Raw genomic sequence first — 223,809 nt, forward strand, 5'->3', positions numbered from 1 at the left:
TTTTTTCGCGCAGAGTCACCCTAGGCTTATTTTACCCCCACCCGAACCTCAAGAATCCCAATAACGCACTGTTTTTATTGAATAATAATTATTTCGCGATTCCGGTGATTTTTTGCATGCGACAAAAAGAAATTTTGATGGTTTGCCGTTACGCCATAGAGCAGACCTATGATTATCCCGACACTCCGCCAATTGCAGTTCCTGGTCGCCCTTGGCGAATCCGGCTCCTTTTCACGCGCGGCCGAGGCCTGCCACGTGACCCAGCCCACCCTGTCGGCCGGGATCCGTGAACTGGAGGATTTGCTGGGCGTGAAACTGGCAGAGCGGGAAGCCCGCGGCGCCAGCCTCACCCATGCCGGTGAAATCGCGCTCGCCCGCGCCTCGGCCCTGCTGAACGATGCCCATGCCCTCGTGCAGGCGGTGCAGAGTGCCGGCGCCATGCTGACCGGGCCGTTCCACCTTGGCGCCATTCCGACCATCGCCCCTTTCGTGCTGCCCCAGACCGTAAGTGCGCTGAACACCGCCTATCCCGACCTCAAGCTGTACCTGCATGAGGACAAGACCGGACGCCTGATCGACCAGTTGCGCACGCGAACGCTGGACGCCGCCCTGATCGCATTGCCCTGGGATACGCCCGGGATCGAAAGCATGACCCTGATGGACGACGAATTCCTGTTCGCCGCCCCGGCCAATCACCCGCTGGCCAAAAAGAACGGGCTGACCCCGGAAGACCTGGTCGACGAGAACCTGCTGCTGCTGGAAGACGGCCACTGTCTGAGGGATCACGCCCTGTCCATCTGCCGGATGCGGACCGGCGCCCGCAAGGACCAGGTGGCGGCGACCTCGCTGGGTACGCTGGTCAACATGATTGCCGGCGGGCTCGGCGTCTCCCTCCTTCCGAAACTGGCCGTAGACCATGGGCTGAACGTCGGAAGCGACGTCGCCGTGCGGGAGTTCGTCCGCCCCGTCATTGGCCGCCGGATCGGCATCGCCTGGCGCGCCGGCAGCCCGCGGGAAGCCGACGCCCGCAAGGTGGGTGAGGTGATCAAGGAACAGCTGACCGGCTCGAGCGGCTGACGCGGCGGCCTCCAAACCGGTCAACAACACCGCCTGAGAGCAGACAAATCCTCGCCTCCGGCTTGACAATTCCAGTCATATAACAAGTTATATAACCCCACATACATAAGGGGCCCGGCATGGCGCGAGACGTATTGGCTGAAATGGGACCGCTGGCACTCGGAAGCCGGCTGAAGCGGCTGGCGGAACGGATGCAGGCGGATGCGACCAAGGTGTTTGCCGACCGCGACCTGCCGATTCAAGGCACGCACTTCCCCTTGCTGGCCGCGCTTGCCACCTATGGCCCGCTCAGTGTCAGCGAAGCTGTGGACGCCGTCGGCATCAGCCAGCCCGCCGTCACGCGCATTCATAATGCCCTGCAGAAGATGGGCCTCACGACGGTGTCACCGGTCGAAGGCGACAGCCGCCAGAAGCAGGTCCGCCTGACGCCGGAAGGCGAGGCACTGGTCAACGACCTGAAGCGGGACCTGTGGCCCCAGGTACGCCGCGCGGCCGAACGCCTGTGCGACGGCCCGGACGCCGACTTCCTGACCCAGATTGCCCGGATCGAAGCCGCCCTGCAGGAACGCTCCCTGCACGACCGTATTCTCGATGAAGGCGCAGGCCCGGCCCTGCGTCTGGTCGAATATGACGACCGGCTCGCGCCCGAATTCGATGCAATCACCCGCGAATGGGTCGAGGACATGTTCACGCTGGAAGAAAAGGACATCGAGATCATCGAGCATCCGCGCGAATTGATCATCGACCGGGGCGGCGTCATCCTGTTCGTCGAGGCAGACGGCCTCGGCATTATCGGCACCTGCGCGCTCATGCCGGTGGATGGCGATGCGTTCGAGCTGACCAAGATGGGCGTGCGCGCCAGCGCCCGCGGCCTGAAGGCCGGAGACTTTCTCCTGCAACGGACGATCGAGCGCGCCCGGCAATTGCCGATCGAAAACCTGTTCCTGCTGACCAACAGGAAGTGCGCCGCGGCGATCCACCTTTATGAAAAGGCCGGTTTCCTCCACGACGCAGACATCATGGACCGCTATGGAAAACGCTATGCGCGCTGCGATGTGGCGATGTCATACGACCTGTCGAGACCGCCCCAGGACTGAGGCGGCCTCAAACAGATCTGAAGGAAATCAGCTCGCTTCGCGCTCGTGCATGTCGAGATCGTACTCGCGCACCTTGCGGTAAAGCGTGGAGCGGCCGATGCCGAGGCGGCGGGAGACTTCGCTCATATGGCCCTGATAGAAGTCAATGGCGTACTGAAGGATGTCGCGTTCGATGTCCTGCAGGGCGCGCATCTCGCCATCCGGGTCCATGATGGAAATCGGGCCTTCGCCGGCAGCCGCCACGCCGCTGGCAGACGGAACCGCCGCTTCGGCTGAGGTCGCCACAGGGGCGGCCGGAAGGCTGGCAATGTCCGGCATCTGGCCGGAAATCTGCGGGAAGTCCTGCGGGCGCAGCGTGTCGCCGTCGCACAGAACCACGGCGCGGAAGACAGCGTTCTCCAGCTGGCGGACGTTGCCCGGCCAGTCGAAGGCATACAGCATCTTCAACGTGTCGTCGGCGACGCCGGAAACCTTTGTGCCTTCGCTCGCATTGAAGCGGGCAACGAAATGCTCGACCAGGGCCGGAATGTCGTCGCGGCGTTCGCGCAGGCTCGGCATGTCGATCGGGAACACGTTGAGGCGATAGAACAGGTCTTCGCGGAACGTGCCGTCAGCCACTTGCTGGGAAAGATCGCGGTTGGTGGCGGAGATGATCCGTACATCCACCTTGGTCGGGCGGCGCGACCCGACAGCGTCGACTTCGCCTTCCTGCAGGGCGCGCAGCAGTTTCACCTGCGCGTCCAGCGGTAGTTCACCGACCTCGTCCAGGAACAGCGTGCCACCATCGGCCTCGACGAACTTGCCGAGCGCTTTCGACACAGCGCCGGTAAAGGCGCCCTTCTCGTGGCCGAAGAGGATCGACTCAACGAGGTTTTCCGGAATGGCACCGCAGTTGACGGTGACGAACGGTTTGCCGACGCGGGTCGACGCGCCCTGGATACAGCGGGCAACAACTTCCTTACCGACACCGCTTTCACCGAGGATCAGGACCGGAATATCGGAAACAGCGGCCCGCTCCGCGAGGCGGATCACCTGACGCATCGGCGCGGCAGACGCGATCATGTCGTCAAATGACATCCCGCCCTCTGCCTTGCGGGCAAGGCGTTTCACCTCACCGGTCAGGGACTGCATCTTCAGGGCGTTCCGGATGCTGACAACCACGCGCTCCGGATTGGCCGGCTTGACGATGAAGTCGACCGCGCCGCCCCGCATGGACTGGACAATCGTGTCGATCCCGCTGGTCGCAGTCAGCATGATGACCGGCAGGTCCTGCCGTTTGGCGGCAAGACGCTCCAGCGTTTCCATCCCGGACAGGCCTGGCATGGTCAGGTCCAGCAGGACGACGTCGATGCCATCTTTCGAGTCTGCAGCCAGCGCAATGCCGGCTTCGCCATCCGGCGCGGTGCGGCAGGCAAAGCCCGCCTTTTCCACAGCAGCCTGAAGCAGGCGGCGTTGCGTCGGATCGTCATCGATAACGAGGACCGTTTTAGCCATAATTTCATCACCCTGTTGGTTGCCAGGCAGGTCTTTGCGCCCACTCAGACATGGTCATTTGTTCAATCCGGCACATTGGGCGTGCCACATCGTTACGGCCCGTTCTGACACAGGGGGATGGAGTTACGGTTGAAGGAATAGATGAAATTTGAGGGATCGGGCCGTTTTCAGGCCGTTTTCAGCCCCGACCCGCGAAACCCGGGGCAGGTGGCCTGATGGGCGGCTGTTCCTCCCCGGAAGAGATTCGCATCTGGCAGGAAGACTGCCAATTTTCGGCGTTCGAACGCCCTTTTCCGCCGGCCGGGCACATTAAAATATGGAATACGAATAGAAAAAACTACTGACAAAAATTTTAGTCCGCCGAGTTATCAGCCTGCGGCAAGTTTTCCGTTCTGTGTTGTAACTATTGCTGATTTCGCCGCTCTGAATTAGGGGCACCGGAAGAAATAGGCATAGATCATGCCAGATGAAATCAGGATAACCTTCGATGGATTTGAGATTCAGGTTGCGATCACCTGATCGCCTGATATGCATCGTCGGCGATATGCCTCAAAGGGAATTCGTGGATTTGGCATGTCGGGGAAGAGATTTCATGAAGGATAAATCTCCGAATAAGGACCAGCCCGAGGGGCTACCGGAAGAACTGCCCGGTGGTGCGTCTCAGGCATTGAGCGCCGCCCTGCAGAAAACCTTCGAAGCCCTTCTGCAAGAGCCTGTTCCGGACAAGTTCGAAGCCCTGATTGCCCGCATTCGTGAAGAAGAAACCCAAAAGAACGCCAATCCCGATGACGAGGAAAGCTGAGCGCGGGCTCCGCGCCTTTTCATCGGCTCCGTCCCGGAATTACACGCCCATCTGACCCGATTCAGGTCAGATTCAGTCCGGATTCAGGCGAGAAAGTTTACGCCCAGCATGTCCCGGATTGGCGCATGACCGGCCCAGATCCCCTCAGATACCCGTCGTCTCGGTAAGCCACTGCGTATGCGGGGCAAGGTCCAGGGCCTCCCGCGCGATCCAGTCCGGATTGTAGCAGGTATCGAGATAGCGCTCGCCTCCATCGCAGATCAGGGTCGCCACCGAACCGGCCTGCCCGGCCGTGCGCATCTCGCGCATCATGTGCAGGGCGGCCCAGACATTCGTTCCGGTCGACCCGCCGCATTTGCGGCCCAGCACATGTTCCAGCCAGTGGATGGTGGCAATGGACGCCGCATCCGGTACCTGCATCATCCGGTCAATCACGCGCGGCTGGAACGAGGCCTCGACGCGCGGCCGGCCAATCCCCTCGATCCGGGACTTCGCCTGGATGCGCAATGAGGGGTCGCCTGTACGGTAATGCTCGTAAAAGACCGAGTTCTCCGGATCGGCGACGAGCAGCTGCGTCTTCGCGGCGAGGTCACAGCGATAGCGGATATAGCGCCCGATCGTGGCCGATGTACCGCCTGTCCCCGCGCTCATCACCACCCAGTCGGGGATCGCATGGTCTTCCAGCGCCAGCTGGGCAAACAGGCTGTCGGCGATGGAATTGTTGCCGCGCCAGTCCGTGACCCGTTCGGCATAGGTGAACTGGTCCATGAAATGGCCGCCGGCTTGGCAGGCCAGCCGTTCGGCCTCGGCATAGATGTCGCCGGGCTCTACCTCATGCGGTTCTCCGCCATAGAAGGTGATCTTCTCGATCTTGGACGGCGCCGTGCCCTTCGGCATGACGGCAATGAAGCGCAGGCCGAGGAGGCGCGCAAAATAGGCTTCCGACACAGCGGTCGACCCTGACGAACACTCCACGATCACCGTGTCCGGTCCGATATGCCCGTTGCACAGGCCATACAGGTACAGCGACCGCGCCAGCCGGTGTTTCAGGCTCCCGGAGGGATGGATGGACTCGTCCTTCAGATAGAGCGTCTGGTCCGGAAAGGCCGGCAGCTCCACCTTGATCAGGTGTGTATCGGCGGACCGGTTGAAATCCGCATTGATCTTCTGCACCGCCTCGCGCACCCAGGCGCGATCCATGATGGGCACCGAACAGCCTTCCGCCATGCCTGTCTCCTGTGTTCCGGACGTCTGCGCCCTCAATGCGCCAGAAGCACCAGCGCGACAACACCGGCTGCCACAAGCAATACACCTGCGATCTCCCGCGGCGTGACCTTCTCGCGGAAAAACAGGATCGAGATGCCCAGCGTGAAGATCACCTCGATCTGCCCCACGGCCCGCACATGGGCGGCATTCTCCAGCGTGAACGCCGTGAACCAGCCAAGCGAGCCCAGCATGCCGGTCACCCCGACGAGCGACGCGACCCGCCAGGCGCGCACAAGGTGGGTGACCTGTCCGCGTTCCCGCAAGGCCAGCCAGCCGAGAATGGCGATGGCCTGAAATACCGTGACAAAGGCCAGAGACGCCGAGGCCCTCAGCAATGCGCCGCCATCAGCCAGCGACAGGGACGACCCGCGATAGGCCACCGCCGAGAATCCGAAGAGACCGCCGGCAAGGGTGCCGATCCAGACCTTCCGGTCGAGCTTCCAGCGTCCCTTACGCTTCGCGTCCGGCCCGCCTGGCCCGTTCGACGAGGGTATGGAAACGAGAATGACCCCAACAAGGCTGATCAGGATCGCGACCGCCGCGCCGGCCGTCAGCCGGTCTCCGAGCAGCACGATACCGAACAGGGCCGTTTGCAGGGGTTCTGTCTTGGTGAAGGCCGTGGCGACGGCAAAATTCGTGTGGGAGAACAGATGGATCAGCAGGCCTGTCGCCACGATCTGGGCCAGTCCGCCCGCCATGCCCCAGGCATAAAACCTGTCCGGCGGAACGCCGACGCCCTGCCCCATGCCGCCGCTGAGCACGAGGAAGAAGAGCACGGCCAGCGGCGCGGCGAAGACAAACCGGCTGGCCGTGGCGCCCCATGTACTGAGGCGGCCTTTCAGCGTCTTCTGCAGCGCATTGCGTAAATTCTGGGAGAACGCCGCCGCAAGGGTGACCGGGATCCAGAGTTCCATGAGGCGGTCTCGTCAGCACACAGCACACCTGTCTCCTGCGCGCACGGCGCGGGAGACAAGAGGCTGGTTTCAGAAAAGGATCAGGCCGCGCGGCGCTTCGCCTTGCGGTTCTCCAGCTTGTTGACCGCATGGAGGTAGGCCTTGGCGCTCGCCACCAGCGTATCCGGGTCGGACGCCCGGCCGGTGGCCATGAAGCCGTCGGCATCGTTGAGCCGCACCGACACGGTCGCCTGGGCATCCGTGCCGCCGGTCACCGCGTGCACCTGGTAGAGGTCCAGCTTGCCGGCATGGGGGATCAGCGAGCGGATCGCGTTGAAGACCGCATCGACCGGGCCGTTGCCGCGCGCAATGGCGAACTTGTCCTCGCCATCCATGACGAGGTCGATCTCGGCGGTCTGCGGGCCTTCGGTGCCGGCCACGACGCGCAGGCGTTTGAACATGGCACGCTCGCCATCCTCTGCCAGCTGATCGTCCACCAGCGCCACGATGTCATCATCGAAGACATGCTTCTTCTTGTCGGCGAGTGCCTTGAAGCGCTTGAAGGCATCATTCAATGCGTCCTGCTCCAGCACGTAGCCCAGCGATTCCAGCTTGTCGCGGAACGCATGGCGGCCCGACAGTTTGCCCATGACCAGCGAGGTCTTGGCGACGCCGACATCTTCCGGCTTCATGATCTCGTAGGTCTCGGAATTCTTCAGCATGCCATCCTGGTGGATGCCGCTTTCATGCGCGAACGCATTCTTGCCGACGATGGCCTTGTTGTACTGCACCGGGAAGCCCGTGATGCGGCTCAACATGGCGGAGGCGCGCGAGAGGTATTCGCTCTTCACATTGGTCGTGTAGGGCAGCGTGTCGCTGCGGACGCGCAGTGCCATCACGACTTCTTCCAGCGCCGCGTTCCCGGCGCGTTCGCCGAGGCCGTTGATCGCGCATTCCACCTGGCGGGCGCCATTGGCGACCGCGCTGATGGAGTTGGCGACAGCCAGGCCGAGGTCATTGTGGCAGTGTGCCGACCAGATCACCTTGTCGGAATTGGGAATGGTCTCGATCAGGCGGCGGAACAGCGCGCCATATTCGTCCGGGTGGGAATAGCCGACCGTGTCGGGAATATTGATCGTGGTGGCGCCGCTCTGGATGGCGACGTCGATACATTTGCAGAGGAAGTCGAATTCGGTGCGCGTTGCATCCTCGGCGCTCCACTCGACATCGTCGACCAGGTTACGGGCCTGGGCAACGGACCGGCCGACGGCTTCGAGCACGGCATTCGGGCCCATTTGCAGCTTGTGCTTCATGTGCACCGGGCTGGTGGAAATGAATGTGTGGATGCGCGGGCGCGCAGCATTCCGCACCGCTTCGCCGCAGCGCGCGATGTCTTTCTCGGTCGAACGGGAGAGGCCGCAGATGATGGCCTCTTTCGAGCGGCGGGCGATCTCGCTGACGGAGGCGAAATCGCCTTCGGATGCGGCGGGGAAACCGGCTTCGATCACGTCGACGCCCATGTCTTCCATCAAGGCGGCGAGTTCGAGTTTCTCGCCATGGGTCATGGACGCGCCCGGCGATTGTTCGCCGTCACGCAATGTGGTGTCAAAGATTCGAATATGGTCTGGCTTGGTCATGGCAGGCTGCCTGGATCTGGGGACTATCGGAAAAGGTTTGGCTAGAATCCCCTGACCGTGCGCCTGCCCCCGGCTTAGTGCGGGGCAGTCGGCACCGGCCAGGGGCCGGTAAGAAGCAGGAGTAGGGGCATATTCTTGCGCATAGTGCGGTTATTCCGGCAGATCGGCCGAATTGTCAACCGCGCCTGATCCGATCAGGGCAACAGATTGCCCCGTGTTCCGCACTTTTCGGCGCACCCAGAAGGCAATGCCTCCATAAACGGCAACTGCTGCCAGCGCGGTGAAGATTGCGGTCACCGGATTTCCCTGCAGCGCGGCCAGCAGGCTGCGTCCGGCAAAGGCGATCAGCAGGATCTTCGGAAGGCTGCCCAGCCCCATGCCCGCCCAGTATGGCAGGAAGCGCGCATGGCTGACGCCGAACGCCATGTTGACCAGCAGCAGCGGCCCGGTCGGCACATTGCGTACGACGGCGCTGGCGACAAAGGCATTGCGCCCGATAAAGCCCGCCAGCCGGTTTGCGGTCTTACCGGCATAGCGGCGGAAGGCCTGCTCGCCCGTCAGCCGCCCGACGTAAAAGGTCAGCGCTCCCGACGCCATGGTCGCGATCCAGGAATAGCCCGCCCCGGCCCACGGCCCGAACACCGCCACGGCAGCAGCGATCAGCGCGAATTGCGGGACGCCCAGAAACGCCGCGACACAGAAGACGAGGATCAACGCCGGCAGGCCCCAGGGGCTGTCGGCCATGCCATCCATCCAGGCCGTCATCGCCTCACCGCTCGGCAGCACCCCCAGTTTCCCGAGAATGAAGACCAGCAGCACAACAGCCAAAAGCACACCGCCGAGCAGCATGGCCCGGCGGGCTGGCGTGTCCGAAGGAGGAGTGGCTGGCAACGGCTCTTTCATGGTGAAAGCGATGTGATCCGCCGCCGTCTCAACGTCAAGCAGCAACAAACGTCAAAACTGGTGTCAGGATTGAGGCAATCGGCCGCCAGTTGCCCGCCACGCCCCCGCCAAACCCCGGAATCAGGCCGATATCCCAGCCATTCGGTTTTTTACCGGGATTTGACCACAACAAATGGATGATCAGAGGCGCAGCGCCACCCGGCTGCGGTCCGGAACGAAGCCCAATGCGACCACGGCGCCGAAAGCGGCAAGGATCATGTATATCGCGGGCGCCGTGTTCAGCCCGCTCACCGCAATCAGGCTTGAAGCGATCAGCGGCGTCAGCCCGCCGATCACGCCCAGGCCGACATTGAACGCGACCGAATAGCCTGACAGCCGGTCTCTCGCTGGAAACATCTCGACAAACAGGGCGGGCCCCGATCCAAGCGGGACAGCCAACAGCGAAAAGACAACGAGGTGGGCAACCAGTATGGAGGCAAGCGATCCGCCGGAGGCGAGCATCCATTCATGCAGCGGCCACCCGGCGACCCCGAGCACAAGCATGGCGATTGCAATCCAGGTCCGGCGCGGCAGCCATGTGTCTCCGACAATCGCAAACAAGGGCATCAGGGGAATCACAAGAAACGTCATGCCGGTATTGATCGCCAGGGCGCCGCCGCGGTCCATCAGCCCCTGCGCCGACAGCCATTCGGGCAGGTAAACGAACCCGATATAATAGCACGCGCCGTAACAGCCTGCGAAGGCAACGGCCAGGAGCGTCTCCCGCCGATTGGTCGTAAACGCCTGCAACAGGGGCGAGCTGTCAGTACGGTTTTCATGGTGCGCCTGAAAATGCCGGGAGTCCCCGACATTGCGGCGGATCCAGATGGCGAGAACGCCCAGCAGGGAGCCGCCCAGGAATGGCAGGCGCCATGCCCATGACGCGACCGTGTCGGCATCGAACAGGTTTGTCGTCAGGGCGGCCGCGCCGACCCCGAGCAGCGATCCGGTCATCGATCCGATATTGGCCCAGCTGCCGGTCAGCCCGCGTTTGTCCGGCGGAGCGGTCTCAACGAGATAGGTGGCCGAGGAAGAAAACTCCCCGCCGACCGACAGGCCTTGCAAGAGGCGGACGGCGACGAGCAGCGCAGGCGCCAGGATCCCCGCGGTCGCATAGGTTGGCAGCATGCCCAGGAACAGCGTCGGCAAGGCCATGAGTACGACCGAGATCTGCATTGCCCGGGCCGGGCCATAGGTATCCCCGAACCAGCCAAACAGCGCCGCGCCGATGGGGCGCATCAGGAAACCTGCCGCAAAGATCCCATAGGTCGCGATCAATCCGGCAACCGGGTCTTCCGATGGAAAAAAGACAGGCGCAATGACGCCGGCAAGGTAGCCATAGAGGGCGAAGTCATACCATTCGATGACGTTGCCGATGAAGCCAGCAATAACCCTGTGTCGCAAACTTGTCGGTGTCGGCTCGCTCATCGCCTGCCTGTCATAGGGGGCGCGCGGCCCGGCGACAATTCCCGCTCACTGCGTGCGGGAACGTGTCTCAGGCTTTCCTGCGACGTTTCACTGCCTGCTCGGTGGCCGCGGACATCGGCGCCATCAGGCCGGCGGTGATCATGTCGATCAGGGTTTCGACCTGAAGTTCGAAATCGGGTGAGGCGCCCGCCTGCTCTGCTTCAAAAGCGGCGAGGCAGTTCACGCACTGGTCGCTCGCTGCCAGCAGCCGTGTGCGAATGACCTGTTCCGGCAAATGGGTCATCAGCTGCTTCAGCCGGTCGGCCGCAAGGAACCAGCCGGTCATCAGATCTGCCGGAGCGAGCTGGATCACCAGTTGTTTTTCCCGCGTCGCCCGCGCCATGAACTGGACATAGTGATTGCCCTCCTCTCTCGGCCGCAGCTCCTCGGCCAGCGGCCAGACCCAGGTGCTGACCAGCGCGCGGGCTTCCCCGGTGCCGCCGGTCGGCCGGACCTCCTCCAGCAGGGCCAGGCGCTTCGGGTTCACATAGCGCATCCGGTTTTCGAAAACGGCTTCCACCAGCTGGTCGCGCGATCCGAAATGATACTGGATGGCGGAGGCGTTCTTCTGGTTCGCCGCCTCGCTGATCTGACGGAAAGAGGCACCGTGCAGGCCGTATTCGGCGAACAGGGATTCTGCCGCTTCGATAATCGCCGTCCGGCCGTTTTTCGTTTCGCTCTGACGGGTCAATTCCCTGTGCCCCTTGCCTGACATTCTGGGTCGCCGCCTCTCTATGCCGCGATCCCGGTCATTATGACAGTTGCCCAATTAATGCATATACATTAAATGTGACCTCACAACAGGAGAGAGGCGGCCACGCGCACGTCTCCACACGACGGAAACTCAAGCGAAACAGACGAGGACCCAACACAATGCCGGACCACACTTTCACACTCTCGGACGCGCTCTGGGTCTATCTGGCGACGCTGATCATCTTCATTATCGAGGCCCTGACCGGCCGGCTGCGCACCTATACAAGGCGCGACTTCGGTCTGACGGTGCTGACCTTCCTGACAAATTCGGCCACGACGCGGCCCCTGATGGCGCTGGCCGTCGGCTACCTGGCCGCATGGCTGGTCCCTGCAGGCGCGGGCTTCGCCGCCTCCGTCCCGATCTGGCAGGCGGCGCTGATCGTCTTCTTCACCGTGGAGTTCGCTTTTTACTGGATCCACCGCTGGGGGCATGTCGGCCAGAAGAAAGGCCACAAGCTGGCCTGGCTCTGGAAGATCCACCGCACGCACCATTCCGCGACGACCATGAACTCCTCCATCGTGCAGCGCCAGAACATCTTCTGGGCCGTGTTCACGCCGCACATCTGGATGATTGCGCTGTTCATCTATGCCGGAATGGAACCGGGGGTCGCCATCTACATGGTCGTCTTCTATCTCTGGAACACGTTCACCCACATGCACTGGCGCGCAGACGCCCGCCTGCTGTCGAGCCCCGCCTTCCGCGCCCTGTCGCATGTCTTCATTATGCCGACCATGCACCACGCCCATCACGGCTATGGCAAGAACGGCAAGATGTACTGCAATTACGGCCTGTGCCTCTCCGTCTTCGACTGGATGTTCGGCACGCTCTTCCTGCCAGACGACCAGCCGTCCCGCTACGGCGTACCGGGCGGACAGGTTCACTGGGCCGAAGAAGCCTTCTACCCGCTGAACCTGTTCGGCAAGCGCCCGAAGGAGCAGCCAGCCTACAGCACCGCGACCGAAGGGGACCTTCCGTAAGCGACATGAAAGCCTGCCCCGGACAGACCACTGGCGGGCAGCGCTCATCCCGCAACGGGGCGCATTATCCTGCGAGCCGAAAAAGGCGATTTCCTCGCGGCACGGCTTGACGCCGGGCCGCGGGACGTCGTCTGCTTCCCTAAAAGAAAAGGGAGGAAATCATGGCCGACGGAACAGCCGCCTTTCCGGGCTTCAAACGGGACACGCTGGATGACGAGATCGTCCATCCGGACCTTTATGCAAGCTGGGATATCCACGAGGTCTACAGCAAGCTGCGGCGGGACGACCCGGTGCACTGGACCCAGCCGGACGGGTTCCGCCCCTTCTGGTCGATCACCAAGCATGCAGACATTCTGGAGGTCGAGAAGAACAACAAGATCTTCATCAATCACGACCGTACCTATCTGAGCCCGAAGGCCGGCGAGGAGTGGATCAAGGCCACAACCGGCGACACCCACCTCTTCCGCACGCTGGTCGATCTCGACGATCCGGTCCACATGAAGCTGCGCGCCCTGACCCAGTCCTGGTTCATGCCGCCAAACCTGCGCAAGCTGGAGACCCGCATCGCCGCGCTCGCCAAGGAGCATGTCGACCATATGGCAAGCCTCGGCGGAGAATGCGACTTCGTGAAGGAAGTCGCCCTCTGGTATCCGCTGCGCGTGATCATGGAGATCCTCGGCGTTCCGAGGTCTGATGAAAAATTCATGCTGAAGATGACGCAGGAAATCTTCGGCCCCGGCGACCCGGACGTGGCGGGCGAAAGCGACAACAAGGCCGAAGACGGGCAGACCATGACCAGCGACCAGGGCGTCGACCTGCTGAAGACGGCGCAGGAGCTGTTCCAGTATTTCGGCGCCATTACGGAAGACCGGCGCGCCAATCCACGCGACGATGTTTCCACCGTTATCGCCAATGGCCAGATCGACGGCCAGCCGATCGGCGAGCGCGAAGCGATGAGCTACTACATCATCGTCGCCACAGCCGGGCATGACACGACCAGCTCCACCGTCTCCGGCGGCATGCTGGAACTGATCCGGCGCCCGGACCAGCTGGCGAAGCTCAAGAACGATCTCTCCCTCCTGCCGAACGCCATCGAAGAGATGATCCGCTGGACGACGCCGGTGAAGCATTTCATGCGCACGGCGACGGAGGACTACACACTCCGTGACAAGACGATCAAGAAAGGCGACGGGCTCGCCCTGTTCTACTGGTCCGGCAACCGCGATGAAGAGATCTTCGACGATCCGTTCGAATTCCGCGTCGACCGCGATGTGAAGAAACAGGTCGCCTTCGGCTATGGCGTCCATGTCTGTCTGGGCATGCACCTCGCCCGGATGGAGATCAAAGCCCTGCTGAACGAATTGCTGCCGCGCCTCGACTCGATCGAGCTGGCCGGGGAGCCTCAAAGCACCCGTGCCAATTTCGTCTCCGGCCTGAAAAGCCTGCCGGTGAAATACAAGATCAGCTAGCGCGTTCGGCGGCTGCGGCGGCGCTGGCCCAGGCCCATTGGAAATTGTAACCGCCGAGCCAGCCGGTGACGTCGACGCATTCGCCGATGAAGTGGAGGCCCGGCACATGGCGGCTTTCCATCGTGCGCGAGGAGAGCCCGTCCGTGTCCACGCCGCCCGCCGTGACTTCAGCGGTGCGGTAGCCTTCGGTGCCCGCCGGCCGGACCTGCCAGGCGGTGAGGGACGCGGCCAGGCTGTCCAGCGTGGCGTGCGACTGGTCAGCGAGGCGCGCCGTGGGGCTGAGTCCCGCCCGCCGCAGCACCAGCTCTGCCAGCCGTTTGGCAAACAGGCTTTCCAGCGCACTGGCCAGCGTCTGCATCGGGCGGCCCTGCTTGGTCTCTTTCAGCTGTCCGGCAATGTCGGTGCCCGGCAGCAGGGTGAGCTGCACCGCCTCCCCCGGCTGCCAGTAGGACGACACCTGCAGGATCGCCGGACCAGACAGGCCCCGATGCGTGAACAGCATGGCTTCCTCGAAGGCCGCCCCGCCCGCCGCCGCGCGTACATCGCAGGCGACGCCGGAGATGGAGGCGAAGTCTTCATGGTCGGCGCCGGTGAACACGAAGGGCACGAGCGCGGCCCGGGTCGGCACGATGTCATGCCCGAACTGGCGGGCGATGTCATAGGCAAGGCCGCTCGCGCCCATTTTCGGAATGGAGAGGCCGCCGGTCGCAACAACCAGTTTCGGCGCGGTGAAGGCGCCTGCGCCCGTCTCCACGATGAACACGCCATCGGCATGGGTCACCGCCGTGATCTGCGTGCCAAGGCGCAATTCCCCCTGCCCCTTGTCCAACTCGTCCAGCAGCATCTTGATGATCGCGCCGGATTTCTGGTCGCAGAACAGCTGGCCCAGCGTCTTCTCGTGCCAGGTCAGGCCGTGGACCGCCATCAGGCTGGTGAAATCCCACGGCGTGTAGCGGGCGAGCGCAGACTTCGCGAAATGCGGGTTCTGGCTGATGAACCGGTTCGCGGCGGTTTCGAGATTGGTGAAGTTGCACCGCCCGCCGCCCGAAATACGCACCTTCTCCGCGGGCTTGGCGGCGTGGTCCAGCACGGCCACGCGCTGGCCCGCCTGCCCCATGCGCGCCGCGCAGAACAGGCCCGCCGCCCCGGCGCCCAGCACAATGGCATCATATGAGAGGGGCTCTGCCGCAGACATGCCGGGCCTATGCCGCAGCTATTGTCATCCGCGCAAGCTTGATCGGCCGCTGAGCCCCGGCGCGCCTTCCCTTGATCAGGACGGGCGGCCACGCGGAAATGGAAGGCGCCGCCCGCAGGAAAGCCCCCTGATCGGCGAACCCGCCCGCCTCGGTAAGGTTACGTATTGATTTTTCCCGGGTCAGGTCCGACCCTGCGCGGCACAAGAGGCAACCGTGCAGGAGACGGTTATGGGGAATCTGACAGTCGACAATCTGGCAATCTACGCCCTGATCGGGTTTGGCTGCCTGGTCGTGATCATGGTGGGCATTACGGCCTGGGTCGTGCGCAAGGCGTTCAGCGCGCCGGTGACCCCGCCACAGGTCGAGCCACCCAAGGAATAAACATCACACCATGACCGACGATGCCATCCGCCGCTCCGGCGAGGAACGACAGGCTTCGATGCAACAAAACGCGGCAGCCCTCGGCATCGACGAGGCGCTGGTCTCGCGTCTGGTCGACACATTCTATGCCCGCGTGCGGGAGGATGACCTGCTGGGGCCCGTCTTCCTCACCACGCTGGGCGAAAACTGGGACCCGCACCTCGCCAAGCTGAAGGATTTCTGGTCGGCCATTGCCCTCGGTACGCGGCGCTATGATGGCCGCCCGATGCCGGCGCACCTGCGCCTGTCGGACACCATCACCGACGCGCACTTCCGGCGCTGGCTGGGCCTGTTCCGCGAGACGGTGGACGAGCTGATGCCGAATCCCGCCGCGGCCGATTTTTTCTACGACCGGGCCAGCATGATCGGCCGGAATTTCCAGGCCATGATCTTCGCGCTGAAAGCATCAGTTTCGTGACAGTCTTATGACATCTACAGCCTGATATTTCGAATCCAGTTGAAAATTCCTGCGGCATGCGGCTGATGCAGCACATCGCCTGCAAGCGAAGGGGCTCACATGGCTGACGGCAAAGATCCGACACTCGTCAAGCAAACCCTGGACAAGGACCTCGTCAAAATTGGCAGGGCTGAGGCCGCCGTCCAGGCCACCGCCCGCAGCGTGGTTGGTCCCGGTCTCGCCTTCCTGTTCCTCGCAGCCATCGTCGTTGTCGGCGGCGCCCTGCTCGGCGGACAGGACAATGGCCTCCTGATCATCGCAGCGGCGGCCATCGGCGGCTATATGGCGCTGAATATCGGCGCCAATGACGTGGCCAACAATGTCGGCCCGGCGGTCGGCTCCAAGGCGCTGACCATCGGCGGCGCCCTCGTCATCGCCGCCATCTGCGAAAGCGCCGGGGCCCTGCTGGCCGGCGGCGATGTCGTCTCGACCATTTCCAAGGGCATCATCGACCCCGCCACCGTGCCGACGACCGAGACCTTCGTCTGGCTGATGATGGCGGCCCTCATCTCCTCGGCCCTGTGGGTGAACCTCGCCACCGTGCTGAACGCGCCGGTCTCGACCACCCACGCCGTCGTCGGCGGCGTGATGGGCGCCGGCATCGCAGCGGCAGGCTTCGGCGCGGTGCACTGGCCCACCATGGCCTCGATCGCCGCCAGCTGGGTCATCTCGCCCGTCCTCGGCGGCATCATCGCAGCCGGCGTGCTGGCCTTCATCAAGATTTTCATCATCTACCGCGAAGACAAGATCGCCGCGGCGCGCCGCTGGGTGCCCGTGCTGATCGCCATCATGGCCGGCGCCTTCGGCACGTACATGGCGCTGAAGGGCGTGAAGAAGCTCATCCATATCGACATGCCGCACGCCCTGATGATCGGCGCCGGTGTCGCCGTGCTGGCCTGGCTGCTCACGCACCCGCTGATCAAGCGCCAGTCGCGCGGCATGCCCAATCGCAACCAGTCCCTGCGCGATCTGTTCGTGTGGCCGCTGATCTTCTCCGCCGCCCTGCTCTCCTTCGCGCACGGCGCCAACGACGTCGCCAATGCCATCGGCCCGCTGGCCGCCATCGTGCACGCGGTCGAGGCCGGCGAAGTCGCCTCCAAGGTCCACATCCCGATCTGGGTGATGCTGATCGGCGCCGCCGGCATCTCCTTCGGCCTCGTCCTGTTCGGGCCGAAGCTGATCCGCATGGTCGGCCAGTCGATCACCAAGCTGAACCCGATGCGCGCCTTCTGCGTCGCGCTGGCCGCCGCCGTGACCGTGATCATCGCCAGCTGGCTGGGCCTGCCGGTGTCCTCCACGCACATCGCCGTGGGCGCGGTGTTCGGGGTCGGCTTCTTCCGGGAATGGTTCACCGCGAACTCGAAGACGCGCCTGCGCTACATCCACGCCTATGCGCCGAACGCGGCCAAGACCCAGTATGCCGGGGTCCAGCGCCGCCGCGCCGCCCGCAAGCTGGTGCGCCGCGCGCATGTGAACACGATTGCAGCCGCCTGGGTCATCACCGTCCCGGCCTCGGCCTGTATCGCGGCCGTCATCTTCTTCGCGCTGGAACGCCTCTTCGGCGTGGTCTGAGGCGGTTCAGTTGGCAACTGAGCTGTTTTTCTGCGGCCCCAAGAGGCCGACCAGGATTCAAGTGACTGCCCAACTTTACAATTTATTCTTGTAAATCAGGTATGTTGCTATTATGTTCGCCAAGACTCTGCGATTCGTGTGTGCTGGATTCTAATATGATCGACCAAGCAACGGACGCTTTTGAAGCTCCGCAACCGACTAATTTACTGAAGACCTCCGTCTTCAACATTGCAGAAAACATAGCAAATCAACTCAACTATCAACTCGATGGTGACGTGAAGTCAGTTATTGAACATATAGGCGGGAAAGTTCTCGTAAAGGATTTCTGGGCAGAGCGCGGAAAAGAAGACGGTTCACTAATAGTACGCTCACAGAATGACTTTCTAGTATACATTCCAAGCGACACATCACCGCTGAGAGACACGTTCACAATGGCCCACGAATTGGGGCATTATGTCCTCCACTACCTTTGGCCACTGCAGGTACAAAAACGCGTTCCATTCAAACTCAAAGCAACGCGCTATGGATCAGACAGAGCCGAGTGGGAAGCCAATTGGTTTGCCTCCGCTTTTTTAATGCCTGAGGCTGAATTTAAAAAAACAGCAATTCGCGTTAAATCCATCGGACAGCTTGCCAGCGAGTTTGGCGTCTCCAGCCAAGCCGCATCCATTCGCGCCAAAGCGCTAGACATCAATGTCGGCGACTGAAGAAGTTCCGGAATTTCTAACGCCCTCACTCAAACTATTTTTGAGTGTAGATCTCATCGGCTCGACCAAGTTGAAGCATGATGAGGACGTGTTGAACGGACAGAGCGCATCAGCAAGCTCCTTAGACGGAGTGGGAGCGAAATGGTTCAATTCATTGATAGATTTCTACGGCGAGTTTGAACTAACATTTCTCGAAAAATGGACTTCTACTTTTTTGGATGATTCAATTGTTGAGGAGCACTGGAAGGAAACTACTTCCCCCTCGCTGTGGAAAATCAATGGCGACGAACTAATTTACGTTCACAACGTACGACACCCAGGAGAAGTCGTCGTAGCTTTGATTGCGTGGCGGGAGGCCGTCTTCAGTTACAGGTCCAGCCTAAAAGAAAAGCGCTCGAACCTAGACCTAAAAGCCACGGCTTGGATGGCTGGCTTCCCAATAGGGAACCATGAAGTAGCATTTTGGAGCGACCTATCTAGCACCGCCACAAAATCTGAAGAGCCCTCCGGAAAAACCGGACAGTACTACCGTCTGAGGAAGTGGTACGAAGATCAAAGTAACGCGCGCAAAAGCGACTATATTAAAGACTATATCGGACCAGCAGTTGATACTGGTTTTCGGTTGGCCCAGTTCGCATCTGCTCGTCGATTTCCAGTATCAATAGAGATCGCTTACTTCCTCTCGAAGCTGACGATGAATTCTTCGGCGAACAAAGCCTTGAGACTCAGATACCTCGGACGCGAAGCTATGAAGGGCGTGTTAGGCGGAACCCCTTACCCGATCTTCTGGCTCGACTGCATGTCGCCGAATGATGAACTCTCTAAAGCAGAAGATGAACTCCGCCCCCAAAGCGACCCATGCTCTCAAGATGTTGTGGCAAGTTACGTTGAAAAATTCTTTGCCGACGCAAAGAATAAGCTCTTTCCACCATTCATCTATCAGTGTGAAGAGAAAAAATTTTCGACCCCACCAGGCAACTATATGAAGTTGCTGGAACACATCGCGAGCATCTGGTCGAAAGAAATTCGCAAGCATGAAATAGAAATTGCTTCAGAGATGGGTGACGGCCCTGAAGGTTCTACGCCTCCGACGAAAGCGGGAGCCGATCAGATTCAAGCATTGAACGCTAAGCCAATTGAGGAAAAATCAGAGACGCCTGAGAACCCCAAAGAGAAATGACCATCCGTTTAGCAGTCCATACGCCCCATTGAAACTTGCACAAAACAAGAACACCCTAGACACGCCCCCTCCCCCGCTCCATATCTCACGGCATGGCTCGGTCTCCCTCTAAAGGTGTTTCGGAAGCCCCGACGATTTTCGGGGCGGATGGCTTCGCGCGTGATGCGGCGGGGGCGCTGCCGTCGGACAACTGGACGCCCCACCGGCCGGACCGCAACTGGGTCAGCGTCGACGATTCCCGGCCGCTGCGCGTCGCCTCCCCCTATGAGCCGGCGGGCGACCAGCGCACGGCCATTCCGGAACTGGTCGAGGGCATCGCCGCCGGCGAGCGCGACCAGGTGCTGCTCGGCGCGACGGGCACGGGCAAGACCTTCACCATGGCCAAGATCATCGAGGCGACCCAGCGCCCGGCCCTGATCCTCGCCCCCAACAAGACGCTCGCCGCACAGCTCTATGGCGAGTTCAAATCCTTCTTCCCCGACAATGCGGTGGAGTATTTCGTCTCCTATTACGACTACTACCAGCCGGAAGCCTATGTGCCGCGGTCGGACCTCTATATCGAGAAGGAATCCTCCATCAACGAGGCGATCGACCGGATGCGCCACTCGGCCACCCGCTCGATCCTGGAGCGCGACGACGTGATCATCGTCGCCTCGGTGTCGTGCATCTACGGCATCGGCTCGGTCGAGACCTACACCTCGATGACGTTCAAGCTGGAAGAGGGCCAGCGCATCGACCCGCGCGCCGTGGCAGAGCGCCTCGTGGCGAACCAGTACACGCGCAACGACATCAACTTCACCCGCGGCAGTTTCCGCATCAAGGGCGACGTGATGGACATCTTCCCCGCCCACTATGAGGACCGCGCCTGGAAGCTGTCCTTCTTCGGCGACGAGCTGGAGAGCATCACCGAGTTCGACCCCCTCACCGGCCGCACGCAGCAGAAGCTGCCCGCCGTGAAGATCTACGCCAACAGCCACTATGTGACGCCCCGCCCGACGCTGAACCAGGCCATCGAGCAGATCAAGGCGGAGCTGAAATCCACCATCGCGCACTTCGAGAAGCACGGGAAACTGCTGGAGGCCCAGCGCATCGAACAGCGCGTGCAGTATGACATCGAGATGCTGGCCGCCACGGGCAGCTGCAACGGCATCGAGAACTATTCCCGCTACCTCACCGGCCGCAAGCCGGGCGAGCCGCCGCCGACCATGTTCGAATACCTGCCCGACAACGCCCTCGTCTTCTGCGACGAGAGCCACCAGACCGTGCCGCAGATCGGCGCCATGTTCAAAGGCGACTTCAGCCGCAAGTCGACGCTGGCCGAATACGGCTTCCGCCTGCCCTCCTGCCTCGACAACCGGCCGCTGAAATTCGAGGAATGGGACGCCATGCGCCCGCAGACGGTGCACGTCTCCGCCACGCCCGGCCCGTGGGAGCTGGACCGCACCGGCGGCGTGTTCACCGAACAGGTCATCCGCCCCACCGGCCTGCTCGACCCGCCGGTGGAAGTGCGCCCCGTCTCCAATGATGGCGCCAACCAGGTCGACGATGTCATGGCCGAGGTGAAGGCCGTCGCCGCCAAGGGCTACCGCTCGCTGATCACGACGCTGACCAAGAAGATGTCGGAAGACCTGACGGACTTCCTGCACGAGAACGGCGTGCGCGTGCGCTACATGCACTCTGACATCGACACGATCGAGCGGATCGAGATCATCCGCGACCTGCGCCTCGGCCAGTTCGACGTGCTGGTCGGCATCAACCTGCTGCGCGAGGGGCTCGACATTCCGGAGTGCGGGTTTGTCGGCATTCTCGATGCGGACAAGGAAGGCTTCCTGCGCTCTGAGACCAGCCTCGTGCAGACCATTGGCCGCGCGGCGCGGAACGCCGAGGCGCGGGTTGTTCTCTATGCGGACAGGATCACCGGCTCCATGCAGCGCGCCATGGACGAGACCGACCGCCGCCGCGCCAAGCAGATGGCCTATAATGAGGAACACGGCATCACGCCGACCACGATCAAGCGCGACGTCGCCGACATCCTCGGCGAACTGGGCGAGAAGAAAGACGGCGGCGCCAAGGGCCGGGGCCGCGGCAAGGATGGCGGCAAGTCCCGCGGCCGCACCCGCGCCGTGGCCGAGGACAAGGCCCCCGCCCTCGCCGGAGCCAGCGGCCACAACCTCAAGGCCGTCATCGCCGACTATGAGAAGCAGATGCGCGAAGCCGCCGCAAACCTGGAGTTCGAAGAAGCGGCGCGCCTGAGAGACGAGGTGAAGCGGCTGCGGGAAGAGGAATTGGGGCTTTAGAAAAATTAGAGAGGGTGTCTATTTCGTCACGCTGGCCCATGCAGCCTACCTTGTAGTTGCCTTATTTTTCACGCTTCACCCGGATTTCTGGCAGTCGAATATTCCGACCATCGATCTTTTGAATGTCTACTCGAACTTTACCTTCTTCCGTCTGGATACGCAGTTCGATGCCCTTATCCCGCCTGGGTATAGCTTTGGTCGAAAACACAAGATCCAGAGTGGTATCGAACTCCGCACCACTGTCGCTACGGAAAACCAAAATCTGCCGTCCACCGATCAATTCTATTTCATATCCGCTCTCAAGCCCTATTGAGAAAATCTCTACCTCATCCGTGGGCGGCTTATTATTGGGGGCTGAAATTTCAAATTCCAAGGATAGAAATGGCGTTAACCGGCTGTACAAACCTAATCGCTTTACCTCCTTAAGAAGAGCTTTGTTTGCGACCGCCCGCGGATCCTTAAAGGATTGGGTTGTAAGACTCCGAAACTCCGGTTCTTCATCTTGAAAATAGCGTGAAACCACCTCAGGAACGCCGATTCTCAATTCCTCTGCAAATTGACGTATCAACTCAAGATCTGCGTAGTGGTCGAAATAGTTTTTTTCCGTTACTACCGGTTCGAGCGAGAAGAATAGAGACAAAAATGCCTTTTCTCTAATTTCGGTCAAGTGCTCCTTTGGTGCCTTGGTGGACATATCGGCGACAATTCCCGTAAAGTCTGCCCCAGTCAGATCCATGGCACTCAAATCCAGCCCCCTAACATCCACACCTTGGAACGAAGCACCACGGAAGAACTGCTTAGGATCACATCCAGCAACTTTAGCCAGCTCCAGCGGGTTATCCGTGGGCGCATCAATTATCTGGTCAATTTTGAGGAACACTGAGATCAGCCCTCTTCTGGGACAACGTCAGCCAATACGATCTGCGCAAAAGGATCACTCAGATCATCACACTCAAATCCAATTTTCATGAGTTCATCTTTGATGTACTGCTCGACTGCAAGTCGCTTAGATTGGCTAAGATTCCCCCAGATACTGGATGGGCGCTTCTTGAACTGAATATCGGTAATCTCGAGATCTTCGCGCCTACAGCGCAGTTCGACTCTAGGTTCTGGCGGCTCACCTTTCAAGCGCGGATGTGACTTGTCTTTCATTGTTAGGCGCCGCTCTGCTGAATCCCAAGGCTGACCGTTGAGCGTCGGCTTAAGAATAGGCGTGATCACCCAAGCATAGCCTTTTGGCGTTTTCATATGTTGAAATTGGAGTTCATTGCCCGCCAACTCCATGGTCGTTTCACGAGCCTTCTCCAATGACGTATTGCCGGTCGCCTCTAATCCGATGTCTGCTTTTTTGGAGGATAGCTGAATTCCACCCGACAGATTCGCCGCTGATTTTTTGTTTTCGGTGTCCTTAACGGACACAGTTTGAACAGGTGCTCTTGCAACATCTTTGGGTGGGAACGAAATCACCTCACCAACATCGCCTACGACATGAACCTCTGCTCGCTTGAGGGACAATCGGAAACGAACTGGCGAGTCTGCTTCACCACCAACTCTTCCCTCCGCAAAGACTACATCGATATGCAGATCGGCTATGCCAGTTGTGTCATCGTAGGTACTTCTCCAAGCACTTATCGAAACAGTTTCAGCAAATGCCCGCGGATTGTTGTCACGCCTTTTCATAATGTCCCCGCGAATTCTGTTCAATTTATAGTGACAGGTTACTTGCTCCAAAACCTATCTACAAGCATCAAGCAAACGTAGAATGGGTTGAGGCGGAGCCGATACTCACCGGTCGAGCATGCCGCGGGGTGTGTTGGTGGGTATCGCTTCGTGTGGGCCCACCCTACTGGGTTCCGCTCTTCCCGCTTCATCCTTCGACTTCGCTCAGGATGAGTCCCGGTCGGGCGGAACATTCGGAGCGCTCATGCTGAGCGAAGTCGAAGCACGGGCGCGGGCGGCGCCAGCTTCCCCATCCTGCGGCGCGCCCTCTTCCCGCTCCCTCCGCCTCAGCTCCACTAGTTCTGCCCAATAGTCGCGGGTGCGGTCTTTTTCGCGGAGGTGTTCGTAGAAGGCGTCGGTGTCGGCTTTTGACCAGGCGGCGCTGTCGGGGTCCGGCTCTGGTGGCGGGAGGGGCGGCAGGCCGGCGGCTTTGCGGGCGGCCGCTTCGGCTTCGGCCTCTTCATTGATCTGCCGGGCATAGGCCATCGCCCGCTCCAGCCCTTTCTGGCGCACGATGACGGCCGCCTGGTTCTGGAACTTTTCCATCTCGCCCGTGCCGGCGCGGCTGAAGGAGAGGATGCGGGCGAGGCGGCGGACGGCGGCGATCTCTTCCTCTGCCGCATCCAGATGCCCGGCCTCGGCGAGGGCGAGCGTGCGGGCGCGGGCAAGGTCCACTTGCCGCCGCGCGCCGGTGGTCGGCCGGTCCTGCATCTCCTCGCACATCTGCCACAACTCGTCCGCCTGCTGGCGGATGGCCTCGACCGCGTCCGCCCCTTCCCCGCGCGAGGCGGCGTCTGCTTCTTCCCGCGCCCTGAGGTCTATTTGCCGGTAGCCGTCCAGCCGGGCCCACCGGGTGAGCGTCGCCTCCGGAATCTGGAGGCGGGCGCGGAGGCTGGCGAGGCTTTCGCCGCCAAGGGCCGCCGCCCGTGCCAGGGTGCGCAGCGCGTCAAGCTCCGCCCGGGTGCGGCGGTGGCGAGTCTGTTTCGGTGGCTTTTGCGGCCGGGTCGTCATGTGCTCTGTCATGGGGCAGAGATTGCCACGGGGCCTTATCAGACGAATTCGCGGGCCCGGCCAGACGCCCCGGAGGACGCCATAGAGGGTGTATAGAGGGCGTATAGAGTGTGTTCGTGAGGGTGTTTGGCGGCGGCCTGTCCACCCCCTGACGCCCGGGCTTCCTCCGTGTGCAGCGCAACAAATTCACAGGCGATTTGAAACCTGTGGAATTCTTCGCCTGCTGCATGAAAAATTTTTGACAAGGACTCGACTCAGGCGAGCTTTGGTGAGATCGTTTCGTTAAGCCAACGAAACCAGCCGGGAGCAGACCCGGCAACGGAACGGAGGCAGAGCACGCCGCCCCCGGATCGGTCCGGGTCAGGAGCAAAGCTGTGAGAGCAGCGGCGCAAAGGGCCCGGCGGGATGAAGGGACAAAGCTGGTGGCGTATTCCGGAGGGGAGCTAGACCCCGCAAGGAAAGGCTGTAGGCCGTGACCGGAGCGCGATCCGAAACACGGTGGCAAAGCTGAGGCACAGATGGAAACCCGACAGGGCAACCTGGAAGGAAACCAAAAGGAAATCAGCGGCGTACAGGTTGCGGAGGCATCGCCCGAGATGCTGCGGAACCGCGGAAACGGCCGCCTGAAAAGGCACCTGAGAAGGTAAGGGCGCCAGCCCGTTCCCAAGACGGGCAGGCGACCGGCCGGGACCGGAAGGGGTGAAGACAGGCCCGTGCAAGCGAGCCCGAAACACTCCGGTGTCAGAAGACCGACAACGAGTGCTAGCACAGTGTCTCGGTAGTCCGATTCGAAACACCAGGAAAGGCGTTCTCCCCTGGGAGAGCGCCTTTTTTGGTTTTGAGCTTGCTGTGTGTACGGATCAGCTCAGTGCGAGGCCTGCGAACAGGTAGATCACCGAGGCCACACTGCCCGCCGCGACGGCGTAAGGCAGCTGCGTCGCGACATGGCGGACATGGTCGCATCCTGCTGCAAGACTTGCGATGACGGTCGTATCGGAGATGGGCGAGCAATGGTCCCCGAACACCCCGCCCCCGATGACGGCTGCCAGCATCAGCTCCGGCGGAAAGCCCACGGCCTGCGCCACGGGCATCGCGATCGGCACCATGATCCCGAACGTGCCCCAGCTCGTCCCGGTCATGAACGCGGTCACCCCGGCGACCAGGAAAACCGCCATCGGCACCATCGCCGCCGGCAGATAATCCGAAACGATTCCAGCCATGTAGGTGCCTGTGCCGAGTGCCTTGAGGCTCGCCCCGAAGGCGATGGCCAGCAGCAGAACGGTCACCGGCGGCACCATCTCGCCGATCCCGCGGAAGAAGCGTTCCTGGATTTCCGTGCTGGTGAAAACCTTGCTCAAGCGCAGCATCACAGCCGCCAGCGCGATGGCCACGCACACACCCCACAGGATCGACAGGCTGCCATTCCCGGCCAGCATGTTGCCTTTCCCCGTCCAGGCCATGAACCCGATGGACCCGGCGACCATCACCAGCAAAGGCAGCCACATGTGAATGGCCCGGTTCGCCGGCGTGTGGTCCACGGTCTCCAGCTCCGCCGCGCCCGGCCGTGCCTCCAGATCTGCTGTGCGCATGGGGCCGAAGGTCCGGTTGAAGAGCACGGTCGCAAAGACGCCCAGGACCGTCAGAATGGCATACACGTTCCACATCACCGTGCCCGCCACGACGCTAAGGCTTTGCTCTCCATAATAGGGCTGCACCAACGTCAGCACATAGGCGCCCCAGCCGTTCAGCAGGATCAGGGCGGAGACCGGGGCCGAAGTGGAGTCGATCACATAGGCCAGCCGCTCGCGGGACAGCCCGTGCGTATCGAACAGGCGCCGCCCCAGCACGCCGGAGCTGAGCAGGCTGACATTGGTTTCGACAAAGACCAGCGTGCCGGCGATGGCGGGCGCGAGGCCTGCGCGGCGCGGCGTGGAGGTCAGGCCCTTGCGGTCCAGCAGGCCGACCGTGGCGTCGACGCCGCCGGATTCCCGCATGAAGACGATGAGCGCGCCGATCAGCAGGCAGAAAACCAGCACCCGCGCATTGCCCGCATCGGTCAGCACCTGCACCGACCGCTCGGCCGACATCAGCGAGCCGATCACAGGATTGCCGCCCGCGATCAGGGTTTCGGAGGCCACTAGGCCAAGGCCCAGCGCGACATAGACATTCCGGGTCAGCGTCGCGACAAAGATCGCGAGCACTGGCGGCAACAGGGTCAGGATTTCCAGGGCGCGCCCCTTTCCGATTCAGCCTTCCACAAGGCACCCTCACCCAGACCTGTGACTGCTGGCAAGAGGCCCGGGTGGAAGAAGCCCGCACACGCTTCGCTCGCATCCTTAACGGGCAATCGGATGCAATCCCGGTTCTGCTGGCGGCACGAACCGGGCTGTGCTTAACTTTCTCCAGTTTTGTGGAGGGAGAGCACACGCATGGACCGCCGTTACAAGTCCTTGCTGGCCGGCAGCATTCTGGCGCTGACCGTTGCCTGTGCCAGCACACCCGATTCCACGCCCGGCCAGGAAGATGGGACCGGAGGAAACTGGCTGCAAACGGCCTGGCACTGGATGTTTCCGCCGGACGCGCCTCCGCCGCCTCCACCACCCCCGCCTCCACCTCCTCCTCCTCCGCCGCCTCCGCCTCCGCCTCCGCCACCTGCGGTGACGGAAACAGTGGCAGGCTTCCCGCCCGGGGAGCTCTTCGGCGTCATGCAATCGACAGGCGTCGATCCGTACGAGCCCGCCAATCGCGAGGTGATGCGGGCTTTTCTGATCGCACACGGCGTGCCGACGGACGAAACAGACGACGTGTTTCGCTATTTCGGCATGGCCCCTGTCGCGCCGCCGGCCCCCACGGCCTCGGTCGGGAGCAGCGCATCCGGGGACAGGTCCGGCGCCTTCGAAGAGTATGACAAACAGCGCTTTCCGGAGGCCGAAGAAGAGTATGCCGAGGCACCCGGCCCGAGCGATCGGGAAGTCCTCGCCGACTTTCTGCGCAGCGCCGGCGTGGACGTGTCAGACGACATGTCCGTGCAGGAGCTTGAAGATCTGGTCTATTCGGCAATGGATATGGCTCCGGCCGCCGCCGCCGGGCCCAGCAACTATTCCCATTGCCAGGCCGAACTGGAAGATCCGGACACGATCAGCCTGATCTGCGAAATGTTCGACGAAATCGGCGTGAACAGCGAGCTGAAAACCGCCAGCATTCCGGTGGGCGATGACCTCACCGCCACGCTCCAGCGGATCGCCGTGCAGGTTGCCGGTGGCCGGGACCGCCTTGAAGTCGGCATGCCGAAGGCCCGCCTGTGCGTCTGGAACATGAACGAGGTGGCGACGGAGGATAACTATCTCTATTTCGGAGACTGCAGCATCTGGGAAGAACCGCTCAGCAAACTGGTCGAAGCGGGCGCCGGGAATTTCAATTCCGGTCGCGTGGCCCATCAGGCGCCAAATGAAATGGTGGTCGACCAGGCCTATTTCCTGGAAATCGCCATCCAGCCGCTGACCCAGAATATTTCCGTGGAAGCCGCCGACACGATGCTGACCAGCACGCTGGGCACCGGCCTCGCGCCCGGCAGCACGGAAACGCCGTTCGCCATCGAGTTCGATACGGTGAAAGCCTCGAAGATCATGTCGGCCACGCTGGAAGGCGATGATGAGTTCGATATCCGCGCCATGACGCCGAGGGAGCAGGCCGTCCTGCCGGACGCACCGACTGTCTGGAAATGGCGGGTCGTGCCCAAGGAAGACGGGTATGGCGCCTTGCAGTACAATCTTTCCCAGAGCCTGGAAGTGGACGGAGAACGGTTTGAACGCTCCGTGAAAACGACCTGGCAGGATGTCGATATCACGACCATCGACGACCTGCTGGCAGACGATACGCCCGCCGCCCCGCGCGGTGCGTCCACCATGGCCAGCACGCTGGTCGCACCGGCCGCCAATGGAAGCGCGAGTGGAAGCGCGGAAGTCTCCACGCCCCCGGCCGGCGCCGGGTGCACCTTTACGACCGGAAGCAATCCGGACCGTTTCGCCATGGTCCTGTCGAACCTCGCCTACTCTCCGCCGATCAGCCGTCTGGCGGTCACCCATGAAGATGGCGACCGGATCACCCAAGCGCTGATCGAGACCGGCTTCAGCATCCAGCGTTGCCGGGACACCAGCCGCAGCCAGACGCTGAGCGCCCTGCGCGAAGTGGGCCGCAAATCCCTCGCCCGCAAACAGGCCGGGGCCCATCCGGCCACCTTCTTCTATTACTCCGGACACGGCGTGAATGTTGACGGGACGAACTATGTCCTGCCCGTCGACCTGCCGGGGGCCAGCACAGCGGAAATCGAGGACGGGGCCGTCAGCTTCGAACAGATTTTCAACATCGTCTCGACGACTGTGGCGTCGACCAGCTTCATCGTATTCGATGCCTGCCGCACCGTGATGGACGATGAGAGCCGCGGCATGCTGCGCAGCTACCGGCCGGTCACCTGGTCGACGGGTGTGTTCCAGGCCTATGCGACCGAGCCCGGCAAGACAGCTGCCGATGACGGGGCCTATTCAGAGGAACTGGCCCGGCGCATTCCCGCGGCCGGCTTGCCAGCGAACGTCTTGTTCAAGCGCGTGCAGGACGCCGTCGCCCGCCGCACCAATGAACAGCAGCACCCCAACTATATCGACCTGACGACCGGCGGGGACTTCTACTTCCAGCCTGAATAAGAGTGACCGGCATAAAGAAACCGCCTGCTCCCCCTACGGCGCAGGCGGTTTCCGCTGTCAGTCCCAGCCCCCTGGGCGCAGCGATCAGTAACGCAGCGGCGACTCTTCCTTCGCCGGCTCTTCCGGTGCGGGCACCGGATCGGGCGTGCCCTTGATCAGCGTGTCTTCCGGCGTCACGCCGGAGCTGGCTGCCGCGCAGCAGCGGACCTGCATCTCCAGCACCTTGCTGTTGAAGCGGCATTGCTGGTCGTTGATTTCGCGCATGATCGACATGCCACCGGCGCGATAGGTGTAGCGCGTCTGGGTACAGCTGGTCAGCGTGAAGCCCGGACGGCAGGTGCCGATGGCGGAATTCTGGATTGTGCGGGTTTCGCAGACGACATCGTCAGTCTTGTTGGCCGCTTCTTCGGCCCGCGCCATTGCGGCGGCGGCGAGTTCCTTCGCCTCGGCAGCAGCCGTTGCGGCCCCGTCGGCGACATTGCGCGCCGCGGACAGGCGCATGTCGGTATCAGCCAAAGCCACGGATTGCCCGTCGATTTCGACCTTCAGCTTGCAGACGCCTTCGTCCTGATGGTCCGGTGTGGCGCAGTATTGCGCAACCGTCTGTTCCTTCGGAATACCCTGGCAGGCAGCCACACCAGCTGCGAGCGCCACGGCGGCGAAAAGTCCTGTTTTAGCCATTCGAGGCCTCCGTACTGTCAAGCCCGGGCGGACTTTGGGCTTTTGACAGCGACTGGGTCAACCTCACTCGCGGATAAGGCGAGTCTCAGGCCTTGAGTTTGTAACCCGAACGGAACAGCCACCAGACCCCCAGAACGGAGATCGCCGACAGGATTCCGGTATAGGTTACGCCAAGCCAGACAGAGGAGTTGGCAACCCCCAGAAACCCATAACGGAACCCGTCGATCATGTAGAAGAACGGGTCCATATGGGCCAGGAACTGGAACGGCGGTGTCATCACCTTGATGTCGTAGAAGGTGCCCGACAGGAATGACAGCGGAACGATCACGAAATTGGTCACGGCGGAAAGATGGTCGAACTTGTCGGCCCAGATGCCTCCAATGGCGCCCAGACCGCCCAGAACGATGGCGGATGTCATGCTGAACCAGAGGATTGCCCAGACATGCGCCACGGACAGGCTCGCCAGTCCGCTGAGCTGGATACCGATGCCGGAAATGATTGCCACCAGCAGGCCCCGCACGATCGATCCACCCAGAAAGCCGGCGGTCAGCTCAAGCGGTGACAGCGGCGGCATCAGGAAATCGACATAAGTGGAATTGAACTTTGCCTGCACCAGGCTGGAACTCGTATTCTGGAAGGCGTTCTGCAGGATCGCCATCACGATCAGGCCCGGCGCCAGAAAATCGTTGTAATTCAGACCCTCAAAGTCACCGGTGAGGTTGCCCCGGTCCCCGAACGCCAGCTTGAATACGGTCATGAACAGGAGCGTGGTGACCACAGGTGCCAGGATGGTTTGCATCCACACCTTCATAAATCTGCCCACTTCCCGTTTGAAAAGCGTCCACAGGCCCAGCCCGTTGACTGCCCCGTACTGGCGGACATTGCGGCTGGCGGAAACGGAAAGGGCCGGTGCGGGCGCCGGTGCGGCGGAGGAATCGGTCGAAGTCATGGCGACGTATGTAGGCGCATTTCGGTTCCGGTGCGAGGGCCGATATACGGAGTTTTTCTGAACTCAGCCTTTCAGGCCGGCGGAAAAGCATCGGCGGAAAGAATTCCACAGGCGGCGTGTTTTTAACCACAATATGTAGAAAGCCTGTGGAAAGGCTGCCCCGCATGTTGTGTTTCGTTTCGCCATGGATACGATATATAGGTGCTGAGCGGGGTGGCGCGTAATTGCCATCTCAACATATAGGGGCTGACGGACCTGGGTGTCAGGTCTGTACCAAGCAGGAAGGTGAATACATGTCCTGGACTGACGAACGCGTGAGTGCGCTGAAGAAACTCTGGGCTGAGGGCCACTCGGCCTCTCAGATCGCAAAGCAACTTGGCGGCGTGACCCGCAATGCCGTCATCGGCAAGGTTCACCGTCTGGGCCTGTCGGGCCGCGCGACACCGTCCCGGCCAGTGAAGCGCCCGCCGCGCCTGGCCCGTCCGAAGCCCCGCGTGTTGCCGGACGGTTCGGTGAAGGTGCCATCGCCGCAGGTGCCGGAGCGGCCCGCGGAAGCCCCGCGTACCGTGATCGAGCGCCAGGAGCCGCTGGCCCCGCTGCCGCCGCTGGCCATGGATGACGGCGAACCGGCAACGATCCTCACGCTTCGGGATTCCATGTGCAAATGGCCGATCGGCGACCCGGCCGATCCGAAATTTGCCTTCTGCGGCCGCAAGGCTGACTGCGGCCCGTATTGCGCCGAGCACGCGAAAGTCGCTTTCCAGCCCGCCCGCAAGCGGGACTCCAAGCGGGGCGAGTATGATTACGTCCGCCGCATCGCCGGCTGATCAGCCCCGGCCGCGACGGTGAACGGAGAAGCCCCCGGATGATTTCCGGGGGCTTTTTTCATGCTGTGTCACCTTCTTGCGAGACTGCGGCCCCGGAACTAGTTTGCCTCTATGCTGGACTTCAATGCCGCCTCTTTCCTGGAAGAACTGGGCCTGCGCGCAACACGCCCGCGGCAGGCGATCGCGCGCATCCTGTTCGCAGACGGGCAGAACCGGCACGTCACAGCGGAATGGCTGGCAGAAGAAGTGAGCCAGCAGGGCGAGCCGGTCGCACTGGCAACGATTTACAACACATTGCACAGCCTCGCCGACGCGGGCGCGTTGCGCATGGTCCGCGGCACCGGCCAGGACAATATCGTGTTCGACACATATACGCGGCCGCATCACCACTTCCTGGACGAGCGGACCGGCGAACTCACCGACATCCCGGATGGGCAATTGACGCTCGGATCGCTGCCGGTCGCGCCCGACGGTCGAACCATTGCCGGCTATGATATCGTCATCCGGATTCGCTGATCCTGCTGATTTTCAGCGACCCGCAATTCCACTTTTGCGCTTCAGGAATGAACAAGTGATCAGTCCGCTCAAACGTGCTATGCTTGTCAGGTTCGAAAGCCTCAAAATTGTTGCACAAACAACAGGCACAATATGATGATAGTTTCAGGTATGTTTTACTTGCGGAATTCTACGTGTAGTATCTGATTCTCGGTTGAAACATGGTTCGGGGGAACCTTCTTTGCTGGCTGATCTGATATCGGGCGAACTGCCGTATTTGCGCCGATACGCCCGCGCACTCCTTGGCACGAGGAGCGCTGGCGACGCAGCGGTCGAGACGATGCTCGAGACAAAGATGCTGGTCATGCTGGGCCAGGGAAAAACCGTTGCCCAACGCAAGGACCTGTTCCGCGCGCTGGACGAAACGATCATGGAAGAGTTGTCGGACGGCAAGCTCAACCAGGAAGTCGCCAAGATCCTGCGCAGCATGACAACGGATGAACGCCGCGCCGTCATGCTGACCGCGGTCGAAGGCTTCAGCATCTTCGAAACGGCCGAAATCCTGAGTACGTCGACGAGTTTCGTCGAAGAAGCCCTGACCAATGCGGAGACATCCCTGCAATCGGCCCTGTCCACGACGGTGCTGGTGATCGAGGATGAAATCCTGATTGCCGAAATGCTGGCCGGTATCGTACTGGAAGCGGGGCATTCCATACTGGGCATTGCCACTACGCACCGTCAGGCCGTGGAACTCGCGGCGTCCGGCGAATTTGGCCTGATCCTGGCGGACATTGCCTTGGCTGACGGCTCGTCCGGGGCTGAAGCGGTTCGGGAAATCCAGGCCAGCCTGCCGCGGCCCGTGCCGGTGATTTTCATCACGGCCTTCCCGAAGCGCCTGCTGAGCGGGGAAACCTCCGAACCCGCCTTCCTGATCCCGAAGCCTTTCCTGCCCCGCCAGGTGCGCGCCATGGTCGAACAGGCCGTCATGGCGGCCTATCTGGAAGAACCGCACTAGAGACGCCCGGCGGGCCTCGCCTTCCCCGGCAAAGACCGCTAAGCCCGCATGATGGCTGGCCCTGCTGACAACACTCCAGACAATATCTACGCCGCGCCGGCCCGATGGGTGGCGAGCGGCGCGGGCGCGCAGGGAAATCTGTTCCTGACCGGGCGGGCCGGCACCGGTAAGACCACGATGCTGCGCAAATTCCTCGCCCAGGCCGGCGACAGTGCCATCGTGCTGGCGCCGACGGGCGTCGCTGCCATGAATGCGGGCGGCCAGACGATCCACTCCTTCTTCAAATTCCCGCCCCGCCTGATCGAACCGACCGATATCAAGCGCCTGCGCTCCACCCGGCTGGTCAAGGCAATCGACACGATGATCATCGACGAGATCTCGATGGTCCGGTCCGACATGCTGGATGCAATCGACAAGTCGTTGAAGCTGAACCGCGCCTCAAAGCGGCCGTTTGGCGGCGTGCGGATGATCCTGTCCGGAGACCTGCACCAGCTGCCGCCCGTCGTCTCGAACCAGGAAGCGCCGATCCTGCGGGAACGCCATGGCGGGCAGTACTTCTTCAATTGCGCCGCGTTCCGCGAAGCCGAGTTTGCCCTGCTGGCATTGAAGCATGTGTTCCGTCAGGAAGACCCCCGCTTCCTGGCCCTGCTCGGCGCGCTCCGGACCGGCCGTGTCACGCCAGCAGATGAAGCGATCCTGCAAAGCGTCGTCTCGAACCGGTCGGCAGCCGATGCGTCCGAAACCCATGTCGTCCTGACGCCCAATAATGCGAATGCTTTCCGCATCAACCAGGCGCGGCTGGAAGGTCTGCCCGGAAAACCCCATCCCTTCTTTGCAGACGTCCAGGGGCAGTTCGACGAGAAAGCCTTTCCGACCGAGGCCGAACTGGAACTGAAAGAAGGCGCGCGGGTCATGCTGATCCGCAACGATCCGGAAGGCCGCTGGGTCAACGGATCGCTGGCCGTTGTGGCCGGCTTCACAAGCAAGAGCGTGATCGTCGAGATCGACGGACACGCCTATGAAATCGAGCCGGCTGCCTGGGAAAAATACCGCTACGAACTCGACCCTGAAACCAAGAAGGTGAAGCGCGAAGTCGTCGGCACCTTCAAACAGGTGCCGCTGAGGCTCGCCTATGCCGTCACCATTCACAAGGCGCAGGGCCTGACGCTCGACAAGGTCTATATCGATTTCGACCATGGCATGTTCGCGCACGGACAGACCTATGTCGCCTTTTCCCGCGCCCGTACGCTTGAGGGCCTTGAAATCAGCCGCCCGCTACGCCCGCGCGACCTTGTGTTCGACCGGGAGGCGTTCGCCTTCGGGAAACTTGAGACGATTGAGGACACCGACGCCTACCTTCTGGCGAAGTTCGCCCGCGACGACACGGTTCTCATCTGATAATTGGCCTGAAAACCGCTCAGGCAAACACTTCGCCATAGCCCGCAGACAGAGCCGCTGGCGCGCGCTGGCGCACCATGGTGCCGGACATCATGTCATGAATGCAGCGACGGTCTTTCCGGAACAGGCCCATGACATAACCGGCACAGAACGGCACCATATTGGCGATGAAACGCCCAAGCGTGTTTCGCATGATGACGCCGCCAAGACCCGGCTTTCCACCGTCCCGGTCCGTCACGACAGCGCCGACCAGCATCTTGCCAAGGGTCGCCTGCAGGCGCGAGGCCTCCATCGCGATGTTGTAGGCGCTTTCAAGACATCCCCAGAGAAGCGCATAGCCGAACAGGGCGACACCGGCTGCATTCTCTTGCGCGCTGTCCATCGGGGCCTCGATATAAACAGACAGCTGCCGCCCGATGTCGTCATGAAACATCAGGAAGAGCAGTCCCCAGACGAGCAGTTCATCCACGATACGGGCGATCACGCGGCGGCCCCAGACGGGCTTGCCGCCGGCCGTGCTGCTGCCTGTGGAGGGAAGCGGAAGACCGCCCCCGGACGGCGCGCGTTCGCCCGTCGTCTCGCGTTCGCGCTGAAGAAAGGCTTCGGCCTTTGCGGACAAAGCCTGCGATTGCGCGGGCCGCGTCGTGCGCCGGCTGGCAGCGCCTGAAGTCTTCTTTCCGAAAACCGGTTTCTGCGTGGTCATGAGATCCCCTTCACTCCTGAGTTGATTGAATCACAATCCTCTGGAGATTTTTCGAAAAGGGGCGTTCAATTTGTTCCAGTCCCGTTAAGAACCGCGATCATCTCAGAGCCCGTCGAACTTCCGGCGCAGGTCGCGGTCCGGATCGAGGACAGCGCGTTCCAGAACCTCGACCCGGTCACGCAATCGGGAGAGCTCCTCCTCCTTCCGGCTGGACGCTTTCGGGCGCTCCGGCCTGCGGATCAGCGTGGCGAGGATCAGCAACAGAAGAAAGATCACAAAGGGGTATAGCAAGGGCATTGTCTTATCTCCTGTTCAATGGGCGGGGCGGCGGGTCTGGCTCATGCCAGGATGGGCTCAGGCGAGCCGGGAAATCTCCTCGCTGAGATGCTTGTCACTGTCGGTGACGATTTTTTCGAGGACGCGGACGCGCTCCTTCAGGCGGGCGACTTCCTGAGTCATACGATCGAACTCAGCATCGGAAGCCCGGTCATTGGCCCGCATTTGCTTGAAACGCATGTGGTCGCGCCAGGCCTTCGTACCGAAAACAATCGCCACGATGACGACAACCATCTGAAACGGATCCATAAACCCCGTCCTCCTTCATATCGACAAACGATATATGGTGATCCCTGAACACCTGTTCAAGGAAAATCGCATGAAATCGGGAAAACGGGAAGGATCGGCCGGGAACTAGCGCCCGGTGGAGCCGAAGCCCCCTGCCCCGCGCGCGGTCTCGTCGAGGCTGTCGACGGCCTGCCAGGCAAGACGTGTGACCGGCGCCAGCACCAGCTGGGCAATGCGCTCGCCGCGCTGGATGGTGAAGGCCTCCTGGCCGAGATTGACGAGGATCACCTTGATCTCACCACGGTAATCGCTGTCGATCGTACCTGGGGTGTTGAGGCAGGTCAGGCCATGTTTGGCGGCGAGACCCGAGCGTGGACGCACCTGAATCTCGTAGCCCTGCGGGATCGCGACGCTGAGGCCGGTCGGCACCATCGCCCGCGCGCCGGGGGCCAGCACCATCGGCTCACCCTCAGGCACAGCCGCGCGCACATCCATCCCGGCGGACCCGTCGGTTTCATAGGCAGGCAGCTGAAGCCCTTCGAAATGCGGGAGCGGCAGAACCGCAACATTAACCTCGTTCATGCCCGCACCGGTGCGGGAGTCGGAGGGCCAAGTCAAGCAGGCAGAGGCGGCCTATTCTGCCGCGAGTTTCACATCGTCATCCGAGCCGCCCAACGCTTCGGCGATCTTCTGCGCGAGGCGGCGGGCGACGTCGGTCTTGCCCATGCGGGGCCAGCGGTCGATGCCTCCCTGGGTGACGAGCGCGATCTCGTTTTCGGTGCCACCCATGACATCGCCGGAGACGTCATTGGCGACGATCCAGTCGCAGCCCTTGCGCTTCAGCTTGGCGGTCGCGTGCTCTTCGACATCATTGGTCTCGGCGGCAAAACCGATGACGAGTCCCGGCCGGTTCTTGCGCTTGTTCGAAACGGTGCGGAGGATGTCCGGGTTCTCGGCAAGTTCCATGGACGGCGTCGCGCTGCCGGCCCCCTTGATCTTCAGCTTCTTCGTCGCGGCGCGCGCCGGGCGCCAGTCGGCCACGGCGGCAACGGAGACGAATACGTCAGCCGGCAAGGCGTCTTCGACGGCTTTCAGCATCTGGCGGGCGGTCTCGACCTTTACGAGGTCCACGCCGCGCGGCGCCTCCAGCGCAACCGGCCCGGAGACCAGCGTCACCCGCGCGCCTTCAGCAGCGAGCGCCCCGGCGATGGCATAGCCCTGACGGCCGGAAGAATGGTTCGAAAGGAAGCGCACCGGGTCCAGCGGCTCCCGCGTCGGGCCGGCGGTCACGATGCAGTGCGTGCCTTCAAGGGCGCCCTTTCCCTTCCCTGAAGACTGGCCCTGCCCGTCCAGCTGGCGTTCGATCTCGGCGACAATGGCCGGCACCTGCGGCAGGCGGCCGGGGCCGAACTCGCCGCACGCCATCGCGCCTTCGTCCGGCTCCATGACGGTGACGCCGTCGGAACGCAGCTGGGCCACGTTCCGTTCCGTCGCCGCGTGCTGCCACATGCGCACATTCATGGCGGGCACCATCAGGACCGGTGTGTCGGTGGCCAGAAGCGTGGTGGAGGCAAGGTCGTTCGCATGGCCATGCACGGCCTTGGCCATCAGGTCCGCGGTTGCCGGGCAGACGACGACCAGGTCGGCAGAGCGCGACAGCTGGATGTGCCCCATCTCGGCTTCGTCATCGAGATCGAAGAGTTCGGTGAACACCTTCTCGCCCGACAGGGCCGAGACAGACAGCGGCGTCACAAATTGCGAGCCGCCTGAAGTCAGGATGCAACGGCAGGCAATGCCGCGCCGCCCAAGCTCGCGGATCAGCTCAAGGCTCTTATAGGCGGCGATGCCGCCGCCAATGATCAGCAGGATACGTTTATCGCTCATGGGTCCCGGGTTGTCTTTCCGGGTCTTTCTTAACCCAAAATCCTTGCGTGACCGCCATGAAATTCGCGTGAAAACACAGTGCGCGTTAAGGATTTATCCGAATCGTCGGCGGGCGTACCGGCGTTTCCTCGTGCCGCTCGGCCAGGTCGATGCCGTAGGCAGTGTAGGTCGCACGCGGGCTCGCCCCGATGCGGATCAGCTTCATCTGGCTGCGCCGGCCGCCGGATGTTTTCGCTGTTTCCAATTTGCGTACACCCGGCCGGACCATGGAGACACGGCTGCCACGGAAGACCCGTACGCCGGACGTTCGAGCCAGTCCAGTCACCGCGCGGACATCGACCACCACCATGGAACTGCCACGGTTTCCGCCTTGCGGCGCGCCGCGCAGCGTCGGCTCGGCACGAGGCGAGGCGACGGGCTTGGGCGGTGTTTTGCGGATCTTCGCCAGCTGCGCTTCCGCTTCCGGCGTACGCTTGCCGGACCCGGCAATCTGCGCCGCCACGGGCGACGCCAGCAAGACGCCAAGCAGGGCTGAGGCAATAAAGCCTTTCATGGCAGGTCCTTTCCTCGGGAGCTGCTGCCACTCTAGGGCGATGCTTAAGGCGCGTTAACACTTTACTCCATTAAGGAGAGTTCACCCGCGCCGGGTCGTCATATTCGCGAGAAATTCGCTTGCTGGCAGCACCGGCCTGAAAGCCGCCCGGAATGGCCAGTCTATTTGAAGGCCCAGACGGCCAGACCGGCCAGCGCAACGGCAAGTCCGAACCAGCCCCACCAGGGCGCGAACGGCTTTTTCGGCGGCGGCGGCGCCTCCTCCAGCTCATGCTCCATGAAGGCTTCAAACCGGTCCATGACCTCCGGCAGGCGTTTCAGCCGGTTCGTCACCTCACGGATGTTGTCCGAGACCAGCTTCGCGGCGCCCTGTGGGCCGAAACTGCGCCGGATCCAGCTTTCCACGACAGGTTCAGACGCGTTCCAGATATTGTGCGCCGGGTCGATGGCGCGCGCGACGCCCTCTACCTGCACCATCGTCTTCTGCAGCAGAACAAGTTCCGGGCGCAGCGCCATGCCGAATGTGTGGGTGTAATCGAACAGCTGCAACAACACCCGACCCATCGAGACTTCCTCGGCCGGCTTGCCATGGATCGGCTCGCCAATCGTACGCAGCGCCTGCGCAAACTCTCCGACCGATTGCGACGCAGGCACATAACCTGCCTCGAAATGCACTTCGGCAACGCGGACATAATCGCGCTTCAGGAAGCCCCACAGGATCTCGGCCAGGAAACGCCGCTCGGTCATGCCGATCCGGCCGATAATGCCGAAATCGACAAGACCGATCTTTCCTTCCGGCGTCAGGATGAGATTGCCTTCGTGCATGTCGGCATGGAAGACGCCATGTTCGATGGCATTGGTCAGGAAGCCGCGGGTGATGTCATTGGCGAGGGCCTTGCGGTCAATGCCCGGCTGGTCCAGCGCCGTGGGGTCGGTCAGCGGTTTGCCGTCGACCCAATCGATTGTCAGTACACGGCGGCCGGTCCGGTCCCAGTCCACCTTCGGGACCTGGAAATAGCCGTTCTTTTCGCTGAGCGCACGCATCTCGTCCGCGCCGCCCGCTTCGAGGCGCAGATCGGTCTCGCGCATCATGGCCGTCGCGATGGTCTCGGTGAAGGCAACCGGCTTCAGGCGGCGGCTTTCCACCGACATGCCTTCGATCGTCCGCGCAGCCCGCTTCATGGCGGACAGCTCTTTCGACAGCTGTTCCTCGATTTTCGGACGCAGGATCTTCACGGCACGCGGCCCGTCCGGCAGGTCCATCCGGTGCACCTGCGCCAGCGAGGCGGCGGCCACAGGTTCGGAGAGATCGGCAAACAGACGGTCCACTTCCGCCGCGCCGAACTCGGCGGTGAGGGCGGCCCGGGCCGCCTTCATGGAGAATGGCGGCAGCTTGTCCTTGAGATGATCCAGATCGGAGGTGACCTCCGTGCCAAACACGTCCGGCCGCGTGGCGAGGAATTGGCCCAGCTTGATGTAAGCTGGCCCCAATCCTTCCAGCGCGCGCGCCAGGCGCTGACCCGGTCGGCCGCGGGCCCCGCCGGTGAACAGGCGCAGCGTGCCGCCCGCAATCCGCGCAGCCAGCGGCAGGCGGGACTGATAGTCCGCCGGCAGGATGACGTCATGCCGTGCGAGCGCGATACCGGCCCGCATCAAGCGCCTGTAGTCTCCGATCAGCCCCAAGCTGCACTCCTCAATTCACTGGAACCGGACATACCCGCAGTGCGTTGATAAATCACGAAACAATCTGAAAGGAGGTTCGCATGTCCAGGACCACTGGTTCGCATGGCAACAAGTGGCTTTATTTCATTGCAGGCGCGTTGATCGCCGGCCCGATCGGCTTTGGTCTTTACCACTTCGTTGGAGAACCCGGCGCGGACACCGGCGCCGATGTCGAAATTTCGGTGAGCGAAAACGGCATCCGCATCGACGAAAACTGAGCGGGACGTCATCAGACGGCCCAGCCGAAGTGCAGGGCTGCAATCCCGCCGGAAAAATTCGTGACGGAGACGTTGGAGAATCCCGCTTCTTCGATCTCGGCACGGAAGGTTTCCTGATCTGGAAACTTGCGGATTGATTCCACGAGATACTGGTAGCTTTCCTTGTCGCCCGCGACGAGGCTGCCCAGCTGCGGGATGACATTGAAACTGTAGGTGTCGTAGGCCGCCTGAAGGGCGGGCGCTGTCATGTGGCTGAACTCCAGCACAGCAAGCCGGCCGCCCGGCTTCAGCACGCGGCGAAACTCTTTCAGGCCTGCCACACGGTCAGCAAAATTGCGGATGCCGAAAGACACGGTGACGACGTCGAAACTGTTGTCGGCCCAGGGCAGGTTCTGGCCATCCGCGCAGACCCAGTCCAGCCGGCCTTCCCATTTCGCATTGTCTGCGCGTGCCTTGCCCGCTTCCAGCATCGCATCATTGATGTCGGACACAATGGCCGTCGCCGGCTTGTCGATGCCGCGCCGCTTGCCGGCCTTGTCGGCCAGTTCCAGGAAGGCCCGCGCCAGTTCCCCCGTTCCGCCGGCGACATCGAGATGGCGTTCACCCGGCTGCGGGTTCACGCGGTTCATCGCATCATGTTTCCACAGGCGATGCACGCCAGCGGACATGAGATCGTTCATCAAATCATAGCGCGACGCGACCGAGCGGAAGACGCCCTTCACGCGCGCCACCTTCTCGCTCTCGGTCACCTCTTCGAAACCGAAGGATACCTTGCGCTCTGTTTCAGGCTCTGCAGACATGCGCGCCACCATAGTTACCCCGTACGCCCTAGGCTATATGCCATAACCATGCCTGAATTACCCGAAGTCGAGACAGTTCGCCGCGGCCTCGCCCCTGTCATGGAGGGGCGCACGATTGTGTCGCTGACGCAGAACCGCGCCGACCTGCGCTTCCCCTTCCCCGAACGCTTCGCCGAGCGGGTCTCGGGGCAGAAAGTGGTGCGCCTCGGACGGCGGGCAAAATTCCTGACCGTGGAGCTGTCATCCGGCGAGGTGCTGGTGATGCATCTCGGCATGACCGGGCGCTTCACCGTGCAGGGTCATGCCACCGCCCGCTACAAGCATGAAACAGGCACGGATCCGGTCCATGATCATGTCATTATGGTCCTGGATAGTCATGACATCGTCACCTACAACGACCCCCGCCGGTTCGGCTTCATGGAGCTGTGGCCTGCCGAGCAATTCCAGTCATATCCACGGTTAATGGCCATGGGGCCGGAGCCGCTGAGCAACCATTTCTCCGCCGCATACCTGGACACCGCCCTCAAGGGAAAAAAGGCCCCGATCAAGGCCGCCCTGCTCGACCAGTCAGTGATCGCAGGCCTCGGGAACATCTATGTCTGCGAGGCCCTGTGGCGGGCGAAAATTTCGCCGAAACGCCTGTCGCAGAGCGTTCCCGGCCAGCGCGCCGCCCGGCTCGCCCCGGCCATCAATGACGTGATCGCCGAAGCCATCGAGGCCGGCGGTTCGTCGATTTCGGACTTTGCCAGCGCCAGCGGGGAACTCGGCTATTTCCAGCACCGGTTTGCGGTCTACGACCGTGAGGGCCAGCCCTGCCCGGCTTGCGGCACCACAATCAAACGCCTCGTCCAGTCCGGCCGGTCGACTTTCTACTGCTCCGCCTGCCAGCGCTGATTGTCACAGGTTTAGCGGGCCTGAAGAGTGAGTTCCCTTTACAAACTCACTTTCATCGGCGAGCGTTCACAAAACACTGGAGGAGGCACGAGAGATGGCCAATGGAGCCGCACTGATCATTGGCGCAGGCGACGCGACCGGCGGGGCGATTGCCAGAGCCTTCGCCCGCGACGGCCTCACAGCCTGCGTCACGCGCCGCCCGCGCAACCTGTCCGATCTCGATGCGCTGGTCGGATCGATTGAGGCAGACGGCGGCACGGCGCGCGCTTTCGGCGTCGATGCCCGCAGCGAAGAGGAAACCATCGCGCTGTTCGATCAGGTGGAAGCAGAGGTTGGCCCGATCGAAGCCTGCGTCTTCAATATCGGTGCGAACGTCCGTTTCCCGATCACCGACACCACCAGCCGCGTGTACCAGAAGGTCTGGGAGATGGCGGCGTTTGCAGGCTTTCTCGCTGGTCGCGAAGCGGCGCGTGTGATGAGCCCGCGCGGACGCGGCACGATCATTTTCACCGGCGCCACAGCGGCCATACGGGGCGGCGCAGGCTTCTCGGCCTTTGCTGGTGCCAAGCATTCTCTGCGGGCGCTGGCGCAATCGATGGCGCGGGAGCTTGGCCCAAAGGGTATCCATGTCGCCCATGTCGTGATCGACGGGGCGATCGATTCCGCCTTCATCCGGGAGACCTTTCCCGATGCCGCCGAGCGGCGAGACCGTGATGGGCTTCTGATCCCGGACGAGATTGCAAAGAACTATGTCTGGCTGCACCAGCAGCACCGCTCAGCCTGGACACACGAACTGGACCTCAGGCCCTGGTGTGAAACCTGGTGAGCCCTAAGCGCCCAGAGCTGGCGCCGAAACAGCGCCTTTGGGGTTCATCACCAGCTGTTTGACAAACTCGACATGGCTGCGCAGCCGGTAGAGGTCGTCCGTATAGGACAATGGCACGTCCACCGCGCCGATTTCTTCCTGAAGGTCTTCCAGATCCTTCACGATACGCGACCGCTCGTCCGGCGTTGGCGAGGCCCGGCCACGCGCCTCCAGCTCCCGGATGTCCTTGTACCAGACATAGATTTTCCGCCGCACGCGCCAGCGATAGATCGGCGGGGCGGCGCGCACCAGCGGGAAAAGAAGCGTGAGCAACGGGATCGCGAGTACCCAGGCCCGGTCCAGAAAGTTTGCAACATCGAACGAAAAATACCGCCGCAGAAAGGACGGACCGTTCCGGTAATACCGCCGTGCCTGGCCGGAGATCGGAAGATCCGTTGCGTCCGGGTCCGGCCAGCTGCCGGCGGCCGACAGCAAGGACCCGTCCCCGTGAATGGCCATCGCGGAGTCGATCAGCAGCGCCTCGATTGCCGGATGAACATCCTGCCGGATGGCGAGCTGGGCCACCGGGGCAACCAGGGGGACATCCGAAGACGGAATATCGGCGCCGATATCGACCACGCCGCGCAACAGCGTGACCGCGGACAGGGCGTCCTGCCGCCTTGCCAGGGCTGGTGCGCGCTCAAACGGCAGCAAGTCCACGGCCGGGTCACGAAGCATGTCCTGCACATAGGGCGCCTCCACCGACGCCGCGAAGGCCACGGCGTCGACCGTACCGGCCCGCAGCGCATCGGCCGCCTCGCTGCCTGACAGGGTCATCTGGGCGCTGGCCGGCCAGGTGCCGCCGAACTCCGATTGCAGAGAGAGCGCAAGAGATCGCGTGCCTGACCCATCGGGCCCGATGGCAAAGCGATACCCCCGCAAATCCCCGAACGCGTTGATGCCGTTGCCTGCGCGGACGAACACCCAGAAAGGCTCCGGAAACAGGCCGCCAAGTGAATGCAGAACCTCACGGTCCTGCCTGGAAGCCAGACCGCCCTGAACCAGTGCGACGTCCACGTCCCCATCGTCGAGCAAACGCAGGTTTTCGATGGACCCTGCCGTATCGACCAGGTCGACCTCCACTCCCTGCGCCTGCAGCAGACGCTGATACCGTTCCGCATAGGCGTGATAGGCCCCGCCCTGCGCCCCGGCTGCGAAACGAATGTGCTTCGGCGGGGCCGGGTCCATCAGCATCAGGGCGGCGATCAGGCCAATCGCGGCAACCGCGATCAGCGGCCAGTACACTTTGAGGAAATCCCGCCAACCTGACACTGCTTCGTCTCCCGCACCGGCTTTATGTCCGGTTCTGGTCTAGGCCGGGAACCGGGCCGGATCAACAAGATGAACGAGGTGTCATCGCTGGCCCGGAAATTGCCTTATTCAAGCCGCGCATGGAACCCATTCCGTTTGGAAAGTGTTCATCAAGTACGCACGCCCCCATATCGGGCTCAACAGAGAAACCGGCCAGAAGGATGCCACCGATGAACGCCCAATCCGCCCTCTCAAGATGGGTAACGCTCGCCACATTCGCAGCGTTTGCGGGCCTTCTGTTCGTGATGGCCTTCGCCCCGGCCCCTTCCCTCTACGCAGGCTGAGGCAGCCTGCCGGTCCAGGCCGTTCAGGCCTTGTGATACGGCGTGCCCGCCAGGATCGACATCGCCCGGTAAACCTGTTCGGCCAACATGGCCCTCACGAACCGGTGCGGCCAGGTTTGCGGACCGAAGGCCAATGTATCGGAAGCGGCCTTGCGCACGGCCTCTCCGTATCCTTCGGCGCCTCCGATCAGGAAAACGAGGTCCGGCACGCCCTGATCCCGCCAGCTGGCGAGTTTGCCGGCAAAATCCGACGAGCCCATGGCCGGGCCGAATTCATCGAGGCGCAACACGCGGGCGCCGGAAGGAATCTTGTCGAGAATACGCCCGGCTTCAGCATCCAGTCCGCCGCCACTGGCGACTTCGACTTCCTCGATGCCCCGGAAGCCCAGCCCGCGTGCCACAGGCCGGGCACGCTTGAGATACTCGTCGACGAGTTCGCGTTCCGGGCCGGACTTCATCTTGCCGACCACCAGGAAAATCAGGCGCATGCCGCCTATTGGGCCTTGCTGCGCATATGGGCAGAATCAGGCGCCCAGATCTTTTCCAGATTGTAGAACTCCCGGACTTCGGGCCGGAACAGGTGGACGATGACATCCCCTGTATCGATCAGGACCCAGTCCGCATTCGGCATGCCTTCTACGCTCGCCGGGCGACCGGTGAGCTTCTTCGCTTCCTGGGAAATGTGATCGGCAAGGGCAGCCACGTGGCGTCCGGAACGGCCAGACGCAATGATCATGAAATCGGCAAGCGAGGATTTGCCCTGAAGGTCGATGAAGAGAAGGTCTTCAGCTTTGTCGTCTTCAAGGGACTTTGCGAGAGACTCGGCCACGACGCGGATATCTTCAACGGTGGCCTGCTTTGCGGCCTGGAGCCGCGGAGCGCTGGAAGTCAGGGTTTTCGTTCCTTCTGGTTGCTGATCCCTCGCATAATACCATGCTGGACGCTTCACAACCAGAAGAAACCCGTATTGTCTGCCACCGGTGCACCTGCTGCAGCCGCCGTGCTGCAAAAGAGCACCCTGCCAGAATTTCGCCCCAACCCGCGTTTAAAAGCCGCTACCCTTGTCCGACTGCCTTCCGGAGTTGCCCATGAAGCCCCCCTTTTCCGCTCTCGTCCTGTCCATGACCCTGCTTTTGCCGCTCGGCGGCTGTGTCGTTGCAGCAGTTGGCACAGCGGGCGCGATCGGCATCACTGCGGCGCAGGACAAGACGATGGGCCAGGCGCTGGATGACGCGAACGTCTCCAATCAGATCAAGGCGAAACTCCTCTCCGAAAATTCGGAAAAATATGCGGAAGTCGACGTGGAAGTCGCCAATGGCCTCGTTCTGCTGAGCGGCCGTGTCAATTTCCCCGAAGACCGGGTGCGCGCAGAAGGCATCGCCTGGAGCGCCGCCCTGACAAAGGATGTGGCGAACGAGATCAAGATCGAACCGCCGGGCGGCTTCATCGCCAATATCTCCGATGAGGTCATCACCGGCCGCGTCCGGGCCCGGCTGATCGGCTCCAAAACCGTCAAAAGCCTGAATTTCAATATCGAGACCTATGACGGCATCGTCTATCTCATGGGCACGGCCCGCACCGCGAAGGAGCTGAAAAAAGCTGCCGAGGAAGCCAGTGTCGTGGCCGGGGTTAAGCAGGTCGTTTCCTATGTCCGCCTGCTCGAACCGGAAGTCCGCGCCCCCGAACCGGAACTACAGGGCCAGCCGACCTCTTACCAAAACGTCCCCGATACCTCATATGGGTCTGACGCCGAGCTGATCGGCGCAAGTTACTGACGGGACGCCCTGCCCGCGTTCCTGCAACCGGGAGCGCCCCATGAGTCTTCGCGTCGCGATCCAGATGGATCCGCTTGAGCACGTCAACATCGATGGTGACACCACATTTGCCCTGGCCGAAACGGCGCAGGCCCGCGGCATGGAAATTTTCGTCTATGGCCCGCAGGACATGAGCCTGGAAGGCACGCGCGTCACGGCGCGGGTGCGCCCGGCCAAGGTCCAGAGGGTTCCCGGCGCGCCCGGCGTGTTCGGCGAAGCGGTCACACTGGATTTGGCAAAGGACATCGATGTCGTGCTGATGCGGCAGGACCCGCCATTCGATCTTTCCTACATCACGGCCTGCCACATGCTGGAACTGATCAGCGGCGAGACGCTCGTGCTGAACGATCCGGAGGGTGTGCGTTCGAGCCCCGAGAAAATCCTGCCGCTCATGTTCCCGGACCTCATGCCCCCCACGCTGGTCAGCCGCGACTCCGCCGCCATCGAGGATTTCCGTGACCGCTACAAGGACATCATCGTCAAGCCGATCTACGGCCATGGCGGGGCCGGTGTGTTCCGGCTGAAGCAGGACGACTCCAATCTCGACTCGCTGCTTGAGCTGTTTTTCTCGAATTCCCGGGAACCCGTCATGGTGCAGGCTTTCCTGCCGGCGGTCAGCGAAGGCGACAAACGAATCATGCTGGTGGACGGCAAGGCCGTTGGCGCGCTGAACCGGCGTCCGAAATCCGGTCAGGTACGCTCGAATCTTGTGGTCGGCGGAACGGCGGAAAAGTCGGATCTCAGCGAGGCAGACAAACGTATCTGCGACGCGATCGGCCCGGAACTGCGGCAGCGCGGACTGGTCCTGACCGGCATCGACGTCATCGGCGGGCGCCTGACTGAAATCAATGTCACCTCACCGACCGGGGTTCAGGCGATCAAGAAACTCAGCGGCATTGATATCCCTGCCATTTTCTGGGACTCTGTGCAGGAGAGACTTGCAGGCCGCTAGTCTCAGGGACAAGATCAGAGACATGAACATGAAACTTATGACCGTCCTCGCCGTTGCCTCAGCTGCCTTCGCGGGCGCTGCCTGTTCAGAGTCGACGACAAAGGCCTCGCCTGAAACCGCTGACCAGGTTGCGGTCCAGGAGCCTTCCGGCACGCTGAACCTCTCCCTTCCCGGCTCGATCAACGAACCGTCGGCTTCCGGTGGCACGCTGAACCTGAATCTGGGGGGCGCGTCCGACCAGCCGCGGCTCATTGGGTCCGACCAGCTTGGCTCCGTAGACTTCAACAGCGACGTTCCCGGTCCCGTGCTGACGGGCGACGCTGCGCAACCGGCCGCGAGCAACGAGGATGACGACATCATCCGCCTCGATCCGAACTGACCGGAACGACGACACATCGAAACATGATGACCGGATGATGCCGCAGGTGCCCGCCTGCGGCTTTCCATTTCTGGTACCGACTTCTCTCTTGAGTCTCACTAAAATGCACGCCTAGGTTGCCGTCGGCCTGATGATTGCATACCGTTTCAGGAGCGGAATCCGGGAACAGGAAGTCAGACATGTCCAATTTGGCCAATTCCAATGGTCACGAAACGCGAAAGCCAACCGATGCAGATCGGTTCGTGGGCCAGAAAGTGCGGCAGGCCAGGCGGGAACTGGGTCTGACGCAGGAAGCGCTTTCCTCGCTGTTGGGGGTCACCTTCCAGCAGATCCAGAAATACGAAGCCGGCCAGAGCCGCCTCTCGGCTGGCCGGCTGAGGGAGATCGCGATCGCACTCAACAAGCCGATCGACTATTTCTATGAGCCCTTCGTCATTGAGCTGCCGGTCTCCCAGAAAGCGGAACGGGACCTGAAAATCATGGGCCTGCGCCAGGACGGCAAGCGGCTGATCGACCGGATCGAAGACGACCGGTCCCTGCGCACAGCGATCCATATTCTCGAAGCGCTGGAGAAATCGCACTAGGGCTCAGTCGTCTCGCTGCGCTTCGTCTTTCAGCCGGTAAACGAGATCCAGCGCTTCCCTCGGCGTCAGGGAATCCGGATCGACCGTGTCCAGCAGTGTCACAACCCGGTCTCCCGCGCCGGAATGCCCGCCGCTGTCCTCGACATCTTCCTCGACGGTCAGGGGCGCCGATGCGAACAGGGGCAGCGTTTCGGCAGATGAAGGATCCGTTTCGAGCCGCTTCAATATCTGCGCCGCACGCGACACAGCCTTCTTCGGCAGGCCGGCCAGTCTCGCCACCTGTACCCCATAGGAGCGGTCCGCGGGGCCGGGCTGTACCTCATGCAGGAAGACAAGGTCATTCTTCCACTCGCGCGCCCGCAGTGATGCATTGGCCGCGCCGGACAGATCATCCGCCAACCCGGTCAGTTCGTGATAGTGCGTGGCGAACAGCGCCCGGCAGCCATTGGTCGAGTGCAGGTGCTCAACCGCGGCCCAGGCAATGGCGAGTCCGTCCCAGGTCGAAGTGCCCCGGCCAACCTCGTCCAGGATCACGAAACTGCGGCCGGTCGCCTGGGTCAGGATCGCAGCTGTTTCCACCATCTCCACCATGAAGGTCGAGCGCCCGCGGGCGAGGTCATCCGATGCGCCGACGCGGGAGAACACGCGGTCCGCAAGCCCCACGCGGATGCTGCGTGCCGGAACGAAAAGTCCGGCCTGTGCCAGAATGACCGCCAGCGCGGCCTGACGCAGATAGGTCGACTTACCGGCCATGTTGGGCCCGGTCACCAGCAGAAGACGTGGCGCATCTTCACCACCGGCATCAAGAGTCAGGGCGTTGGCAGTAAAGCCCTGCCCGTCTTTCTTGAGCGCCGCCTCGACAACCGGGTGCCTCAAAGCATCCGCCTCGAAGACCGGGTCCACGTCAATCCGTGGGCGGACGGCATCTGCCTCCAGCGCCCATGCGCCGGTGGCGGCAGCAACATCAAGGCAGGCGATCGCCTCGGCACTGGCTGACAGGGCACGGCTGGCCGCCGACACCCGCGCAGACAGGTCTTCGAAGATGGCCAGCTCGCGCGCTTTGGTTTCTTCCTCCGCACGGGAAATACGCCCGGCCAGTTCGGCCAGCTCACTGGTCGAAAAGCGGACATTGCCCGCAAGGGTCTGCCGGTGAATGAAGGTCTCCGACCAGGGCGGCGCCATCAGCGTGTCGCCATGTCTGGCCGGGACATCGACAAAATAGCCCAGCACATTGTTGAATTTGACTTTGAGCGCAGAAATGCCGGTTTCGCTGGCGTAGCGGGCCTGCATCTCGGCGATGATCTTGCGGCTGTCTTCCCGCAGGGCCCGGACCTCATCCAAAGCAGGGTCCCACCCGGTGGCGACAAAGCCTCCATCCCGGGCGAGCGTTGGCGGGCTTTCGGTAATGGCGCGGGCCATGTCGTCTGCCAGTGCGGCAAGATCGGGCTGGCCCGAAAGGTCCAGTTGGTGACAGGCGCGTTCAATCTGTTCCGGCAACGCGCCCGCCTGTCTCAGCAGGCCGCCCCCTTCGCTTGCCGCACGAAGGGCATTGGCAATGGCCAGCAGGTCACGCGGCCCGCCCCGGCCTAGATTGAGGCGGGTCCGGGCGCGCTCCAGGTCCGGCGCCTGCCGCAACCGGGCGCGGAGATCCTCGAGCGCAGTTGTGTCGTCCACGAACCATGCGGCAGCATCCAGACGGGATTCAATTTCCGTCTTGTCCAGGGAAGGACGCGCCAGCCGCGCCGCAAGCAACCGGGCGCCGGGCGCCGTGACCGTCCGGTCGATTGTGCCGAGAAGCGACCCGTCACGCCCGCCATTCATGGCCCGGTCGATTTCGAGGCTGGCGCGGGTCGCCGGGTCGATCGAAAGGTGCCCGGACGGATCGGGCCGCCGCGGCGGGTCGAGACGGATCTCGCTGCCCGCCTGGGTCAGTTTCACATAGTCGAGCAGCAGACCGATGGCAGAGAGTTCGGTCCGGCTGAAATCCCCCAGCGCATCAATGGCGGCGATATCGAACGCCTCTTTGAGCAGCGCTTCACCCGTCTTGTGTGTTGCCGCCCGGGCCGGACGCCAGGTCACCGGGGCGGCAGATGCCGCCGTTGCCGAGATGATCGGTGGCTTGCCGCTGTCGGCGTCGGCCGCGAGCAATTCGGACAAGGGCCAGGCCATCAGCACATCCGCGAGCGCAGCCGGATCGACGGCGGCGACATCGAAGGTGCCGGTCGACACATCGCAGACCGCAATCGCCCCCTCTGCCCCGCCTGCGCCCAGCGCAATCGCGGCAAGCGCCTGCCCCTGCCGGGCGGGCAACAAGGCTTCTTCGGTCAATGTGCCGGGAGTCACGATCCGCACGATCTCGCGGTTCACGATGGCCTTGGAACCGCGCTTTTTGGCCTCCGCCGGGCTTTCGGTCTGTTCGCACACGGCAACCCGGCACCCGGCCTTGATCAGACGGGCGAGATAACCTTCTGCCGCGTGATAAGGAACACCTGCCATCGGAATGGGCTTGCCCTCATGCTCGCCGCGCGAGGTGAGGGTGATATCGAGGACCCTGGCGGCCTGAACCGCATCATCGAAGAACAATTCATAGAAGTCCCCCATGCGGAAAAACAAAAGCGCATCGGGTTGTTGCTTCTTAATGGAAAGATATTGCGCCATGAACGGTGTCGGCGCGGAAGTCTTGCTCGAAGGAGGTGATGTTGCAGTGTCAGCCATGTCGCGCGGACGCTAGCCGTTTGTCTGGGGATTCGCAAAGCATCTGGCCAGCCACGCCTGAAAGGCATGCTTTTCGGTCATTTAGGCAGTTGGCAGCCCCGTCGGCGCGGCATAGGGTCCGGCCCCAAACCTGAACCAGAACAGACCCAATGTCATGACGTCAAAGCGCCCAAGCTTCACCGACCAGGAAGCCCTCGATTTCCATTCCAAGCCGACTGCCGGCAAAATCTCCATGGCGCCGACCAAGCCCATGGGGACCCAGCGGGACCTGTCGCTGGCGTACAGCCCCGGCGTCGCCATACCGGTGCTCGCCATCGCCGAGGATGAGGACAAGGCCTACGACTATACGTCGAAGGGCAACATGGTCGCCGTTATCTCGAACGGGACCGCGATCCTCGGTCTTGGCGATCTGGGCCCGATGGCTTCCAAGCCGGTGATGGAAGGCAAGTCCGTCCTGTTCAAACGCTTTGCCGATATCGACAGTATCGATGTCGAGGTGAACACGAAGGATGCGGACGACTTCATCCGGACTGTCCGCAACATCGGCGACACCTGGGGCGGCATCAATCTCGAAGACATCGGCTCGCCGGATTGCTTCATCATCGAAAGCCGCCTGCGCGAAGAACTCGATATTCCGGTCTTCCATGACGACCAGCACGGCACGGCCATCATTGCAGCCGCCGGCCTGATCAATGCCTGCCACATCACCGGCCGTGACCTGAAAGACGTGAAAGTCGCTGTTTCCGGCGCTGGCGCCGCAGGTCTCTCCTGCGCCGGCCTGATCCGCCATCTCGGCGTGCCGGCGGAAAACATCCTCATGTGCGACTCCACCGGCGTCGTCTATGAAGGCCGCACCGAGCGGATGGACCAGTTCAAATCCGCCTTCGCCGTGAAGACCACCAAGCGGACGCTGACCGAAGCCATGGACGGAGCCGACATTTTCCTCGGCCTGTCCGCCAAGGGTGCGGTGACGGCAGACATGGTCAAGAACATGGCGCCGAACCCGATCATCTTCGCCATGGCTAATCCGGACCCGGAAATCACACCGGAAGAGATCAAGACCGTCCGCGACGATGCCATTATTGCCACCGGCCGGTCCGACTATCCGAACCAGGTCAACAATGTGCTGGGCTTCCCCTACATTTTCCGCGGCGCGCTGGATGTGCGGGCACGCAGCATCAATGAAGAGATGAAGGTCGCCGCAGCCTATGCGCTGGCCGAGCTCGCCCGCGAAGACGTGCCGGATGAAGTGGCCGCCGCCTATCACGGCTCGCGTCCGACCTTCGGCCGGGAATACATTATTCCCACCCCGTTCGACCCGCGCCTGATCTCACATGTTCCGCCCTTCGTGGCGCAGGCCGCCATGGACACCGGCGTCGCCCGCAAGCCCATCGCGGACATGGACGCCTACCGCGCCCAGCTGAAACGCCGGTCAGATCCGGCCGCCGCCTTCCTCGAAGGCGTGCAGGCCCGGTGCAAAGAAGTGCAACGCCGGATCGTGTTCGCCGAGGGCGAGGAGCCAGCTGTTGTTCGTGCCGCTTACAGCTTCAAAAACCAGGGCCTTGGCCATCCGATCCTGATCGGCCGCGAAGCCCAGGTCGAGCAAACCATGGAAATGATGGGCGTGCCTGCAGGATCGCTGGAGATCCTCAATGCCCGGCTGTCGGACAATAATCCGGTTTATACGGACATGCTGTATGCCCGGCTTCAGCGGGAAGGCTATCTCAAACGGGACGTGCAGCGCCTGGTCAACAATGACCGCAACGTGTTCGGATCCTGCATGCTCAAGAACGGCGATGCCGACGGCATGGTCACCGGGGTTACCCGCAATTACGACGTCGCGCTAAAAGACGCCCAGATGGTTCTGGACCCGATCCCGGGCCAGGCGGTTATCGGCATGTCCATGGTGATCAATCGCGGCAAGACGGTATTCATTGCCGACACCAGCGTGACCGAACTGCCGGGCGGCCCGGAGCTTGCGGACATCGCCGTTGAAGCGGCCCGCGCGGTCCAGTCGGTCGGATTTGTTCCCCGTGTGGCCTTCCTGTCCTATTCCACGTTCGGCAACCCGATGGGCGAACGTGGCGAGAAAGTCCGCGAAGCGGTCGCCATGCTCGACAAGATGGACGGCATCGAATTCGAATATGAAGGCGACATGGCAGCCGATGTGGCGCTCAATCCGAACCACTGGATGCTGTACCCCTTCTCTCGCCTGAGCGGTCCGGCCAATGTTCTGGTCATGCCGGCGATCCATGCGGCATCCATTTCGACGAAGCTTCTGGAATCGATGAGCCGCGCGACGGTCATCGGCCCGATGCTGCTGGGTCTGGAGAAGCCGGTGCAGATCGCTTCGCTGGGCGCAACGGTCGGGGACATCGTGAACCTGGCGACCATCGCCGCTTATGACGTGGACAATGTTCACGGCTGATGGCCGATTACGAAGTAGACATCTCGTCGGGTAAGGACTCGCAGCTGGCGGGGCCTGCCCCTATACTTACCCTAAGTCAGACAACCTGCAGGGAGGCCCGAGCGGCATGAAAGAGTACCTGAAATTTTACATCAACGGTGAATGGGTCGATCCCGTGACGCCGAAGACGCTCGAAGTCGAGAACCCGGCAACCGAAGAAAACTTCGCCGTGATTTCGCTGGGATCGCAGGCAGATGTCGACAAGGCCGTCGCTGCTGCCAAGGCAGCCTTCCCGGCTTTCTCGAAGACAACCGTGGAATACCGCGCCGAACTGCTCGACAAGATCGCCGCAGGGATCCAGGCACGCCTTCCGGAGCTGGCCGAAGCCGTCTCCACCGAAATGGGCGCCCCGATGTGGCTGGCCAATGCTGCGCAGGTTCCGGCGGGTATGGGCCACTTCGGCACGACCGCGGCCATTCTGCGCAACTATCAATGGGAAGAAGTGAAGGGCACCACCCTTCTCCGCAAGGAGCCGATCGGCGTTTGCGGCTTCATCACGCCCTGGAACTGGCCGATCAACCAGATCGCCTGCAAAGTGGCCCCGGCGATCGCTGCGGGCTGCACGATGGTGCTGAAGCCGTCCGAAATTGCCCCGATCGACGCAATTATCCTGACAGAGATCATGCATGAGGCCGGCGTGCCGAAAGGCGTGTTCAACCTCGTCAATGGTGACGGCCCGGGCGTCGGCGCTTCGCTCTCCGCACACCCGGATGTCGATATGATGTCGTTCACCGGCTCCACCCGCGCAGGTGTCCTGGTGGCTCAGGCCGCCGCACCGACCGTGAAACGTGTTGCCCAGGAACTCGGCGGCAAGAGCCCGAACATCGTTCTGCCCGGCGCCGACCTGAAGAAAGCCGTTTCCGGCGGCATCATCCAGATGATGACCAATTCCGGCCAGTCCTGTAACGCGCCATCCCGCATGTTCGTCCAGAAGGACCAGCAGGACGAAGCGATCGCAATCGCCAAGGCCACCGCTGAATCGGTAAAAGTGATGATGCCGGCCGAAGCCGAGCCCGGCGCCATCGGCCCGATCTCGAATGGCAACCAGTACCAGAAGGTGCAGGACCTCATTCAGAAGGGTATCGAAGAAGGCGCGACGCTCGTCGCCGGCGGCCCGGGCCGTCCGGAAGGCTTCAACAAAGGCTATTTCGCCCGCCCGACCGTGTTCGCGAATGTCACCAATGACATGACCATCGCCCGGGAAGAAATCTTCGGACCGGTCCTGGTCATGATCCCCTACGAAGACGTGGACGACGCTGTCGAAATGGCGAACGACACGGTCTACGGCCTCGCCGGTTATGTGCAGGGTCCTGAGGACGAAGCCAACAAGGTCGCCAACCGCATCCGTGCTGGCCAGATTCAGGTCAACGGTGCGCGTCCGGATTTCACGGCACCGTTCGGCGGCTACGGCCAGTCCGGCAATGGCCGCGAATGGGGCGAGGAAGGCTTTGAGGAGTTCCTGGAAGTCAAAGCGGTGATCGGCTACAAAGCGGCCTGATCCAACCTTATTCAAATGTCACGAAGGGCGGCCTGCAGGCCGCCCTTCTTTTTTGCGCGTCCATTTTTGTCAGGGTGCGCTGGCAAACCGGACGCCGTAGTTAACAGCATCGTCATCCCGTCAGCTGCGCACGATGACGTGGTTCAACTGGTGTTCAGGAACAAGGATCCATATATTAGGGTCAAATTACTGTGCACCGGAGGTACTCCCAGATGCGGAAACTTGTTCTCCCAGTTGCGATTGCAGCTCTAGCCTTGCTCGGTGCTTGCGCGACCGCGACGCCATATCAGGCCGCAATGGACTCCTCCAGCCGCGGCTATTCCGAACAGCAGATTGAAAACAACCGGTTCCGCGTCCAGTTTTCCGGCAACAGCCTGACCGACCGCAAGACCGTCGAGACCTACCTGCTCTATCGCGCCGCAGAGCTGACCAAGCTCAACGGGTATGACCATTTCCGTGTTGTACACCGCGATACGGACGCCGAGAGCCGCATGGTGCCAATCGGTGGCGGCGCCTACACGCCGTTCTACGACCACTTCTATCTCGACTATTATTATTACGGCTCGCGCGCCTCCTATTACCGTCGGCCATACGGGCCTGATCCCTTCTGGCCGCGCTGGGGTTATTACGATCCCTATTGGGGACCGGCGCAATACCGGGAATCGACCCGTTATATGGCGTCGGCAGAGATCCTGATGGGCAAAGGTCCTAAGCCGGATGACGCAGCCTATTTCGATGCGGACCAGGTTCTCATGAACCTGTCCGGCAGCATCGTACGCCCCGAAGCCTGATCTGAACCGCACATTCACTCGCCGGAAAGCCTGGCGAGTCTGGCCGCCGAAAGCCGCGGACGGGTTTCCCGTCTGACGGTTTTCTGCCGACAGGTCTGGTAATGACGGTCTGACGGGTCCAGATAGCTTTTCCCAGAAACGACCGGCTCGAAAGGCGCACGCTGTGCCTGATTCAGAAACAAAGGCGCCAGCATCCGATATGCTGCCCGACCAACCGGTGCCGGGCCGTTCGGAACTGGTGGTGATGGTGGCCGGGCTGATGGCCCTGAACGCGCTCGCCATCGACATCATGCTGCCGGCGCTGAACGAGATTGCGCATGCCGTGGGTCTGACGGCCGAAGGCGTTGAGAGCGACAACCGCCAGCAACTGATCATTTTCTCCTACATCCTCGGTTTTGGCGCTCCACAGATTTTGTGGGGACCGATCACCGACCGGTTCGGGCGCCGCGGCCCGCTCTTTGTCAGCCTGATCGGATACATCGTCATGGCGGCGCTGTGCATCACGCTGCGGGAATTCCATGCCCTGCTGGCCGCGCGTTTTGTGCAGGGCGTGTTCTCGTCCGGCGCCCGGCTGGTGGCGGTCTCGATCGTGCGCGACCTGTTTGCCGGGCGGCAGATGGCCCGGTTCATGTCCCTTGTCATGACCATCTTCATGATCATCCCGATCATCGCCCCGGCCGTCGGACAAGCCATCCTGCTGGTGGCACCGTGGGAGTGGATCTTCGGGGCACTGGTGGTTTTCGGTCTTGGCATGCTTGGCTGGACCTGGGCACGGCTGCCCGAGACCCTGCCGGCTGAAAGCCGCCGGCCGCTGAATCTCGGCAACGCGCTGGGCGCCTATGCGCAGGTGATCCGCACGCCGGTCACATTCGGCTATATGTGCGCGTCCGGCATCGTGTTTGGCGCCCTGTTCTCGTTCATCGCATCATCGGAACAGATTTTCCGCGAAGTTTTCGGACGCGGAGAAGACTTCGTCCTCTGGTTTTCCGGGATCGCAGGGATGCTTGCCGTTGCAAATTTCACCAACTCCCGGCTTGTCGAGAAAATCGGCATGCGACGGATCAGCCACACGGCCCTGTTCCTGTTCACGGCGCTGTCGGCTCTGTCGGCAGTGATCACCTATTTCGTGGGCGAAAGCCTGCTCTGGTTCTATCCCTTGTTCATCCTGACATTCGCTTGTTTCGGCCTGCTGGGGTCGAACTTTTCTGCGCTCGCCATGGAACCGCTCGGGTCGATTGCCGGCACGGCGTCCGCCGCTTACGGGTTTGCGACGACAACGGTCTCCAGCCTCATCGGCATGCTTATCGGCAGTCAGTACAATGGCAGCACCGTTCCGCTGATGCTCGGTTTTGTGGGGCTTGGCCTGTCGGCCCTCGTGATCATCCTGATCACGGAAAAGGGAAGGCTGTTCAGTTCACGTTGATCCGGCGATTGCTGCGCAGCGTGGTTTCACGGTCGCTGGACAGCGGCCTGACCTGACGCTCCAGATGCTCGATGATCTGGCCGGCGATGTCCTTGCCGGAGGCATTCTCTATGCCTTCCAGGCCGGGGGACGAATTGACCTCCAGGACCTTCGGGCCGTCCCTGGTTTGCAGCAGGTCCACCCCCGCCACACTTAGCCCCAGCACCTTTGCGGCGGCCCGCGCCGTTTCCCGTTCATCCGCTGTCAGACGAACACTGGACGCGGTGCCGCCGCGGTGCAGGTTCGAGCGGAACTCCCCCTTTTGCGCCTGCCGTTTCATGGCGCCCACCACCTTGTTGCCGATCACAAACGCCCGCACGTCCGCCCCGGCGGCTTCTTCCACGAATTCCTGAACCAGGAAGTTGGCATCAAGACCGCGGAAGGCATCGACCAGGCTCTCGGCCGCCTTGCGCGTCTCGGCCAGCACCACGCCGCGCCCCTGCGTCGAGGTCAACAGCTTCAGGACGACCGGCGCCCCATCGACCAGGCCAATCAGGTCTTTGGTGTCCTTCGGGCTGTGGGCAAACGCTGTCACCGGCATGGCGATCTTTGCCCGCGCCAGCAACTGCTGGGCCAGCAGCTTGTCGCGCGACCGGCCGATGGCCCCTGCTTCGTTGAGGCAAACCGCGCCCGTGTTCGAGAACTGGCGCAGGACCGCCATGCCATAGTCGGTAATCTTGGCGCCAATACGCGGGATCACGGCGTCGTAACGCGGCAGCGCCTGGCCGTCATAATGCACCTGCGGGTCCAATGTGCCGATCTGCATGTAGCAGCGAGCGGTATCGATCGTCTCGATGACATGCCCGCGCTTCCGCGCCGCCTCGACAAGGCGCCGGCTGGAATAATTGTTCGGCTCCCGCGTCAGCAGCGCAATACGGAGCGGACGTTTGACCGGCTTCTTCTTCGGCAAGCCCTTGTAGAGCTTGTAGGACAGCTCGGGCATGTGGAAGGACTCATTCGGGTCCACCACCATGTCCGGCTGCATCGCCCCTCGCCCGAACAGCATGCGGTACGTCATGCTTTCGCGATTGGTCAGCGTCAGCTGGATCGGCCACCTGCGGCCGCCCATCTCGACATCCGTCTCGATCACGTAACGCAGCTCGGTCTCGCCGTTGGAACTCGTCACCTCGCGCCGGTCGACCACGGGCGCAGAACAGGTGACCTCCAGCGCCGGATTGTTCGGGTCCGGCTGGATCAGGAACCGCACCTGCGGGCTGGTGACTGGGCCGAACGGCTCGATCACGCTGGCATGCAGCGCCGAGGTCTTCGCGCCTGTATCAATCTTGGCCTTGATGGCCGGCAGGCCGAGGTCTGGCAGCGCCAGCCATTCTTCCCAACCAAGTTCGAACTGAGGGCCGTCGGGCATCGTTCACGTCCTTCTGAAGAAGGACCGATTATCCGTCTTCCAACCGCCCCGCAACTCAGCCCTTCACAAGCCAGGCTTTCTCGACGATGCCCACGACGTCGCCCATGATGCCGGTGATCTTGAAATCCTTCGGCGTGTAGATGCGGGCAACCCCCATCTGGCGCAGGGCCTGAGCGTCTTCCGGCGGGATAATACCGCCGACCACGACCGGCACATTGTCGAGGCCGACCTTGCGCAGTTCGGCCAGTGTCTCGCGGACGAGATCAAGGTGGCTGCCTGACAGGATCGACAGGCCGACGACATGCGCATTGGCTTCCTTGGCCTGCGCGGCGATTTCGTTCGGCGCGAAGCGGATGCCTTCATAGACGACGTCCATGCCGACCTCGCGGCCGCGCGCGGCGATCTGCTCGGCGCCATTGGAGTGCCCGTCGAGGCCCGGCTTGCCGAGCACATAAGTCAGGCGGCGGCCCAGCGCTTCGGAGACGCGGTCAACGTCCTTGCGGACGGCTTCGGTGTCTTCATTGCTGTCGGAATTGATGACGATGGCAACCCCGGTCGGACCGCGATACTCGCCAAACACGTCACGCATGGCCTGGCCCCACTCGCCCGTGGTGACACCCGCCTTGGCGCAGGTGATGGAGGGTTCCATGATATTGGTCCCCTCTTGCGCAGCCGCTTTCAGGCCGGCCAGCGCCGCATCGACAGCGGCATTGTCGCGGTTCTTGCGCCAGGCCGTCAGTTCACGGACCTGCATCATCTCCTCAGCCGGATCGACCGTCTGGATCGCGCCATCGCCGCCGCCCAGCGGGCTCTCGGCCGTTTCGGTGTAGCGGTTCACGCCGACCACGGTGAGGTCGCCGGATTCGATTGCCTTCACACGTTCGATGTGCGCGCCGACCAGGCTCTCTTTCATAAAGTCGATGGCGTTCGTCGCTCCGCCGCGCGCGTCGATCTCGGCCAGCATCGTACGGGCGAGTTCTTTCAGCTCATTCGTCTTGCCTTCGATCACATGGCTGCCGTCGAACAGGTCTTCATATTCGAGAAGGTCTGTTTCGTAGGCGAGGACCTGTTGCAGGCGCAGCGACCATTGCTGATCCCACGGGCGCGGCAGTCCAAGCGCCTCGTTCCAGGCCGGCAGCTGCAGCGCGCGGCAACGCGCCTTCTTGGACAGCGTCACGGCCAGCGCTTCGATCAGGATGCGATAGACGTTGTTCTCCGGCTGCGGTTCGGTCAGGCCAAGCGAGTTTACCTGCACGCCATAGCGGAACAGGAGGGCTTTCGGGTCGGTGACGCCATAACGCTCCCGGCCGATATCTTCCCAGAGTTCCACAAAGGCACGCATCTTACAGAGTTCCGTAACGAAACGCACACCCGCATTCACGAAGAAAGAGATGCGACCGAATACGATCTCAAAGTCTTCTTCTGGAACTTTGCCACCCGCTTTTACGGTGTCGAGCACCGCGATTGCCGTCGCGAGGGCGTAGGCCAGTTCCTGTTCCGGCGTCGCACCTGCTTCCTGCAGGTGGTAGGAGCAGACATTCATCGGATTCCACTTCGGCACCTCGGTGTAGCACCAGGTGACCATGTCCGAGATCAGCTTCATCGACGGCTCGGGCGGGAACACATACGTCCCGCGCGAGAGGTATTCCTTGACGATATCGTTCTGGGTCGTGCCCCGCAGCTTGCCGCGATCATCGCCGCGCTCGTCGGCCAGCGCGACATAAAGCGCGAGCATCCAGGACGCCGGCGCATTGATCGTCATCGACGTGTTCATCTGCTCCAGCGGCAATTCGGCCATGAGCTCCCGCATGTCGCCGAGATGCTTGACCGGAACGCCGACCTTGCCGACTTCGCCGCGCGCCAGAATGTGGTCGGCGTCATAAGCTGTCTGCGTGGGCAGGTCGAAAGCGATGGACAGGCCCGTCTGGCCTTTGCCCAAATTCATCCGATACAGCTCATTCGACTTTTTCGCGGTCGAATGGCCGGCATAGGTGCGGAAGATCCACGGCCGGTCGGGGGCGTGCTGGAAAGAAGTCTGAGTATCGGCCATGGGGCAAGCGCCTCCCAACGCTGGATTTTATGTTGCGGCGCAACATGCCCTCCGGAAACCCAGCTGACAAGACACAGGATGGAGCGTCTTGCGGCCGCAGGCGGGCAGGGCCACATTCACCCCATGATACACGTTTCCCCCGGCGGCCCCACAGAGGGATTTTCACCCGGCTCAATGCAGCTCGCACTGCGCTTGCGTCTCGCGGCACTGGTCGCCTTTCCCGCAGCAGCGGCCCTGTCTGCCGTCATGCAGCGCAGCTTCCTTGTTCTGTTGTTACTGGCAGGCGGGATGATGCTGGTCTCCTGGGTGGAACGCATCCGCTTCCTGCGTGCCGCCGGAGAAACCCGCATGCCGGATCCCGGGGCCTTCTGGCCGGGCTTCGCCGCGCGAACAGGCCTGTTACTGGGCATCTTCATCATCACACTCGGCATACTCGCCCTCTTCCGGGACACGTCCCTCGCCCGCGGATTCGGCTGGCCGGACCTGTTGATCGGCGGGGGCACGACATTGGCGGTCTACCTGATGAACCTTGCCAGTGCCCGCCTGGCAGTCGGGCAGGCCAACATCGTGGCCACACAACTGAACGCCTCGTTCACCTCCCGGAACCAACCGGACGACGGGCCCGACGATATTATCGAGGGCGAGTTTACCGCACCGGACGAACGCTGAAGCCGCGATCAAAAACGCTCCCCAACCGCCTCAATTCAGGCTATGAGGCGCGGCCCTTTCGGAGCTTGGCGACCCATGATCGACATTATCGGCACTATCGCAGCGGTCCTGACAACGCTGTCCTTCGTTCCTCAGGCCGTACTGGTTATCCGCACCCGGCGCACGGAGGGCATTTCCCTCGCCATGTACGCCATGTTTACGGCCGGTGTGGCCGCGTGGCTGATCTACGGCATTTCACTCGGCGCGATGCCGATCATCATTGCCAATGTGGTGACGCTGGCGCTCGCCAGCATCATTCTCACCATCAAGATCCGGTCAGTCTTGCCGGCTCAGCCCAGCGCCCAGGGCGCCACCGCGGCAACATCGGCCCCCATCGCCTCATAATAGAGACGCTGGATCCGCCGGGTCACCGGGCCAGGCTTCCCGTCTCCAATCGGCTTGCCATCCAGCGCAACGACCGGGGCAACGATCGCGCCGGACGAGGTCGTGAACACTTCCTTCGCTGAGGCAGCCTCTTCCGGCGTAAAGGCGCGCTCGACCATTTCGAGTCCGCTCGCCGCAAGAAGAGAGGCGACCCCCGCCCGGGTGATGCCCGGAAGGATCGAATGGGAGAGCTCGCGCGTGATCAACCGTCCTTCGGCGTCAACGATCCAGGCATTCGCCGAGGCGGCCTCGGTCACCAGCCCGTCTTCGATCATGAAGGCCGTTTCCGCGCCAGCTTCACGTGCGGCGCGGTACGCCAGCGCCTGAGAAAGGAGCTGCACGGTCTTCATGTCGCGCCGCTTCCAGCGCGTATCGCCCAGAGTGATCGCCTTTATCCCCTCCCGGGCCAGATCGCCAATCAGCGGACGGGCGTCGGCGTAAAGAAATACAGTTGGCGAAAAGGTCTCCGGACCGGCGAAATCGCGCATGCCATACGCCCCGCCCGTCACCTCAAGATAGACCAGCCCTTCTTCCACTCCGTTCTTGTCGACGAGTTCCGAATGGATTTCGGCCCATTGCTCATCACTGTAGGGATTGGGGATGGATATGCCCTCCAACGTGCGCCGGAGACGTGAAAGATGCCCCTCCATGTCGATGAAGCGACCATCATATACCGATGTCACTTCATACGCGGCATGGGCAAACAGAAACCCCCGGTCGAACGGGGAAATCGTTGCATCCTCAACAGGACAGAAATTTCCGCTCAGATAGACAGTCCGGCCGATTGTCATTTTTATCACGCTCCTCACGCTTGATATTGTGCACCGCAACAAAACAACTTGCATCACGGCAACCATGACGCCAAGGTGGCGCGCGCCGAGGGCCTTGTGAAGCTGCACCAAGATCGCACCACCGGGTTTTTCGCAGACAGTACAAAGGAGGAGGGCATTCCGCCATGAGCCGGGAAGTCAAAGACATTTATGAGTTGGGCGAGATTCCGCCCGAGTTCCATGTTCCGAAAATGATGTACGCCTGGGCGATCCGCCGGGAACGTCACGGCCGGCCATCAACTGCGATGCAACTGGAACAAGTGCCCGTGCCGGAAATCGATTCCGATGAAGTGCTGGTGCTCGTGATGGCTGCGGGCGTGAACTACAACGGCATCTGGGCCGCCCTGGGCGAACCTGTGTCCGTGTTCGACGTTCACAAGCAGGACTATCACATTGCCGGGTCTGACGCCGCAGGCATCGTCTGGGCCGTTGGCCGCAAGGTGAAGCGCGTGAAGCCCGGCGACGAAGTCGTCATTCACTGCAACCAGGACGATGGCGACGATGAGGAATGCAATGGCGGCGATCCCATGTTCTCGCCGTCGCAGCGGATCTGGGGCTATGAGACGCCGGACGGCTCGTTCGCACAGTTCTGCCGCGTTCAGGCCCGCCAGTGCATGCCGCGCCCGAAGCACCTGACCTGGGAAGAAAGCGCCTGCTACACGCTGACGCTCGCAACCGCTTACCGCATGCTGTTCGGCCACCGTCCGCACATCGTGAAGCCGGCCGACAACGTCCTCGTCTGGGGCGCCTCGGGTGGCCTTGGCAGTTTCGGTGTCCAGCTCTGTGCCGTGACCGGCGCGAACGCGATCGGCGTCGTCTCCAGCGACGACAAGAAGGAACACGTGCTGAGCCTCGGTGCGAAAGGCGTGCTGAACCGCAAGGACTTCAATTGCTGGGGCCAGCTGCCAACCGTGAACGGTCCGGAATTCAAGGACTATATGCGCGAGAGCCGCAAATTCGGCAAAGCGCTCTGGGAGATCACCGGCAACAAGGATGTCGACATCGTGTTCGAACACCCTGGCGAGTCGACCTTCCCGGTCTCGGTCTTCGTGGTGAAACGCGGCGGCATGGTGGTGATCTGTGCCGGGACCACCGGCTTCAACCTGACCATGGATGCGCGTTTCCTCTGGATGCGCCAGAAACGCGTTCAGGGCAGCCACTTTGCCAACCTGAAACAGGCCTCCGCCGCCAACGACCTGGTCATCAACCGGCGTATCGACCCGGGCATGTCCGAAGTCTTCCCGTGGGAAGACATTCCGGCTGCGCACGAGAAGATGCTGGATAACAAGCACCTGCCGGGCAACATGGCTGTGCTGGTGACGTCTCCGAAGCCGGGCCTGCGCACGGTGGAAGACATTCTTGCCGTGAACGGCCAGGCCAGCTGATCATGCTGAGCCGCGCTTTTGCGGAAGAATTTGCCAATGACTGGCTGTCGGCATGGAACGACAGGGATATCGACCGTATCCTGTCGCACTATGCCGACGACGTCGTCTTCCACAGCCCGCGCATCGCGCTGGTGATGGACAATGACGCGGCCACCATTCACGGCAAGAAAGCGCTGCAGACCTACTGGACCGAGGCCCTTTCAAGGGCCCGGTCCCTGTTCTTTGCGATCGACAATGTTTTGGTCGGCTCCGACGCCGTGACCATTCTCTATACGAACCATCGTGAAGAGAAGGTCGCGGAGACCTTCATCTTCAATGAAGACAGTGAAGTCGCTGTCTCGATCGCGACCTACGCCCCGGCCTAGCCCTCGAACGGGTCGCGCATGAGGATGACGTCTTCGCGTTCCGGGCTGGTGGAGACGAGGGCGCAGGGCTTGCCGACGAGTTCTTCCAGCCGGCGGACATATTTCACGGCCTCGGCCGGCAGGTCCGCCCAGGAGCGCGCGCCAGCGGTCGAGCCTTGCCAGCCCTGCATGGTCTCATAGACCGGCTCCACGGCTGCCTGGTCGGTCAGGCCGGCGGGATAGTAGTCGATCTTCTGACCGTTCAGCCTGTAAGCGACGCAGACCTTGATCTCGTCGAACCCGTCCAGCACATCCAGCTTGGTCAGCGCGAGCCCGTTGACGCCGGAGGTGGCACAGGCCTGACGCACCATGACGCTGTCGAACCAGCCGCAGCGGCGCGCCCGGCCGGTGTTCACGCCAACTTCACGCCCAACCGTGCCCAGACGCTCACCGATCTCATTGTCCTGCTCCGTCGGGAACGGGCCAGCCCCGACGCGGGTCGTATAGGCCTTGGCAAGGCCCAGAACATAGGAAATCGCACCCGGCCCGACGCCCGAGCCCGCGGACGCATTCCCGGCGACGACATTGGAGGATGTCACGAACGGATAGGTGCCGTGGTCGACATCCAGCATTACGCCCTGCGCGCCTTCGAAAAGGATCCGCTTGCCGGCCTTCACCTGCTCATCCAGCAGCTTCCAGACCGGCTGGGCATAGGCCAGCACTTTCGGGGCGATTTCCAACAGGTCGGCCTTCAGCTTCGCACCATCCGGTTCCGGCAGGTCGAGCCCGGCGCGCAGCGGCCGGTGATGGGCCAGAAGGCGCTCGATCTTCAGATCCAGGGCTGCAGGATCAGCCAGGTCGGCCACGCGAATGGCGCGGCGGCCAACACGGTCTTCATAGGCCGGGCCGATGCCGCGCTTGGTCGTGCCGATCTGGGCGGCGCCCAGCGCGCCCTCACGGGCCGCATCGATGTCCTTGTGCCAAGGCAGGATCAGGGCCGCATTATCGGCGAGAACAAGCGTTTCGGGAGAGACTTCGACGCCTTGCGCCTGAATGCCCTCGATCTCGGTCAGCATGTGCCAGGGGTCGACCACAACCCCGTTTCCGATAACCGAAAGCTTGCCGCCCCGCACAAGGCCTGACGGCAGCAGCGCCAGTTTGAAGACCTTGCCGTCGATCACCAGTGTGTGGCCGGCATTGTGCCCGCCCTGGAACCGGACAACCACATCCGCCCGGCTGGAAAGCCAGTCGACGATCTTGCCCTTGCCTTCGTCGCCCCATTGGGCGCCTACGACCACTACACCAGCCATGTGCCGCTCCTGTTCAGTCCGCGGCGACAAGGGCAGGATTCAGAGCAGAAAAGCAAGGGGCCTTTGGCCGCGCCGCTAGTCGAAACTGTAGCTGACACGCACGCCGACATTATCGAGGCCCTGATTGCGGCCATTGCCGAGCACCTGGCCGTGGCTGAGGTGTTCGTACATCACCTCCACGCCCCACACCTCGTTGATGTCGTGGTGCAGGCCGAGTGTCGTGCGGAAAAGGTCGCGGGAGCCGAGCAGCACATGCTTCTCGGTAAAGGCCAGGCTGCGCGGATCACCGTCCGGATATGGGCTGGCCAGTTCCCCGTCATGGATCACATAACCAACGCTCGGCTCGAACTGCCAGGTTTTCGTAATCGGGAACGACCAGCGCAGGCCAGCGCCGCCGAAACTGGTCTCACCCTGGAAGTTGCCGCTGGCCATGAGGTAGGGCTTGGGACTCCAGATGAAGCCCAGAAAATCCGGGGAACCGAAGAGGATTTCGCCATTCACGCTCTGGCCCGCTTCCTTGTGGGCGTTATCGCAATCGAGCACGCAAACATTCTCCTGCATGACGCCAAGGCGAATCTCGCTGACCAGGTCGGCAGAGGCCGGGCCGGCAAATGCGGCAGCCGCGGTCACGCTGGCAAGAAGGTAACGGCGCATGTAATCTCCCTGTAACATTACAGGCGAGTAAGGGGGCGCAGACTCGCCCGTCAAGCGTCGACGCGCCTCCTCACGGTAATTTGCAGGGACAGGTAACCAGACCCGCGCCCTACCCCTACCCATAATGGAAAACGGGCGGCCCTGGGGGACCGCCCGTCCTTGAAATAAAGAATCAGGCTTGCGGCCTGAAACAGGTCAGAAGGTCAGCACCTTGGCATAGCGAACCTGTGGCAGGGCGTTCAGCTTTTCGATCATGCCTCCGCTCGGCGTCGAGTCGATCCCGATGAGGGCGATCGCCTCATCCCCAGCCGTCGTGCGGCCGAGGTGGAAGGTGGCGATATTGATCTTCTCTTCGCCCAGCATCTGGCCCAGCGCACCGATGAAGCCTGGCTGGTCGAGATTGTTCACATACAGCATGACCGGCGCGAAATCGCCTTCCAGCGCCATGCCCTTGACCTCGACGATCCGCGGCTTGCCAGCGATCAGCGTCCCGGCCAGCGTGCGCCAGCCACCTTCCGCCGAATTCTTTGTCGCCTTGGTCTTCACCTTGACGCGGACCAGACTGTCATAGACCGGGCTGTCCTCGGTCTTGGTTTCGGTCAGCTTCACACCGCTGTCGGCAAGCACCGCCGGGGCCGAGACCATGTTGACGTCGCCGCGTGAGGCACGAAGCAGCCCTGCGAGCAGCGCCGCGGTCAGTGGCTTGCGGTTAAGGTCGGAGACCTCGCCCTCATACTCGATGACCACTTCTTCGTATCCGAAGTCGGAAATCTGGCCGGCAAACGAGCCGAGCTTCTCGGCCAGCGCCGCGAACGGCTTGATCCGGGGGGCTTCTTCCGCCGTGATCGACGGCATGTTGAGCGCGTTGGTGACCGCACCGGACAGGAGATAGTCCGACATCTGTTCGGCCACCTGAAGGGCAACGTTCTCCTGCGCTTCGGCCGTCGCGGCGCCGAGGTGCGGCGTGGCGATGAAGTTCGGCGCTCCGAAAAGCACGTTCTCCTTGGCCGGCTCTTCGGCAAACACGTCGAAGGCCGCAGCGGAGATGTGCCCGCTTTCCAGAAGGTCTTTCGTTGCGGCCTCGTCCACCAGGCCGCCGCGTGCGCAATTGACGATAATCACGCCCTTCTTGGTCTTTGCCAGGTTGTCCCGGCTGAGGACGTTCTTCGTTTGCTCTGTCAACGGAACATGCAGCGTGATGACGTCGGCCCGCTCAAGCAGGTCTTCGAGCTCCACCTTCTCGACGCCGAGCTCCACAGCCCGTTCTTCCGTCAGGAACGGGTCATAGGCGGCGACTTTCATTTTCAGGCCGATCGCCCGCTCGGCGACACGGCTGCCGATATTGCCGCAGCCGATCAGGCCAAGCGTCTTGTAGGAGACTTCCGTGCCCATGAAGTCTTTCTTGGGCCACTCCCCTGCCTGGGTCCGGGCATTGGCTGCCGGGATCTGCCGGGCCGCCGCGAACATCATGGCGATGGCGTGTTCCGCGGTTGTGATGGCGTTGCCGAATGGCGTGTTCATCACCACAACGCCTTTGGCGGTCGCGGCCTTGATGTCGATATTGTCGACACCGATCCCGGCCCGGCCGATGACTTTGAGATTATCGGCGGCCGCGATCACGTCCGCGTCCGGCTTGCAGGCAGACCGCACGGCCAGGCCGTCATATTGCGGAATGATCTCGATCAGCTCTTCCTTTGAGAGGCCAACCTTGATGTCGGTTTCGATACCGCGCGTGGTGAAGACAGCCACGGCGGCGGCGCTGAGTTTGTCAGCAATCAGTACTTTAGGCATTTTGTTTTCCTTTGCTCGCGGCTCTTGCGGGTTCGCACCCGCGCCGCTGCACTTTCGCATCGCTACTGGAAGCGACTTGAACGGATGAATTGATTAGAGGGTCGCAACTTCTTCAGCGAAGGCCCAGTCGAGCCACGGCGTCAGCTTGGCCACGTCGGACGGCTCCACCGTGCCGCCGCACCAGATGCGCAGTCCCGGAGGGGCCTTGGCGTAACCAGCCGCGTCGAAGCAGGCGTTTTCCGTTTCGAGACGCTTCATCATCGCTTTCACGAAGGCGCGCTGGCCAGCCTCGTCGAGACCGGCAACCCGCGGATCCACGATCTTGAACGTGACGCCTGTATTGGAGCGTACGCCTGCATCCGGACACAGGAAATCAACCCAATCCGTTTTCGCAACCCAGTCCGCGAGAATGCCGAGGCTCTCGTCGGAACGGCCTTTCAGGGCCTTCCAGCCGCCGAGGGATTCGCACCAGTCGAGCGCCTGCAGATAGTCTTCGACGCAGAGCATGGACGGCGTGTTAATCGTGGCGCCCTGGAACAGGTCCTCGTTCAGCTTGCCGCCCTTGGTCATGCGGAAGATTTTCGGCAGCGGCCGGTCCGGCGTGTAGCTTTCGAGGCGCTTCACGGCATTGGGCGACAGGATCAGCATGCCATGGGCCGCTTCCCCGCCGAGGATCTTCTGCCAGGAATAGGTCACCACATCGAGCTTCTCCCACTCGATGTCCTGCGCGAAGGCGGCCGAAGTCGCATCGCAGATCACGACGCGGTCCGGGTTGGGCTTGATCCAGTCGGCGTTCGGCACGCGGACACCGGATGTGGTGCCGTTCCAGGTGAAGATGATGTCGGCATCGTCGCGCGCCTTTTCGAAAGGCGGCAGCTCGCCATAGTCCCCGACATAGGTGTTGCAGTCCGTGAGCTTCAGCTGCTTGGTCGCGTCGGTGACCCAGTCCTGCCCGAAGCTTTCCCAGGCAAAGACGTCCACAGGCTTCGCGCCCAGCATGGACCACATGCACATCTCCACGGCGCCGGTATCGGATGCGGGCACGATGGCCACGCGATAGCCGTCCGGCAGGCCGAGAATGGTCTTGGTCCGCTCAATCGCCGCTTTCAGCTTCTTCTTCGCATCACCGGAGCGGTGCGAACGGCCGAGTGTGGCAGTGTTCAGTTTTTCAAGGGAAAATCCTGGGCGTTTGGCAGTCGGGCCCGAGGAAAAATGCGGGCATGCTGGCAGCACGCCGGGTTTGGCGACGGTCGTCATCTGTTTGTACTCCTATCCTTACAGATAGGCTGGCACCCGTTGGGGGATGCTGGCCCGCCGCGTCTGTCTCACATTTCGGAGGCGTGCGCAAACGGCATTTCTGTGACGGGATCGGCAGGTGACGTGAAACTTCAACCTGCTAAGCTGCTCAAAAAAGTGGAGGAACACTCGTGAGCATGACCATCCAGCCGCTGACCGGCACCCTTGGCGCTGAAATCCATGGTGTGGATCTCAAGCAGGATTTGTCGAATGCCGAGTTCGATGCGGTGCACCAGGCGTTCCTCGACCACAAGGTGATCGTCCTGCGCGGCCAGCAGGGCCTGACGCCGGACCAGCAAAAGGCCTTCGCCCGCCGCTTCGGCACGCTGAACATCCACCCCTATGTGAAGGGCATGGACGGGCATCCGGAACTGCTCGAAATTATCAAGGAGCCGGACGAGAAGACCAATTTCGGCGGCGGCTGGCATTCCGACATGAGCTTCCTGGAGGAACCCGCCCTCGGCTCCATCCTGCACGCGCTTGAAGTGCCGCCCTATGGCGGGGACACGCTGTTCGCCGACCAGCAGGCCGCCTATGACCGGCTCTCTTCCGGCCTCAAGAAAACGCTGGAAGGCATGACCGCCGTGCACACGGCCAGCAAGGAATACGGCGCCGATGGCTATTCGGCCGCCGTGCGCCAGTCGATGGATGCCAAATCCGCGCCCGATGCACCGGAGTACGAACACCCGGTGATCCGTACCCACCCGGAAACGGGCCGCAAGGGCCTGTTCATCAATCCGGCCTTCACGCTGCGCTTTTCGGGGTGGAGCCGGAAGGAAAGCCGCCCGCTGCTGAATTACCTGTTCGACCTGTCGCGCGAGGAGCGCAACACCTGCCGCGTCCGCTGGCAGGCGGGCGACGTCACCATGTGGGACAATCGCTGCGTCTGGCATTATGCGCTGAATGATTATCACGGCCACCGCCGCCACATGCGCCGGGCCACGATCGATGGCGACCGTCCGCGCTAGACGCGGAATACCAGCTACCCCACGTCCTGACTGGTTGCATTCGCCCGCAACACCTTGGAAAATGTCTGTTTTCGGAGTATGTTCCGCGTTGAAGCAGGTGGGACCAGAGACACTTGTGCGTGCCGGCGGATGCCGCTGACTGACAGCCTCGTCCGCAACTGATCGAGACCACCTCCAAGCCATTGAGCCAACCGGCCCAATCGATCCGTCCACAGAATGGCGGAACGCATAACCTATGGAGGGAACCATGAGAATCAAATTCGGGCAAATCCTTCGCCCCCTGGCTTATGGGGTGGCAGCCGCCACCCTGTGCGGCGGCGCTCTGGCGCAAACCTTTACATTCCAGTCGACCTCGGAAGAACCGACGACGGTCGGCGCCACCACGCCGGAAGGCTCGGTGGCCGGCGCCTACTGGACCGGCGCGTCGACCGTTACCATGGCGGACGGCAGCGTGAACGAAAGTACCTTCACATGCGTCTCCACCAGTCAGCCGCCCCGCGATTCCATCTTCATGGTACACGGCGTGTGCGACGGGACCGGCGCCGACGGTGACTACACCGTCTATTCCGGCTGCAACATCATGGATCCGGAAGCCGGGGAAATGTCCTGTGTTGGCGGCCTGATCGGCAAATCCGGCAACTATGCCGGGCGCCGCGGTGTCCTGACGATCCACTCCAAAGGCGGCGCCTCTGCCGGCACCGGCCAGTGGTTCGAATAGCCATCGGGCGGGACAGGATGAACGCAGATGCGTTCGAATGAAATGTGGCGGCTTTCAACGGATTGGAAGCCGCCGCGTTTTCACTCCACGCCGGCAAAGGGATATGCCGCGCCCCAGGCAATCAGCGCCTGACCGAAGAAATAGAGCCCCCACACGGAAAGTGAGGGGAGCATCCGCTTCGGCGCCCCTTCCGGACGGGCGAAGAGCTGCAGCGACAGGATCATGTCCGAAGCCACGAACATGACGGCCCCCAGCGTCACCAGCACATATTGCGGCTGCAGGCGAAGCGCCGCGGCCCCCATCACGAGAATGATCGCGGTATAGGCAAAGACAGGGTACCGCATCGCGCCGAGCCGGGGCGCCAGCCAGCGGACGAAGACCACGCCGCTCAGGACCAGCGCCAGCTGCGCGGCGAAGTTCAGCAGGCTCCGGTCCGCCTGCGGCAGGCCCCAGAAAAGCGCCACATAGGCGACATGGGCCAGGAAGAAGGCCGCCATGCCCGGCTTCAGCCATTTGTCCTCGCCCGGCTTGTCCACCGCCAGAAAGGCATCCCCTGCCGAAGACAGGGCGAGCCCCGCAACCAGCAGCCATGGTCCGCCCGCCAGATAAGCGAACACGGCCAGCAACGCGGTCGATCCGGTCTTGACCAGAAGGCCGGGCAATCCCCCGCCCTCTCGCCAGCACCAGCCAGCCCAATACAGAACGCCCAACACGATCGCGCCCGCAAGCACGGTGGTTTCCCCAGCCATACGGCAGCCTCCCCTTTTTTATATTTCTAGTCTTCGTTCACCGGCTCCGGCACACGCAATATGCGCCGGGCGGCGGCCCTGTGCGTTTCTTTCACATGCATGCCCACCAGGCCAAGCGCCGTGGCCAGCACGGTGGCATCATCGGTGAAGCCGAGGCCGGTAATGAAGTCGGGCAGCAAATCCATCGGCGTGACAAAATAGGCCACCGCCGCGAACAGCACGGCCTTTGCCCGCGTCGGCGTGTGCGGATCGCGCGCCGCAAACCAGGCCGCCACAAGGTCGTCTGCGAAGGGGATTCGCCCCACCATCCGCATCAGCTTGGGGATCAGCCCGCGCGACGTGCGCTCGTCACGCTCGATCGACTTCGGGATATAGCGCCCGTCCTCGTTCAGGACGGTGTTGATAACTTCCGCTGCGTCAGACATTGCGTCCTCCTGTCAGACCTATAGATCATCTGAAAAGTTGTCAGAAACAAGGGAGGGCCGCGGCCCATGGAACTCAATTCGAATATTTCGGCTGTCATCACCGGTGGCGCCTCCGGACTCGGCGCTGCAACGGCGACGAAACTGGCCAGCTATGGCGTCAAAGTCGCCCTGTTCGACCTGAACGCTGAAAAAGGCGAGGCTCTCGCCAAGGAACTCGGCGGCGTGTTCTGCGAGTGTAACGTGACCGACGAAGCCAGCGTCGACGCTGCTTTTGCGAAATCCCGCGCCGCCATCGGCCAGGAGCGCATCCTGATCAACTGCGCCGGCACCGGCAACGCCATCAAGACGGCCAGCCGCAACAAGGAAACCGGCGAAATCAGCCACTTCCCGCTCGATAAATTCGACCTGATCATCCAGATCAACCTGGTCGGCACCTTCCGCTGCATCGCGAAATCGGCTGCCGGCATGATGACGCTCGACCCGATCGACGGTGAGCGCGGCGCGATCGTGAACACCGCTTCGGTTGCAGCAGAAGACGGCCAGATCGGCCAGGCTGCCTACTCCGCTTCCAAAGGCGGTGTTGTCGGCATGACCCTGCCGATCGCCCGCGACCTCAGCCGTGAGCTGATCCGCGTCAACACGATCCTGCCGGGCATCTTCAACACCCCGCTGCTGCAGGGTGCACCAGAGCCGGTCAAGCAGGCCCTCGGCGCCCAGGTGCCGAACCCGGCCCGCCTCGGCAACCCGGAAGAATACGCCTCGCTGGCCACCGAAATGTGCCGCAATGGCTACTTCAACGGCGAAGACGTCCGCCTCGACGGCGCAATCCGCATGGCGCCGCGCTGATTGACTGCTCGGTGCTGTTCGCGGGCTAAAGCCCGCGGCACCTGCGCCTGCGCGTTGCTTGTGGTGGAGCGCCATCTCACGAGCGAAGCGAAGGCGCAGCGGCCCCGAGCCGGAGGCGAGGGAACAGCCGCGAGCAATGGAAAAACAAGGCCTGCCCCAGGGGGCGGGCCTTATTTCTTTGCCGCAACGGAAGGGGCTGTCAGACGGGCCGGGTGCGCTACAAGGGTTCCGATAACAGATTGGGAGGTCCACCCGTGGAATATGATGACGTAGTGCGTGGCCGGCGCAGTATCCGGGGCTTCCTCGACAAGCCGGTGCCGAAAGCCCTCGTCCGCGAGATCCTCGAAATCGCCATGCGCGCGCCGACCTCGCTGAACTCCCAGCCCTGGAATTTCTATGTCGTCTCCGGCGATGTGCTGGACCGGATCCGCAAGGGCAATGTCGAGCGCAACGTGGCCGGTGTGCCCGACAGCCGCGAATTCCGCATGGGCCCGCCCTATGACGGCGTGCACCGCGAGCGCCAGGTGGAGATCGCCATCCAGTTGTTCCAGGCCATGGGCATCGAGCGCCATGACAAGGAAGCGCGCATGGACTGGGTGCTGCGGGGCTTCCGCCAGTTCGACGCGCCGGTCTCCATCGTGGTGACCTATGACAAGGCCCTCGCAGGCGGCGACATCCCGCCCTTTGATTGTGGCGGCGTCGTCAATGGCATCGTCAATGCCGCGTGGAACCGGGGCCTTGGCTGCGTCATCAATTCCCAGGGCATCATGCAGAGCCCCGTCGTGCGCGAAGAGGCCGGCATCCCGGACGATCAGGTGATCCAGACCTGCGTCGCCATGGGCTGGCCGGACGAGACGTTCCCGGCGAACGCGGTCGTGTCAAAGCGGAAGTCCGTAGACGAAGCGGCCACCTTCCTCGGTTTTGACGACTAGCGCGCAATCTTGGGGACGATCACCCGCTGCACATCCTCGATGACGACATAGGCGCCCGGGTCGGCATTCCGGATGGCTGCCAGCACGCCGACAGCATGACTTTTAGGTACGATTGTCAGCAGGGTTGGCAGCTGTTGGCCTGAAGAGGCCACAGAAATCTGGATTACCCGGACATCAAGTGCCTTGAGTGCATCGAGGATCTGATCGCTCTTATCCTGTGACAAAACGCGGATCTCGACCTTTCCCAGATCAAAGCGACTTTCGATCAGCATACCGATCGATGTGCCAGCCGCATACCCCGAACTGTAGCCGAGCACCGCCCAGATATTGGTAATGCCAGTCAAAACCTGACTGACGGCCAGAATCCAGATAGTTACCTCAAAAAAGCCGAGAATGGCCGCCGGGCGGCGGTGTCCCTTGGCAATCATGATCAGCCGCAACGTGCCTAGCGAGACATCGCATATCCTGAGAATGAAAATCAGGGCGGCCGCTTCCAGCAAGACCACTGAGGGCGCGGTAAATTCCAGCATGATGCAACTCCGTCATGGCGATCCGGCAAGCTTTACGCCTTACCGCATCCTGCGGGAATGGAAACCCGGCTGATATGCCCGGCTAAGCTGGGTCACGTCAGGCCACTTCAGAACGGACGTGTCCAATTAGGCGGCCGCCAATGCGACAACAGCCATCAGCATGAAAATGGCAGACGCTGCCGAGGCGAGTGTGCGGACGGTGTTCCAGAAACTCCACGCCGGGACATAGCGGTGCCAGTAGGCCGCCGCGACGGCACTGTTATAGTTCATCCGGTCGAGGCGTTCGTTCATGGGCACATTGAAGACGACCGTCACACCGAACGTGCCGATCACATAGGTGACCGCTGCCGAGACGATCCAGGTCGTCGCCGTCCCGCTCCCCTGCAGGACGGCCCACACCGCCATAAGGGGCGAGACGATGGCCATGCCGATCAGCAGGACCATGAACAGCGTGCGGAAAACCTTGCGGTTGATCTGCTGCATCGCCTCGATCCCGCCAGCGGGCTGAGTTGCCGCCAGCGACCGCATGACGAAGTCGGAAAAGGTGAGGAACACGCCGGCCACGAGGGCAAATGCGATCACGGAAAATTCGCTGGCAAGCAGCATCCATTGCGGGGTCATATCAGTCTCCATTACAGGGTTTGGTTCGCCAGTCAGCTGGTCAGCCAGGCTGGCTTGTGCAGGTAGGTATTGTCCGAAAGCTGATGGATCAGGAAATCCGCCACGTCGGCGCGGTTGATGTGAAACTTCAGCTTCCGGTCCGGCACGTCAGCTGTGACACCGTGGGCATAGGTGCCGGTGCGGGCGCCATCCCTGTAGGGACCCGGGCGCGCGATGATCCAGTCGAGGCCGGAGGCAGCAATCTCTGCTTCCTGTGCCTCATGATCGGCGAACATGCGTTCCATCATCAGGGGGCCGAGGAAATATTTGTAGAGCCCCGGGATCAGGGGATAGCTGTCCCCTGCCCCGATGGACGAGAGGCTGACCAGCCGATTCACGCGCGCGGCCTTCATCGCCCGGATGATGCTGGCCGTACCGGTGGCCCGGATGCCGCTCTTGTCCAGCAGCGGCGCGCCAAGCGCGCAGACCACGGCATCGGCCCCAGCGACGGTGTGATGGACCGCCTCTTCATCTGTCACGTCGCCCGTAACCTGAGTCAGGCCTTCGGGCAGGCCCGCCAGTTTTCCGGGCGACCGGACAAGCGCCGTGACGGCCATGCCCTTCTCCAGGGCCTGGTTCACGAAATGACGGCCAACACCGCCGGTTGATCCGAAAACAGCAATTCGCATGACGGCCTCCTTTTGCTTGACACCATGTCAATTGACACGGCGTCAAATAGGTGGTCACTTGACACTATGTCAAGCCCGAATCCCGATACCCGCCAAAAAATCCTCCAGGCCGCGGCCGACTTGCTGTCAGAAGGCAGCGGCACAGGCGTGCGCATGTCCGACATCGCAAAGCGTGCCGGGATCAGCCGGCAGGCCGTCTACCTGCACTTCGCCAACCGCGCGGACCTGCTGATCGGCGCGACGTTTTATGTCGATGAATTAAAGGACTCCGACGCACGCCTCGCGCCCAGCCGGGCCGCGAAAACCGGCCGGGAACGCCTTGATGCCTTCATTGAGGCGTGGGCCGGTTACCTGCCTGAAATCTACCCCATCGGCCGGGCGCTCATAGATATGAGCCCCACGGATGAAGAAGCCCGCAGCGCCTGGGCCCAGCGCATGCAGGACATGCGGGAAGGCTGTGAAGCAGCCATCAACGCCCTGAAGCGCGATGGAGACCTCGCCTCCGGCATGCCCGCGCCGCAGGCAACCGACCTCCTCTGGACGCTCTTGCTGCTGCCGAACTGGGAACACCTGACCCAGACCTGTGGCTGGTCGCAGAAGCAGTATCTGAAACACATCACCGCCACCGCCCGGCGCCTGTTTGTCATGGGTGCTTGAGCCCGCCGGCGTTTTGGCGGATGATGCAACTATTGACACTATAAGTGCCGTTACAAGCGGCCGGGGAGGGCATCATGCTGAAGGTCTACGGGCTCAAGGTTTCCTATTTCACGGGCAAGCTGGAAGCCTATCTGCGCTACAAGGAAATCCCGTATGAGTTCTGCCCGATGACGGCCAGGGACTTCATGCGCACCATTCCGGAAAAGACCGGCGCCATGCAGATGCCTGCCGTGGAACTGACGGACGGCCGCTGGATGACCGACACCAGCCCGATGATCGACTGGTTCGAGACCCAGCACCCTGATCCGCCGATCCTGCCGGAAGACCCGGCCCAGGCCTTTCTCTGCCGCCTCATCGAGGATTATGCCGATGAATGGCTCTGGCGTCCGGCCATGCACTATCGCTGGAGCTATCCGCTCTCCTCGAAACTGCTCGCCCGCCAGATCGCCGATGCGATGGGCCGGGACATCAAGGCACCCGGATTTCTCAAACGCCGGCGGACCGAGAAGCGCCAGAAGCATAATTTCGTGGACCGGGACGGCGTCACGCCGGACACCCGCGCGCATGTCGAAGGCAGCTACCTCAAACTCCTCGACATGCTGGAACCCATCTTTCAGGCCCGCCCCTTCCTGCTCGGCGACCGGCCGACGCTGGCCGATATCGGCCTGATGGGGCCCCTCTTCCGGCATTTCGCAATGGACCCTGTGCCCGGCATCATCATGCGGGAAACGGCCTCCGGCGTGATGGCCTGGGTCTACCGCGTCTGGAATGCCCGCGCCTACCGCACCGGCGGTGATCTCGCCAGCGGTATCCCGGACGATCTGCTGCCATTGTTGCGCGAACTGGCGGAGACGCATCTTGAAGCGCTGAATGCCAATGCGCTTGCCTGGCAGGCTGGCGAAGCGCGCCATGGCATGACCCTTCAGGAAACGGCCTACCGGGACATTCAGACCTCCCAGTACCGGGCCTGGTGCCTTGAAATGCTGCAGGCCCGCTATCGCGCTCTGGACGAGACCACCCGCGAGACACTCGATCCCGTCCTGCAGTCCACCGGAATCCTCGAACCGCTGCTGCGCCTGCCGGATGTGGCCAGCCATTACGCCAATGCGGCGCATGCCCCCTTCGGCAAATCCCTTCCCGTGTTTGCAGAGATCCGGAACGGATAGCCTCCCTCGCGGCAGGTTCCGTTAGGAGAGTGCTGGCGCAGCCGGACTCCGGGCGTATAAATGTGCCGGAAATATTAGAAGAGGAACGCGTGACATGGCAGACGCATATATCGTAGCAGCAAAACGTACCGCCGGCGGCCGCCGCGGCGGCGCCCTCGCCGAATGGCATCCGGGCGATCTCGGCGCGCAGGTCCTGAACGCGCTCGTGGACGAAACCGGCGTCGACCCGGCCGCCATCGAGGACGTGATCATGGGCTGCGTCTCGCAGGCCGGTGAGCAGGCCGCCCAGATCGGCCGCACGGCTGTCCTGGCGTCGAAACTGCCCCAGTCCGTTCCGGCCGTCACGATCGACCGCCAGTGCGGCTCCTCGCAGCAGAGCCTCCAGTTCGCGGCCCAGGCCGTGATGTCCGGCACGCAGGACCTTGTCATCGCCGCCGGCGTCGAAAGCATGACCCGCTGCCCGATGGGTATCAACGCGCGTGCCGGCAAGCTGTTCGAAGTGCCGACCGATCCGACGCCGCAATCGGTGAAAGAGAAGTTCGGCATCAAGCAGTTCAGCCAGTTCGTTGGTGCCGAGATGATCGCCAAGAAGCATGGCCACACCAAGGAACAGCTCGACGCCTTCTCGGTCGAAAGCCACAAGCGCGGCGCTGAGGCCACCAAGGCCGGGGCCTTCAAGGACGAGATCGTCGCCCTGAAGGGCCGCGACCCGGAAGGCAATGAAGTGATGCACGACAAGGATGAAGGCATCCGCTACGACGCCTCGATGGAAGGCATGGCGAAGCTGAAGATCCTGATGGATGACGGCATCATGACCGCCGCCAATGCCAGCCAGATCTGCGACGGCTCCTCCGGCGTCATGGTTGCCTCCGAGGCTGCCATCAAGGCGCACAACCTCACCCCGCTGGCCCGCATCCACAATCTCACCGTCACCGCCGGTGACCCGGTAATCATGCTGGAAGAGCCGCTTTTCGCCACCGACCGCGCCCTGCAGCGCGCCGGCATGAAAATGTCCGACATCGACCTGTACGAAGTGAACGAAGCCTTCGCGCCGGTTCCGATTGCGTGGCTGAAGCATCACGGGGCCGACCCGGCGAAGCTGAACGTCAATGGCGGCGCCATCGCGCTCGGCCACCCGCTCGGCGCCTCCGGCACCAAGCTGATGACCACGCTGATCTACGCCCTGCGCGCACGCGGCAAGAAGTATGGCCTGCAGACCATGTGTGAAGGCGGCGGCATCGCCAACGTCACCATCATCGAAGCCCTGTAAACCAGGCCTTCAAGTTGAATGGGCAAACGCCGGACCTTCACAGGTCCGGCGTTTTTTTGGTATCAGCCCGCACGGTCCAGCAGCGCTTCGGCGATCTGCACCGCGTTCAGCGCGGCGCCCTTGCGCAGATTGTCACCGACCACGAACAGGACGAGCCCGTTGTCCAGCGCGCTGTCCTTGCGGATACGCCCGACGCTGACATTGTCCTTGCCCGTCATCTCCAGCGGATTCGGCACAGCGTCCACCTGAACCCCCGGCGCTTTCGCCAGCATGGCTTCCGCCTCTTCAGCCGAGACAGGCCGTTCGAACTCCGCATGGAGCGACAGGCTGTGCCCGGTCATCACCGGCACGCGCACGCAGGTGCCGGAGACTTTCAGGTCCGGCAGCCCCATGATCTTGCGGCTCTCGTCACGCAGTTTCAGTTCTTCGTCCGTGTAGCCGTCTTCCCCCAGAACATAGTTCATCGGCACGACGTTGAAGGCGAGCGGCACGGCCCATTTCTGCGGCGCGGGGAAGTCCACCGCCGCCGGATTGTCTGCGAGGCCGGCCATGTCGCCGGCAGCCGCCGCAGCGACCTGCTGGGTCAGTTCTTCCGACCCGGCCACCCCTGCCCCGGACGCGGCCTGATAGGTGGAGGCGAACAGGCGCGTCAGGCCCCAGGCGTCATGCAGGGGTTTCAGCACGGGCATGGCCGCCATGGTCGTGCAGTTCGGGTTCGCGATGATGCCTTTCGGAATATCCGCCAGCGCATCGGCGTTCACTTCCGGCACCACCAGCGGCACGTCGGGGTCCTTCCGCCAGGCGGAGGAATTGTCGATCACCAGCGCGCCTGCTTCGGCAAATTTCGGTGCGTACACGCGCGAGGTTTCCCCGCCTGCCGAGAAGAACACAATGTCCAGCCCGGAGAGATCCGCCGCCGCGACGTCCTCCACCACAATATCCGTGCCGCGGAACGGGACGGTCTTTCCCGCCGACCGGGCCGAGGCGAACAGGCGCAGCGAGGCGAGCGGAAAGTCCCGCTCTTCCAGCAGCGTGCGCATCAGGCTGCCGACAAGGCCTGTGGCGCCGACAACGCCGACGCGGGGGGGACTGGATCGTGAAAAACGGGGTGACATGGCATTCTCCGGTTTGGAGCCTTTGGAGCGGGAGAGCCGTTGTCAGGAAATGGCCGTCCCGCGCCTTGGCGGGACGTTGGTGAGGGTGGCTGGTTTCAGATCGCACACACCCGCAACGTCCCGCGAAGGCGGGTCGTCTTTGGGGTAATAATGATCTGTGTCTTCAGCATGGCGCGCTGAATAATCCGCCACGCAGCGGAAGTAAAGTGCACTCACGCCGCACCGCCGCGCGCGACGAATGCCGCGGGTTACCCCCCTCTGAGGATCAGCACGGAGCAGTTGGCGTGCAGCGCCGTCTGTGAGGCGTGCGAGCCGAACAAATGGTCGGTCAGGCGGGGATGGTGCGTCGCCATGACGACAAAATCCACGCCGTGCTTTGCGATCACCTTCTGGATCGTCTCGTTCACCGCCTCATGGCTTTCGAACAGGGGCGTGATGGCGTGGCCGAGCCGTTCGGCTTCCTCCGCCACGAAGGCGTCGAATTCCGGCTTGCGGGCTTCCGGCATTTCCGTGAGGTGCGTCCCCAGCGGATTGGTGACCGTGAGAATCGACACGTTCGCCCCGGCCGGACCGGCCAGGTACACCGCAGACTCTATGGCCAATCGGGACGCCTCCTTGTGGCGCATGTCGACGGGCACCAGAATTTGCGTGATGGGAAAGGGCGGCGTGGTCTGTTCGGTCATGTAAATCTCCTCACCGCCAGCCTAACGGGTCTGGCCACCTTTGTCAGGCGGATGGCCTGCCGCACCGGGGCAGGCCTGCTATGCTCCCGGAAAACGAATCCCAAGGGGGGAAATCCATGAAGACGCTGATCCCATTCATCCTGCTCATTTGCGGCCTCGGGCTGGCAGCATTCGTCTGGTACGGTAACAAGCGCGCATCGGAAAAATCTGATGAGGAACGGGTGCTGGAGGCGGTGCTCGAGCAGCAGGAACAAGCCCGTGCGGCGCAGGCCCGCGCAGAAAGCCTGATGTCAGACATCCTCGCCGCGCCGGCCGCCTGCGACGGCCTGACGACCGGAACCGTCTTCCGTCTCTGCGAAATGGAACCGGACGTGGGCGAAGACTGGCCGGACCTGATGGCCACCACCTCCCCGAAAGAACGCGCCTGCCTTCTGGACAGTTTCCACCAGACGAACCGGCACGCCTTTGAGATCCGCAACGAGACTTATAACGGCGTCGACCCGGACAGTAACCGGATGGGCCGCTTCATGTCAGACCTCTGCACCGCCGCCCTGTGGACCGACGGCATCGACTATGGCGACACGGACAAACCGCTCAGCGATCTGATCGCGGGTTTCTATGCCGACCGGGCCACCTCGCGGGTCAAACCGGCGCAGTCATACTAGCCCCTGCCCGCCTCAGAGCCGTTCCAGCACATAGACCGTGGCGCCGGCGTTTTCGCCATGCGCCGCAAGGTGCGGGCCGTATTCTTCAAAGCGGACGGCAACCTCGCCGCTGGCGATGCTGCGCTTCAGGCGGCCGCCATAGTCGTCCATCGCCATGCTCTGGTCATTCAGGGAAAAGGCCAGCAGGTCACCGGGGGCAAGGATCGCGAGCAGGTCGTCATAGACCGACGCAGGTGCCCCTCCGACGCTGATCACGCCAATCGCCGTCACCGCCCGGTAGTCCCCCGGCTTGACCGGCAGGGGCACGGACGGGTCCGTTTCCCACAGCTTGTTATAGATGCCCTTGTTTCGCGCCACGGCGAGCATTTCGCCGGACAGGTCCGTGCCGTCGATCTGCGTGAAGCCCGCCTCCGCCAGGGCTGCGCCCGACAGACCGGTGCCGCATCCGAAGTCCAGGATCGGCGCGTCCTTGTCCGGCAGGACAGCTGCAAGCGCTTCGGCGACGCGCCGCGGCGTGGCGTAGCCGGTTTTCAGGATGTCCTGATCGTATTTGCCCGCCCATGCATTGTAGAGGTCGCGCATCCCGTCATTGCCGGAAACGCGGTAAACTTTGTCGAGGAAATTATCGGTCATGGGAGGAACATACCGGAGCGACGGTGCCCAAGTCCATGTGACCAGAGCGAACAGCGCACCGCCCTGTGGCCTGATCCAATTCTCCGGACGCACAATGCGGCACACCTTTTGGTTGATCTGCATTCATGCTAAAGTGTTTTCGGGAATAAGGTGGGAGACAAATCCAATGTGCAAAATACCTATGGTGACCGTTTGCATCACACTTTTTGCCGCCTGTGCGCCTGGCGCGCCAGTAGCAAAGGGGGAACATACCGTGCCGATCGGCGAAGTCTGCGGAGGATTCACTGAAGCAACGTGTGAAGGTGACGGCGTTACAGCGTATTGCAAACCCATTCCGGGCTCTGATGATATGTCCGGCATCTGCACGCCAATTGACGAGGCAGAAGATAACGCCAACACAACCCCAGCGCTGATCGATCCTGATGACGGAAGCATTGACGTCGTTGTTCAGTACGGCATCCATTTCCCTTACACCTCGACATGCGGCGGCAAGAACGCTCCGCAAATGTGTGAGAATTCTGACGACGTTTGCCTCCTTCCAATCGGTTTCTGTGGTTCAACAGACAGTGGTGGACACTGTTTCACGAAGCCGGACGCCTGTACTGAAGAGATCGCCCCGGTGTGCGGTTGTGACGGCAAGACATACACAAATGCATGCGAAGCCCTCCAGGCTGAAACCAGCATTAGCTACATGGGCGAATGTGGATCGACGGAATAACGGCTCAAACAAAAAACTGGAACCAACCATCGTCTTGGCGCCGACCGTCAATGATGAAAACAGCCCGCCTCATTGCTGAGGCGGGCTTCCTTTTCCGGGCGCGCTTGGTGCAGGGGGTCGCCGGAGCTGCCCGTTGGAGGTTCCAGTGAATGGGTCTTATTTGTTCTGGCGTTCCTTCACGCCTTCCTCGTCGGCGAGGGCGCGGTCTTCCTCGTTGAACTCGATCTCCGCCTCCTCGCCCTTGCCATAGGCGCGGGATTTCTTGGCGAGGGCCGACATGCTGTCCTGCATGCTGCCCTGGCCGACGGCCATGGTCTTGCGGGCATCCATGCCAACGCTTTCGGCATCGTCAAAGCTGGCGAATTCGGCGCCGAGGAAGACAACTTCCCAGCCTTTCGCCTCTGCCCGCGCCAGCGCTGCCTTGGCGCCGTCTTTCGTCAGTTCACGGGAGGAATTCTCGCGTCCGTCGGTCATGATCACGATCACGGCCTTTTCCGGCTTGTCGGCTTCGGCAAGGTTCACCATGCGGCCGATCGCGTCGAACAGGGGCGTCATGCCGCGCGGATTGGCCTCGTCATTGGTGACGTCGTTCCAGTCTTCGGCCTTCACGCCTTTGCGCAACACGTCGAATTGCATGCCGTCCTGGTAGTCGAAGACGGCGAGCGTGACATCGGTCTCGATATCCTCGCCATCCACCTCGCCTTCGTCGGCCTCGCCGACACTTGCGGCATAGGCATTGACGGAGCCAAGCGCCTCGTCCCAGATGTCGGACATGGAGCCTGTCCGGTCGAGCAGGATATAGGAATGTACCGCCCCCGGATCTTCTGGTGGTTCAGGCAGGACCTTGGCACTGGCCGTCCCTGCCAGCGCAATCGCAGCCGCGCCGAGTGTGAGTTTTGCGATGAAGGATTTCATCTGGGCGTCCCTTCCAGTTCTTGTGACCAGTTTTGTGACCGGAACAGCCGGCCCCTGTGCGTCTCAAGCCCCCACGGCCCGATTAAGCAAAAGGATCGGCCCGGATTGGGGCGCGTTCGTGGCGGCTTGTTGCCGTTTGGAAGGTAAAAGGCCCGCCAGCGAACCGGCGGGCCGCCCAGTCTGAACAGGCGTTCAGTTTCGGCGTGTTTCTTCCGTATGAAGATGCCAACGACCTTGCGTTTCTGAATATCGGCATGCCGCTTAACATCTGCACCGGTCGAGGTATGAGTGTCTGAATGGACATGTCGGACACCAATCTGGTTTTGATCAGCGGCCCTGTGGGGGTCGGCAAGACGACATTGGGTGAAGAACTGAGCGGAACACTCGAGTCCGCAGGGGTCGCACACACCTTTGTCGACCTCGACGGCCTGTCCAAAACCTATCCCCGCCCGGAGGATGACCGGTTTGGCGAGAAAATCGCGCTGAAAAACCTTGGCGCCATCTGGACCCATGCATTCGAACAGGGCGTCAGAAACCTCATCGTCGCCCGCGTCATTGAAACGCGTGAAGGGGCAAAACGCATTGAACAGGCTGTCGGGGCCAGGCGAAGCGTGGTGATCGAGCTCGGGGCGTCAGATGAGACGCTTCTTGGCCGGGTCCGGAAAAGGGAAATCGGAACGGGCCGCGCATGGCATGAGCGCCGGGCGCTTGAGCTGTCAGGCCTCCTGAAGCGATCCGGTATTGCAGACGTCTCCGTCGATACGGACCGCAAGTCTGTTCAGACGATCGCGAATGACCTTCATCAGCAGATCGCCTGGCTTTAGATATGTATCAGACTGAAATTCAGTTTCGGTCTTTATAGGGTCTATAGACGGTCCATAGACGGTGTTTGTGAGTGTGTTCGCGGGACGCCCGTCAGGCGAATTGCGGCGCGATGCGCAGGTTCCGCACCCAGCCGATTTTCTCCATGGCGAGCAGGATCGTGCCATTGTAATCGACGATGCGGTTCCACACGCCCTTGCGCGGCCGGTGCAGCGCACTGGTCGGCTGGCTGTGGTGATGGTCGTGGAAGGCTTCGCCGCCTGTCAGCAGACCGATCAGATGGTCGGCCCAGACCGGCGTCTTCAGGTGGCCCAGCACATTGATGCCGTAGACGGTCGCGTGAAACTGGATGGCCCGGCCGATCACGACACTGGCATGCAGCAGCGCGGTCAGCACCAGTGACCCGCCCGCCGCCCAGACGATCAGATAGATCGCCGCCGGGATGACGAGGTGCACGACGAGACTGATTTCATTGTAGAAACGGTCCATCCACACGATGACCGGCTGGTTCTTCAGCCACATGGCCAGCGGGCGTTCCATGTCTTTCTTGTCGCGCCACAGGATCCAGCCGACCCAGGCCCAGCGCTTGGATTCGAACGGGTTGTGCGGATCGCCCGGCTTGTCGGAGAACCGGTGATGCTGGGAGTGATAGTTCACCCAGTCTTTCACATTGCCCTGCATGGCGATGACCAGATTGATCATGGTCAGCACCTGCCCCGGCACGGCGAGCTCCCCCGCCCTGTGCTGCAGGATGCGGTGCAGCGGGCCGATGCCGGCATTGCAGACGAAAATCGTGAACGCGATCACGGCAAACGCGATCAGCATGTACCACCAGTGAAAGGTGAGATGGCTGAGGAAGATGCCCAGCAGGACCATGGTGACGAACAGCGCAACGCCCAGAACGGGATACCCGAAAGCCGAAAAGAAGCTGGCATAATTGAACGTTTTCCAGGTCTTCGGAATCGCCAGGGAGCGCGGCAGTGTCATTCAGTTCCTCCAGATGTCATGCGGCCCCCATCCGGATCGCTATCCGGACAATAGAGGACCTTCACATTCTTAAAGAGTCCCCCGCCGCCGTAAAGCTGAAACAGGCGTCACGTATGCGTTATTGTGCCCGCGGCGCCACCAGGTTCCCGGCGCAGTCGGCACGGGTGACAGACGGGGGTGACTGCAGCGTGGCCTTTCGGATAGACAAACCCTGTGCCGGGCGCGTTCGCGTCTTGCGAACGGGGTCAGAACTTCATGGCGGATGAGCGTCTCCTGCAGGCGATCCAGCAGCTTGAGGAACTCGGTGTCGACTTCGAGTCGAGCCAGGACGAAAGCGAAGTCCGCACGCTGTGCGACCTGACCCCGGATTGCCGCGAAGGCGGGGAAAACTCGCTGGTCCTGAACCCGAGGCTCGGGACGTTCTGGTGCCCCAATTGCGAAAGCCATGGCAGCTTCACAGACCTCGTCCGCCTGAAGGAAGAGGTCCGCCGCCAGCGCATCCACGAGATGCAGCCCCTGCCCCTCGATGCGGAACCGATTCCGGATCAGGACGCCGCCGTCCCGGCTGTCCGACCACCGGTTCAGGATGCCGATTTCGCCCCTGTCCCGCGCAGGGTGAGCCGCAACCTCGCCAAACAGGAGGCGAAAGTCAGGACGCTCGGCGAGGCAGACCGGCTGGAAGAGCGCTTCCCGCACCTGAAACCGAAGGAAAAGAAACCCTTCAACGGGGAGAAATTCATCATCTCCCTGCTGGCGCTGGTCTTCCTCATGGCCGGGCTTGCCGCGGCGTCGCTGTCCGGCTTCGCCAATTACCAGGCCTTCTCCAGCTCGGTGGCCGATCCGTTGCAGTCCCGCATCTGGGGCTGGACCGGCGTGATCGCCGCGGTCATCTCTTTCGGCGGGTTTACCTTCTTCTACTGGCACACGGCCAATCACCGGATGAAGGAAGGCTGGCGCGCCCTGATCTTCGCCATCGCCGGCATGGGCACATCCATCATCGGCACCGAGCGCTACATCGCTGCAAACAATACGGCCGCGGCCGAGGAAGTCGTGCGGGCCGACGCCAATCGCGGCGTGCTGGAATCCCAGATCGCGGACTGGCGGCGCCAGCTGGACGGCATCCCGCCGGAGACCCGGTCGGTCGAGGGACTGGAGGCCTATCTCTCCGAAGTGGAACGCGTCGGGCGAACCGAGCAGAAACCCTATCGCGATGCCCAGAATGAACTCGGGCTCGCCAAACGCCGGGATACGCTTCAGGCCAAGATCGAGGCGGCCAATGCCGAACTGCTCGGCCAGGGCAGCGGCAACCTTTTGACCGACGCGCAAACCCGCACCAATCTGCCTTCATGGTTCTTCGCCCTGATGCTGGAGGCTTTCTCCAGCCAGGGTACCTCCATCGGGCTGGTCGCCCTGCTCATCCTCTATGGACGGCGCCGGAAGACTTAATTCAATTCCTTGTTTTATTAATCATAATTCCCCGTTCCTTTGGAACGGTCGGGAGAGGCCATGCATAAGCCCTGTGAAGTTCCAATAGCTGGTGCTTCTCCATCTTACCTGCTTAACGGGTCAGTTCAGAAGGAACTGACCCTTTTTTTGCGCCTGTCCCGAGGGCACCGGCCGGGAGCAGCCCTGCAACCCGGCTTGGACTTGCATTCGGCGCGCTCCGCCCCATAGTCGCGAACGGGAGGAAGCGCGGCGCGTGCAATGGCAATTGCAGGTGACGGCAACTTTCCGTCGTGTCTGGACCTGTGACGAGGAGGCGATACGCCCCCATGAACCTGTTTTTCCGGCTCCTGCGGATCATGCTCTGGGCCTGGTTCGCGAAGACGAAAACTCACATCCTCGATGTGCACACGATCCGCACCGGGGTCTGGATCGGCGACCATGACCCGATGGGGCACATGACCAATTCCAGATACGCCTCGATCACCGATCTCGGCATCATGAACTTCATGTTCCGGACCGGTACGATGAAGACATTCCGCAAGCGCGGCTGGATTCCCATCATCCAGCATGAAGCGCTGACCTACTTCCACTCGATGAAGTTTCCCCAGAAATTCGAACTGCAGACCCGTATGGTCGGCTGGGACGGAACCTATATGTGTTTCCGGCATACATTCGTCTCGAAGGGGCGCACTGTCGCCACCAGCCGCATGATCGCCCGGCTGAAAGGACGCAAAAGGGAGAGGGTAACAGCAGACATGGCACTCGAAGCACTGGGCATGCCCATGGACAGCCCGCCCCTGGATAAGCCGTTTCTGGATGCAATCGCTGACCTGAGGGCCGAGCGGGCCTCCCACGCATGAGCCTGCCCCTGATCATAGATTGCGATCCCGGCGTTGATGATGCCGTCATGCTGATGATGGCGCTGGCCAGCGATGCCCTGGACGTGCGCGCGATCACGACGGTGGCCGGAAACGTGCCGCTCCGCCTGACCAGCCGGAACGCCCGCATGATGTGCCAGCTGATGAATCGCGGCGACGTGCCGGTCTATGCGGGTTGCCCCGGCCCCATCCTGCGCGCGCCGGTGACGGCGGAAGACTTCCACGGCGAAAGCGGGATTGCCGGGCTGGATCCGTTTGAACCGGATATGCCTCTGGAAGACGGCCATGCGGTGACGTTCCTTGTCGAAACGCTGAAAGCGGCAGCGCCCGGCGAGTACACACTTGTCGTTACCGGCCCGATGACCAACATCGCCGCGGCCCTGACCCTCGACCCGTCGATCGCCGAGGGGATTTCCCGCCTCGTCCTGATGGCCGGTGCCGACAGCGCAGGCGGCAACATCACCCCCTTCTCGGAGTTCAATGTCTTCGCAGACCCCCACGCGGCCGCCATCGTGTTCAGGTCCGGCATCCCGGCCACGGTGATGAGCCTCGACGTCACGCATACGGTCCGCGCAGAACTGCCGCGTATCGAACGCCTGAAAGCCGTTCCGACCGAGCGCGCCGCCATCATGGTACAACTGCTGGAAGCCGGAAACGAGCTGGAAGGCCGCTGGAAGGAAGGCCGCAAGTCGCCGATGCACGACCCGTCCACGGTCGCTTTCCTGCTGGCGCCGCACCTGTTCGAAGCGAAAGCAACGACCGTCAGCGTCGTGACGGACGAAGGCGACCGCTTCGGCCAGACCTGTCTCGCCGAAGCGCCGGGGGGGCCGCATGACTGGGTCACCACCGCAGATGCGGACGGTTTCTTCGACCTCATCGCCTCATTGATGGAACGCGCATGATCACCATTGTCGGCTCCATCAATCTCGACATCGTGGCCACCGGCCCCGCCCTGCCCCGGCCGGGTGAAACAGTTGGCGGCGCCCGGCTTGCCCGTCATCCCGGCGGCAAGGGCGCAAACCAGGCGCTGGCCGCCCGGCGCCTCGGCGCGGACGTGCAGCTGGTCGGGGCCGTCGGCGCCGATGATATGGCCGACGAGGCGCTGAACCTGCTGCAGGCGGGCGGCGTGGACCTCGCCCAGGTGGCTAATGTGAATGGCGAGACGACGGGCGTGGCGCTGATCGCGGTCGATGCCACCTCCGGCGAGAACCTGATCGTCGTCTGCCCCGGCGCCAACAATGTGCTGCGTCCGGACGATGTGGCACACCTGCCGATCACCCACATGATGGGCGTGCTGGAAGTGCCCGTACCGACCCTGCTGGCGGCGGCGCAGAAGGCGACGGGCTTTGTCAGTCTCAATCTTGCCCCCGCCTTGCCCGTCCCTGACGCGCTCCTCGCCGAAGCGGATCTGATCTGCGTCAACGAAACCGAGGCCGAAGCCTATGGTGACCAGCTGAGCGTATCGGGCGCCTATGTGGCTGTCTCACTCGGTGCCCAGGGCGCGGTGCTCTACAAGGCCGGTGAGGAAATCGCGCGCGCCGTACCGCCGAAGGTGCAGGTCGTCGACACGGTCGGCGCGGGCGATACGTTCACCGCCGCGCTCACTGTCGCGCTGATCGAGGGCATGGCCCCGCAGGACGCGCTTGCTTTCGCGGTGACCGCCGGAGCGCTTGCCTGCACACGGCCTGGCGCACAGCCCAGCCTGCCGCAGCGCCGTGACGTCGACGCGCTTGCCCTTGGCGGGAAATGACGGCACCTGTCTGGCAGTCCTTTCCCTGCCCCGTTCCCTGCCGGAGACCCGCCATGCGCCGCCTGCTGCTCAGCCTCGCCCTTGCCGCCACCATCGCCTCCCCGGCCTTTGCCTGGGGCAAGACCGGCCACCGCGTCGTCGCTGCCGTGGCGGACGAGTATCTGAGCGACGAGGCCGCTATCGCGGTCGAAGACATCCTCGGAACGGAGAGCATGGCGGAAGCCTCTGACTGGCCGGATTTCATGCGCTCCGACACGTCGGACTTCTGGCGCCGCGAGGCCAATCCCTGGCACTATGTCACCATCCCGGAAGGCGAGGTCTATGCCGACATCACCCCGCCGCCGGAGGGGAACGCGATCACGGCGCTGGCGCATTTCCGCGCCATCGCGCTCGACGAGACCCAGCCACTGGAACAGCGCCAGCTCGCGCTCCGCTTCATCATCCACCTTGTCGGTGACCTGCAACAGCCGCTGCACGCCGGCAATGGCACAGACCGGGGCGGCAATTCTTTCACCTGCTATTTCTTCGAAGAGCTGACAAACCTGCACGAGGTCTGGGACGAGCTGCTGATCAACAATCAGGAGCTGTCCTACACGGAATGGACCGACTGGCTAACCGCAAAGATCACGGCCGAAGACATCCTCGTCTGGTCTGCCACCACACCCGGCCAATGGGCCGACGAGAGCGCGGCCATCCGTGACCAGATCTATCCGGACAGCCAGATCCTGTCCTACGACTATGTCTACAAAACCCGCGGCTTCCTGCGCCAGCAGCTGTCAAAAGGCGGCGTGCGCCTGGCGGCGTATCTCAACGAGATGTTTGCGGAGCCGGCCGCCGAGTAGGCTGCGCTCGTGCTTCGACTTCGCTCAGCTGGCGCGGTTGATGCGGCGGCGCTGGACGCTGGAGGGGATGTGCAGGCTTTCGCGGTATTTGGCGACCGTGCGGCGGGCGATTTCGACGCCGTAGCCGGTGAGGATTTCCACGATCTGGTCGTCTGACAGAACGTCGTCCGGGTCTTCCTTGTCGATCAGCTGCTTGATCCGGTAGCGGACGGCTTCGGCGGAATGCGCCTCCCCGCCCCCGGTCGCCGGGATAGCGGCGGAGAAGAAATATTTCAGCTCGAACAGGCCGCGCGGCGTCGACATGTATTTGTTGGTCGTGACGCGGGAAACGGTCGATTCGTGCATCTCGATCGCATCGGCCACCTGTTTCAGGTTCAGCGGCTTCAGGTGTGCGACACCATGCGCGAAGAAGGCGTCCTGCTGGCGGACGATCTCGCTCGCCACCTTGAGGATGGTGCGGGCGCGCTGGTCCAGTGACTTGATGAGCCAGCTGGCGGAGGCGGCGCATTCGGAGATGAACTCCTTCTCCTGATCGCGCATCTTCAGGGCCGAGACTTCGGCATAATAGGCCTTGTCCATCAGCACGCGCGGCAGGGTGTCGGAGTTCAGTTCGACGGCGAACATGCCATTCGGCAGCTCGCGCACATAGACATCCGGCTGGACGGCGATGGTCGTATCGGAGGAATAGCCCGAGCCCGGCTTCGGAGAGAGCTGGCGCAGCTCCGACATCATGTCCATCAGGTCTTCCTTGCCGACGCCGCAACGGTCCGACAGGGTTTTCAGGTCATGCTTGGCGACGAGCGCGAGGTTCTCGATCATCGCTTCCATGGCCGGGTCGTAGCGGCCGCGCTCTTTCAGCTGCAGCGCCAGGCATTCCGGAATGGAGCGGGCCATCACGCCCGTCGGCTCAAAGCCCTGGCAGACGTGCAGCACGGCCTCGACATTCGCTTCGTCGGCACCAAGGTCTTTTGCGACCTCCTCGACCGTCGTGCGCAGGTAGCCGCCATCATCGGTCTCGTCGATCAGGCGGGCCGCAATCAGCCGGTCGGCCGCCGACAGACCAGCCAGTTGCAACTGGTCATGCAGGTGCTGGTTCAGCGACACATTGGAAGACGTATTGGAGGCCATGTCGTAATCGTCGCTGGCAGGCCCTGCCCCGATACCGGACCAGTCTGCCTTGGCGGATGGGCCGGAAACTCCGGCCGGCATGGCATTGTCGGAGCCCGTGCCCGGCTCGTAAACATCCTCACCCGGCGCATCCAGCTGTTCGCGTGCCTCGCCCATACCGGAAGAATCGTCGAGCGACATCTCTTCGCGGCGGGCCGGTTCGCTGCCTTCACCGGCGCCGTCATTGTCTTCAGATTTCTGAAGCAGCGGATTGCGTTCGATCTCGGCTTCGACGAACTCGGCAAGTTCCTGGTTGGAAAGCTGCAGAAGCTTGATCGCCTGCTGCAGTTGCGGCGTCATGACCAGGGACGTGCCCTGGCGCATGTCGAGTGATTGTTTCATGGCCATAAGCCGCGCCCCCTAAAATCAAGCGGCGAACTGTTCACCCAGATAGACCCTGCGCACATCCTCGTTCTTCAGCACGCTGTCAGGCGGGCCGTCGAAGAGAACTTCACCATCATACATGACATAGGCCCGGTCGACGATCTGGAGCGTTTCGCGCACCTGGTGGTCCGTAATCAGGACGCCCAGGCCACGCTGCTTCAGGTAGCGGACAAGGTCGGAAATGTCGGAAATGGCAAGCGGGTCGATACCGGTGAACGGTTCGTCCAGTAGCATGAAGCTTGGACGTGATGCGAGCGCACGGGCAATCTCGACGCGGCGGCGTTCACCTCCCGACAGGGAAGTGGCGGCCTGATTGCGCAGATGTTCCACGTGCAGTTCGCTGAGCAGGCTGTCGACCTGTGCCATCCGGGCGGCGCGGTCTTTTTCGACCAGTTCCGCCACGGCCAGTACATTCTCTTCCACTGTCATGCCCCGGAAAATCGAGGCTTCCTGCGGAAGATAGCCCACGCCGAGGCGTGCGCGCTGATACATGGGAAGACGGGTCACATCCTCGCCGTCGATCGAAATCTCTCCCGTATCGACGCCGATCAGGCCCATGATCATGTAAAAGCAGGTCGTCTTGCCGGCCCCGTTGGGTCCAAGCAGGCCAACAACCTCTCCGCGCTGAAGAGAAAGCGAGACATCCCGCACGACCTGTCGCTTGCCAAATGACTTGGCAATATTCTTAACGACAAGGCCTTCGGCCGACTCGGTCATCTTTCTCTGGAATCCCTTTCAGTGCGGGCGTTTGTTGCCCGGTACGACTGTTACCTTCACATGCTTAAGATCGGTTTCACGATCCCTTTTAAATTTACCCATTCGACCCGGTTTCGGAATCGGGGTCGATCATCATGCGGGTGCGGCCATCGCCGCCATCCAATGTGGTGCGCCGGTTCGTGATCTCAAGCTTGAGCACTTTCCCTTCTGCCACATCGCGTCCGCGCATCAGGGCAACTTTGCCGGTCATCGTGATCGTGTCGCTGCTCGCCACATAGACGCCGCGGTCCCCTTTCGCCTTCAGCTCGGGCGTGACGTAGAAGACATCGCCATCAGCCGTCATGGACTCGATCTGGCCGAAACTGCCCCCCACCGTACTGGTGGCATCGCCTTCCTTGCTGGCGAAGACCATCGTCACCTTGTCGGCGCGCAGCCGGGCATCGCCCTGCTGGATGTCGACATTGCCGATCAGCAGGACCTTGCGTTCCCGCTCAAGGCTCTCTGTCCGGTCGGAATTGATGTAGATCGGCCCGCCTTCGGACGAGATCTGTGCGTGGGCCGGGGCAGTGAAAGCCGCGAAACCGCCCGCCAGCAGAACGCCGAGAATCCTAATTCGAGCCATCTGTTTCACCTTCACCCGTCGTTTCCATCTGGACCGGCGCCGCCCTGGCGGGCGCCGGATATATTACAGTGCGCACATTGCCGACACAGACAACGCGGTCGCCATCGTCGAGAACTTCATACGAGTCGCAGCGGATGTCGCCAAGGGGACCTTTTCCCTTCAGCGGCGAAAGCCCCTCGATCCGGCCTTCCCCGACAAAGACCCGCGCGCCCTTCGACACGAACGTATAGCCCGACGCGTCGGTGATGCTGACATTGTCATACAGTTCCAGAATGCCCGCGGCGCGGTCGTACATGCCGGACGGGGCACTGACCAGGCTGCCCGTCTCGTCAGTGAGGACCGGCGCGACCAGGTCGACCGTCTGGCCTTCGCCGCGGCGGCGGCGGGCCGCATCTGCCGTGATCTGAAAGCTCTGGCCCGTGGAATCCCGGCCGGTGAAGCGCGGGTTCACCATGGTGACCGAATCGCCCTTCGACACGCTGACAGGCTGGGACTCGCTGGTCAGGGCGCTTTTGATGATGTGACCGGCGAAGAAACCGATCGAAACCGCCGCGCCAGCCACAAACAGCATGCGCAGCATCCGCACCCGTTCAGACCGCTTGCGGGCCTGCGCCAGCGTCAGCTGGCGGCGCGGGGCCCAAAGCGAGGCCGGATCATGATGTGTGGCGGCGTCCATGCCGGTGGCGAACCTGTAAGCAACTCAGCTGTTTTGTGTACCCGCGATCCTGCCATGACAAAAGCGGCGAAGGCATGACCAGCGGTCAGCTATGGGCAAAAATGTCCTGTTCGTCCCAGCCGGCCAGGTCCAGACGGGCCCGCATGGGTAGGAAATCGAAGCAGGCCTGCGCAATTTCAAGGCGTCCCTCGCGGATCAGCATGGCTTCCAGCCCTGCCTTGATCTGGTGCAGGTACAGCACATCGGAGGCGGCGTACTGCATCTGCGCATCGCTGAGCTCGGCCGTGCCCCAGTCCGAGCTCTGCTGCGCTTTCGACAACTCCGCCCCGGCCACTTCGCGGGCGACATCCTTCAGGCCATGGCGGTCCGTGTAGGTGCGGGCGAGCTTCGAGGCGATCTTCGTACACCAGACCGGCGCGCAGGTGATTCCCATCCAGCGCAGCATCATGGCGATGTCGTAGCGGCCGTAATGGAAGATCTTCACGACCTTCGGATCCGTCAGCAGCGCCTTCAGGTTCGGGCAGTCATAGTCCCGCCCCAGCTGCACCAGATGCGCCGTTCCGTCTCCGCTGGAAAGCTGCACCAGCGTCAGGTGGTCGCGATGGAGATTGAGGCCCATGGCCTCGCAGTCGATGGCGACAACAGGGCCGAAATCGATTTCGGCCGGCAGGTCGCCCTTGTGAAGTGTGATCCCGTTCATGACCGGGCTCTAGCATGAAAGCGGTTAAGGGCAAGTGCGAGCTGCCGCGCGGGCAGGCCTTGGCCTCCCCCGCCGGGTGGATAGCGTGTTGGACAAGGCCCCCGCCAGACACTCAAGAACACAATATACAGACCCTCTATACACCCTCTACAGGAGCCTGAAATGACCTCAGACGAGCTTACCGCCCTGGCCGCATCCATGCCTTTCGCCAAACTGATCGGCTTTCAGGTGATCGAGGCCGGAAAGGACAAGGTCGTCGCGCAGGCCACCGTCCGGGACGATCTCTGCACGGCGGGCGGCATCGCCCATGGCGGCTTCCTGATGACGCTGGCTGACTGCGCCGGCGCCCTCGGCGCCTTCCTCAACCTGCCGGACGGCGCGAAGACGACCACCACGCCTGAGAGCAAGACGAACCTCATCGCCGCCGCGCCCGCCGGCTCCGTCCTCACCGCGACCGCCACCCCGGTCAGCATCGGCCGCCGCCTGCAGGTCTGGCAGACCCGGATCGAACGCGAAGACGGCAAGCTCGTCGCCCTGACCACCCAGAGCCAGATGAACCTGTGAGGCCGGCGCGACAATCCCGTCGCCTGACAATATCCCGACCGCGACTCAGACAGCTGGAAATGCGCGTGCAATCAATGACGTCGCAGCCCGCCACATCCAGCGTTGCGACAAGTAGAGTAATCCAAGCCCGACCAGGCCAATGACCAGCGTCCCCCATACGGGCAAAACGGATACCTCGTCCGTTGGCCAGCCCATGATACGGACCTGGTAGCCATCCTCGCCTGTTGGAAACACACCAGCCATTCCCGGCCGCAGGAAAAAAGCGACCGAAAAAATCAACATGATTGCGCCGGTCACCCCAAGAAAGGCATTGAACGCCAGGGTCACAAGAGACTTTGCGCCCGACGTCGCAAGCGCAAACATGTTGGATACCAGGGCTGAAGGCCTTGCCGTACCACCAGACTGGCTCAACAGCACATCCCCGATGAGCGGCGCGAGGAAATCGCGCGGATCGCCCAACCGCTCCAGCGCCACCTTCAGGCGCTCATGATCATCCGCTCCAGGAATATGATCAAAAACCTCAGCGAGGTGGTCATCCAACCCCGTCTCCAGCTCCCGCCGAACTGCAGCTGGCAGGTCGGACAGTAAATGCCGGACACGCAAATGGTGGAGAAGCAACAATCTTTTGGCCGCGCTATCAGTGGTTTCAAATTTCTTGCTCATGCTTCTTTCCCAATCGTTTTTGAGAGCAGAATAGACTCAACTGTCTCGGTCCAGATTGCATCCATTTCGGACAAGGTTGTCCGGCCAAGATCGGTCAATCGATAGTATTTTCTCGCGGGTCCCTTATCGGCTTCCCCCCAGTAGGGCTCGACAAGGTCTTCCTGTTTCAGGCGCACAAGGACCGCGTAGAGCGTACCATCTGTTATCTCGACACCAGACGTCTCTTTAATCGCCTCAACGAGCGCATAGCCATAGCTATCCTTATTGGCCAGGGCGCGCATGACGATGAGTTCAAGCACGCCTTTGCGCACTTGTGTCTTCCAATTGGAGGTGAACGGGGCATTTGACATGGCACTATCTTGACACAACTAGCTCACATTACTAGATACCTTGTTATAAGGGGTAGTTGATCATCAGCATACCCCGTCCCTTGCGAGGCACATTTCAGATGGCAAGCAATCCATCAGCTCAGGCTGGCAGCTCTCCTCCCATAAAATCCGGTCACATGGGACCGGTTGCGGCGGCCGGGCGTCTTGTTCATCTCGATATGCTGCGCGGTTTGGCACTCTTCGGGATTCTGCTGATCAATGCAGAGCAAATGTTCCAGCCGTTTTTCTTCAGCGATCTGGACTATGCCAATGCGCCGGTCGGGGTTGTCCCCGGCGAGACCGGAGCTGTCTGGAACTGGGCGATATTGCACACCCTGTTCGACACCAAGTTCATCACCCTGTTCTCACTTTTATTCGGGATCGGATTCGCCCTGCAGATCGAGCGCGCACAAAGCCGGGCACAGCCTTTTACCGGGATCTATATGCGCCGCATGTTCGTACTCGCACTCTTTGGTATCTTCCACGCGATCCTGTTCTATCCGGCAGACGTCCTGGTCAATTACGCTGTGACCGGTACGGTTTTCTTCCTGCTTGCCCGCAACTGGACACCGGCCATGCTGTTCCAGGTTGGAGTGATACTCTTTTTGACAACCGTGTCGGCCTTGCTCATTCTGAATGGTCCTGAACCATCGATTGTCGCACTCCTCGCAGCCCCGTCCATCATGATCGTCGTGGCCATTCTGGGCTCTCGCCTGAAATGGCCGATGTGGGTACGCTGCCTGGCCTTCCTGACGGTTATCGGGGCCACATTTGCAATGCAGGTCAACGGCAGGCCGGACGCTCCGCCAGAGCATTCCCTCAGCGAAATTCAGGAAACGGCCAACGCGGTATCGTCTGCATTTGCAAAAGGTTCATTTGAGGTTGAAGGCGTTGAATACCCATTGCCCTTGGATGCGGCGGCTCTCGACAAGATAATGTCCGTGGAAGGACTCAACGCGACTCAAAGCAACATCGTGGAGCAATCCATAATGCGCGCCGGGCCTCCTTCAGCATATTTCGAGCGTGGCCTCTCTGCCTTGGCGGCCTTTCAGGTTTTTGGTGTCCTTTATCTCTATTGGCGATCCTTTGCCCTCTTCGCGATCGGCGCAGCGTTCATGAAATGGGGCTTACTCAAGAATGACAGCAACTTCGCAAAACCAGCCATGATTCTGGGACTCGGGATCGGATTGCCCCTTGCCTTACTGGCGACCTGGATGCAGTTCAGCTCACTGACGGCTGATAACTCCATCTACTCCCTCGGAGAGCCTGTTCATTCCCTCTCCTCGTTGCTTATTGCCGTTGGCATTGTCGGGCTGGTCAGCCTGTGGAGCCGGACAAAGGTCATGGCCTGGCTTGCTGGAGGACTTTCCCATCTCGGCCGCATGGCTCTCACCAACTACATCGCCCAATCGGCAGCTCTTGCATACGTTTCGGCTTGGTATGGGCTGGGACTGGCGGGGTCATTAACCCGTTGGGAGCAATCATTTGTGTGTGTTGGCATATTCACCGCTCTCGCACTGGTCAGCCGTGCCTGGCTGCTCATCTTTGAATACGGGCCGCTGGAATGGGTGTGGAGAAGCCTGACCTATGGTCGGTTTGCCCAACTTCGGCGCCAGCCCGTTGTCGCGTCAGGCTCAACAGGACATTCATCAGAGCGCCAGACTCGCCAAACTGGACGATTTCGGGCGAGGTCTTGAAGTCGCGAAAGGGCGATTTCGTCATCCGCCAATATCGGCGGAGCGGCAGTCAAGGGCCAATTCGAGCCGCCCGGAAAGTCAGCAACCCGTCGACTTGCACGCTCAGGCCGCGTTGTGTTCTGGCGTCGCGGCGGAAAGTCCGTCTATGTTTGCCCCTTGAACGGTGTGAAACGAAGAAGGACGTGTCGAGCGGATGAACCGGAGACAGATGTTGGGGGCGGCCAGTGCAATGCTGGCGCTGGGGCCTCAGATAGCTATGAAGGCGGCGGCGCAGGCGCAAGCGACGACAGGCGGGCCGCCGGTTCTCCTGCCGCCGCGGCTGAAGGCGGGGGACACGGTCGGCCTGATCGAACCGGCCTCGGCCACATGGGAGCCATTTGCCATCCAGCTGATCGAGGAGGCGCTCGCCAATCTCGGCCTGAAATCCAAACGGGCGCATAACATCCTGGACCGCGACGGCTATTTCGCGGGCGACGACCAGGCCCGCGCGGACGGCGTGAACCAGATGTTCGCCGACCCGGACGTCGCCGCCATCATGAGCGTGCGCGGCGGCTGGGGCACGGCGCGGATCCTGCCCTTTCTCGATTTCGACCTCATCGGCCAGAACCCGAAAGCCCTGATCGGCTATAGCGACATCACCGCGCTGCACCTGGCCATTCATGCCAGGACAGGCATGGTGACCTTCCACGGGCCGGTTGGCATTTCCGCTTGGGGCCAGCAATCGCTGGAGACGTTCAAGCCGCTGCTGTTCGACGCCGCAATGCCGGACTATGTGAACCCGGTCGCCGGGGAAGACCGGCTTGTGCAGCGGAAATGGCGTACCCAGACGATTACGCCAGGCACGGCGCGCGGGCGGCTGCTGGGCGGGAACCTCACCGTCATGACCGCCCTAGTGGGCACGCCCTATTTGCCCGATTTCGACGGGGCGATCCTGTTCTTCGAGGATATCGACGAAGCGGTCTACCGCATCGACCGGATGCTGACGCAGCTCGGCCAGGCGGGCATTCTGGGGCGCGTCGCGGGGGTGATCGTCGGCAACTGCACCGATTGCAGCCAGGGCAGCAGCATCGGCGGCTTTACGCTGAGCGAAATCCTGACGCACCATCTGCAGCCGCTGGGCGTGCCAGCCTATTCCGGCGCCTTCATCGGCCATCTGACGGACCAGTTCACTGTGCCGGAAGGCGGGCTTGTGGAAATGGATGCAGACGCGGGCAGTTTCCGCCTGCTGGAACCGGCGGTCCGCTGAGGCCCGTCTAGCCGGCCGCCTTTTTCAGGGCGACCATGGCCACTTCCATCGCGTTCAGGAAGTTCGACCGGTCCTGCTTGGTGAACGGGGCGGCACCCTTTGGCGCGCCTTCGCCGAGGCCCGCGCGGAGGTCTGCATGGATGGCGCGCACGGCGACGGCATTGCCGATGGAGGCATCCGTGAACGGCTTGCCATTGGGGCCGAGCACGCGCGCCCCCTTCTCCAGTGCCCGCTGCGCCAGCAGAATGTCCGCCGTGATGACGAGGCTGCGCGGGCCGGCCTGTTCGGCGATCCAGTCATCGGCGGCATCGAACCCGTCCGTCACGATCTGGCGCGAGATCAGCCGGTGCTCCGGAATGCGGATATAGGAATTGGCGACAATCACCACCGGCACCTCATGGCGCAGCGCCACACGGTACACCTCCTCCTTCACAGGGCAGGCATCGGCATCGACGAGGATTTGAAGGGCATCCGGCATGTCAGTCGTTTGGGAGAATTTTCTGGAACATGCAAATCGTATCGAACCCGCCCCGCCCGTACGGGCCGTCCGTCCTGTAGCGGTAGAGCACCGCGCTGGGGCGAAGACTCCGGTTCGTCGGATAGGCCAGCATGAACGTCGCCCCGTCAATCCGGAACAGGCTGAAGCGGGTGTACCGGTCCGTCCGATACGGCGTCTCTGCACCGGTGATCAGACGGAAGCCGTTCGTTCTTGCCCAGTCGGGATAGTCATCGAAATCCTCCACAGCCGCCAGGCTCTCCAGCGCTTCAGGATGGTGCCCCGACCGGAAGAGGATGATTTCCCCATCGATATAATGGTTGTCGGCACCCGCTAGGATGACCGTATCGCGCTGTCCGTCATTGTCGAAATCGAATTCGTCCCATTGCATCCTCATCCCTGTTGCCGCCCGCCGGTAACGTTCGGATTTGAAGTGCATCCTGTTGATGTCCAGCGTCTCGATCAGAGGCGGCCGGAAGTTCAGCCGTTCTTCGCCGGGCTGGCGCTCATCGGGGGCGATGAACTTCCGGCAAAAGGCTTCGCTATAGGTGGCGGCCACGGTGTAGGTGCCGAGCCGGACATCCTCCGCCATCTGAACAGGGTCGAGCGGCTGCGCTGCGAGGTCCAGCTCTTTGGTGAAGCACCCTTCTGCATCACGGTCGAGCTTCGCATAGGCTTCCAATTTTGACTTGTACGGCGGAAGACTGTTGGGATGATCGCAAATCCGAAGCCTGTCGGACGTGACCAGGATGACAGACACATCATTGCCGGACTGATCGACATATCCTGCATGCACAAGCTGGCGCGAGAGAACTGTCTTGCGATCAATCCAGAGGCTGACCCAATAGGCCGGATCGCCGCCATTCATACCATAGGCAAAGGTCTGGCCTGCAGTGCCCTGAATTTCTACCTGCTGGCCATTGGCAAGTTGACAGGTCTTGTTGTCTGCCTCCGGGGCCGCTGCCCAGTGAGGCGAAAGGCTTTCCGGCAGATCGTGCCACTGAGGGGCGTCGTTATTGTGGACGGTCCCCATCCGGACCAGCGCCTCATTGCGATCCGGCGCGCATTGGAGCGTGGCGACATCGTAGATCCAGTCGGCTCTGGCGGGCAGGGCAAGCCCCGCAACCACGGCACAACAGATCACAATCACTTTTCTGGCGACTTCCATTCTCTGCCCCTCACCTTCTTACCGTTCTATTTATGAGAGAATACACGGCAAAAGGTGACGAGCTTGTGGCCGGTTCGGGCCAAAGGTCAGATTTACACCATGCCCCCGTCGGTTGGCAGGCCGAAGAGGATGCGGCCGGTGAGTTCCCAGGTGGCGGGGGCGGTGATGATGTGCTGGGTCATGGCCTGCGCATCCCGGAACTGGCGCTGCAGGGGCGAGGTTTCGAACAGCGCCGCGCCGCCGCCCAGCTCATACAGGTTGCGGCAGATGTCCGCCCCGGTGCGGGTGACATGGGTGCAGGCAAGGCGCAGGTCGGCGCGGGCCTCCATGGGGATTTCGTCAGCCGTCTGTGCAATTTCCCAGACCCGGTCGATTTCGGCGAAGAGCAGCGCCCGCGCCGCGCGCCAGCTGGCCTCGGCCTGCGCATAGGCGGACTGGATGGTCTGGCGTTCGGCCAGCGTCTTGGCCGAGCCCTGGTTCTTCTTCGCCATGGCCAGCGCGTGGAAATTGTCGAGGCTGCCCCGGGCATTGCCGAGCGCCGCCGCGCAGACGCCGAGCGAGAGAAAGCCAAAGGCGGGAAACTTGTAGAGCGGGCCGGTCTCCCGCGGATTGCCTTCCGCGAGGCGCACGCAGCGGCCTTCCGGCACGAAAATGTCTTTCACTTCAAAGTCGCCGGAGCCTGTGCCCTTCAGGCCCATGACGTGCCAGGTGTCCAGCAGGGCCGCCTCGGCCGCCGGGAAGACGGCCATCAGGGTTTCCGGTGCGCCGCTGGACAGGCGCCGCATCTCTCCATCTTCCCAGACGGTGCAGCCACCGCCGAGCCACGCGCTGTTGGCGGAGCCGGAGCCCCATTGCCAGCGTCCGGTGACGCGGTAGCCGCCCTCTTCCACGACAGCGCGGCCCATCGGCGCGAAGACGCCGCCGGTGATGACATGGGGGTCGTCGAAGATGGCCTCGGCCTCTTCCGGCGCCATGTAAGCAGCGTTCAGCGCGGACGTGTTCGCGATCATGCAGCACCAGCCCGCACTGGCATTCGCGGTCGACAGCATCTCGACGGTTTCGACGAAGGTGCGGGGGCTGGCTTCGAGGCCACCGAAGCGCCGGGGCGTGACGAGGCGGAAGACGCTCGCCTCCGCCATGGTGCGCGCCAGGTCTGCCGGAAGGCGGCGGGCTTCGTCCATCTCGCCCGCCCGGGCGGCGAGTTCCGGCAGCAGGGCTTTTGCTGCGGCGACCGGATCTGCCGGGTCTGTCTTCTGGCTCATACGCTCCCCTCGTGTTCTTTTCTTTCTGGTGAGATCTTCCGGAATGTCGCCGGCGGGATCAACGGTAGACTTTCGGTTTCTTCTGCTGGAAGCGGATGCCGGCCCGCGCGAGGCGGGCGTGCTGGGCGGGGCCGGCGAGTTCATAGGTCCGCTCTCGGAGAAATTCCATCAGGCCGCGCCGCTTGCCGGCGGCGGCGAGGTCGTCCGGCGACAGCGTCTGCCCGATCTCGACCCGCAGGGACTTGCCCATGCGCCGGCGCACTTCGCGGAAGACGAGCGCAAGGCGCAGCTCCAGCGACAAATGGCTCGCCATCTGGAACAGGCGCGAATTCTGGCCGTCGAAATAGATGGGCGTGACCGAGGCGTTGCCATGGGTGATGAGTTTCGAGGTGAAAGGCTTCCACTCGTCATCCACCGCCGTGCGGTCAAACGGACGCGGCGTCGTGGCAACCCCGCCCGAGGGAAAGACGATCACGCAGCCGCCATCCTTGATATGGTCCAGCGCCGCCTTCCGCATGGCCACATTGGCAGCCAGGGCCTCGCGCGTGCCGGAGAAGTCGACGCGCAGCAAATAATCCCGCGCCTCCGGCACGCCATCGAGCGCGGAGTTTGTCAGCACCCGGAAATCCGGCCGGCGCAGGCTGACCAGCCAGCAGATGACCAGTCCGTCCAGCACGCCGAAAGGGTGGTTCGCCACCACGACCAGCGGGCCGTCCTTCGGGATGTCGGCAAGGCGCGACGCGGAAAACTGGACATCAAGGTCCAGCAGCCGGATCGCCGCCTCGAAGAAAGGCACGTCATGGGCGAGGTGGTCGCGGTAGTGCTCGTACAGCTTTTTCAGGTGCGGCTGGCCGGAAAACCGCTCCACGACGCGCACAAGGCGGCGCTTCACCGGATCCTCGAAATAGGACGCGTAGGAGAGTTCCGGCGCAGGCGAAGGGGCGGGAATCATCGCCTAGTCCTACGCCGTCACAGCAATTCCGAAAAGCGAAGAAGATAACCGTCCGGATCCTGCACCACGCATTGACGCACGCGAATGGGCTCATCGTCGCGCAGATAGGTCTTCTCTTCGAGGTCCAGGACCAGCGGCGCCCCGGCGGCGAGGGCCGCATCGCGCAGGGCCGCGGCATCCTCCACCTCAATCTGAAAGTTCACGCCCCGGCCATAAGGCGCCTCCAGCGGCCCGGCGAGCCAGGTACGCCCGACAGGCTCCTCCAGCATCAGCTCTGCCCCTGCCCGTTCGAGATAGGCGAAGCGTTCTTCCGGGCGCTGGTAGACGACGGAAAAGCCGAGCGCGCCGCAATAGAAGTCGAGGCTCCGCGCAAGATCGCTGACATAGAGTTCAGGGACGAGCGCAGCGGCCATGGCTTACCCCTGCCCGATCCGGGCGTGATCGTAGGGCGTGGACTGATAGACCTGGTTGATCCAGTTGCCGAACAGGAGATGCGCATGGCTGCGCCAGCGGTTCAGCGGTTTGCGGGTGGGGTCATCGTCCGGGAAGTAATTGTGCGGAATGGCGATGTCGCTGCCGGCGGCCACGTCGCGCTCATATTCTTCCTTCAGGGAGAACGAGTCATATTCGACATGGTTGAACATGAAGACGCTGCGGCTGGGCGCGTGTTCCAGCAGGCTCGGCCCCGTGGCCGGGCAGTCGACCAGCATGTCCAGCTCCGGCCGGGCGAGCACGTCTTCGGCATGCACTTCGGTCCAGCGGGAGACCGGGATCAGGAAGTCGTCCGAGAAGCCGTTCAGATAAGGCGAGGCCGGGGCGAGGTTGCGCTGGCGGTAGATGCCGAAAGCCTTCTTTGCCAGCTGGTATTTCGGCAGTTTGTGGAAATGCCAGGCCGCCGCCATCGCGCCCCAGCAGATGAACAGGTTCGAATGCACATTCGTCCGGGTCCAGTCGAAGATGCAGGTCAACTCGTCCCAATAGGTCACGTCTTCGAAATCCAGCTGCTCGACCGGGGCGCCGGTGACGATGAAGCCGTCGAACTTGCGGTCTGCCACCTGTTCCCAGGTGTTGTAGAAACTGATCAGGTGATCCTGCGAGGTATTCTTCGGCGTGTGATTGCCGATGCGGATCAGCGACAGTTCGATCTGCAGGGGCGAGGCGCCCAGCAGGCGCGCAATCTGTGTCTCGGTGCGGACCTTGTTCGGCATCAGGTTGAGCAGGCCGATCTGCAAGGGGCGGATATCCTGGCGGGCGGCTTCGGATTCCTGCATCACCGCGACACCCTCTTTGAGAAGGGTTTCACGGGCAGGCAGGGCGTCCGGAATCTTGATCGGCACGGGGCAACACTCTCGACTTGTTCAGCCAGCTTGAGACCTGAAAACAAGGGAAAAAGGGAGCGCGGGGCGAAATGGTCTTCCTGCGCGCGGCCCTTTTAGCGACTTGTTTTACGTGGCTGCAAGCCGGCCGGCCAAATCACCACGAACAGCGCATGTAGCGCCGGACGTGGCTGGGGGCAAGAGGCAGACCTGACAGGCCGCCTCAGCGCCAGCCCAAAGGAAGACGCTGAAACGCCCGCCCTGCGAGAGAGATCACTTTTTCCGCGTCACCCGCACATTCATCCGTTGGTAGCCCTTCACGAAAGGCGATGGCACACGTTCCGGCTCCTCGACCAGTTCGATCGTCTCGAACCGCTTGAGGATTTCTTCCCAGATCACGCGCAGCTGCATTTCTGCCAGGCGATTGCCGACGCAGCGGTGGATGCCGAACCCGAATGAGAGGTGCTGACGCGGGCGTTCGCGGTCAATGATGTAGCGATCCGGTTGATCAATCACCGACTCGTCGCGGTTGCCGGAAACGTACCACATGATGACCTTTTCGCCTTTGCGGATTTTCTGGCCGCCGATTTCCGTGTCTTCCGTCGCTGTACGGCGCATATGTGCCAGCGGCGTCTGCCAGCGGATCGTCTCGGACACCATGGACGGGATCAGGCCCGGATCGGCGCGCAGCTTGTCGAATTCCGAAGGGAATTTGTTGAGCGCATAGACGCTGCCGGAAATGCTGTTCCGGGTCGTGTCATTGCCGCCGACGATGAGCAGGACGAGATTTCCGAGATATTCCTGGGGGCTCATGTTCCGCGTGGCTTCGCCATGCGCCAGCATTGATACCAGGTCTCCCTTCGGTGGCTCGTTGACCCGCTGGTTCCAGAGGTCCGTAAATTCCGTCAGGCACTGCATCAGTTCGGCGGTTTTCTCCTCAACCGTCTCGACCAGCATGCCGGGGGCCGGAATCGTGGTTGCCACATCCGACCAATGGGTCAGCTTGCGGCGCTCCTCGAACGGGAAGTCGAACAGGGTCGCCAGCATCTGCGTCGTCAGCTCGATCGACACCCGGTCGACCCAGTCGAACGCCTCCCCTTCCGGCAGATTGTCGAGGATCTTCGTGGCGCGCTCGCGGATCAGCGGCTCCATCCGGGAGAGATTGGCCGGCGAGACGATCGGGCTGACGGTGAGGCGCTGAACGTCGTGTGTGGGCGGGTCCATGGCGATGAACATCGGCAATTCGACATCGGACTGCTGGTCGAGAATGGTGATGCCGCCAAGCGACGCTTCGGACGAGAACACCTTGTGATTGGTATCCACCGCCATGATGTCGTTCCAGGTGGTCACGGACCAGTAGGGGCCGAACATTCCGTTTTTGCAGTAATGCACCGGCGCATCGCGGCGCAGGCGCGCAAAATAAGGCCAATGGGAATCGGTGCGCCACAATTCAGGCTGGCTGACATCGATGTCTTCCAGCGCGATGGTTTCCGCCGGTTCCATTGATCTTTCAAGGGCTTGCGTGTCGGCCATGGGGTTCCTCCAATGTCTCCCGATCCCCGTCTTGGCGGGGTTTACATACCCATCAGTATTTGGATACTAGCCAGTATGTCAATGACTTTCGATTCGGAAAACCGTATGACCACGACCGATGCAGACCTGCCCCTGAAGCCACGCCTGACCCGCTCTGAAGCCAAGGCGCGCACGCGCGCGGCCCTCCTGTCTGCCGCGAAAAACGTGTTTGCCCGAGAGGGTTATGGCGGCGCATCGCTGGACCAGATCGCGGCGGAAGTCGGTTACACCAAAGGGGCGGTGTATACGCACTTTGCCAGCAAGGAGGACTTGTTCCTTGAACTTCTGTCGGATGGCCTGTTCCGCCAGATCGAGTTTCTGGAAACCCTTCTGGAGAAGGCACGTGCACGGCCGGAACAGCTCAATGACCTTCTGAACGGCTTGCTGGACGAGCTGGACAATCCGGAGTCGGAGATCGGATCCGGCCTGGCCGTCCTCGGCGTCGAGCTGCAACTTGAATCCCGGCGCAATCTGCAACTCGCCGCAGGCTTCACCGATATCGTTGGCCGTCACCGCGAAGCCCTCCAGCGCCTGTTCGCCGAAGTCTTCCGGATCAAGGGCACGAAGCCGGTGATGGATCTCGACACATATAGCGGTACACTGATCGCCGTGGCCGAAGGGCTTGCCCTGTCACGCGCGGGCGGACTTCAGGGCCGCGTCGCGTCCAGCCGCCAGGTGTTCAACATCCTGCTCGGCCTGGAACCTGCCGTGCATGACGTTCGGAAAAAAGCGCCGTAGAAACCCCGGATTGACGGCGGCATTGCCTTGCCGGGGGTGACGTGTTTTACCCTCCGCGTGAAATCAATACTTCTGATCAACGGCCACCAGCCTTTTCCCACCTCCCCGGGGCGGCTGAACCGGGCTTTCTGCGACCGCGCTAAGGCGCACTTCGAGGCACGCGGCGCAGCGGTGCGAGAGGTCCGGACTGCTGAGCCTTGGGACACAGACCTTGAGGTGGAAAACCAGCTCTGGGCAGATCTCATCCTCATACAGTTCCCGCTGAACTCGATGGGCTTGCCCTGGTCACTGAAACGCTACCTCGATGAAGTATATACCGCCGGCATGGATGGGCGCCTTGCCCGGGGGGATGGACGGAGCCGGAAAGACCCCGCGCGGCAATACGGCTCCGGCGGGAAACTCCAGGGCAAACACTACATGTTGTCGGTCACGATGAATGCACCCCGCACCGCGTTCGATGACCCCGGCCAAGACCTGTTCGCGGGCCGCAGCCTCGATGAGTTGCTGGCCCCGGTGCATATCAATTTTGCCTTCTTCGCCCTGACACCTTTGCCCACCTTCGCCGCACATGATGTCAGCAAGGCCCCTCAGATCGACGCAGACCTCGACCGGTTCGACGCGCACCTGAACGCCCACGCCGCGCCGCTCAGAACATAAGACGGCCCGGTCCTGTGGCGGCCCATTGTGCAGTGGCCGGCTACGCCGCCATGTGATCGCAAGCCCCGCTCTTGCCGGGGATGTCCATCACGCCTACATCCACCTCTGAAGCATTTTGAAGAAAGGCGGATTTTTATGAGTGTCGTTGTGCCAGAACAGGCTGGAATGACCACGTAACCTGACGCCTCTCACGAGGAGGGCAGACCGGCGCAGCCAGTGGCTGCGCGTGTCAGGATTTACCGCATCACATCCAGCCATGTAGCTGGCGCCCATCGCGGCGCCTGTTGATATTGCGCGCCGCTGACTAGCCGCGCGCAGGATGACTGGTGAACCACAATGACTTTCCAATCCGCAGATCTGGCCGCGCTTGGCTGGACCCCCTTCTTCAACGCCCAAACCACATTCGACGAATTGTCCGCCTTGTGCCCGGTCCGTGTCATGGCGGTCCATCGCGGCCAGCTGGCCGTCCTGGGCGACGGTGTCGATGCGTCGATCCCCTCGCACATGCCCGATGCCCAATCCGAGGAAGACTATCCGACGGTCGGCGACTGGCTGCTGATCGACCGCGAAACCCTGCGCCCCATCCGCTTGCTTGAACGGACCAGCCTGTTCAAGCGGCGGGCCCCCGGTACGGGGCGCAAGCTCCAGCTGATCGCGGCAAATGTGGACACGCTGTTCATTGTCTCGTCGTGCAACCAGGACTTCAATCTGGCCCGGATCGAACGCTATCTGGTGCTGGCAAAGGAGGCCGGCGTTCAGCCGGTGGTCGTCCTGACCAAGAGCGACCTGGCACCGGCGCCGGAGGATTTCGCCGCCGAAGCCCGCCGCCTTCAGCCCGGCCTTCTGGTGGAGACGGTCAATGCGCTCGAGCCGGACAGCCTTGGCCCGGTACGGGCCTGGTGCGGCAAAGGCCAGACCGTCGCCCTCATGGGCTCGTCCGGCGTGGGGAAATCGACGCTCATCAACACCCTGACGGGCGCGGCGGCCGCCACGCAATCAATCCGCGACGACGACGCCAAGGGCCGGCACACGACAACCGGCCGCGCCCTGCATCGCCTTCATGAGGGGGGCTGGCTGATCGACACGCCCGGAATGCGGGAACTGCAGCTGACGGATGCGTCTGCCGGCATTGACGATGTCTTTGAAGACATCGCCGGGCTGGCGCACACCTGCCGGTTCTCGGACTGCGCACATGAGAGCGAACCCGGCTGCGCCGTGCAGGCCGCGATCGACGCGGGCACGCTGGACGCGCAACGGCTCGGCCGCTGGCGCAAGCTCGTGGCCGAAGAAGCGTTCAATTCGCAGACGCTTGCCCAGCGGCGCGCCAGCGACAAGGCCTTCGGCAAGATGGTGCGCTCGACCGTGCAGCATAAGCGGAAAGGTGACTGGAAGTAGGTGCCGCCGCCTGGGGCTAGCCCAGCGGATGCACGAGGTGCGGCAAAGTCCGGCCCGGAATGGAGCCGGATTTGACCGTGCCGCTGCGCACGGCGCCGAGACCTTCGTAGAAACCGGCGGCGTCAGGGTCTGAATCGATCAGCAGATTCCTGGCGCCGTTTTCCCGCGCGACCCGGCAGGCCCAGACATAGAGCAGCTTGCCCGTCCCCTCGCCCAGCCGGTCAGGCTCCACGAACAGCTTCTCCAGCACGGCATCCTCGCCCTGTTTGGACAGCTGCACGACGCCCGCCACGCCCCGCTTGTCCTCGGCCAGCATGATCGCATCATCGGCCAGATCCTGCGGGGTAACGGTCAATTCGCCCTCAAAGGCTTTCAGCATGTCGCCGGAATAGCCCCAATGCGCCTTGGAGCGCAGGCAGAGGCCGGACAGGGCGGCGAGTTCATCGGATTTCGGTTCGCGCAGAATCATGGGGGCAATCTAACGCAATTGTGCGGTGACGCTAGGCAAGGGCTTGCAGGCCGGGCCGTTCCCGCCTTCTCTGCCCACAGGAGGAAACAAATATGAGCGCAAAGCCCGTCCAGACCCGCATCACCGAAATGCTGGGCATCGAAAAACCGATCATCCAGGCCGCCATGGGCTGGATCGCCCGGTCGCACCTGTCTTCCGCAGTCTCAAACGCGGGCGGCATGGGCATTATCGAAACCTCGTCCGGCGATCTCGATGCCGTGCGCGAAGAGATCAAGAAGATGAAAACGCTGACGGACAAGCCGTTCGGCGTGAACGTGGCGCAGGCCTTTGTCCGCGATCCGGACATCGTCCAGTTCGTCATCGATCAGGGCATCAAATTCGTCACCACATCGGCCGGCGACCCGATGAAATATACCAGCATGCTGAAAGAGGCGGGCCTGACCGTGTTCCACGTGGTGCCGTCGCTTCAGGGCGCGATGCGGGCGATCGAGGCAGGCGTCGATGGGCTGATCGTGGAGGGCGGCGAAGGCGGCGGCTTCAAGAACCCGAAGGATGTCGCCAGCATGGTGCTGATCCCGCAGGTCTGCGAGGCCGTGGACGTGCCGGTCGTGGCGGCCGGCGGCATCATGGACGGGCGCACCATGGCGGCGGCCTTCTGCCTCGGCGCGGAAGGCGTGCTGATGGGCACGCGCATCCTCTCCTCCGAAGAGAGCCCGGTGCACCAGAACTGGAAGGACGCGATTGTTGGCGCCGATTCCACCGACACGGTGTTCCTGAACCGCACCGGCCCCGGCCCGGCCCTGCGCGCATTGCGCACGGAGCGGACGGACCGCATCCAGAAGGAAGGCGTCGACAATATCTTCGGCGAATTTGCCGGAACGCAGGACGTTTATTTCGGCGGCAATCTTGAAGCCGGTATCGCGCTGACCGGGCAGGTCGCGGGCCGCATCAAGGAGGTGAAACCGATTGCGCAGATTTTCGAGGAAACGATCGCAGAATATCACCGCGTCGTGGATGCCCTGCCCCGCTAAGGGGCCCTGAACCGAGGGGGCCTAAGCCTAGGGGGCTTGCAGGTCGCTGACCCAGTGGATCTCCGGATCCTCCAGCGAATGCATGCCCTTCAGCTCAAAGACGTTCCGGTATCCATAGCCGTATAAATTGATGAAGGTCGGCACGTTGAGGGCCAGCGGCGCGCTCTTCAGCACGACGGGGGCGACATCGTCTTCGAAATTATTGTTGCAGTAGATCAGGATGCGCGTGTCCTTTGACGGGATCGCGGCGGCGAGCTTCTCATCGGTGAAGTCGGAGAAGTTCACATTGATCGCGCCGTCTATGTGGCCCATGGCGAAGGCTTCGGCGCTGCGGGAATCGAGTATGATCGTATCGGGATCGTCTTTCATCTCGTTGAAATCCACGAGAGAGACGAGATGCTGCTGGCGGTAGGCCGCCACTTCTTCGGAGACCCCGAGGAAGCCGTCATAGTCGATGAAGGAGTCGCGTTCCGGCGCGTCAGGCACCTGCGCACTGGCCGCAAGGCCGCAGCCGATAAAGGTTGCAATTGTCAGGATGCCGATGACGGTGTTCCGTTTCACGCCCATGACGTGTCTCCCAATACCTGTTTTGTGAACCATCGCTCGCAATTGAGGCAGGAAAATGGGCATGACAGGCCCGTCATGGGGAGATTTCGGTCTCTCAGGCCCGTGGATGCGCCGATGCGTGCACTTCGCGAAGGCGGCTGGCATCGACGCCGGTATAGACCTGCGTGGTCGACAGCGAGGCGTGTCCGAGCAGCGTCTGGATGGCACGGAGGTCTGCCCCCGCCGCCAGCAGGTGCGTCGCAAAAGCGTGGCGCAGGGCGTGCGGCGTCGCCGTGTCTGGCAGCCCCAGCAGGCCGCGCAGGCGCTGCACCAGTCCCTGGATCAGGCGCGGGTTCAGCGCGCCGCCCTTCGCGCCCCGGAACAGGGGCTGCGTCCGTGTCAGGGCGTAAGGGCACTGTTCCGCATAGAAATTGATGGCGTCGCGCACGGCGGGAATCAGCGGCACGATCCGCACCTTGCCGCCCTTTCCGGTGATCCGCAGGCGTTCGGGCGCCGGGACGTCCGCCCCGGTCAGGCTGAGCGCTTCGGAAATACGAAGTCCCGCGCCATAGAGCAGCGACAGCACGGCCGCATCGCGGGCATTGATCCACGGCGCGACATCCGGATCGTCGGCGGCCTCGTTGATCATGTCCTTCGCGGCTTCGGCAGACACCGGGCGCGGCAACCGCGCCGGGCGCTTCGGCCCCTGCAGATAGGCCACTTCCGCATTCTCGATGTCGAACGCCCGGTTCAGCCAGCGGTACAGCGCCTTGATCGAGGACAGTAGTCGGGCGACCGAAGCGTCCGACAGGCCATCGCGGCGGCGCTGGGCAATATGGGCACGGATATCCCGCGCCTTCAGCTCACCCAGCAGCTTCGGGGTCGGCTCCTCCCCCATATGATGGCGCAGGAAATTGAAAAATTCCGCGAGGTCTGACCGGTAGGCGTCCACCGTCTTTGCTGCCATGCGGCGTTCATTGGCGAGATAGTCGACGAAGGCGGGCAGGGTTTCCATCCATCCAGTCTGCCATGGGCGCCTTAAGGAGACGTTTTTGACCGGCACAGTCGCAATCAGGCCGGGTTGCCCCTATCTTTTGCCGGAACGACAGGCAGGAGGATGCATCATGGACTATGTGAATTTCGGAAATACGGGCCTGAAAGTCTCCCGCCTCTGCCTCGGCTGCATGAGTTTCGGCGAGCCGGACCGGGGCCAGCACCCCTGGTCTCTGACCGAAGACGCAAGCCGCCCGCTGATCCGCCGAGCCGTGGAACTCGGCTTCAATTTCTTCGACACAGCGAACATGTATTCCGGCGGATCCTCCGAGGAGATTATCGGCCGGGCGCTGAAGGATTTCGCCTATCGGGACGAGATCGTGATTGCCACCAAGGCCCACTTCCCCTGGCGCCTTGCGCCGAACACGATGGGCCTGTCGCGCAAATCCCTGTTCGCCGCCATTGATGACAGCCTTTCCCGCCTCGGCACGGATTATGTGGATCTCTTCCAGATTCACCGTTTCGACCCGACAACGCCCATCGAGGAAACGATGGAGGCGCTGCACGACATCGTGAAAGCCGGCAAGGCGCGCTATATCGGCGCCTCCTCCATGTGGGCCTGGCAGTTCCAGAAGATGCAGGTGACAGCGAAGGCGAACGGTTGGACACAATTTGTCAGCATGCAGAACTATGTAAACCTGCTCTATCGCGAGGAAGAGCGCGAGATGCTGCCCTATTGCGCGTCCGAAGGCGTCGCCGTCATGCCGTGGAGCCCGCTCGCCCGCGGGCGCCTGACGCGCGACTGGGATGAGACGACCGAACGGTCCGAGACCGACCGCGTGCAGGGCCTGCTCTACACAAAGGCTGTCGAGGCCGACAAGAAGGTTGTGGAAACGGTGGCCGGGATCGCGAAGGAACGCGGCGTGCCGCGTGCGCAGGTCGCCATGGCCTGGCTGCTGCACAAGCCCGTCATCACCTCCCCCATCATCGGCGCCACGAAGATGGGCCACCTAGAGGATGCCGTTGCGGCGACGGAGCTGAAACTCAGCGATGAGGAAATCGCGCGGCTGGAGGCACCTTATGTGCCGCACGAAGTCGTCGGCCTCGAAATGGCACCGCCCTTCGATGTGAAGGTCAGCCTGAAGGGCTGAGCCTCTAAGGCGCGTTACCTTCCCAGTCGACGATCCACTCTTCCCAGTCTTCGAGGTCTTCGTCGAAGACCGTGTCTTCGGACACGGTCCGGCCCCGGACGGAGTTCCCGGTGGTGTGCACGCGGTTCCTGTCGCCGCAGACAAGATAGTGCCAGTCCGGCAAATCCTTGCCTTCCAGCACGAGGCGGTAGGCGCAGGTGCGCGGCATCCATTTGATCTCCGCCACTTTCTGCGGGGTCAGGATCACGCAATCCTCGACGATCTTCTTGCGGTTCTCATAGTCCATGCAGGCGCAGGCCTGCCCGTCCAGCAAACGGCAATGCAGTTTCGTGTAGGCGATCTCGCCCGTGTCCTCGTCTTCCAGTTTCAAAAGACAGCACTTGGCGCAGCCGTCGCAAAGCGACTCCCACTCCTCCGGCGACATCTGTTCCAGCGTCTTCTGCTTCCAGAACGGCGTGCTCATGCCTGCGCGGCCGACCATTCGGGTGTCTTTTCGATCAGCGCGGTCGCAAACCAGCAGCTGGACGAGACGGTTTCACCGCTGGCGATCACATCGGCCATGGCCGCTTCGACGAGGCGCTTGCCAAGACCACGGCCGCCGAGCGGCCCCGGCACGATCGTGTGCGTAATGTGAACCTGGCCAGCGCTCGGGCGCTCATAAGTGAGATAGGCCTCAATACCGTTCTCGAAATATGAGTATCGCATCATGTTTTGGTCGTGGGTGATCTCGCTCATGCCAGAATGTCCTGCCATTCCTTGTGTTTCTCGATCTGCGCCTTCGCAAAGGGGCAGAGGGGGATGATCTTCAGGCCCGCCGCGCGGGCGTCTTCAACGGCGCGCTGCACAAGTGCCACGCCCACGCCGCGCCCGCCAAGTGCTTTCGGCACACCGGTATGGTCGATGATGATGCGGGATGTGCCTGCCTTCGAATAGGTCATCTCGGCTTCATGGCCGTCGACGACGGTGACATAGCGCCCGCCTGTTTCTCCGTCTTCTTTCCGGATGTCGAACGCGTCCATGCTCGTCTCCTGCTTCACGGCTCATACCTGGCTCTATCTGGGAAGCGAAGGCCTTCCAGGCAAGCGAAAGCCGCCCGGGATCTCCGGACGGCTTGCTGGCTTGTCTGGGCGTTCTTACGACGCCTTGTCGACAGCATCCTTCGCATCGCCGACTTTATCGCGGACTTCGCCTTCGGCCTTGTCCATCTTGCCTTTCATTTCCAGGCTCTTGTCGCCGACGGCCTTGCCGGTCGCTTCCTTGAGCGTCCCTTCGGCCTTCTTGGCGGCGCCTTTCACATGTTCCTTGTCCATAATGCGTCTCCTTTGGTCTGCCGCGTTTGTGCGGTCACTCAATCAACGTGCGGGGACCGCAAAAGGTCCGAGATTCTTTCAGATTGTTCGAAAGACCTGCGCCGCCCCCTGTTCAATACGCGCGCGCGAGGCTAGGCCACCTGCCCATGAGCCGCCTGCTGACACAGCCCGAAATCGACTGGAAGGAAGACGGCACGCCGGTCGCCCGGGCCGCTGGCGATGTCTACTTCACCGCCGGGGACGGGTTGGCCGAAACACGGGCGGTTTTCCTTGCCGGATGCGGCCTGCCGGAGGGCTGGAGCGGGCGCGAAAGCTTCACGATCGCGGAAACCGGCTTCGGCACGGGGCTGAACTTCCTTGCGGCGTGGGATCTCTGGCGCCAGACCCGGCCGTCTCCGACGGCTTTCCTGCATTTTGTGAGCTATGAGGGCTTTCCGCTGGCCCGTGAGGACGCCGCACGCGCCCTGTCGGCCTGGCCGGAGCTGGCAGGCCTGTCAGACCGGCTGATCGCGGTCTGGCCCGGCCCTGTACGCGGCGTACGCCATTTTATCTGGCCCGAAGACGGGGTGTCGCTCACCCTCCACCTCGCTGATATTGCAGAGTCTTTTCCAGACAGCGTTTACCATGCCGATGCCTGGTTTCTCGACGGGTTCAGCCCCGCGAAGAATGAAGCCATGTGGGCGCCGGACCTGTTCAAATGGGTAAGTGAACGCAGCGTTCCGGGTGCGCCGGCCGCCACCTTCACCGTGGCAGGCGCCGTGCGGCGTGGATTGGCGGACGCAGGCTTTTCCGTGGCCAAAGCGCCCGGGCATGGCCGTAAACGGGAGCGGCTGGAGGCACGCCTCGCCACCCCGCCCGCGCCCGAACCGGATGTTTTCGGCCTCAGCCGCCCCCTGCCCCGGGCAAACCGCGTCGCCATTCTCGGCGCAGGCATCGCCGGGGCGAGCGCGGCCCACGCCCTGAAACAGCTGGGCGCCGAGCCGGTCATTTTCGATCCGGCAGATGGCCCGGCCAGCGGCGGCAGCGGAAATCCGATGGGCCTTGTGATGCCGCGCCTCGATGCCGGCGACACGGCGCAGGCCCGCCTGCTGGTCGACGCCTATCTCGCGGCCCGGCAGACCTATCGCGGCCGTCCCGGCGTGACCGAAACCGACGTGCGGCAAGTGCCGAAGGATGACGCGGAAACGGCCCGGTTTGAAAAACTGCTGGCCGACCCGCCCCTGCCGCTCGAAGATCTGGAAGCGCTGGCCGGGGGCGGCCTGTTGCACAAGCGGGCCCTGATCGTCGAACCGGCAAAACTGCTCCCGTCCCTGCTGGCCGGGGTGGAACAGCACTATGGCGCGCGGCCGGATGTGGATCTTGCCAGCCGCACAGTGAATGGCCGGGCGTTCGATGCGATTGTCCTCGCCAATGGCATGGCGGCCGGGGCGCTGTTGCCCTGGCTGGGCCTTGAGGCCCGCATGGGCCAGGTCGACTTCACCGACGGACCGGCGGGCGCCCCGCCTTTCGCCATGGCGAGCGGCACATATGCCCTTGCCTGCGGGACGCGCCGCCTCTGGGGCGCAACCTTCGACAAGGTCGCGCCAGAGACCACACCATTCACATCGGATGCGGCCCGCGAAGAAAACCTGAAAGGCGTCGAGGCGCTCTCGCCCTACTGGATCCGCGACACACGGAGCACCGACATCGCCTCCCGCGCCAGCCTGCGGGCCACGACGGCCGACCGCCTGCCGCTGATCGGCGCGGCCCCCGATCATGACGCCTTTCTCGAAACCTTTGCCGGAATGCGAAAAGGGCGCCCGGCCGATGCGGACGCCCCATTGCTGGATCGAGTTTTTGTTTCATCCGGCTTTGGCGCCCGCGGGTTCACCTGGGGGCCCTGGGCCGGGTCGGTGCTCGCCGCCCGCCTCTGCGGCGCCCCTGCCCCGGCCAGCCGGTCCGCGCTGGAGGCCGTGGCCCCGGCGCGCCTGCTGTTGCGTGCGCTAAAACGAGGTCGCGCGTAAGGCGTCAGCCGTGCGGATCACCGCCAGGCGAAGGCCGCCATCCTCATGCGGAGTGAAGGACAGTTCCAGCCCCGCCATCTGGAAAGCCATATGGCCCTGCATCAGTGAAAACCCGACCATTGCGACTACGACAATCAGCGTCACCGCGAAGATCAGCCAGTTGTTCGTCAGAAAGGTCCCCTTGCTCATTGTTCCGTTCCTTTACCGGAGTCTGTCAGTTGATATTGCCGCCGTTCGTTATTGGTATGCGGATCAGTTATTGCCCTGTTCGAGATCCCGGAATTCCTTGCGCAGGCGCCATTCGTCTGACGTGACCTTGCGCTCGATATCCCGAAGACGTTCGTCGAGGTCCATGAAGGTGTATTTGAGATTGCCGAATGTGACGCGCGGGCGATCGGAGACGTTACGCCAGAAGGCGTCTTCATCCGGCGAGATCGCCGCGCGGCCAAAAGGGGTGCGCGGCGTGATCATCCAGATGGTCACATAGGCGATCAGCGCGAGCGGTCCCATCACGAAGAAGAAGGCCAGCACGGCCAGGACACGGACCAGGATCGGCTCCCAGCCAAAACGTTCGGCGAGACCACCGCAGACACCGGCGATGACCTTGTCTTCGCGGGAGCGGTAGAAACGCTTGGGATTGGGAGAGCCATAGTTCCGGTCTTCGCCGTGGACGGCATCGCGGTATGGGCGGGAATGGCGGGGCATTGATTTTTCCTTAGTCGTCAAAAGTGGGGCGGGAGCGGCGGGGCGGCGGACGGGTTTCCTCCGCATCCCCTGCTTCGAGCAGGCGTTCCAGCGTTTCGATCCGGCGTTCCATCGCCTTGGCCGAACGCCAGAGGTCTTCCATTATCCGCTCATCGTCAGGCATCAGGGTCTTCTGCTTCCGCCACTGCGTGATGTAGTGAAACATCACGGCGGGAAAGCCGATGAAGATGATGCTGACGATGGCAATGGCGAAAACTTCCTCAGGCATCAGGCGACCTCATTCTTCTTGGCGCGGCGGTCTTCAAGTTCCAGCGCGACCAGTCCGGGTGTGCAGACCACCGTCAGGAAGCCGGCAAGGCAGGCGAGCGAAAACAGCATGTGATCAGCCCTCCGACTTCTTGGATGAAGACTTGGTCCGCTTTGCCTTCAGCGCGGCGAGTTCCTTCTCGATGCTTTCGTCCTGCTCAAGCGCAGCGAACTGGGCTTCAAGAGTCGGCTCGGAACCGCGGATCTGGTCAGCATAGGCTTCCATCTCGTCGACCTTGCGCTCGATATTGCCGTAGCGGGCAAGCGCTTCGTCGACCCGGCCGTCATAGACCTGGCTGCGGACGCGGATCCGCTGTTCAGCGGCTTCGCGGCGCATCATCAGGGCACGATGCTTGGCTTTGGCCTCGTCCAGCTTGGCCTGAAGTTTCGACAGGTCGTCCTGGCGCTTTTCGAAAGCTTCCTCGGCTGCGGCCATCGCATTCTTGCGGCGGTCGATTTCAGCGTCGGCTTTCTGCTTGGCGACCAGCGCGCCGCGGGCAAGGTCTTCACGGCCCTTGTCGATGGCGAGTTCGGCCTTGGCGGCCCAGTCGTCACGGACGGTGGTGAAGTGGGTGATATCGCGTTCCATTTCCTTCTTGTCGGCCATGGCACGGGCAGCCGCGGTACGGACCTCGACCAGCGTGTCTTCCATTTCCTGAATGATCAGGCGCGCGATTTTTTCGGGGTTCTCGGCATTGTCGAGCATCGAATTGATATTCGAGTTGATGATGTCACCGAGGCGGGAGAACAGACCCATTTTGGTGTCCTTTCGTGTCAGGGGAGGATTAGAAGAAGAAACCGCCGAGGAAGACACCCGCGGCAAAGAACATCCATGTCTCTGCGGATCGGGTCGACAGCCACCGGCCAAAACGGCCTGTGTCCGATCGGGCTTCTGTGCGGGTGTAACGGTCTTCCATTTTCTGTTTCGTCCTTCTGGTTTCGAGCAACGCCCGTCGCTCTGAGCCCTTCTGTCATTTCAAGGACCGTGCCAAACCAAAATTAATTTTGTAGTGCGTTGTATTTTATGGGTAAAAAATAATTTCGGACGATACTACAAAATCAATTTTGGTCTTTTCCACTAATTTTTTAGTCGATTTGCAATTTTGATTTCGTTATATTGACCGCATGATTGGTGAAAACACACAACTCATCGGGGAGGCTCCGGCCTGGCTCAGCGCGCAGGAACATGTTTCCCGCGTCGCGACGCTGGACCGGCCGATCCTGGTGATCGGGGAACGCGGCACCGGCAAGGAACTGATCGGAGAGCGCCTGCACTTCCTGTCGAAGCGCTGGGAAGGCCCCTTCATCAAGGTGAACTGTGCGGCGCTGTCGGAAACGCTGCTCGATTCCGAACTCTTCGGGCACGAACGCGGGGCCTTCACCGGCGCGACGGAACAGCGGAAGGGCCGCTTCGAACTCGCCGATGGCGGCACCATCTTCCTCGACGAAATCGCCACGGCCTCCCAGCAGGTTCAGGAAAAACTGCTGCGGGTGGTGGAGTATGGGGAATTCCAGCGCCTCGGTGGCTCGCGCGTACTGACGACGAATGTGCGCATCATCGCCGCCACAAACGCCGACCTGCCGGCCATGGCAGACGCCGGGGAGTTCAGGTCAGACCTGCTCGACCGGCTCGCCTTCGATGTGATCACCCTGCCCCCGCTGCGCGCCCGGCGGGGGGATGCCAGCCTGCTGGCGGATCATTTCGCCCGGCGGATGGCCATCGAAATGGGTCAGGACTTTCCCGGTTTCGCCCCCTCAGCCATTGCCGCAATTGAGGCCCATGACTGGCCGGGCAATGTGCGGGAGTTGCGCAATTTCGCCCAGCGTCTCACGCATCGGTCCATGGTGATGACCCCGGGCGAACCGGTCGTTTTCGACCCGGCCGCGCTGGACCCGTTCGACTCTCCCTGGCGCCCCCGGACATCTCCCGGCAAGCCGGCCCCGGCCCCGCACCCCGTCTCTGCACCAGAACATGTTCCCGGGCGGATCGATCCGTCGGTGACGGCCGATTTCCAGGCACAGGTCGCGGCGTTTGAAATGCGGCTGATCGATGAAGCGCTCAGCTGGGCCAAAGGCCATCAGGGCCAGGCAGCCGATGCCCTCGGCCTGACTTACCACCAGTTCCGGGGCCTTCTGAAAAAGCATGATTACGGAAAGAAGCCCGGCAAACCGAAGGACGATGAGGAAGGCACGCCCTTAAACGGCCCCCCGCGCCCGGCCATGTAAGTTTAAAACCCACAGAGCTCCCGCAGCTCGCCAATCAACTGGGCGTAATCAATCGGCTTGGTCAGCACCGAACGATCCGAGTACTTCTCCTGCAGTTGATAGGTGTCGTTTCCCGACAGGAAAATGAAGGGTTTGCCTTCGGCCTGAAGGCGCTGAGCGATCGGGAGCGACGTGGACCCGCGGATATTCATGTCCAGAATGGCCGCGCAAACCGGGGTCTTGTCCAGAACCGACATGGCCTCCTCCACGCTGGCAACCGGATCGAGCACGTTGTACCCGGCCTCCTGAAGGCGCATCTGCACATCCAGCGCAATCAGGAACTCGTCTTCGACGAGGAGAATTGCACAACCGCCAGAAGTCATCACAGAGCTCTTTTCCGAAACCGGAACTGCGCCCAAAGGCCTTCCGGGCGATACTCGATTTCCGCTTCCCCGCCAAGAGAATGCGTCAAACTCTGCTCGATCAGCACACTGCCGAATCCGCGGCGCGTCGGCGGCGCCACCGGCGGCCCGCCCGTCTCCACCCAGGTCAGGATCGCACTGAGCCTGTCCCGGTCCGAGCCACGTTTCCAGCTGATGTCGAGCCGTCCCCGCTCCGTCGACAGCGCACCGTATTTGGCGGCATTGGTGGCCAGTTCGTGCAGGATCAGACCGAAAGTATGGGCCGCTTCAGGCCCAAGAACCAGGGGCGGGCCGGACATTGTCACTTGCCGTTCCAGCCCGCCGCGGGCGTAGGGCAACACCTGGTCGCGCACCAGCTGGGAGATATCGGCATCACTGCGCGTCGTATCGACCAGCAGGTCGTGACATTTCGAAATGGCCATGAGCCGGCCCACAAACGTATCCCGGAAAGATTCAAGGTCCGAGGCCTCCCGCAGGGTATGCGAAGCGATGGTCTGCACAGTGGCCAGCGAGTTTTTCACCCGATGGCTGAGCTCTCCCACCAGCATTTCCCGGTGCTGCTCGGCCTTCTTGCGATCGGAGATGTCGAACCCGGATGCGACGACATGGGTGACCAGGCCATCTTCATCAACAACCGGGGCAAGCATGTTCGCCACGAAAATCCGTTCGTCTCCCGATACCCTGACAGTTGTATCATGGCGCACGCGCGCGCCCTGGGCGGCCTTCAGGACACTCCGCCGCAATTCCTCACGGGCGTCGGCATCATGCGACCACCAGTACGTGTCCCAGAAATGTTTTCCGATGACATCGGATGCCGACAGGTTTGCTGTCGCCAGGACAGACTCGTTGACGTCAATCACAATGCCGTCCGGTGTCAGCAGGGTCACGAAGGAGATCAGGCTGTTGAGAATGGCGCGTGCCCGCTCTTCCTGCTCCCGAAGTTTTTCCTCTGACTGCTTCTGGCTTGTCATATCCTTGTACGAGATCGCTATGCCGTCATCGACTTTTGCCGCTGTGACATAGTACCAGGCCGGTCTCCGCTCCCCCGGATAAAAGAACTCCCCCTGCCAGGGATTTCCCGTTTCCACGACATCGATATATTTGTCGAATACGCCAGTCGACTTCAGCGCAGACCATTCAGCCAGCATGGTCGATTGCTTGAGCTCCTCCTCGCTGAGACCCGACCATTTTTGCGCCGCGGGGTTGGCGTAGACAAACCGGAAATCCGAGATCTCGCCGGATGAATTGCGGATACTGTGGAAAATCGTAAATCCGTCCGGCGCCGTCTGGTGAAACGCCCGGAGACGCGCCTCGTTTTCCTTCAGCCTGAGTTCGGCCGCCTTGGCGTCGCTGATGTCAGAGAACGCAACGGCGAACCCGTCATCGACCTTGACGATCGAATACCGGAACCAGCGGAGGGAACCGTCGCGGAACGGAAACTCCAGTTCACCTTGCCCGGTGCGTCCTGTTTCGACGACGTCGCAATACATGTCGAACAGGCCGAACGCCACACTGTTGGAATCCCGCTCCAGCATCCTGTAGCCGGGGATTTCGTCCGGCCCGATGGATAAAATCTTCTGGGCCGCGGGGTTCCCGTATTCGCAATAGAAGTCTTCGATCGCTCCAGCTTCATTCCGTATGCTGCTGAAAATCATGAACCCGTCCGGCATGGTCTGCTGGACCGCCCTGAAACGCGCCTCGCTTTCCCGCAGCTGCGCTTCAGACTTTTTCGCATCACTGATGTCCGAAAAAGCGACGGCGAAGCCGTCATCAACTTTCACAACCGAATAGCGGAACCAGTTGGTAGAGCCATCCTGAAAAGGAAAATTGAGCTCCCCTTGCGCCGTTTGTCCCGTATCCACGACATCGCAATAGATGTCGAACAATCCGGCATCAACGTTCAGGGAATTCCGCACCAGCATTCGGTGGCCTGACATTTCCTCCGGTTCGATCGACAATAGCTGGCCGGCCGCCGGGTTTCCGTAGTCGCAAATAAAATCCTCTATCTGGCCCGCTTCATTCCGCATGCTTCTGAAGAGCATAAAACCGTCCGGCATGGTCTGCTGGACAGCGCGGAAGCGCGTCTCGCTCTCCGTCAGATCGCGGCGCATCTGCCTTTTCTCAGTGATGTCGTCGATGACCGAAATCATGTAGTCGACTTCACCTTTCTGGTTGCGCACGCAGGCAACGGACAGGTTCGCCCAGACGATATGGCCATCCTTGTGAATATAGCGCTTTTCCACCTGCATCGAACTGCGCTGGTCGGCGAACATTTCCTCCATCATGTCGAGGCCCGCCGGAAGGTCGTCCGGGTACGTCAATGACTGGAAATCAAGATGCCGCAATTCTTCTTCGGAATAGCCAAGGATCTCGCAAACCTTCCGGTTCACATTCAGCCACCTCCCGTTCGGAGCGACCTGAGCCATACCGATGGCGGCATTCTCAAAGGTTGCCCGAAAGCGCTCTTCGCTTCTGAGCAGCGCTTCGTCCTTGCGCTTGTCGCTGGTGATGTCTTCGATCACCGAGATGAAATAGTCGACGTCGCGATTTACTGCGCGCACGCAGCCGACTGTCAGTTTGACCCAGACAAGGCTGCCGTCCTTCCTGAAATAGCGCTTCTCCATGGAGTAGTTGTCGCGCCTGCCTTCGACGGCATCCTGCAGGAGCTCAAGGTCGATATCCAGATCGTCGGGATGCGTGAGGTCCTGAAAGGTGAGCTGCATCAGCTCGTCAGGCGTATACCCGACGATATCGCATACCTTTTGGTTCACCCTCAGCCAATTTCCGTCCGGGCCGATAAGCGCCATGCCGACGGCCGCATTTTCGAATGTCGCCCGGAACCGGGCCTCGCTGTCCGCGAGCGCCTGGGACGTTTTATGCTTTTCCGTGATGTCGCTGATGATGGCGACGAAATGATCGACCCCGCCATTCGCATTACGTGCGCAGCCAACCGTCAGGATCGCCCAGACAATGCTGCCATCCTTGTGAATGTAGCGCTTGTTCAGCTGGAAAGAGCGCCGCTTCCCGGCAAGCATCTCCCGAAACAGCATGACCTGCAGCTCGACTTCATCGGCATCGGTGATCGCATCGGTGTGCACGCCGGCCAGCTCTTCCGGCGTGTAGCCCAGCATCTCGGCAAACCGCAGATTGCACCGCAGGATGGTGCCCTCGGCATCGATATGCGCAATCCCGACCGCCCCATAAGCCGACGGATCAGTCATCCCCTCCCCATCCAGTGGAGGCAGGGACGCGTCATCGATCCGCTTGGCGGTGACCCTGTTCATGAAGATCTACACTTAATCTGAATTGCTTGACCCGGCACCAATTGTCTTGTCCCGAATGGTGAGATGTCCCGGCGCACCTGTCAAACAGGGAAATGGGGCTCCGCCTCCACGCCTGATACGCGAGTGGATGGAAAGTAACGCCGCACCCTCTTTTGCTGACGAAAGTCTTGCCCATCTCTTCTGTAGGAGTCGCATCACGCGATGTTCTGGGCCATAATGGCCAGCTAAAAGAAGGAGACCGCTCGTGCAGATACAGATTACTGGCAAGCATATGGATCTCGGTGACGCTCTTCGGGGCCGGATCGAAACAGGGCTCGAAGCAGCGGTCAGTAAGTATTTCAATCGAACCGGCGACGCCCGCGTCTTCGTATCCCAGCAAGGCCCGTTTGTGGAAGTGGACTGCAACGTCCACCTGCCTTCCGGCATCATCCTGCAATCGACCGGCAAGGCGGGCGACCCGTACGCGGCGCTGGAAGACAGCCTCGACAAGATGGAAAAGCGCGTGCGCCGCTACAAGCGCCGCCTGAAGGACCATCATGCCGGCAATACGACCCTGCCATCCGAGCCTGCCGCCGAATCTGTCATCCACGTCAACGGATACGATTCCGAAGCCGACGAAGAACTGCCCGAGGCCTCTGACGACACCCCGCTGACCGTCGCGGAAACGGCCGTTCACATCCGGACGATGAGCGTTTCTGAGGCAGTGATGCAGCTGGAGCTGCAGGAAGTTCCGGCACTCATGTTCAGAAATGCTGGCCATGATCGTCTTAATATGGTGTACCGCCGACCGGACGGGCACATTGGTTGGGTGGATCCAGCAGACGCCTCAAGAAACTGAGGCGGCCAACGGAAGCGAGTTACATGGCGACCGATCTGAGTTCCCTGCTTGAAGGCGGGGTTATCCTGCCGTCGTTTAACGCGACGAGCCGAAAACAGGCGATTCACGCTCTGGCAGAAGGCCTGGCCGAAGCAACCGGCCTCGGTGCGCGCCAGATCGAGGATGCCGTGATGGAACGCGAACGGCTGGGATCAACTGGCGTCGGTGAAGGCGTTGCGATCCCGCACGCCCGCGTCGACGGGCTTGAAAAGCCGGTTGGCGGCTTCCTGCGGCTCGATGAAGGCGTCGATTTCGAGGCCATCGACGAGCGCCCCTGTGACCTGATCTTCATGCTGCTGGCCCCGAAAACCGCTGGAGCGGACCATCTTCGGGCACTGGCCCAGGTCTCACGCGTTTTCCGTCAGGGCGCCGTTCGCGATGCCCTGCGCGAGGCACGCACGGAAGAAGACGTCCGCGCCGTGGTCTGCCGGGAAGCGGCCGAACCTTCGGTCTGACACGGCCTGACCTCCGAAATAAAAAAGCCCGCCGGACACTTCCAGCGGGCTTTTTTGTGCCCTCGGCCTGCCTGCGGGCTCCGCCGACTGTTGAGTATTTCTGAAGCGTTCATCTGCCACATTGCAATCATGACGTGCGATAGTATCTGCCGCTGACTGATATCGATAAGGGGTCTGCCATGTCCGCTGACGCGACCGGAGCCGCCACTGGGGCAGCTCGTGTGAATCCGAATGCGCCGACGGAGGAAACCGTCCTTTCGGTCGAACACTACACCGACCGGCTGTTCCGTTTCCGTATTACCCGCCCGCGCAGTTTCCGTTTCCGTTCAGGCGAATTCGTAATGATCGGCCTGCCCAAGGAAGACGGGCGTCCCCTGTTGCGCGCCTATTCGATCGCCTCCCCCGCCTGGGACGAGGAACTCGAGTTTTACTCCATCAAGGTGCCGGACGGCCCGCTGACCTCCCGGCTCTGCCATATCCAGCCGGGCGACAAGGTGCTGCTGGGCAAAAAACCGACCGGGACGCTGGTGCTGGACGCTCTCCTGCCAGGCAAGCGGCTCTACATGTTTTCTACAGGGACGGGATTTGCGCCGTTCGCGAGCCTGGTGCGCGACCCCGAGACTTATGAGCGATATGACGAGGTAATTGTCACCCATACGTGCCGGGAAGTGGCAGAACTGACTTATTCTCACAATTTGGTGGCCGATTTGATTAACGACCCTCTCGTAGGGGAAATGGTGGAAGGAAAGCTCCGCCTTTACACGTCCTGCACGCGGGAACCGCACGAACATCAGGGCCGCATCACGGATCTGATAGGTTCCGGAAAACTCTTTGAAGATCTGGGTGTTACGCCGCTCGACCCTACCACGGACCGGGGCATGATCTGCGGCTCAATGGAGATGATCCAGGACACCAAGGCCCGCATGATCAAGGCCGGTCTGACAGAGGGTTCGAACGCCGCACCCGCTGAATTCGTTATAGAAAAGGCATTTGCGGGTTAGCCATAGCCGTGGCATTTAATCGGCCTCTTTAGCTGGGAGGCTGATTATGACGCGCAAGCTGACAGGCGCCGTCGTAGGAATCGTGCTGGCCATGTTGGTCGTTGCCCTCGTTCAGACGGTGGGCCACTTCCTGTTTCCGGAACCCGAACTACCGGCAAATCCTTCCCCACAACAGCTCCGCGACGCGGTTGCCGCCGCCCCGGTCGGGGCGAAGGCCATGGTGGTGCTTTCCTGGTTCCTGGGCGCACTGGTTGGCGTCTGGGCCGCGCTGCGCATCTCCAACGGGGCCCGCCGCTCCGCCCTCGTGGTCGCCGGCGCTGTCCTGTTGCTGACCATTGCCGTGCTCCTGTCGGTCACCCACCCGACCTGGATGGTCGCTGGCGGCCTGCTGGTCCCGATCATCGCGACCTTCCTGGCCACACGGATCGTGCCGTTCGCCGAAGCCTGACCGGAACGGCCGTTGCCTCTCGACGCGGTTTAACCATACGGCTAGCTTCTTCCCGTGTGGGAGGATCTGACGTGGCGAAGCGACTAAAGCATTTCTGGCGGACCATTCTTGCCCGCCCCGTTCTGGCCCGCACTGTATTGGCCTGTGCGTGCCTCCTCCTGCTGCCGGCAGCCGCGTTCGCAGAGACACGCCTCGGCCTGGTCATCTCCCAGACCAATTACAGCGGAGACCTCTCACGCGTCGGAAGCGCCGGCCAGGAAGCGGACGCCATCGCCAGCGCCCTGATCGACACGGGGTTCGATGTCACCCGCGCCCATGACCTCAACAAGCGCGACCTCGCCACGACGCTGAACGCCTTCCGCCGCAAGGTCGACATGGCGGGCCCGGATGCCGTGGCCTTCGTCTACTATACCGGCCATGGCGCCCAGCACCCGGAAAGCGGGGATTCCTACCTGCTGGGCGTGGATGCGGAACTCGTCGCCGCCTCCGATCTCGCCTTTTACGGCCTCGACATGCAGACCCAGCGCGACGGCTTTGCCGCAACCGGGGCCCGGGCCGTCTTCATGGTCTTCGATGCCTGCCGCAATGTCCCGGGCTTTTCAGGATACAAGGCCGCCGTCAAAGGCCTCTCCCGGGTCGAAGCAAAGCCGGACATGCTGATCGCCTATGCCACGGGGCTGGATGATGTGGCCAAGGAAGGCGTCTATGCGCCAGTCCTGGCCGAGGAGATCCGGCGGCCGGGACAGAAAGCCGAAGACGCGTTTGCCGCCGCGCAGCGCCGCGTCGCCGGGCGGACCAATCGCAGCCAGCTGCCCTGGACCAACAACCTCCTCTACAACGAGTTCTGCTTCGCCGCCTGCGAGAAACCCGCGGTCACAGAGCGCCCCGAACCGTTCGAACTGGTCATGAGCGGTACCGAACTCGACCGGGCCTTCAACACGGTCTACGGCAAGTCCGACAAGGCCGTTGTGAAGAATGACGACGGAGAGACGTTTGACGTCTCGCCCGCCTTTGCCGTCCAGTTTGACGACTATATCGCCCTCGTTTCCAAGGCGCAGAACCGCGAAGACGCGCATGTCTCCGCCGGCTATGTCGCGGCCCATTACATCAAGGATGGCGAGATCATCGGCGAGTGGCCGAACCTTGGCTTCGGCAATGGCTTCGGCATGCCGCCGGACTATTCGCTGCGCACCGGCCTCCTGAACTATCCGACCATGATGGTGCAGGCCGGCTATACGGCGCAGGGCTATACGGCCAGCCTGCAGACCCTGATCGAGATCACGCCGGACGGCCCCAAGGTGCGGGCCGATGTCGAGACGCTCGAAGACACAAGCGGCGCGGCCTATGACGATCTGCAGCCTTGCATTCTGGAAGGCACGATCGAGGCCTCCCGGACCAGCAGCGACGTCTTCTATGTCGACTACCGCTACACCGGCCCGATCAAGGGCGAGGACCGCAAGGTGGAATACAGGCTGGACCCGGAAACCGGAAAATATATCCCCGATTTCGTGATCGAGCCTGAAACCTGTATCGGGCTGATGTTCGACGCGGTCGGCGACCCGGCGGAATAAATCTGCCCGATCGGCGAAACTGAACAAATTTCATCGATTGTGTTCAGCGGATCGTCACCACGCGCGTGGTACGGCGTTAAGCATGCTCCGTCAGTTTATCGCCATCCTGATTACCTGTTTTGCGATCGCCTTTGCCTTTGGCGCGCTGACAGCCGTGCGCTGGCCCTCGATCATGATGGCCGTCAGCTGGCTGGCGCATGACCAGCTGGCCGATGGCCTTGCCACCGTGAACTGGCGCCAATTGGGAATCGACAATGGCGGTCCCTATCTGCTGGCCGCACTTTGCTTCTACTGCGCGGCGGCCATGGTGTCCGCCCGCCGCCGGGGCGCTGTCGCCTGGTATATCTGCGGCATGGGCGCCGGTTTTCCTGTTTTCTACCTCGTCACCTTCGAACCCGGCTGGTGGGAAAACCCGAGCATCGCCGAAGGCGGTGTGGCCGGTCTCGGCGCGGTTGGCGTCCTGTTGCTGTTTGCCGTCTGGGAACTGCGCTACCGCCCTGCCCGCAAGGCAGAGCAGGTTGAAGCCCGGCCCCAGCCCGAAGAAGCCGCCCCCATGGTGCAGACCATCGTGGTGCAGCAATCCGCCAATGACGACGAGTCGATCGTCGTGCGCAAGCATGTGTTCGGCCAGCCCAAGACCCGGCCCGGCTTCGTTCCGGCCGCCGTGGCCCGCCAGCGGGCCAGCTTTGCCCATCACGGCCGCAAGGCCGCCGCGCGCCGTCAGAAGGTGCTGGAAGCCCGCGGCCTCGCCTGATCCGGCCCGGTCCGCCCGGCCCGGAAACCGCTTCGCTTTCCTGTGACATCGCGTATGCTGGCCGGAAAACGACCATGGGAGGGTTGTCATGGCTTTACGACGTCTGGCCGGTTTTGCGCTCGCGGTGATCGCCGCCTGGCTGCTCTGGGGCGGCATTCATACGGTGAATGTGATCGTTTCCCGCGGCAGCCCGCTGTCCGATGCCCTCCTCTCCCCCCCGACCAGCCTGTTGCGGATTGCCGGAACGCTGGTCGCGGTAGCTGGCGGCTTGCTGGCGGGCTTTGGCAAACCATTTGGCGCCCTGCTCAGCCTGATCGGCGTGGGGGTTTTCGTGCTTCTGGCCGCCTCGATGATCTTTTCGGGGGCCAATTCGGTGCTCTGGATGGATGAAGCGGTGTTTTCGGGCATCCTTGTTGTGCTGATGGGCCTGCTATTTATCCTGCCACGCAGTTGAAGCTGCGCTCCCTACCAAGGGCGCATTGATTTCAGGGCGTAAATGCCTAGGTTGGCGCTCGAATCCTCAGGCCCCTTTTCGCAAGGCAGAATTTCCCATGGCAGAGACCTATGACGTCGTCATCATCGGTGGCGGCCCCGGCGGCTACAATTGCGCGATCCGCGCAGGACAACTCGGGCTGAAGGTTGCCTGTATCGAATCCCGCGGCAAGCTGGGCGGCACCTGCCTGAATGTCGGCTGTATTCCGTCCAAGGCCCTCCTGCACACGTCGGACATGTTCCGCGCAGCCCAGGAAGACTTCGAATCCATGGGTATCAAGACGGGCAAGCTGGACGTCGATATCGAGAAGATGATCGCCCAGAAGGACGAGACCGTCGAAGGCCTGACCAAGGGCATCGAATTCCTGTTCAAGAAAAACAATGCCGAATACATCAAGGGCCGCGGCAAGATCGCCGGTCCGGGCAAGGTGGACGTCGAAGGCCCCGACGGTTCGAAGAAGACGCTGGAAACAAAGAACATCGTCATCGCCACCGGCTCCGAACCGGTCAGCCTGCCGGGTATCGAAATCGACGAGGAGCGCGTGGTGACGAACACCGGCGCCCTGTCACTGACCACCGTGCCGAAGCGCCTCATCCTGATCGGCGCCGGCGTCATCGGCCTTGAGATGGGCTCGGTCTGGTCCCGCCTCGGCGCCGAAGTGACCGTGGTGGAATATCTCGACCGCATCATGCCGGGCGCCGACAGCGAAATCGCCAAGGAAGCTCAGCGCACCTTCAAGAAGCAGGGCCTCACCTTCCGCCTCGGCCAGAAAGTGACCGGCGTCGAAAAGATGAAGTCCAAGCTGAAACTCTCCATGGAGCCGGCCAAGGGCGGTGAGACGGAAACGCTGGACGCCGATGTCGTGATCGTCGCCGTCGGCCGCCGTGCGTACACAGACGGCCTCGGCCTGGAAAATGTCGGTGTCACAACCGACAAGCGCGGCGTCGTGCAGGTGACAGACGGTCACTTCAAGGCCGCAGACGGCGTCTGGGCGATCGGCGACTGTATTCACGGCCCGATGCTGGCCCACAAGGCTGAAGATGACGGCACAGCCGTGGCCGAACTGATCGCCGGCAAGGCGGGCCATGTCGACTATGACCTGGTGCCGAGCGTCGTCTACACGAACCCGGAAATCGCCTGGGTCGGCAAGACGGAAGACCAGCTGAAGGAAGAAGGCGTTGAATATGTGAAGGGCAAGTTCCCCTTCATGGCCAACTCCCGCGCCCGCACGAACCACGAAACCACCGGCTTCGTGAAAATCCTGGCCGACAAGAAAACCGACCGCATTCTCGGCGCCCACCTGATGGGCCCGTGCGTCGGCGAGATGATCGGCGAGCTGTGCGTTGCCATGGAATTCGGCGCCGCTTCGGAAGACATTGCCCGCACCTGCCACGCCCACCCCACCCTGTCGGAAGCCATCCGTCAGGCCGCCATGGGCGTCGAAGGCTGGACGATGCAGATGTAGTTTTGCAGCGTCCACAGCCGAGAAACGGTGGACGCGCGAAATTGTGTTGCTACTTTTAGGGCATGTACATTCATGCCGGAGCCGGCTGGCACATACGCAAATATGAAACGAGCGACGGGCAGGCCTGCATGTCGATCTTCATGTCGTGCCTGCGCAAGTTCCCGTGGCGCGGCGCGCCCCGACCCTATGTGGCCCGGCTGATCCGGTCCCTGCCCGGCGCGAAGATCTGGGTCGCCGAAGAGCCGAATGCCGGCATCATCGGCTTTCTCACCCTGCAGCCGCACGACGCCTATATCGACCACATCTTCGTGCATGAAGACTGGCGCTTCTGCGGCGTTGGCCGCGGCCTGCTGGAGGTCGCGCGGGAAGAAGCGGGACAGCCGCTGACGCTGGATGTCGACACCCAGAATTTCGGCGCCCGCAAGGCCTATGAAGCGCTCGGGTGGCATGTCGCCGCCTCGGCCGGCGAAGACAAAGGCCGCAGCCAGATCCGCCTCGTCAGCCCTTAGGCAGCTCTGACGGCGTCACTCGCCCGCGAGGCGGGCGGCTTCCTCGTCCGACAGTTCGGAATTGTCGTAGACGTTCGACACGTCGTCGAGATCGTCCAGCACGTCGAGCAGCTTCATCAGCGTGTCGGCGGCGTCGCCCTCGACCGGCACCGTGTTCTGCGGCTTCCAGATCAGCTTGGTCGATTTCGCCTCAACCGCTTCCCCGAAATGCTCGGTCAGCGCGTCGGCCACCGTCTGCAGGTCTTCGCGGGCAGTGTAGATGAAGTGGCCGCTTTCATCGGATTCGACATCCTGGGCGCCAGCCATGATGGCGGCTTCCATGATTTCGTCCTCGCTGCCGGCTTCCGGCGGATATTCGATTTCGCCGACCTGGTCGAAGCTGAAAGAAACAGAGCCCGTCTCGCCAAGGTTTCCGCCATTCTTGGAAAAGGCGGTGCGGATGTCGGTCGCGGCGCGGTTCTTGTTGTCGGTGGAGGCTTCCACGATGATGCCGACACCGCCGGGGCCGAAGCCCTCATAGCGGATGTCCATATAGTCTTCGCCGCCGCCGCCCTGGCCCTTGTCGATGGCGCGCTGGATATTGTCCTTGGGCATCGACTGGCCCTTGGCGTTCTGGATGGCCAGACGCAGGCGCGGATTGGCGTCCGCATCGGGACCGCCCATTTTCGACGCGATGGTGAGCTCCTTGGACAGGCGCGAGAACAGCGCGGCGCGCTTCTTGTCCTGTGCGCCTTTGCGGTGCTGGATATTTGCCCATTTACTGTGGCCGGCCATGAAAACCCTCTCGGCAGCGGTTCGAAACTGGAAAGGCAGGGCTTTAGCGCATGGGCGCGCCAAGGCCAAGCCGGGGCAATCAGGCGCTGATCTCAGGCCAATACATCAGGCAGGCGCGAGCAGGTCCTTGCGGGCCGTCTCCATGGCATCGCTGAAAACGCCGGTGTCGCTGCTGGCGCGGGCCACCAGCAGGGCGCCCTGGATGTCGATAATGGCGGCCGTGGCCCGGCGCTTTGCCTCGGCTGCGGGAATGCCTGCCTGTTCCAGCGCGGCGGCGAGCGCGGCGATCCAGTCCTTCAGGATGGCCTGCACTTTCCCGGCAGAGTCCGGCGCGAGGCCGGGCGAGACCATGAGGCTGGCCACCAGGCAGGGCTCGCGCCCGCAATCATACATTTCGCGGGTCGTCGCGAGCATCGCTTCCACCCGGTCGGCCAGATCGCCCTCCCCGGCAAGCGGGGCGAGGATGTTCGTCTCGATCTGGCGATGGGCGAAATCAGCGACGGCGGACACCATCTCGTCCTTCCCGCCCGGGAAGTGGTGATAGAGGCTGGACCGGCCGAGCCCGGTCGCCTCCGAAATGTCCGACAGGGCCGCGCCCTCGAAGCCGCGGTGGCGGAACAGGTCGAACAGTTTGCGGACAATCTCGTCCCGCGACTGGGAAGATCTGGCAGCGGTTGTCATCGGCGCACCCTTCCGCAATTGACCGGGAAAATCAAAGTGCATTTCAGCCAGCATGCGGGGGAGAGCAGCCCGTCTGGCCGCCCTCCCCCTGTTGGCGCTTCCTCAGCTTTGACTTCAGGCCGGTTCGGCAATGCGCTCGGCGGTGACGACCGGGAAGTCGATCTCGGTGCCGAACACCTCGTTGAGGTAGTTGGTGTAGACGTTGAGGGCGACGTGGCCGACAACTTCCACCAGTTCACCGTCCGACAGGCCAGCCGCGCGGGCTTCGGCCAGGTCGGTGTCTTTCACGGCGCCGCGGGCGACGGCGACCTTGCGGGCGAGCACCACAGCGGCATCCGCTTTCGCATCGGAGGCGCGGCCACCGCGGGCGCGGATGATCTCGTCTTCCGGCAGTTTCAGCATGTTGGCCGCGATGTAGGAGTGGGCCGAGTTGCAGTAGGAGCAGCCATTGACGTTCGCGATGGCGAGCGCGATGCGCTCCCGCGTGGCGGCCGGCAGCTGGCCCTTGCCGAGGGCACCGTTGAACGACAGCAGGCCGTCCAGGGCGGCCGGGCTGTTAGCCGTCAGGCGGTAGAGGTTCGGCACGATGCCGAGCGCGGCTTTCACACCGTTGAGGCCGGCATGGGCTGCGGCCGGGGCGTCTTCGATCGTCGCGGGGGTCGGGATACGGGACATGAGAATTTCCTTTTAGTCGTTAGGTCGTCAGGGGGACGATGGGAGGTTTCTGTCTTTCGACCCGGCTTATGTACCGATCGTTCGGTTCAAAACAAGGGCGCTCTCAAAAGCGTGATCGCCAGCACCTGCGGCGCCCGTAAAGGCGCTTGGTGGGATGGGCTTGGTTTTCGAGGGTGTGAGGCCGCGTCAGGTGTCCGGCCGAGGCAGGCCGCCCTCCGGGGCCACAGCCGCAGGCGCGGCTTCGCCAGCCGTCCTGCCGGTGAAGGGCAGCTGGCCGGGGCGGGTTTCAGGTGGGGTGAGCGTGTCGCCCGTCAGGGCCGCGATCCGGGCCTGCGCCCGCGCGGCGAGGCGCGGCAGCACGAGAGCAGGCGCCGCCTCCCCCTCGCCCGGCACCCAGACAATCTCTGTGACGAAGACGCGGCCATGGGGCGTCACGCTCCAGCGATAGAGCGTGCCCTTCCCATAGGCAGCCCGCACCCAGGCGCGCATCACCAGGATCTGCGCCCAGATAAAGGGCCAGAACACGGCAAGATGCGCCGGGAAACCGGCAGGCGGACAAAACAGCGACATGTGCCGGACTATACATCCGGACACGGAGGTGTCGGATGAATTTCTTTTCACGGCAATGTCGGCGGCAGGTTTGGGGGCGTGGGGTGGTGGATAAGCTGCCGCGTGCGTGCTTTGACGTCGCTCAGCATGACTGGCACAGGACAAAATCTGACCACGTCATGATCTGGCATGACTTGCCATGACGATACCGGACTATGATGGATCATACCGGGCCAGCCGGAACCACGCGCCCGCCCCCCACACGCGTCATCCCCGACGGCGAAGCTGTCCGGGGACCCATCTCCAAACCTCTCCGCACGCACGTCACCCCCGGTGCACGCACCAGATCATGACACCTCCGCCGCCCCGTTCAGAGATAGCCAGCCCGTAGGGTGGGTTGAGGCAACGCCGATACCAACCAGACCGCGCCCGCCGCGCACCCGAACGGTGGGTATCGCTCCGCTCCCCCCGCGCCGCGCTTTCTGAAGCAGATACGGCTGCGGTGCTCTGAGGGGCAGCCCTCCGGTTCTGACCATACAGAAATCCTAACTGAAAGGGCATCATAACACGCGGCATAAATCAGACCGTGAAGATGTTGGATGGATTTACTTTTCTCCCTGCGCGCGCAGAGGATTCTGAGCGTCTTGACGCGAGATAGAGTTTTGATTCGCATCAACCGTTTCATCATCAAGCATCAGCTTTCTCAACTGACTATTTCCAGCAAGCGCACGACGGATCGCTACAGAATTTTCCAGCACATCCCTAGAGCGACTTGACTCAAATTTCCTATATACCGCTCTCACTATTTTCTTATACGGAGATAAGTTCTTTGCGAGTTTCTCCAAAAGGACCCCACGGTTTCCATAGTATGACATACTATAAAACCTAGGGACATAGGCCGCTATAACTTCCTCGATAGCATCAGGTGTCAGTTCAAAATCCGGCCGCTGGAACACGCTCCGAAGAAGCGCGATAACTTGTCTCGTGTATTGCCCTCGATCTGTATACAGATCGAATATCTTGAATGTCCTGTGTGGTGACTCAAGAATGAGCTGCATGAGAAGCGCCAGCCGAGTCTCTTGGCGCCCAGCCCGACTTAAATTACGAAGCTGGCGGTAGATAGAGGCTAACTCTTCGTTTTCACTTTTCTGGTAAGGCGACCCAGATTCTCCAAAAACTTTTGTAACGTAAGATTGCGCAGAAGTTCTTGCGGACTCCACAATCTGATTATCCAACATTATTTGATCTGAGACCTGCTCGAACAAAACCTCTCCGGATTCTGACACATAATAGTGAAACGCACTCAAATTCTGCCGAAACTGCACGATCTCCTCAGGGTTCTCCAACGAGCGCTCTATTTGGCGCCATGCGACCTGTCGAGCTACTGAGCTCATATACATTCGTGAAGAAAACGGAGAGTTCTCAATAAGTCCACGCTGATGCACTATTTTTCGAGTGGCAATGACAGCCTCTTCGTCACCAAGAACATGCGACAGCTGAAGAGCAAGGCCCGCATTCTCCGACCTCATCACTTCTTGATCGGCGACAAGATCAATACGCAACTGTGGAATGGTACCCGCGAGGAGCTCCCCTTTGCTCGAACGATAAACGACGATCTGATCCCCACCTAACCGAGCGCAAACCTCCGGAAACTTGTCACTACAGTTCGCTTCGCCAAACTCAACAAGCTGACGAAACCCTGAGATCCTTCCGTTATGACAGCTTTGAACAAAGATGAGGTCATCCGCACCTGACGAGAATAGCGGAACCTGAAATCCAATTTCCGCGCGCGAAAGTGGAGCCCACCCAACTAAAAACATCACGCCGTCAGGATTTCTCATCGAAATACCCTAAAGCCCGAAACAACTCTCGGAGCTGTCCCTCCAGAAGTGCTTGATAGTATGAGGGGTCCTTTCCTGGGAAGAATTCATACGGCACGATCATCGCCCCCAATTCTTCCAGCTTTTTGAAATAGGTTGCTTTTGCATTTGCGTCCCAAAGGGTGTGCGGAACAATCACCGCCAGCAGTGAACCCCTTTGAAATTCGATCTCATCACCGAACGCCACCTCGACAGAATAGACTCTATCATCAGGCTCATTTCTACCTTTTGAGGTCACCAACTCGTGGTATGCGCGCACAGTTAGGTGCTCAACTGAGCAAACTTCCTCCGGGCTCGGAATTTTTGAGGTGTCCCCGACGAAGTAACTCTCCTGATCTTGGAAAAACTTTCGGACCAAAGCGTTCGGTATCCCGGTATCTCCCGAAATCTCAAAATCTTTGACCTCCAACTCATCCGCAAAAACGTGCTTATACAGTCGACTGCTGTACGCCCCCGTGTCAAACGGATGCACCGCAGCGGCTTTCGCCAGAAGCTCACCATTCAACACAAAGCATACTGGGCACGCGCCCTCCAGCTTTACCGCACCGTCTCCATGAACCTTATATGCTGCGCGGCCATAGAACGAGTACAGAATATCTTTTTCAAAGACATGACATCTAGTAGGCACTAACTTTTCCGCCAGCGCGATCTTTTGAGCGGAATATGCTTTCGTGATATGCGTAAGCGGTAGCAAATCCCACTGAGGTCGCTCTTGTTGCCGCAACCATTCACGAAACAGATTCATTTACGCGCCCGCCCAACAGTAACCGCAAGTAGAAGCCTCCATAGACCAAAGCATATGCTCACTTAGATGGAATTCAATCCCCTGAAACAAATTGTCCCTCAGTAAACATTGGCGGACTTCGCCGATCGCCCACTCTAGCCCGGCACAATCTCGCTCAGCCTGCCACCCATCCGGATCGGCTCTACACGGATGGCGAGGCCCGTGCGGTCGTCGGTTTCGACATAGGTGCCGCAGAGGGTGCCTTCGCCGAGGGCGGGCTGGTAGCGTTCGCCGGGCAGCTGGGTCTGGAAGCGGTAGAGCGAGATCTGTTTCTGCATGCCGATGACGCTGTCATAGTCGCCGCACATGCCGGCATCGGTCTGGTAGGCGGTGCCGCTTTCGAGGATCATCGTGTCGGCGGTGGGCACATGGGTGTGGCTGCCGACGACGAGGCTGGCCCGGCCGTCGCAATGGTGGCCCATGGCCATCTTCTCTGACGTTGCCTCGCAATGCATGTCGACCACGATGGCATCGGCCACGGCGCCCAGCGGCATGGAATCGAGCGCGGCGTCCACCGCGTCGAACGGGCAGGCCAGCGTCTGTTTCATGAACACATTGCCCTGCGCCTGGATCACGCCGACGCGGCGGCCATCCGGCAGGGAATAGAGATGGGCCCCCTTCCCCGGCGCGTTGGCGGCGGGCGGATAATTGATCGGGCGCAGGAGGCGCGGCTCCCGCTCGATATAGGTCAGGGCTTCGCGCTGGTCCCAGGCATGGTCGCCAAGCGTCAGGCAATCGGCCCCGGCATTGAAGAACTCTTCCGCAATGGCGCTGGTCAGGCCGAAGCCGCCAGCTGAGTTCTCAGCGTTCACAATGGCAAAGTCGAGCCGCAGGCGGGCCTTCAGGCCCGGCAAATGGTCCAGCACGGCCTGGCGGCCGGGTTTTCCGACGACGTCTCCGAAGAATGCGATTTTCATGGCGGTACGCTATGCACCCGGCCCGCCAAAAAGAAAAGCGCGCGCACCCAGATGGATGCGCGCGCCGGTCTGGTTTTGAGGGCCGCTTACTCGTTGGCGGCGGAGAAGCCGAGCGACTCCTTGGTCAGGGCGGACGGATCTTCCATCTCCGCCAGCGTCGACATGGCCAGCGGCTCAATCGGGGCGAGCTTGATGGTCAGTGTCTTGGGATCGGACACGAAGCTGGACAGGGCCGTGGAGGCCTCGGTCAGCAGCTCGGCATCGATGCCGCTGCCCGCCGCCATCATCGGCGCCATGGCCAGCATGCCGGTCAGCTGGTTGCGGATTTCCTGCGGGTCCTGCCCGGATTGGGCGGCATAGGCATTGAAGGCCCGGTCCATGAAGCCGTCATCATCGACCACCAGTTCCATATTGTGGATGATCATGTTGTCGAGCGTGTCGCCCAGCATGTCGGACGGATCGTCGGACGCCCCGGCCGCGGCCATCTCTTTTGCTCCGGCATATTGCGCGCCGAAATCGATGCGGAACCCGTCCTTCAGCTCCCAGAAGTTCTGGCCTTTGACATAGGTCGTGAGATCGGTGGTCTCGTCATAGGTCTGGTATCCGGCGCCGGACAGTTCCAGCGTCTCATAGCCCAGCATGGCCAGCTGGCCAGCCAGCTGATCGCCATACTTGCCTTCATCCGTGGTGAGAGAAACCTTGAACGGTTCGGTCTTCACCGCGACGACGGAATTCTTCTTGTCCCGGCCAACGGCGGAGACGAGTTTCGGCATGTCGACCTTCACACCGGCCAGGTTCATGTCGAAGCCGTTGAGCGTCAGCGATTCATAACCCGGATTGGCCGGGTCCTGCCCGGCAAGGTTCATCATCTGCGAGACCTCTTCCGGATCCGAGGCATCTTCGGAGGCGTCCGTCAGCAGGCCAAGATCGGCGCCGCGCATCTCGACGGAGGCGAGATTGAACTTCATGTTGGTGTCTTCGACCGGATCGGTCATGTCGAAGGTCAGGCCGTCGAGCTTCATCAGCGCGGCTGCCTGGTCCTTCAGGCCGGTCACCTCGATCGTGCCGATCGTGAAGGTGCCCTGCTCGCCGTCCGGATCGTCGATGCGGAAATCAACGTCTTTCACGGCCCATTGGTCAAAGGCCAGCGCATCGCCTTCCGGCAGGTCTGGCACCTCGTCTTCGGAGAACAGGCTGGCGACCCAGCCGGCCGTTTCCGGCGAAGGATTGACCAGTTCGATGGAGCCGATCTTGCCGGAGCCGTTTTCGGCTTCTTCCGGGTCGGTCGGCACGAAGGTCATGTCGCTGAGAAGGATGCGCGAAAAGCTCGGCGCGCCTTCCTGCATGGCCAGGCCGTCGAGTTCGAGTTTCGCGACCGTCAGGTCTGCACCGTCGAGCCCGGACACCTCGTCTTCATCGTCGCCTTCATAGGCCGAAGTAACGATCGTCACGTCAGTGAAAACGGCCTTGTCGCCGTTCAGCGTCCGGTCACCCCAGGTGACGTTGCCGGACCCAGGTGTTTCCAGCGACATGGCGGCGAGGGCGGCAGCGGCAGATCCTGCATCCCCTTTATGGACTGAGAACGACGGAACCTTGGATTCGGAGAAGACAATTCCTGACGGCGCAGCAGCGTCATCCGGCTTGTCTTTCTGCCCGCAAGCCGTAAGCATGGTGATGGCGGCGACGCCCGTCAGCAAATATTTCATATGTTGGCCCTCTGAATAAATGGGTATTGGAATGCACGCGCGTCCGGCGTTAGAGCGGAAGTCTTAGCAATGACCTACAACAATGGCCAGACAATGACATTGCGTGCCCCGAACGGGCAGCATGTGCGTGTCAGGTTCGAGGTGAATGCCAAGGCCCGTCGGCTGATCCTGCGCCTCGATGAACGGCGCCGCGAAGCTGTCGCGGTCGCCCCGTCCCGCCGCCAGATCAAGGACGCCGCGGCCTTTGCCGCAGAGCGCGCAGACTGGATCTCGATGCGCCTGCAACACCTGCCGGAGCCTGTCCGGTTCGAAGAAGGCGCCATGATCCAGTATCGCGGCGCCCCGCTTCAGCTGACCTCCGAAGGCGAGGGCCGCGTCGCCAAAATCTGGGCAGAAGACGAAAATTCCCCGAGATTACTGAGTGTTCCGGGTGATCCGGAAACGATGGACCTGCGCGTGACGCGCTATCTGAAGAAGCAGGCCAGGGCGGATCTGACCCGTTCGGTCAAGCGCCATTGCGCAACGCTTGGCGTCGCCCACAAGAGCATTTCGGTGAAAGACACGCGCTCGCGCTGGGGCTCGTGCACCCATGACGGGCAGCTGTCCTTTTCCTGGCGGCTGGTCATGGCCCCGCCGGAAGTGCTGGACTATGTGGCCGCCCATGAATGCGCCCACATCCTTGAGATGAATCATTCGGCAAAATTCTGGGCGCAGGTGGCAAAATGCTGCCCGGACTGGAAGCGCCACCGCGCCTGGCTGCGCACTCATGGCGCGGGCCTGCAGGCCGCCGGGGAATAATCCGCACCGGAACAAAGGCCTGCCCGGGCGGGGCCCGGCTATGGCACGGTCCTGACACCCTGAGACCAGAATCCGGTTCCTGTACTCAGGGTACACCCGAAACTCGGTTGATCAGGCTTTCTCGGTCGTCTCGTCAGGGGTTTCGGCCGCCTCCACGGCGGGCGTCTCGGCCTCGCGCGGCGGACCGAAGCTGATCAGCGTCACGCCTTCGCCGCCCTTCACCTCACGGTGCGGGCCAAGGAAGTTCAGCGCGCCGTCCGGGCGCAATTCCGCAACGATGTCGGCCTTCGGGCGATCCCGCTTGAAATGCTCGATGTCGTAGGTGTCGGTCAGGCGGGTCTTGGAAAATTCCCAGCCGCGGTAATGATCCCGGATCAGGCTGTCATAGCTGCGCCCGCGGCGGATCAGCGTGCGGCCGCGCGTCGAAAGGCCCAGCGTCCGGTGGTCGTCTTCCTCGGTTTCCTGCGCCGACAGCTGGAACACTTTGTGGCGGCCAAGCTCTGGCGCAAAATGGCTGGAAACGAGCGCGTTGTATGGCTCGTTGGCCGACAGGCCGAGCACCTGGTCGAAGGCCGAATGGTCGAGCCGCACTTCGGCATCTTCCGACAGGACTTCCCCAAAGAAAGTGCTGAGCCCGGCTTCGCGCGCGGGCCTGAGGCGACGCCACGTATTGTCCGCCAGGATCGGCTCGATGCCGATATCCTTGAGCGTCCGGGCGAAATCGATGCTCCACGGATTGACGCCGACCAGCAGCACGCCGGGGCGCTCCTTGCGGGCGAGCCCCAGACGCCGGGCCAGTGGCCCGATGGTAAAGCCGTGCAGCACAACGGTGGCGAACACCATGGCGAAGGCCAGCGGCGTGATCTGTTCGGCGCCGGAGAAGTAGAATTTGGAATCGCCCTGCCGGCCGAGATCGTACAGCAGCGTTGCAAACAGGCTGGAGACGGCCACGGCGACCACACCGCGCGGGGCGATCCAGCCCAGCAGCAGAGCCTCGTTCCGCTTCAACGTGCCAAACGTGGCGATCCACACCGATAGCGGGCGCACCACGAACAGCATCACGATCAGGAAGGCCAGCGTGTTCCAGGTCAGTGCCCGGCGGATCACGTCCGGCGTCAGATTGGCTGTCAGGATCACGAACACGCCCGAGACGAGGAGGACGGCAATGTCTTCCTTGAATTTGCGCAGCTCGTTGAGGCCCGCGAGGCGGGAATTGGCCAGCGTCATGCCGAAGGCGGTCACGGCAACGAGGCCGATTTCCTTCTCGATCATCTCCGCCATGGCGTAGCAGAGGATGATGGAGGCGAAGATGATCGGCGCTTTCAGGTATTCCGGCGTCCAGCCCTGGCGGAAGGCCCGCACCATGCCGAGGCCGAATGCGATGCCGAGGCCGACGCCCAGCGCGACCGCAAAGACGATCATCGCGCCCTTGCCGAGAATGGATTCCCCGGTGGCGGCGACGCGGATGATCTCGAACGCGGCGACTGCAAACAGGGCCCCGACCGGGTCGTTGACAATGCCCTCCCATTTCAGGAAGGCCCCTGCCCGGCCGCCCAGCTTGGACTGGCGCAAAAGCGGCATGATCACGGTGGGTCCGGTAACCACCAGCACGCCCGCAAACACGACGGCACTGCCCCAGTCGAGTCCGGCCGTGTAGCGCGCCGCAAGGGTGCCGAGGAACCAGGCCAGCGGCCCGCCGAGGAAGACCATCCGGCGCACGGCGGCGCCGGCTTCGCGCAGCGACTCGAATTTCAGGACCAGCCCGCCCTCGAACAGGATCACGGCCACGGCCAGCGACACGATGGGGCGCAGCAGCTCCTTGCCGCCGCCATTGAACACGCGCTGAGGGTCCAGCAGCGCCTCGCCGAAGAGCACCGCCCATAGCGGACCGACGGCCAGGCCGGCCAGCGCCATCAGAACGATGGCCGGGGCCTGCAGCCGCCAGGCGAGCCATTGCGCGCCAATCCCCAACGCCCCGATCAGGGCGCAGGCAAAGATGAGTTCGCTTGACCCCACGCTTGCCAGGGCAAAATCGATCCCGTTCATATATGCCCCATCTCAGGTAATGCCCCGGCGGAAACCTAGACGTCCTGCTGGCTTGTGTCATCCGCGAAGTCGAAGCCGATCACCCGGCTGCCGTATTCGCCATTCTTGTAGCGTTCGATCTGGTCCGTAAACCAGTTCAGAATGTGGGAGTAGATATGGTCATAGAAAGGCAGCTGGCTCTCGAAACTGAGCGGCAGTTTGAATTCGTATTCCGAACCGTCCTCGATGCTGACCTTGAAGGTCTCCCCAACCTTGCGGCACTGCATGGTGAGGCGCAGCCAGTCATTGCCGCGTGACAGGCGCACGGCCAGGCCGAACGCGACCGGCGACAGGGTGCGGAACCCGCGCGGCGGCATCGAAAAGGCGGCATCGCCATAGGCTTTGGGCTCGAACTGGCCCTTTGGCGGCACCAGGTAGACGCAGGGGATCTCGCCCATGCCGATATAATCGCACAGGCCGCCGCGGATCTGTTCGGCGAGGCCGCGGATCCGGTCGTAATTCTCTGTGGCCAGCGCCTGATAGATTTCAACGGTCTCGACCAGCTTGTCTAAACGGGACATGGCTGCGGGCCTCCAAATGTGCGGAATACTGGGGTGCTGGAACGGATATTACGGCGCCAGCGGGCGTCCTTCAAACTGCAGTGTCGCGGCCAGCGGACAATGATCCGAAGCCTTCGGCTCGCTCCAGCCTACACCCGGAAAACGTGCCCCCTCATAACGCCGCGCGCGGAACGGGGTTCCCGCGCGAACGATGCGTACGTGTGGTCTCGCATTGCGCTGCGCAAGTGCCGGGGAGAGGAAGATGTGGTCCAGCGCGCCATAGGTGTCGTCGCCATTATAGTGATGGGTCCAGCGGTCATAGGGGTCTGCAACGGCGTGGGTGACGAGATCGACCGCGAATCCGTCATCGACCAGGGGCCCGAGGCCGTGGTCGTGCAGCGCCTGCCCGTCGCGCTCGAAATAGTCGTTGAAATCGCCGAGGATCACCCATTCGGCGGCGGCCGGGTCTGGAAAGCGGCGCTCGATGATCAGGCGCACGGCCTGTGCCTCGGCCTGCCGGATCGCGCGGGTTTTGTGCCGTCCGCCATACATCGACTTGAAATGACAGACAAAAAGCGTCAGCACGCGCCCGTCCTTCAGGATATCCGCTTCGAGACAGTCCCGCCGGAAAGCGTAGTCATTGACGCTCTGTCCGTTTGGCGGACTGAGGCCGAGCCGGCCATAGGTTTCGCGGGCATGGCTGCGATAGTGGATCACCGGCAAGCGGGACAGCAGGCCGACATCGATCCCGCGGGTATCATTCCCCTCAAGCAGGATGCGATCCTCATACTCAGCACCTGACCAGCGCGCCAGGTAGCGGGTGTCGAAGGCGGTGAGGGTGACGAGGTTCTCCACCTCCTGCAGGGCGCAGACCTCGGCCTGCGTGACGGACAGCGCTTCGGCGGTGAGGGTCCGGTCGTCTTCGGAGAGGACGTTGAACACCGAATCCACCTGCGCGGCGACGAGGGCGTCGTCGACTTCGGTCAGCCGCTCGCGCGCCCGCTTGATCCCCGCCCGCCGGAAGTCGCAGCGCATCATCAGGTTTTCGCAATTGAACGTGGCGAGGCGGAGTTCAGGCATTCCGGGGAGTGTTTAGAGGTGTTTCCGGGCCGGTCAATCTATGCCGCGCGGCGGGTGAAGCGGGCCGCCTGCTGCGCCCGTTCCAGCGCTTCGGCCTCGGGCCGCAGGTCTGCGGGAATGGCGGCGCGGCCGAGTTCGACGCAGATGCCGGGCTGGATGCCGCTGCCGAAGGCGGCGAGCGTGGTGCGGGCGGTTTCCAGCATGACGGCTTCGTCCTCCACAACCTGTCCGAAACGGGCCGCGAGAGGCCCGACCACGCCATAGGCGAGGAACACGCCGAGGAAGGTGCCGAGCAGCGCCGTGCCGATCATGGCGCCCAGCACGGCAGGCGACTGGTCGATCGAGCCCATGGTACGGATGATGCCCAGCACGGCGGCCACAATGCCGAGCGCAGGCAGCGCATCCGCCACGGTATGCAGCGCCGCGACGGCCTTCATGCGGTGGTTGAGGTTCTGATGGATCGACTGGTTCATATGCGCCTCGGCGCGGGCCGGGTCCGACAGGTCCAGCGCCATCAGGCGGAAGGCGTCGCAGATCAGGGATCGCGCGGCGACATCGTCGCGGATGGCCGGCGCGGCAGCGAAGGTTTCGGATTCCATCGGCGTCTCGATATCGGCCTCGATGGAGACAAAGCCGCCCCGGCGGGCCTTACGCATCAGCGTGCCGAGCAGGACCAGCATCGACTGGTAATCGTCCCGCGTCCATTTGGCGCCGGTGAAGGCTTTCAGCACCCCTGCCCCGGCCTCTTTTGCGACGGCGGGTGAATTGCCGATGACCAGCGTGCCGACAGCTGCCCCGCCGATCAGGGCGAGCTCCAGCGGCAGTGCCTCCATCGCCATATGGCCGCCTGTGAAGACGAGGCCGCCAAAGACGAGCGCAACAACAAGGATCAGGCCAATCAGCTGTGGCAAAGCCATTTCCCTCCGGAACAATACGCCACTGTCGCACGGGGGTCTTAAGCCAAGGTTGCGCCCGGCTGCGCAGCCCGGGACACAACCCGAGACACGGGGGGTGTGCCCCCGAAGGCGATTATGTCTATAAATGGCGGACCTGAACGGAGTGACCCGATGCGCCTTGCGGCCCTTGCCATCTGTTGCCTGACCGCCCTGCCCGCTGTGGCAGAGCCGGTGGACGCGGCGGGCGATTATCGCATCTGCACGCCGGCGATGAGCGAAGCGGGCCGCGGCCTCGTCGCGAAAACCTGCGGCACGCTCGCCGTGCCGGACTTTTCAGGCGTCGAGTTCCAGTCTGCCGGAGAGATGGAAGACGCCCGGTCCCTGCGCGACGGCCTCCTGTTGGGCGTGAGAGTCTATGGCCGCTGCGTGACGGATTTCATCACGGCGCAGCAACAGTCAGACACATCGGCAGACAGTCAGGCAGCGGACAAGGCGGCCTGCGCCCATTCCTGGGCCGAAAACAAGGCGACAGAGGCGATCCGCGGGTTTGGACAGGCCTGTATCGCCTACGCCAACCGCTCCGTCATGGACATGCGCCTGCCGGTCTATGAGGGGCCATGTTATCCGGAGACGGACGAGACCGGCGGCTAACCCGCCACCAGGCCTTCCGTGCCGAGCATCGCGTCATGCTCCGCCACCAGGTGGCCGGGCGTCACTTCCACGAGTTTCGGTTGGTATTGTTCCGCATCCGCATCATCGACCAGTTTCGACTTCATGAAGCGCAGGGCCGCGCGGCTGTCGAGCGGGCTCGGCAGGTCGCCGGACAGTTTCAGGCGCTCACGTGATTTTTCGCTTTTCGGGTCCGCATTCGGCACGGCGGCGATGAGGGCCTTGGTGTAGGGGTGGCGCGCATCGGTGTAGATCGTGTTGCGGCCGGCCAGTTCAACCACACGGCCGAGATACAGCACCATGACGCGGTGGCTGATCTGGCGCACGACGGCGAGGTCGTGGCTGATGAAGATCATGGCGAGGCCGAATTCCTTCTGCAGCTCGATCAGCAGGTCCACGACCTGCGCCTGCACCGACACGTCGAGGGCGGAGACCGCCTCGTCGCAGATGACCAGTTTCGGCTTCAGGATCATGGCGCGGGCAATGCCGACGCGCTGGTTCTGGCCGCCGGAGAGTTCATGCGGATAACGGTTGATCAGGGCCGGGTCGAGCCCGACACGGGGCAGGATTTCCCGCACTTTCGCTTCGCGCTCTGCCCGGGAGAGCTGCGGCTGGTGGACCTGCAGCGGCTCGGCAATCGAGGCACCGATCGACATGCGCGGATCGAGACTGGCCAGCGGATCCTGGAACACGATCTGGAGGTCGTCGCGCAGGCCATCCATTTCCTTCCGGCCCGCCTTGGCAATGTCCTTGCCGAGCCAGGCGACCGTTCCGTCCGTTGGCGGAATGAGTTTCAGTACGCCACGCGCAAGGGTCGACTTGCCGCAACCGGATTCGCCGACGACGCCCAGCGTCTCACCGGGGCGCAGGTCGAAGGACACCCCGTCGACGGCTTTCAGCGGCTTGCGCTTGCCGAACAGGCCGCCCTTCACCTGGATCGGGAAGTGGACCTTCATCCCGTCCACCGTCAGCACCGGAGGGGTTTCCGCAGGCGGCGCCTCCGACAGAACCGGACGGCCCGGCCGGTCCGGCTCGTCAATGCGGGGCACGGCGTTCAGCAGCATTTTCGTGTAGTCGGCTTTCGGCGCGTAGAAGATGTCGTCCGCCCCGCCCTGCTCCACAATCTCGCCATGGCGCATGACGATCACGCGGTCACACATGCGGGCAACAACGCCCATATTGTGCGTGATCAGCGCGATACCCGTGCCGGTTTCGCGCTTCAGCTCGTCCATCAGTTCCAGCACCTGCGCCTGAACCGTCACGTCCAGCGCCGTGGTCGGCTCGTCGGCGATCAGGATTTCCGGATTGCACAACATGGCGATGGCAATCATCACACGCTGGCGCATGCCGCCGGACAGCTCGTGCGGGAACTGGTTCATGCGGCGGGCGGCTTCGGGAATGCGCACATTCTCCAGCCATTCGATACAGTGCTTGTCGGCAACCTCGCCCTTCTCGCCCGTGTGAAGGGCAAGCACTTCGCGCATCTGCGCGCCGACCGTCATGTGCGGGGTCAGGCTAGTCAGCGGGTCCTGGAAAATCATGGACACCCGCGCGCCGCGGATCTGGCGCAAGGTCTGGATCGGGGCCGTCAGCATGTCGATGCCGTCGAACAGGATCTGGCCGGTTGCCGAGCCGTTTCCGGCCAGCAGGCCCATCGTGGCCAGCGCAGACTGGCTCTTCCCGGAGCCGCTTTCCCCGACGATGCCAAGGCACTCGCCGGCGGCCAGATCGAAATTGATGCCCTTGACGGCGTTCACGGCGCCATCGGGTGTGTCGAACGAGACCCGCAGGTCTTTGACGGAGAGAATGCTCATGGGCTTCATCTGTAGCGGCCGCGGGCGGGCGCGCAACAATCGGGCGCAGAAAAATGGCCGTGTCCGGGGAAGGACACGGCCAAGTTACTAAGTCTTCCGCAAGAAAAGGGATAACGCGGAAGCTCAGGGAGAGCTTAGAATTTGTAGCCGAAGCCGAGACCGACAACGGTCGGGTTGATATCGACATCGGCATCGACGGCGACGCCAAGCGCTGTGGCGAAATTCACTGTGACATCAGGATTGATCCAGATCTTCTTGACGTCGGCATTGAAGGCCCAGCCACCCGGAACCCCATCCAGGTCGTAGTCGAAGCCGACCTGCAGCGCCGGACCGAAGCTCGGATCGTAATCGATGCCGTCTGCAACATTGCCTTCGTCTTCGTTGAAGAAGAACGTGGCGTTCACGCCGGCACCGACATACGGCTTGAACTTGCCGCCATTGTCGAAGTGATACTGAAGCGTCAGCGTCGGCGGCAGGAGCCACACATCGCCGAGGTCAACATCCGCTCCGCCGACAGCAGAAACATTCGTTGCCTTCACATCGTGCGGGGTCACCCCGAGGATCAGTTCAGCTGCAACATTCTTGTTGAAGAAGTAGGTGATATCGAGCTCAGGCACATACTGGTCGCTGATGTCGACACTGCCACCGAGCGGCGCACCGGCCACCGACAGGTCAGCCGACTCGCTCGGCAACACACCGATAACCCGTCCGCGGATCATCCACGGATTGTCATCAGCTGCTGCGACCCCCGCAACAGTCGTCCAAGTTGTGCTCGCCAGGAGCGCGGCAACGAAGAGGCGTTTCATGTCTTTCCCTCCATGAAAAGAATACCAATGACCGGGAGATAGACCCCTGTTTTTTAGAAGAATATTGGCCAGTTTGACGCGCGCCGAGGTGCCGCGCGACACGGGCGCGCAATTAGGTATTTCCCCGAATTGTGAGTTTCAGGCGCCCGGAGCAAATTCACAGAACGCAACCTTTAATGGCGCAGAAGTTCGCTTCACGCCGAGCGAAACGCCGCATCACCCGGCGAAAGGCTTGCGTCGCCCCCTTCTCCCCCGCAAAAGTGCGTCCTCAAGAGCCTGAGGAGCCCCACACATGCCCGTTATGACCTTCCTGACAACCTGCATATTCGACTCCGGCGCGCTGAAGCAGCTGCCGAACGTCGCAAAGAGTCTGGGCATCACACGCCCCTTCATCGTGACCGACCCGGGCATCAAGGCCGCCGGTCTCATGGCGAAAGTGGAAGATGCGCTCGGCATGGCTCCGGCGGGCGTCTTCGCCGACACCGTCCCGAACCCGCTCGAATCCCAGGCCAAGCTGGCCGCTGAAGCCTACAAGGAATGCGGCGCGGACGGCCTGATCGCTGTCGGTGGCGGGTCCTCCATGGACCACGCCAAGGCCATCGGCCTGCTGGTCAGCCATCCCGATCCGCTGGAAACCTATGCCGCGATCTCGGGCGGCGCCAAGAAGATCAAGAAGATCCCGCCGCTGATCGCCATTCCGACGACGGCCGGCACGGGCTCTGAAGTCTCTGTCGGCACCGTGGTGATCCTGGAGAACGGGCGCAAGGAAACCATCGTGTCCCCGAACCTGATCCCGGCGACCGCGATCTGCGATCCGGACCTGACGCTCGGCCTGCCGGCCGGCCTGACCGCCGCGACCGGCATGGACGCCCTCACACACTGTATCGAAGCCGTGCTGGCCCCGGCCATCAATCCGCCTGCGGAGGGCATCGGCTATGATGGCGCCTATCGTGCGTTTGGCGAGGGCTGGCTGAAAAAAGCCGTTCAGGACGGCTCGGATCCGGATGCCCGCTGGAACATGATGATGGCCAGCTATGAAGGCGCGCTTGCCTTCGTGAAGGGGCTTGGCGGTGTGCACGCGCTGTCTCATGCGGCCGGACGCCTGAAAGACAAGAAGCTGCACCACGGTACGCTGAATGCGGTTTTCCTGCCGCATATCCTGCGCTTCCATGAAGGCGCCGCCGACGCCAAATATGCGCGCCTGCGCCAGGTCATGGGCCTGAAGGAAGGCGCTGACCTCGCCGACGCGATCGCGAAACTGAACGAGGATCTCGGCATTCCGCCCACGCTGAAGGAAATGGGTCTTGGCATGGAAGACGCCGAAGGCATCGTGGAATACGCGTTGAAAGACCTTGCGCACTTCGGAAATCCGAAGCCTATGAGTGCAGACGATTATGCGAAGGTCTACGAGACCGCGCTCGGATAAGGGACATAAGCTCATGGCGCGAAAGTTCGCCCCGATCCTGAAGATGGCCGCCGGTCATCATGGCGGACGGGCGAACGCGCTGGAGATGTCGCAGAACACGCATGCGGTGGCGGACCTTTCGAAAGTGTCCGCCGACCGTTTGCTCTCCGTCATGACACGCTGCGTGTTCAATGCCGGGTTCAACTGGAAAGTCATCGAGGCCAAATGGGACGGGTTCGAGGCGGCCTTCGAAGGCTTCGACCCCGGCAAGCTCGCCTTCTTCGGGGAGGAGATGCTCGATCGTCTGGTCTCGGACGAACGCATCGTCCGCAACGGCCAGAAGATCAAGGCCACGCTGGAAAACGCGAAACTCGTCGCAGACATCGAAGCGAAGGAAGGCGGTTTCGGCCACTTCCTCGCCAGCTGGCCGGCGGACGACCAGCTTGGCCTGATGACCGAACTGCACAAGCGCGGATCCCGCCTTGGCGGAGCAACGGGCGCCTATTTCCTGCGCTTTGCGGGGTGGGACGCCTGGATCGCCTCATCCCATGTGTGTGCGGCACTGGTCCGCGAAGGCGTGCTGGACAAGCCGCAGGCCACCTCGAAGCGTGACCTGACCGCACTACAGACCGCGATCAATGATTACCATGATGGCAGCGGCCTGCCCCGCGCCCAGATCAGCCGCCTGCTCGCGATGAGCGTCGGCTGACCCGGGCCTGCGTCCCCCTCACGCCTGCGGAACGAAATTGCCGTGGAAGCCGGGCGGGATGCGGTAAGGAATATGGACTTCCGCAACCGGCGGCGCGGTGAAGTTCGCGGCGTCCAGAATCACGAAGTCCGATGTGCCGTCCTCGACATTGCTGACATAACCGATCACCCAGCCTTCGTCTTCGGCGGCCGCTTCATGCGCCGGGACGAACACGAATTCGGCGGGCACCCGGCCAGGGCCGAAATCGTGCACCTCCCGTTTGCCTGCCGCAAGATCATGCTTGAACAGGCGCGTCTCGCCGAGAAATCCGTCATCCACCTTTTCCGGCAAAGCCACGGTGTAGGCATAGCGATAGGGCTTGCCGGTCAGGCGTTCATCATAGCGCGGAAATTCCTGCGGCGCCGCGTCGATCACCTCGCGGGTGACCTGCCCGGCCGCCGGATCAATCGTCAGGGACTCGAATTTCGCGGTCGGCGAATCCGGGCCGTGGCCATGGGTATCGAACATGGTCTCGTAGACGCAGGCATCCATGACGACCTTGCCGTCTTCGGTCTCGTAGGCATTGGCGGGGTGGAAGATGTAACAGGGGTCGACATCGCACCAGATGATCTCGTCCCCCCTGCCCTCGTGCGGCAACAAGCCGATGCGCGCCTTGTGTTTCGGGTTCCAGCGGAAGGGGAAGCTCGCCCCGCCCATCAGGGCCGACATGGAAAACGTCACCGGCAGGTCCATCACGATCACATAGGAGGGCGTGATCTGGCAGTCATGGATCATCGGGCCGTTCTTTACGGCGATGGGTTCGTTGCGGCGAACATGCCCGGAAGTGTCCACAACCGTGTGCCAGATCGTGTCCGGGTGCTGGGCCTCGTAACAGATGGCATGCATCTCGCCGGTCTCCGGATCGAGATGCGGGTGGGCGGAATAGGATTCGCCCAGCGTGCCATCGAAATCCGAATGGGCGACGGTTTTCAGATCGTCTGCCATCTCAACCGGATAGCCGCCTGCCTCGACCACGGCCCACAGCTTGCCGGCATGTCCGACAATATTGGTATTGGCGACATCCGTACGCGGATGGCGTGGCCCGGGCGCACGCGGCTCTCCCAGCGCGTCACTCACGGCATTGGAGCGGACCCAGCGATTGCGGTACCAGAGTGGCTTGCCGTCCTGCAGGCGGATGCCATGCACCATGGCGTCGCCGATGAACCAGTGATGGGTGGCGGCGTTGACATTGGCCAGCGGGTTCGGCCCGTTGCGCACATAGAGCCCATTGAGCGCAGCCGGAACTTCCCCGGTTACCTTCAGCGCTGTGTCGGTCACTTCCTCGCTCACCGGGGTGTGCATGCCTTCCAGGAAAGGGTTGGGCCCTTTTGACTTCTTGCGTTCGCGATTGAAACCGGCGATGGCCACGACGCCTTTGGTAACGACGCCTCGAATGGCAGATTCAACAGGGCTGGGCATGATCAGTGACTCCGTGTCGCGTTGCGGGAATAGAGAATCTATGTTTACAGTGATAACATGACATCAGATGATAACACTGTCAACATGAAGCCGCGCGAGGGCCGCTACCATCATGGCGACCTGCGGTCTGCTCTGATCGAAGAAGGTCTCGCCCAGCTGGACGTGAAAGCGCCGGATGCCGTCAGCCTGCGCGAGATCGCCCGCAATGTCGGCGTGTCGGCAACGGCGGTGTACCGGCACTTCCCCGACAAGGCCGCGCTTCTGAGCGCGCTGTGCGGCGTTGGCGGCGAACGCCTGGCCGAAGCGTTCCGGGAGGCAATGTCCGGCGCGGACGAGCAGAGGGCGGCGTTCCGGGCCATGGGCCGGGCCTATGTGAAATTCGCCCTGCGCAACCCGTCTGTCTTTCGCCTGATGATGACGCAACGCCCGCCGGAGGGGGACCGGAACGAGACGCCCTGCGCCACGGACGAACCCTTTGGCATGCTGTCGGACACGCTCAACGCGCTGATGCCCGCCGACACCTCGCACGCCGACCGCAAGATCAAGCGGCTGCAGGCCTGGTCGATGGTGCATGGCCTGGCCATGCTGATGCTGGACGGACAGGTTCCCCGGGACGAGGCGCTGGTCGATCAGGTCATCGTCGCCAGTTTTCTTTAGACGGACGACCCCTAGGCCAATCCGCGAATCCGGCGCATATTCTGCCCATGTTCCAGAACCTTGCTGCACTCGCCTCCAATTTGGGTCTTATTTTCTCCGCCCTGGCGATCGGATCGTCATGGGTGGCGGCCATTGCGGCGCCGAATTGCAGCTTCGAGGAACTCGACGGCAGCCGCGCCGACCGGCATGTGCGCGAATTGCTACACGCCACCTCCACGCCGATTGCCGGCATGATGCTGGCCGCCGGGGCGTGCTTCCTGCTGGCAACCCATTGGGCCGCGGGCGTCACCGCCCTGCTGGCCGCGTTCGGCTTCTATTCAAACCGCTGGATGCTGGCGCCAAAATCCGGCAAGGCCCCGCACGGTTCGCGCACCAGCCGCAAGGGCCAGCGGGCCGTCTCGGTCAGCCTGTCGCTGATCTTCATGCTGGTGGCGATCATCGCCGCGATCCTCGGCATGGTCGGGATCTGAGTCTGGCTCACTCGTAGACCAGCCACATGCAGCCAAGCTCATGCAGGCGGCGGAAATTGTCCGTCGAGCGCCGGGCGGCGTTGCGCGCCGCTTCGCCCGCAGACTTGCGGTTCACGGCCAGCATCAGCACGCAGGCCGCAAGGCCGACAAAGAACATCCACCAGGCCACCGTGATCGTGCCGACCCCGCCCACAAAGCAAAGACCGTAAGCGAGGGCATCCAGCGAGCGAAAGCGCAGACCGTTAAACGCGCCGAACTCGTTCAGCAATTGGGGGTGTTTGTGCAGGGCTTCTGCATCGATGGCGAAGCACTGGCCGCCCGCATGATTGAACATAACGGCCCGGGTCATACGCCCGCCCTGATGCGGATTTGGTGCGCATTTAAGGAACATGGAGAGGCCTCTTCGCCGGTTGAAGCCTAAAAACTAGCAGCTGCTCCTTAACCCGGAACGGGCGGGAAATTGAAAGTTTCAGGCAAATTCAATCGGTTGCGTTAACCCCCCGGTAAGGCGCGTGGCTGGCGAATCCATTTGCCACATTTGTTTCATGGACATATGCTGCGCTGCAACATGGAAGGCTGGTAAAGCAATGCTCTACTCCTTTGTCGAAATGAACCGTGCCGCGATGGCGCCAATGCGTATGGCCGTACGCGCAGGCCGCATGGCGATGCATTCTTCGATCAACCCGATCGCGAAGACGGAATACGGCAAGGCGCTCACCGCCTTTGCGGACGTGTTCGAAAGCGCCACCCGCTATTATGGCAAGCCCGAATGGGGCATCGAATCGGTCAAGATCAACAGCGCGCCCGTGCCGGTCACCCCGACGGTCGCCTGGCGGTCGCCCTGGTGCAACATGGTCCACTTCCGCAAGGATCCGGACGCTCTGGCATTTGCCCGCAAGCCGGGCGCTGCCCCCCTGCCCCGCATGCTGATCGTGGCGCCGCTGTCCGGCCACTATGCCACCCTGCTGCGCGGAACGGTCGAAGGCTTCCTGGAGACGCATGACGTCTACATTGCCGACTGGTCCGATGCGCGCATGGCGCCGGTCTGGCTCGGCCGGTTCGATCTCGATGACTATATGGACCATGTCCGCAAGATGATCTCGCATATCGGCCCCGGCGCGCATGTTCTGGCGGTCTGCCAGCCCGGCCCGCCGGTCCTGGCCGCGATCTCGATGATGGCGGAAGACGATGATCCGAACCGTCCGGCCTCGATGACCTTCATGGGGTCACCCATCGACACCCGTCGCAGCCCGACCGTGCCGAACGAGCTGGCCGAGGAGCAATCCTTCGAGTGGTTCCAGGAAAACATGATCTACACCGTGCCCGGCCCTTATCCGGGGGTCTTCCGCCGGGTCTATCCGGGCTTTGTGCAGCTCGCCTCGTTCATGAACATGAACTGGGGACGGCATGTCGACGCGCAATGGCGCTTCTTCAACCATCTGGTCGAAGGCGACGGCGACAATGCCGGCAAGCACCGCGAATTCTATGACGAATACCTCTCGGTCCTCGACATGACCGAAGAGTTCTACCTGCAGACCATCCTGCGCGTGTTCCAGGAACACCACCTGCCGCGCGGCATCATGAAATATCGCTATTCGCGCCAGATCCGGCCCGAGAAAATCCGCGATGTGGCGCTGATGACGGTCGAAGGGGAAAAGGACGATATTTCCGGCATCGGCCAGACGCAGGCGGCGCACGATTTGTGCACCCAGCTGCCGAAGGAAATGCAGCTGGACTACATCCAGCCGGGCGTCGGCCACTACGGCGTCTTCAACGGCAATCGTTTCCGGACGGAGATCGCCCCGCGCGTCACCGAATTTACCCGGCGCTTTACCCATCGCGAGCTGGACGAAGCCGCCCTCGACAAAGTCTAGCTGCGGTTCAGCCGGGTCGTCAGGCAGTCTGCAGGCAGGCCCGGGTCTGCGGCATCCGGCGTGCGCAGATAGGCCTCGGCCTGCGCCATGGCCGCTGTTTCCGCGGTGTTACCGCCCTCTGACAGATCGACCTCGCCCAGGGTTTCTTCCCCGGCGCACGACAGGCCCTCAAGGCGGATCACACCGTTTCCGGCAGCGTGCAGGCTGACCGCGAAGGGCAGTTCAGGCCCGTAGGGCACGGCCACATAATCTTCCAGCACAGCCCCGGCATGCGCAGCCGGGGTGTAATGCACCTTGTAGACGAGCCCCGTTTCCAGCCGCTGCACGGTAAACCTGGTCCGCAGGCTTCCCAGCCAGTCGATCATGGCGCGGTTGCGTGCGGCCTTGGCGCGGTCCTGCTTCAGCGTGGCAAACGCGTCTGCCACCTCGGCCAGCGGATCGAGCATAACACCCGGCCGGGCATTCGGGTGCACCACGCTGGCGGGCGGCATCAGGCCGGACCCGTTCGGCCCGCCCGCGACATTGTACTGGCCATAGGTGAGACAGGCGGTGATCCCGGACGCCAGCGCGGCAGACGACATCTTGGCCAGGAGGGGCAGGGTCAGCATGGGACGAGAGTCTCCGGTATTCCGAGACTCTGCTTGTCCTCCGATTTCGTAAACAGAGCCCTTCCGCCCAAATTGCATCTGCCCTCACCTTTCCCGCTCGCTGGGGAGGCTGGTGCAAGGGATGTGCCTTCGGCGGCGCGCCGGACTAGTGCGGAAGGTGATCGTGCGAAAGGTCGTGCGGGGCCGGGGCGATGTGCCCGCCCGCTTCTTCATGCGGGTGCAACGGCATCAGCGCCATCAGGATGGCGAGGCCCACACCGGCACTCAATGCCATCAGGCTGCGCATCGGCGGCTCCTCGCCCAGCGGCGCCATCAGCGGGCCGGTCGCGACGTAGAGAAGGAGGCCGGCGGAGATGGCGAACAGGCTGCCGATAATGTCCGGCGTCAGGCCGTACATGAAGGGCGTTGCCACGATCACGCCCAGCGGCGTGGTCACGGCCGAGGCGAGGAAGGCCCAGATGAACGCCTCGCGGTTGGAGAAGCTGTGCCGGCGCAGGATGGCGAAGGCGATCACGCCTTCCGGAAACTCGTGCAGCATCAGCGACGCTGCGGCATAAACGCCCGAGGAGAAGCTTGCGGCGAAGGTGACCGAATAGATCATCCCGTCCAGCAGGGAGTGGATCGCCACGGCCGCCAGGGGCGTGATGGCCCCCGCCTGCCCCCGGTCGGAGCTTTCCGGGAACAGCGCCCCGATCCCGAAATGCAGGCCGAGGCCGCCAAAGAAACCCACCATCAGGAAGACCGGCGTGTGGGCGCTGAGTTCAAAGGCTTCCGGGGCAATGTGCAACAGTGTCAGGCTGACCAGCATGCCGCCTGCGGCCAGCGCGAACAGGCCGGAATAGCGCGCACTCCAATCCCCGCGCACGGACACCGAGATCAGGCCAAGCGTGGTAATAAAGGCGGCGGTCAAGCCGAACAGGAGTGGGGCCTGGAGAGAATCGAGCATGTGTGCGTAAACCGGCGGCGTTGTGAAATTGGCAGAAGGACTTCTGCAAGCTCCGCCTTGATTAAATGTGATATAGTATCACTATTGCTTTCGCGACAATAATTATTGACCTTTCTGCACTTATCCACTGTGTGGCGCACCGGAGGCCCACAATGATTTCATTCCGTTTCTGGCCGGTTGCGGCCGTGTCCGCGGCCAGCCTGCTGACCCTTGTTGCCTGCGGCCCGTCCAGCGCGCCCTACGAACCTCCGCCACCTGCCTCGCAATCTGACCAGCAAGCCGAGCTGCCTGACGCCGCCCTTGCGGTCGCCGCAGACAGCCCCGTTGCGCCGGCGGCAGTGACCAAACTCGAAGCGGCCCATGAGGATGAAGCAGGCCATGCCGGCGAACCGCACGTGCATGGCGGCGGCGATCTCGCGATCACGCGGGAAGACGATTTCCTGACCGTGAGCCTCGATGCGCCGCTCGCCAATTTCGGCCTGTCGGAAACGAAAGTGCCTGAAGGCAAGAAGGCCGAGAAATTCGCCGAAGGCATCGTTGAGCCGATCGGGCCGACGACCTGCGAAGAGACCGAACGCTCCATCACCGGGCGTACCGACGGCACGCATGGCGCGATGACGGTCTCGGTCGCCTGGCGCTGCAAGAAGATCGACCGGGTGGAAGGCATGCTGGTGCATGTCTTTGAACTCTACCCGGCCTTCCAGCATATCGATGCGATCTATCTCGGCCCGGACGGCCAGCAGGTCGCCAAGGAACTCACCCCCAACGATACAGAGATCGATTTCGACTGATGTTGCCTGACGCCCCGAGCACGGATGCCATCCGGGTTGAAAGCCTTCGCTTTGCCTGGCCGGATCATCCACCGGTGCTGGATATCGACCGCTTCACCCTCGCCCGCGGCGAAAAACTGTTCCTGCGCGGACCGTCCGGGTCCGGAAAGTCCACTCTGCTCGGCCTGATCGCCGGGGTACTCAGCCCGGAAACCGGCACGGTCAATGTGCTGGGCAACGACATGGCCACGCTCAGCGCCGCAAGGCGCGACCGGGTGCGGGCCGACCATCTGGGCGTCATCTTCCAGATGTTCAACCTGGTCCCGTACCTGTCCGTGACCGGGAACGTTACGCTGCCGCTGCACTTCTCCCCGGCCCGGCGCGCACGGGTCGGCAAGGATACTGAGGGCGAAGCCCGCCGCCTGCTCGGCCGGCTGGGCCTGACCGATGCCACCCTGCTGGACCGGCGCGTCTCGGACCTGTCCGTTGGCCAGCAACAGCGCGTCGCCGCGGCCCGTGCCCTGATGGGCGGGCCGGACATCGTGATCGCGGATGAGCCGACCTCGGCCCTCGACGCCGATGCCCGCGACAAGTTCATCGAATTGTTGAGCGAGGAGGCCGGACGCACGGGCGCCGCGCTCCTGTTCGTCAGCCATGATGCCAGCCTCGCCGGGCAGTTCGACCGAGCGGTGGATCTCGCCGACATCAACAAGGTGGGGGTGAGCGCATGAAGGCCCTGTTTGCCCTGGCATGGAAAAGCCTGCTGAACCGGCGGGCCTCCGTGATGCTGACGCTTCTGGCTGTGGCGCTGTCGGTTGCCCTGTTCCTGGGGGTCGACAAGGCCCGCACCGGGGCACGCGAAGGCTTCGGCCACACGATTTCCGGCACGGACCTGATCATCGGCGCCCCCACGGGAAGCGTGAACCTGCTGCTCTACTCCGTCTTCCGGATGGGCAATGCGACGGCGGAGATTTCCTGGCCCACCTACCAGGAACTGGCTGCGCGGGACGACATCGCCTGGACGGTGCCGATCTCCCTCGGCGACAGCCATCGCGGCTTCCGCGTGATGGGGACGGACCATTCCTATTTCGAACATTACCAGTATGGCCGCGGCGAATCCCTACGCTTTGCCAAGGGCAAGGAAATGGACGACCTGTTCGATGCCGTGATCGGCGCTGACGTCGCCCGCGAGCTTGGTTACGATCTCGGCACACCACTGGTCCTGTCCCACGGGCTCGGCAAGGCCGATTTCGGATCAGGCCACGAGAACCGGCCGTTCCGCGTTGTCGGCATTCTCGCACCAACGGGCACACCGGTCGACCGGACCGTGATCGTCTCGCTCGAAGCCATTACGGCCATCCATGTCGGCTGGGAAACCGGCGCGAAGAACCCGATGGCCGATTCGATCACCGAAGACATGATCCGCGGCTTCAACCTGACGCCCAAGACGATCACGGCAGTCTATGCCGGGCTGAAGCGCAAGGGCACGATCCTGCGCACGCGGCGGGAGATCAACACCAACAAGGGCGAGCCGCTGATGGCCATCATTCCCGGCGAGGCCCTGGCCCAGCTGTGGAGCGTGACCGCCATGGCGGAGCGCGCCCTGATGGCGGTGTCGATCTTCGTCATCGCAGTCGGTGTCGTCTCGATCCTGACGTCCATCCTGACCAGCCTGAACGAGCGGCGGCGGGAGATGTCCATCCTGCGGGCGGTTGGCGCCCGGCCGGGACATATCTTCGGCCTGCTGACGCTGGAGGCCGGCCTGATCGGCTTTCTCGGCGCCCTGCTCGGCATTGTGATCGTGCATGGCCTGATCCTGATCGCCGGGCCGATCATCATGCAGCGGTATGGCATTTCCCTTGGCGGGACGGGCCCCGGCATGACCGACCTGCTGACGCTGCTGGCCGTCACCGGCGCCTCGTTGCTGGCGGGGGCCATTCCGGCCTGGGCCGCTTTCCGCAGATCCCTCGCTGACGGACTGTCCGTGAAGTTGTAGCAAGGTTGTCGAACCCGTCTGGCACATCCCTCCCTGAAAGCCTAAGAAAACAGTCATGAAGCGCTCTCTCATCCTCCCCGCCCTCATCCTGATCAGCCTGTCGCCCGCTTGCGGCCAGACCACGGCGCCCGCCGCCGATGCCGAAACGCCTGCAGAAGCAAGCGTGGAAACAAGCGCGGACGCCTCCACCGCCCCCGCCGGGCCGCAGGTCGGCGACAAGATCGGCGAAAGCGATGCAGAAAAGGCGGCGAAGGATGCGTCCGTTGCCGCCGCCGCGGCAGAGGCCATGCGCGAGCAGGAAGAAATCAAGGCCCGCGGCGTCACGGAAATCGGCTGGGAAGACCTGATGCCGGAAGGCGAGGAAGAGCGCCTGCAGAAGATGTATGCCGCCCAGATGGCGACGCTCTACTCCATCCAGGAAGGCTCTGCCGCCGACACGGCCGTTCAGATCGGCTCGTTCAACACGGTCGACACCTATGACGGCAAGAAGATCCGCATGCCGGGCTACACTGTGCCGTTTTCCTATGATGCCAAGGCCGAGATCAGCGAATTCCTGCTGGTGCCTTATTTCGGCGCATGCATTCACGCCCCGCCGCCGCCGCCGAACCAGACGATTTTCGTGCGGACCGACGATCCGATCCTGCTGAAGGATTTGCCACAGGCCGTCTGGATCGAAGGCACGCTTCATGCACAGAAGCAGGAAAGCGACCTCGCGGACGCTGCCTACATTATCGATCTGTCGCGGGTGGAGAAATACGAATACTGATGGCACGCGGACGTGCTGGTACCTCTGGCCGGACTCGAACCGGCACTCTGTTGCCAGAAACGGATTTTGAATCCGTCGCGTCTACCAATTCCGCCACAGAGGCCCTTATCGGGAAGGCTCTCCTGCCCGAGCAGGGCCTGCCCGTCAATCTATCCCGGGCGGCATAATTACAGGACGTATTGAACAGGCATGGATGTCACCAACGCGGAAAACGAGAAAACCCTGCTCCAGATCGTCGAGGCGATGGCCGCCGGCGCGCCGGAAGACGGGTACACGCTGCGGCAGATTTTCGACCATCTGGACGAAAGCGCGTTCGGCGCGGGCCTGTTCCTGCTGGCCCTGCCCTGCTGCATTCCCTTCCTTTATGGCGTGCCACAAGTGGTCTCTCTGCCCATGATGGCGCTCGCCGCACAGATGGCCCTCGGCCATGAACAGCCCTGGCTGCCGGACGCGCTGGGCAACCGCCGGATCGACCGCAAGGGCCTGACCGCCATGGCCCATGGCGGCCGGAAATGGCTCGGCTGGATCGAGACATTCTCAAAGCCCCGCTTCACGATGATTACCGGCCCCAGGTCCGAACGCCTGCTCGGCTTCGTGCTCTGCATCTTCTGCGCGTCCATCCTGGTGCCGCTGCCGATGACCAATACCGTCCCCGGCTTTGCCGTGGCGCTTGCCGCGTTCGGCCTGATCAACCGGGACGGTTTCCTTGTCATCATCGGCGCCATTCTGGGATTTGTCTGGGTGTCCTCATTGCTGATCCTCGGCCCGACGGCTGTTCTGGCTGCCATCCATTTCGGGAAGGACTGGCTCACGGGATTGTTTGGCTCGTGACGCTGCGCCGCACTTTTGCTGTCGAGACAGCGTGCTAGCGTACCAACGATGCTCTTCCTGAAAGGCCTTCTCAAGGACTGGAAATGGCCGGTCGCCGCAATTGTGGTGTCCGCCCTGATGCTTGCAGCCGCCCATGCCTTCGAGACGTTCGGCCATCTCTATCCCTGTCCGCTCTGCCTGCGCCAGCGGGAGGTCTACTGGGCCCTGATCGCCATGACACTGACCGGCCTTGCCCTCTGGAAGGTCCGGCCGACCCGGCGCTTCCTGGTGGCGCTGAACGTGTTGATTGGCCTTGTCTTCGGGGTCGGCGTGGTCGTCGCCTTCTATCATTCCGGCGTGGAATGGAAGATTTTCCCGCCTCCGGCCGGTTGCGCAGGCGGCGGCGAGATTGATCTCATGAACATGGAATCGCTGGACCGGCCGATGACCGTGCCATCCTGCACCGATGCCCCCTTCTACATCCTCGGCCTGTCCATGGCCGGGTGGAACGGCGTCGTCTCTGCCATCCTCGCCGCCGCCAGCTTCATCGCCGCCGGCGCGACGTTCAGAGGCCGTAATGAGGCCTAGACCACGTTCAGGTCGATCAGGGTCTGCGCGCTCTCGATGATCGCTTCTTCCTCGGTGCGCGGCGTCCAGCCGAGCACGCGGCGGGCTTTCTCGTTCGAACAATGCCGTTCGCGGCCCAGCTCCGGCACGACGGCCTTCAGTGGCGGATTTACTAGTGTCAGCACCTTCAGCAGCCAGTCCGGCAGTTCGCCCTTCGGCAGCTTCTTCTGGTAGTCCGGGAATTTCTCGCGCAGCACATCGGCCACTTCGCTCATCCACATGAACCGGCCGGATGCCAGGAAGCGTTCGCCCGCCGCTTCGGGCACAGTCATCGCCTTCACGTGCGCATCGGCGACATCGCGTACATCGACAACGCAAAAGCCGACCCGCGGCGAGGCCGGGGCCTTGCCGGTCATCAACTGGGTGATGATCTGCAGCGACGTCGAGACATCGGCGCTCATGGCCGGGCCAAGCACGGCGGACGGGTTGATGACCGAAAGCTCCATTCCGGCGCCCTCCCCGGCCATATAGTCCCAGGCGGCTTTCTCCGCGATCGTCTTGGAGCGGGTATAGGCCGTGTTGTCCTTCATATCGTCGGGATTGGACCAGTGCTCTTCGGTCAGCGGGTTCGGCCGGGCATCGCCCCAGCCATAGGCGATCGCCGCCATGGACGAGGTCATCACCACGCGCTTCACGCCCGCCGCCTTCGAGGCCTTCAGGACGCGCAGGGCGCCGTCACGGGCCGGCCGGATCAGCTCATCATGGTCTTTCGGCATCACCGCGAGGAAGGGAGACGCGAGGTGCTGGACATAGTCCATGCCTTCCACGGCCTCCGCCCAGCCGGCATCGCTGTTCAGATCCGCCTCGACGATGTCGATATGGAGCGGGCTGCCGGCATAATCGCTCAAAATCGTGTTCAGGGGCGTTTCCCTTGAAGCGGAACGCGCCGTACCGCGAACCTCGTGGCCAGCTTCCAGCAATTGGTGGATGACATGCCCGGCAATAAAGCCGGTCGCGCCGGTAACGAGAACTTTGGCCATGTGAGTCTCCCTGATCTGATGTGACTAATGAACGATTTCGCCACTATTCACAAGGGAAGACGTATCAGGCCCGTCTGGTCTGGCGCCGCTTTTGCCGTTCCCGCAGGGTGATATAGGCCGTGGCGCCGATGATGATGCCCGTGCCGACCCAGGTCCACGGCCCCGGCAAGGCCTTGAACAACAGCCAGTCCACCGTCGCCGCCATCGGCAGGCGCAGATAATCGATCGGCGACAGGAACGAGGCGTCCCCGATCGCCATGCCCCGGATGTAGAAATACTGCCCGGCCACGCCGCATCCGCCCATCAGCGTAATCAGCGCCCAGTCCTGCCAGGACGGCATGACCTCCGGCATCTTCCACAGGGCCAGCGGCAGAAGCATCGCCGAGGAGAGCAGGTTCGCCCAGATCAGCAGCGTGACCGGCCGGTGATTGCGCGAGAGCAGCTTCACCAGCGTGATCGCGCCGGCCATGCAGAAAGCCGCCGCAAGCGCCAGCAGCGTGCCGAGGCTGACGCCTGCCTCCGGCTGGGTCATGATGAGAACGCCGACAAAGCCCGCCAGCGTCGCGCCCCAGCGGTGCCAGCCGACCGTCTCCTTCAGCAGCGCCGCCGCCAGCACCGTGATGAACATGGCGCGCGAGAAACTGATCGCGTTGAACTCCGACAGCGGCAGACCGAACTGCGCCGAGACCGCGTAGAAGCTGAAAATGAACCCCATCGTCCCGAACAGGCTGCGCAGCAGAACCAGGCCGGGCCGGTGAATGCGCATGACGCCCCAGCCCTGCTGAAGAATAACCGGCAAGGTCAGGATCAGGGCGACGAACGACCGGAAGAAAGCCAGGAAGCCGGGGTCGTAATGGGCCGATTGAAGCTTGGACAGCGTCAGGAACGCGGTGAAGACGAGGCCCGAGGCCGTCATCCAGAGTGCACCTTCCAGGTTGCGGGGTTCTTCAGCCGCACTAACCTCGGCGACACCTGATTGATCGGGACTGACTGCCATGACCGCCTTTACGCCTTCCGAAGTCGACGAGATCGACGCCCTGTGGCGCAGCCTGCCGCCGGATCACATGTGGACCGGATGGGCCGCTGCGGGCGAGTCCCCCGATCAGATCTGGATCTTCCGCACCCGCGCCCACTGGCGCCGCTTCCCGTTGTTCAAGACCGAAGAAGGCTATGCCCTGTCGGACGAGAAAGGCCGCCGGCTGATCCGAGCCGCCTCCCTGCAGGAATTGCTGTCCGCTGTCGAGGCCATACCCGGCCTCGACCCGGACCGCAGCCGCTGACCCCTATTCCTGTTGTGCCTTCATGGCTTCGGCCATCTGTTCGGCCTGTTCCGGCGTAATGCCCAGCGCTTCGAGGACCGGCCCGCCGGCCGATTCGTCCCAGGAGTGGCGCGGGCCGACCGTGATGCCGCCATCGACAGTGAACTGGCTGCCGGTGATGAACTCTGACGCATCGGAGGCGAGGAAGGCCGCCATCTCGGCAATATCCTTGCCCTTGCCGGTCCGGCCAGCCGGCTGCATTGATCCGCCCTGCTGGGCCAGCATCTCCGCCATCTGGTCAGCCACTTCCCGCGACATGCCGAGGGACGCCCCGAAGATCGAGGTTGCAATAAAGCCCGGCAGGATCGCATTCACGCGGATCTTGTATTTCGCAACCTGCGCGGCGGCGATGCGCGAGAAATGCGCGACACCGATCTTGGCCACCGAATAGGTGATCGGGGCCCAGCCGGCTTCCAGCGCACTGATCGAAGACGTGTTGATGATGGAGCCGCCGGAGTCCTTCATGTGCGCCACGGCATATTTGGTGCCGAAGAAGACCTGCTTGAGCAGCAGGTCCATCGTCTTGTCATAGCCTTCTTCGTCCAGCTCCTCGATATCGGCCGGGGTGCCGCCGCTGCCGGCATTGTTCCAGACCACATCGATCTTGCCGAAATGGCTGACGGCGCCTTCCATCAGGGCTTCCAGCTCAGCGAGGTCCAGCACGTCGCAATGGATGTAGCGGACGGTATCCGTACCAAAGCGCGTTTCCAGCGCGCGGCCCTTTTCGTCCTGGATGTCGGCGGCGATCACTTTCGCACCGGCCTCCACAAAGGTCTCTACGCCTGCCAGGCCAATGCCGCTTGCTGCACCTGTGATTACGGCAACCTTGCCGCTGAGATCCGCCATGATGTTTTCTCCCTTTTCGTTCGGGCATCATGCACGGGGGTTCCGTGTGGTCCGTCAAGCGAAACCTGACAGGGGCGTCACGTTTTCTTCAATCCGAAACGGCTCCAGAAGATACGGTCCAGCAACCGCTTGGGCAGGCGGGTCGGAATGGTCCAGTTGGTCAGTTTGTCCGGCACCGGCGCGTAGCGCGCTTTGGGTTTGTCGGCGGACAGCGCGGTTTCGATATAGCCGGCAATGTCTTCCGGCGTCAGGCCGGTCCGGCCGCCCGACAGCATCACCTCTTCGAACCGTTTCAGCGACCCGGCCCAGTCGCTGGCGGCATAGGGGCCTTCGGTATTGTCCTGCTCGGCCTTGTCCCAGATCGGTGTCTTCACGGAGCCGGGCCCGATGGCGATCGCATCGATGCCATAGATGACCAGCTCGCGGCGCAGCGTATCCGTCATCGCCTCCACCGCATGTTTGGTGGCCGTATACGCACCGAGGAAGGGCGAGGCGAGCCGGCCGCCAACGCTGGTGATATTCACGATCCGGCCGGGCGGCCCTGTGCGCGCGGCATCAGATCCCAGCAGCGGCACGAAGGCTTGCGTCATGGCCAGCAGGCCGAACACGTTGACCTCGAAGTGCGCCCGGAAATCCTCCATGGGCTGGATGGCCAGCGGGCCCATTTTCGCAATGCCTGCATTGTTGACGAGACCGGCGAGGCGTTCGCCGCCCAGCGCAGCCGCGACCGTCTCGGCCGCAGCCTCCACCTGGTCCGGTTTCGTCACATCAAGGAGGATCGGGCGAAGGTCACCGGAGGCGCCCTGCGTCAGCGCCTCGCCATCGGCCTGTTTGCGTACCCCGGCAAAGACCCGCCAGCCATTCGCCGCCAGGTGACGCGCGGCCCCTGCCCCGATTCCGGTCGAGGCACCGGTAATGACGACTGTCTTCATGGCCTTGCTCCCTATGTCCGGAGCTTAGCTGTCAGGCTCCGACTTTCCCCCATCTATGACACGGAATACCGGCCGCCCTGCGGGGCGCTTCGGTGCTGGGGCTTTATCCTCATACGCATCGGACCCGGAATCGGACGTTTCGTCTTTCGGGACGGCCCTGAGCACAGGCTTGCCGCGTGGCACCGGCTGAGAGGAAGGATCTGGCGAGGGCACTGGCGGCGGCGTCTCGGCGGCCTCCTCCTCGATGTCATCATCTATCTGGCGTACACGCGGGGTGGCGCGCTTTGCGAAGCTGCCTTTTGAGGATTTCCTGTCCGGCCCGGCCTTGTTGCCAAAGCCTTTGCGGCCCTTGCCGCGGGCCTTCTTGTCGATCTCTTTCAGCTTCACCTGCTGCAGGGCCGACAGCGCTTCGCCGTCGCTGCCCTTCATCGGGTCTGCGAACGCCGAGCCGTATTTCTCGATCCGCTCTTCGACTTCTTCCAGGAACTCGCGCTCCCAGTCGGACAGGGGCGGCCCCTTGCCCTGTTCGGCAAGCTCTGCGGCCTTGCGCAATTTGCGCAGCGCCGCCCGCTTCTTCCGTTCGTCGACATCCCGGCCCATGGAACCAGTTTAGGCCGATCGGGAGGTTCTACAAAGCCTCAGGCTTCACCCAGCGCGAGCAGGTAGGTTTCGAGCATCATTTCCTGCTCTTCGCGGTCCGACTTGTCTATCTTGCGCAGACGCACCACCTGGCGCAGCGCCTTGGTGTCGAACCCGAAGGACTTGGCCTCGGCATAGATCTCCTTGATCTGCTCGGCGACCTCTTTCTTCTCTTCTTCCAGGCGCTCAATTTTGGCGACCGTCTGGCGCAGCTTCTCGCGGCTTGCTTCGGTGAGGTTCTCGATCGGGGCGTCGTCCATGAGGAACTCCAGTTATTGGCCAGCACGTGGCAGAATCGGAATCGGATACGAAAAGGAGCCGCGTCTTAGCGGGTCTCCGGCGAACTGGCCAGACGCCGGATGGCATCGGCGACGTCTGGTCCGTGCTGGTGATGAGGCATGTGGCCTTCTTCCGGCAGGATGATCAGGTCAATGTCGGTCTGTTTCTTCAGGCGGGCGGTGTGTTTGGCCGGCGTGATCACCGTATCCTTGCTGCCTGAAAAGACTGTGATTGGGACGGACAGCTCGCCATAGCGTTTCGACTGTTCGCCAAGTTCCCGGTCCAGCACGCGCACGTCGCGGGCATTGGCCCGGAAGGCGGCCGGCCGGAACAGGAGGCCGATCCCGGATTTGTCGTAATAACCTTCCGGTGCAGGCGACGGATCGAACACGCCGCCGATTCCCGCCTCCACCTGGGCAGGCCCGACCAGCGGCACGACCTGGCTGAACGCCGGGCCGATCAGGCGCGAGGACGCAAACCGGTTGTACCAGGCATGGCCTTCCCCGCCCCAGTCATGCGTGACCGGGGCCAGCAGGACGAGGCCTTTGACCAGGTCCGGCCGGTCGAGCGCGAGGCGCAGCGCCACAGCCCCGCCAAAGGAATGGCCCACCACGACAGCCCGCTCGCCCGGGGCCAGCGTGTCCAGCACGCCGGCCATCTGCGCCGCCTGGACGCCCAGTGTCTCGGCCCCCGGAGGCCGCCGGGAATGACCGTGGCCCGGCCGGTCCGCCATCAGCACACGGAATTCCTGTTCCAGCCTTGGCGCCAGCGTCCAGGTGAACTCGCGCGCATTGGCACTGGCCCCATGGATCATCAGGACCGGCGGCCCGGCCTTGCCCGCCTCAAGCACGTGAACGCCATATCCGCCCACATCGACCCGCTGCCCGGAGGCAGGATGCGCCTTGTGGATACGGGAGGTGTAGGCACCCGAGGCGAGACCGGCCGCGGCCCCGAGACCTGCCAGGGTTATGGCGGTTGCCGTTAGCAAGATGTCAGAGCCCCTGCCCTTCGGCGACCTTGGCGAGGCGTTTCTCCGCCTGCAGCCCGTCGCGCATATAGGGATAGATCGCCAGCGCCTCGCGCCAGGCTTCCAGCGCCTGGTCGTTGGCGCCCATCGTCTCGAAGATGGAGGCGAGCCCGGCCCAGGCCCCGAAATGGCGTGGCTCCAGCTTGAGCGTCTCGTTCAGGTCGCGCAGCGCTTCGGGGAAGTTTTCTTCGGACAGGAATATGCCCGCCCGGCGGAACCAGGCCTGCGGATTGTCCGGCTTGATCATGATGGCGCGGTCGTAAAAGGTCCGCGCCGTTTCGGTATCGCCGATCATCTGCGCCTCGACACCGCGCTGCATGATCATGTCGACCGTGGCCGAGCCGGATTCCATCCAGGAGGCCCAGATATCCTGCGCGGCATCATTCGCCTCGCTTTCGCTGGGCGCGGTCTTCAGTTTCTCGAACATCTCGTCCGTCGGCACGGCCAGCGCAGGCAGGCCGGCGGTCACGAAGACAAGGGCAAGGAGGAGGGCTCTCAGCATGGGGGCGATACTACCTGTCCAATACGGCCGGGCAATGTCCTCTTTCTGTCAGACTGTCAGAGGAGGCCTTCTGCCTTCAGGGCAGCTTCCAGCCCGTCAGCAGAGCGGAAGTGGTGCGTGCGGAAGCCGAGCGCATCGGCGGCGGTGATGTTTTTCTCGCTGTCGTCGATGAAAAACACCTCGTCCGGCGCCGGGCCGCCCATGACGTCCAGCGTGTGCGCGAAGATGGCGGGGTCGGGTTTTACGAGGCCGATATCGCCGGAAACCACCGTGCGGCGGAACCGTTCCACCAGCGGGAAATGCTCCCGCATCAGCGGCCAGGTTTCCGATGGCATGTTGGAAAGGGCGTAAAGCGGCACCCCGCGGGCCTCCAGCCGGTCGATGAGATCCGGCGTGCCGTCGATATAGCCGTCGAACATCTCGATCCAGCGCCCGCCCCAGGCCCGGATTTCGGCTTCGTATTGCGGGTATTGCGCAATCAGCGGCGGCGCATTGTCGGCAAAGCTGACGCCCGCATCGTGGCGGGTGTGCCAGGCCATGCTGCAGATTTCGGAAAGAAACCGCTCGCGCTCGTCCGCGTCAGGCAGGAGGCGCGAATACAAACGGGCCGGCTCCCAGTCGAGCACGACCCGTCCAAGATCGAAAAGAGCAATCCGGCCGGTCATTTTCCCGCCTTATTGCCCCTTCACGCTCCGCTTAGCCTTGCTTAGCTTTGAAGCGCGGATCGGTCTTGTTGATGACATAGACCTTGCCCTTGCGGCGCACGATCTTGCAGTCGCGGTGGCGCGACTTGAGCGATTTGAGAGACGAACGGACTTTCATGGGATGGCCCCGTGGGTCATAAGGAATTGGAAAGCGGTGCGAGTAATGAATCCGGTCATCAGAGTCAAGGACACGCGCTGCCATGCGCGGCTGTTTTCAGGAGCATACAAAGTGGCAAGCTACGCGATCGCGCGCTCGCACATCGCCGGCGCGGCAATTCTTGCCGGCCTGCTGGTCTCCTGTGCGCACAGCCCGCAGGCCTCCCCGGGCACCCCGGCCCCGCCACCCCCAGCGACCAGCCAGCCGCCTGGCCAGCCAGCGCCGGACACCGGACCGATCAGCTACAAATCCACTGGAAACAGTGACATGGACGCATGGCGCGCGGATTTTTCCGCCCGTGCCATCGCTGCCGGGCATGACCGGGCGATCGTCAAATCCTTCCTTGAGAACATCCGGCCGCTGGATCTTTATCTCGGCTCGTCCTTCCAGGCCGCAGCCGTCGGCGTCGGTGACCAGGCCGAATTCGCCAAGCCGATCTGGGACTATCTTAAAGTGCCATTGGGCAGCAGCCGCGTCTCGAATGGTGCGTCGCACCTCGCAAACGAGGCCCAGCTTTTCGCCGCCATCGAAGCGAAATACGGCGTCGATGCGGAATACATTGCCGCGATCTGGGGCATGGAGTCCTCTTTCGGCGCCGTGATCGGCAATTTCGACGGGCCGAACACGCTGGCCAACATGGCCGTGGAGGGCCGCCGCAAGACGTTCGCCGAGCGTGAATTGCTGACCCTGATGAAAATCGTCGAACGCGGCGATGCCCACCGGGAGGAACTGATCGCCGGATGGGCCGGGGCGATGGGCCAGACCCAGTTCATGCCGTCGACCTATTATGCCTATGCACAGGATTTCGATGGCGATGGCGAAAAGGACATCTGGAAGAATGAAGGCGACGCCCTCGCCTCAGCGGCCAATTACCTGAAATCCTCCGGCTGGTCGCCCGGCCAGCCCTGGGGCATCGAGGTGATCGTGCCATCCGGGTTCGACTTCTCGCTGGCGGACGGCAATGAGCGCCGGATGGAGACCTGGCGCGGCTATGGTCTGATCCCGATCCGGGGCGGCGATTTCCAGACCGGCGGCGCCGAATATGCCGAACTGTGGCTGCCGGCCGGCGCGACCGGGCCGAAATATCTTATCTTCAACAATTTCAAGGTGTTCAAACGGTACAACAATGCCGATTCCTACGCGCTTGCGGTCGGCCTGTCGGGCGATGCCTTTACCGGCAAGAAAGTGCCTGTCGCCGTCTGGCCGACGGACATCGCGCCGCTGACCGTAGCCGAGATCAAGATCCTGCAGGCGGGGCTGAACGCGCGCGGCTTCGATGCCGGGGTCGTCGACGGCATTCCGGGCCGCAAGACACGCACAGCCTTGCAGGGATTCCAGAAATCCCGGGGCGTTGTGGCGGACGGCTACCCGACCAAGGAGATGCTGGCGCTGGTCACGGGCCAGACCGCCGGTACGGCCTCGACCAACTGACCGCTCAGAGATCGGTTTCCGGATCGAACTCGCCCACGCCGTCGCGCAGGGCGTAGTAGGCGTAAACGGCCATGAAGATCAGCAGGCCGGACGCGATCATGAAGGGGATGTTCGCCCCGACATACTGGTAGACGAACAGGCCGAAGAAGGGCGTCACGATATAGCCCATCCCGTTCGCCGAAATGACCAGCCCGGCGACATTCCCCTGCAGCTGGGGCGACACGGCAAGCGACGCGCCGCTGGAAAAGCCCGGCCGGGCCAGCCCCTGCCCGAGCCCCAGCAGGAACTGCACCATGACCAGCGTGGCAAAGTCCTGCGCCACGATCATCAGCAGCGCCCCGCAGAGCAGCGGGATACAGCCCACCCACATCAGCGTCTTGTTCTTCAGTTTCAGGCGCGGGATCAGCACCAGTTGCGCCAGCAGCACGGCCATCGCGCCGACCGTGAAGGCCGGGCCGGTATACTGGGCCGCCTGCGCCCCGCCGACGTCCAGCTTGTCCATCACGGCAAAGACGAACACCTGCATCAGGATGCCGGTGGCCAGTGACAGGCAGACCGCAAACACCAGGAATGGCAGCACATCCCGCGAATGCCAGAGGCCGCGGGCATTGGTTTCGACATCCAGACGCGCAGCATCCGTCACCGGCTCTTTCTGTTCCGGCAGGCGGAACCAGATCATCGCCGACATGATGGCGGCGATCACCGAGGTCAGAAGCAGCGGACTGAGAATGCCGGCAAAGGCGACCAGCGCCGCGGCAAAGGCCGGGCCGACAACCGTGCCGACACTGAAGCCGGAAGAAATGAACGCGATCTCGTCGCGCCGCTCGGCCTGGCTTGTCCGGTCAGCGACATAGGCCTGCGCCGCCGGGTTCGCGCCGGATCCGAAGATGCCGAAAAAGGACCGTGAAACGGCGAGGCAGGCGAAAATCACGATAAAATTGGTGATCAGCCCCGACTTGGCAGCAAGCCCGGACAGGAACAGGAGCAGCATGGAGACGGAATAACCGGCAAGCCCGAGCGCCGCGATCGGCCGGCGGCCATACTGGTTGGACCGCTTTCCCCAGAACGGTGAGAAGACCGACCAGAAAAAGGCCGACAGGCCGAACACGGCCCCGGCCATCCAGTCCGGCAGGCCGACTTCCCGCGACAGCGGCGGCAGGACAGCCGCCATCAGCATCGTGTTTCCCGCCCCGATGGCCATGAGGCAGAAAAACAACAGGAAAAACGCGCCGCGGCGATCCGGGCGCGACAGGTCTGGCGGCTCCTTGCTCCCCTCGCTCATGCCCCTTCATCCGCCGCGTCTTGTGACTTGTCCAGACAGGAAAACTATCCCGCCCAATCATCACCCGGGGTCAACAGGGGCGCTCCGGGGGACGGTCACGGGCTGCTTTGACCTGCCAATAATTGCCTTTGGGTTGGACAGGACGGAAACGGCGTCATAATCTTTCCATAGGGTTAATTTAGGCGGGCTGGGATAGTGTTTGAGAAATTCACGGGGAACGTTCTCATGTCGAACCAGTCCACCAAATCAGCCCGCTGCCTGCTCGGAGCTGCGCTGACCAGCCTGCTACTCGTCTCGGCGTGTGACCAGCAGGGAGAGCGCCTCGAAAGGGCCCGCGAAATCGCGGATGCCTCCCTCAAGCAGATCACCGGCGAAACCATCGTCGATCAGGGCAAAAAAACAGATCCGATGCGGTCTGTCCCGGTCGAGGCCCGCGCGATTGCCGGCAAGGTGATCAGCGACATTTCCGGCCAGCCGACCAACAAGCCGGCCTTTGCCGTCCTGTCCGTCATCGCGAAGCCGGCCGACATTCCCCCTGCCGAAACAGCGGCGGAAATCGAAGGCGACACGCTGTACATGGAAGATGAGGCTGTCCTGGAGGAGGCCCTGGACGCGCCGGTGGCAGCTGCCCCGGCACCGGATGCGGGCGCCCGCGCCCCGGCCTCCCGCTCGCTGGAACTGTTCCAGCCGCAAGTGGGGATTTCCCCGCGTGTGAAACTCGACCCGAAAGCGCGGGAACAATCCCTGCAGCGGGTCGAGGAAGCGACCCAGGCAATGGAGACACGGGCGGGAGCCCAGCCTGCCCCGGTGACGCGAACGCGCTCACTACAGCCCCGCTCGCTGGAATCCGCCCCGGCCGAAGAGAAGATGGCCGCCCGCAAGATTGCCCGGCGTTCTCTGGTCACCCGTGATGCGATCGTCGCGCAGCGCGATGCCAATGCGGTGATGCTCGACACGCTGGCGAAGTACAAGATGAACGCCGAGGTCACCCTGTCGCGCGAAGGCCAGATGGTGATCCAGGTGGCCGGTGCCGGGCCGACCCTGTTCACCCCGGAAGACGCCAAGGACCCGACGCTCAGCTTCCTCGCCATCGACGAAGGCAAGGGATGTCCGGACCCGGACGATCTGGAAGCCATCGAGGCCGACCCCGTTCTGGCAACCAATTGCTTTGTCGATGACCTGCGCGCCTCCGGCCAGTTCGAATATGTCGAGAAGGATTTCATCTTCGAGAACCAGTTCGTCCGCCGTCCGCCGGAAGGCTCCCCCACGACGTCCGGCGGCGTGACGCCGGATAGCGGAACACCCTCCACCGGCACCACGCCGGCGAAGGTGGAAGTGACCCCGAACGATCCGCTCTGGGCGCTGCAATGGGACATGAAGCCGAGAGGCTCCGGCGAAGGCCAGTCGCTTGGCGGCGCCGGCTTCCAGGAGTTCTGGACCCGCCAGGGCATCGAGGGCTCCTCCGATGTCGTCGTGGCCGTGGTCGATACGGGCCTGCAGATGAACCATCCGGACATTGCCGCCTCGGCCAATATCGCGCCGGGCTGGGACATGGTCTCCGATCCGCGTATGGGCAATGATGGCGACGGCCGGGATTCCGACCCGAACGATCCGGGTGACCTGTGCAACCCCGCCGTGCCCGGCTCTGCCGACTCCTTCCACGGAACCCATGTCGCCGGCACCATCGGCGCGGCGGCCTCCAACAATGGCGCAGGCGTCGCGGGCGGCGCCTGGAACGTGAAAATCGTGCCGGTCCGTGCGCTCGGCAAATGCGGCGGGCGCCTGTCCGATATCAACGACGCCATCCGCTGGGCCGCGGGCCTGATCCCGGCTGAGGGCGAAGACGGCGGCGAAGTGTGGAACGACAATCCGGCCGACATCATCAATCTGTCGATCGGCCTCTTCGAATACTGCCCGGCCTCGCTGCAGGATGCGATCGACTCGGTGACAGACCGCGGCGCGGTCGTCGTCTCCGCTGCCGGCAATGCCCGGATCGACACCGCCTATTATGCGCCCGGCGGCTGTGACAATGTCATCTCGGTTGCGGCCGGGAACGCGCTGGGCGAGATCACGGCCTATTCGAATTTCGGCGACAATGTCGACATCCTCGCCCCCGGCGGGGAAATGGCCCGGGATGACGACAACGACTCCCGCCCGGACGGCATCCTCTCCACCAAGGCCTCGACCGATTGCTACGACCCGGTCACCGGCGAAGCGGTTGATGACTGCTACTATGCCTATGAGCAGGGCACCTCCATGGCCGCGCCGCACGTCTCGGCCGCCCTGGCGCTGCTGAAGGCCCGCGATCCGGAGGCCTCGTCGGATGAGCTTGTGTCGGAACTGCTCGCTGCCACCGATCCGCGCACGGACATGCAATGTGCCGGCCTCTGCGCCGACTATCCGGGCACGACCCCGATCGAAGGCTCTGACGGCATGTGCCGCCGGCCCTGCGGCGGGCGCATCCTGAACCTTGCAAATGTGCCGGAACTTGGCGGCACACCCGGCGGTGGAGACTGAATGAGCGACGGCCAGCCCCCCGTACATTTCGGCGGTCCGCTTGGACTTGCGGGCCTGGCCATGCTGGCCGGGGCGACAGGCCTCTTCGTCATGGCCGGGTCCGGCGGACCCACACCCGCCCCCCAGCCAGCGGTAGCGCAGGCCTCCGCGCCTGGGAAAGTGAAACCGGTTCCCGACCTCCATCCGGGCGACGCCCTGCCCGTGGTCCGGCCGGCGGAACTGCCTGCCTCGGCCGAAACGAAACAGCCGGCGGACACGAAGCTCGCCCAGCTCAGCCCGGACGGGTCGGAAATCGTCTATATCGTCCGCATCAAGGGCGAGCCGGAGATCGACGTCATCTCCCGCAATTTCAAGCGCGACCGCGCCGCCGCCGACATCGCCTGGGCCAATCTTCAGTCGCGCAATCCCGTGCTGCAGGATTTCCAGCTCGTCGGCGCCAGCTATTCCGGTGAGATCCGGCTGGGCTATCGCCTGCCGCCCGGCCTTGAGCCGACCCGCGCAACCATCAATGAAATTCAGAGCCGGATCATGCAGCTCGACAGTGTCGCCTATGCCGATCCGGATTATGTAGCCCAACCCGGAAAGGAATAAATGCCATGAGGAAGCGGATTGCCATTGCCCTGGTGCCCGCCTGCGCCCTGCTGGGCCTTGCTGGCTGTGACAAGTTCATCCGTGGCATGGGGGACGACGCCGGAACCGAGATGTCTGCGGCAGAGGACACCGCACCGGCAGACCAGGCCGACGCGACCCCCGCCAAAGAGGCTGACATCCCCGTCTATGCCCAGGCCGTGAGCGAGGAAGCGACGATTGACTGGCTGGCCGCGCGCGACGATGTCGCGTCCAATTCCGGCAGTGACGGCAATTTCATGGTCGCCGCGCAGGAAGGCGATGCGCCGCCGGTGCCGGTCATGCTGCCGTCAGGCATTGTCCTGCCGCAGGGCGCCGAGTCGGATGTGAAGTTCCAGCCGCTCAGTGATGGCTATTTCGCTTTCTATCCCGGCACGGATTACAACATCGTCGTCAATGGCACGAACGAGATCATCGGAGAGCGCACGCCCGGCACCACCGAGACACCGATGCGCTTCATCCCGACCATGAGCGGCGCGCAAGTCGCCTTCACCAAGTATGGCGCGGATTATCTGATCGAATTCGAGTGCACGCACGCAGATGGTCAACATGCCGATTGCATCAGCGAGGAAGACGCCCTGTCGATCGCGGATTCCCTTGTGGCCGTGAGGTCGCGCTGATGATCCAGACACGTTCCCTCCTGCTTGGCGCCGCCGCGCTGCTGACCCTGTCGGCCTGTGACTTCATCCGCTTCCCGGGCGATGGCGGCCCGCCGCCCGTGACACCGGACTCCGGACCGGCCGTGCCGCCGGGTGCGCCCGGCCCGCCGCCGCCATCGGCGCCCGTCGCAGACCCGTACGGCGATGGCGACCAGCCATCCGCCCCGGATACAAGTACGGATACGGACACGCCAGATACCGGGCCAGATACTGGGCCAGACACGCCTGACACGGGGACCGTTGATACCGATCCCGGCACGGACACACCTGCCGATACGCCAGACTCCGACGTGCCAGATACAGACACGGATGCCCCCGGCACCGTGGATACCGGTCCCGATACGTCAACGGATACGCCAGCGGACACACCTGCTGACACACCGGACGATACCTCTGCCGATACGCCGCCCGACACACCGCCCAGTACGCCGGATGACTCGACCGATACGGCAGATACCGACACGGCGCCGCCAGCCGATACGCCGGGCACGACAGAACCGCCTGCCCCGGTCGAGCCGGCCTTTTCCTTCTATTCCCCCGGCGCGCTGCTGCCCGGCACGGGTGAAGGCGCTGAAGCCGAGATGATCTTCGCGCCGGACATGGTCTTCCCGATCAAGGACTCGCCCGCCTACCTCCAGTCCATGGTGTTCACCTTCGGGGGCGGCATGGTCGGCGGCGACCAGTGCGATGCACGGAATTTCGACTATCCGTGGCGGGACAATTTCTGCGAAACCCGCACCTCCAACCGGAACTCGGCCTATTGTCCGATCAGCAGGATCCACCAGGGCCAGGATATCCGCGTTGGCACGCCGGAGAGCTGCCGGGCGGAACGTTCTACCCCGGCGGCTGACCGGACGGCGCATGAAGTTGTCGCCGTGGAAGACGGCATCATCTCCAATGTCGGTTCGTATAGCGTGAACCTGCGCTCGGGCGGGCGGATCTACAAATACCTGCACCTCAACATGAAGAAGCTGGCCGTTTCCATCGGCGATACGGTGCAGGCCGGTGACACGATCGGCTATGTCTCCAATGATTTCGGCGGCACGCCCACTGTGCTGCACCTGCATTTCGAGATCACGCAGAACAATGGCAATGGCGGCTGGGACTATGTCCCGCCCTACACGTCACTGGTGGCGGCTTATGAGCGGCGCGAGAACGGCCCCGGCGAGCTGATTGACGATGGCGATGTGGCGATTGCGTCCGTCCCGGCCTTCGTGATTCCGGAAGGCGCCGAGATCATCGAATAGGGTGGATCAGGCAGGCCGGAAGGTCAGCGCCACGCCATTGTTGCACCAGCGCTCGCCCGTCGGCGGGGGCCCGTCCTTAAAGACGTGGCCCTGATGGCCGAGGCAACGGGCGCAATGGTATTCCGTGCGCGTATAGAACAGCTTGTGGTCTTCCTTGGTGCCCATCGCGCCCGGAAGGGGTTTCCAGAAGCTGGGCCAGCCGGTGCCGGAATCGAATTTCGTCTCCGATGAGAAGAGCGGCAGGTCGCATCCGGCGCAATGATACGTGCCGTCGCGCTTTTCATGCTCCAGCGGCGATGTGAAGGCCCGTTCGGTGTCTTCCTGGCGCAAGACGGCAAAGGCCTTCGGGCTCAGCCGGTCCTTCCACTCCGCCTCTGACAGGCTGCGCCATTCGCTATCGGCATAAGGGTCGTCTGCCGCGCCGTCCGCCCCGGTCTCGGCGAGGGCCTTGCGCGAGCCACCCGAACAGGCGGCGATGACGAGGGACGCCGTGCCCGCAAGCAGGAGGTGGCGGCGGGAAAGCAGGGAAGATGTCTGTTTCATGCCTCTTGCTTACGCCCGAAACGCCCTCGCAGGCGACACAAATTCATGTGAGGTTGCGTGAGCGCCCCACCGATGGCCGCGTCACACGCCACCGTCGACCCAGACTTCGCCGGCAAGGTCATCCAGCTTGCCCTGGAAATGCGCGCGGACATCTTCCACGGCCTGATTGTAGACCGCCGGTCCCAGCTGTTTCAGCATCAGGTCGATCACGGCCTCGGCGCGGAAGCCGCTCAGATCCTCGTCAAACTCCTCGGCAAACAGGCGCTGCAGATGGCCTGCAAGCGCCTCGCGCCGGTCGTCGGAGAGGGTCAGCGGTTTCATGCCTCGTCTTTAGCACCATTCCGGTTCCGGCCGAAGTTCACCGCGCCGGAATCCTGTCCGGCGTCGATGATGGCCTTGCGGATCGTCCGGGCACGGGAAAACTCCTGCATCAGCAGGTCGCCGTCGCCCCAGCGGATCGCCCGCTGCAGGGCGGCAAGGTCTTCGGAGAACCGGCCCAGGCATTCCAGCACCGCTTCCTTGTTGTTGAGGAAGACATCGCGCCACATGACCGGGTCGGAAGCCGCGATGCGGGTAAAGTCCCGGAAACCGCCTGCGGAGAATTTCACCACTTCGCCCTGCTCCACCGTTTCCATGTCGAATGCGGTCGAGACGATATTGAAGGCGATCAGGTGCGGCAGGTGGGAGGTGATGGCCAGAACCCGGTCATGCCGGCCGGGGTCCATGGTTTCCACCTTGGCGCCCAGGGCGGTCCAGAACGCCGTCAGGCGCTGCACGGCCTCGGCATAGGCCTCGTCCTTGCCGTCCTGCGGGGTCAGGATGTGCCAGGCATCGCGGAACAGGGTCGGGAAGCCCGCTTCCGGGCCGGATTGTTCCGTCCCGGCAATCGGGTGCCCCGGAATGATCTGCACCGCGCCATTATCGGCAGAGGCCAGCGCCTCGGCGGCCTGTTTCTTGACCGATCCGACATCGGTCAGGATCGCCCCGGCTTTCATGTGCGGCACGGTTGCCTGCGACACCGGCGCGAGCACGCCCACCGGCACGCAGAGAAAGACGCAGTCCGCATCCTTCACCGCTTCCGCCAGCGTTTCGGTCACATTTCCGAGATCGAGCCCCGCCGCCCGGGCGCGCACATCGTCGCTGGAATCATAGAGCGAGACGGCCCCGGCCGCGCCATAGGCCTGAGCGGCCCGCGCGATGGATGAACCGATAAGGCCCGCGCCAACAATGGCGATCCGCTCGAATATGGGGTCTGGCATCTGGGGTATTCCGTCTTGCGAATTACAGCCCGCTCTGGTGGGCAATCGGGCCCCGCCCGTCAAGGCCCGCCCGGGCATGCGTGCCATCTGTCGCATTGAAGTCTGCCGGTGCCGGCCCGATGTGTCGGCTCAGTCCCCCGGAGTCCGCCCATGTCGAAACCCTCTCCCATCCTGTCCGGCCTGCAGCTGAAATGCGGCAATTGCGGCGAAGGCAAGCTGTTCAAGAGCTATCTGAAGCTGCATGACGCCTGCCCCGTCTGCGGACGGGAGATGAGCAATGACGACACGGCCGATGGCCCGGCCTTCTTTGTCGGTTTCGGCGTGCTGATCCTGACAGCGCCCTTCATCTTCATCCTGCCGATGATTTCGATGCCGCTGGGCTTCAAGATCCTGGCCTTTGTCGTGATGTGTGCCGTCATGATCGGGCTGATCCTGGCGCTGCTGCCCATCGCCAAGGCGATCCTGCTGAACCTGCAGCTGCACCACGGCGCGACAGAGGTCAAAGCGACCGATGTCAAAGCCCGCGATGCCGACGTGGACGGAAACCCGTCCTGAGGCGTTTGCCCTAGCCGGAAACGGCCAGTTCGTCGCGTTCGCCGGTGCGGATGCGGATGACGGAGCCAAGGTCCAGAATGAAGATCTTTCCGTCGCCGATGGTCCCGGTATTGGCCGCCTGGATGATGGCATCGGCAAACCGATCGGCCGCATCGTCTGCGCAGGCGACCTCCACCTTCACTTTCGGAAGGAGGCGCACCTCATACTCTGCGCCGCGATACACTTCGGTCTTGCCGAGCTGGCGGCCATAGCCGCGCACCTCTGAAACGGTCAGTCCGGTGGCCCCGACTTCGGAAAGCGCATCGATCACTGCGTCGAGCCGGCTGGGCTTGAAAATGGCTGTCACAAGCTTCATGGCGCTTTCCCTTAATAGTTGCTGCAGGTGCGAAGTATCTGCCGGTAATATGACACGTCAATGACTTTCGCGCTTTGGGGAGGGTACAGGACGCGGAATCCGTACCTTTTCGGTGACAGGTGCGGGCGCCCCGCCGCCGGGCCGCGCGTAGAGCCGTTTGACGGCTTCAACCAGTACAACCCCGCCAAAACCGGGCGCAATCAGGCTGCCGATCGCCTCCCAGCCTTCAGCGGCAGAGGTCACCAGCCCGGCCGACACCGGCGGCATGTAGAGCGCGCTGCTCGATGCGGTGACCTGGAACAGGCCCGACGACAGGAGGTTCATCAGCTGCGAGCGCGTCCATGGCCGGCCCTGCCCGAACGGGGTGCGCGTCGCCCGCGCCCACAGCCCGCCCCGGTTGGCCGCCGCCAGCACGATGCGCCCTTCCGGCGCCGTGATGCGCCAGATCTCCCGCAAATAGGTGCGCGGATTGCCCGTCTCTTCCAGCCCGTGCAGCACGATCACCCGGTCGAACATGCCATCGGGAAAGGGCAATCGGTCATCGCCGACCCCGACGCTGGCATTGCCGCGGCCGGAATAGTCCCACTTCACGGGGCCATGCTCGTGCGGCACGGCCGCGACGATGCGCGACGGCGCCTCGCCAAAGGCATCCAGCACCGGAATCGCAAACCCCAGCCCCAGCAGCGACAGGCCGCGCGCTTCGCCCCACAAATCTGTCAGCTTGCCTGAAAGAACGCGCGCAGCCGCCTGCCCCAGCGAGGCGCTGTAAAAGCGTTCGAGCGTGACGGCATCCTGACGCATGGGCTTCCCTGTGCTAGGCCGGTCTGCAGGAGACACAGATGACCAAGATTACCCTCGACGTACACCAATTTCCCTGCCTGAACGATAATTACGGCTATCTCGTGCATGAAGCCGTTTCAGGCGAAACAGCTGCCATCGACACGCCCGACGCCGACAAATACCTGGCCGAGGCAAAGCGGATGGGCTGGACCATTACCCACATCCTCAACACGCACTGGCACCCGGATCATGCCGGCGGGAACCTGAAGATCAAGGACGAGACCGGCTGCACGATCTATGGCCCGGCAGGCGAAGCGGAGAAGATCCCCGGCATCGATGTGAAGCTGACCGAAGGCGACATGGTGGAGTTCGGCCGCGCGACCGCCCGCGTGCTGGACGTGCCCGGCCACACGCTGGGCCACATCGCCTATCACTTCGCCGACCAGAATGTTGCCTTTGTCGGCGATGCCCTCTTCGCGCTTGGCTGCGGTCGCGTCTTCGAAGGCACGATGGACATGATGTGGGCGAGCCTCTCCAAGCTGAAAGCCCTGCCGCCGGAAACGCTGGTCTATTGCGCGCATGAATACACGCAGGCGAACGCCCGCTTCGCCGAGACGGTCGAGACCGGCAATGCCGACCTTGCCGACTACATCAAGGATATCGACGCACGCCGCGCCAAGGGCCAGCCAACCGTGCCGACCCGGCTGGCGAAGGAACTCGCCACCAATCCGTTCCTGCGCGCGGATGTGCCGGACCTGCAAACCGCCATGGGCCATCCGGGCGATGCCGTCGCCACCTTCGCTGAAATCCGCAGCCGCAAGGACAGCTTCTGATGCAGGCCATCTCCGGTGATCTCGGCGCGCGGGAGGTGATCCGTCTCCTGAACATGGCGCCACATCCGGAGGGGGGCCATTTTGTGGAAACGTTCCGCGCCCCCGCCCTGCCCGGCTACCGCCCGGCCTCGACACTCATCCATTTCCTGCTGCAGGCCGATGAAGTCTCCGCCTGGCACAAGGTGGATGCCGACGAGATGTGGCTGTGGCAGGCGGGCGGGCCGCTGGTGCTGACCATCGCCACGCCGGAGGGAACAGAACCCGGCGCCGTCACGCTCGGGCCGGATCTGCGCGCAGGGCACACCCTGCAGGGCGTCGTGCCCGCCCATCACTGGCAGGCCGCCGAAACGCTGGGCGCCTGGACGCTCGTCTCCTGCGTGGTGGCACCGGGCTTTGACTTTGCAGGCTTCGAACTCGCCCCGCCGGACTGGCGGCCAAAAGCCTGACCTAACCGCGCAGCCGCATGGCGAGGCCAATCAGCGGCACCATCAGCGCGGCGGCGAATTTCTCCCCCGGCGTCTTTGCGAACTTGCGGAAGTAGCGCTTCAGGCTGGCCACCTTGTGCGCCTGCACCTTGTCCCGCGGCGCGTCGGACGTGGACGTGTAGTGCAGCGCGCCGGCCTTTGGCTGGTAGGTCACAGAACCGCCCGCCTCGATGGCGCGGCGGCAAAGGTCCACATCTTCGACATGCAGGAAATAGGCTTCGTCGAACCCGCCGAGGGCCTCATAATCCGCCCGCCCGATCAGGAAGAACGCGCCGGAGATGGCCCCGACACGCACCGGCCCGTCCGGTTCCGGCGTGCCGTCCAGCGTCCACTTTCCCAGACCGATGGCATTCCAGAGCGTCAGCGTATTGCGCCGGGCGCCGCGCTCTTCCCGACCGGTCAGACCGAAGATCCGTCCGCCCACAATGGCGGGCCGGGGGGCGTCCTGCAGGGCGCCGGTCAGGGGCGCCATCGCGCCGCGCTTGATGACGCAATCGGGATTGCAGGCCAGCAGCAGGTCGCCGCGGGCTTTCGCCGCCGCGCGGTTCATGGCCGTACCGAATCCCGGATTGTCGCCCTGGCGGATCAGCGAGGCCTTCGGGCAGGCCGCCACGAACCGGTCGATCCAGGCCTGCTCGCCCGGCGGATTGCCATTGTCGACAAGGATGATCTCGGAGATGTCCGCATCGCCTTTCAGGGCGTAGAGGCATTCATGCAGGCGCGGCCCGGTCTGGTAAGTCACCACGAGGGCGCTGATGGCGGACAGCGGGCTCAAAGCGACTCCCGCTGGCGTTTGGACAGCAGGATGATGGCAACGGCCGCCAGCGCAAGGCTCGACCAGAAGGCCTCATTCCACATGCTGTAGGCAAAGTTGAACAGGCTGAACGCGACGCCCGTCATGCCGGCGATGGCGTACCGGATATCTTCCCGCATCTTGTCCGGCTGCGGCAACCGGAACCCCAGCAGGACCAGCGAGAACCCGACAAGAACCGCGCCGATCATGCCCGTCTCGGCCCAGATCTGCAGCGCCATATTGTGCGGATGCCCCGGCACGACCTTGTAGGCCGCCCAGAAATCCGGCAGGCGGGCCAGCCAGTCCGGATGGTCGGCATAGGTATCTTCCCAGGTCTTCGAGGCGGAAATGCCATGCCCGGTGACAGGCCGCTCCGCGATCTTCCCGATCACGATATGCCAGGCCCAAGCCCGCGACTGGAACGACGCCGGCAGGTGAATATTATACGCCTCCAGCAATCTCAGCCCTGTGCCGATCACCATCGGCGCAGCGGCGATATAAGCCCCAATGGCGGTGAACAAGGCCCGGAAGCCGTGCACCGGCAGCGCCCGGATCAGGCCCATCGCCGCCATCATGAAGACCAGGCCGATCACCGCGCTCTGATTATCGAGACGCGTGAAGAACAGGAGGCTGGTCACAACAAGCAGTGCGATGACGGGCTTCCAGAAGAATTGCGGGCGAACCGACAGATAGGCGATCAGGACCGGCAGGATCAGGGCGAAGGCATTCGCATTGCGCCCCAGATTCTGGACGCCGGACGCCACGTCGACCGGATCCGTGCCATAGATGGCGGTCAGGAGCGGCCCGGCAAAGATCGTGGTGATCGCCAGGATCAGGCCCTGCGCCGCGAAGGCGCCCAGCATGACCCGGGTCGAGACCTGCGCCCGGCCATCGGCGATGCGCATGGCCCCGCCGACCGCCAGCAGAGCGAAGGCGGCTGTCAGGAAAATCCGGACGCTGGACGCCTTCACGCCAAAATTGCCTTCCATCAGGCTGCCGCTGATCAGGCCGGTGGATACCGGCGACCATGCCTCGCCGATGACGACCCAGATAACGAAAAGGATCGCGGGAATCGCGTACAGGGCCGGTGGCCATTTCGGCCGGGCCAGTGCCAGCGCCGGCAGGGCCGCCAGCCCCAGAAGCGGGGCATAGCCCTGCCCGCCAAGCACGCCCATGATCGGCCAGAGCACGAAGGCAGCAGCAAGCACAGGCGCATAGGACATGAGTCGCACGCTTTTTCCTCTCGCCCCGTTTTCAGCTGCCCAGGTTCAGCCGTTCAGATAGGTTTCAGGCCTTCAGGTCAGGCGCAAGGCCTTCCTGTGACAGGACGGTGGCCGCCTCGTCGAGCGCGATGATCTGCTGGCCGTTCGACCCGAGCCGGCGCAGCGCCAGCGTCCGGTCTTCGGCCTCACGCCCGCCAACCACGGCGATCACCGGCACTTTCTGCACCGAATGCTCGCGGACCTTGTAGTTGATCTTCTCATTGCGAAGATCCGTCTCGACCCGCAGGCCCGCCTTGCGCAGGGCGGCCGCGGCCTCCTCGGCATAATCGTTCGCCGCATCCGTAATCGCCGCCACGACGACCTGAACCGGCGCAAGCCACATCGGGAAGGCCCCGGCATAGTTCTCGATCAGGATGCCCATGAAGCGTTCGAACGTGCCGAACACCGCGCGGTGCAGCATGACCGGGCGGTGCTTGCCGCCGTCGGAGCCTGTATATTCCGCATCCAGACGTTCCGGCAGGACATAGTCCAGCTGGAACGTGCCGCACTGCCACGTCCGCCCGATGGCGTCCGTCAGGTGGAATTCGAGTTTCGGGCCGTAGAACGCCCCCTCGCCTTCCGCGATCTCGAATTCGAGACCGGCTTCCGTCAGGGCGTCGGCCAGCGCCTTTTCGGCGCGGTCCCAGTTTTCGTCCGTTCCGCCGCGCACTTCGGGGCGCGTCGCCAGCTTGTAGGAAATCTCCGTCAGGCCGAAATCATTGTAGACGCGGGAGAACAGGCTGAGGAAGCGCAGCGTCTCCTCGCCGATCTGGTCTTCCCGGCAGAAGATGTGGGCATCGTCCTGCGTCATCTGGCGCACGCGCATCAATCCGTGCAGCGCGCCATGGGGCTCGTTCCGGTGACAGCAGCCGAACTCCGCCATGCGGATCGGCAGGTCACGGTAAGACCGCTGGGCATTCTTGAAGATCTGGACGTGGGCCGGGCAATTCATCGGCTTCAGCGCCATCAGGCTCGTCTCGGCCGGGATCTTCACCTCGTCCTCATCCGTGTTCGGAATGAAATCCGGCACCACGAACATGTTCTCGCGGAACTTGTCCCAGTGGCCGGACTTTTCCCAGAACACCGAGTCGAGCAATTGCGGCGTCTTCACTTCCGTATAGCCGTCGGCATCCTGCTGGCGGCGGATATAGGCCTCCAGCTGGCGCCAGATCATGAAGCCTTTCGGGTGCCAGAAAACAGAGCCCTGCGCTTCCGGTTGCAGGTGGAACAGGTCCAGCTGCTGGCCGAGCTTCCGGTGATCGCGCTTCTCGGCTTCTTCCAGGCGGTGGAGATGGGCCTTCAGGTCCTTCTCGTTCGCCCAGGCCGTGCCGTACATGCGCTGCAGCATCTCGTTGTTGGAGTCGCCGCGCCAATAGGCCCCGGCCAGCTTCATCAGCTTGAACGCTTTCGGCAGCTTGCCCGTCGATGGCAGGTGCGGCCCGCGGCAGAGATCGAACCAGTCGCCCTGCTTGTAGACCGTGATGGCCTCGCCCGGCGGGATGATGTCGTCGATGATCTGGGCCTTGTAGTCTTCGCCGATCTTCTTGAACGTCTCGATCGCGTCTTCCTTGTCCCAGACTTCGCGCACGATCGGGTAATCGGCATCGATGATCTGCGACATCTTCTTTTCGATCTTCTCGAAATCGTCCGTGGAGAACGGTTCTTCGCGGGCGAAGTCGTAATAGAAGCCGTCATCGATGACCGGGCCGATCGTGACCTGCGTGTCCGGGTAGAGGTCCTGGACGGCCTGCGCCAGCACGTGGGCGGCGTCGTGGCGGATCAGTTCCAGGCCTTCCGGGTCGCGGCTGGTGATGATGGCCACCTGGGCATCGCCCTCCAGCGGGCGGACAAGGTCCCACATCTCGCCATTCACTTTGGCGGCGAGGGCCTTCTTGGCGAGGGATTTGGAAATGCTCTCGGCCACGTCGAGGGGCGAGGCACCTTCGGCATATTCCCGCTCTGAGCCGTCGGGCAGCGTTACTTTGATCATCGGTCTTCTTCTTCGATTTCGGTCGCCCGCACGGGGCGTAAATTTCCAAGGGCCCGGAATGCCTGATGTGAATGCCTTATGCGGCGGTTTGCTTAGCGCTTCTTTACCGCTTTTCCCACCCTCAAAACGGGCGGGGTGCAGTCAGGCGGCTTCCGGGAAGGGAATGAGCCATAGATGGTCCATAGACGGTGTATAGAAGGTCCTGTTGAGGGTGTTCCGGCCGGACCGGACGCACGTTTCAGGCTGAACCATTCAGGGCTCGGTTTTGGGCTTTTGGCGGGTGCATGAGGCGGGCGCGCACAGATGTGCGGGCCGAAGGCGCGTCAGGCACCCCGGCGGGTTCGTGTGGTCAGAGCGGTGATCAGACGAAAATCCATGCCTGCGATATGTCACGCCTCGGGGTGTTTTTCAACTCGCTCGGCGTGCGGGCCCATTCTGCGTCCGGTCCAGTCGCCATAACGCCAGGGTTGCCAGAGCGGGATGTCCGGCTTTGTCTCCGGCGGCGGGTCGCAGCCCATCGTGCCGCCCGGGCGGCAGCGCAGGAACCGCGCCAGCGTCATCCAGAAGCCCGGCCACCAGCCAAAGCGGGAGATGCATTCGGCCCCGTATTCACTACAGGTTGGGGTGTGCTGGCACCGCGCCCCGAAGGCCCACATCACCTGGCTGGGCCCATGCTTGTAGACCCAGAGCAGCCCGTAGGCTGCCCGGCGGCGGAGGCTGTTATTCGGCGGCTTCACGGGCGGCGGCGCGCTTTTGCAGCGCCTCTTCAATGGCGGCCACAGCCGCGTCGAAGGCGAGCATGGTGGAGGCGTGGCGGGGCGGGTAATCGGCCACGGGTTCCAGATGGCGCAGTTCCCAGAAGCGGCCTTCGGGCGGCGGGCCGCCGTCTTTCAGCATGGCTTTCAGGGCATCGCGCGTGGCGATGATCTCGGAGATCGGCGCTCCGGGGGCGTGTTCGGCCAGGATCGACGTTGCCGCCTGCCCGAGGGCGCAAGCCTTTGGATCGACAGCGATTTCCGTGACGGTTTCGCCCGCTTCGTCCAGCTTCAGGTCGACATGCACGACCGATCCGCAGACGCGGGACACCTTGGTCACCGAGCCTTCGGCATCGGCCAGACGCCCGACATGCGGGATCTCGGCAGCCAGTTCGAGAATGCGGTTGTGGTAAAGCTCGCTCATCGCGCGGAAGATGGCCCTGCCCTTCCGCCAGCGCAAGGCGGCGAAAGGGCATCCGGCATCCTTACACCCGGCGCCAGGTCGAGCCGCCTGCCCCGTCCATGATCTCGATGCCTTCGGCGGCGAGTTCATTGCGGATCCGGTCGGCCTCGGCCCAGTCCTTGTTTGTCCGGGCATCGACACGGGCCTGAACCAGCGCATCGATGCGGGCATTGCCGTCTTCATCGCTGCCCTGTTCCCAGTCTTTCGGCGACTGGGTCAGCAGGCCCAGCAGCTTGCCGGCGGCCAGCAGGTTCGCTTTCGCATTGGCCATGGCGGCAGCGTCTTTCTGGTCGGCCGCCGTGTTCGCTTCCCCGGCAAGGCGGGAGAGTTCGGCCAGAGCCTCCGGCGTGTTGAGGTCATCCTCCAGCGCGCGCACAACGCCCGTGTCACGGGCCTCGCCGCCGTCGGCCTCCCACACCCGGCGCAGGGCGCCATAGATCCGGTCCAGCGTCGTCTTGGCCTGTTTCAGCAGGTCTTCGGTCCAGTCCAGCGGGGCGCGGTAATGCCCGCTCAGCATGGCCAGGCGCAGCACTTCGCCCGGCCATTTCTGCAGCAGGTCATGCACCAGCACGACATTGCCGAGCGACTTCGACATCTTCTCCCCGCCCATGTCGAGGAAGCCATTGTGCAGCCAGTAATTGGCCATCACCTCGCCATGCGCGCATTCGGACTGGGCGATCTCGTTCTCATGATGCGGGAATTGCAGGTCTATGCCGCCGCCATGAATGTCGATCGTCTTGCCAAGGTGCTTGGCGGCCATGGCGGAGCATTCGATATGCCAGCCGGGACGTCCCCTGCCCCACGGGCTGTCCCAGATCGCATCTTCCGGCTCGCCCGGCTTGGCGAATTTCCAGAGGGCAAAGTCGGCCGGGTCGCGCTTGTCGGCGTCCACTTCGACGCGGGCGCCGGCCTCATTGTCTTCCAGCTTGCGGCCGGACAGTTTGCCATAGTCCGGCATCTGCTTGACGGAGAACCAGACGCCTTCCTTGCCGACATAGGCATAGCCCTTGCGCACCAGCTTGCCGATCATGTCGATCATCTCGGGCACATGGCCCGTGGCCCAGGGCTCGATGCTCGGCGGCAGCACGTTCAGCGCCGCCGTGTCGTCATTGTAGATCCCGGCAAATTTCTTCGTGATGTCCGCGATCGGCTCGCCGGTTTCCAGCGAGGCCTTGATGATCTTGTCCTCGATGTCCGTGATGTTGCGGGCATAGACAACGGCCTCTGCACCATAGCTGCGGATCAGAAGGCGGCGCAGCACATCGAACACGATGGGCGGACGCGCATTGCCGATATGGGCGTAATTATAGACCGTGGGGCCGCAGACATACATCGTCACGCGTTTGGGGTCCTGCGGCTTGAATACGCGTTTTTCACGCGCAGCGGTGTCGTAAAGGCGGATGGTCATATGGGTCTCTGGATCGGGTGTGTTCGGGAAATTTCCGGCAGGGTCAGCGTTTGACAGCCCTAATGGCGCGTTGTGGCCTCAGCGGCAACAACAGGCGCAGCAACAAGGGGAAAATGCGCGAACGAACATGGGCCGGGCGATACCAGTTGACGCGGCGAAAGGCAACTGAAGGCTGATCCACTTACGCGCCGTAACCGTAGAATCCGCTGGAAACCGGGGCTTTGCCCCACTATGTTCCTGATTATCGCCCTGAGGGTACAAACTCCGGGCGGGCGTTAAGTCCGGGCAGAAGGCGTAAAAGACCTTCAAGGGACGCCCCGGCTCGACCCCCGTCCCTCAGTCGAAGGACTCCAAACATGGCAATGGACGCCATCACACCAAAGAATGAAGTTGCACGCGCGGATACCGTGAACCGGCCTTCCCAGGAAGAAGCCGAGGAAGCGGTTCGCACGCTGATCGCGTGGGCGGGGGACGACCCGGCCCGTGAAGGCCTGATCGATACGCCGAAACGCGTGGTCAACGCCTACAAGGAATGGTTCTCCGGTTATACCGAAGACCCGGTCAAATACCTCTCCCGCACCTTCGAGGACGTTCAGGGCTATGACGACATCGTCATGCTGCGCGACATCGATGTCGAGAGCCATTGCGAGCACCATATGGCGCCCTTCCTCGGCAAGGCCTATGTCGCCTACATGCCGACCGAAGCGGTTGTCGGTATCTCCAAACTGGCCCGCGTGGTGGAGATTTTCTCCAAGCGCCTGCAGACGCAGGAAACCATGACGTCCCAGATCTGCGACGCCATCACCGAAAGCCTCGCCCCGATGGGCACAGCCGTTCTGATCGACGCCGTACACGAGTGCATGTCGACCCGCGGCGTGCACCACAAGGACGTGTCCACGATCACGACGCAGTTCACCGGCGTGTTCAAATCGGACGCAGACCTGCGCAACCGCTTCCTGCGGATGACCGGCCGCGGCTGAGGCTTAACGGCCCTGCATCAAACGTGATTTTGAAGGAGGCGCTCGTAACTTTCGAGCGCCTCCTTTTCGATGTCCGCGGCCTTGCCTGTATGCTCCGGCAGCGGCCCCGGCGGCGCGCCGAAACCTGAGGATTTCCACACGGCGTCATACCAGTGCGGCGCCCAGGCGCCGTCCTCCGGCTTTGCGCCCGGTGCCCAGCCGAGCATGGCCGGATCCCAGTCAATGCCGAGCGCATCGCAAAGGCGCGGCAGCACTTCAGGCGGATCGGCCAGCAGCCGGTCGGAGTCCACAACAGGTGGGACCTTGCCGGTCCGCTCGGTGATCTCCCGGTAGAGCCACTCCTGCTGGGGCACGCCGATGGCGTCGAGGCTGACATCGCCCATTTTCTTCGTATAGGACGCGATCACGCGGCCGGGATGGCGAACGAGAAACGCATGGCGCAGGCCGCTCACCCAATCCAGCGGAAAGCTTTTCAGCATGTGATGGGTCATCTGTTTCTGGTATTGCAGCGTCTTGCCCGGCGGCAGCGGGGCCAGCAATTCGCTTGCGACGACAGCCGGGTCAGACGATTGCGAGGCGAGGATTTCTTCCTGCATCGGGTGCACCTCCCCCGCCGCGGCCAGCCAGGCCGCATAGAAAGGCTCGTCCACGCAGACCGCTTCCGGCCGCGCGCCAAAGCTGCGCATCATCGTGGTCGACATGTTGCGCGGGCCGGACCACATGGCGATCCGGATTGTCTGTGTCACGTCCACACTCATGCAATCGGGGTCAGGCTACGGGCCTGCAGGGCCTTGTAGGCCTCACGGATTTTCTGTGAGACGGGGCCATCGATCAATTCGATGGACCGTCCGTCCACCTCCCGTACCGGCGTGACACCGGCGAACGTGCCGGTGATGAAAGCCTCATCCGCCGAATAGACATCGAACAGGGAGAAGCGCTTCTCGAACACCGGGATGCCGGCCTCCCGGCAGACCTTGATGATGTTGGCGCGGGTGATGCCGCCCAGGCAATATTCCGGCGGACTGGTCCACACTTCCCCCTCCCGCACGATGAAGAAATGCGTGGAGTTGCAGGTCGCAACGAAGCCGAGCGGGTCCAGCATCAGTGCTTCGTCGGCACCGGCCTTGTCGGCCTGTATGCAGGCCAGGACGCAATTGAGTTTCGAATGTGAGTTGAGTTTCTGGTCCTGCTCGGCCGGGCCTGTCCGGCGCACATGCACGGTGAACAAGGTCACACCCGTCTCCACGATTTCCGGGACCGGCGACTTGTATTCCGGAATGATCACAATGGTCGGCTGGGTGATCGTGAAGCGCGGCCCCTGGTAAGGGGTTTTCTTGATGCCGCGCGTGACCATCAGGCGGATGTGGACGCCATCCTCCATGCCGTTGGCCTTCAGGCAATCTGTCAGGCGCGCCGTCAGCGCCTCCTTTGTCAGGCCGATATCCATGTCGAGCGCCTTGGCCCCGGCCCACAGGCGTTTCAGATGCTCCGGCAGGAACGCGATGCCGCCATCCATGACCCGCAAGCCTTCCCAGACGCCATCGCCCAGGATGTACCCGCTGTCGAAGACGGACACGACGGCTTCGTCCCGCTTCTTGAGTTCACCATTCACCGAAACCAGAATGTCCGCATTGCGCGGATCGGTGAGATAATCGTGAACGCCGTGCGCGTCGTCTTCCATCATGCGTCTTCTTTCACGCGCGTGCGGGCCAGCCAGCCGGCAATATCCGCGGCGACGTTATCCGTTCCCGGTTCATCGACAATCCAGTGCCCGTTCTTCGGATATTCCATGAAATCCCCGGCGACGGGCGCGCGGCTGTATTTCTCGCCCACCTTGCGGACGGCAGACGCCAGCGTTGCACGGTCCTTGCCGGCGGCAATCGTCAGCGTGGGGATTTTGATCCGGGATTCATCAATCTCCACGCCGTCGGTCAGGTCGCCATAGACTTTTCCGGAATCGTAGAGCGCATGGGAATAGATCTCTTCCCTGAGGCGTTTGGGCACACAATTCGTCACGCCAAAGTCAAAGCCTGTCCGCCAGACCTTGTAGGATTTCTTCCGGTTCTGCTGGATCAGGATGTTCAGGAAAGTGAAGGCCACGCTCGGACCGATCACCGCACACCCCTTTGGCTGGGCCGGCGTCAGGAAGACAGCCTGGGACACATCCCCCTTCTCGGCCAGCACCTGTGCGATCAGGCCGCCCATCGAATGGCCGATCACGGCGGGCTTCTCACCGGTTGCCTTTTCGATCTCGTGCGCCTTCGCCGACATGGCCGAGATATAGTCATCGAGACCAAGCTCGCTGAGCGACGCGGGCGGGTTCGTTTTCACGCGGCGGCCGGAAAACAGGGTTGGCGCTTCGCATGTCCAGCCATCGGCTTCGAAGGCCGGGATCATCCGGTCCCACACATCGCCGCCGCATCCGACGCCGTGAATCATCAACAGTGTTTTCGTCATGCCCCTCTCCGTTCCTTCCGGCCTCTGAAACGTCAGGCGGCCGGGTTTCAGCCCTGAGGCACCTTGCCGCCCAGAACCGGCTCCGTCCAGCGGTCGAAGCGTTCGGCCACTTCTGCGTAAACCGGCCGCTTGAACGGAACGACGAGGGCGGGCGTCTCTTCCAGCCGGGCCCAGCGCCAGGCATCGAATTCAGGCGTGTGCCGGTCCAGCCGCACATCGCTGTCAGATCCCTTGAAGCGGAAGGCGAACCATTTCTGCCGCTGGCCCAGATACGGTCCCGGCAGACGCTTTTTCAGGTCCGGCGGGAAATCGTAATACAGCCAGTCTTCGGTTTCCTGCAGCGTATCGACCAGTTTTGCCGGAACGCCGACTTCTTCTTCCAGCTCTCTCAGGGCAGCCGCGGCAGGCTCCTCGCCCTTGTCGACCCCGCCCTGCGGCATCTGCCACTGGAAGGATCCGCGCCCGTTGATACGACGGCCAATGAACACGTGCCCGGCCTTCGAAAAGAGCGCCAGGCCGACATTCGCGCGATAGCGATCGGGATCCTGCTTAACCTGTGTCACCCGTGAGGATTTACAGGAGGCTGCGCAAGGCTGCCAGTGCGGACACTGTCTTCGGCTGGATTTTCCGCGGACGAGGCGGTCGCCGCCAGGGCCGAGACCGGCGCAAGAACGATGCCCTTCTGGTCCAGGCTAGCCGTCCAGGCTTTCACCATTTCAATGGTGATCGGGAACGCATAGCCCGCGCCCAGGGCGGCGCCGTGCTCCAGCGCCTGGCTTTCCAGTTCCATGAACTCGGCGGAGATATCTTCCGCAGACAGTTTCGCGTCGATCGCCGAATCCGCACGCACATAACGCAGGCGCGTCTCGCCACTCAGTTGTTTCATGTTCGCCGCATTCAGGCCGCCATCGTCGATAAAGGCGAGGCCCCGTTCGGAGACAGCCTCCAGAACCGGCTTCATCGCGGCTTCGTCGTCACCAATCTTGGAGCCTTGCGAATTGATCAGGCCGAAATAGCCGGTGGACCGGCTGAGAATGCGGTCAAGGCGGGCCTTGTTGCGGGCTTCGTCCTCGCTGGCCAGCAGCGTCAGCGGATGCATTTTCATCCGGCCGTAATCATAGGCCTCCATCGGCGTCTCGATCAGCACTTCATGACCGGCGGCGCGGGCCCGATTGATCCAGAGCTGAAGACTGGTCGCGTCCGGCGCGAAAGACAGCGTCACTTCCGGCGGCAGTTCGTCGATGGCAGATTTGGTATGGGTCGCATTGATGCCGAGCCCGCCAACCACAACCGCCACGACCGGCTTGTTGCCTGTGTTGATGAAGGGCCGGGCATACGCATCCGCCGGGGCCCGTCCTTCAGGCGAGATGCGCGGCAGGGTCATGCCGTTCAGGCGCTCGGTCAGGCCGGCAATCGGGGCCCGCTCCAGCGAGGCAACCCGGGTGACTTCGCCATAGGATTCGCCGGGTTTCACCAGCTTGCCATTGATCCGCACGCCCGTTGTATCGGCGTCCCCTTCCCCGACCACAGCGTCAGGACCCACAGCTGCCATCGCGCGTTCATCAGGGGCATCGATGCCAAGATCGGGCCCGAGATCCGGCAAGTCGCCGGATCCGGTTTCATCGGCATAGTCCGGCGTTTCGAGGGTCTGGTTTGCTGTGACGATGTCAGTTTTCAGGCGGGTCTTCAGCGGCGGGACCGCGGAATTCGTCGTGTCGAACAGGGCAAGTGTCTGCTTCGGGCCCGCCTCGGACGGATCTCCCATCAGGATGACGGCAGCGCCCAGCGCGCCCGCTATCCCGCCAAACACCAACAGGCTGAGACCCGTATGCAAAACGCCTGCGCGCAGCGGTGACGGCTCAGCATCCCGGCGATTTGCCATGTGGCAACCTCGTAATCCAATCTAGTCGACTCTGAACGACCAGAATTGCATCATTCCGGTTAACAGGTTGCAAACGAAGGTTAACCGATTGCTGTTATCCGGCCCGCTTCAGGCCTGTGCTGGCCGTGATGGTGCCGTCCTTCAGCATCTGCTTCGCACGCTCCAGCTGGAAGTCTTCGCCTTCATAGCCTTCCGGCGGCTGCTCGTCCGGCATCGTCAGGGCATGACGCTCCGCACCTTCCTCATTTGCCAGGGCATGCGGCAGGTCGGCTTCGGAGAAACGCCGGATCTTGGCCAGTTCTTCCTCTGTGAGGCGCGCCGGCGAGATCGACACGTCCGGCTCGATGCCAAGCGCCTGGATCGAATGGCCCGATGGCGTGTAGTAGCGCGCCGTGGTCAGGCGCAGGGCACCGCGGTCGGCGCCCAGCGGAATGACGGTCTGGACTGATCCCTTGCCGAAGCTGGTTGTCCCCACGATGGTTGCGCGGCGGCGGTCCTGCAGCGCCCCGGCCACGATTTCGGACGCCGAGGCAGACCCGCCATTGATCAGCACGATCAATGGCACGCCTTTGAAGACCTCGCCATTGTGCGCCATATAGCTTTGCATGTCGGTGGCCCGGCGTCCCTGCGTTGAGACGACTTCGCCGCCCGACAGGAACATGTCGCTGACCGAGACGGCCTGGTCGAGCAGACCGCCGCCATTGTTGCGCAGGTCGACAATGATGCCGCGCGGGCGTCCGCCGGTTTTCTCGGAAATTTCGTTTACGGCAGCTTCCAGAAGCGGCGTGGTGCGTTCATTGAACGTCGCGATGCGGATATAGCCGATATCCTCGTCATCGAGCTGCCAGGTGACGGATTTCTGTTCGATCACTTCACGGGTCAGCGTCACGTCGAACGGGTCTTCCCCTTTGCGCAGCACGCTGATTTCGATCTGCGTGCCCTTTTCGCCGCGCATCTGTTTGACCGCTTCGTTCAGCGTCTGGCCGATGATCGGAAGGCCATCGATGGCCGTGATCAGGTCGCCTGGCTGGATGCCGGCGCGGCTGGCAGGCGTGTCGTCCATCGGCGAGATGACTTTCACGAAGCCGTCTTCCATGGTCACTTCAATGCCAAGGCCGCCATATTCGCCCGAGGTCTGGACCTGCATGGACTTGAAATCGTCGGCGTTGAGGTAGCCCGAATGCGGGTCCAGCGAGGTCAGCATCCCGTTGATGGCGGCTTCCATCGCTTCCGGCTCGTCGATTTCGGTCACATATTCCTGGCGCGCCCGGGCCAGGATTTCAGCAAACAGTTCCAGCTGCTGGTAGGTCACCGTGCGCGGATCGGTTTGCGGGGGCGTGGCTTCCTGCGGGGCCGCGATGGCGGACAGTCCAACTGCCGTCGCGCCGAGGATCAAACCAACTCCGGTGCCAATCAGCAATGAACGCATTTTACAAAACCTCTTCAATGAGCGGTGTCACCCGCGACGCGGTAACCAGTCTGCAGGATTTTTGACCGTGTCGCCAAGTCTCAATTCCATATTGAGTTCCGGAGGCGGGTCGGACCGGTCCGGCATGCGGCCTACCGGCTCGCCCGCGGCCACTTTCTGGCCTTCGGTGACGTAGATACGGCTCATACCGGAAAGAATAACATGGTATCCGTCACTCGTCCGCAAAATTAGCATCATGCCGTAGGAACGGAACGGACGCGCATATTCCACCGCTCCGGCAACGGGCGCGGTGACCTGGGCTTCGCTGCGCGTGGAGAACGTGACCCATTCCGCCTTGCCGCCGGTGGCGAGCTTGTCGCCGAAGGAGTGAAGCACGCGCCCGGACACGGGCGGCTGCAGGGCGCCAAGCTCGGCCTTGCCGAGCGGACGGGTGCCCGGTGAGATGGGCTTCGGTTTCGGTGAGGACGGCGATGCGGAGACCAGGCGCGGCCGGAGGGCCGGTTTCACGCCCGGCGCAGACGGGGCATCGGATTCCAGCGCGCTCAACAGGTCCCGCAGCGTATCGGCCTCGGCGCCGAGTTTCGCCGTGCGCGATTTCAGCCGCGCAATGTCGCCGGACAGATCCTCGAACGCGCCCCGTTTGGCGGCGGCGAGGCGTTCGATTTCCACCTGTTTCAGGGCGAGCGTCGCTTCAGCGGCCTCCAGACGGGCCTTTTCGCCGCGAATCCGGCGTTCCAGCGCGTTCAGCTCGTCGATCTCGGCGCGCACTGTTTCTGTCCGGGCCGCAAGCCGCGGTGTGGTTTCGCTCATCAGGATGGCCCGGCGCACGGCGGTGTTTGCCTTGCCCGGCGAAATAACCAGGGCGGGCGGCTTGCGCCGGTTCGAGGCCGCCAGCGCCGCCAGCAGGTCTTCGAGGGCCTGTTGGTCTTCCAGCAGGCGCATCTGCGCCGTAATGCGCCGCGTCCCGAGATCGGCGAGGCTCTTTTCGGCTTCCGCTGCCTGTTCCTCGCGGCGGCGGGTTTCCATGGCGGCAGCGATCAGTTCCGCATCGACATTGTTGATGTCCTTGCGGGCATCTTCGCCGCTGGCCTGCAGGGCCGCGAGTTTCTGCTCGGCCACGCGCTTTTCGGATTCCAGCGCTTCGAGTTCCTCACGCGAGAACGTGTCCGGCGCAGCCGCGGCCAGCAGCAACAGCGAGACCGCCGGTGCCAAGGCCCGGGCAATCCGGGCGCCGAAGCTGTATGCGCGGGAATCGGGCATCATCCGGCCAGTTTTGCCGAAAGATGATGACCCGCACATTAACCAATTGGGGCCAGCGCCCGCTGAAGTGCGGAAATTTCATCCCGGATCAGCGCCAGCATCACGCCATGCTCCTTCACCGGAAAGGACGGGTGGGTCAGGCAAACCTGTTGCAAGACCTGCAGGACAGAACGGAACGCCTCGTTCACTGGCGGGTTTTCGGCCTCATCCGGCCTGTGCAGCACGCTGTTGCGGGCCGTCACCACCTGTTCGATGTCGCGAACCACGCGGCCGGGCAGTTCCAGCAATTCCGGCGGGTTGAGATATTCGGCCGACCGGGCCCGGCGGAGCAGCAGCGCCACCGGCGCGATCCGGTCCGGCTGGGAGGGGTCTGCGACATCCCCCTCCCCCGCACTTTCATAGCCTGACAGGGCCGCCACCAGCCCGGCCTGCAGCGCCGAGACGAGCGCAACAGAGACCCAGCGGCGGCGGGGCGCATCTGCCTCGCTTCCCGCCAGCTCCCGGCGTGCAAGTTTCAGCCCTTCCAGAACGGCTGAAAGCGCCGGGCAGATCCGCGCGCGCGGGCTCATGCTGCTCTCGTCTTCAGGCCGCCCTAGTCTTGTGGATCAGCCGGCTTGCGGAAATCCCAGCCCGACTGCGCCGCGATATAGGCAAAGGCGGCATAGACGCTGACATTCTGGCGGAAGGCATCCGGTTCAATCTTGTCGAACGTGTCGTCAGGTGTGTGGTGGTAGTCGAAATAGTCCCAGCCATCCTGCGCCGGCGTCACCACAGGCACGCCGGAGCGGGCCAGAACGCCGATGTCCGGTCCGCCACCTGCGAGATTGTCCCCCGGTGCCACGCCATAACGGGCCAGAACGCCCTGGATCTTCTTCGCGTAATCCAGCGCTCCATCGCCGAACTTTGTCTGGAACTGCCAGATATAGCTCGCGCCATGATCGCTTTCGGAAGCGAGCACGTGGTTGCCCAGTTCGTCTGCATGCTGACGGGCATAGGCATCGCCGCCGAACAGGCCGATTTCCTCTGAGCCATAAAGCACGACGCGGATCGTCCGGTCCGGCTTGCCGGGCAGCTGATCGATCAGCTTGGCGGCGCCGACAACGATGCCGCAACCGGCCCCGTCATCAATGGCCCCGGTGCCAAGGTCCCAGGAATCGAGATGGCAGCCGAGCAGCACGATCTCGTCCTTGTTCGCGCCGCCTTCGACTTCCGCGATGACGTTTCCGGACGGCGCCGCATCAGCCGTCTCCACGCCGATATCGAGATTGACGGTGACTGCGCCCCGCTCCAGCAGGCGGGCCAGCTGATCGGCGTCCGGCGCAGACAGGGCAGCTGCCGGGATCGGACCTGTCGGCTTTGCCACACCATCCGGCCCGCGTCGGTCAATGCCGCCGGTATGCGGGCGACGGAAATGGTCGGTTCCGACAGAGCGGATGAGGCAGGCCACGGCCCCCTTCCCGGCGGCGACTTTCGGACAGGCCGCCCGTTTCGCAACCGCGAGGCCATACCCGGCCCCCGTCTGGGTCCGCGTCATGTATTCGTCGATGAAGACGATCTTGCCGGCCACGTCTGCATCATCGGCTGCCTGCAGGTCTGCCAGAAGCTCGAACCGGACAATGTCCGCCTCCAGCCCGCCTTCCGGCGTTGGCGCACTGCCGCCGAGTGCCGTGATGATCAGCGGCTGGGCGCTGGCCCCGACCACACGGGCGGTTTCGTGCGTGCGCTTCCAGTAAGGCACGGTGAAGTCTTCGACATGGACATTGGCAAAGCCCATTTCGGTCAGTTCCGCGACCGCCCAGTCGCGCGCCCGTTTCTCGTCCGGAGACCCGGCAAGACGCGGGCCGATCTCGGTCGTCAGGTCCTCGACGAATTGCAGGCCGACATTGTCCCACGTGCCGGCATTCGCCAGCGATGTGGCGGTCTCCAGGACCTGCGCCTCACGGTCAGCCGCCTCTTCGGCGGCCGCGGTGAAGGTATGGCTGGCAGCAAGTGTCCCCAGCGCGGCAAGGGCAATCAGTCTCATCAGGCATCTCCGGAATGGTTTGCGCGGACGCTAAGCCATTCCGGCGGCGGTTGAAACCCGCCTGCCCGGTTCAGAGTGCCGCGGCCATGGCCAGGACCGCATCGACGGCCGGGCGGTCCTTGTAGCCCTCCTCCCGCATCACGGCCTTCACGGTGCCGTCGGCAGAGATGAAGATGATGGCCGGGTGCGGAATGCCGTCATAACGCGAGCCCGCAGGCACATCCGGATTGCGCAGGTCGAACGCGTCAATGGCGGCCGACCCGGTATCGGAATACAGGCCATAGGGCAGGTCTTTCGCGGCCTTGAAATCCGCCAGCGTTTCCGGACTGTCATAGGAGACCCCGATAAGGGTCCAGCCCTCGTCGCCGAGGGGGGCCGCGGCGTCTTTCAGGTCGATCAGCTGTTTCTTGCAGTACGGGCACCAGTCAGCCGATCGGAAAAAGGCAACGACCGTGCCTTTCTCTCCCGCAAGATCCGTGAAGCTGACCACGCCCTCCGGGCCCACGACAGAGGCCGCCGGGGCAGGTTGGCTCACAATGGGGCCGACCCGCATGCTTTCAGCCATGGCGGCCTGTTCGGCTTCGCTGGCCTTCGCGGAGAGAGCGGCGTCAGACGCGTCCTGCGCGGCGGCGGCAGCCGGCAAAAGCGCGAGCAGGGAGGCGAGGGAGGCAGTGCGGATCATGAGCATTTCCTTTTCTTGCCCTTCCCCTAACCGGGCCGGGCCCGCCAAGCGATGCACGAGCGCGTGAGCTCACGCAGGCGTGATGCTGGCGCCCGGCTCGCACCTGTGTCCACCGCGAGCAAATGAAACCTGAAGCGATCCCGGTCCTGAAGCTTCATCGCGCGTTTACGCTCATTTTCACAGGCCTTTATTTAACGGGGCTTCCAGAGAGACCTGACAAATTTGATGGCCAGCCACCCGATCAGCCACAGGAGAAGAACCAGCAACAAAGGCAAGGCAAGTATGAGCGTAATTTCACTGGCACCCAATACAAATAGCTCATCGCCGCCAGACGAGGAGAAAAAATTGTAATTCCGATACACGTCCACAACGCCTGCGGAGACACCGAGTGTGGAAATGACAGCAATAAACAATCCGATAGCGGCAAACCATCCGGCGCGTTGCTGATCCTTGAAGTCGTTCAGGTCGCTTTCGCGGGCAACGAATACATTTGCGATGCTCTTAATTCTCGCTTGCCGCTCATCGATCCTGGACCGTTCCGCCAACAAGGACAAAAACTGACGATCGTCGGCGGCATGTGTGAAAGATCGGATATCGACTAGGGAAGACACTGACTCCGCCAGGTAGGACAGGGCGCGGATAGACTGCCGGCTCACAATTTTGCCGCTGCGTTTCCCGCGTAGGGTTTCGTTCAGTACGGTTGAGCATTTGCCAATCAGGAACGTTTCCACATTTGTAGCGAACGTATCCGCAACACAATAATTGTGAAAAATTGAAAGAATCCGGTCCGGAAATTGCGGCCGATCACCTGACCTTCGAACGACTGCCAGCCACGGTTTGTAAATGACTTGCCCACTCCAGGTTTCGACCTTCTGACCGGCGGTATCTGTAATCACATTGTCAAACTGCTCATCCACCATCGTCTTGTCGATGATCAGCAGGGCTGAGATCCACTTTATTTCAATCAACTCATTGCTGGCGTGTATCGCGTTCGCCCGTTCGAGGTCGTGAATTTTCAGTTTTTTTGCGTGCCGGGATATCTCGTCGCGCAAATTCCGGAGTGTATTATTAAAGGCTGCGGCGAGTTCGACAATGGCACTATCCCCATATGCGGCGCACTCGATCGCCCGGTAAACGCGCTTGATCAGATCAGCGTCAGTATCGTCAGAAATTTCTCCATCTATGAGGACCATGACAACGCCGTTCGCATAAAACCGGATCGCGATTTCGGGCGAAAAGTTTTCCGTGATCCACACCGAAACATCAGGCCCGACCGGATCAAACAACTGTTTGTCAGCGTCGAGTGTGCAGTATTCGAGAATATCGGCGCTCAGACGTTCCCAAAGGCATTTTTCCATCCCCGCAAAGTGCAGGCCTCTGCCGAAAGGATTATCAACTCCGCTCACATAAGAAAGTTGAGCGGGGTCGGAGACGGGAAAGTCCGACACGCTATTGGCGAACGTTCTGGACAGCGCAATCGTCAAAATCCTTCGGACCTCGTCTGCCAGCACTTCGTCGGCGATGCCGAACACCACGCCGAAATCGATCGGGATACATATGTGAAGCCTCACAATAAGCCGCCCATAAAACTACCTTCGCTCAAATCGCAACTTTGGGATTAAACTAGGAAAACGCGCAGCGTTACGCAAAGTGAAAAAAAGCCCCGCCTGTCCGGGCGGGGCTTCTCGTCGCTATTCGTGATTGGTCCTATCGGCGGGACAGGAGCGACATGATCGTGACGAAGATGTTGTAGAACAGGATGAAGAAGTGCAGGGCACCCATGTTCGTCATCACGGCCAGGCTGCGCGCGTCCCCTTCCAGAGCGAAATAGGACTGTTTCAGCTGCTGTGTGTCCGTCGCGACCAGAATACCCGAAATCGCCAGCACACCCACGGTGATCGCGGTTTCAAGGAATCCCGACGGCGGGAACAGGAAGCTGAGCAGCGCCATGCCGACAATGCCCCAGAGGGCGAAGATGGCGACCACGCCAATCGGCTTCAGGTCCCGCTTGGTGGTGTAGCCATACAGCGACAGCGCACCGAAGGCCGTGGCCGTCAGGAAGAAGGCCTTGGCAATGGTGATGAATGTGGTGCTGTAGACGATGCCCGCGCGGCTGGCCGCTTCGGTGTTCATGGTGGCCATCAGCACCCACACAGACAGGCTGAGACCCAGTAAGGTCACGATTGTCCAGTAGAGAACCGCTGTTCCCAGCGGCGACGGCCGCTTCATGGCAAAGGCGGAAATCAGGATCAGCCCGATCGGACCGAACTGCACGACCATGCGAAACGGGGAGAACAGCACGAATTCGGTCAGCGCCGGGACGGTGTTGGAACCAACCAGGAATGCCAAGGCGCCTGCCAGGGCGATTCCGTAGGCAAGCTTCTGATAAACGCCCAGCATGAAGGCGCGCAGGCCCTCATTGACCGACATGTCCATCGAGCCCGCGCCGGCGGACGGCGAATAAGCACGATTGAAATCATTCATAGGTTTCAAGCCCTTTCTCTTAGCCGGGTGGATTATTTACCCGGAACATGCGCGAAATATGGGAGGGCTTGCCATCATGTGCAAGCAAAACCGGACATCCCTTCCGCTTGTTCATGCACCGGAAGCCGCCCGCCAGGCAAAAACACTTCAAACAAACCAGTCTTTTACTTGAGCCCCCCGCAATCTGTACTTGATTGCGACCCAACACGCCAAAGTATTCGCAAATTATCAGCCGCGACTTTTGAAGCTCAGCCACGCATATTCAGAAGTGGATTGACTAACCTTTACTCAAGGCTAATCTTCTGAATCTGGCGCAGTTCCAGCAGTGGAGGCGCCAAAGCACTAGGGGATACAATTATGGCAGACGCATCGGCTTACGCCGAGAATATCAAGAAATACGCAAATGGTGGGTACAATCAGGCAGCCGCCGAGAAGATCGTGGGACATCTCGGCATTGCCCTCCGCAACAAGGACAGCTCCATTGTCGCCTGCAGCGATGACGGCGAACTGGACCGTGTGCGGGAAAAATGGTGCCGCGGAAAACTGGGCCTCGCCGAGAAGCAGGGAGAGCTTGATACGGCCATCAAGACGATCTGTGATCGCATGAGCGCGGAAGGCGGACAGAAATCACGGGTCACCTTCTACTACCTCCTCGCAGAGCACTTCGGAAAGCTCGCCGAACTGGGCAGCTGATCCGGACTTTCATCACATCGGACAAACCCGGCCTCATCTGGCCGGGTTTTCTTTTTCCGCGTCCGGAGGCAGACAACCGGCCATGTACAGACTGTTTGCCGCCCTGCCCGTCCCCGAAGACCTGTGGGAAGGACTGGCCGCCCTTCAGGACGGCTTGCCCGGGGCGAGCTGGCGCCCGGAAGAGAATTTCCACATTACCCTGCGGTTTTTCGGTGACCTGACCTATCGCCAGGCACGGGACCTGGACGATTTGCTGGGGGACATCCGCTGCCAGCCATTCGAACTCTCGATAGAGGGCGCCGGCTGGTTCGGACGGCGCGAACCGTCCGCTGTCTGGGCACGGGTGCGCGAAAGCGATGAATTGCGCAGCCTGTCGGCCCGGTGCGAACAGGCGGCCCGCCGCCTCGGCTTCGAGCCGGACCGGCGCCCGTTCATTCCGCATGTCACGCTGGCCTACCTGCACAACGCCGCGCTGGAAGACACAAGGCGCTGGGTGGAGGCCCATCACGCCTATCGCAGCGGCCCGTTCATCGCAGACCGGTTCCACCTCTATTCCAGCCACTCCGCCAAAGGCCGCCCCAGCCGATATCAGGCGGAGGCGGACTATGTGCTGGAATAGCGGCTCAGGGCGCCGGAACGAAGCTGAGGTTCAGTTCCTGGATCAATGGCGGGTGGTTTGGTGACAGCAACAGCCAGCCCTCCATGTCTCCCGCCTCGCACGTCCATGTGAAGCGGCCGCTGAGATGCCCGTTCGCCCGGAACGGCGCGCCGGTGTCGCAGGCACCTGCCTCTGCCTTCAGGTCCGCCAGCGCGCGTTCGCGGACCGGAATGGTCGCATCCATCGTGAAGTTCATCGCCAGCTTGCCTTCGGCGGGTGTGAAGCTGCCCTGTTCGTACACGGCGCCCGCAACCGAATAGGCATCGGCGAGCGGAGCGCTGACCGGCCATTCGCGGGCAGGCAATTCGCCCGCAGTCGCCAGTTCAAGCGCCGCCTCCCGCACGATCCGCGACGGCGCCGCATAGGTCCGGTTGGCAAAGGCAAACACGCCGACGCCCGCATCCGGCATAAGCAGCACATTCGACCCATAGCCCGGATACCCGCCGGAATGCGCCATCGTGGTGCCCAGCTCGCACTCGGCCGTGACGGCAAAGCCCATCGCGTAATTCACCGCAACATCGCAGGTCTCGCCCTCTTCCAGGCCATCGCGCGTATAGACGCGCGGGAAGTTCAGGCCCTGCGACAGCTCGCGCACGGACGAGCGTTTGACCGGCCCGGTCTCTTCCCCGTCACGGGGCGGCCAGGCATCCAGCAGGAAGGCGACCCATTTTTCGTAATCCTCGGCATTGGTCATCACGCCGCCCATGGCGCCGAACACGCCCGGCCCGAGTGCCGGTTCTTTCGAGAACGCCCCCTCTTCCCAGCGATAGCCGAGCGCGCGGCGGTCCTGATCCACGGCATAGACGTCATACCCGGTCGAAGTCATGCCCAGCGGCAGCATGATCTCGGTGCGGATGTAATCCTCATACGGCATGCCGGAGAGATTGGTGACGATCCGGCCCAGCAGGGCGTAACCGAAATTGGAATATTCATACGCCATCTGCGGGGCGCGGCTGAATGGAACGCCTTCTTTGAGGACTTCGGTAAAGACCTCCTCGGGCATGTCCTGCTGGCGGTCGCCCCAGGGATTGTCCGTCACCAGGCCGCTGACATGGGCCAGCAGGTCCCGCACGCGGATGCGCGGGGAGTCCGTGGTCGGATAGGTCCAGCCTCTCAGCTCCGGCACATAGTATTCAGCCGGGGCATCGAGATACAGCTTGCCTTCATCCCTCAGCTTGAGGATGGCGAGTGCCGTGAACGCCTTGCTCATCGACGCGATGGAGAACAGCGAGTCCGCCGTGACAGGGGCCTCCGTTTCGAGGTTCGCGACGCCGGAGGTTTTGAAATAGACCAGCTCCCCATCCTTGACGATGCCCCACACAAGACCCGGCACATGCTGCGCCGTCTGGTAGTCCAGGAACCGCGCATCAATCCGGTCCGTGACCTCCGCCGGAATTGCAGGCGCGGCGGCGTCCGGTGCAGCGACGGCCTCTTCTGCAGAGGCCCCAAGCGCGGCCAGCGCGAGCACCGATCCGGCAAGCAGGCTTTTCAACGGGTGGAGCTTCATCATGGCAGTCCTCTTCCTTTTCCCCGCAACGCGCGCGGACAAGGCGGAACCTAACGGCGGTTCCGGACAACCAGCAAGCGCAAGTCGCCAAAAAGCGATGGAAAAGGGAATGGTGCCGCTAAGGTGACTTGAACACCTGACCCCCGCATTACGAATGCGATGCTCTACCAGCTGAGCTATAGCGGCCTAGACCATTCTGAAGGCCCGCCTCATACCGGCAGATGCGCGGTTTCGCAAGACGCTTTTGCCATCCCCGGCAGTGCACGTGCAGACGCGGTCAGTCGTCGTCGGAGGCATAGTCCAGCGGCGGGCTGAGCGGGCGGTCCGGTGCCTTGGGCGCTTCTGGCGCGGCTTCTTCCAGTTCCGGCCCCGGCAGCGCAGGCACACGGCCCGCTTCCAGTTCGCGGCCATAGGACTCGTAGCGCGGATGCACGAGGTCGCCGACATCGCCGAAGGCATAGACGAGGCGTGCCCAGCCCTGCTTGTCGAAATCGAAGGCATTGCCTTTCGGGTCGATGTCCGACCAGTCCGGTTCCCGCGAGGCGGAGACCGCCATCCGGCCCCAGCGCGCCGCTTCCGACTGGTCGCCATAGCCCTTCAGGGCCCGCTCCATCAGCAGGCACAGCCGCGCGGTCGGATTCTCTTCCACCAGCAGCGCCAGCGCCCGGATCGCGCCGACCCAGTCGCCCTTGTCCATGGCGATCTCGGCCATCAGGATCTTGCTTTCACGGTGGTTCGGCCGGGCCGCGATCAGGGCCTGAAGGCGTTCAGCGATGTTCGCCTGGCTGTCCTGCGGCACGAGGCGGCGGGCCAGCTGTGCCAGCGCCGGGTGCGGGCGGGCCTTCCAGCCAAGCGCCAGCACGCCTTGCGCGGCCTTTGCCTTGCCATCCACCATCAACGTCTTGGCGCCATGGAAAGCGGCGGGCGGGAAGCCCGGTGCGGACCGGATGGCTTCGGCCAGCGCTTTCTGGGCTTCGCTCTTGTGGTCATGCGGCAGGCCAACGGCATGAGCCGTCAGCAGCACGGCGCGGCGGCGGCGCAACCCATCGCCCTTGATCATGCCCCGGCGCTCGCCCGTGGTGAGCGTATCCAGCGCCTTCTCCCACTCCCCTTTCGAGACCTGCAGGTCGAACAGGGAATTGAATGGCCAGTCGGCGGAAGATTTGAGGCCGAGCGCTTCGCGGGCGCGCGTTTCCGCTGTCAGCTGGTCGCCGCGCTCGGACGCTGCCATGGCAGAGCCGCGCAGGCCCGCAAGCTGGCCGCCCGGCAGGCGGGTCAGCTGGCTCCAGGCCCGTTCGGCCCCGGCCCAGTCATCATTCGCTTCGGCGGCGCGCGCTTCCAGCAGCAGTTTCAGGCGTTCGTCCTCGGCATGCTTGGCCGCCTTGCGGGCAAGCTTCAGCGCCGCTTCGGCATCGCCGGCTTCGGCGGCCAGCAGGCCCTCGGTCAGCGCGGCGTTCGCCTTGCGCGATTTCGACCGGCGGCGGGACCGGGCAATCCGGCCCGGCAGAACGAAGATGCCTGAAATGACCCACCAGGCCGCCGCCATCAAACCTGACAGGGCCAGCACGAGCGCCACGGCGGCGCCGGACTTGATGGAAATCTCTTCCGTCCCGATCGGCACGGTCACCTTGCCGGGAAGCGTATAGGCCCACCAGCCGAAAGCGAGCGCTGCGATCAGCACGATCAGAAGCACGAGAAACACGATGATCCGGTTCATGGTGTCTTGGCGCCCCCATCCGCCAGGGCGAGGCGCACGGCCTCCAGCGAAGTTTCCAGAGTGATGCGCCGTTTCGCATCTTCGGTCCATCCGGACATTGCCGTGCCTGTCGGCCCGTCCAGCCGGGTTGTATAGGATACGGCGTCTTCAAGGTCACCCTTTTCGAGCGCTTCGGCCGCCCGCGACAGCAAGGCGAACGGATCGGCATCGCTGCCATCCGCCTTGCGGACGGTGACGGCGCCGCCAAAGAATTTGTTGATCCAGCCCCAGCGCCCCGAGTCTTCCGTCGGCACGGTCCGGCGCGCGGCATCGGCGGCGGCGGCGAACGTCTCTGTCAGCTCCGCCCGGGTTGGCACGCCTTCCGTTGCCAGCGGGCCGAGGACGCGGACATCATCCGAGGTCGGCAAGGCGGCGCGCAGCGCCCGGTAGTCGGACTCGAAAGGCTCTCCCCGGCGGGAGGCCGCTTCGATGGCTGACAGGGCCAGCGCGGCTTCGGCGACCGAACTGGCGGAGGCGGCTTCGGCGCGGGCATCGCTCTGCTCGGTCTGGACGCGGGCCAGCATGTCGGCGAGGGAGCGGCCCTGCTTTGTCTGCTCCAGTGTCGAGTCGCGAAGCGTTTCCACGTCCCGCTCCAGCGCGGCAACGCGGGGACTGAGATCTACCGGCAGGGGCCGGGCTTCAAGCGCATCCAGCCGGTCAGACAGGGCGCCAAGTGCCCGGGCGAGGTCTTCCGGGGCCACCGTGTCGCCGGGTTCGACGGATTCCAGCGCATCGAGCCGGGCAATGATGCCGGTCAGGTCCACCGGCGCGGCATTGCCGGCGGGGAGGTTGTCGATCCGGTTTGCCAGTGCGTCGATCCCGGCCTTGAGCGCCGCGCGGTCGTCCGGGGCGGCCTGTTCCAGCTTGCCGATCCGGTCGTTCAGCGCGGCAACTTCTTCATCGGCATTTCCGAGGCCACTGCTGGGAGGCAGCACCATATGGGCGCCAATGCCGATCAGGCCGCCAAGCCCGGCTGCCATGATGCTCATCACACCGGCGCCGAGCCAGCCGGGTCCGCCGCCCGCTTTGGGCGCCTTCCCCTCATCGGGGGCCAGTTCGAAATCCGCGTCGATCGGTTCACCCGGGTCGACGGAGCTTTCAGGGATAGAATCGTCTGTCATGTCGAATCCGGTTTCAGCCTGCTTACACTCGCACAGGATTCCGGCTGCTTAAAGGCCGCTGGCCACAGCGGCGAGCGTGGCGAGCAGCGCGTCTTCATTCGGGGCTTCGGCGATATGGATCGCGGCGACCTCCCGGCTCTGCAGTGGACGGGCCGCCGCTTCGGAGATCGCCACAATAACGGCCTGGTCCAGCCCGCCGGCAGCCCAGGCAAAGGCCGCCGCCGCTTTTGCCGAATGGATGAGGACACAGGCCGGGCCTGCCGCCAGCGCCGCTTCCGCCTCAGGCGTCAGCTCATCGGCGGGAAGGGTTTCATAGAGGGCGAGGAAGTCCGCCGGGATGCCGCCTTCCTTCAACCGGGCAACGAGATCGCCTGCGGCGGCCTCATTAGCAACGTGCAGAACGCCTTCGGTCCCTTCCGGCAGGGCCACCAGAATATCTGCGGCAAGCGCGGCCGCATCGCCTGCGCCTTCATAGACAGCGGCAAAGCCCCCCTCCCGTGCGGCCGCCGCGGTGGACGGACCGACACACCAGGCCTTGGCCGCCCGCAGGGTGCTGGCCTCTGTAAAGAAGCGCACGCCATTGGCGCTGGTGAAGACGAGATGCTGCACGCCGGAGAGATCCGGCAGATCCACATTTAGCCGGGCGAGCGACAGCATGGGCGACGCAATCGGCGTCACATCCATCGCCGCCAGCCGGGCCATGGTTTCGGAGGCGCCGGGTTCGGCGCGGGTCACGATGACCGGAAGGCTCACCAGTCCCCCTCGAACGCAGGCAGTTCGCCGCCCGCCTGCTGGCGGATCTCGTTCGCAATGTCCTTGCCGAGCGCTTCGAGCTGAACTTCGTTGGCCGCTTTCCGGCAGGTACCTTCGGCGCGCCAGCGGGCGCCGCCATCCATGGCCAGCACTTCACCGACCAGATGCCATTCCTCGCCCTTGTCGAATGTGTGCGCGGCAATCGGCGTGCGGCACGATCCGTCCAGCGCCAGCAGGAAGGCCCGCTCGATGATCGCGGCCGCCGCGGTCGGCACATGGTTCAGCCTGTGCAGCACGGTGGCGGCCTCGGCGTCCATGTCCTCGCGCATGACCACGCCGACAATGCCCTGCGCCGCGGCCGGCAGCATGTCGGTCAGCGGGATCGGCGTCGCCACTTCCGGCTGGCCGAGGCGCGTCAGCCCCGCCATGGCCAGATAGGTCGCATCCGCGAGGCCCTCTTCCAGCTTGCGCATCCGGGTCGCGACATTGCCGCGGAAGGTGACGATTTCGAGGTCCGGGCGCATGGCGCGGGTCTGCGCTTCCCGGCGCAGGGACGCCGTGCCGACCTTGGCGCCCTGTGGCAGGTCCATCGGGCTTTTCGCATGCGGGGACAGGAACCCCTCGCGCGGGTCTTCACGTTCCGGGAACGCGGCGAACACCTGGCCCGGTTCCAGCACGGACGGCACGTCCTTCAGGCTGTGGACCGTCAGGTCGACTTCGCCGCGCGTCAGGGCCGCGTCCAGTTCACGGGTGAACAGGCCCTTGCCGCCGGAATTGATCAGGCGTTCGGTCGTCAGCTGGTCACCGGATGTGGTGAAGGTGACGATCTCGCCAGTCATGGCGCCATCCGAAGCCGCTGCGATTCCGGCCGCGATCTGATTTGCCTGAATCAGGGCCAGCGGCGAACCACGTGTTCCGATCCGGAGCGTTCTGGGGGAATTTGTTTCAGTCATCTCCCTCCCCTAGCGCCGGGCGTGCCGCTTGCCAATTGACAGAGCGACGCGGAAGCGGCTACCAAGCCTTATCGTTTATCGACAAATCCCTTTTCGGAGACCCCCATGATCAAACCTGCCGTGTCAGCGCTGGCGCTGGCCTTTTCGCTCGCCGCCTGCGGACAGCCAGCCGACAAACCTGCCGCCCCCGCCGCCGCAACTGAGCTGACCGCCGACCAGAAGGCCGAGATCAGCAAGGAGTTGAATGAGTGGTTCGATGCAAAATACGAGGAATCGCTGCAGGATAGCCCGATCACGATGACCTTCCTCGGCCGGAAGGACCTCAACGACCAGATCGACTGCTTCACCTTTGCCTGCGCCGATGAACAGCTGGCCCGCCAGAAGGCCGCCGTCGAGGAAATGAAAGCCAAGTTCAATTATGACGACCTGTCGGACGCCGACAAACTGTCCTGGGACCTCTTCGAATACCAGTACGATCAGGCCGCCGAAGCCGCGAAGTTCCGCTATAACGGCTTTGTCTATGACCAGATGAACGGCCCGCAGGGCTTCATCCCGCAATTCCTGATCAGCTTCCACAATGTCGAGAATGCCGACGACATGCGCGCCTATGTTTCGCGGATCCGCGAATCTGCCCGCGCCCTGAACGAAGCAACCGACGTGGCCCGCGAGAGCGCCGAGCACGGCACACACGCGCCGAAGTTCGCTTATGAGGGCGTAATCGACCAGTCGCGGAAAGTCATCACCGGCGCGCCGTTCACTGACGGGCCGGACAGTGCCCTGATGGCAGACGTGAAGTCCGAACTCGCCACGCTGGTGGAGAATGGCGAGCTGACTCAGGACGAGTCCGACGTGATCCTCGCTGACGCCACCGATGCGATGACGAACGATTTCCTCGACGCCTTCGACAACATCATCGCGTTTGCGACCGAGGACATGGCGAACTCGCCGGATTCCACGCAAGCCGTCGGCGCCTTCCTGCAGCCGGACGGCGCGGCCTATTACGAGGAACGCCTCGCCAACAACACGACCACGTCGATGACCGCCGACGAGATCCACGAAATCGGGCTTGCCGAAGTGGACCGGATCCATGCCGAGATGGAAGCCATCAAGGACAAGGTCGGCTTTGAAGGGACGCTGAAGGAGTTCTTCGCTTTCCAGCGCGACTCCAAGGATGATGAACGCTTCTACTATCCGGATACAGATGAAGGCCGTCAGGCCTATATCGACGACGCCACGGCGAAGATCGAGAACATCAAGGCCAAGCTGCCGGAGTTCTTCGGCATCCTGCCGAAAGCGGACCTCGTCGTGAAACGCGTCGAAGCCTTCCGCGAACAGCCGGGCGCTGCCCAGCACTACTTCCCCGGCACGCCGGACGGCTCGCGCCCCGGTGTCTACTACGCGCATCTCTCGGACATGAAAGCCATGCCGAAGGGCGAACTGGAAGTGATCGCCTATCATGAAGGCATCCCCGGCCACCACATGCAGATTTCGATCGCGCAGGAGCTGACCGGCGTGCCGCAGTTCCGCACCCAGATCAACTTCACGGCCTATGCCGAAGGCTGGGGGCTCTACTCCGAATGGCTCGCCACGGAATTCCCGGGCACCTATGAAGACCCCTATTCCGACTTCGGCCGTCTCGGCTCCGAGATCTGGCGCGCCATCCGCCTCGTCGTGGACACCGGCCTGCATTCCAAGGGCTGGACCGAAGAACAGGCCGTGCAGTACTTCCTCGACAATTCCGCCATCACCGAGGCGCAGGCACGCTCCGAAGTGCAGCGCTATATTGTGATGCCGGGCCAGGCCACGGCCTACAAGATCGGCATGATCAAGATCCAGGACCTGCGCAAGCACGCCGAAGAGGAGCTGGGCGACAAGTTCGACATCCGCGGTTTCCACGACACCGTGCTAGGCGGCGGCTCGATGCCGCTCGACCTGCTGGAGCGCCGCGTCGACCAGTGGATCGCCGATCAGAAGGCCGCTTAAGGCCACGCATTCGCCAATCAGGCGACGCTGGGGCAGGGCTTGCATCAGGCAGGCCCTGCCCTACGCTTTTGAAGGAAAGCTACGGAGCCAAAGATGGACCTTTCCTTCAGCCCTGAGATCGAAGCCTTCCGCACAAAGGTGCGGACCTGGTTCGAGACAGACTTCCCGAAAGACATCATCCGCAAATACAAGGCCGGCCTGCCGCTGACGACGGAGGAAGTGCGCCGGTCTGAAATGGCCCTTGGACAAAAGGGCTGGCTCGCCACGGCCTGGCCGGAGGAATATGGCGGCCCCGGCTGGGGGATCGAAGAACAATACGTCTTCGACGAGGAACTTGAACGCGCCGGCGTGCCGACGGTCACCCCGATGGGCGTCATCTATGTCGGCCCGGTGATCTACACATTCGGCTCGGACGAACAGAAAGAACGCTGGCTGCCCGGCATCCGCGACGGCTCGGTCGGCTGGGCGCAGGGCTATTCCGAACCGGGCGCAGGCTCGGACCTCGCCTCCCTCCAGTTTAGCGCGAAATTGGACAATGGCACCTACACGCTCAACGGCCACAAGATCTGGACGTCCGCGGCCCAGCACGCCGACTGGATCTTCCTGCTCGCCCGCACCTCGCAGGAGGACAAGAAGCAGAAAGGCATCAGCTTCATCTGCTGCCCCATCGATGCGCCTGGCGTCACCGTGAAACCGATCATCACGATCGACGGCAATCACGTCCTGAACGAAGTCTTCTTCGAGGACGTGAAAGTGCCCGAAGACAACCGGATCGGCGAGGCCGGAAAAGGCTGGACCTATTCGCAATACCTGCTCGGCTTCGAGCGCACGTCTTACGCCCGGATCGGTGGCAAACGCGCCATGCTGCGCCATATCCGCGACGTGGCCATGTCCACGCCGGACGGCAGCGGCGAGCGGCTGATTGATGATGAAGGGTTCGCCCGTCGCCTGACCGAAGCCGAGATGGCGGTCGACGGGCTGGAGATGACGGTGTTCCGCGTCCTGTCAGCGGCCGCCCGGGGCGGTTCCCCCGGCGATGCGGCCTCAACGGTGAAAATCCTCGCCACGACAACCCACCAGCAGATCACCGAACTGATGGTGGATGCCGCGGGCGCGTGCGCCCAGCCGCATTTCAGCTTCTGGGCAGGCCAGAACGACCCCGGCGGCTCGCCGGGGCGCGACATGGCGACATATTTTGCAGGGCGTGCCCAGTCCATCTATGGCGGCACGAACGAGATCCAGCGGACAATCATTGCACGGAAAGTGCTTGGTCTTTGAGGGCTGCCGAGGACCAGAAATCGCACTGCGATTTCCCGAGGCAGGCCCAAGCGCAAGCGCCGGGCTTCTGCTCTTTGCTGTTCCATCCTTCGACTTCGCTCAGGATGAGTCCGTGCTTGTTGAGCGCTCATGCTGAGCGCTTCGAGGGATCAGAAATCGCACGGCGATTTCCCCGAGAAGGCCCAAGCGCAAGCGCAGGGCACGAAGCACGCGCGCGGGCTAAAAGTCGTACGCAATCCCCTTGCGTTCCCAGTCCCCGTACCGGGTCGGTTCAATGCTTCTGGGTCCGCCATGCTCGTCTTCCGGCAGGGCGGCGGCATCGGCCGCTTCTTTGGCCTTGCGGGCATCGGCCTCTTCCAGCGCACGGCGGGCAGCCTCCGGCAACGCCTTGCGGCGCGCGATTTCCTCGTCCGTCAGGACAGGGATTACAGCTTTGTCATCGCTGGCCATGAAGACTCCTCTTTTCGTTAACGCTCGCCATATAGGAGTTGCGGCCGGGGAGTGCTAACGCACCGCGTACATACGCGGAGAACAGAGTGGAGTTAAGGCCCAATGGGCACACTGAAAACCTTCATCCTTCTCGCGGCGATGACCGCGCTCTTCATGGGCGTCGGCTACCTGATCGGCGGCGTGCCCGGCATGGCCCTGGCTTTCGTCGTGGCCGCCGCGATGAACATTTTCTCCTACTGGAATTCCGACAAGATCGTCCTGTCGATGCAGGGCGCGAAGGAAATCGACCCGCAGACCGCCTCCCCCATGCTGCGCACCTTCGCCAAGGACGTCGCCCTGCTGGCAGACCGCGCGGGCATGCCGCCGCCGCGCGTCTACATCATCGAAACGCCCCAGCCGAACGCCTTCGCCACCGGCCGCAACCCGCAGCACGCGGCTGTCTGCGCCACGACCGGCCTGCTCGGCATGCTGAACCGCGACGAAGTCCGCGGGGTGATGGCGCATGAGCTGGCCCATGTGAAACACCGCGACACGCTGACCATGACCATCACCGCCACGATTGCCGGTGCCATCGGCATGCTGGCGAATTTCGCCCTGTTCTTCGGGCGCGATCGCACCGGGCTGATCGGGTCCATCGCGATCATGATCTTTGCCCCGCTGGCCGCCGGCCTCGTGCAGATGGCCATCTCGCGATCTCGCGAATACGAAGCCGACCGCATGGGCGCAGAAATCTGCGGCAACCCGCTCTGGCTCGCCTCGGCGCTCGCGAAAATCGAACGCGGCGCCCGCTCCACGATCAATGTCGCCGCCGAGCGCAATCCGGCCATGGCGCACATGTATATCGCGAACCCGCTGAACGGGCGCGGGGCGGACAATCTCTTCTCGACCCACCCGGCAACCGCCAACCGGATCGAAGCGCTCCGCCGTCTCGCGGCGGACATGGGCGTGACCGCGCCGCAGGCCTCCCCGGCCATGCGCCGCGAAGCCGGCCCCTGGGGATAAGGACCACATCATGAGCGGCGCATTGGTGCGGCGGGCAGCCGCCGATCTCCTGTTTCTCACTCTCGAAAAGCGCCGCACGCTGGACCAGGCCATGGCCGAGTCCCCGCCCTTCGGCGACCTCGACGGACCGGACCGGGCGTTTGCCCGCGCCATCGCCTCGGCCGCCCTGCGCGAGCTTGGCCGCATCGACCGCGCGCTCGCCCCCCTCCTCTCCCGCCCGCTACAGGCCGCCAGCCCCGCCATCCGCGCCCTGCTGCGCGTGGGCGCCGTCCAGCTCTGGCGGATGGATGTGCCGGAACATGCCGCCGTCTCCGAAACCGTCGAGGCCGCCAAGGCCTGGCAGGACGCCCGCTCCGGCGGCGCCTTCCTGAACGCCGTGCTGCGCCGCGCCGCTGCCGAGCGCCCGGATCTTGATGCCCTGCCCGTCACCGCCATCTGGCCGGACTGGCTTGCCGCCGCTTTCGAGGACAGCGTCGGGGCAGACGGCGCCGCCGCTCTCGCCGCCGCCCAGCTGGCCGAGCCCGGCATTTTCCTCACCGCAAAAACCAACGCCGCCGCCGTCGCCGAAGTGATCAGCGGAGAGCTGCTCGCCAGCGGCTCCATCCGCGCGCCCGGCGGCCCGGTCGAGGCATTGGCGGAGTATGGTAGCGGTGATTGGTGGGTGCAGGACCCGGCCGCCGCCCTGGCCGCCAACCTGCTCATGGCAAGCGCATCCGGTGATCCGGCAAAGTCCGATATGATCATGGACAAATCCGGCATGGACGCGGGCAAGTCAGCCGAAATCACGGCCATCGACCTTTGCGCAGCCCCCGGCGGCAAGACGCTGCAACTCTGCGCCGCGGGCCTTAATGTCATCGCGGTCGACCGGTCGAAACCGCGCCTGAAGCGGCTGGAAGAGAACCTCGCCCGCACCGGTCTGTCTGCCGAAATCATTACAGCGGACGCCGAAACGTGGCGCCCGGAAACGCCTGCCGACCTTCTGCTGCTGGACGCGCCCTGTTCCGCCCTCGGCACGCTGCGCCGCCACCCGGAAGGCGCCTGGATCAAGCGCGAAGGCGACATCGCCCGCTTCCCGGATGTGCAGTATCGGCTACTGAAAGCGGCGACAGAGATGGTCCGCCCCGGCGGCACGATCCTCTATTGCGTCTGCACGCCGCTGAGGTCCGAAGGCGCCGATGTGGTGGACCGCGCCGTCGCCGAAGGCCTCGTCACCCGCCTGCCCGTTTCGCCGGAAGAGGCGCCCGGGTTCGCGTCCTGCATCACCGGCTCCGGCGACGTGCTCACCCTGCCGGGCGAATCAGCGGAACATGATGCATTCTTCATGTCACGGCTGTCGCCTGAAGCGCTAAAGTAACCCCACCGCCTAGAATTTGCCGCTGAAGGTTCATCTACCATTCAGCGAGCACATGCCAGAAAGACCCCATACACTGTGCAGGGAGCACTTAAATGACCGTTGTTTCTTCCATCCGCACCTCGACCGGTAAACTGGCCGCCGGTGCCTTCCTGGCGCTTAGCCTGTCGCTGGCTGGCTGTGCCTCCACCCAGGGCGTCAACACCGTTTCGCCGGGCGCTGTCGGCCAATCCTCCCGCGTCTATCACGGCACGATCATGTCGGTGCGTGAAGTCACGATCCAGCCCAAGCAATCGATGATCGGCACCGCTGCCGGTGCGGTCCTGGGCGGGCTTGCAGGCTCTGAACTCGGCGGCGGCGACAAGGCCCAGACCGCTGGCGCCATCGGCGGCGCCGTGCTCGGCGGGATCGCCGGCAACGCGGCCGGCAAGGCTGTCGGGACCGGCAAGGGCTTTGCCTATGTCGTCCGCTTCTCCAGCGGTGAGACGCAGGAAATCGTACAGGGCGCAGATGTCTACATCGCCCCGGGTACGCCGGTTGACATCATCGCCAGCCCGGATGGCTGGAAGCTGATTCCGGCCGCCGCGTACTAAGCGTCCGCCGTTCAATCTGAAGCAGATCAGGAATGCCGGGCGCCTTGTGTGCCCGGCGTTTCCCATTTAGGGAGTCTATATGCGCGACGTACTGATTTCACCTTCGATTCTCTCTGCAGACTTTGCCTGTCTCGGGGAGGAAATACGAGCCATCGACCATGCTGGCGCCGACATGATCCACATCGATGTCATGGACGGCCATTTTGTGCCGAACCTGACATTCGGGCCGCCGGTGATCGAGAAGCTTCGTCCGCATACGAAAAAGCCGTTCGACGTCCACCTGATGATCGCGCCAGTGGACCCGTTCATTCACGCCTTCGCAAAAGCCGGCGCCAATATCCTGACCGTACATCCTGAAGCCGGCCCGCACCTGCACCGGACGCTTCAGGCGATCCGCGCCGCCGGGATGAAGCCCGGGGTCGCGCTCAATCCGGCCACACCTGCAAGCATCATCGAACCGGTTATCGACGATATCGACCTTGTCCTCGTCATGTCGGTGAATCCCGGCTTTGGCGGGCAGGCCTTCATCGAAAGCCAGCTGCGCAAAGTGGAGCAACTGCGCCGGATGATCGACCAGACAGGGCGAGACATCATCCTGGAAATCGACGGCGGCCTGAACGCCGAAACCTCACCCAAAGCCATTGCAGCCGGCGTGACGGCCATCGTTGCCGGGTCTGCCGTATTCAAGGGCGGCCCGACGGCCTATGCCGACAACATTCGTACCCTGAGACCCAGCGTACACGCCTAAGAAGATAGGACGCGCCCCGTGTCAGGTGGAGACAGCCAATACGCTGCTGATCGGGCCCCGCGAACGGGAGCGGACGATGCTGCATTGTGGCGCCGGTTCCGCGGCGTGGGCGGCGAAGATGCCAAGATCGGGGCCGTCCAGCGCCTGAAGCAGACCGGACCTGTCCCGCAGGGATTCACGCTGCACCTGGCCGATCTCGTCCCGCCCGACACGTTGCGCGGCGAAGCGCTGATGCGCGATGTCTGGCGAATCGGCATGTCGCGCATGACGCTGGAACCGGGGCAAAGCCCCTGGTCTGTGCCGATGCCCTCCAAACATGTCGCCGACAGATTGCACAGGTTTGCGTGGCTGCCGGACCTGTTTTCCCAGGGCGATGAGGGTGCCATCCGGGCAAGACATCATGTCGATACCTGGATCGAGATGTATGGCGGTTTCAACGGCTTCGCCTGGCGGACGGACCCGACCGCTGCACGCCTCTGGCACTGGCTTCGCTGCGGGGAAGACCTGTTCGAGGAAGGCCCCGAACCCGCGCGCCAGGCCCGCCTCGCCTGCCTGCTGCACCAGCTGCGCTATCTTGAAAGCCAGTCCGATGCGGCGGTCGATCCGAAGGCCCGCTGGATGGCGGCCGTGGTGCAGGTCGCCGGGGCTTTGTGTTTCAACGACCGCCCTGCCCTCAACCTCGCGCTGGACAGGCTGGACGCGGAGTGCACGGCGCAGATTCTGCCGGATGGCGGCCATGTCAGCCGGGCGCCGTCGCGGCTCCTGTTCTGCCTGCTGCAATTGCAAACGCTGGAGGAATTGCTGACCCGCGCCGGCATTGAGCCTCCGGACTATTTCGGCAAATGGATTCCACGGATGGGCGCCATGCTGGCCTTCTTCCAAACCGGGGACGGCGCCCTGAACCCGTTCAATGATGGCGACGAATCCCGGCCGGAAGTCGTGGACGCTGCCCTCTCACGCCTGCCTGCCCCGCCACGGCGGTTCACCTTTGCCCCCAAATCCGGCTTCCAGAAACTGGAGAAGCACGGGCTGCGCCTGGTGCTCGATTGCGGCGCGGCGCCGGGCCTGCCTTTTGGCGACCAGGCCCATGCCGGGGCACTGGGTTTTGAATTGTCCGACAGTTCCTCCCGGATCGTCACATCCTGCGGGTTCAGCGCCGAGGTGAACATCGACTGGCAGGCCGCCGTCCGCCGGACCAGCGCCCATTCCACGCTCATCTTGTCCGGCCGCGATTCGGCAACGTTCTCACTGAATGACTCGACGCGCCTGCTGTCGGCCAGCGGCCCGGAGGGAATCTCGGCAAAACGGCTGGAAGAGGCTGACGAGATCTGGCTCGATGCCCAGCATGGCGGCTACAAGCCGGCGCATGGCCTGCTGCACCGGCGGCGCCTGTTCATGGCCGGGGATGGCCGGCGGCTCGCCGGGGAAGATTCGCTCGTGCGGCCGATTTCCCAGACCCCGGCGGAAGACCGGAAATTCATAAATTTCGAGATCCGCTTCCATTTACATCCAACCGTGGAAGCCATGATGGGAAAAGATGCGATTCGCCTGATATGCGAAAATGGGGCTGTATGGCGCTTCAAAACGAGTCATGAAGGGGCAAGACTCGAACGGACGGCCTATCTCGCCCGAGGCGTAGTTGAACGCCCCGAGCAAATTGTGATCGCTGGCTTTGCGGATCCGAATAGTGACGGAACCGAACCGCCAAACTGCGTCCGCTGGGCCTTTGTGAAGGAACCGAGTGCATGACGCCTCAACGTGCCGCACGCAGAGCCATGTTCCTGACTCTGGGGTTCGACCTCAGCGCAGCTGCAGGGGCCATGATCGTTGCAAATGTCCTGTTCTGGTGGGCGGACGAACCGCGCGGGCTGTTTCCGATCGGCTCGGCCTTGCTCAGCACGGTCTGTTTCACGGCCGCGGTGGCGGCCGGATTCCTGGTCCTGCGTATCCAGACACAGGTCTGGCGGCATATCGGCTGGCCCGATGCCGTTCGGATCATGCAGGCGATCGCGCTGTCCGGCCTGATCTACCTGCCGATTGCCGGCCTGCTAAATGGCGCCCTGTCCCACCCCTGGGGCATCCTGCTGACCGCCCTTCTGATCTGGACGATCTGCCTCTTCACCGGCCGGATGGTCGCCCTCTCGCGCTCCACACGCAAGCCGATGCAGATATTCAGCCCGATCGCCCGCGATGCCCGGCCGATCCTGCTGGTCGGAGACGTAGCGAGCTGTATCGGCGTGATCCGGCGCCTGCAGACCCCAACAGAAACCCAGAATTTCCGCCTGCTGGGCCTGATTGATACCGACGGTAATGATTTTGGCCGCGCGATCCGCGGTGTGCCGATCATGGGCGGGCTGGAAGATCTGTCGAACGTCATTGATGTTCTCTCGGTGCGCTATGAGCACACGCCGTGGGTCGCGGTCACGGGCGCGGCGCGAGACCGCAAGACCATGATGCAGATCCTGGAAACCACATCTGCGCACGGCGCGCAGATCATGGCGCTGTCCGGCGAAGAAACGGCCCAGCTCCTGGAAAAGGTCCGCCCGGCAGACCTGTTGGCCAGGGCCGAGCGGAGCCTGAACATCGCCCCGGTCCGCGACAGGATCGAAGGGGCACGCGTCCTGATCACCGGGGGCGGCGGCACCATCGGATCCGAACTGGCCCGCCAGGTCGCCGGACTGCACCCGGCCCAGCTGACCATCATCGATTCCTGCGAGTTCAATCTCTACAGCATCGACATGGAGCTGACGAAGAAGTTCCCCGAGATGGAGATCAGTTCGCGCCTCGGCGATGTGCGCGATTCCCAGCGCGTGCGCGACATCTTCCAGAACGCCCAGCCTGAAGTCGTAATCCACGCGGCCGCGCTGAAGCACGTGCCGCTGATGGAGCGCAATGTCTGCGAGGCGATCCTGACGAATGTGGCAGGCGCCGTGAACTGTGCCCGGGCGGCCGCATCCGTCGGCGCAAACAGCTTCGTGTTCATCTCGACCGACAAGGCCGTCGACCCCGACAATGTCATGGGCGCCACCAAACGCCTGGCCGAGATCGCCATTTCCCGCATTGCCGAGGAAGCCGGCATGGCGGCCGCCATGGTCCGGTTCGGTAATGTACTCGGATCCTCCGGTTCGGTCGTTCCCCTGTTCGAGCGGCAGATCGCCGAGGGCGGGCCGGTGACCATCACCGATATGGGCGTCACCCGGTATTTCATGACCGTGGAAGAAGCCTCTTCGCTCGTCCTGCAGGCGGGCGCGTTGCAACATGAATGCGGGAATTCGGACATCTATGTGCTCGACATGGGTGAGCCGATGCCGATCCTGCAACTGGCCGAAACGCTGATCCGCCTGAAGGGCCTGATCCCCGGTGTCGATATCGAGATCGTCCAGACCGGGCTGCGTGCGGGCGAGAAAATGCACGAGGCACTGACCTACGAACACGAGACCGTCACCCGGACCGATGTCGACGGTGTCCTGCGTGTTGCCAGCCGTACACCCTCCTCGGAACTGTTCGACAAGCAGCTTTCCGCCCTGATCGAAGCGGCGAGCCGCCGGGAACGGTCCGAAGCGCTGCGCATGCTGGGCATGATCGTCCCGGAATACGGGGTGGAGCGGGCTGCAAAAGCGTTCAAGGACATCGCTTGACGCCCTGCCCTGCCGTGCTAACCCGCGCGGCAACGCATTGTCCTTCCTGGAGATCCCCTCATGTCCGACGCCGCCAGCGGAGCCCCCGTTCGTATTCGCCGTGCCCTCCTGTCCGTTTCCGACAAGACCGGCCTTGTCGAACAGGCGAAAAAGCTCGCTGAAAAAGGCGTGGAACTTGTCTCCACCGGCGGCACGTCGAAACTGCTCAAGGAAGCTGGCCTAGCGGTGAAAGACGTGGCCGACCTGACGGGCTTCCCGGAAATGATGGATGGCCGCGTGAAGACGCTGCACCCGGCCGTGCATGGCGGCCTGCTTTACCTGCGCGACAATCCTTCCCACGTGAAAGACGCCGAAACCCACGGCATCGGCGCGATCGACCTGATCTATGTGAACCTCTACCCGTTCGAGGCCACCGTCGCCTCCGGCGCCGACTTCGAAACCTGTATCGAAAATATCGACATTGGCGGCCCGGCCATGCTGCGCGCAGCGGCCAAGAACGGCGCTTTCGTTGCCGTCTGCACCGATGGCGGCGATGTCGACAAGGTGCTGGAAGAGATGGACGCGAATGACGGCGAGGTCTCCGTTGCCCTCTGCCGCAAACTGGCCGCGAAAACCTATGCCCGCACAGCCGCCTACGACGCTGCGATTTCCAGCTGGTATGCCGCGCAGCTGGACGAGACGGCACCGGACTGGGCGGCCCTCGGCGGCAAGCTGCAGCAGTCCCTGCGCTATGGCGAGAACCCGCACCAGAAAGCCGCCTTCTACGTCACCGGAGAGAAGCGCCCCGGCGTTGCCACGGCGAAACAGCTGCAGGGCAAGGAACTGTCCTACAACAACATCAACGATACCGACGCGGCCTATGAACTGATCGGCGAGCTTGGCGCGGAGACGCCTGCCGTCGCCATCATCAAGCACGCCAATCCGTGCGGTGTGGCCCAGGGCGCGTCCGTCATCGAAGCCTACCGCGCCGCGCTTGCCTGCGACTCGACCTCGGCCTTCGGCGGCATCGTCGCCCTGAACCGCGCGCTCGACGAAGAGACGGCCAAAGAGATCTCCCAGATCTTCACCGAAGTCGTCATCGCGCCGGGCGCCGACGCAGCGGCCGAAGCGATCTTCGCGAAGAAAAAGAACCTCCGCCTCCTGATCACCGAAGGCCTGCCCGATCCGGCCTCGGCCGGACGGTTCGTGAAAACCGTTGCTGGCGGCTTCCTGATGCAGGACCGCGATTTCGGCCGCATCACGAAGGCCGACCTGAAAGTCGTCACCAAGATCGCCCCGACTGACCAGCAGCTGGATGACCTCCTCTTCGCCTGGCGCGTCGCCAAGCATGTGAAATCCAACACGATCGTTTATGCGAAAGACGGCGCGACTGTCGGCGTCGGCGCCGGCCAGATGAGCCGCGTCGACTCTGCCCGTATCGCGGCGCGCAAGGCCGAGGATGCCGCGGAAGCTGCTGGCTGGGCCGAACCGAAGACCAAGGGCTGCGTCGCAGCTTCCGACGCCTTCTTCCCCTTCCCCGATGGCCTGCTTCAGGCGGCCTCTGCCGGAGCCAGCGCCGTGATCCAGCCGGGCGGGTCGATCCGCGACGATGAAGTGATCGCCGCCGCCGACGAAGCCGGTCTCGCCATGGTCTTCACCGGCATGCGCCACTTCCGCCACTAGGACCGATCCGGTGCGCGCCCGTCTCCTAACTGCCGCGCTGCTGCTGATGACTGCATGCAGCCAGCCGACGCTTCAGGAGTCGGAGTTCATGCACCGGCTGTCGGCGCTCTGCGGCAAGGCCTTTGAAGGCAAGATCGTCAGCGATGATTTGCAGGACGACCCATGGCGCGCCCAGCGCATCGTCATGCATGTGCGCTCCTGCACGAAGGATGAGATCCGTATTCCGCTGCATGTCGGCGATGACCGGTCCCGTGTCTGGGTGATCCACCGCGAGGACGACCGACTCGCCCTGCATCACGAACACCGCCACGCAGACGGCAGCTTCGACGCGCTGACCGGCTATGGCGGCACACGCGATGACCGGTTCAGCGGCAGCCGCCTGAACTTCCCGGCCGATGACGCAACAAAGGCCCTGTTCGATGCCTCCGGCATCCCGCAGTCGAAAGAGAATGTCTGGGCCATCGAAGTGCGCCCTACTCACAGCCTGTTCGCCTACGAACTGGAACGTCCCGGCCGCTTCTTCCGCATCGAATTCGACACGGCCCACCCGGTAGACACCCCGCCCGCCCCCTGGGGCAGCAAATAGACGCGGATAGACCGCCAACCGGCTAAAACAGGATCAGTTCCACGCTCCCCGGCGGATCAGGCCTCCTGACGCTTGACCGAATTGGGCAGGCCTGCTCAGTCTCATCGTGTTCAACCTCCGGAAGATCCACATGCCCTTTATCCGTGCTGCACTCAGCTTGTTGGCAATCCTTTCAGCCGCATCACTCTTCACGGCACTGGCTGACGCACCACCATTGGAAATTTATGGCCGATTGCCTGAAGTCAGCTCGGTAGCGATCTCTGACGATGCCTCCCGCGTCGCCATGCTGCGGCATGATCCACAGGGCGACTATGTCCTCGTGCGCGATCTCTCTGGTGACCTGCAAACAGGTTTTCGGGTGGAGAATTTCAAGCCGCTCTCCGTGGATTTCCTTGGTGATAATTATGTCCTGCTACGCGCCTCGGCCACCGAAGCGCTTTACGATTATGCCGGCCGCTTCGAATACGGCTTCGGCTTCATCTTCGATGTCGCCAACGAGAAAGTTTATCAGCTGCTCGAGAACGAAGGCAGCCTCGTCCCCGGTGCCGACGCCAGCCATGTCGTCGGTTTCCTGGAAGACTCAAGCGAAATCCTGATCCCGACTTTCACCTATGCCGCCCGGAATTCCGCAGTGAACTCCGTGGGGGCCGGCGCCTCAGGATTTGGATCGAGCGTCTTCCGGGTCAAGCTCGATTCCGGCCGGGTCCGCGTGTTCGAAGGCGACCGCCAGTCGTCCCGCCTGCAGGCCGGCTCCCGTGCCAAATATGAATATGCCATCGATTGGGTCATCGCGCCGGATGGTACGGTGATCGCCCGCGAAGACTATGACAGCAAGCTCAACCGGCAAACGATCTACAGCAAAAAATCCGGCAGCTGGGAAACCGTTTACTCTGGCGATCCGGAAGACACGCGATTTATCGGCGGACGCGCCCTGAACCTGGTTGGGATGACCCCCGACGAATCTGCCATTCTGGTTTCTGGCCTGACCGAAGATCTGGATGAAAGCATGCTCTATGCGCTGAGCTTCGAAGGTGACCTCTCGAAGACGCCTTATTCAAAACCAGGCGCCGATGTGGCGCAGGTACTGACAGACGATAATCGCCATGTATTCGGCGTGCGTTATGCGGGGCTCCAGCCTTCCTACACATTTGCGGATCCCGCCCTGCAGACAGCGTTCGACACGCTGCAGGAAAAAATGCCAGATTTCAGCCTGCTGATCACTGACTGGTCGGCAAATTTCAGCCAGCTCGTCCTGAAAATCTCCGGCGGCGTGGAAACAGGCTCCTACTATTTGTTCGATCCTGCTGCGGGACGCCTCTCCCAGATTGCTAAATCCTATGAAATAGCCCCCGGCTGGGTTGGTCCGATGCAGACAATCGAATACCCGGCCTCTGATGGTACCCGGATCTCTGCGGTCGTCACCTGGCCTGCCGGTGATGGCGAAAGCAACCTGCCGACCATCGTGCTGCCGCATGGTGGTCCGGCCGGTTTTGATTCGGTCCGCTTCGACTGGATGGCCCAGTATTTTGCCAGCCGTGGCTATCTGGTACTTCAGCCAAACTTTCGCGGATCCAGTGGCTTTGGGCAAAAATTCGAATGGGCAGGCCACGGTGAATGGGGCCGTCTTATGCAGAGCGACATTACTGCCGGGCTCGATGCGCTGATTGAGATTGGTTGGGCCGACAAGGACCGCGTCTGTATCGTCGGAGCCAGTTATGGCGGGTTTGCTGCGCTCGCCGGGGGGGCTTTCACACCAGACAGGTACAAATGCATCGCGGCCATTGCGCCCGTGTCAGATCTGCCTGAAATGCTGGACGACATCCGAATTGACAACGGGCTCGGCTCCTACAGCTACGAGTATGAATACTGGGCCGCCAGTATCGGCGACATCGATACCGAAAGGGATGAGCTGAAAGCGGCCTCGCCTGCATGGAATGCCGACGAATTCACCGCGCCGGTCCTGCTGGTTCACGGACATGACGACACTGTGGTCAAACTGGAACAAAGTCGGCGGATGAAGTCCGCCCTCAAAGCAGCCGGCAAGACAGTTAACCTGATCGAACTGCCGCATAGCGACCACTGGATGGCGACATCACCTGCCCGCACGGCAACGCTTAAAGCGGTCGCCACCTTTGTCGAAGCCAACAACCCGGCAAGGGCTGACTAGCCGGAAAGCCCGATCGCGCGTGCCGGGTGCGTCTAAAGCGTGAAGCTGCCTTCGATCACCGTCACGGAGGTCCCGATGAGCTTCACCCGGTCATCCTCCAGACGTGTGTCGATGAAGGCGCCGCGTCCCGGAAAGGCCTGACGGCATTTAAGATCGGTCTTGCCGAAGCGCTCGCTCATGACGCGGGCCAGCATTGTGTGCCAGCTGCCGGTGGCCGGGTCTTCATCGATGCCGCTGCCGGGGGCGAAAAAGCGGCTGGTAACATCCACGCCGTCCCCGCCTGCCGCGAAGCAGCCGAAATTGCCGCGGTCCCAGCCTTCGCCCGGGACGCCCAGGTCTTTCAGGGCTCTCTGGTCAGGTTTCAGGGCTTCCACCTCTTCCGGCGTTTCGAACCGGGCCGCATAGAACATGCCGCCCCAGGCCTGTACCGGGCGGGCGCCCAGCGCAGTGGCGACATCATCCGTTACCGGAATTTCCTGTACGGGTCCGCAGGGAAAGTCCATTTCCAGCTGGCCATCGGCCAGCCGGCGCACGATCAGGCTGCCTGAATGGACCGTCTCGAAATGCACCGCCTCTCCTTTGAAGCTGTATTCTTCAAACAGGACATGCGCACTCGCCAGCGTGGCGTGTCCGCACAGCGGCACTTCCACGGCCGGGGTGAACCAGCGCAGCGCCCAGGTATTTTCGCTCTTGCGGACCAGGTACGCCGTTTCGGCGACATTGTTCTCCGCTGCGATGGTCTGCAGGATCGCGTCCGGAAGGAAGTCTTCAAGCGGCATCACGCACGCCTGGTTTCCCTCGAACGGCCGCGAGGCAAAGGCATCGACCTGATAGAAAGGCAATTTCGGCATAGGCGCCTCCTGTTTCGGGGCGCTTCCTTTGCCACACTCCCGGCAGACGGCAAATCGATGATTTGTAATCGATGGTTAAGGCTGG

The 223,809-nt window shown here is 62.8% G+C and carries 229 protein-coding genes, 2 tRNA genes, 1 pseudogene and 1 riboswitch; of the genes and pseudogenes, 101 read left to right on the forward strand and 131 right to left on the reverse strand.

All coding sequences use genetic code 11. The features are described from left to right. Nucleotides 1-168: 168 nt before the first annotated feature. Both HAD_RS02155 and HAD_RS02160 read left to right on the forward strand, forming a co-directional pair. Nucleotides 169-1,077, forward strand: coding sequence for a hydrogen peroxide-inducible genes activator (locus tag HAD_RS02155; protein WP_035569153.1), 909 nt, complete (start codon nt 169-171; stop codon nt 1,075-1,077). A 119-nt stretch (nt 1,078-1,196) separates the two neighbouring features. Continuing rightward, complete coding sequence (locus tag HAD_RS02160; protein WP_035569155.1) at nt 1,197-2,174, forward strand: bifunctional helix-turn-helix transcriptional regulator/GNAT family N-acetyltransferase; 978 nt, start codon at nt 1,197-1,199, stop codon at nt 2,172-2,174. 27 nt (nt 2,175-2,201) lie between these two features. On the opposite strand, the gene HAD_RS02165 is transcribed toward HAD_RS02160, so the two are convergent. Then, entirely contained in the window at nt 2,202-3,668 is a 1,467-nt protein-coding gene (locus HAD_RS02165; RefSeq protein WP_035569157.1) for a sigma-54-dependent transcriptional regulator, read from the reverse strand. A 487-nt stretch (nt 3,669-4,155) separates the two neighbouring features. On the opposite strand from HAD_RS02165, the gene HAD_RS02170 reads away from it, so the two are divergent. Continuing rightward, the gene (locus HAD_RS02170) at nt 4,156-4,470 is read left to right on the forward strand and encodes a NepR family anti-sigma factor (protein WP_156942130.1); all 315 of its coding nucleotides are present in this window, start codon (nt 4,156-4,158) and stop codon (nt 4,468-4,470) included. A gap of 144 nt (nt 4,471-4,614) precedes the next feature. Here the strand turns inward: HAD_RS02170 and HAD_RS02175 are convergent, their stop codons facing one another. The 6 genes from HAD_RS02175 to HAD_RS02200 all read right to left on the reverse strand — a co-directional run bounded on the left by HAD_RS02175 (nt 4,615) and on the right by HAD_RS02200 (nt 11,366). Beyond that, complete coding sequence (locus tag HAD_RS02175) at nt 4,615-5,697, reverse strand: PLP-dependent cysteine synthase family protein (protein ID WP_035569162.1); 1,083 nt, start codon at nt 5,695-5,697, stop codon at nt 4,615-4,617. A 32-nt stretch (nt 5,698-5,729) separates the two neighbouring features. After that, the gene (locus tag HAD_RS02180) at nt 5,730-6,650 is read right to left on the reverse strand and encodes a DMT family transporter (protein WP_035569164.1); all 921 of its coding nucleotides are present in this window, start codon (nt 6,648-6,650) and stop codon (nt 5,730-5,732) included. A gap of 80 nt (nt 6,651-6,730) precedes the next feature. Next, on the reverse strand, nt 6,731-8,266 hold the full coding sequence (locus tag HAD_RS02185) for a 2-isopropylmalate synthase (RefSeq protein ID WP_035569167.1): 1,536 nt from the start codon (nt 8,264-8,266) through the stop codon (nt 6,731-6,733). A gap of 150 nt (nt 8,267-8,416) precedes the next feature. After that, on the reverse strand, nt 8,417-9,214 hold the full coding sequence (locus HAD_RS02190; RefSeq protein ID WP_051595858.1) for a TVP38/TMEM64 family protein: 798 nt from the start codon (nt 9,212-9,214) through the stop codon (nt 8,417-8,419). 135 nt (nt 9,215-9,349) lie between these two features. Then, nucleotides 9,350-10,636, reverse strand: coding sequence for an MFS transporter (locus HAD_RS02195; RefSeq protein WP_035569170.1), 1,287 nt, complete (start codon nt 10,634-10,636; stop codon nt 9,350-9,352). 67 nt (nt 10,637-10,703) lie between these two features. After that, on the reverse strand, nt 10,704-11,366 hold the full coding sequence (locus HAD_RS02200; protein WP_035571480.1) for a TetR/AcrR family transcriptional regulator: 663 nt from the start codon (nt 11,364-11,366) through the stop codon (nt 10,704-10,706). 182 nt (nt 11,367-11,548) lie between these two features. On the opposite strand from HAD_RS02200, the gene HAD_RS02205 reads away from it, so the two are divergent. Continuing rightward, nucleotides 11,549-12,406 (forward strand): sterol desaturase family protein, encoded by an 858-nt coding sequence (locus HAD_RS02205; RefSeq protein ID WP_035569173.1) that lies wholly within the window; start codon nt 11,549-11,551, stop codon nt 12,404-12,406. A 161-nt stretch (nt 12,407-12,567) separates the two neighbouring features. Further along, nucleotides 12,568-13,875, forward strand: coding sequence for a cytochrome P450 (locus tag HAD_RS02210; RefSeq protein ID WP_051595860.1), 1,308 nt, complete (start codon nt 12,568-12,570; stop codon nt 13,873-13,875). Here the strand turns inward: HAD_RS02210 and HAD_RS02215 are convergent. After that, nucleotides 13,868-15,070: a BaiN/RdsA family NAD(P)/FAD-dependent oxidoreductase gene (locus tag HAD_RS02215; protein ID WP_035569175.1), complete on the reverse strand. Its 1,203-nt coding sequence runs from the start codon at nt 15,068-15,070 to the stop codon at nt 13,868-13,870. The genes HAD_RS02210 and HAD_RS02215 overlap by 8 nt on opposite strands. 229 nt (nt 15,071-15,299) lie before the next feature. Between HAD_RS02215 and HAD_RS18715 the strand changes: the two genes are divergently transcribed. The 6 genes from HAD_RS18715 to uvrB all read left to right on the forward strand — a co-directional run bounded on the left by HAD_RS18715 (nt 15,300) and on the right by uvrB (nt 21,704). Then, nucleotides 15,300-15,452, forward strand: a complete 153-nt coding sequence (locus HAD_RS18715) for a hypothetical protein (protein WP_199285837.1) — start codon at nt 15,300-15,302, stop codon at nt 15,450-15,452. A 10-nt stretch (nt 15,453-15,462) separates the two neighbouring features. Continuing rightward, entirely contained in the window at nt 15,463-15,909 is a 447-nt protein-coding gene (locus HAD_RS02220) for a group III truncated hemoglobin (RefSeq protein ID WP_035569177.1), read from the forward strand. A 99-nt stretch (nt 15,910-16,008) separates the two neighbouring features. Beyond that, nucleotides 16,009-17,520, forward strand: a complete 1,512-nt coding sequence (locus HAD_RS02225; protein ID WP_035569179.1) for an inorganic phosphate transporter — start codon at nt 16,009-16,011, stop codon at nt 17,518-17,520. A gap of 155 nt (nt 17,521-17,675) precedes the next feature. After that, a complete protein-coding gene (locus HAD_RS02230; RefSeq protein ID WP_035569180.1) occupies nt 17,676-18,227 on the forward strand; it encodes an ImmA/IrrE family metallo-endopeptidase in 552 nt (183 codons plus the stop codon). Beyond that, nucleotides 18,214-19,407: a hypothetical protein gene (locus tag HAD_RS02235; protein ID WP_035569182.1), complete on the forward strand. Its 1,194-nt coding sequence runs from the start codon at nt 18,214-18,216 to the stop codon at nt 19,405-19,407. The genes HAD_RS02230 and HAD_RS02235 overlap by 14 nt, the downstream gene beginning before the upstream one ends. Before the next feature lie 92 nt (nt 19,408-19,499). Then, nucleotides 19,500-21,704: an excinuclease ABC subunit UvrB gene (uvrB, locus tag HAD_RS02240; protein ID WP_035569183.1), complete on the forward strand. Its 2,205-nt coding sequence runs from the start codon at nt 19,500-19,502 to the stop codon at nt 21,702-21,704. A gap of 61 nt (nt 21,705-21,765) precedes the next feature. Here uvrB and HAD_RS02245 read toward each other — a convergent pair whose 3' ends face one another. The 4 genes from HAD_RS02245 to HAD_RS02260 form a co-directional block, all read right to left on the reverse strand. Next, a complete protein-coding gene (locus HAD_RS02245) occupies nt 21,766-22,584 on the reverse strand; it encodes a pentapeptide repeat-containing protein (RefSeq protein WP_035569185.1) in 819 nt (272 codons plus the stop codon). A 5-nt stretch (nt 22,585-22,589) separates the two neighbouring features. Further along, nucleotides 22,590-23,384, reverse strand: a complete 795-nt coding sequence (locus HAD_RS02250) for a hypothetical protein (protein ID WP_156942132.1) — start codon at nt 23,382-23,384, stop codon at nt 22,590-22,592. 204 nt (nt 23,385-23,588) lie between these two features. Then, entirely contained in the window at nt 23,589-24,446 is an 858-nt protein-coding gene (locus tag HAD_RS02255) for a hypothetical protein (protein ID WP_035569187.1), read from the reverse strand. 848 nt (nt 24,447-25,294) lie between these two features. Then, the gene (locus tag HAD_RS02260) at nt 25,295-26,635 is read right to left on the reverse strand and encodes a Na+/H+ antiporter NhaC family protein (RefSeq protein ID WP_241765352.1); all 1,341 of its coding nucleotides are present in this window, start codon (nt 26,633-26,635) and stop codon (nt 25,295-25,297) included. 228 nt (nt 26,636-26,863) lie between these two features. On the opposite strand from HAD_RS02260, the gene HAD_RS02265 reads away from it, so the two are divergent. Beyond that, nucleotides 26,864-29,134, forward strand: a complete 2,271-nt coding sequence (locus HAD_RS02265) for a caspase family protein (protein WP_035569189.1) — start codon at nt 26,864-26,866, stop codon at nt 29,132-29,134. A gap of 84 nt (nt 29,135-29,218) precedes the next feature. On the opposite strand, the gene HAD_RS02270 is transcribed toward HAD_RS02265, so the two are convergent. Together HAD_RS02270 and HAD_RS02275 are read right to left on the reverse strand one after the other, a co-directional pair. Beyond that, nucleotides 29,219-29,815 carry a hypothetical protein gene (locus HAD_RS02270; protein WP_035569190.1) on the reverse strand — a complete coding sequence of 199 codons (597 nt, stop codon included), beginning with the start codon at nt 29,813-29,815 and terminating at the stop codon, nt 29,219-29,221. A gap of 85 nt (nt 29,816-29,900) precedes the next feature. Next, nucleotides 29,901-30,764 (reverse strand): ABC transporter permease, encoded by an 864-nt coding sequence (locus HAD_RS02275; protein WP_035569191.1) that lies wholly within the window; start codon nt 30,762-30,764, stop codon nt 29,901-29,903. Nucleotides 30,765-31,057: 293 nt separating this feature from the next. Here HAD_RS02275 and HAD_RS02280 point away from each other — a divergent pair, with 293 nt between their 5' ends. From HAD_RS02280 to HAD_RS02295, 4 genes are all read left to right on the forward strand, one after another. After that, nucleotides 31,058-31,591: a GcrA family cell cycle regulator gene (locus HAD_RS02280; protein WP_035569192.1), complete on the forward strand. Its 534-nt coding sequence runs from the start codon at nt 31,058-31,060 to the stop codon at nt 31,589-31,591. Between the two features lie 111 nt (nt 31,592-31,702). Further along, on the forward strand, nt 31,703-32,107 hold the full coding sequence (locus HAD_RS02285) for a Fur family transcriptional regulator (protein ID WP_035569193.1): 405 nt from the start codon (nt 31,703-31,705) through the stop codon (nt 32,105-32,107). 220 nt (nt 32,108-32,327) lie between these two features. Continuing rightward, nucleotides 32,328-33,101: a PhyR family response regulator anti-anti-sigma factor gene (locus tag HAD_RS02290; protein ID WP_035571482.1), complete on the forward strand. Its 774-nt coding sequence runs from the start codon at nt 32,328-32,330 to the stop codon at nt 33,099-33,101. A gap of 48 nt (nt 33,102-33,149) precedes the next feature. Beyond that, on the forward strand, nt 33,150-34,499 hold the full coding sequence (locus tag HAD_RS02295) for an ATP-dependent DNA helicase (protein ID WP_035569194.1): 1,350 nt from the start codon (nt 33,150-33,152) through the stop codon (nt 34,497-34,499). A gap of 19 nt (nt 34,500-34,518) precedes the next feature. On the opposite strand, the gene HAD_RS17725 is transcribed toward HAD_RS02295, so the two are convergent. The 7 genes from HAD_RS17725 to ubiB form a co-directional block, all read right to left on the reverse strand. After that, nucleotides 34,519-35,202 (reverse strand): RDD family protein, encoded by a 684-nt coding sequence (locus tag HAD_RS17725; protein WP_051595862.1) that lies wholly within the window; start codon nt 35,200-35,202, stop codon nt 34,519-34,521. Between the two features lie 102 nt (nt 35,203-35,304). After that, complete coding sequence (locus HAD_RS02305) at nt 35,305-35,499, reverse strand: hypothetical protein (RefSeq protein ID WP_035569195.1); 195 nt, start codon at nt 35,497-35,499, stop codon at nt 35,305-35,307. Nucleotides 35,500-35,556: 57 nt separating this feature from the next. Continuing rightward, nucleotides 35,557-35,787, reverse strand: a complete 231-nt coding sequence (locus HAD_RS02310) for a hypothetical protein (protein ID WP_035569196.1) — start codon at nt 35,785-35,787, stop codon at nt 35,557-35,559. Nucleotides 35,788-35,892: 105 nt separating this feature from the next. Then, a complete protein-coding gene (gene dut / locus HAD_RS02315; protein ID WP_035569197.1) occupies nt 35,893-36,348 on the reverse strand; it encodes a dUTP diphosphatase in 456 nt (151 codons plus the stop codon). A gap of 51 nt (nt 36,349-36,399) precedes the next feature. After that, entirely contained in the window at nt 36,400-37,650 is a 1,251-nt protein-coding gene (gene coaBC / locus HAD_RS02320) for a bifunctional phosphopantothenoylcysteine decarboxylase/phosphopantothenate--cysteine ligase CoaBC (protein WP_035569198.1), read from the reverse strand. 85 nt (nt 37,651-37,735) lie between these two features. Beyond that, nucleotides 37,736-38,203 carry a hypothetical protein gene (locus HAD_RS02325; RefSeq protein ID WP_035569200.1) on the reverse strand — a complete coding sequence of 156 codons (468 nt, stop codon included), beginning with the start codon at nt 38,201-38,203 and terminating at the stop codon, nt 37,736-37,738. A gap of 161 nt (nt 38,204-38,364) precedes the next feature. Next, the gene (gene ubiB / locus HAD_RS02330; protein ID WP_051595863.1) at nt 38,365-39,885 is read right to left on the reverse strand and encodes a 2-polyprenylphenol 6-hydroxylase; all 1,521 of its coding nucleotides are present in this window, start codon (nt 39,883-39,885) and stop codon (nt 38,365-38,367) included. Between the two features lie 80 nt (nt 39,886-39,965). Between ubiB and HAD_RS18510 the strand changes: the two genes are divergently transcribed. Further along, complete coding sequence (locus tag HAD_RS18510; protein WP_156942133.1) at nt 39,966-40,142, forward strand: hypothetical protein; 177 nt, start codon at nt 39,966-39,968, stop codon at nt 40,140-40,142. An 11-nt stretch (nt 40,143-40,153) separates the two neighbouring features. Here the strand turns inward: HAD_RS18510 and ubiE are convergent, their stop codons facing one another. Then, on the reverse strand, nt 40,154-40,942 hold the full coding sequence (ubiE, locus tag HAD_RS02335; RefSeq protein ID WP_035571485.1) for a bifunctional demethylmenaquinone methyltransferase/2-methoxy-6-polyprenyl-1,4-benzoquinol methylase UbiE: 789 nt from the start codon (nt 40,940-40,942) through the stop codon (nt 40,154-40,156). Between the two features lie 48 nt (nt 40,943-40,990). Here ubiE and mutM point away from each other — a divergent pair, with 48 nt between their 5' ends. Then, on the forward strand, nt 40,991-41,836 hold the full coding sequence (gene mutM / locus HAD_RS02340; RefSeq protein ID WP_035569201.1) for a bifunctional DNA-formamidopyrimidine glycosylase/DNA-(apurinic or apyrimidinic site) lyase: 846 nt from the start codon (nt 40,991-40,993) through the stop codon (nt 41,834-41,836). Nucleotides 41,837-41,930: 94 nt separating this feature from the next. Continuing rightward, nucleotides 41,931-42,662 (forward strand): SDR family oxidoreductase, encoded by a 732-nt coding sequence (locus HAD_RS02345; protein WP_035569203.1) that lies wholly within the window; start codon nt 41,931-41,933, stop codon nt 42,660-42,662. A 3-nt stretch (nt 42,663-42,665) separates the two neighbouring features. Here HAD_RS02345 and HAD_RS02350 read toward each other — a convergent pair whose 3' ends face one another. The 3 genes from HAD_RS02350 to rsfS all read right to left on the reverse strand — a co-directional run bounded on the left by HAD_RS02350 (nt 42,666) and on the right by rsfS (nt 45,134). After that, on the reverse strand, nt 42,666-43,973 hold the full coding sequence (locus tag HAD_RS02350) for a TAXI family TRAP transporter solute-binding subunit (protein WP_035569204.1): 1,308 nt from the start codon (nt 43,971-43,973) through the stop codon (nt 42,666-42,668). A gap of 346 nt (nt 43,974-44,319) precedes the next feature. Beyond that, nucleotides 44,320-44,784 carry a 23S rRNA (pseudouridine(1915)-N(3))-methyltransferase RlmH gene (locus HAD_RS02355; protein ID WP_035569205.1) on the reverse strand — a complete coding sequence of 155 codons (465 nt, stop codon included), beginning with the start codon at nt 44,782-44,784 and terminating at the stop codon, nt 44,320-44,322. Nucleotides 44,785-44,789: 5 nt separating this feature from the next. Next, a complete protein-coding gene (rsfS, locus tag HAD_RS02360; RefSeq protein ID WP_206741271.1) occupies nt 44,790-45,134 on the reverse strand; it encodes a ribosome silencing factor in 345 nt (114 codons plus the stop codon). Between the two features lie 250 nt (nt 45,135-45,384). On the opposite strand from rsfS, the gene HAD_RS02365 reads away from it, so the two are divergent. From HAD_RS02365 to HAD_RS02380, 4 genes are all read left to right on the forward strand, one after another. Next, complete coding sequence (locus tag HAD_RS02365) at nt 45,385-46,071, forward strand: BON domain-containing protein (RefSeq protein WP_035569206.1); 687 nt, start codon at nt 45,385-45,387, stop codon at nt 46,069-46,071. 40 nt (nt 46,072-46,111) lie between these two features. After that, nucleotides 46,112-47,062, forward strand: coding sequence for a glutathione synthase (gshB, locus tag HAD_RS02370; RefSeq protein ID WP_035569208.1), 951 nt, complete (start codon nt 46,112-46,114; stop codon nt 47,060-47,062). A gap of 28 nt (nt 47,063-47,090) precedes the next feature. Continuing rightward, a complete protein-coding gene (locus tag HAD_RS02375) occupies nt 47,091-47,441 on the forward strand; it encodes a hypothetical protein (RefSeq protein WP_156942134.1) in 351 nt (116 codons plus the stop codon). Nucleotides 47,442-47,620: 179 nt separating this feature from the next. After that, nucleotides 47,621-48,025: a helix-turn-helix domain-containing protein gene (locus tag HAD_RS02380; protein WP_051595864.1), complete on the forward strand. Its 405-nt coding sequence runs from the start codon at nt 47,621-47,623 to the stop codon at nt 48,023-48,025. A 3-nt stretch (nt 48,026-48,028) separates the two neighbouring features. On the opposite strand, the gene mutS is transcribed toward HAD_RS02380, so the two are convergent. Beyond that, complete coding sequence (gene mutS, locus HAD_RS02385; RefSeq protein WP_035569211.1) at nt 48,029-50,740, reverse strand: DNA mismatch repair protein MutS; 2,712 nt, start codon at nt 50,738-50,740, stop codon at nt 48,029-48,031. A gap of 154 nt (nt 50,741-50,894) precedes the next feature. On the opposite strand from mutS, the gene HAD_RS02390 reads away from it, so the two are divergent. The 4 genes from HAD_RS02390 (at nt 50,895) to HAD_RS02405 (ending at nt 56,919) form a co-directional block, all read left to right on the forward strand. Continuing rightward, on the forward strand, nt 50,895-53,168 hold the full coding sequence (locus HAD_RS02390; protein WP_035569212.1) for an NADP-dependent malic enzyme: 2,274 nt from the start codon (nt 50,895-50,897) through the stop codon (nt 53,166-53,168). 106 nt (nt 53,169-53,274) lie between these two features. Beyond that, complete coding sequence (locus HAD_RS02395) at nt 53,275-54,705, forward strand: aldehyde dehydrogenase family protein (protein ID WP_035569215.1); 1,431 nt, start codon at nt 53,275-53,277, stop codon at nt 54,703-54,705. A gap of 212 nt (nt 54,706-54,917) precedes the next feature. Further along, a complete protein-coding gene (locus HAD_RS02400) occupies nt 54,918-55,496 on the forward strand; it encodes a CC0125/CC1285 family lipoprotein (protein ID WP_035569217.1) in 579 nt (192 codons plus the stop codon). Nucleotides 55,497-55,695: 199 nt separating this feature from the next. Then, nucleotides 55,696-56,919: a multidrug effflux MFS transporter gene (locus HAD_RS02405; protein ID WP_035569219.1), complete on the forward strand. Its 1,224-nt coding sequence runs from the start codon at nt 55,696-55,698 to the stop codon at nt 56,917-56,919. On the opposite strand, the gene rimK is transcribed toward HAD_RS02405, so the two are convergent. Both rimK and HAD_RS02415 read right to left on the reverse strand, forming a co-directional pair. After that, complete coding sequence (gene rimK / locus HAD_RS02410; RefSeq protein ID WP_035569221.1) at nt 56,906-58,324, reverse strand: 30S ribosomal protein S6--L-glutamate ligase; 1,419 nt, start codon at nt 58,322-58,324, stop codon at nt 56,906-56,908. The genes HAD_RS02405 and rimK overlap by 14 nt on opposite strands. Nucleotides 58,325-58,379: 55 nt before the next feature. Then, entirely contained in the window at nt 58,380-60,374 is a 1,995-nt protein-coding gene (locus HAD_RS02415) for a protein meaA (protein ID WP_035569223.1), read from the reverse strand. 174 nt (nt 60,375-60,548) lie between these two features. On the opposite strand from HAD_RS02415, the gene HAD_RS02420 reads away from it, so the two are divergent. Further along, entirely contained in the window at nt 60,549-61,043 is a 495-nt protein-coding gene (locus tag HAD_RS02420) for a hypothetical protein (protein ID WP_035569225.1), read from the forward strand. A gap of 75 nt (nt 61,044-61,118) precedes the next feature. Next, complete coding sequence (locus HAD_RS02425; protein ID WP_051595865.1) at nt 61,119-61,427, forward strand: SemiSWEET transporter; 309 nt, start codon at nt 61,119-61,121, stop codon at nt 61,425-61,427. Here the strand turns inward: HAD_RS02425 and HAD_RS02430 are convergent. Continuing rightward, a complete protein-coding gene (locus HAD_RS02430; RefSeq protein WP_199285838.1) occupies nt 61,373-62,257 on the reverse strand; it encodes an aminotransferase class IV in 885 nt (294 codons plus the stop codon). The two genes, HAD_RS02425 and HAD_RS02430, sit on opposite strands and share 55 nt — an antisense overlap. A gap of 164 nt (nt 62,258-62,421) precedes the next feature. Here HAD_RS02430 and ccrA point away from each other — a divergent pair, with 164 nt between their 5' ends. Both ccrA and HAD_RS02440 read left to right on the forward strand, forming a co-directional pair. Continuing rightward, nucleotides 62,422-63,681 (forward strand): crotonyl-CoA carboxylase/reductase, encoded by a 1,260-nt coding sequence (gene ccrA / locus HAD_RS02435; protein ID WP_035569227.1) that lies wholly within the window; start codon nt 62,422-62,424, stop codon nt 63,679-63,681. Nucleotides 63,682-63,683: 2 nt separating this feature from the next. Beyond that, on the forward strand, nt 63,684-64,046 hold the full coding sequence (locus HAD_RS02440; protein WP_035569229.1) for a nuclear transport factor 2 family protein: 363 nt from the start codon (nt 63,684-63,686) through the stop codon (nt 64,044-64,046). Here the strand turns inward: HAD_RS02440 and HAD_RS02445 are convergent. The 4 genes from HAD_RS02445 to HAD_RS02460 all read right to left on the reverse strand — a co-directional run bounded on the left by HAD_RS02445 (nt 64,043) and on the right by HAD_RS02460 (nt 69,037). Beyond that, nucleotides 64,043-65,335, reverse strand: a complete 1,293-nt coding sequence (locus HAD_RS02445) for an adenylosuccinate synthase (protein WP_035569230.1) — start codon at nt 65,333-65,335, stop codon at nt 64,043-64,045. The two genes, HAD_RS02440 and HAD_RS02445, sit on opposite strands and share 4 nt — an antisense overlap. 75 nt (nt 65,336-65,410) lie before the next feature. Then, a complete protein-coding gene (locus tag HAD_RS02450; protein ID WP_035569232.1) occupies nt 65,411-65,989 on the reverse strand; it encodes an acyloxyacyl hydrolase in 579 nt (192 codons plus the stop codon). A gap of 195 nt (nt 65,990-66,184) precedes the next feature. Beyond that, nucleotides 66,185-67,780: a phosphoglycerate dehydrogenase gene (gene serA / locus HAD_RS02455; RefSeq protein ID WP_035569234.1), complete on the reverse strand. Its 1,596-nt coding sequence runs from the start codon at nt 67,778-67,780 to the stop codon at nt 66,185-66,187. 93 nt (nt 67,781-67,873) lie between these two features. Then, nucleotides 67,874-69,037: a phosphoserine transaminase gene (locus HAD_RS02460; protein ID WP_035569236.1), complete on the reverse strand. Its 1,164-nt coding sequence runs from the start codon at nt 69,035-69,037 to the stop codon at nt 67,874-67,876. Nucleotides 69,038-69,213: 176 nt separating this feature from the next. On the opposite strand from HAD_RS02460, the gene HAD_RS02465 reads away from it, so the two are divergent. Beyond that, nucleotides 69,214-70,044 (forward strand): TauD/TfdA dioxygenase family protein, encoded by an 831-nt coding sequence (locus HAD_RS02465; protein WP_035569238.1) that lies wholly within the window; start codon nt 69,214-69,216, stop codon nt 70,042-70,044. Nucleotides 70,045-70,291: 247 nt separating this feature from the next. Next, on the forward strand, nt 70,292-70,762 hold the full coding sequence (locus tag HAD_RS02470) for a hypothetical protein (RefSeq protein WP_156942135.1): 471 nt from the start codon (nt 70,292-70,294) through the stop codon (nt 70,760-70,762). A gap of 80 nt (nt 70,763-70,842) precedes the next feature. Here HAD_RS02470 and HAD_RS02475 read toward each other — a convergent pair whose 3' ends face one another. Then, nucleotides 70,843-71,511: a lysoplasmalogenase gene (locus HAD_RS02475; RefSeq protein WP_051595866.1), complete on the reverse strand. Its 669-nt coding sequence runs from the start codon at nt 71,509-71,511 to the stop codon at nt 70,843-70,845. Between the two features lie 26 nt (nt 71,512-71,537). Beyond that, nucleotides 71,538-71,936, reverse strand: coding sequence for a YkvA family protein (locus HAD_RS02480; protein WP_035569242.1), 399 nt, complete (start codon nt 71,934-71,936; stop codon nt 71,538-71,540). A 66-nt stretch (nt 71,937-72,002) separates the two neighbouring features. Here HAD_RS02480 and HAD_RS02485 point away from each other — a divergent pair, with 66 nt between their 5' ends. Further along, entirely contained in the window at nt 72,003-72,782 is a 780-nt protein-coding gene (locus tag HAD_RS02485; RefSeq protein WP_035569244.1) for an SDR family NAD(P)-dependent oxidoreductase, read from the forward strand. A 254-nt stretch (nt 72,783-73,036) separates the two neighbouring features. Then, nucleotides 73,037-73,714 (forward strand): nitroreductase, encoded by a 678-nt coding sequence (locus tag HAD_RS02490; protein ID WP_035569246.1) that lies wholly within the window; start codon nt 73,037-73,039, stop codon nt 73,712-73,714. On the opposite strand, the gene HAD_RS02495 is transcribed toward HAD_RS02490, so the two are convergent. From HAD_RS02495 to HAD_RS02505, 3 genes are all read right to left on the reverse strand, one after another. After that, complete coding sequence (locus HAD_RS02495; RefSeq protein ID WP_035569248.1) at nt 73,711-74,244, reverse strand: DUF2179 domain-containing protein; 534 nt, start codon at nt 74,242-74,244, stop codon at nt 73,711-73,713. The two genes, HAD_RS02490 and HAD_RS02495, sit on opposite strands and share 4 nt — an antisense overlap. A 126-nt stretch (nt 74,245-74,370) precedes the next feature. Beyond that, complete coding sequence (locus HAD_RS02500; protein ID WP_051596207.1) at nt 74,371-74,865, reverse strand: anthrone oxygenase family protein; 495 nt, start codon at nt 74,863-74,865, stop codon at nt 74,371-74,373. 32 nt (nt 74,866-74,897) lie between these two features. After that, nucleotides 74,898-75,533 carry an NAD(P)-dependent oxidoreductase gene (locus HAD_RS02505; RefSeq protein WP_035569250.1) on the reverse strand — a complete coding sequence of 212 codons (636 nt, stop codon included), beginning with the start codon at nt 75,531-75,533 and terminating at the stop codon, nt 74,898-74,900. Between the two features lie 66 nt (nt 75,534-75,599). Between HAD_RS02505 and HAD_RS02510 the strand changes: the two genes are divergently transcribed. The 3 genes from HAD_RS02510 to HAD_RS02520 all read left to right on the forward strand — a co-directional run bounded on the left by HAD_RS02510 (nt 75,600) and on the right by HAD_RS02520 (nt 78,626). Beyond that, on the forward strand, nt 75,600-76,190 hold the full coding sequence (locus HAD_RS02510) for a TetR/AcrR family transcriptional regulator (protein ID WP_035569252.1): 591 nt from the start codon (nt 75,600-75,602) through the stop codon (nt 76,188-76,190). A gap of 74 nt (nt 76,191-76,264) precedes the next feature. Then, nucleotides 76,265-77,356 carry a glutathione S-transferase family protein gene (locus HAD_RS02515; protein ID WP_051595867.1) on the forward strand — a complete coding sequence of 364 codons (1,092 nt, stop codon included), beginning with the start codon at nt 76,265-76,267 and terminating at the stop codon, nt 77,354-77,356. Nucleotides 77,357-77,450: 94 nt separating this feature from the next. Then, a complete protein-coding gene (locus tag HAD_RS02520; RefSeq protein WP_035569254.1) occupies nt 77,451-78,626 on the forward strand; it encodes an acetyl-CoA C-acetyltransferase in 1,176 nt (391 codons plus the stop codon). Between the two features lie 62 nt (nt 78,627-78,688). Here the strand turns inward: HAD_RS02520 and HAD_RS02525 are convergent, their stop codons facing one another. Both HAD_RS02525 and HAD_RS02530 read right to left on the reverse strand, forming a co-directional pair. Further along, entirely contained in the window at nt 78,689-79,741 is a 1,053-nt protein-coding gene (locus HAD_RS02525) for an aspartate-semialdehyde dehydrogenase (RefSeq protein ID WP_035569256.1), read from the reverse strand. Between the two features lie 248 nt (nt 79,742-79,989). After that, the gene (locus HAD_RS02530; RefSeq protein WP_035569258.1) at nt 79,990-80,424 is read right to left on the reverse strand and encodes a universal stress protein; all 435 of its coding nucleotides are present in this window, start codon (nt 80,422-80,424) and stop codon (nt 79,990-79,992) included. A gap of 116 nt (nt 80,425-80,540) precedes the next feature. Between HAD_RS02530 and HAD_RS02535 the strand changes: the two genes are divergently transcribed. Then, nucleotides 80,541-81,089 (forward strand): hypothetical protein, encoded by a 549-nt coding sequence (locus tag HAD_RS02535; RefSeq protein ID WP_156942136.1) that lies wholly within the window; start codon nt 80,541-80,543, stop codon nt 81,087-81,089. Between the two features lie 12 nt (nt 81,090-81,101). Here HAD_RS02535 and HAD_RS02540 read toward each other — a convergent pair whose 3' ends face one another. Continuing rightward, nucleotides 81,102-81,722, reverse strand: coding sequence for a class I SAM-dependent DNA methyltransferase (locus HAD_RS02540; protein WP_035571493.1), 621 nt, complete (start codon nt 81,720-81,722; stop codon nt 81,102-81,104). 166 nt (nt 81,723-81,888) lie between these two features. Between HAD_RS02540 and HAD_RS18515 the strand changes: the two genes are divergently transcribed. Then, nucleotides 81,889-82,440 (forward strand): Kazal-type serine protease inhibitor domain-containing protein, encoded by a 552-nt coding sequence (locus HAD_RS18515; RefSeq protein ID WP_206741239.1) that lies wholly within the window; start codon nt 81,889-81,891, stop codon nt 82,438-82,440. 156 nt (nt 82,441-82,596) lie between these two features. On the opposite strand, the gene HAD_RS02550 is transcribed toward HAD_RS18515, so the two are convergent. Continuing rightward, on the reverse strand, nt 82,597-83,355 hold the full coding sequence (locus tag HAD_RS02550) for a vWA domain-containing protein (RefSeq protein ID WP_035569265.1): 759 nt from the start codon (nt 83,353-83,355) through the stop codon (nt 82,597-82,599). Between the two features lie 296 nt (nt 83,356-83,651). Between HAD_RS02550 and HAD_RS02555 the strand changes: the two genes are divergently transcribed. Beyond that, nucleotides 83,652-84,179 (forward strand): AAA family ATPase, encoded by a 528-nt coding sequence (locus HAD_RS02555; RefSeq protein ID WP_035569267.1) that lies wholly within the window; start codon nt 83,652-83,654, stop codon nt 84,177-84,179. A gap of 91 nt (nt 84,180-84,270) precedes the next feature. On the opposite strand, the gene HAD_RS02560 is transcribed toward HAD_RS02555, so the two are convergent. Next, nucleotides 84,271-85,164: a stearoyl-CoA 9-desaturase gene (locus tag HAD_RS02560; protein WP_035569269.1), complete on the reverse strand. Its 894-nt coding sequence runs from the start codon at nt 85,162-85,164 to the stop codon at nt 84,271-84,273. Nucleotides 85,165-85,419: 255 nt separating this feature from the next. On the opposite strand from HAD_RS02560, the gene HAD_RS02565 reads away from it, so the two are divergent. The 5 genes from HAD_RS02565 to HAD_RS02585 all read left to right on the forward strand — a co-directional run bounded on the left by HAD_RS02565 (nt 85,420) and on the right by HAD_RS02585 (nt 90,080). Beyond that, complete coding sequence (locus HAD_RS02565) at nt 85,420-86,610, forward strand: TrbC/VirB2 family protein (protein WP_035569270.1); 1,191 nt, start codon at nt 85,420-85,422, stop codon at nt 86,608-86,610. Nucleotides 86,611-86,936: 326 nt separating this feature from the next. After that, nucleotides 86,937-87,470, forward strand: coding sequence for a thioesterase family protein (locus HAD_RS02570; RefSeq protein ID WP_035569271.1), 534 nt, complete (start codon nt 86,937-86,939; stop codon nt 87,468-87,470). After that, on the forward strand, nt 87,467-88,390 hold the full coding sequence (locus HAD_RS02575; RefSeq protein WP_035569272.1) for a nucleoside hydrolase: 924 nt from the start codon (nt 87,467-87,469) through the stop codon (nt 88,388-88,390). Before HAD_RS02570 ends, HAD_RS02575 begins: the two co-directional genes overlap by 4 nt. Next, entirely contained in the window at nt 88,387-89,238 is an 852-nt protein-coding gene (locus tag HAD_RS02580; protein WP_035569273.1) for a ribokinase, read from the forward strand. Before HAD_RS02575 ends, HAD_RS02580 begins: the two co-directional genes overlap by 4 nt. Before the next feature lie 53 nt (nt 89,239-89,291). Further along, nucleotides 89,292-90,080, forward strand: a complete 789-nt coding sequence (locus HAD_RS02585; protein WP_035569274.1) for a S1/P1 nuclease — start codon at nt 89,292-89,294, stop codon at nt 90,078-90,080. 24 nt (nt 90,081-90,104) lie between these two features. Here HAD_RS02585 and rpoN read toward each other — a convergent pair whose 3' ends face one another. The 5 genes from rpoN to HAD_RS02610 form a co-directional block, all read right to left on the reverse strand. Then, nucleotides 90,105-91,595 (reverse strand): RNA polymerase factor sigma-54, encoded by a 1,491-nt coding sequence (gene rpoN / locus HAD_RS02590; protein WP_035569275.1) that lies wholly within the window; start codon nt 91,593-91,595, stop codon nt 90,105-90,107. Nucleotides 91,596-91,613: 18 nt separating this feature from the next. Next, nucleotides 91,614-92,348: an LPS export ABC transporter ATP-binding protein gene (gene lptB / locus HAD_RS02595; protein WP_035569276.1), complete on the reverse strand. Its 735-nt coding sequence runs from the start codon at nt 92,346-92,348 to the stop codon at nt 91,614-91,616. A gap of 94 nt (nt 92,349-92,442) precedes the next feature. After that, nucleotides 92,443-92,970: an LptA/OstA family protein gene (locus HAD_RS02600; RefSeq protein ID WP_035569277.1), complete on the reverse strand. Its 528-nt coding sequence runs from the start codon at nt 92,968-92,970 to the stop codon at nt 92,443-92,445. Further along, the gene (gene lptC / locus HAD_RS02605; protein WP_051595869.1) at nt 92,957-93,646 is read right to left on the reverse strand and encodes an LPS export ABC transporter periplasmic protein LptC; all 690 of its coding nucleotides are present in this window, start codon (nt 93,644-93,646) and stop codon (nt 92,957-92,959) included. The genes HAD_RS02600 and lptC overlap by 14 nt, the downstream gene beginning before the upstream one ends. An 85-nt stretch (nt 93,647-93,731) precedes the next feature. Next, nucleotides 93,732-94,346: a ribonuclease D gene (locus tag HAD_RS02610; protein ID WP_035569278.1), complete on the reverse strand. Its 615-nt coding sequence runs from the start codon at nt 94,344-94,346 to the stop codon at nt 93,732-93,734. Nucleotides 94,347-94,508: 162 nt separating this feature from the next. On the opposite strand from HAD_RS02610, the gene HAD_RS02615 reads away from it, so the two are divergent. Continuing rightward, entirely contained in the window at nt 94,509-94,910 is a 402-nt protein-coding gene (locus tag HAD_RS02615) for a PaaI family thioesterase (protein WP_051595870.1), read from the forward strand. 45 nt (nt 94,911-94,955) lie between these two features. Here the strand turns inward: HAD_RS02615 and HAD_RS02620 are convergent, their stop codons facing one another. Both HAD_RS02620 and HAD_RS02625 read right to left on the reverse strand, forming a co-directional pair. Beyond that, nucleotides 94,956-95,573, reverse strand: coding sequence for a hypothetical protein (locus HAD_RS02620; RefSeq protein WP_035569279.1), 618 nt, complete (start codon nt 95,571-95,573; stop codon nt 94,956-94,958). Beyond that, nucleotides 95,570-95,923, reverse strand: a complete 354-nt coding sequence (locus tag HAD_RS02625; RefSeq protein ID WP_035569280.1) for a PadR family transcriptional regulator — start codon at nt 95,921-95,923, stop codon at nt 95,570-95,572. Before HAD_RS02625 ends, HAD_RS02620 begins: the two co-directional genes overlap by 4 nt. Nucleotides 95,924-96,021: 98 nt before the next feature. Here HAD_RS02625 and HAD_RS02630 point away from each other — a divergent pair, with 98 nt between their 5' ends. Further along, nucleotides 96,022-97,638 (forward strand): DUF418 domain-containing protein, encoded by a 1,617-nt coding sequence (locus HAD_RS02630; protein ID WP_084331744.1) that lies wholly within the window; start codon nt 96,022-96,024, stop codon nt 97,636-97,638. Nucleotides 97,639-97,831: 193 nt separating this feature from the next. Beyond that, nucleotides 97,832-98,884 carry a S66 peptidase family protein gene (locus HAD_RS02635; RefSeq protein WP_156942138.1) on the forward strand — a complete coding sequence of 351 codons (1,053 nt, stop codon included), beginning with the start codon at nt 97,832-97,834 and terminating at the stop codon, nt 98,882-98,884. A gap of 7 nt (nt 98,885-98,891) precedes the next feature. Here the strand turns inward: HAD_RS02635 and HAD_RS02640 are convergent, their stop codons facing one another. The 7 genes from HAD_RS02640 to HAD_RS02670 form a co-directional block, all read right to left on the reverse strand. Further along, the gene (locus tag HAD_RS02640) at nt 98,892-99,362 is read right to left on the reverse strand and encodes a YaiI/YqxD family protein (protein WP_035569283.1); all 471 of its coding nucleotides are present in this window, start codon (nt 99,360-99,362) and stop codon (nt 98,892-98,894) included. 1 nt (nt 99,363) lies between these two features. Then, nucleotides 99,364-100,548: a hypothetical protein gene (locus tag HAD_RS02645; protein ID WP_035569284.1), complete on the reverse strand. Its 1,185-nt coding sequence runs from the start codon at nt 100,546-100,548 to the stop codon at nt 99,364-99,366. 92 nt (nt 100,549-100,640) lie between these two features. Continuing rightward, a complete protein-coding gene (locus tag HAD_RS02650; protein ID WP_035569285.1) occupies nt 100,641-101,810 on the reverse strand; it encodes an acyl-CoA dehydrogenase family protein in 1,170 nt (389 codons plus the stop codon). 58 nt (nt 101,811-101,868) lie between these two features. Next, nucleotides 101,869-102,762 carry a lysophospholipid acyltransferase family protein gene (locus HAD_RS02655; protein ID WP_051595871.1) on the reverse strand — a complete coding sequence of 298 codons (894 nt, stop codon included), beginning with the start codon at nt 102,760-102,762 and terminating at the stop codon, nt 101,869-101,871. A 17-nt stretch (nt 102,763-102,779) separates the two neighbouring features. Further along, nucleotides 102,780-103,175 carry a bleomycin resistance protein gene (locus HAD_RS02660; RefSeq protein WP_035569286.1) on the reverse strand — a complete coding sequence of 132 codons (396 nt, stop codon included), beginning with the start codon at nt 103,173-103,175 and terminating at the stop codon, nt 102,780-102,782. Nucleotides 103,176-103,178: 3 nt separating this feature from the next. Then, on the reverse strand, nt 103,179-104,099 hold the full coding sequence (locus tag HAD_RS02665; protein WP_035569287.1) for a homoserine O-succinyltransferase: 921 nt from the start codon (nt 104,097-104,099) through the stop codon (nt 103,179-103,181). Between the two features lie 74 nt (nt 104,100-104,173). Then, nucleotides 104,174-104,252, reverse strand: a riboswitch (SAM riboswitch). 99 nt (nt 104,253-104,351) lie between these two features. Beyond that, nucleotides 104,352-105,611, reverse strand: coding sequence for a cytochrome P450 (locus HAD_RS02670; protein WP_051595872.1), 1,260 nt, complete (start codon nt 105,609-105,611; stop codon nt 104,352-104,354). Between the two features lie 105 nt (nt 105,612-105,716). Here HAD_RS02670 and HAD_RS17730 point away from each other — a divergent pair, with 105 nt between their 5' ends. The 3 genes from HAD_RS17730 (at nt 105,717) to rsgA (ending at nt 108,440) form a co-directional block, all read left to right on the forward strand. Beyond that, nucleotides 105,717-106,388: a TetR/AcrR family transcriptional regulator gene (locus HAD_RS17730; protein WP_162177462.1), complete on the forward strand. Its 672-nt coding sequence runs from the start codon at nt 105,717-105,719 to the stop codon at nt 106,386-106,388. 57 nt (nt 106,389-106,445) lie between these two features. Then, the gene (locus HAD_RS02680) at nt 106,446-107,045 is read left to right on the forward strand and encodes an NAD(P)H-dependent oxidoreductase (protein ID WP_035569289.1); all 600 of its coding nucleotides are present in this window, start codon (nt 106,446-106,448) and stop codon (nt 107,043-107,045) included. A 336-nt stretch (nt 107,046-107,381) separates the two neighbouring features. Continuing rightward, on the forward strand, nt 107,382-108,440 hold the full coding sequence (gene rsgA, locus HAD_RS02685; RefSeq protein WP_035569290.1) for a ribosome small subunit-dependent GTPase A: 1,059 nt from the start codon (nt 107,382-107,384) through the stop codon (nt 108,438-108,440). 16 nt (nt 108,441-108,456) lie between these two features. Here rsgA and HAD_RS02690 read toward each other — a convergent pair whose 3' ends face one another. Further along, nucleotides 108,457-108,909, reverse strand: a complete 453-nt coding sequence (locus HAD_RS02690; protein ID WP_035569292.1) for a GNAT family N-acetyltransferase — start codon at nt 108,907-108,909, stop codon at nt 108,457-108,459. Between the two features lie 77 nt (nt 108,910-108,986). Between HAD_RS02690 and HAD_RS02695 the strand changes: the two are divergent. After that, nucleotides 108,987-109,940 (forward strand): annotated as a pseudogene (locus HAD_RS02695) (NAD(P)H-dependent flavin oxidoreductase); the annotation flags it as partial. 27 nt (nt 109,941-109,967) lie between these two features. On the opposite strand, the gene HAD_RS02700 reads toward HAD_RS02695, so the two are convergent. Beyond that, nucleotides 109,968-110,507 (reverse strand): rhodanese-like domain-containing protein, encoded by a 540-nt coding sequence (locus tag HAD_RS02700; RefSeq protein ID WP_084331746.1) that lies wholly within the window; start codon nt 110,505-110,507, stop codon nt 109,968-109,970. A gap of 94 nt (nt 110,508-110,601) precedes the next feature. Next, complete coding sequence (locus tag HAD_RS02705; RefSeq protein ID WP_035569294.1) at nt 110,602-111,501, reverse strand: tyrosine recombinase XerC; 900 nt, start codon at nt 111,499-111,501, stop codon at nt 110,602-110,604. 109 nt (nt 111,502-111,610) lie between these two features. Between HAD_RS02705 and HAD_RS02710 the strand changes: the two genes are divergently transcribed. Then, the gene (locus HAD_RS02710) at nt 111,611-112,630 is read left to right on the forward strand and encodes an aldo/keto reductase (RefSeq protein WP_035569296.1); all 1,020 of its coding nucleotides are present in this window, start codon (nt 111,611-111,613) and stop codon (nt 112,628-112,630) included. Between the two features lie 4 nt (nt 112,631-112,634). Here HAD_RS02710 and HAD_RS02715 read toward each other — a convergent pair whose 3' ends face one another. The 4 genes from HAD_RS02715 to HAD_RS18310 form a co-directional block, all read right to left on the reverse strand. Next, a complete protein-coding gene (locus tag HAD_RS02715; protein ID WP_035571502.1) occupies nt 112,635-113,093 on the reverse strand; it encodes a YcgN family cysteine cluster protein in 459 nt (152 codons plus the stop codon). After that, entirely contained in the window at nt 113,090-113,365 is a 276-nt protein-coding gene (locus tag HAD_RS02720; RefSeq protein ID WP_035569298.1) for a GNAT family N-acetyltransferase, read from the reverse strand. Before HAD_RS02720 ends, HAD_RS02715 begins: the two co-directional genes overlap by 4 nt. After that, nucleotides 113,362-113,649 (reverse strand): GNAT family N-acetyltransferase, encoded by a 288-nt coding sequence (locus HAD_RS02725; protein ID WP_035569300.1) that lies wholly within the window; start codon nt 113,647-113,649, stop codon nt 113,362-113,364. The genes HAD_RS02720 and HAD_RS02725 overlap by 4 nt, the downstream gene beginning before the upstream one ends. Before the next feature lie 114 nt (nt 113,650-113,763). Then, complete coding sequence (locus HAD_RS18310; protein WP_084331748.1) at nt 113,764-113,940, reverse strand: CsbD family protein; 177 nt, start codon at nt 113,938-113,940, stop codon at nt 113,764-113,766. A gap of 146 nt (nt 113,941-114,086) precedes the next feature. On the opposite strand from HAD_RS18310, the gene mnmC1 reads away from it, so the two are divergent. Then, on the forward strand, nt 114,087-115,943 hold the full coding sequence (gene mnmC1 / locus HAD_RS02730) for an FAD-dependent 5-carboxymethylaminomethyl-2-thiouridine(34) oxidoreductase MnmC1 (protein WP_035569302.1): 1,857 nt from the start codon (nt 114,087-114,089) through the stop codon (nt 115,941-115,943). Here mnmC1 and HAD_RS02735 read toward each other — a convergent pair. From HAD_RS02735 to pspA, 4 genes are all read right to left on the reverse strand, one after another. Next, the gene (locus HAD_RS02735) at nt 115,923-116,132 is read right to left on the reverse strand and encodes a hypothetical protein (RefSeq protein ID WP_035569304.1); all 210 of its coding nucleotides are present in this window, start codon (nt 116,130-116,132) and stop codon (nt 115,923-115,925) included. The genes mnmC1 and HAD_RS02735 overlap by 21 nt on opposite strands. Nucleotides 116,133-116,195: 63 nt before the next feature. Continuing rightward, nucleotides 116,196-116,648 (reverse strand): envelope stress response membrane protein PspC, encoded by a 453-nt coding sequence (gene pspC / locus HAD_RS02740; protein WP_035569306.1) that lies wholly within the window; start codon nt 116,646-116,648, stop codon nt 116,196-116,198. 10 nt (nt 116,649-116,658) lie between these two features. Then, nucleotides 116,659-116,916, reverse strand: coding sequence for an envelope stress response membrane protein PspB (gene pspB, locus HAD_RS02745; RefSeq protein ID WP_035569308.1), 258 nt, complete (start codon nt 116,914-116,916; stop codon nt 116,659-116,661). A 114-nt stretch (nt 116,917-117,030) separates the two neighbouring features. After that, nucleotides 117,031-117,711 carry a phage shock protein PspA gene (pspA, locus tag HAD_RS02750; RefSeq protein WP_035569310.1) on the reverse strand — a complete coding sequence of 227 codons (681 nt, stop codon included), beginning with the start codon at nt 117,709-117,711 and terminating at the stop codon, nt 117,031-117,033. Nucleotides 117,712-118,079: 368 nt separating this feature from the next. On the opposite strand from pspA, the gene pspF reads away from it, so the two are divergent. Then, nucleotides 118,080-119,180, forward strand: coding sequence for a phage shock protein operon transcriptional activator (pspF, locus tag HAD_RS02755; RefSeq protein WP_051595874.1), 1,101 nt, complete (start codon nt 118,080-118,082; stop codon nt 119,178-119,180). A gap of 2 nt (nt 119,181-119,182) precedes the next feature. Here pspF and HAD_RS02760 read toward each other — a convergent pair whose 3' ends face one another. Both HAD_RS02760 and HAD_RS17735 read right to left on the reverse strand, forming a co-directional pair. Next, on the reverse strand, nt 119,183-119,542 hold the full coding sequence (locus HAD_RS02760) for a response regulator (RefSeq protein ID WP_035569312.1): 360 nt from the start codon (nt 119,540-119,542) through the stop codon (nt 119,183-119,185). Beyond that, nucleotides 119,542-122,865, reverse strand: a complete 3,324-nt coding sequence (locus HAD_RS17735; RefSeq protein WP_051595875.1) for a PAS domain S-box protein — start codon at nt 122,863-122,865, stop codon at nt 119,542-119,544. The genes HAD_RS02760 and HAD_RS17735 overlap by 1 nt, the downstream gene beginning before the upstream one ends. 244 nt (nt 122,866-123,109) lie before the next feature. On the opposite strand from HAD_RS17735, the gene hpf reads away from it, so the two are divergent. The 9 genes from hpf to HAD_RS02810 all read left to right on the forward strand — a co-directional run bounded on the left by hpf (nt 123,110) and on the right by HAD_RS02810 (nt 130,438). Then, nucleotides 123,110-123,703 carry a ribosome hibernation-promoting factor, HPF/YfiA family gene (hpf, locus tag HAD_RS02770; RefSeq protein WP_035569314.1) on the forward strand — a complete coding sequence of 198 codons (594 nt, stop codon included), beginning with the start codon at nt 123,110-123,112 and terminating at the stop codon, nt 123,701-123,703. Between the two features lie 23 nt (nt 123,704-123,726). Then, nucleotides 123,727-124,197 (forward strand): PTS sugar transporter subunit IIA, encoded by a 471-nt coding sequence (locus HAD_RS02775; RefSeq protein ID WP_035569316.1) that lies wholly within the window; start codon nt 123,727-123,729, stop codon nt 124,195-124,197. A 179-nt stretch (nt 124,198-124,376) separates the two neighbouring features. Then, nucleotides 124,377-125,198, forward strand: coding sequence for a ferredoxin--NADP reductase (locus HAD_RS02780; protein WP_035569317.1), 822 nt, complete (start codon nt 124,377-124,379; stop codon nt 125,196-125,198). Between the two features lie 46 nt (nt 125,199-125,244). Next, nucleotides 125,245-125,646, forward strand: a complete 402-nt coding sequence (locus HAD_RS18655; protein ID WP_035569318.1) for a hypothetical protein — start codon at nt 125,245-125,247, stop codon at nt 125,644-125,646. A 71-nt stretch (nt 125,647-125,717) separates the two neighbouring features. Further along, nucleotides 125,718-127,217: a caspase family protein gene (locus HAD_RS02790; RefSeq protein WP_035569319.1), complete on the forward strand. Its 1,500-nt coding sequence runs from the start codon at nt 125,718-125,720 to the stop codon at nt 127,215-127,217. 82 nt (nt 127,218-127,299) lie between these two features. Continuing rightward, nucleotides 127,300-127,971, forward strand: coding sequence for a hypothetical protein (locus HAD_RS02795; RefSeq protein ID WP_035569320.1), 672 nt, complete (start codon nt 127,300-127,302; stop codon nt 127,969-127,971). An 88-nt stretch (nt 127,972-128,059) separates the two neighbouring features. Beyond that, nucleotides 128,060-128,425: a hypothetical protein gene (locus HAD_RS02800; RefSeq protein ID WP_035569321.1), complete on the forward strand. Its 366-nt coding sequence runs from the start codon at nt 128,060-128,062 to the stop codon at nt 128,423-128,425. Between the two features lie 97 nt (nt 128,426-128,522). Continuing rightward, nucleotides 128,523-129,929, forward strand: a complete 1,407-nt coding sequence (gene lpdA / locus HAD_RS02805; RefSeq protein WP_035569322.1) for a dihydrolipoyl dehydrogenase — start codon at nt 128,523-128,525, stop codon at nt 129,927-129,929. A 128-nt stretch (nt 129,930-130,057) separates the two neighbouring features. Beyond that, nucleotides 130,058-130,438 carry a GNAT family N-acetyltransferase gene (locus tag HAD_RS02810; protein WP_162177463.1) on the forward strand — a complete coding sequence of 127 codons (381 nt, stop codon included), beginning with the start codon at nt 130,058-130,060 and terminating at the stop codon, nt 130,436-130,438. 15 nt (nt 130,439-130,453) lie between these two features. On the opposite strand, the gene HAD_RS02815 is transcribed toward HAD_RS02810, so the two are convergent. From HAD_RS02815 to HAD_RS02860, 8 genes are all read right to left on the reverse strand, one after another. Beyond that, complete coding sequence (locus tag HAD_RS02815; RefSeq protein ID WP_035569324.1) at nt 130,454-131,212, reverse strand: YebC/PmpR family DNA-binding transcriptional regulator; 759 nt, start codon at nt 131,210-131,212, stop codon at nt 130,454-130,456. Between the two features lie 105 nt (nt 131,213-131,317). Beyond that, on the reverse strand, nt 131,318-131,893 hold the full coding sequence (locus tag HAD_RS02820) for a TetR/AcrR family transcriptional regulator (protein WP_035571507.1): 576 nt from the start codon (nt 131,891-131,893) through the stop codon (nt 131,318-131,320). 114 nt (nt 131,894-132,007) lie between these two features. Continuing rightward, a complete protein-coding gene (locus tag HAD_RS02825; RefSeq protein ID WP_035569325.1) occupies nt 132,008-132,568 on the reverse strand; it encodes a carboxymuconolactone decarboxylase family protein in 561 nt (186 codons plus the stop codon). Nucleotides 132,569-132,754: 186 nt separating this feature from the next. Beyond that, a complete protein-coding gene (locus HAD_RS02830) occupies nt 132,755-133,138 on the reverse strand; it encodes a hypothetical protein (RefSeq protein WP_035569326.1) in 384 nt (127 codons plus the stop codon). A 584-nt stretch (nt 133,139-133,722) separates the two neighbouring features. After that, on the reverse strand, nt 133,723-134,958 hold the full coding sequence (locus HAD_RS18520; protein WP_156942139.1) for a hypothetical protein: 1,236 nt from the start codon (nt 134,956-134,958) through the stop codon (nt 133,723-133,725). Next, nucleotides 134,945-135,742, reverse strand: coding sequence for a hypothetical protein (locus HAD_RS02850; RefSeq protein WP_035569330.1), 798 nt, complete (start codon nt 135,740-135,742; stop codon nt 134,945-134,947). The genes HAD_RS18520 and HAD_RS02850 overlap by 14 nt, the downstream gene beginning before the upstream one ends. A gap of 134 nt (nt 135,743-135,876) precedes the next feature. Then, nucleotides 135,877-136,698, reverse strand: a complete 822-nt coding sequence (locus HAD_RS02855) for a TIGR00282 family metallophosphoesterase (RefSeq protein WP_035569331.1) — start codon at nt 136,696-136,698, stop codon at nt 135,877-135,879. Between the two features lie 86 nt (nt 136,699-136,784). After that, a complete protein-coding gene (locus tag HAD_RS02860; protein ID WP_035569332.1) occupies nt 136,785-138,404 on the reverse strand; it encodes a hypothetical protein in 1,620 nt (539 codons plus the stop codon). Nucleotides 138,405-138,473: 69 nt separating this feature from the next. On the opposite strand from HAD_RS02860, the gene HAD_RS02865 reads away from it, so the two are divergent. Further along, nucleotides 138,474-139,202 (forward strand): M48 family metallopeptidase, encoded by a 729-nt coding sequence (locus HAD_RS02865; RefSeq protein ID WP_035569333.1) that lies wholly within the window; start codon nt 138,474-138,476, stop codon nt 139,200-139,202. Nucleotides 139,203-139,313: 111 nt separating this feature from the next. On the opposite strand, the gene HAD_RS02870 is transcribed toward HAD_RS02865, so the two are convergent. Genes HAD_RS02870 through motA form a run of 4 tightly spaced genes read right to left on the reverse strand, consistent with a single transcriptional unit; the run spans nt 139,314 to nt 143,784 of the window. Next, nucleotides 139,314-141,248 carry a cation:proton antiporter gene (locus HAD_RS02870; RefSeq protein ID WP_051595877.1) on the reverse strand — a complete coding sequence of 645 codons (1,935 nt, stop codon included), beginning with the start codon at nt 141,246-141,248 and terminating at the stop codon, nt 139,314-139,316. A gap of 35 nt (nt 141,249-141,283) precedes the next feature. Further along, nucleotides 141,284-141,808 (reverse strand): hypothetical protein, encoded by a 525-nt coding sequence (locus HAD_RS02875; RefSeq protein WP_035569334.1) that lies wholly within the window; start codon nt 141,806-141,808, stop codon nt 141,284-141,286. A gap of 48 nt (nt 141,809-141,856) precedes the next feature. Continuing rightward, nucleotides 141,857-142,867 carry an endonuclease/exonuclease/phosphatase family protein gene (locus tag HAD_RS02880; RefSeq protein WP_035569336.1) on the reverse strand — a complete coding sequence of 337 codons (1,011 nt, stop codon included), beginning with the start codon at nt 142,865-142,867 and terminating at the stop codon, nt 141,857-141,859. A 38-nt stretch (nt 142,868-142,905) separates the two neighbouring features. After that, nucleotides 142,906-143,784 (reverse strand): flagellar motor stator protein MotA, encoded by an 879-nt coding sequence (motA, locus tag HAD_RS02885; protein WP_035569338.1) that lies wholly within the window; start codon nt 143,782-143,784, stop codon nt 142,906-142,908. A gap of 150 nt (nt 143,785-143,934) precedes the next feature. Here motA and HAD_RS02890 point away from each other — a divergent pair, with 150 nt between their 5' ends. Then, nucleotides 143,935-144,414, forward strand: a complete 480-nt coding sequence (locus HAD_RS02890) for a hypothetical protein (protein ID WP_035569340.1) — start codon at nt 143,935-143,937, stop codon at nt 144,412-144,414. Here the strand turns inward: HAD_RS02890 and HAD_RS02895 are convergent. Beyond that, a complete protein-coding gene (locus tag HAD_RS02895) occupies nt 144,411-146,246 on the reverse strand; it encodes an ABC transporter ATP-binding protein (RefSeq protein WP_035569341.1) in 1,836 nt (611 codons plus the stop codon). The two genes, HAD_RS02890 and HAD_RS02895, sit on opposite strands and share 4 nt — an antisense overlap. Nucleotides 146,247-146,380: 134 nt before the next feature. Beyond that, nucleotides 146,381-147,052 (reverse strand): OmpW/AlkL family protein, encoded by a 672-nt coding sequence (locus HAD_RS02900; protein ID WP_035569342.1) that lies wholly within the window; start codon nt 147,050-147,052, stop codon nt 146,381-146,383. Between the two features lie 292 nt (nt 147,053-147,344). On the opposite strand from HAD_RS02900, the gene HAD_RS02905 reads away from it, so the two are divergent. Both HAD_RS02905 and HAD_RS02910 read left to right on the forward strand, forming a co-directional pair. Then, nucleotides 147,345-148,478 (forward strand): iron-containing alcohol dehydrogenase, encoded by a 1,134-nt coding sequence (locus HAD_RS02905; protein ID WP_035569343.1) that lies wholly within the window; start codon nt 147,345-147,347, stop codon nt 148,476-148,478. A 13-nt stretch (nt 148,479-148,491) separates the two neighbouring features. Continuing rightward, complete coding sequence (locus tag HAD_RS02910) at nt 148,492-149,166, forward strand: DNA-3-methyladenine glycosylase I (RefSeq protein WP_035569344.1); 675 nt, start codon at nt 148,492-148,494, stop codon at nt 149,164-149,166. 18 nt (nt 149,167-149,184) lie between these two features. Here the strand turns inward: HAD_RS02910 and HAD_RS02915 are convergent, their stop codons facing one another. Continuing rightward, nucleotides 149,185-150,624, reverse strand: a complete 1,440-nt coding sequence (locus tag HAD_RS02915) for an 8'-apo-carotenoid 13,14-cleaving dioxygenase (protein ID WP_035569345.1) — start codon at nt 150,622-150,624, stop codon at nt 149,185-149,187. A gap of 84 nt (nt 150,625-150,708) precedes the next feature. On the opposite strand from HAD_RS02915, the gene HAD_RS02920 reads away from it, so the two are divergent. Both HAD_RS02920 and HAD_RS02925 read left to right on the forward strand, forming a co-directional pair. Further along, nucleotides 150,709-151,281 (forward strand): TetR/AcrR family transcriptional regulator, encoded by a 573-nt coding sequence (locus HAD_RS02920; RefSeq protein WP_206741241.1) that lies wholly within the window; start codon nt 150,709-150,711, stop codon nt 151,279-151,281. Nucleotides 151,282-151,328: 47 nt separating this feature from the next. Beyond that, a complete protein-coding gene (locus HAD_RS02925) occupies nt 151,329-151,751 on the forward strand; it encodes a hypothetical protein (RefSeq protein ID WP_051595878.1) in 423 nt (140 codons plus the stop codon). A 7-nt stretch (nt 151,752-151,758) separates the two neighbouring features. Here HAD_RS02925 and HAD_RS02930 read toward each other — a convergent pair whose 3' ends face one another. Next, on the reverse strand, nt 151,759-152,100 hold the full coding sequence (locus HAD_RS02930; protein ID WP_035569347.1) for a hypothetical protein: 342 nt from the start codon (nt 152,098-152,100) through the stop codon (nt 151,759-151,761). A gap of 238 nt (nt 152,101-152,338) precedes the next feature. Between HAD_RS02930 and HAD_RS02935 the strand changes: the two genes are divergently transcribed. Then, nucleotides 152,339-153,625: a polyhydroxyalkanoate depolymerase gene (locus tag HAD_RS02935; protein WP_035569348.1), complete on the forward strand. Its 1,287-nt coding sequence runs from the start codon at nt 152,339-152,341 to the stop codon at nt 153,623-153,625. Here the strand turns inward: HAD_RS02935 and HAD_RS02940 are convergent. Both HAD_RS02940 and HAD_RS02945 read right to left on the reverse strand, forming a co-directional pair. After that, the gene (locus HAD_RS02940) at nt 153,622-154,233 is read right to left on the reverse strand and encodes a hypothetical protein (protein ID WP_035569349.1); all 612 of its coding nucleotides are present in this window, start codon (nt 154,231-154,233) and stop codon (nt 153,622-153,624) included. The genes HAD_RS02935 and HAD_RS02940 overlap by 4 nt on opposite strands. A gap of 145 nt (nt 154,234-154,378) precedes the next feature. Next, nucleotides 154,379-155,179, reverse strand: coding sequence for a ZIP family metal transporter (locus HAD_RS02945; RefSeq protein ID WP_051595879.1), 801 nt, complete (start codon nt 155,177-155,179; stop codon nt 154,379-154,381). 152 nt (nt 155,180-155,331) lie between these two features. On the opposite strand from HAD_RS02945, the gene HAD_RS02950 reads away from it, so the two are divergent. Genes HAD_RS02950 through HAD_RS02965 form a run of 4 tightly spaced genes read left to right on the forward strand, consistent with a single transcriptional unit; the run spans nt 155,332 to nt 158,711 of the window. Next, nucleotides 155,332-155,970 carry a ZrgA family zinc uptake protein gene (locus HAD_RS02950; RefSeq protein ID WP_035569350.1) on the forward strand — a complete coding sequence of 213 codons (639 nt, stop codon included), beginning with the start codon at nt 155,332-155,334 and terminating at the stop codon, nt 155,968-155,970. Next, nucleotides 155,970-156,680, forward strand: a complete 711-nt coding sequence (locus HAD_RS02955; RefSeq protein ID WP_035569351.1) for an ABC transporter ATP-binding protein — start codon at nt 155,970-155,972, stop codon at nt 156,678-156,680. The genes HAD_RS02950 and HAD_RS02955 overlap by 1 nt, the downstream gene beginning before the upstream one ends. Next, nucleotides 156,677-157,945 (forward strand): ABC transporter permease, encoded by a 1,269-nt coding sequence (locus HAD_RS02960; RefSeq protein ID WP_035569352.1) that lies wholly within the window; start codon nt 156,677-156,679, stop codon nt 157,943-157,945. Before HAD_RS02955 ends, HAD_RS02960 begins: the two co-directional genes overlap by 4 nt. Before the next feature lie 55 nt (nt 157,946-158,000). Continuing rightward, on the forward strand, nt 158,001-158,711 hold the full coding sequence (locus HAD_RS02965) for a DUF3299 domain-containing protein (protein ID WP_035569353.1): 711 nt from the start codon (nt 158,001-158,003) through the stop codon (nt 158,709-158,711). Between the two features lie 16 nt (nt 158,712-158,727). On the opposite strand, the gene HAD_RS02970 is transcribed toward HAD_RS02965, so the two are convergent. Further along, nucleotides 158,728-158,814: transfer RNA gene (locus tag HAD_RS02970), tRNA-Leu, on the reverse strand. 86 nt (nt 158,815-158,900) lie between these two features. On the opposite strand from HAD_RS02970, the gene HAD_RS02975 reads away from it, so the two are divergent. Together HAD_RS02975 and HAD_RS02980 are read left to right on the forward strand one after the other, a co-directional pair. Further along, entirely contained in the window at nt 158,901-159,542 is a 642-nt protein-coding gene (locus HAD_RS02975; RefSeq protein ID WP_035569354.1) for an exopolysaccharide biosynthesis protein, read from the forward strand. 48 nt (nt 159,543-159,590) lie between these two features. Continuing rightward, nucleotides 159,591-160,109 carry a disulfide bond formation protein B gene (locus HAD_RS02980; RefSeq protein ID WP_035569355.1) on the forward strand — a complete coding sequence of 173 codons (519 nt, stop codon included), beginning with the start codon at nt 159,591-159,593 and terminating at the stop codon, nt 160,107-160,109. On the opposite strand, the gene HAD_RS02985 is transcribed toward HAD_RS02980, so the two are convergent. Together HAD_RS02985 and HAD_RS02990 are read right to left on the reverse strand one after the other, a co-directional pair. After that, on the reverse strand, nt 160,106-161,128 hold the full coding sequence (locus HAD_RS02985; protein WP_035569356.1) for an SDR family oxidoreductase: 1,023 nt from the start codon (nt 161,126-161,128) through the stop codon (nt 160,106-160,108). The genes HAD_RS02980 and HAD_RS02985 overlap by 4 nt on opposite strands. Nucleotides 161,129-161,192: 64 nt before the next feature. Continuing rightward, on the reverse strand, nt 161,193-162,125 hold the full coding sequence (locus HAD_RS02990) for a DMT family transporter (RefSeq protein ID WP_051595880.1): 933 nt from the start codon (nt 162,123-162,125) through the stop codon (nt 161,193-161,195). Between HAD_RS02990 and HAD_RS02995 the strand changes: the two genes are divergently transcribed. Then, complete coding sequence (locus HAD_RS02995; protein ID WP_035569357.1) at nt 162,124-162,408, forward strand: hypothetical protein; 285 nt, start codon at nt 162,124-162,126, stop codon at nt 162,406-162,408. The two genes, HAD_RS02990 and HAD_RS02995, sit on opposite strands and share 2 nt — an antisense overlap. A gap of 3 nt (nt 162,409-162,411) precedes the next feature. On the opposite strand, the gene HAD_RS03000 is transcribed toward HAD_RS02995, so the two are convergent. The 8 genes from HAD_RS03000 to ykgO form a co-directional block, all read right to left on the reverse strand. Next, nucleotides 162,412-163,293 carry an SDR family NAD(P)-dependent oxidoreductase gene (locus HAD_RS03000; RefSeq protein ID WP_156942140.1) on the reverse strand — a complete coding sequence of 294 codons (882 nt, stop codon included), beginning with the start codon at nt 163,291-163,293 and terminating at the stop codon, nt 162,412-162,414. A gap of 77 nt (nt 163,294-163,370) precedes the next feature. Continuing rightward, nucleotides 163,371-164,225 carry an SDR family oxidoreductase gene (locus HAD_RS03005; protein ID WP_035569359.1) on the reverse strand — a complete coding sequence of 285 codons (855 nt, stop codon included), beginning with the start codon at nt 164,223-164,225 and terminating at the stop codon, nt 163,371-163,373. Between the two features lie 24 nt (nt 164,226-164,249). Beyond that, a complete protein-coding gene (locus HAD_RS18720) occupies nt 164,250-164,825 on the reverse strand; it encodes a hypothetical protein (RefSeq protein ID WP_035569360.1) in 576 nt (191 codons plus the stop codon). Nucleotides 164,826-164,863: 38 nt separating this feature from the next. Further along, a complete protein-coding gene (locus tag HAD_RS03015; protein WP_051595881.1) occupies nt 164,864-165,124 on the reverse strand; it encodes a DUF2312 domain-containing protein in 261 nt (86 codons plus the stop codon). 65 nt (nt 165,125-165,189) lie between these two features. Beyond that, the gene (locus HAD_RS03020; protein ID WP_035569361.1) at nt 165,190-166,131 is read right to left on the reverse strand and encodes an alpha/beta fold hydrolase; all 942 of its coding nucleotides are present in this window, start codon (nt 166,129-166,131) and stop codon (nt 165,190-165,192) included. A 4-nt stretch (nt 166,132-166,135) separates the two neighbouring features. Then, a complete protein-coding gene (locus HAD_RS03025; protein ID WP_035569362.1) occupies nt 166,136-166,672 on the reverse strand; it encodes a tetratricopeptide repeat protein in 537 nt (178 codons plus the stop codon). A gap of 56 nt (nt 166,673-166,728) precedes the next feature. After that, nucleotides 166,729-167,337, reverse strand: coding sequence for an HAD family hydrolase (locus tag HAD_RS03030; protein ID WP_035569363.1), 609 nt, complete (start codon nt 167,335-167,337; stop codon nt 166,729-166,731). A 31-nt stretch (nt 167,338-167,368) separates the two neighbouring features. Next, complete coding sequence (gene ykgO, locus HAD_RS03035) at nt 167,369-167,494, reverse strand: type B 50S ribosomal protein L36 (RefSeq protein WP_029086471.1); 126 nt, start codon at nt 167,492-167,494, stop codon at nt 167,369-167,371. Nucleotides 167,495-167,605: 111 nt separating this feature from the next. Here ykgO and HAD_RS03040 point away from each other — a divergent pair, with 111 nt between their 5' ends. Continuing rightward, on the forward strand, nt 167,606-168,964 hold the full coding sequence (locus tag HAD_RS03040; RefSeq protein WP_241765284.1) for a lytic murein transglycosylase: 1,359 nt from the start codon (nt 167,606-167,608) through the stop codon (nt 168,962-168,964). A 4-nt stretch (nt 168,965-168,968) separates the two neighbouring features. Here the strand turns inward: HAD_RS03040 and HAD_RS03045 are convergent, their stop codons facing one another. Continuing rightward, entirely contained in the window at nt 168,969-170,246 is a 1,278-nt protein-coding gene (locus HAD_RS03045) for an MFS transporter (RefSeq protein ID WP_035569364.1), read from the reverse strand. Nucleotides 170,247-170,471: 225 nt separating this feature from the next. On the opposite strand from HAD_RS03045, the gene HAD_RS17745 reads away from it, so the two are divergent. From HAD_RS17745 to HAD_RS18525, 4 genes are read left to right on the forward strand one after another with little or no spacing between them, the layout of a single operon-like run. After that, nucleotides 170,472-172,763, forward strand: coding sequence for a S8 family peptidase (locus HAD_RS17745; protein WP_156942141.1), 2,292 nt, complete (start codon nt 170,472-170,474; stop codon nt 172,761-172,763). Further along, nucleotides 172,764-173,354 carry a hypothetical protein gene (locus tag HAD_RS03055; protein ID WP_035569365.1) on the forward strand — a complete coding sequence of 197 codons (591 nt, stop codon included), beginning with the start codon at nt 172,764-172,766 and terminating at the stop codon, nt 173,352-173,354. It begins immediately after the preceding gene. A 5-nt stretch (nt 173,355-173,359) separates the two neighbouring features. Further along, nucleotides 173,360-174,010 (forward strand): hypothetical protein, encoded by a 651-nt coding sequence (locus tag HAD_RS03060; protein WP_035569366.1) that lies wholly within the window; start codon nt 173,360-173,362, stop codon nt 174,008-174,010. Then, nucleotides 174,010-175,296: a M23 family metallopeptidase gene (locus HAD_RS18525; protein ID WP_051595883.1), complete on the forward strand. Its 1,287-nt coding sequence runs from the start codon at nt 174,010-174,012 to the stop codon at nt 175,294-175,296. Before HAD_RS03060 ends, HAD_RS18525 begins: the two co-directional genes overlap by 1 nt. A 6-nt stretch (nt 175,297-175,302) precedes the next feature. On the opposite strand, the gene msrB is transcribed toward HAD_RS18525, so the two are convergent. From msrB to HAD_RS03080, 3 genes are all read right to left on the reverse strand, one after another. Further along, nucleotides 175,303-175,839 carry a peptide-methionine (R)-S-oxide reductase MsrB gene (gene msrB, locus HAD_RS03070; RefSeq protein WP_035569367.1) on the reverse strand — a complete coding sequence of 179 codons (537 nt, stop codon included), beginning with the start codon at nt 175,837-175,839 and terminating at the stop codon, nt 175,303-175,305. A gap of 81 nt (nt 175,840-175,920) precedes the next feature. Continuing rightward, nucleotides 175,921-176,160, reverse strand: a complete 240-nt coding sequence (locus tag HAD_RS03075) for a DUF2164 domain-containing protein (protein ID WP_035569368.1) — start codon at nt 176,158-176,160, stop codon at nt 175,921-175,923. Next, on the reverse strand, nt 176,157-177,098 hold the full coding sequence (locus HAD_RS03080; RefSeq protein ID WP_035569369.1) for a prephenate/arogenate dehydrogenase family protein: 942 nt from the start codon (nt 177,096-177,098) through the stop codon (nt 176,157-176,159). Before HAD_RS03080 ends, HAD_RS03075 begins: the two co-directional genes overlap by 4 nt. Before the next feature lie 150 nt (nt 177,099-177,248). Between HAD_RS03080 and HAD_RS03085 the strand changes: the two genes are divergently transcribed. Further along, entirely contained in the window at nt 177,249-177,653 is a 405-nt protein-coding gene (locus tag HAD_RS03085; protein WP_035569371.1) for a DUF983 domain-containing protein, read from the forward strand. A gap of 10 nt (nt 177,654-177,663) precedes the next feature. Here HAD_RS03085 and HAD_RS03090 read toward each other — a convergent pair whose 3' ends face one another. Together HAD_RS03090 and HAD_RS03095 are read right to left on the reverse strand one after the other, a co-directional pair. Continuing rightward, the gene (locus HAD_RS03090) at nt 177,664-178,008 is read right to left on the reverse strand and encodes a P-II family nitrogen regulator (RefSeq protein ID WP_035569372.1); all 345 of its coding nucleotides are present in this window, start codon (nt 178,006-178,008) and stop codon (nt 177,664-177,666) included. Between the two features lie 57 nt (nt 178,009-178,065). Further along, nucleotides 178,066-178,809, reverse strand: coding sequence for a class I SAM-dependent methyltransferase (locus HAD_RS03095; protein ID WP_035569373.1), 744 nt, complete (start codon nt 178,807-178,809; stop codon nt 178,066-178,068). Between the two features lie 38 nt (nt 178,810-178,847). On the opposite strand from HAD_RS03095, the gene gloB reads away from it, so the two are divergent. Next, nucleotides 178,848-179,621 (forward strand): hydroxyacylglutathione hydrolase, encoded by a 774-nt coding sequence (gene gloB, locus HAD_RS03100; RefSeq protein WP_199285839.1) that lies wholly within the window; start codon nt 178,848-178,850, stop codon nt 179,619-179,621. Beyond that, nucleotides 179,621-180,067: a cupin domain-containing protein gene (locus HAD_RS03105; RefSeq protein ID WP_035569374.1), complete on the forward strand. Its 447-nt coding sequence runs from the start codon at nt 179,621-179,623 to the stop codon at nt 180,065-180,067. The genes gloB and HAD_RS03105 overlap by 1 nt, the downstream gene beginning before the upstream one ends. A gap of 1 nt (nt 180,068) precedes the next feature. Here the strand turns inward: HAD_RS03105 and HAD_RS17755 are convergent, their stop codons facing one another. The 6 genes from HAD_RS17755 to cysS form a co-directional block, all read right to left on the reverse strand. Beyond that, nucleotides 180,069-180,881 carry a glycosyltransferase family 2 protein gene (locus HAD_RS17755; RefSeq protein ID WP_051595884.1) on the reverse strand — a complete coding sequence of 271 codons (813 nt, stop codon included), beginning with the start codon at nt 180,879-180,881 and terminating at the stop codon, nt 180,069-180,071. Next, complete coding sequence (locus tag HAD_RS03115; RefSeq protein WP_035569375.1) at nt 180,878-182,122, reverse strand: O-antigen ligase family protein; 1,245 nt, start codon at nt 182,120-182,122, stop codon at nt 180,878-180,880. Before HAD_RS03115 ends, HAD_RS17755 begins: the two co-directional genes overlap by 4 nt. 64 nt (nt 182,123-182,186) lie before the next feature. Next, nucleotides 182,187-184,151 carry a threonine--tRNA ligase gene (gene thrS / locus HAD_RS03120; protein ID WP_035569376.1) on the reverse strand — a complete coding sequence of 655 codons (1,965 nt, stop codon included), beginning with the start codon at nt 184,149-184,151 and terminating at the stop codon, nt 182,187-182,189. 389 nt (nt 184,152-184,540) lie between these two features. Beyond that, on the reverse strand, nt 184,541-184,888 hold the full coding sequence (yidD, locus tag HAD_RS03125; protein WP_035569377.1) for a membrane protein insertion efficiency factor YidD: 348 nt from the start codon (nt 184,886-184,888) through the stop codon (nt 184,541-184,543). Beyond that, entirely contained in the window at nt 184,872-185,330 is a 459-nt protein-coding gene (locus HAD_RS03130) for an iron-sulfur cluster assembly scaffold protein (RefSeq protein WP_035571531.1), read from the reverse strand. Before HAD_RS03130 ends, yidD begins: the two co-directional genes overlap by 17 nt. A gap of 61 nt (nt 185,331-185,391) precedes the next feature. Next, entirely contained in the window at nt 185,392-186,777 is a 1,386-nt protein-coding gene (cysS, locus tag HAD_RS03135; protein WP_035569378.1) for a cysteine--tRNA ligase, read from the reverse strand. A 362-nt stretch (nt 186,778-187,139) separates the two neighbouring features. On the opposite strand from cysS, the gene folE reads away from it, so the two are divergent. After that, on the forward strand, nt 187,140-187,757 hold the full coding sequence (folE, locus tag HAD_RS03140) for a GTP cyclohydrolase I FolE (protein WP_035571532.1): 618 nt from the start codon (nt 187,140-187,142) through the stop codon (nt 187,755-187,757). A gap of 17 nt (nt 187,758-187,774) precedes the next feature. On the opposite strand, the gene HAD_RS03145 is transcribed toward folE, so the two are convergent. The 12 genes from HAD_RS03145 to HAD_RS03200 all read right to left on the reverse strand — a co-directional run bounded on the left by HAD_RS03145 (nt 187,775) and on the right by HAD_RS03200 (nt 199,974). Further along, on the reverse strand, nt 187,775-188,503 hold the full coding sequence (locus HAD_RS03145) for a sulfotransferase-like domain-containing protein (protein WP_241765286.1): 729 nt from the start codon (nt 188,501-188,503) through the stop codon (nt 187,775-187,777). An 8-nt stretch (nt 188,504-188,511) separates the two neighbouring features. Beyond that, on the reverse strand, nt 188,512-189,441 hold the full coding sequence (locus tag HAD_RS03150) for an aminotransferase class IV (RefSeq protein WP_035569380.1): 930 nt from the start codon (nt 189,439-189,441) through the stop codon (nt 188,512-188,514). Beyond that, nucleotides 189,438-190,214 (reverse strand): alpha/beta hydrolase, encoded by a 777-nt coding sequence (locus HAD_RS03155; protein WP_035569381.1) that lies wholly within the window; start codon nt 190,212-190,214, stop codon nt 189,438-189,440. Before HAD_RS03155 ends, HAD_RS03150 begins: the two co-directional genes overlap by 4 nt. A 47-nt stretch (nt 190,215-190,261) precedes the next feature. Beyond that, nucleotides 190,262-190,777 carry an RNA pyrophosphohydrolase gene (locus HAD_RS03160; RefSeq protein WP_035569382.1) on the reverse strand — a complete coding sequence of 172 codons (516 nt, stop codon included), beginning with the start codon at nt 190,775-190,777 and terminating at the stop codon, nt 190,262-190,264. Then, entirely contained in the window at nt 190,774-192,096 is a 1,323-nt protein-coding gene (locus tag HAD_RS17760; protein WP_051595885.1) for a divergent polysaccharide deacetylase family protein, read from the reverse strand. Before HAD_RS17760 ends, HAD_RS03160 begins: the two co-directional genes overlap by 4 nt. A gap of 94 nt (nt 192,097-192,190) precedes the next feature. After that, nucleotides 192,191-193,525 (reverse strand): S41 family peptidase, encoded by a 1,335-nt coding sequence (locus HAD_RS03170; RefSeq protein WP_035569384.1) that lies wholly within the window; start codon nt 193,523-193,525, stop codon nt 192,191-192,193. 27 nt (nt 193,526-193,552) lie between these two features. Continuing rightward, on the reverse strand, nt 193,553-194,788 hold the full coding sequence (locus tag HAD_RS03175; RefSeq protein ID WP_035569385.1) for a murein hydrolase activator EnvC family protein: 1,236 nt from the start codon (nt 194,786-194,788) through the stop codon (nt 193,553-193,555). Between the two features lie 35 nt (nt 194,789-194,823). Continuing rightward, complete coding sequence (locus tag HAD_RS03180) at nt 194,824-195,354, reverse strand: hypothetical protein (RefSeq protein WP_035569387.1); 531 nt, start codon at nt 195,352-195,354, stop codon at nt 194,824-194,826. A 23-nt stretch (nt 195,355-195,377) separates the two neighbouring features. Next, nucleotides 195,378-196,808 carry a M28 family peptidase gene (locus HAD_RS03185; protein WP_035569388.1) on the reverse strand — a complete coding sequence of 477 codons (1,431 nt, stop codon included), beginning with the start codon at nt 196,806-196,808 and terminating at the stop codon, nt 195,378-195,380. Nucleotides 196,809-196,878: 70 nt separating this feature from the next. Next, nucleotides 196,879-197,490, reverse strand: coding sequence for a peroxiredoxin family protein (locus HAD_RS03190; RefSeq protein WP_035571537.1), 612 nt, complete (start codon nt 197,488-197,490; stop codon nt 196,879-196,881). A 191-nt stretch (nt 197,491-197,681) separates the two neighbouring features. Further along, nucleotides 197,682-199,025, reverse strand: a complete 1,344-nt coding sequence (locus HAD_RS03195) for a hypothetical protein (RefSeq protein ID WP_156942143.1) — start codon at nt 199,023-199,025, stop codon at nt 197,682-197,684. A gap of 172 nt (nt 199,026-199,197) precedes the next feature. Further along, entirely contained in the window at nt 199,198-199,974 is a 777-nt protein-coding gene (locus HAD_RS03200) for a Bax inhibitor-1/YccA family protein (protein WP_035569390.1), read from the reverse strand. A 357-nt stretch (nt 199,975-200,331) separates the two neighbouring features. Between HAD_RS03200 and HAD_RS03205 the strand changes: the two genes are divergently transcribed. Then, the gene (locus HAD_RS03205) at nt 200,332-200,667 is read left to right on the forward strand and encodes a DUF2853 family protein (protein ID WP_035569391.1); all 336 of its coding nucleotides are present in this window, start codon (nt 200,332-200,334) and stop codon (nt 200,665-200,667) included. Nucleotides 200,668-200,749: 82 nt separating this feature from the next. Next, nucleotides 200,750-201,286, forward strand: coding sequence for an RNA 2',3'-cyclic phosphodiesterase (gene thpR, locus HAD_RS03210; RefSeq protein WP_035569393.1), 537 nt, complete (start codon nt 200,750-200,752; stop codon nt 201,284-201,286). Between the two features lie 4 nt (nt 201,287-201,290). Here thpR and HAD_RS03215 read toward each other — a convergent pair whose 3' ends face one another. The 6 genes from HAD_RS03215 to hemC form a co-directional block, all read right to left on the reverse strand. Beyond that, on the reverse strand, nt 201,291-202,835 hold the full coding sequence (locus tag HAD_RS03215) for a serine hydrolase domain-containing protein (protein WP_035569394.1): 1,545 nt from the start codon (nt 202,833-202,835) through the stop codon (nt 201,291-201,293). A gap of 107 nt (nt 202,836-202,942) precedes the next feature. Beyond that, a tRNA-Thr gene (locus HAD_RS03220) sits at nt 202,943-203,018 on the reverse strand. A gap of 91 nt (nt 203,019-203,109) precedes the next feature. Next, entirely contained in the window at nt 203,110-204,549 is a 1,440-nt protein-coding gene (locus HAD_RS03225; RefSeq protein ID WP_035569395.1) for a heme biosynthesis protein HemY, read from the reverse strand. Beyond that, the gene (locus HAD_RS03230) at nt 204,546-205,709 is read right to left on the reverse strand and encodes a COG4223 family protein (RefSeq protein ID WP_035569396.1); all 1,164 of its coding nucleotides are present in this window, start codon (nt 205,707-205,709) and stop codon (nt 204,546-204,548) included. The genes HAD_RS03225 and HAD_RS03230 overlap by 4 nt, the downstream gene beginning before the upstream one ends. 48 nt (nt 205,710-205,757) lie before the next feature. After that, the gene (locus HAD_RS03235) at nt 205,758-206,462 is read right to left on the reverse strand and encodes a uroporphyrinogen-III synthase (protein ID WP_051595887.1); all 705 of its coding nucleotides are present in this window, start codon (nt 206,460-206,462) and stop codon (nt 205,758-205,760) included. Then, nucleotides 206,459-207,415: a hydroxymethylbilane synthase gene (gene hemC, locus HAD_RS03240; RefSeq protein ID WP_035569399.1), complete on the reverse strand. Its 957-nt coding sequence runs from the start codon at nt 207,413-207,415 to the stop codon at nt 206,459-206,461. The genes HAD_RS03235 and hemC overlap by 4 nt, the downstream gene beginning before the upstream one ends. 105 nt (nt 207,416-207,520) lie before the next feature. On the opposite strand from hemC, the gene HAD_RS03245 reads away from it, so the two are divergent. Both HAD_RS03245 and HAD_RS03250 read left to right on the forward strand, forming a co-directional pair. Then, complete coding sequence (locus HAD_RS03245) at nt 207,521-209,398, forward strand: DUF885 domain-containing protein (RefSeq protein ID WP_035569401.1); 1,878 nt, start codon at nt 207,521-207,523, stop codon at nt 209,396-209,398. 93 nt (nt 209,399-209,491) lie between these two features. After that, the gene (locus HAD_RS03250) at nt 209,492-210,676 is read left to right on the forward strand and encodes an acyl-CoA dehydrogenase family protein (RefSeq protein ID WP_035569402.1); all 1,185 of its coding nucleotides are present in this window, start codon (nt 209,492-209,494) and stop codon (nt 210,674-210,676) included. A gap of 219 nt (nt 210,677-210,895) precedes the next feature. Here HAD_RS03250 and HAD_RS03255 read toward each other — a convergent pair whose 3' ends face one another. After that, nucleotides 210,896-211,126 carry a DUF1674 domain-containing protein gene (locus HAD_RS03255; protein ID WP_051595888.1) on the reverse strand — a complete coding sequence of 77 codons (231 nt, stop codon included), beginning with the start codon at nt 211,124-211,126 and terminating at the stop codon, nt 210,896-210,898. Nucleotides 211,127-211,228: 102 nt separating this feature from the next. On the opposite strand from HAD_RS03255, the gene htpX reads away from it, so the two are divergent. The 9 genes from htpX (at nt 211,229) to HAD_RS03300 (ending at nt 222,873) form a co-directional block, all read left to right on the forward strand. Next, the gene (gene htpX / locus HAD_RS03260) at nt 211,229-212,128 is read left to right on the forward strand and encodes a zinc metalloprotease HtpX (RefSeq protein ID WP_035569403.1); all 900 of its coding nucleotides are present in this window, start codon (nt 211,229-211,231) and stop codon (nt 212,126-212,128) included. 10 nt (nt 212,129-212,138) lie between these two features. Beyond that, on the forward strand, nt 212,139-213,482 hold the full coding sequence (locus tag HAD_RS03265; RefSeq protein ID WP_035569405.1) for an RsmB/NOP family class I SAM-dependent RNA methyltransferase: 1,344 nt from the start codon (nt 212,139-212,141) through the stop codon (nt 213,480-213,482). A gap of 92 nt (nt 213,483-213,574) precedes the next feature. After that, a complete protein-coding gene (locus HAD_RS03270; protein WP_051595889.1) occupies nt 213,575-214,072 on the forward strand; it encodes an outer membrane lipoprotein in 498 nt (165 codons plus the stop codon). A 79-nt stretch (nt 214,073-214,151) separates the two neighbouring features. Continuing rightward, nucleotides 214,152-214,820, forward strand: coding sequence for a ribulose-phosphate 3-epimerase (gene rpe / locus HAD_RS03275; protein WP_035569407.1), 669 nt, complete (start codon nt 214,152-214,154; stop codon nt 214,818-214,820). An 18-nt stretch (nt 214,821-214,838) separates the two neighbouring features. Then, the gene (locus HAD_RS03280; RefSeq protein ID WP_035569408.1) at nt 214,839-216,569 is read left to right on the forward strand and encodes a heparinase II/III family protein; all 1,731 of its coding nucleotides are present in this window, start codon (nt 214,839-214,841) and stop codon (nt 216,567-216,569) included. Then, the gene (locus HAD_RS03285; protein ID WP_084331752.1) at nt 216,566-218,458 is read left to right on the forward strand and encodes a polysaccharide biosynthesis protein; all 1,893 of its coding nucleotides are present in this window, start codon (nt 216,566-216,568) and stop codon (nt 218,456-218,458) included. Before HAD_RS03280 ends, HAD_RS03285 begins: the two co-directional genes overlap by 4 nt. A 60-nt stretch (nt 218,459-218,518) precedes the next feature. Then, nucleotides 218,519-220,120, forward strand: coding sequence for a bifunctional phosphoribosylaminoimidazolecarboxamide formyltransferase/IMP cyclohydrolase (gene purH, locus HAD_RS03290; RefSeq protein ID WP_035569409.1), 1,602 nt, complete (start codon nt 218,519-218,521; stop codon nt 220,118-220,120). 10 nt (nt 220,121-220,130) lie between these two features. Next, nucleotides 220,131-220,706, forward strand: coding sequence for a hypothetical protein (locus tag HAD_RS03295; RefSeq protein WP_035569410.1), 576 nt, complete (start codon nt 220,131-220,133; stop codon nt 220,704-220,706). 130 nt (nt 220,707-220,836) lie between these two features. After that, nucleotides 220,837-222,873: an alpha/beta hydrolase family protein gene (locus HAD_RS03300; protein ID WP_035569411.1), complete on the forward strand. Its 2,037-nt coding sequence runs from the start codon at nt 220,837-220,839 to the stop codon at nt 222,871-222,873. 32 nt (nt 222,874-222,905) lie between these two features. Here the strand turns inward: HAD_RS03300 and HAD_RS03305 are convergent, their stop codons facing one another. After that, nucleotides 222,906-223,724: a PhzF family phenazine biosynthesis protein gene (locus tag HAD_RS03305; RefSeq protein WP_035569412.1), complete on the reverse strand. Its 819-nt coding sequence runs from the start codon at nt 223,722-223,724 to the stop codon at nt 222,906-222,908. Nucleotides 223,725-223,809 lie beyond the last annotated feature (85 nt).

It is taken from the genome of Hyphomonas adhaerens MHS-3 (genome assembly GCF_000685235.1).
GTDB classification, from domain to species: Bacteria; Pseudomonadota; Alphaproteobacteria; order Caulobacterales; family Hyphomonadaceae; genus Hyphomonas; species Hyphomonas adhaerens.

Bases quoted from the DNA above. Each gene is read 5' to 3' on its own strand.
- HAD_RS02205 (WP_035569173.1), top strand. From the start codon at position 11,549: ATGCCGGACCACACTTTCACACTCTCGGACGCGCTCTGGGTCTATCTG.
- HAD_RS02890 (WP_035569340.1), top strand. From the start codon at position 143,935: ATGCGCCTTGCGGCCCTTGCCATCTGTTGCCTGACCGCCCTGCCCGCT.
- HAD_RS02865 (WP_035569333.1), top strand. From the start codon at position 138,474: ATGACCTACAACAATGGCCAGACAATGACATTGCGTGCCCCGAACGGG.
- pspC (WP_035569306.1), bottom strand. From the start codon at position 116,648: ATGCCCCGCCATTCCCGCCCATACCGCGATGCCGTCCACGGCGAAGAC.
- HAD_RS02620 (WP_035569279.1), bottom strand. From the start codon at position 95,573: ATGAGCAAGAAATTTGAAACCACTGATAGCGCGGCCAAAAGATTGTTG.
- HAD_RS17735 (WP_051595875.1), bottom strand. From the start codon at position 122,865: ATGAACAGGGTCACCGCCAAGCGGATCGATGACGCGTCCCTGCCTCCA.
- HAD_RS02935 (WP_035569348.1), top strand. From the start codon at position 152,339: ATGCTCTACTCCTTTGTCGAAATGAACCGTGCCGCGATGGCGCCAATG.
- HAD_RS02705 (WP_035569294.1), bottom strand. From the start codon at position 111,501: ATGGAAACCCTGCCCGCCTTCGTCGACTATCTCGCCAATGAACGCCGC.
- HAD_RS03305 (WP_035569412.1), bottom strand. From the start codon at position 223,724: ATGCCGAAATTGCCTTTCTATCAGGTCGATGCCTTTGCCTCGCGGCCG.
- HAD_RS02390 (WP_035569212.1), top strand. From the start codon at position 50,895: ATGACGTCAAAGCGCCCAAGCTTCACCGACCAGGAAGCCCTCGATTTC.
- rpe (WP_035569407.1), top strand. From the start codon at position 214,152: ATGCGCGACGTACTGATTTCACCTTCGATTCTCTCTGCAGACTTTGCC.
- HAD_RS02600 (WP_035569277.1), bottom strand. From the start codon at position 92,970: ATGGCTCGAATTAGGATTCTCGGCGTTCTGCTGGCGGGCGGTTTCGCG.
- HAD_RS03250 (WP_035569402.1), top strand. From the start codon at position 209,492: ATGGACCTTTCCTTCAGCCCTGAGATCGAAGCCTTCCGCACAAAGGTG.
- HAD_RS02760 (WP_035569312.1), bottom strand. From the start codon at position 119,542: ATGACTTCTGGCGGTTGTGCAATTCTCCTCGTCGAAGACGAGTTCCTG.
- HAD_RS02910 (WP_035569344.1), top strand. From the start codon at position 148,492: ATGGCGCGAAAGTTCGCCCCGATCCTGAAGATGGCCGCCGGTCATCAT.
- HAD_RS02735 (WP_035569304.1), bottom strand. From the start codon at position 116,132: ATGAGCAAGGGGACCTTTCTGACGAACAACTGGCTGATCTTCGCGGTG.
- HAD_RS02530 (WP_035569258.1), bottom strand. From the start codon at position 80,424: ATGACCGAACAGACCACGCCGCCCTTTCCCATCACGCAAATTCTGGTG.
- HAD_RS03150 (WP_035569380.1), bottom strand. From the start codon at position 189,441: ATGATGGAAGACGACGCGCACGGCGTTCACGATTATCTCACCGATCCG.
- HAD_RS03045 (WP_035569364.1), bottom strand. From the start codon at position 170,246: ATGAGCGAGGGGAGCAAGGAGCCGCCAGACCTGTCGCGCCCGGATCGC.
- thrS (WP_035569376.1), bottom strand. From the start codon at position 184,151: ATGATCAAAGTAACGCTGCCCGACGGCTCAGAGCGGGAATATGCCGAA.
- HAD_RS18525 (WP_051595883.1), top strand. From the start codon at position 174,010: ATGATCCAGACACGTTCCCTCCTGCTTGGCGCCGCCGCGCTGCTGACC.
- HAD_RS02860 (WP_035569332.1), bottom strand. From the start codon at position 138,404: ATGAAATATTTGCTGACGGGCGTCGCCGCCATCACCATGCTTACGGCT.
- HAD_RS02525 (WP_035569256.1), bottom strand. From the start codon at position 79,741: ATGTCACCCCGTTTTTCACGATCCAGTCCCCCCCGCGTCGGCGTTGTC.
- HAD_RS18310 (WP_084331748.1), bottom strand. From the start codon at position 113,940: ATGGACAAGGAACATGTGAAAGGCGCCGCCAAGAAGGCCGAAGGGACG.
- HAD_RS02960 (WP_035569352.1), top strand. From the start codon at position 156,677: ATGAAGGCCCTGTTTGCCCTGGCATGGAAAAGCCTGCTGAACCGGCGG.
- folE (WP_035571532.1), top strand. From the start codon at position 187,140: ATGGACGCCATCACACCAAAGAATGAAGTTGCACGCGCGGATACCGTG.
- HAD_RS03080 (WP_035569369.1), bottom strand. From the start codon at position 177,098: ATGCCAGACCCCATATTCGAGCGGATCGCCATTGTTGGCGCGGGCCTT.
- htpX (WP_035569403.1), top strand. From the start codon at position 211,229: ATGGGCACACTGAAAACCTTCATCCTTCTCGCGGCGATGACCGCGCTC.
- HAD_RS02810 (WP_162177463.1), top strand. From the start codon at position 130,058: ATGTCGATCTTCATGTCGTGCCTGCGCAAGTTCCCGTGGCGCGGCGCG.
- HAD_RS02915 (WP_035569345.1), bottom strand. From the start codon at position 150,624: ATGCCCAGCCCTGTTGAATCTGCCATTCGAGGCGTCGTTACCAAAGGC.
- HAD_RS03000 (WP_156942140.1), bottom strand. From the start codon at position 163,293: ATGGCGGATCTCAGCGGCAAGGTTGCCGTAATCACAGGTGCAGCAAGC.
- HAD_RS02250 (WP_156942132.1), bottom strand. From the start codon at position 23,384: ATGAAAAGGCGTGACAACAATCCGCGGGCATTTGCTGAAACTGTTTCG.
- HAD_RS02795 (WP_035569320.1), top strand. From the start codon at position 127,300: ATGCTCCGTCAGTTTATCGCCATCCTGATTACCTGTTTTGCGATCGCC.
- HAD_RS03030 (WP_035569363.1), bottom strand. From the start codon at position 167,337: ATGACCGGCCGGATTGCTCTTTTCGATCTTGGACGGGTCGTGCTCGAC.
- HAD_RS03005 (WP_035569359.1), bottom strand. From the start codon at position 164,225: ATGAAGACAGTCGTCATTACCGGTGCCTCGACCGGAATCGGGGCAGGG.
- HAD_RS02515 (WP_051595867.1), top strand. From the start codon at position 76,265: ATGCTGAAGGTCTACGGGCTCAAGGTTTCCTATTTCACGGGCAAGCTG.
- HAD_RS02555 (WP_035569267.1), top strand. From the start codon at position 83,652: ATGGACATGTCGGACACCAATCTGGTTTTGATCAGCGGCCCTGTGGGG.
- HAD_RS02495 (WP_035569248.1), bottom strand. From the start codon at position 74,244: ATGCTGGAATTTACCGCGCCCTCAGTGGTCTTGCTGGAAGCGGCCGCC.
- mnmC1 (WP_035569302.1), top strand. From the start codon at position 114,087: ATGAGCCGCCTGCTGACACAGCCCGAAATCGACTGGAAGGAAGACGGC.
- HAD_RS03245 (WP_035569401.1), top strand. From the start codon at position 207,521: ATGATCAAACCTGCCGTGTCAGCGCTGGCGCTGGCCTTTTCGCTCGCC.
- HAD_RS02500 (WP_051596207.1), bottom strand. From the start codon at position 74,865: ATGACCCCGCAATGGATGCTGCTTGCCAGCGAATTTTCCGTGATCGCA.
- HAD_RS02540 (WP_035571493.1), bottom strand. From the start codon at position 81,722: ATGACCGATAATTTCCTCGACAAAGTTTACCGCGTTTCCGGCAATGAC.
- HAD_RS02445 (WP_035569230.1), bottom strand. From the start codon at position 65,335: ATGGCTGGTGTAGTGGTCGTAGGCGCCCAATGGGGCGACGAAGGCAAG.
- HAD_RS02940 (WP_035569349.1), bottom strand. From the start codon at position 154,233: ATGCTGACCCTGCCCCTCCTGGCCAAGATGTCGTCTGCCGCGCTGGCG.
- HAD_RS02235 (WP_035569182.1), top strand. From the start codon at position 18,214: ATGTCGGCGACTGAAGAAGTTCCGGAATTTCTAACGCCCTCACTCAAA.
- HAD_RS02870 (WP_051595877.1), bottom strand. From the start codon at position 141,248: ATGAACGGGATCGATTTTGCCCTGGCAAGCGTGGGGTCAAGCGAACTC.
- HAD_RS02560 (WP_035569269.1), bottom strand. From the start codon at position 85,164: ATGACACTGCCGCGCTCCCTGGCGATTCCGAAGACCTGGAAAACGTTC.
- rsgA (WP_035569290.1), top strand. From the start codon at position 107,382: ATGACTTTCCAATCCGCAGATCTGGCCGCGCTTGGCTGGACCCCCTTC.
- HAD_RS03060 (WP_035569366.1), top strand. From the start codon at position 173,360: ATGAGGAAGCGGATTGCCATTGCCCTGGTGCCCGCCTGCGCCCTGCTG.
- HAD_RS03105 (WP_035569374.1), top strand. From the start codon at position 179,621: ATGCAGGCCATCTCCGGTGATCTCGGCGCGCGGGAGGTGATCCGTCTC.
- HAD_RS02640 (WP_035569283.1), bottom strand. From the start codon at position 99,362: ATGCCGGATGCCCTTCAAATCCTCGTCGATGCCGATGCCTGCCCTGTG.
- HAD_RS02275 (WP_035569191.1), bottom strand. From the start codon at position 30,764: ATGACTTCGACCGATTCCTCCGCCGCACCGGCGCCCGCACCGGCCCTT.
- HAD_RS03225 (WP_035569395.1), bottom strand. From the start codon at position 204,549: ATGAACCGGATCATCGTGTTTCTCGTGCTTCTGATCGTGCTGATCGCA.
- HAD_RS02485 (WP_035569244.1), top strand. From the start codon at position 72,003: ATGGAACTCAATTCGAATATTTCGGCTGTCATCACCGGTGGCGCCTCC.
- ykgO (WP_029086471.1), bottom strand. From the start codon at position 167,494: ATGAAAGTCCGTTCGTCTCTCAAATCGCTCAAGTCGCGCCACCGCGAC.
- HAD_RS02570 (WP_035569271.1), top strand. From the start codon at position 86,937: ATGAACCTGTTTTTCCGGCTCCTGCGGATCATGCTCTGGGCCTGGTTC.
- HAD_RS02535 (WP_156942136.1), top strand. From the start codon at position 80,541: ATGAAGACGCTGATCCCATTCATCCTGCTCATTTGCGGCCTCGGGCTG.
- HAD_RS02365 (WP_035569206.1), top strand. From the start codon at position 45,385: ATGAAGCCCCCCTTTTCCGCTCTCGTCCTGTCCATGACCCTGCTTTTG.
- HAD_RS02975 (WP_035569354.1), top strand. From the start codon at position 158,901: ATGGATGTCACCAACGCGGAAAACGAGAAAACCCTGCTCCAGATCGTC.
- HAD_RS02780 (WP_035569317.1), top strand. From the start codon at position 124,377: ATGTCCGCTGACGCGACCGGAGCCGCCACTGGGGCAGCTCGTGTGAAT.
- HAD_RS02565 (WP_035569270.1), top strand. From the start codon at position 85,420: ATGGCGGATGAGCGTCTCCTGCAGGCGATCCAGCAGCTTGAGGAACTC.
- HAD_RS02425 (WP_051595865.1), top strand. From the start codon at position 61,119: ATGATCGACATTATCGGCACTATCGCAGCGGTCCTGACAACGCTGTCC.
- HAD_RS02725 (WP_035569300.1), bottom strand. From the start codon at position 113,649: ATGGACGCGTTCGACATCCGGAAAGAAGACGGAGAAACAGGCGGGCGC.
- HAD_RS03200 (WP_035569390.1), bottom strand. From the start codon at position 199,974: ATGAATGATTTCAATCGTGCTTATTCGCCGTCCGCCGGCGCGGGCTCG.
- HAD_RS17745 (WP_156942141.1), top strand. From the start codon at position 170,472: ATGTCGAACCAGTCCACCAAATCAGCCCGCTGCCTGCTCGGAGCTGCG.
- HAD_RS02460 (WP_035569236.1), bottom strand. From the start codon at position 69,037: ATGACGACCGTCGCCAAACCCGGCGTGCTGCCAGCATGCCCGCATTTT.
- coaBC (WP_035569198.1), bottom strand. From the start codon at position 37,650: ATGAGCGATAAACGTATCCTGCTGATCATTGGCGGCGGCATCGCCGCC.
- HAD_RS18715 (WP_199285837.1), top strand. From the start codon at position 15,300: ATGGGGAATCTGACAGTCGACAATCTGGCAATCTACGCCCTGATCGGG.
- HAD_RS17725 (WP_051595862.1), bottom strand. From the start codon at position 35,202: ATGACCACGCAGAAACCGGTTTTCGGAAAGAAGACTTCAGGCGCTGCC.
- ubiE (WP_035571485.1), bottom strand. From the start codon at position 40,942: ATGTCTGCAGAGCCTGAAACAGAGCGCAAGGTATCCTTCGGTTTCGAA.
- HAD_RS02610 (WP_035569278.1), bottom strand. From the start codon at position 94,346: ATGAACGGGATCACACTTCACAAGGGCGACCTGCCGGCCGAAATCGAT.
- HAD_RS02520 (WP_035569254.1), top strand. From the start codon at position 77,451: ATGGCAGACGCATATATCGTAGCAGCAAAACGTACCGCCGGCGGCCGC.
- HAD_RS02345 (WP_035569203.1), top strand. From the start codon at position 41,931: ATGGCCAATGGAGCCGCACTGATCATTGGCGCAGGCGACGCGACCGGC.
- rpoN (WP_035569275.1), bottom strand. From the start codon at position 91,595: ATGGCCATGAAACAATCACTCGACATGCGCCAGGGCACGTCCCTGGTC.
- rimK (WP_035569221.1), bottom strand. From the start codon at position 58,324: ATGCCCGACGGCCCTCAGTTCGAACTTGGTTGGGAAGAATGGCTGGCG.
- HAD_RS02420 (WP_035569225.1), top strand. From the start codon at position 60,549: ATGCAGCTCGCACTGCGCTTGCGTCTCGCGGCACTGGTCGCCTTTCCC.
- HAD_RS02955 (WP_035569351.1), top strand. From the start codon at position 155,970: ATGTTGCCTGACGCCCCGAGCACGGATGCCATCCGGGTTGAAAGCCTT.
- HAD_RS02505 (WP_035569250.1), bottom strand. From the start codon at position 75,533: ATGCGAATTGCTGTTTTCGGATCAACCGGCGGTGTTGGCCGTCATTTC.
- HAD_RS02990 (WP_051595880.1), bottom strand. From the start codon at position 162,125: ATGGCAGTCAGTCCCGATCAATCAGGTGTCGCCGAGGTTAGTGCGGCT.
- HAD_RS02830 (WP_035569326.1), bottom strand. From the start codon at position 133,138: ATGTCGCTGTTTTGTCCGCCTGCCGGTTTCCCGGCGCATCTTGCCGTG.
- motA (WP_035569338.1), bottom strand. From the start codon at position 143,784: ATGGCTTTGCCACAGCTGATTGGCCTGATCCTTGTTGTTGCGCTCGTC.
- HAD_RS02995 (WP_035569357.1), top strand. From the start codon at position 162,124: ATGACCGCCTTTACGCCTTCCGAAGTCGACGAGATCGACGCCCTGTGG.
- HAD_RS02415 (WP_035569223.1), bottom strand. From the start codon at position 60,374: ATGGCCGATACTCAGACTTCTTTCCAGCACGCCCCCGACCGGCCGTGG.
- HAD_RS03255 (WP_051595888.1), bottom strand. From the start codon at position 211,126: ATGGCCAGCGATGACAAAGCTGTAATCCCTGTCCTGACGGACGAGGAA.
- HAD_RS02430 (WP_199285838.1), bottom strand. From the start codon at position 62,257: ATGACAATCGGCCGGACTGTCTATCTGAGCGGAAATTTCTGTCCTGTT.
- HAD_RS02440 (WP_035569229.1), top strand. From the start codon at position 63,684: ATGCTGAGCCGCGCTTTTGCGGAAGAATTTGCCAATGACTGGCTGTCG.
- HAD_RS03180 (WP_035569387.1), bottom strand. From the start codon at position 195,354: ATGAGCCCGCGCGCGCGGATCTGCCCGGCGCTTTCAGCCGTTCTGGAA.
- HAD_RS03130 (WP_035571531.1), bottom strand. From the start codon at position 185,330: ATGAGCGAGCTTTACCACAACCGCATTCTCGAACTGGCTGCCGAGATC.
- HAD_RS02615 (WP_051595870.1), top strand. From the start codon at position 94,509: ATGACCTCAGACGAGCTTACCGCCCTGGCCGCATCCATGCCTTTCGCC.
- HAD_RS02575 (WP_035569272.1), top strand. From the start codon at position 87,467: ATGAGCCTGCCCCTGATCATAGATTGCGATCCCGGCGTTGATGATGCC.
- HAD_RS03205 (WP_035569391.1), top strand. From the start codon at position 200,332: ATGGCAGACGCATCGGCTTACGCCGAGAATATCAAGAAATACGCAAAT.
- gshB (WP_035569208.1), top strand. From the start codon at position 46,112: ATGAGTCTTCGCGTCGCGATCCAGATGGATCCGCTTGAGCACGTCAAC.
- HAD_RS02400 (WP_035569217.1), top strand. From the start codon at position 54,918: ATGCGGAAACTTGTTCTCCCAGTTGCGATTGCAGCTCTAGCCTTGCTC.
- HAD_RS02475 (WP_051595866.1), bottom strand. From the start codon at position 71,511: ATGGCTGGGGAAACCACCGTGCTTGCGGGCGCGATCGTGTTGGGCGTT.
- pspF (WP_051595874.1), top strand. From the start codon at position 118,080: ATGATTGGTGAAAACACACAACTCATCGGGGAGGCTCCGGCCTGGCTC.
- HAD_RS18510 (WP_156942133.1), top strand. From the start codon at position 39,966: ATGTCCAGGACCACTGGTTCGCATGGCAACAAGTGGCTTTATTTCATT.
- HAD_RS03055 (WP_035569365.1), top strand. From the start codon at position 172,764: ATGAGCGACGGCCAGCCCCCCGTACATTTCGGCGGTCCGCTTGGACTT.
- HAD_RS03170 (WP_035569384.1), bottom strand. From the start codon at position 193,525: ATGCGTTCATTGCTGATTGGCACCGGAGTTGGTTTGATCCTCGGCGCG.
- HAD_RS02405 (WP_035569219.1), top strand. From the start codon at position 55,696: ATGCTGCCCGACCAACCGGTGCCGGGCCGTTCGGAACTGGTGGTGATG.
- mutM (WP_035569201.1), top strand. From the start codon at position 40,991: ATGCCTGAATTACCCGAAGTCGAGACAGTTCGCCGCGGCCTCGCCCCT.
- HAD_RS03095 (WP_035569373.1), bottom strand. From the start codon at position 178,809: ATGCGTCAGGATGCCGTCACGCTCGAACGCTTTTACAGCGCCTCGCTG.
- lptC (WP_051595869.1), bottom strand. From the start codon at position 93,646: ATGGACGCCGCCACACATCATGATCCGGCCTCGCTTTGGGCCCCGCGC.
- HAD_RS02660 (WP_035569286.1), bottom strand. From the start codon at position 103,175: ATGGCCGCTGCGCTCGTCCCTGAACTCTATGTCAGCGATCTTGCGCGG.
- HAD_RS02715 (WP_035571502.1), bottom strand. From the start codon at position 113,093: ATGAGCACGCCGTTCTGGAAGCAGAAGACGCTGGAACAGATGTCGCCG.
- HAD_RS02255 (WP_035569187.1), bottom strand. From the start codon at position 24,446: ATGACAGAGCACATGACGACCCGGCCGCAAAAGCCACCGAAACAGACT.
- cysS (WP_035569378.1), bottom strand. From the start codon at position 186,777: ATGACCATCCGCCTTTACGACACCGCTGCGCGTGAAAAACGCGTATTC.
- HAD_RS02645 (WP_035569284.1), bottom strand. From the start codon at position 100,548: ATGGAAGTCGCCAGAAAAGTGATTGTGATCTGTTGTGCCGTGGTTGCG.
- HAD_RS02950 (WP_035569350.1), top strand. From the start codon at position 155,332: ATGATTTCATTCCGTTTCTGGCCGGTTGCGGCCGTGTCCGCGGCCAGC.
- HAD_RS03075 (WP_035569368.1), bottom strand. From the start codon at position 176,160: ATGAAACCGCTGACCCTCTCCGACGACCGGCGCGAGGCGCTTGCAGGC.
- HAD_RS02585 (WP_035569274.1), top strand. From the start codon at position 89,292: ATGCGCCGCCTGCTGCTCAGCCTCGCCCTTGCCGCCACCATCGCCTCC.
- HAD_RS02930 (WP_035569347.1), bottom strand. From the start codon at position 152,100: ATGACCCGGGCCGTTATGTTCAATCATGCGGGCGGCCAGTGCTTCGCC.
- HAD_RS02710 (WP_035569296.1), top strand. From the start codon at position 111,611: ATGGACTATGTGAATTTCGGAAATACGGGCCTGAAAGTCTCCCGCCTC.
- HAD_RS02270 (WP_035569190.1), bottom strand. From the start codon at position 29,815: ATGGCTAAAACAGGACTTTTCGCCGCCGTGGCGCTCGCAGCTGGTGTG.
- HAD_RS02815 (WP_035569324.1), bottom strand. From the start codon at position 131,212: ATGGCCGGCCACAGTAAATGGGCAAATATCCAGCACCGCAAAGGCGCA.
- HAD_RS02230 (WP_035569180.1), top strand. From the start codon at position 17,676: ATGATCGACCAAGCAACGGACGCTTTTGAAGCTCCGCAACCGACTAAT.
- HAD_RS02625 (WP_035569280.1), bottom strand. From the start codon at position 95,923: ATGTCAAATGCCCCGTTCACCTCCAATTGGAAGACACAAGTGCGCAAA.
- gloB (WP_199285839.1), top strand. From the start codon at position 178,848: ATGACCAAGATTACCCTCGACGTACACCAATTTCCCTGCCTGAACGAT.
- HAD_RS03285 (WP_084331752.1), top strand. From the start codon at position 216,566: ATGACGCCTCAACGTGCCGCACGCAGAGCCATGTTCCTGACTCTGGGG.
- HAD_RS02325 (WP_035569200.1), bottom strand. From the start codon at position 38,203: ATGAAAGGCTTTATTGCCTCAGCCCTGCTTGGCGTCTTGCTGGCGTCG.
- HAD_RS02855 (WP_035569331.1), bottom strand. From the start codon at position 136,698: ATGAAAATCGCATTCTTCGGAGACGTCGTCGGAAAACCCGGCCGCCAG.
- HAD_RS02180 (WP_035569164.1), bottom strand. From the start codon at position 6,650: ATGGAACTCTGGATCCCGGTCACCCTTGCGGCGGCGTTCTCCCAGAAT.
- HAD_RS02470 (WP_156942135.1), top strand. From the start codon at position 70,292: ATGAGAATCAAATTCGGGCAAATCCTTCGCCCCCTGGCTTATGGGGTG.
- HAD_RS03300 (WP_035569411.1), top strand. From the start codon at position 220,837: ATGCCCTTTATCCGTGCTGCACTCAGCTTGTTGGCAATCCTTTCAGCC.
- HAD_RS02690 (WP_035569292.1), bottom strand. From the start codon at position 108,909: ATGATTCTGCGCGAACCGAAATCCGATGAACTCGCCGCCCTGTCCGGC.
- HAD_RS02170 (WP_156942130.1), top strand. From the start codon at position 4,156: ATGGATTTGAGATTCAGGTTGCGATCACCTGATCGCCTGATATGCATC.
- HAD_RS03115 (WP_035569375.1), bottom strand. From the start codon at position 182,122: ATGTCCTATGCGCCTGTGCTTGCTGCTGCCTTCGTGCTCTGGCCGATC.
- HAD_RS03090 (WP_035569372.1), bottom strand. From the start codon at position 178,008: ATGAAGCTTGTGACAGCCATTTTCAAGCCCAGCCGGCTCGACGCAGTG.
- HAD_RS02550 (WP_035569265.1), bottom strand. From the start codon at position 83,355: ATGAAATCCTTCATCGCAAAACTCACACTCGGCGCGGCTGCGATTGCG.
- HAD_RS03270 (WP_051595889.1), top strand. From the start codon at position 213,575: ATGACCGTTGTTTCTTCCATCCGCACCTCGACCGGTAAACTGGCCGCC.
- HAD_RS03015 (WP_051595881.1), bottom strand. From the start codon at position 165,124: ATGGACGACGCCCCGATCGAGAACCTCACCGAAGCAAGCCGCGAGAAG.
- HAD_RS03230 (WP_035569396.1), bottom strand. From the start codon at position 205,709: ATGACAGACGATTCTATCCCTGAAAGCTCCGTCGACCCGGGTGAACCG.
- HAD_RS02355 (WP_035569205.1), bottom strand. From the start codon at position 44,784: ATGCGCCTGATTTTCCTGGTGGTCGGCAAGATGAAGTCCGGCCCGGAA.
- serA (WP_035569234.1), bottom strand. From the start codon at position 67,780: ATGCCTAAAGTACTGATTGCTGACAAACTCAGCGCCGCCGCCGTGGCT.
- HAD_RS03025 (WP_035569362.1), bottom strand. From the start codon at position 166,672: ATGCTGAGAGCCCTCCTCCTTGCCCTTGTCTTCGTGACCGCCGGCCTG.
- purH (WP_035569409.1), top strand. From the start codon at position 218,519: ATGTCCGACGCCGCCAGCGGAGCCCCCGTTCGTATTCGCCGTGCCCTC.
- HAD_RS02920 (WP_206741241.1), top strand. From the start codon at position 150,709: ATGAAGCCGCGCGAGGGCCGCTACCATCATGGCGACCTGCGGTCTGCT.
- HAD_RS02510 (WP_035569252.1), top strand. From the start codon at position 75,600: ATGTCAAGCCCGAATCCCGATACCCGCCAAAAAATCCTCCAGGCCGCG.
- HAD_RS02175 (WP_035569162.1), bottom strand. From the start codon at position 5,697: ATGGCGGAAGGCTGTTCGGTGCCCATCATGGATCGCGCCTGGGTGCGC.
- dut (WP_035569197.1), bottom strand. From the start codon at position 36,348: ATGAACGAGGTTAATGTTGCGGTTCTGCCGCTCCCGCATTTCGAAGGG.
- HAD_RS02905 (WP_035569343.1), top strand. From the start codon at position 147,345: ATGCCCGTTATGACCTTCCTGACAACCTGCATATTCGACTCCGGCGCG.
- HAD_RS02295 (WP_035569194.1), top strand. From the start codon at position 33,150: ATGATGGCTGGCCCTGCTGACAACACTCCAGACAATATCTACGCCGCG.
- HAD_RS02580 (WP_035569273.1), top strand. From the start codon at position 88,387: ATGATCACCATTGTCGGCTCCATCAATCTCGACATCGTGGCCACCGGC.
- HAD_RS02900 (WP_035569342.1), bottom strand. From the start codon at position 147,052: ATGAAACGCCTCTTCGTTGCCGCGCTCCTGGCGAGCACAACTTGGACG.
- HAD_RS02165 (WP_035569157.1), bottom strand. From the start codon at position 3,668: ATGGCTAAAACGGTCCTCGTTATCGATGACGATCCGACGCAACGCCGC.
- HAD_RS02195 (WP_035569170.1), bottom strand. From the start codon at position 10,636: ATGAGCGAGCCGACACCGACAAGTTTGCGACACAGGGTTATTGCTGGC.
- HAD_RS02875 (WP_035569334.1), bottom strand. From the start codon at position 141,808: ATGTCCCGTTTAGACAAGCTGGTCGAGACCGTTGAAATCTATCAGGCG.
- HAD_RS02280 (WP_035569192.1), top strand. From the start codon at position 31,058: ATGTCCTGGACTGACGAACGCGTGAGTGCGCTGAAGAAACTCTGGGCT.
- HAD_RS03175 (WP_035569385.1), bottom strand. From the start codon at position 194,788: ATGATGCCCGATTCCCGCGCATACAGCTTCGGCGCCCGGATTGCCCGG.
- HAD_RS02850 (WP_035569330.1), bottom strand. From the start codon at position 135,742: ATGAATCTGTTTCGTGAATGGTTGCGGCAACAAGAGCGACCTCAGTGG.
- hemC (WP_035569399.1), bottom strand. From the start codon at position 207,415: ATGACTGAAACAAATTCCCCCAGAACGCTCCGGATCGGAACACGTGGT.
- HAD_RS02880 (WP_035569336.1), bottom strand. From the start codon at position 142,867: ATGCCTGAACTCCGCCTCGCCACGTTCAATTGCGAAAACCTGATGATG.
- HAD_RS03215 (WP_035569394.1), bottom strand. From the start codon at position 202,835: ATGATGAAGCTCCACCCGTTGAAAAGCCTGCTTGCCGGATCGGTGCTC.
- HAD_RS17760 (WP_051595885.1), bottom strand. From the start codon at position 192,096: ATGGCAAATCGCCGGGATGCTGAGCCGTCACCGCTGCGCGCAGGCGTT.
- HAD_RS02465 (WP_035569238.1), top strand. From the start codon at position 69,214: ATGACCATCCAGCCGCTGACCGGCACCCTTGGCGCTGAAATCCATGGT.
- HAD_RS17730 (WP_162177462.1), top strand. From the start codon at position 105,717: ATGACCACGACCGATGCAGACCTGCCCCTGAAGCCACGCCTGACCCGC.
- HAD_RS02945 (WP_051595879.1), bottom strand. From the start codon at position 155,179: ATGCTCGATTCTCTCCAGGCCCCACTCCTGTTCGGCTTGACCGCCGCC.
- HAD_RS02825 (WP_035569325.1), bottom strand. From the start codon at position 132,568: ATGTCCCGTATCCCGACCCCCGCGACGATCGAAGACGCCCCGGCCGCA.
- HAD_RS03185 (WP_035569388.1), bottom strand. From the start codon at position 196,808: ATGAGACTGATTGCCCTTGCCGCGCTGGGGACACTTGCTGCCAGCCAT.
- HAD_RS02670 (WP_051595872.1), bottom strand. From the start codon at position 105,611: ATGGCCGACACGCAAGCCCTTGAAAGATCAATGGAACCGGCGGAAACC.
- HAD_RS18520 (WP_156942139.1), bottom strand. From the start codon at position 134,958: ATGAGAAATCCTGACGGCGTGATGTTTTTAGTTGGGTGGGCTCCACTT.
- HAD_RS03155 (WP_035569381.1), bottom strand. From the start codon at position 190,214: ATGACGAAAACACTGTTGATGATTCACGGCGTCGGATGCGGCGGCGAT.
- HAD_RS03190 (WP_035571537.1), bottom strand. From the start codon at position 197,490: ATGATCCGCACTGCCTCCCTCGCCTCCCTGCTCGCGCTTTTGCCGGCT.
- thpR (WP_035569393.1), top strand. From the start codon at position 200,750: ATGTACAGACTGTTTGCCGCCCTGCCCGTCCCCGAAGACCTGTGGGAA.
- HAD_RS02395 (WP_035569215.1), top strand. From the start codon at position 53,275: ATGAAAGAGTACCTGAAATTTTACATCAACGGTGAATGGGTCGATCCC.
- HAD_RS02925 (WP_051595878.1), top strand. From the start codon at position 151,329: ATGTTCCAGAACCTTGCTGCACTCGCCTCCAATTTGGGTCTTATTTTC.
- HAD_RS02985 (WP_035569356.1), bottom strand. From the start codon at position 161,128: ATGGCCAAAGTTCTCGTTACCGGCGCGACCGGCTTTATTGCCGGGCAT.
- HAD_RS02450 (WP_035569232.1), bottom strand. From the start codon at position 65,989: ATGCGCCGTTACCTTCTTGCCAGCGTGACCGCGGCTGCCGCATTTGCC.
- HAD_RS02215 (WP_035569175.1), bottom strand. From the start codon at position 15,070: ATGTCTGCGGCAGAGCCCCTCTCATATGATGCCATTGTGCTGGGCGCC.
- HAD_RS18515 (WP_206741239.1), top strand. From the start codon at position 81,889: ATGTGCAAAATACCTATGGTGACCGTTTGCATCACACTTTTTGCCGCC.
- ccrA (WP_035569227.1), top strand. From the start codon at position 62,422: ATGAGCCGGGAAGTCAAAGACATTTATGAGTTGGGCGAGATTCCGCCC.
- HAD_RS02480 (WP_035569242.1), bottom strand. From the start codon at position 71,936: ATGTCTGACGCAGCGGAAGTTATCAACACCGTCCTGAACGAGGACGGG.
- lptB (WP_035569276.1), bottom strand. From the start codon at position 92,348: ATGACCGAGTCGGCCGAAGGCCTTGTCGTTAAGAATATTGCCAAGTCA.
- HAD_RS02380 (WP_051595864.1), top strand. From the start codon at position 47,621: ATGTCCAATTTGGCCAATTCCAATGGTCACGAAACGCGAAAGCCAACC.
- HAD_RS02225 (WP_035569179.1), top strand. From the start codon at position 16,009: ATGGCTGACGGCAAAGATCCGACACTCGTCAAGCAAACCCTGGACAAG.
- HAD_RS02635 (WP_156942138.1), top strand. From the start codon at position 97,832: ATGAACCGGAGACAGATGTTGGGGGCGGCCAGTGCAATGCTGGCGCTG.
- HAD_RS02720 (WP_035569298.1), bottom strand. From the start codon at position 113,365: ATGAGCGAGATCACCCACGACCAAAACATGATGCGATACTCATATTTC.
- HAD_RS02155 (WP_035569153.1), top strand. From the start codon at position 169: ATGATTATCCCGACACTCCGCCAATTGCAGTTCCTGGTCGCCCTTGGC.
- msrB (WP_035569367.1), bottom strand. From the start codon at position 175,839: ATGAAACAGACATCTTCCCTGCTTTCCCGCCGCCACCTCCTGCTTGCG.
- HAD_RS02310 (WP_035569196.1), bottom strand. From the start codon at position 35,787: ATGGATCCGTTTCAGATGGTTGTCGTCATCGTGGCGATTGTTTTCGGT.
- HAD_RS02895 (WP_035569341.1), bottom strand. From the start codon at position 146,246: ATGAGCATTCTCTCCGTCAAAGACCTGCGGGTCTCGTTCGACACACCC.
- HAD_RS02800 (WP_035569321.1), top strand. From the start codon at position 128,060: ATGGCTTTACGACGTCTGGCCGGTTTTGCGCTCGCGGTGATCGCCGCC.
- HAD_RS02980 (WP_035569355.1), top strand. From the start codon at position 159,591: ATGCTCTTCCTGAAAGGCCTTCTCAAGGACTGGAAATGGCCGGTCGCC.
- HAD_RS18720 (WP_035569360.1), bottom strand. From the start codon at position 164,825: ATGGGCCGGGATGTCGACGAACGGAAGAAGCGGGCGGCGCTGCGCAAA.
- HAD_RS02220 (WP_035569177.1), top strand. From the start codon at position 15,463: ATGACCGACGATGCCATCCGCCGCTCCGGCGAGGAACGACAGGCTTCG.
- mutS (WP_035569211.1), bottom strand. From the start codon at position 50,740: ATGGCTGACACTGCAACATCACCTCCTTCGAGCAAGACTTCCGCGCCG.
- pspB (WP_035569308.1), bottom strand. From the start codon at position 116,916: ATGCCTGAGGAAGTTTTCGCCATTGCCATCGTCAGCATCATCTTCATC.
- HAD_RS02655 (WP_051595871.1), bottom strand. From the start codon at position 102,762: ATGATTCCCGCCCCTTCGCCTGCGCCGGAACTCTCCTACGCGTCCTAT.
- HAD_RS02185 (WP_035569167.1), bottom strand. From the start codon at position 8,266: ATGACCAAGCCAGACCATATTCGAATCTTTGACACCACATTGCGTGAC.
- HAD_RS03265 (WP_035569405.1), top strand. From the start codon at position 212,139: ATGAGCGGCGCATTGGTGCGGCGGGCAGCCGCCGATCTCCTGTTTCTC.
- HAD_RS03085 (WP_035569371.1), top strand. From the start codon at position 177,249: ATGTCGAAACCCTCTCCCATCCTGTCCGGCCTGCAGCTGAAATGCGGC.
- HAD_RS02775 (WP_035569316.1), top strand. From the start codon at position 123,727: ATGGCGACCGATCTGAGTTCCCTGCTTGAAGGCGGGGTTATCCTGCCG.
- uvrB (WP_035569183.1), top strand. From the start codon at position 19,500: ATGGCTCGGTCTCCCTCTAAAGGTGTTTCGGAAGCCCCGACGATTTTC.
- HAD_RS02375 (WP_156942134.1), top strand. From the start codon at position 47,091: ATGAAACTTATGACCGTCCTCGCCGTTGCCTCAGCTGCCTTCGCGGGC.
- pspA (WP_035569310.1), bottom strand. From the start codon at position 117,711: ATGGGTCTGTTCTCCCGCCTCGGTGACATCATCAACTCGAATATCAAT.
- HAD_RS02285 (WP_035569193.1), top strand. From the start codon at position 31,703: ATGCTGGACTTCAATGCCGCCTCTTTCCTGGAAGAACTGGGCCTGCGC.
- HAD_RS02650 (WP_035569285.1), bottom strand. From the start codon at position 101,810: ATGAGCCAGAAGACAGACCCGGCAGATCCGGTCGCCGCAGCAAAAGCC.
- lpdA (WP_035569322.1), top strand. From the start codon at position 128,523: ATGGCAGAGACCTATGACGTCGTCATCATCGGTGGCGGCCCCGGCGGC.
- HAD_RS02820 (WP_035571507.1), bottom strand. From the start codon at position 131,893: ATGACAACCGCTGCCAGATCTTCCCAGTCGCGGGACGAGATTGTCCGC.
- HAD_RS18655 (WP_035569318.1), top strand. From the start codon at position 125,245: ATGACGCGCAAGCTGACAGGCGCCGTCGTAGGAATCGTGCTGGCCATG.
- HAD_RS02630 (WP_084331744.1), top strand. From the start codon at position 96,022: ATGGCAAGCAATCCATCAGCTCAGGCTGGCAGCTCTCCTCCCATAAAA.
- HAD_RS02160 (WP_035569155.1), top strand. From the start codon at position 1,197: ATGGCGCGAGACGTATTGGCTGAAATGGGACCGCTGGCACTCGGAAGC.
- HAD_RS02700 (WP_084331746.1), bottom strand. From the start codon at position 110,507: ATGGGCGTGAAACGGAACACCGTCATCGGCATCCTGACAATTGCAACC.
- HAD_RS02210 (WP_051595860.1), top strand. From the start codon at position 12,568: ATGGCCGACGGAACAGCCGCCTTTCCGGGCTTCAAACGGGACACGCTG.
- HAD_RS02305 (WP_035569195.1), bottom strand. From the start codon at position 35,499: ATGCCCTTGCTATACCCCTTTGTGATCTTTCTTCTGTTGCTGATCCTC.
- HAD_RS02965 (WP_035569353.1), top strand. From the start codon at position 158,001: ATGAAGCGCTCTCTCATCCTCCCCGCCCTCATCCTGATCAGCCTGTCG.
- HAD_RS02265 (WP_035569189.1), top strand. From the start codon at position 26,864: ATGGACCGCCGTTACAAGTCCTTGCTGGCCGGCAGCATTCTGGCGCTG.